This window comes from Streptomyces sp. HSG2 (assembly GCF_016598575.1).
Classification (GTDB): domain Bacteria; phylum Actinomycetota; class Actinomycetes; order Streptomycetales; family Streptomycetaceae; genus Streptomyces.
The window spans coordinates 3922511-4150294 of record NZ_CP066801.1; the positions used below are offsets into that span (position 1 = coordinate 3922511).

General features: G+C 71.8%; 207 protein-coding genes, 2 pseudogenes and 2 riboswitches (2 of these 211 only partly in view). Of the genes and pseudogenes, 126 read left to right on the forward strand and 83 right to left on the reverse strand.

Features of this window, described 5'->3' with window-relative positions:
- From JEK78_RS16905 to JEK78_RS16975, 15 genes and pseudogenes are all read left to right on the forward strand, one after another.
- Positions 1 to 246 carry the final stretch of a condensation domain-containing protein gene (locus JEK78_RS16905; RefSeq protein ID WP_242483112.1) on the forward strand. 1002 nt of this gene lie to the left of the window's left edge, so the window shows 246 of its 1248 coding nt (coding positions 1003-1248); its start codon lies off the left edge, out of view; it ends in the stop codon at positions 244 to 246.
- Positions 239 to 1099 (forward strand): inositol monophosphatase family protein, encoded by an 861-nt coding sequence (locus JEK78_RS16910; RefSeq protein WP_242483113.1) that lies wholly within the window; start codon positions 239 to 241, stop codon positions 1097 to 1099. The genes JEK78_RS16905 and JEK78_RS16910 overlap by 8 nt, the downstream gene beginning before the upstream one ends.
- Entirely contained in the window at positions 1074 to 2000 is a 927-nt protein-coding gene (locus JEK78_RS16915) for a phosphotransferase (protein ID WP_200260290.1), read from the forward strand. The genes JEK78_RS16910 and JEK78_RS16915 overlap by 26 nt, the downstream gene beginning before the upstream one ends.
- A 140-nt stretch (positions 2001 to 2140) precedes the next feature.
- Entirely contained in the window at positions 2141 to 3298 is a 1158-nt protein-coding gene (locus JEK78_RS16920; protein WP_200260293.1) for a 2-deoxy-scyllo-inosose synthase, read from the forward strand.
- 107 nt (positions 3299 to 3405) lie between these two features.
- Complete coding sequence (locus JEK78_RS16925; RefSeq protein ID WP_200260296.1) at positions 3406 to 4599, forward strand: DegT/DnrJ/EryC1/StrS family aminotransferase; 1194 nt, start codon at positions 3406 to 3408, stop codon at positions 4597 to 4599.
- Positions 4600 to 4619: 20 nt separating this feature from the next.
- Positions 4620 to 5447, forward strand: coding sequence for an SDR family NAD(P)-dependent oxidoreductase (locus JEK78_RS16930; RefSeq protein WP_200260299.1), 828 nt, complete (start codon positions 4620 to 4622; stop codon positions 5445 to 5447).
- 62 nt (positions 5448 to 5509) lie between these two features.
- Complete coding sequence (locus JEK78_RS16935; RefSeq protein ID WP_200260302.1) at positions 5510 to 10657, forward strand: non-ribosomal peptide synthetase; 5148 nt, start codon at positions 5510 to 5512, stop codon at positions 10655 to 10657.
- Entirely contained in the window at positions 10654 to 13002 is a 2349-nt protein-coding gene (locus JEK78_RS16940) for a beta-ketoacyl synthase N-terminal-like domain-containing protein (protein ID WP_200260305.1), read from the forward strand. The genes JEK78_RS16935 and JEK78_RS16940 overlap by 4 nt, the downstream gene beginning before the upstream one ends.
- Positions 12999 to 14162, forward strand: a complete 1164-nt coding sequence (locus tag JEK78_RS16945) for a phosphotransferase (RefSeq protein ID WP_200260308.1) — start codon at positions 12999 to 13001, stop codon at positions 14160 to 14162. Before JEK78_RS16940 ends, JEK78_RS16945 begins: the two co-directional genes overlap by 4 nt.
- Positions 14163 to 14175: 13 nt before the next feature.
- Entirely contained in the window at positions 14176 to 14949 is a 774-nt protein-coding gene (locus JEK78_RS16950; protein ID WP_200260311.1) for a TIM barrel protein, read from the forward strand.
- 17 nt (positions 14950 to 14966) lie between these two features.
- Positions 14967 to 16514 carry an FAD-dependent monooxygenase gene (locus JEK78_RS16955; RefSeq protein ID WP_200260314.1) on the forward strand — a complete coding sequence of 516 codons (1548 nt, stop codon included), beginning with the start codon at positions 14967 to 14969 and terminating at the stop codon, positions 16512 to 16514.
- Complete coding sequence (gene gntA, locus JEK78_RS16960) at positions 16499 to 17197, forward strand: guanitoxin biosynthesis heme-dependent pre-guanitoxin N-hydroxylase GntA (protein ID WP_200260317.1); 699 nt, start codon at positions 16499 to 16501, stop codon at positions 17195 to 17197. Before JEK78_RS16955 ends, gntA begins: the two co-directional genes overlap by 16 nt.
- Positions 17178 to 18140: a GNAT family N-acetyltransferase gene (locus tag JEK78_RS16965; RefSeq protein ID WP_200260320.1), complete on the forward strand. Its 963-nt coding sequence runs from the start codon at positions 17178 to 17180 to the stop codon at positions 18138 to 18140. Before gntA ends, JEK78_RS16965 begins: the two co-directional genes overlap by 20 nt.
- A 114-nt stretch (positions 18141 to 18254) precedes the next feature.
- Entirely contained in the window at positions 18255 to 18578 is a 324-nt protein-coding gene (locus tag JEK78_RS16970; RefSeq protein ID WP_200260324.1) for a hypothetical protein, read from the forward strand.
- Between the two features lie 315 nt (positions 18579 to 18893).
- Positions 18894 to 19160 (forward strand): annotated as a pseudogene (locus JEK78_RS16975) (transposase); the annotation flags it as partial.
- A gap of 342 nt (positions 19161 to 19502) precedes the next feature.
- Here the strand turns inward: JEK78_RS16975 and JEK78_RS16980 are convergent.
- The gene (locus JEK78_RS16980) at positions 19503 to 20756 is read right to left on the reverse strand and encodes an IS4 family transposase (protein WP_200260327.1); all 1254 of its coding nucleotides are present in this window, start codon (positions 20754 to 20756) and stop codon (positions 19503 to 19505) included.
- Between the two features lie 83 nt (positions 20757 to 20839).
- Between JEK78_RS16980 and JEK78_RS16985 the strand changes: the two genes are divergently transcribed.
- From JEK78_RS16985 to JEK78_RS17000, 4 genes are all read left to right on the forward strand, one after another.
- Positions 20840 to 21286: an IS3 family transposase gene (locus JEK78_RS16985; protein ID WP_200260330.1), complete on the forward strand. Its 447-nt coding sequence runs from the start codon at positions 20840 to 20842 to the stop codon at positions 21284 to 21286.
- A 59-nt stretch (positions 21287 to 21345) separates the two neighbouring features.
- The gene (locus JEK78_RS16990; protein WP_200258339.1) at positions 21346 to 22599 is read left to right on the forward strand and encodes an IS4 family transposase; all 1254 of its coding nucleotides are present in this window, start codon (positions 21346 to 21348) and stop codon (positions 22597 to 22599) included.
- Positions 22600 to 22812: 213 nt separating this feature from the next.
- Positions 22813 to 23259, forward strand: a complete 447-nt coding sequence (locus JEK78_RS16995) for an integrase core domain-containing protein (RefSeq protein ID WP_200260333.1) — start codon at positions 22813 to 22815, stop codon at positions 23257 to 23259.
- Positions 23165 to 23749, forward strand: a complete 585-nt coding sequence (locus tag JEK78_RS17000) for a type ISP restriction/modification enzyme (protein WP_200260336.1) — start codon at positions 23165 to 23167, stop codon at positions 23747 to 23749. Before JEK78_RS16995 ends, JEK78_RS17000 begins: the two co-directional genes overlap by 95 nt.
- Positions 23750 to 23907: 158 nt before the next feature.
- Here the strand turns inward: JEK78_RS17000 and JEK78_RS17005 are convergent, their stop codons facing one another.
- Positions 23908 to 24579, reverse strand: a complete 672-nt coding sequence (locus tag JEK78_RS17005; RefSeq protein WP_200260339.1) for a Type 1 glutamine amidotransferase-like domain-containing protein — start codon at positions 24577 to 24579, stop codon at positions 23908 to 23910.
- Positions 24580 to 24974: 395 nt separating this feature from the next.
- Here JEK78_RS17005 and JEK78_RS17010 point away from each other — a divergent pair, with 395 nt between their 5' ends.
- The gene (locus tag JEK78_RS17010; protein WP_200264119.1) at positions 24975 to 26717 is read left to right on the forward strand and encodes an IS1182 family transposase; all 1743 of its coding nucleotides are present in this window, start codon (positions 24975 to 24977) and stop codon (positions 26715 to 26717) included.
- An 88-nt stretch (positions 26718 to 26805) separates the two neighbouring features.
- Complete coding sequence (locus tag JEK78_RS17015; protein ID WP_242483114.1) at positions 26806 to 27876, forward strand: XRE family transcriptional regulator; 1071 nt, start codon at positions 26806 to 26808, stop codon at positions 27874 to 27876.
- A gap of 172 nt (positions 27877 to 28048) precedes the next feature.
- Here the strand turns inward: JEK78_RS17015 and JEK78_RS17020 are convergent, their stop codons facing one another.
- Both JEK78_RS17020 and JEK78_RS17025 read right to left on the reverse strand, forming a co-directional pair.
- Positions 28049 to 28471: a hypothetical protein gene (locus JEK78_RS17020; protein ID WP_200259772.1), complete on the reverse strand. Its 423-nt coding sequence runs from the start codon at positions 28469 to 28471 to the stop codon at positions 28049 to 28051.
- A pseudogene (locus tag JEK78_RS17025) lies at positions 28468 to 29297 on the reverse strand (IS5 family transposase). Before JEK78_RS17025 ends, JEK78_RS17020 begins: the two are co-directional and overlap by 4 nt.
- Before the next feature lie 169 nt (positions 29298 to 29466).
- Here JEK78_RS17025 and JEK78_RS17030 point away from each other — a divergent pair.
- The 5 genes from JEK78_RS17030 to JEK78_RS17050 all read left to right on the forward strand — a co-directional run bounded on the left by JEK78_RS17030 (position 29467) and on the right by JEK78_RS17050 (position 33392).
- The gene (locus JEK78_RS17030) at positions 29467 to 29847 is read left to right on the forward strand and encodes a hypothetical protein (protein ID WP_242483115.1); all 381 of its coding nucleotides are present in this window, start codon (positions 29467 to 29469) and stop codon (positions 29845 to 29847) included.
- A 171-nt stretch (positions 29848 to 30018) separates the two neighbouring features.
- Positions 30019 to 30375, forward strand: coding sequence for a hypothetical protein (locus JEK78_RS17035; protein WP_200260345.1), 357 nt, complete (start codon positions 30019 to 30021; stop codon positions 30373 to 30375).
- A gap of 5 nt (positions 30376 to 30380) precedes the next feature.
- Complete coding sequence (locus tag JEK78_RS17040; protein WP_200260348.1) at positions 30381 to 31682, forward strand: radical SAM protein; 1302 nt, start codon at positions 30381 to 30383, stop codon at positions 31680 to 31682.
- A complete protein-coding gene (locus JEK78_RS17045; protein ID WP_200260351.1) occupies positions 31679 to 32584 on the forward strand; it encodes a radical SAM protein in 906 nt (301 codons plus the stop codon). Before JEK78_RS17040 ends, JEK78_RS17045 begins: the two co-directional genes overlap by 4 nt.
- Before the next feature lie 37 nt (positions 32585 to 32621).
- The gene (locus JEK78_RS17050; RefSeq protein ID WP_242483116.1) at positions 32622 to 33392 is read left to right on the forward strand and encodes a cupin-like domain-containing protein; all 771 of its coding nucleotides are present in this window, start codon (positions 32622 to 32624) and stop codon (positions 33390 to 33392) included.
- 59 nt (positions 33393 to 33451) lie between these two features.
- Here the strand turns inward: JEK78_RS17050 and aspS are convergent, their stop codons facing one another.
- The 4 genes from aspS to JEK78_RS17070 all read right to left on the reverse strand — a co-directional run bounded on the left by aspS (position 33452) and on the right by JEK78_RS17070 (position 36997).
- On the reverse strand, positions 33452 to 34762 hold the full coding sequence (gene aspS / locus JEK78_RS17055; RefSeq protein WP_200260357.1) for an aspartate--tRNA(Asn) ligase: 1311 nt from the start codon (positions 34760 to 34762) through the stop codon (positions 33452 to 33454).
- A 332-nt stretch (positions 34763 to 35094) separates the two neighbouring features.
- Entirely contained in the window at positions 35095 to 35493 is a 399-nt protein-coding gene (locus JEK78_RS17060) for a hypothetical protein (RefSeq protein WP_200260360.1), read from the reverse strand.
- On the reverse strand, positions 35490 to 35837 hold the full coding sequence (locus tag JEK78_RS17065) for a hypothetical protein (RefSeq protein WP_173262621.1): 348 nt from the start codon (positions 35835 to 35837) through the stop codon (positions 35490 to 35492). Before JEK78_RS17065 ends, JEK78_RS17060 begins: the two co-directional genes overlap by 4 nt.
- Complete coding sequence (locus JEK78_RS17070; RefSeq protein ID WP_200260363.1) at positions 35834 to 36997, reverse strand: hypothetical protein; 1164 nt, start codon at positions 36995 to 36997, stop codon at positions 35834 to 35836. Before JEK78_RS17070 ends, JEK78_RS17065 begins: the two co-directional genes overlap by 4 nt.
- A 102-nt stretch (positions 36998 to 37099) precedes the next feature.
- Here JEK78_RS17070 and JEK78_RS17075 point away from each other — a divergent pair, with 102 nt between their 5' ends.
- A complete protein-coding gene (locus tag JEK78_RS17075) occupies positions 37100 to 37414 on the forward strand; it encodes a hypothetical protein (protein WP_242483117.1) in 315 nt (104 codons plus the stop codon).
- A gap of 145 nt (positions 37415 to 37559) precedes the next feature.
- Here JEK78_RS17075 and JEK78_RS17080 read toward each other — a convergent pair whose 3' ends face one another.
- From JEK78_RS17080 to JEK78_RS17105, 6 genes are all read right to left on the reverse strand, one after another.
- Positions 37560 to 39608, reverse strand: coding sequence for an AAA family ATPase (locus JEK78_RS17080; protein ID WP_242483422.1), 2049 nt, complete (start codon positions 39606 to 39608; stop codon positions 37560 to 37562).
- 621 nt (positions 39609 to 40229) lie between these two features.
- A complete protein-coding gene (locus tag JEK78_RS17085) occupies positions 40230 to 40652 on the reverse strand; it encodes a hypothetical protein (RefSeq protein WP_200259772.1) in 423 nt (140 codons plus the stop codon).
- Positions 40649 to 41479 (reverse strand): IS5 family transposase, encoded by an 831-nt coding sequence (locus JEK78_RS17090; protein ID WP_200259770.1) that lies wholly within the window; start codon positions 41477 to 41479, stop codon positions 40649 to 40651. The genes JEK78_RS17085 and JEK78_RS17090 overlap by 4 nt, the downstream gene beginning before the upstream one ends.
- A gap of 101 nt (positions 41480 to 41580) precedes the next feature.
- Complete coding sequence (locus JEK78_RS17095) at positions 41581 to 42504, reverse strand: hypothetical protein (protein ID WP_200260369.1); 924 nt, start codon at positions 42502 to 42504, stop codon at positions 41581 to 41583.
- A gap of 243 nt (positions 42505 to 42747) precedes the next feature.
- Positions 42748 to 43110, reverse strand: a complete 363-nt coding sequence (locus JEK78_RS17100; protein ID WP_200260372.1) for a hypothetical protein — start codon at positions 43108 to 43110, stop codon at positions 42748 to 42750.
- On the reverse strand, positions 43097 to 44878 hold the full coding sequence (locus JEK78_RS17105; protein ID WP_242483118.1) for a hypothetical protein: 1782 nt from the start codon (positions 44876 to 44878) through the stop codon (positions 43097 to 43099). The genes JEK78_RS17100 and JEK78_RS17105 overlap by 14 nt, the downstream gene beginning before the upstream one ends.
- Positions 44879 to 45345: 467 nt before the next feature.
- On the opposite strand from JEK78_RS17105, the gene JEK78_RS17110 reads away from it, so the two are divergent.
- Positions 45346 to 45558 (forward strand): hypothetical protein, encoded by a 213-nt coding sequence (locus JEK78_RS17110; protein WP_200260375.1) that lies wholly within the window; start codon positions 45346 to 45348, stop codon positions 45556 to 45558.
- On the forward strand, positions 45555 to 45758 hold the full coding sequence (locus JEK78_RS17115) for a DUF397 domain-containing protein (protein WP_200260378.1): 204 nt from the start codon (positions 45555 to 45557) through the stop codon (positions 45756 to 45758). The genes JEK78_RS17110 and JEK78_RS17115 overlap by 4 nt, the downstream gene beginning before the upstream one ends.
- Before the next feature lie 69 nt (positions 45759 to 45827).
- Here JEK78_RS17115 and JEK78_RS23480 read toward each other — a convergent pair whose 3' ends face one another.
- The 3 genes from JEK78_RS23480 to JEK78_RS23695 all read right to left on the reverse strand — a co-directional run bounded on the left by JEK78_RS23480 (position 45828) and on the right by JEK78_RS23695 (position 49615).
- Entirely contained in the window at positions 45828 to 46262 is a 435-nt protein-coding gene (locus JEK78_RS23480) for a hypothetical protein (RefSeq protein ID WP_242483119.1), read from the reverse strand.
- A 13-nt stretch (positions 46263 to 46275) separates the two neighbouring features.
- Positions 46276 to 47976, reverse strand: a complete 1701-nt coding sequence (gene ctaD, locus JEK78_RS17125) for a cytochrome c oxidase subunit I (RefSeq protein WP_242483120.1) — start codon at positions 47974 to 47976, stop codon at positions 46276 to 46278.
- Positions 47977 to 48352: 376 nt separating this feature from the next.
- Positions 48353 to 49615 (reverse strand): globin domain-containing protein, encoded by a 1263-nt coding sequence (locus JEK78_RS23695; RefSeq protein ID WP_200260381.1) that lies wholly within the window; start codon positions 49613 to 49615, stop codon positions 48353 to 48355.
- A 438-nt stretch (positions 49616 to 50053) separates the two neighbouring features.
- Here JEK78_RS23695 and JEK78_RS17135 point away from each other — a divergent pair, with 438 nt between their 5' ends.
- From JEK78_RS17135 to JEK78_RS17195, 13 genes are all read left to right on the forward strand, one after another.
- Positions 50054 to 50260, forward strand: a complete 207-nt coding sequence (locus JEK78_RS17135; protein WP_200260384.1) for a hypothetical protein — start codon at positions 50054 to 50056, stop codon at positions 50258 to 50260.
- Between the two features lie 370 nt (positions 50261 to 50630).
- The gene (locus tag JEK78_RS17140; RefSeq protein ID WP_200260387.1) at positions 50631 to 50813 is read left to right on the forward strand and encodes a hypothetical protein; all 183 of its coding nucleotides are present in this window, start codon (positions 50631 to 50633) and stop codon (positions 50811 to 50813) included.
- A gap of 93 nt (positions 50814 to 50906) precedes the next feature.
- On the forward strand, positions 50907 to 51098 hold the full coding sequence (locus tag JEK78_RS17145; protein WP_200260390.1) for a hypothetical protein: 192 nt from the start codon (positions 50907 to 50909) through the stop codon (positions 51096 to 51098).
- 147 nt (positions 51099 to 51245) lie between these two features.
- Entirely contained in the window at positions 51246 to 51416 is a 171-nt protein-coding gene (locus tag JEK78_RS17150; protein ID WP_200260393.1) for a hypothetical protein, read from the forward strand.
- 611 nt (positions 51417 to 52027) lie between these two features.
- A complete protein-coding gene (locus JEK78_RS17155) occupies positions 52028 to 52207 on the forward strand; it encodes a hypothetical protein (RefSeq protein WP_200260395.1) in 180 nt (59 codons plus the stop codon).
- Positions 52208 to 52346: 139 nt separating this feature from the next.
- A complete protein-coding gene (locus tag JEK78_RS17160) occupies positions 52347 to 52529 on the forward strand; it encodes a hypothetical protein (RefSeq protein WP_200260398.1) in 183 nt (60 codons plus the stop codon).
- Positions 52530 to 52731: 202 nt separating this feature from the next.
- Positions 52732 to 52899, forward strand: coding sequence for a hypothetical protein (locus JEK78_RS17165; RefSeq protein WP_200260401.1), 168 nt, complete (start codon positions 52732 to 52734; stop codon positions 52897 to 52899).
- Positions 52900 to 53173: 274 nt separating this feature from the next.
- Entirely contained in the window at positions 53174 to 53887 is a 714-nt protein-coding gene (locus JEK78_RS17170) for a TetR-like C-terminal domain-containing protein (protein ID WP_242483121.1), read from the forward strand.
- A gap of 483 nt (positions 53888 to 54370) precedes the next feature.
- Entirely contained in the window at positions 54371 to 55702 is a 1332-nt protein-coding gene (locus tag JEK78_RS17175; RefSeq protein ID WP_200260407.1) for a multidrug effflux MFS transporter, read from the forward strand.
- A gap of 221 nt (positions 55703 to 55923) precedes the next feature.
- A complete protein-coding gene (locus JEK78_RS17180) occupies positions 55924 to 56076 on the forward strand; it encodes a hypothetical protein (RefSeq protein WP_200260410.1) in 153 nt (50 codons plus the stop codon).
- A 219-nt stretch (positions 56077 to 56295) separates the two neighbouring features.
- Positions 56296 to 56448 (forward strand): hypothetical protein, encoded by a 153-nt coding sequence (locus JEK78_RS17185; protein WP_200260414.1) that lies wholly within the window; start codon positions 56296 to 56298, stop codon positions 56446 to 56448.
- Between the two features lie 103 nt (positions 56449 to 56551).
- Entirely contained in the window at positions 56552 to 57547 is a 996-nt protein-coding gene (locus JEK78_RS17190; RefSeq protein WP_200260418.1) for a small ribosomal subunit Rsm22 family protein, read from the forward strand.
- A 109-nt stretch (positions 57548 to 57656) separates the two neighbouring features.
- Positions 57657 to 58406, forward strand: coding sequence for a bifunctional DNA primase/polymerase (locus JEK78_RS17195; protein WP_200260421.1), 750 nt, complete (start codon positions 57657 to 57659; stop codon positions 58404 to 58406).
- Positions 58407 to 58431: 25 nt separating this feature from the next.
- Here JEK78_RS17195 and JEK78_RS17200 read toward each other — a convergent pair whose 3' ends face one another.
- Positions 58432 to 59433 (reverse strand): hypothetical protein, encoded by a 1002-nt coding sequence (locus JEK78_RS17200; protein ID WP_200260424.1) that lies wholly within the window; start codon positions 59431 to 59433, stop codon positions 58432 to 58434.
- A gap of 126 nt (positions 59434 to 59559) precedes the next feature.
- On the opposite strand from JEK78_RS17200, the gene JEK78_RS17205 reads away from it, so the two are divergent.
- Complete coding sequence (locus JEK78_RS17205; protein ID WP_242483122.1) at positions 59560 to 60372, forward strand: PhzF family phenazine biosynthesis protein; 813 nt, start codon at positions 59560 to 59562, stop codon at positions 60370 to 60372.
- Here JEK78_RS17205 and map read toward each other — a convergent pair.
- A complete protein-coding gene (gene map / locus JEK78_RS17210) occupies positions 60359 to 61216 on the reverse strand; it encodes a type I methionyl aminopeptidase (RefSeq protein WP_200260427.1) in 858 nt (285 codons plus the stop codon). The two genes, JEK78_RS17205 and map, sit on opposite strands and share 14 nt — an antisense overlap.
- Before the next feature lie 59 nt (positions 61217 to 61275).
- Between map and JEK78_RS17215 the strand changes: the two genes are divergently transcribed.
- The 3 genes from JEK78_RS17215 to JEK78_RS17225 all read left to right on the forward strand — a co-directional run bounded on the left by JEK78_RS17215 (position 61276) and on the right by JEK78_RS17225 (position 62551).
- A complete protein-coding gene (locus JEK78_RS17215) occupies positions 61276 to 61509 on the forward strand; it encodes a hypothetical protein (RefSeq protein ID WP_200260430.1) in 234 nt (77 codons plus the stop codon).
- Between the two features lie 69 nt (positions 61510 to 61578).
- Positions 61579 to 62295, forward strand: coding sequence for an NADPH-dependent F420 reductase (gene npdG / locus JEK78_RS17220; protein WP_200260433.1), 717 nt, complete (start codon positions 61579 to 61581; stop codon positions 62293 to 62295).
- A gap of 61 nt (positions 62296 to 62356) precedes the next feature.
- Positions 62357 to 62551: a hypothetical protein gene (locus tag JEK78_RS17225; RefSeq protein WP_200260436.1), complete on the forward strand. Its 195-nt coding sequence runs from the start codon at positions 62357 to 62359 to the stop codon at positions 62549 to 62551.
- Positions 62552 to 62623: 72 nt separating this feature from the next.
- On the opposite strand, the gene JEK78_RS17230 is transcribed toward JEK78_RS17225, so the two are convergent.
- Entirely contained in the window at positions 62624 to 63421 is a 798-nt protein-coding gene (locus tag JEK78_RS17230; RefSeq protein ID WP_200260438.1) for a site-2 protease family protein, read from the reverse strand.
- A 225-nt stretch (positions 63422 to 63646) separates the two neighbouring features.
- Here JEK78_RS17230 and JEK78_RS17235 point away from each other — a divergent pair, with 225 nt between their 5' ends.
- Positions 63647 to 66967, forward strand: coding sequence for a BTAD domain-containing putative transcriptional regulator (locus JEK78_RS17235; protein ID WP_200260441.1), 3321 nt, complete (start codon positions 63647 to 63649; stop codon positions 66965 to 66967).
- A gap of 114 nt (positions 66968 to 67081) precedes the next feature.
- Here the strand turns inward: JEK78_RS17235 and JEK78_RS17240 are convergent, their stop codons facing one another.
- From JEK78_RS17240 to JEK78_RS17250, 3 genes are all read right to left on the reverse strand, one after another.
- Positions 67082 to 67900: an ABC transporter permease gene (locus JEK78_RS17240; RefSeq protein ID WP_242483123.1), complete on the reverse strand. Its 819-nt coding sequence runs from the start codon at positions 67898 to 67900 to the stop codon at positions 67082 to 67084.
- A 207-nt stretch (positions 67901 to 68107) separates the two neighbouring features.
- Positions 68108 to 69130: an ATP-binding cassette domain-containing protein gene (locus JEK78_RS17245; RefSeq protein WP_200264221.1), complete on the reverse strand. Its 1023-nt coding sequence runs from the start codon at positions 69128 to 69130 to the stop codon at positions 68108 to 68110.
- A 108-nt stretch (positions 69131 to 69238) separates the two neighbouring features.
- The gene (locus JEK78_RS17250) at positions 69239 to 70144 is read right to left on the reverse strand and encodes a LysR family transcriptional regulator (RefSeq protein WP_200260447.1); all 906 of its coding nucleotides are present in this window, start codon (positions 70142 to 70144) and stop codon (positions 69239 to 69241) included.
- A 246-nt stretch (positions 70145 to 70390) separates the two neighbouring features.
- On the opposite strand from JEK78_RS17250, the gene JEK78_RS17255 reads away from it, so the two are divergent.
- Both JEK78_RS17255 and JEK78_RS17260 read left to right on the forward strand, forming a co-directional pair.
- Positions 70391 to 71143, forward strand: a complete 753-nt coding sequence (locus tag JEK78_RS17255; protein ID WP_200260450.1) for a sulfite exporter TauE/SafE family protein — start codon at positions 70391 to 70393, stop codon at positions 71141 to 71143.
- A 50-nt stretch (positions 71144 to 71193) separates the two neighbouring features.
- The gene (locus JEK78_RS17260; RefSeq protein WP_200260453.1) at positions 71194 to 71763 is read left to right on the forward strand and encodes a DUF6817 domain-containing protein; all 570 of its coding nucleotides are present in this window, start codon (positions 71194 to 71196) and stop codon (positions 71761 to 71763) included.
- Positions 71764 to 71873: 110 nt separating this feature from the next.
- Here JEK78_RS17260 and panB read toward each other — a convergent pair whose 3' ends face one another.
- Positions 71874 to 72761 (reverse strand): 3-methyl-2-oxobutanoate hydroxymethyltransferase, encoded by an 888-nt coding sequence (gene panB, locus JEK78_RS17265; RefSeq protein WP_200260455.1) that lies wholly within the window; start codon positions 72759 to 72761, stop codon positions 71874 to 71876.
- Positions 72762 to 73086: 325 nt separating this feature from the next.
- On the opposite strand from panB, the gene JEK78_RS17270 reads away from it, so the two are divergent.
- Entirely contained in the window at positions 73087 to 74136 is a 1050-nt protein-coding gene (locus tag JEK78_RS17270) for an endonuclease/exonuclease/phosphatase family protein (RefSeq protein ID WP_200260458.1), read from the forward strand.
- A gap of 79 nt (positions 74137 to 74215) precedes the next feature.
- Here JEK78_RS17270 and JEK78_RS17275 read toward each other — a convergent pair whose 3' ends face one another.
- A complete protein-coding gene (locus JEK78_RS17275; RefSeq protein ID WP_200260462.1) occupies positions 74216 to 75577 on the reverse strand; it encodes a glutamine synthetase family protein in 1362 nt (453 codons plus the stop codon).
- A gap of 296 nt (positions 75578 to 75873) precedes the next feature.
- Between JEK78_RS17275 and JEK78_RS17280 the strand changes: the two genes are divergently transcribed.
- The 4 genes from JEK78_RS17280 (at position 75874) to JEK78_RS17295 (ending at position 81798) form a co-directional block, all read left to right on the forward strand.
- A complete protein-coding gene (locus JEK78_RS17280; protein ID WP_200260465.1) occupies positions 75874 to 77631 on the forward strand; it encodes an NAD+ synthase in 1758 nt (585 codons plus the stop codon).
- 509 nt (positions 77632 to 78140) lie between these two features.
- On the forward strand, positions 78141 to 78317 hold the full coding sequence (locus JEK78_RS17285) for a hypothetical protein (RefSeq protein WP_200260468.1): 177 nt from the start codon (positions 78141 to 78143) through the stop codon (positions 78315 to 78317).
- A gap of 71 nt (positions 78318 to 78388) precedes the next feature.
- Positions 78389 to 78580, forward strand: a complete 192-nt coding sequence (locus tag JEK78_RS17290; protein ID WP_200260471.1) for a hypothetical protein — start codon at positions 78389 to 78391, stop codon at positions 78578 to 78580.
- A 221-nt stretch (positions 78581 to 78801) separates the two neighbouring features.
- Entirely contained in the window at positions 78802 to 81798 is a 2997-nt protein-coding gene (locus JEK78_RS17295) for a bifunctional [glutamine synthetase] adenylyltransferase/[glutamine synthetase]-adenylyl-L-tyrosine phosphorylase (RefSeq protein ID WP_200260474.1), read from the forward strand.
- On the opposite strand, the gene JEK78_RS17300 is transcribed toward JEK78_RS17295, so the two are convergent.
- The gene (locus JEK78_RS17300) at positions 81786 to 82733 is read right to left on the reverse strand and encodes a phosphatase PAP2 family protein (RefSeq protein ID WP_200260477.1); all 948 of its coding nucleotides are present in this window, start codon (positions 82731 to 82733) and stop codon (positions 81786 to 81788) included. The two genes, JEK78_RS17295 and JEK78_RS17300, sit on opposite strands and share 13 nt — an antisense overlap.
- Positions 82734 to 83008: 275 nt before the next feature.
- On the opposite strand from JEK78_RS17300, the gene JEK78_RS17305 reads away from it, so the two are divergent.
- The gene (locus JEK78_RS17305) at positions 83009 to 84736 is read left to right on the forward strand and encodes an alpha-amylase family glycosyl hydrolase (RefSeq protein ID WP_200260480.1); all 1728 of its coding nucleotides are present in this window, start codon (positions 83009 to 83011) and stop codon (positions 84734 to 84736) included.
- Between the two features lie 92 nt (positions 84737 to 84828).
- Here JEK78_RS17305 and JEK78_RS17310 read toward each other — a convergent pair whose 3' ends face one another.
- The 4 genes from JEK78_RS17310 to JEK78_RS17325 all read right to left on the reverse strand — a co-directional run bounded on the left by JEK78_RS17310 (position 84829) and on the right by JEK78_RS17325 (position 89884).
- Positions 84829 to 86343 carry a DEAD/DEAH box helicase gene (locus JEK78_RS17310; RefSeq protein WP_200260483.1) on the reverse strand — a complete coding sequence of 505 codons (1515 nt, stop codon included), beginning with the start codon at positions 86341 to 86343 and terminating at the stop codon, positions 84829 to 84831.
- Between the two features lie 86 nt (positions 86344 to 86429).
- On the reverse strand, positions 86430 to 86633 hold the full coding sequence (locus JEK78_RS17315; protein ID WP_200260486.1) for a cold-shock protein: 204 nt from the start codon (positions 86631 to 86633) through the stop codon (positions 86430 to 86432).
- A 202-nt stretch (positions 86634 to 86835) separates the two neighbouring features.
- Positions 86836 to 87540, reverse strand: a complete 705-nt coding sequence (locus tag JEK78_RS17320) for a TetR/AcrR family transcriptional regulator (protein WP_200260489.1) — start codon at positions 87538 to 87540, stop codon at positions 86836 to 86838.
- A 430-nt stretch (positions 87541 to 87970) separates the two neighbouring features.
- On the reverse strand, positions 87971 to 89884 hold the full coding sequence (locus tag JEK78_RS17325; RefSeq protein WP_200260491.1) for a hypothetical protein: 1914 nt from the start codon (positions 89882 to 89884) through the stop codon (positions 87971 to 87973).
- A gap of 181 nt (positions 89885 to 90065) precedes the next feature.
- On the opposite strand from JEK78_RS17325, the gene JEK78_RS17330 reads away from it, so the two are divergent.
- Complete coding sequence (locus tag JEK78_RS17330) at positions 90066 to 90464, forward strand: hypothetical protein (protein WP_200260494.1); 399 nt, start codon at positions 90066 to 90068, stop codon at positions 90462 to 90464.
- Between the two features lie 106 nt (positions 90465 to 90570).
- Here the strand turns inward: JEK78_RS17330 and JEK78_RS17335 are convergent, their stop codons facing one another.
- Positions 90571 to 92145, reverse strand: a complete 1575-nt coding sequence (locus JEK78_RS17335) for a DUF1996 domain-containing protein (RefSeq protein WP_200260497.1) — start codon at positions 92143 to 92145, stop codon at positions 90571 to 90573.
- 309 nt (positions 92146 to 92454) lie between these two features.
- Between JEK78_RS17335 and JEK78_RS17340 the strand changes: the two genes are divergently transcribed.
- Positions 92455 to 92772, forward strand: a complete 318-nt coding sequence (locus tag JEK78_RS17340; protein WP_200264222.1) for a hypothetical protein — start codon at positions 92455 to 92457, stop codon at positions 92770 to 92772.
- A 34-nt stretch (positions 92773 to 92806) separates the two neighbouring features.
- Here the strand turns inward: JEK78_RS17340 and JEK78_RS17345 are convergent, their stop codons facing one another.
- From JEK78_RS17345 to glnA, 4 genes are all read right to left on the reverse strand, one after another.
- Entirely contained in the window at positions 92807 to 93391 is a 585-nt protein-coding gene (locus tag JEK78_RS17345; protein ID WP_200260500.1) for a hypothetical protein, read from the reverse strand.
- A gap of 268 nt (positions 93392 to 93659) precedes the next feature.
- Positions 93660 to 94577: a zinc metalloprotease HtpX gene (gene htpX / locus JEK78_RS17350; protein ID WP_200260503.1), complete on the reverse strand. Its 918-nt coding sequence runs from the start codon at positions 94575 to 94577 to the stop codon at positions 93660 to 93662.
- A gap of 151 nt (positions 94578 to 94728) precedes the next feature.
- The gene (locus tag JEK78_RS17355) at positions 94729 to 95040 is read right to left on the reverse strand and encodes a hypothetical protein (RefSeq protein WP_200260506.1); all 312 of its coding nucleotides are present in this window, start codon (positions 95038 to 95040) and stop codon (positions 94729 to 94731) included.
- Between the two features lie 220 nt (positions 95041 to 95260).
- Complete coding sequence (gene glnA, locus JEK78_RS17360; protein WP_200260510.1) at positions 95261 to 96670, reverse strand: type I glutamate--ammonia ligase; 1410 nt, start codon at positions 96668 to 96670, stop codon at positions 95261 to 95263.
- A 288-nt stretch (positions 96671 to 96958) separates the two neighbouring features.
- Between glnA and JEK78_RS17365 the strand changes: the two genes are divergently transcribed.
- Positions 96959 to 97426 (forward strand): RDD family protein, encoded by a 468-nt coding sequence (locus JEK78_RS17365; protein ID WP_200260513.1) that lies wholly within the window; start codon positions 96959 to 96961, stop codon positions 97424 to 97426.
- Positions 97427 to 97627: 201 nt separating this feature from the next.
- On the opposite strand, the gene JEK78_RS17370 is transcribed toward JEK78_RS17365, so the two are convergent.
- From JEK78_RS17370 to lipB, 4 genes are all read right to left on the reverse strand, one after another.
- Entirely contained in the window at positions 97628 to 98329 is a 702-nt protein-coding gene (locus tag JEK78_RS17370) for a DUF4191 domain-containing protein (RefSeq protein ID WP_200260517.1), read from the reverse strand.
- Positions 98330 to 98377: 48 nt separating this feature from the next.
- Entirely contained in the window at positions 98378 to 98587 is a 210-nt protein-coding gene (locus tag JEK78_RS17375; RefSeq protein ID WP_200260520.1) for a hypothetical protein, read from the reverse strand.
- 229 nt (positions 98588 to 98816) lie between these two features.
- Complete coding sequence (lipA, locus tag JEK78_RS17380) at positions 98817 to 99782, reverse strand: lipoyl synthase (RefSeq protein WP_200260523.1); 966 nt, start codon at positions 99780 to 99782, stop codon at positions 98817 to 98819.
- 146 nt (positions 99783 to 99928) lie between these two features.
- A complete protein-coding gene (gene lipB / locus JEK78_RS17385) occupies positions 99929 to 100732 on the reverse strand; it encodes a lipoyl(octanoyl) transferase LipB (RefSeq protein ID WP_200260526.1) in 804 nt (267 codons plus the stop codon).
- A 252-nt stretch (positions 100733 to 100984) separates the two neighbouring features.
- Between lipB and JEK78_RS17390 the strand changes: the two genes are divergently transcribed.
- From JEK78_RS17390 to JEK78_RS17405, 4 genes are all read left to right on the forward strand, one after another.
- Positions 100985 to 102454, forward strand: coding sequence for a regulator (locus JEK78_RS17390; RefSeq protein ID WP_200260528.1), 1470 nt, complete (start codon positions 100985 to 100987; stop codon positions 102452 to 102454).
- Between the two features lie 580 nt (positions 102455 to 103034).
- Complete coding sequence (locus JEK78_RS17395) at positions 103035 to 103793, forward strand: ATP-binding cassette domain-containing protein (RefSeq protein WP_200260531.1); 759 nt, start codon at positions 103035 to 103037, stop codon at positions 103791 to 103793.
- Entirely contained in the window at positions 103790 to 104191 is a 402-nt protein-coding gene (locus JEK78_RS17400; RefSeq protein ID WP_200260534.1) for a hypothetical protein, read from the forward strand. Before JEK78_RS17395 ends, JEK78_RS17400 begins: the two co-directional genes overlap by 4 nt.
- Entirely contained in the window at positions 104188 to 104808 is a 621-nt protein-coding gene (locus JEK78_RS17405) for a hypothetical protein (protein ID WP_242483124.1), read from the forward strand. Before JEK78_RS17400 ends, JEK78_RS17405 begins: the two co-directional genes overlap by 4 nt.
- Positions 104809 to 104878: 70 nt before the next feature.
- On the opposite strand, the gene JEK78_RS17410 is transcribed toward JEK78_RS17405, so the two are convergent.
- The 3 genes from JEK78_RS17410 to JEK78_RS17420 all read right to left on the reverse strand — a co-directional run bounded on the left by JEK78_RS17410 (position 104879) and on the right by JEK78_RS17420 (position 108866).
- Positions 104879 to 106453, reverse strand: coding sequence for an NAD(P)/FAD-dependent oxidoreductase (locus JEK78_RS17410; protein ID WP_200260540.1), 1575 nt, complete (start codon positions 106451 to 106453; stop codon positions 104879 to 104881).
- 179 nt (positions 106454 to 106632) lie between these two features.
- Positions 106633 to 107538 (reverse strand): TIGR01777 family oxidoreductase, encoded by a 906-nt coding sequence (locus JEK78_RS17415; RefSeq protein ID WP_200260543.1) that lies wholly within the window; start codon positions 107536 to 107538, stop codon positions 106633 to 106635.
- Between the two features lie 143 nt (positions 107539 to 107681).
- The gene (locus JEK78_RS17420) at positions 107682 to 108866 is read right to left on the reverse strand and encodes a MarP family serine protease (protein ID WP_200260546.1); all 1185 of its coding nucleotides are present in this window, start codon (positions 108864 to 108866) and stop codon (positions 107682 to 107684) included.
- A 422-nt stretch (positions 108867 to 109288) separates the two neighbouring features.
- On the opposite strand from JEK78_RS17420, the gene JEK78_RS17425 reads away from it, so the two are divergent.
- Complete coding sequence (locus tag JEK78_RS17425; protein WP_242483423.1) at positions 109289 to 110155, forward strand: peptidoglycan recognition protein; 867 nt, start codon at positions 109289 to 109291, stop codon at positions 110153 to 110155.
- On the opposite strand, the gene JEK78_RS17430 is transcribed toward JEK78_RS17425, so the two are convergent.
- The 3 genes from JEK78_RS17430 to JEK78_RS17440 form a co-directional block, all read right to left on the reverse strand.
- Positions 110076 to 110459: a hypothetical protein gene (locus JEK78_RS17430; protein WP_200260551.1), complete on the reverse strand. Its 384-nt coding sequence runs from the start codon at positions 110457 to 110459 to the stop codon at positions 110076 to 110078. The two genes, JEK78_RS17425 and JEK78_RS17430, sit on opposite strands and share 80 nt — an antisense overlap.
- A 409-nt stretch (positions 110460 to 110868) precedes the next feature.
- Entirely contained in the window at positions 110869 to 111387 is a 519-nt protein-coding gene (locus JEK78_RS17435; RefSeq protein WP_200264223.1) for a DUF4240 domain-containing protein, read from the reverse strand.
- Positions 111387 to 112598: a WYL domain-containing protein gene (locus tag JEK78_RS17440; RefSeq protein WP_200260554.1), complete on the reverse strand. Its 1212-nt coding sequence runs from the start codon at positions 112596 to 112598 to the stop codon at positions 111387 to 111389. The genes JEK78_RS17435 and JEK78_RS17440 overlap by 1 nt, the downstream gene beginning before the upstream one ends.
- A gap of 100 nt (positions 112599 to 112698) precedes the next feature.
- Between JEK78_RS17440 and JEK78_RS17445 the strand changes: the two genes are divergently transcribed.
- Both JEK78_RS17445 and JEK78_RS17450 read left to right on the forward strand, forming a co-directional pair.
- On the forward strand, positions 112699 to 114264 hold the full coding sequence (locus tag JEK78_RS17445; RefSeq protein WP_200260557.1) for a sodium-dependent transporter: 1566 nt from the start codon (positions 112699 to 112701) through the stop codon (positions 114262 to 114264).
- Positions 114264 to 114413 carry a methionine/alanine import family NSS transporter small subunit gene (locus JEK78_RS17450; protein ID WP_200260560.1) on the forward strand — a complete coding sequence of 50 codons (150 nt, stop codon included), beginning with the start codon at positions 114264 to 114266 and terminating at the stop codon, positions 114411 to 114413. Before JEK78_RS17445 ends, JEK78_RS17450 begins: the two co-directional genes overlap by 1 nt.
- Positions 114414 to 114513: 100 nt before the next feature.
- Here the strand turns inward: JEK78_RS17450 and aceE are convergent, their stop codons facing one another.
- From aceE to JEK78_RS17480, 6 genes are all read right to left on the reverse strand, one after another.
- A complete protein-coding gene (aceE, locus tag JEK78_RS17455) occupies positions 114514 to 117216 on the reverse strand; it encodes a pyruvate dehydrogenase (acetyl-transferring), homodimeric type (RefSeq protein ID WP_200260564.1) in 2703 nt (900 codons plus the stop codon).
- Between the two features lie 356 nt (positions 117217 to 117572).
- Entirely contained in the window at positions 117573 to 118196 is a 624-nt protein-coding gene (locus tag JEK78_RS17460) for a GntR family transcriptional regulator (protein ID WP_200260567.1), read from the reverse strand.
- A gap of 220 nt (positions 118197 to 118416) precedes the next feature.
- Positions 118417 to 120222 carry a 2-oxoglutarate dehydrogenase, E2 component, dihydrolipoamide succinyltransferase gene (sucB, locus tag JEK78_RS17465; RefSeq protein ID WP_200260570.1) on the reverse strand — a complete coding sequence of 602 codons (1806 nt, stop codon included), beginning with the start codon at positions 120220 to 120222 and terminating at the stop codon, positions 118417 to 118419.
- Between the two features lie 62 nt (positions 120223 to 120284).
- Entirely contained in the window at positions 120285 to 121673 is a 1389-nt protein-coding gene (gene lpdA, locus JEK78_RS17470; protein ID WP_200260573.1) for a dihydrolipoyl dehydrogenase, read from the reverse strand.
- A gap of 290 nt (positions 121674 to 121963) precedes the next feature.
- Positions 121964 to 123508, reverse strand: a complete 1545-nt coding sequence (locus tag JEK78_RS17475) for a leucyl aminopeptidase (RefSeq protein ID WP_200260576.1) — start codon at positions 123506 to 123508, stop codon at positions 121964 to 121966.
- A gap of 329 nt (positions 123509 to 123837) precedes the next feature.
- Entirely contained in the window at positions 123838 to 124623 is a 786-nt protein-coding gene (locus JEK78_RS17480; protein ID WP_200260579.1) for an adenosylcobinamide-GDP ribazoletransferase, read from the reverse strand.
- Between the two features lie 548 nt (positions 124624 to 125171).
- Between JEK78_RS17480 and JEK78_RS17485 the strand changes: the two genes are divergently transcribed.
- The gene (locus JEK78_RS17485; protein WP_200260582.1) at positions 125172 to 125936 is read left to right on the forward strand and encodes a hypothetical protein; all 765 of its coding nucleotides are present in this window, start codon (positions 125172 to 125174) and stop codon (positions 125934 to 125936) included.
- A 9-nt stretch (positions 125937 to 125945) separates the two neighbouring features.
- Here JEK78_RS17485 and cobT read toward each other — a convergent pair whose 3' ends face one another.
- Complete coding sequence (gene cobT, locus JEK78_RS17490; RefSeq protein WP_200260585.1) at positions 125946 to 127055, reverse strand: nicotinate-nucleotide--dimethylbenzimidazole phosphoribosyltransferase; 1110 nt, start codon at positions 127053 to 127055, stop codon at positions 125946 to 125948.
- 213 nt (positions 127056 to 127268) lie between these two features.
- Here cobT and JEK78_RS17495 point away from each other — a divergent pair, with 213 nt between their 5' ends.
- Positions 127269 to 128006: a methyltransferase domain-containing protein gene (locus tag JEK78_RS17495; protein ID WP_242483125.1), complete on the forward strand. Its 738-nt coding sequence runs from the start codon at positions 127269 to 127271 to the stop codon at positions 128004 to 128006.
- Between the two features lie 67 nt (positions 128007 to 128073).
- On the opposite strand, the gene JEK78_RS17500 is transcribed toward JEK78_RS17495, so the two are convergent.
- Complete coding sequence (locus tag JEK78_RS17500; protein ID WP_200260591.1) at positions 128074 to 129273, reverse strand: bifunctional adenosylcobinamide kinase/adenosylcobinamide-phosphate guanylyltransferase; 1200 nt, start codon at positions 129271 to 129273, stop codon at positions 128074 to 128076.
- Positions 129274 to 129489: 216 nt separating this feature from the next.
- On the opposite strand from JEK78_RS17500, the gene JEK78_RS17505 reads away from it, so the two are divergent.
- The gene (locus JEK78_RS17505) at positions 129490 to 129717 is read left to right on the forward strand and encodes a hypothetical protein (protein ID WP_200260594.1); all 228 of its coding nucleotides are present in this window, start codon (positions 129490 to 129492) and stop codon (positions 129715 to 129717) included.
- A gap of 132 nt (positions 129718 to 129849) precedes the next feature.
- Here the strand turns inward: JEK78_RS17505 and JEK78_RS17510 are convergent, their stop codons facing one another.
- The 3 genes from JEK78_RS17510 to JEK78_RS17520 form a co-directional block, all read right to left on the reverse strand.
- On the reverse strand, positions 129850 to 130935 hold the full coding sequence (locus JEK78_RS17510) for a trypsin-like peptidase domain-containing protein (protein WP_200260597.1): 1086 nt from the start codon (positions 130933 to 130935) through the stop codon (positions 129850 to 129852).
- 72 nt (positions 130936 to 131007) lie between these two features.
- On the reverse strand, positions 131008 to 131778 hold the full coding sequence (locus JEK78_RS17515) for a class I SAM-dependent methyltransferase (protein ID WP_347341189.1): 771 nt from the start codon (positions 131776 to 131778) through the stop codon (positions 131008 to 131010).
- A gap of 53 nt (positions 131779 to 131831) precedes the next feature.
- Entirely contained in the window at positions 131832 to 132515 is a 684-nt protein-coding gene (locus tag JEK78_RS17520; RefSeq protein WP_200264225.1) for a DUF3043 domain-containing protein, read from the reverse strand.
- A gap of 205 nt (positions 132516 to 132720) precedes the next feature.
- Between JEK78_RS17520 and JEK78_RS17525 the strand changes: the two genes are divergently transcribed.
- From JEK78_RS17525 to JEK78_RS17535, 3 genes are all read left to right on the forward strand, one after another.
- Entirely contained in the window at positions 132721 to 133512 is a 792-nt protein-coding gene (locus JEK78_RS17525) for a PspA/IM30 family protein (protein ID WP_200264226.1), read from the forward strand.
- Positions 133513 to 133558: 46 nt separating this feature from the next.
- Complete coding sequence (locus JEK78_RS17530; protein ID WP_200260600.1) at positions 133559 to 133840, forward strand: hypothetical protein; 282 nt, start codon at positions 133559 to 133561, stop codon at positions 133838 to 133840.
- A gap of 127 nt (positions 133841 to 133967) precedes the next feature.
- Positions 133968 to 135224 (forward strand): histidine kinase, encoded by a 1257-nt coding sequence (locus tag JEK78_RS17535; RefSeq protein WP_200260602.1) that lies wholly within the window; start codon positions 133968 to 133970, stop codon positions 135222 to 135224.
- Positions 135225 to 135467: 243 nt separating this feature from the next.
- Here the strand turns inward: JEK78_RS17535 and JEK78_RS17540 are convergent, their stop codons facing one another.
- Positions 135468 to 136655, reverse strand: a complete 1188-nt coding sequence (locus tag JEK78_RS17540) for a helix-turn-helix transcriptional regulator (RefSeq protein ID WP_200260605.1) — start codon at positions 136653 to 136655, stop codon at positions 135468 to 135470.
- A 602-nt stretch (positions 136656 to 137257) separates the two neighbouring features.
- On the opposite strand from JEK78_RS17540, the gene JEK78_RS17545 reads away from it, so the two are divergent.
- The 5 genes from JEK78_RS17545 (at position 137258) to JEK78_RS17565 (ending at position 142189) form a co-directional block, all read left to right on the forward strand.
- A complete protein-coding gene (locus tag JEK78_RS17545; RefSeq protein ID WP_200260608.1) occupies positions 137258 to 137497 on the forward strand; it encodes a hypothetical protein in 240 nt (79 codons plus the stop codon).
- Positions 137494 to 137682 (forward strand): hypothetical protein, encoded by a 189-nt coding sequence (locus JEK78_RS17550; protein WP_200260611.1) that lies wholly within the window; start codon positions 137494 to 137496, stop codon positions 137680 to 137682. Before JEK78_RS17545 ends, JEK78_RS17550 begins: the two co-directional genes overlap by 4 nt.
- A gap of 103 nt (positions 137683 to 137785) precedes the next feature.
- Complete coding sequence (locus JEK78_RS17555; RefSeq protein WP_242483126.1) at positions 137786 to 137977, forward strand: DUF397 domain-containing protein; 192 nt, start codon at positions 137786 to 137788, stop codon at positions 137975 to 137977.
- A gap of 225 nt (positions 137978 to 138202) precedes the next feature.
- Positions 138203 to 138916 carry a response regulator transcription factor gene (locus tag JEK78_RS17560; protein WP_200260614.1) on the forward strand — a complete coding sequence of 238 codons (714 nt, stop codon included), beginning with the start codon at positions 138203 to 138205 and terminating at the stop codon, positions 138914 to 138916.
- Between the two features lie 153 nt (positions 138917 to 139069).
- Complete coding sequence (locus tag JEK78_RS17565; RefSeq protein WP_200260617.1) at positions 139070 to 142189, forward strand: efflux RND transporter permease subunit; 3120 nt, start codon at positions 139070 to 139072, stop codon at positions 142187 to 142189.
- A gap of 82 nt (positions 142190 to 142271) precedes the next feature.
- Here JEK78_RS17565 and nadA read toward each other — a convergent pair whose 3' ends face one another.
- A complete protein-coding gene (gene nadA / locus JEK78_RS17570) occupies positions 142272 to 143465 on the reverse strand; it encodes a quinolinate synthase NadA (RefSeq protein WP_200260620.1) in 1194 nt (397 codons plus the stop codon).
- A 329-nt stretch (positions 143466 to 143794) separates the two neighbouring features.
- Between nadA and JEK78_RS17575 the strand changes: the two genes are divergently transcribed.
- Complete coding sequence (locus JEK78_RS17575; protein ID WP_200260623.1) at positions 143795 to 144151, forward strand: iron-sulfur cluster assembly accessory protein; 357 nt, start codon at positions 143795 to 143797, stop codon at positions 144149 to 144151.
- 39 nt (positions 144152 to 144190) lie between these two features.
- Here the strand turns inward: JEK78_RS17575 and JEK78_RS17580 are convergent, their stop codons facing one another.
- Positions 144191 to 146230, reverse strand: a complete 2040-nt coding sequence (locus tag JEK78_RS17580) for a hypothetical protein (RefSeq protein WP_242483127.1) — start codon at positions 146228 to 146230, stop codon at positions 144191 to 144193.
- Between the two features lie 362 nt (positions 146231 to 146592).
- On the opposite strand from JEK78_RS17580, the gene JEK78_RS17585 reads away from it, so the two are divergent.
- On the forward strand, positions 146593 to 147567 hold the full coding sequence (locus JEK78_RS17585) for a carbohydrate kinase family protein (protein ID WP_200260626.1): 975 nt from the start codon (positions 146593 to 146595) through the stop codon (positions 147565 to 147567).
- Between the two features lie 48 nt (positions 147568 to 147615).
- Here the strand turns inward: JEK78_RS17585 and JEK78_RS17590 are convergent, their stop codons facing one another.
- Entirely contained in the window at positions 147616 to 148995 is a 1380-nt protein-coding gene (locus tag JEK78_RS17590) for a cysteine desulfurase/sulfurtransferase TusA family protein (protein ID WP_200260629.1), read from the reverse strand.
- Positions 148996 to 149349: 354 nt separating this feature from the next.
- Between JEK78_RS17590 and coxB the strand changes: the two genes are divergently transcribed.
- The 4 genes from coxB (at position 149350) to JEK78_RS17610 (ending at position 153894) form a co-directional block, all read left to right on the forward strand.
- On the forward strand, positions 149350 to 150312 hold the full coding sequence (coxB, locus tag JEK78_RS17595; protein WP_200260631.1) for a cytochrome c oxidase subunit II: 963 nt from the start codon (positions 149350 to 149352) through the stop codon (positions 150310 to 150312).
- On the forward strand, positions 150309 to 152042 hold the full coding sequence (gene ctaD / locus JEK78_RS17600; RefSeq protein WP_200260634.1) for a cytochrome c oxidase subunit I: 1734 nt from the start codon (positions 150309 to 150311) through the stop codon (positions 152040 to 152042). The genes coxB and ctaD (JEK78_RS17600) overlap by 4 nt, the downstream gene beginning before the upstream one ends.
- Positions 152039 to 152437, forward strand: coding sequence for a cytochrome c oxidase subunit 4 (locus tag JEK78_RS17605; protein ID WP_200260637.1), 399 nt, complete (start codon positions 152039 to 152041; stop codon positions 152435 to 152437). The genes ctaD (JEK78_RS17600) and JEK78_RS17605 overlap by 4 nt, the downstream gene beginning before the upstream one ends.
- Before the next feature lie 185 nt (positions 152438 to 152622).
- A complete protein-coding gene (locus JEK78_RS17610; RefSeq protein ID WP_200260641.1) occupies positions 152623 to 153894 on the forward strand; it encodes an Ig-like domain-containing protein in 1272 nt (423 codons plus the stop codon).
- A gap of 86 nt (positions 153895 to 153980) precedes the next feature.
- Here JEK78_RS17610 and JEK78_RS17615 read toward each other — a convergent pair whose 3' ends face one another.
- A complete protein-coding gene (locus tag JEK78_RS17615) occupies positions 153981 to 154382 on the reverse strand; it encodes a hypothetical protein (RefSeq protein WP_200260643.1) in 402 nt (133 codons plus the stop codon).
- A gap of 144 nt (positions 154383 to 154526) precedes the next feature.
- Here JEK78_RS17615 and JEK78_RS17620 point away from each other — a divergent pair, with 144 nt between their 5' ends.
- From JEK78_RS17620 to JEK78_RS17645, 6 genes are all read left to right on the forward strand, one after another.
- Positions 154527 to 155147: a heme-copper oxidase subunit III gene (locus JEK78_RS17620; protein WP_200260644.1), complete on the forward strand. Its 621-nt coding sequence runs from the start codon at positions 154527 to 154529 to the stop codon at positions 155145 to 155147.
- Positions 155148 to 155212: 65 nt separating this feature from the next.
- Complete coding sequence (locus tag JEK78_RS17625) at positions 155213 to 156022, forward strand: c-type cytochrome (protein ID WP_200260646.1); 810 nt, start codon at positions 155213 to 155215, stop codon at positions 156020 to 156022.
- Positions 156019 to 157089 carry a Rieske 2Fe-2S domain-containing protein gene (locus JEK78_RS17630; RefSeq protein ID WP_200260648.1) on the forward strand — a complete coding sequence of 357 codons (1071 nt, stop codon included), beginning with the start codon at positions 156019 to 156021 and terminating at the stop codon, positions 157087 to 157089. Before JEK78_RS17625 ends, JEK78_RS17630 begins: the two co-directional genes overlap by 4 nt.
- Entirely contained in the window at positions 157086 to 158747 is a 1662-nt protein-coding gene (locus tag JEK78_RS17635) for a cytochrome bc complex cytochrome b subunit (RefSeq protein ID WP_200260650.1), read from the forward strand. Before JEK78_RS17630 ends, JEK78_RS17635 begins: the two co-directional genes overlap by 4 nt.
- Positions 158748 to 158905: 158 nt before the next feature.
- Complete coding sequence (gene trpD, locus JEK78_RS17640) at positions 158906 to 159970, forward strand: anthranilate phosphoribosyltransferase (protein ID WP_200260652.1); 1065 nt, start codon at positions 158906 to 158908, stop codon at positions 159968 to 159970.
- Between the two features lie 101 nt (positions 159971 to 160071).
- Positions 160072 to 160188: riboswitch (SAM riboswitch) on the forward strand.
- 305 nt (positions 160189 to 160493) lie between these two features.
- Entirely contained in the window at positions 160494 to 161933 is a 1440-nt protein-coding gene (locus tag JEK78_RS17645) for an aminotransferase class V-fold PLP-dependent enzyme (RefSeq protein WP_200260654.1), read from the forward strand.
- A 93-nt stretch (positions 161934 to 162026) separates the two neighbouring features.
- Here JEK78_RS17645 and JEK78_RS17650 read toward each other — a convergent pair whose 3' ends face one another.
- Complete coding sequence (locus JEK78_RS17650; protein WP_200260657.1) at positions 162027 to 162308, reverse strand: Lrp/AsnC ligand binding domain-containing protein; 282 nt, start codon at positions 162306 to 162308, stop codon at positions 162027 to 162029.
- Positions 162309 to 162344: 36 nt separating this feature from the next.
- Positions 162345 to 163205, reverse strand: coding sequence for a rhomboid family intramembrane serine protease (locus JEK78_RS17655; protein ID WP_200260660.1), 861 nt, complete (start codon positions 163203 to 163205; stop codon positions 162345 to 162347).
- A 153-nt stretch (positions 163206 to 163358) separates the two neighbouring features.
- Between JEK78_RS17655 and JEK78_RS17660 the strand changes: the two genes are divergently transcribed.
- The 5 genes from JEK78_RS17660 (at position 163359) to JEK78_RS17680 (ending at position 168893) form a co-directional block, all read left to right on the forward strand.
- Positions 163359 to 163598, forward strand: a complete 240-nt coding sequence (locus tag JEK78_RS17660) for a hypothetical protein (RefSeq protein ID WP_200260663.1) — start codon at positions 163359 to 163361, stop codon at positions 163596 to 163598.
- A 75-nt stretch (positions 163599 to 163673) separates the two neighbouring features.
- Positions 163674 to 165017 carry an NYN domain-containing protein gene (locus JEK78_RS17665; protein WP_200260666.1) on the forward strand — a complete coding sequence of 448 codons (1344 nt, stop codon included), beginning with the start codon at positions 163674 to 163676 and terminating at the stop codon, positions 165015 to 165017.
- 231 nt (positions 165018 to 165248) lie between these two features.
- The gene (locus tag JEK78_RS17670) at positions 165249 to 166358 is read left to right on the forward strand and encodes an NlpC/P60 family protein (RefSeq protein WP_200260669.1); all 1110 of its coding nucleotides are present in this window, start codon (positions 165249 to 165251) and stop codon (positions 166356 to 166358) included.
- A 252-nt stretch (positions 166359 to 166610) separates the two neighbouring features.
- The gene (locus JEK78_RS17675) at positions 166611 to 167618 is read left to right on the forward strand and encodes a C40 family peptidase (RefSeq protein WP_200260672.1); all 1008 of its coding nucleotides are present in this window, start codon (positions 166611 to 166613) and stop codon (positions 167616 to 167618) included.
- 69 nt (positions 167619 to 167687) lie between these two features.
- Positions 167688 to 168893 carry a hypothetical protein gene (locus JEK78_RS17680; RefSeq protein ID WP_200260675.1) on the forward strand — a complete coding sequence of 402 codons (1206 nt, stop codon included), beginning with the start codon at positions 167688 to 167690 and terminating at the stop codon, positions 168891 to 168893.
- A 43-nt stretch (positions 168894 to 168936) separates the two neighbouring features.
- Here JEK78_RS17680 and JEK78_RS17685 read toward each other — a convergent pair whose 3' ends face one another.
- Positions 168937 to 170175 (reverse strand): glycosyltransferase 87 family protein, encoded by a 1239-nt coding sequence (locus JEK78_RS17685; protein WP_242483128.1) that lies wholly within the window; start codon positions 170173 to 170175, stop codon positions 168937 to 168939.
- A gap of 117 nt (positions 170176 to 170292) precedes the next feature.
- Here JEK78_RS17685 and JEK78_RS17690 point away from each other — a divergent pair, with 117 nt between their 5' ends.
- A complete protein-coding gene (locus JEK78_RS17690; protein ID WP_200260682.1) occupies positions 170293 to 171435 on the forward strand; it encodes a glycosyltransferase family 4 protein in 1143 nt (380 codons plus the stop codon).
- 88 nt (positions 171436 to 171523) lie between these two features.
- Here the strand turns inward: JEK78_RS17690 and JEK78_RS17695 are convergent, their stop codons facing one another.
- Positions 171524 to 173320, reverse strand: a complete 1797-nt coding sequence (locus JEK78_RS17695; RefSeq protein ID WP_200260686.1) for an AMP-dependent synthetase/ligase — start codon at positions 173318 to 173320, stop codon at positions 171524 to 171526.
- 283 nt (positions 173321 to 173603) lie between these two features.
- On the opposite strand from JEK78_RS17695, the gene JEK78_RS17700 reads away from it, so the two are divergent.
- The 7 genes from JEK78_RS17700 (at position 173604) to JEK78_RS17730 (ending at position 179572) form a co-directional block, all read left to right on the forward strand.
- Positions 173604 to 174401, forward strand: coding sequence for a metallophosphoesterase (locus JEK78_RS17700; protein WP_200264228.1), 798 nt, complete (start codon positions 173604 to 173606; stop codon positions 174399 to 174401).
- A 129-nt stretch (positions 174402 to 174530) separates the two neighbouring features.
- Positions 174531 to 174974 carry an SRPBCC family protein gene (locus JEK78_RS17705; protein WP_200260689.1) on the forward strand — a complete coding sequence of 148 codons (444 nt, stop codon included), beginning with the start codon at positions 174531 to 174533 and terminating at the stop codon, positions 174972 to 174974.
- A 140-nt stretch (positions 174975 to 175114) separates the two neighbouring features.
- The gene (locus JEK78_RS17710; RefSeq protein ID WP_200260691.1) at positions 175115 to 176332 is read left to right on the forward strand and encodes an ArsA family ATPase; all 1218 of its coding nucleotides are present in this window, start codon (positions 175115 to 175117) and stop codon (positions 176330 to 176332) included.
- A gap of 34 nt (positions 176333 to 176366) precedes the next feature.
- Complete coding sequence (locus tag JEK78_RS17715) at positions 176367 to 176927, forward strand: DUF5304 domain-containing protein (RefSeq protein ID WP_200260694.1); 561 nt, start codon at positions 176367 to 176369, stop codon at positions 176925 to 176927.
- Positions 176928 to 177187: 260 nt separating this feature from the next.
- Positions 177188 to 178144, forward strand: coding sequence for an ROK family glucokinase (locus JEK78_RS17720; RefSeq protein WP_200260697.1), 957 nt, complete (start codon positions 177188 to 177190; stop codon positions 178142 to 178144).
- A 343-nt stretch (positions 178145 to 178487) separates the two neighbouring features.
- A complete protein-coding gene (locus JEK78_RS17725; RefSeq protein WP_200260700.1) occupies positions 178488 to 178673 on the forward strand; it encodes a hypothetical protein in 186 nt (61 codons plus the stop codon).
- A gap of 152 nt (positions 178674 to 178825) precedes the next feature.
- Positions 178826 to 179572 carry an endonuclease/exonuclease/phosphatase family protein gene (locus JEK78_RS17730; RefSeq protein ID WP_200260703.1) on the forward strand — a complete coding sequence of 249 codons (747 nt, stop codon included), beginning with the start codon at positions 178826 to 178828 and terminating at the stop codon, positions 179570 to 179572.
- On the opposite strand, the gene JEK78_RS17735 is transcribed toward JEK78_RS17730, so the two are convergent.
- A complete protein-coding gene (locus JEK78_RS17735) occupies positions 179569 to 180030 on the reverse strand; it encodes a MarR family transcriptional regulator (RefSeq protein WP_200260706.1) in 462 nt (153 codons plus the stop codon). The genes JEK78_RS17730 and JEK78_RS17735 overlap by 4 nt on opposite strands.
- 83 nt (positions 180031 to 180113) lie before the next feature.
- On the opposite strand from JEK78_RS17735, the gene JEK78_RS17740 reads away from it, so the two are divergent.
- Positions 180114 to 180962, forward strand: coding sequence for an SDR family oxidoreductase (locus JEK78_RS17740; RefSeq protein WP_200260709.1), 849 nt, complete (start codon positions 180114 to 180116; stop codon positions 180960 to 180962).
- Between the two features lie 140 nt (positions 180963 to 181102).
- Here the strand turns inward: JEK78_RS17740 and JEK78_RS17745 are convergent, their stop codons facing one another.
- Positions 181103 to 181813, reverse strand: coding sequence for a hypothetical protein (locus tag JEK78_RS17745; RefSeq protein WP_200260712.1), 711 nt, complete (start codon positions 181811 to 181813; stop codon positions 181103 to 181105).
- Entirely contained in the window at positions 181806 to 182603 is a 798-nt protein-coding gene (locus JEK78_RS17750) for an alpha/beta fold hydrolase (RefSeq protein ID WP_200260715.1), read from the reverse strand. The genes JEK78_RS17745 and JEK78_RS17750 overlap by 8 nt, the downstream gene beginning before the upstream one ends.
- A gap of 153 nt (positions 182604 to 182756) precedes the next feature.
- Between JEK78_RS17750 and JEK78_RS17755 the strand changes: the two genes are divergently transcribed.
- The 5 genes from JEK78_RS17755 (at position 182757) to JEK78_RS17775 (ending at position 187343) form a co-directional block, all read left to right on the forward strand.
- A complete protein-coding gene (locus tag JEK78_RS17755) occupies positions 182757 to 183503 on the forward strand; it encodes a lysophospholipid acyltransferase family protein (protein ID WP_200264229.1) in 747 nt (248 codons plus the stop codon).
- A 77-nt stretch (positions 183504 to 183580) separates the two neighbouring features.
- Positions 183581 to 184801: a DUF5931 domain-containing protein gene (locus JEK78_RS17760; RefSeq protein ID WP_200260718.1), complete on the forward strand. Its 1221-nt coding sequence runs from the start codon at positions 183581 to 183583 to the stop codon at positions 184799 to 184801.
- On the forward strand, positions 184794 to 185474 hold the full coding sequence (locus JEK78_RS17765) for a response regulator transcription factor (RefSeq protein WP_200260720.1): 681 nt from the start codon (positions 184794 to 184796) through the stop codon (positions 185472 to 185474). Before JEK78_RS17760 ends, JEK78_RS17765 begins: the two co-directional genes overlap by 8 nt.
- 117 nt (positions 185475 to 185591) lie before the next feature.
- A complete protein-coding gene (locus JEK78_RS17770; RefSeq protein ID WP_200260722.1) occupies positions 185592 to 186944 on the forward strand; it encodes a 3-deoxy-7-phosphoheptulonate synthase class II in 1353 nt (450 codons plus the stop codon).
- 174 nt (positions 186945 to 187118) lie between these two features.
- Positions 187119 to 187343 (forward strand): (2Fe-2S)-binding protein, encoded by a 225-nt coding sequence (locus tag JEK78_RS17775; RefSeq protein ID WP_200260725.1) that lies wholly within the window; start codon positions 187119 to 187121, stop codon positions 187341 to 187343.
- 33 nt (positions 187344 to 187376) lie between these two features.
- Here the strand turns inward: JEK78_RS17775 and bfr are convergent, their stop codons facing one another.
- Positions 187377 to 187856 (reverse strand): bacterioferritin, encoded by a 480-nt coding sequence (gene bfr / locus JEK78_RS17780; protein ID WP_200260728.1) that lies wholly within the window; start codon positions 187854 to 187856, stop codon positions 187377 to 187379.
- A gap of 180 nt (positions 187857 to 188036) precedes the next feature.
- On the opposite strand from bfr, the gene JEK78_RS17785 reads away from it, so the two are divergent.
- Positions 188037 to 188684 carry a sulfite oxidase-like oxidoreductase gene (locus JEK78_RS17785; RefSeq protein WP_200260731.1) on the forward strand — a complete coding sequence of 216 codons (648 nt, stop codon included), beginning with the start codon at positions 188037 to 188039 and terminating at the stop codon, positions 188682 to 188684.
- Between the two features lie 28 nt (positions 188685 to 188712).
- Here JEK78_RS17785 and JEK78_RS17790 read toward each other — a convergent pair whose 3' ends face one another.
- The 5 genes from JEK78_RS17790 to thiO all read right to left on the reverse strand — a co-directional run bounded on the left by JEK78_RS17790 (position 188713) and on the right by thiO (position 193986).
- Positions 188713 to 189591, reverse strand: coding sequence for a deoxyribonuclease IV (locus tag JEK78_RS17790; protein ID WP_200260734.1), 879 nt, complete (start codon positions 189589 to 189591; stop codon positions 188713 to 188715).
- A gap of 73 nt (positions 189592 to 189664) precedes the next feature.
- Entirely contained in the window at positions 189665 to 191617 is a 1953-nt protein-coding gene (gene pknB, locus JEK78_RS17795; RefSeq protein WP_200260737.1) for a Stk1 family PASTA domain-containing Ser/Thr kinase, read from the reverse strand.
- A gap of 126 nt (positions 191618 to 191743) precedes the next feature.
- Positions 191744 to 192538 (reverse strand): thiazole synthase, encoded by a 795-nt coding sequence (locus JEK78_RS17800; protein ID WP_200260739.1) that lies wholly within the window; start codon positions 192536 to 192538, stop codon positions 191744 to 191746.
- Positions 192539 to 192541: 3 nt separating this feature from the next.
- Positions 192542 to 192769 (reverse strand): sulfur carrier protein ThiS, encoded by a 228-nt coding sequence (thiS, locus tag JEK78_RS17805; protein WP_200260746.1) that lies wholly within the window; start codon positions 192767 to 192769, stop codon positions 192542 to 192544.
- Positions 192766 to 193986 carry a glycine oxidase ThiO gene (thiO, locus tag JEK78_RS17810; protein WP_200260749.1) on the reverse strand — a complete coding sequence of 407 codons (1221 nt, stop codon included), beginning with the start codon at positions 193984 to 193986 and terminating at the stop codon, positions 192766 to 192768. The genes thiS and thiO overlap by 4 nt, the downstream gene beginning before the upstream one ends.
- A riboswitch (TPP riboswitch) is annotated at positions 193984 to 194095 on the reverse strand. (Overlaps the previous gene by 3 nt.)
- Before the next feature lie 263 nt (positions 194096 to 194358).
- Here thiO and JEK78_RS17815 point away from each other — a divergent pair.
- From JEK78_RS17815 to JEK78_RS17835, 5 genes are all read left to right on the forward strand, one after another.
- Positions 194359 to 195531, forward strand: a complete 1173-nt coding sequence (locus tag JEK78_RS17815; RefSeq protein WP_242483424.1) for an FAD-dependent oxidoreductase — start codon at positions 194359 to 194361, stop codon at positions 195529 to 195531.
- A gap of 171 nt (positions 195532 to 195702) precedes the next feature.
- Positions 195703 to 196068, forward strand: coding sequence for an Rv2175c family DNA-binding protein (locus JEK78_RS17820; protein ID WP_200260752.1), 366 nt, complete (start codon positions 195703 to 195705; stop codon positions 196066 to 196068).
- A gap of 127 nt (positions 196069 to 196195) precedes the next feature.
- Entirely contained in the window at positions 196196 to 196861 is a 666-nt protein-coding gene (gene thiE, locus JEK78_RS17825) for a thiamine phosphate synthase (protein WP_200260755.1), read from the forward strand.
- Positions 196862 to 197087: 226 nt separating this feature from the next.
- Positions 197088 to 198011, forward strand: coding sequence for a methylenetetrahydrofolate reductase [NAD(P)H] (metF, locus tag JEK78_RS17830; protein ID WP_200260758.1), 924 nt, complete (start codon positions 197088 to 197090; stop codon positions 198009 to 198011).
- Positions 198012 to 198046: 35 nt separating this feature from the next.
- Positions 198047 to 199222, forward strand: a complete 1176-nt coding sequence (locus tag JEK78_RS17835; protein ID WP_347341190.1) for a hypothetical protein — start codon at positions 198047 to 198049, stop codon at positions 199220 to 199222.
- A 28-nt stretch (positions 199223 to 199250) separates the two neighbouring features.
- Here the strand turns inward: JEK78_RS17835 and JEK78_RS17840 are convergent, their stop codons facing one another.
- The 5 genes from JEK78_RS17840 to JEK78_RS17860 all read right to left on the reverse strand — a co-directional run bounded on the left by JEK78_RS17840 (position 199251) and on the right by JEK78_RS17860 (position 205729).
- On the reverse strand, positions 199251 to 200756 hold the full coding sequence (locus tag JEK78_RS17840) for an NAD(P)/FAD-dependent oxidoreductase (RefSeq protein ID WP_200260761.1): 1506 nt from the start codon (positions 200754 to 200756) through the stop codon (positions 199251 to 199253).
- 796 nt (positions 200757 to 201552) lie between these two features.
- Positions 201553 to 202071, reverse strand: a complete 519-nt coding sequence (locus JEK78_RS17845; protein ID WP_200260764.1) for a pyridoxamine 5'-phosphate oxidase family protein — start codon at positions 202069 to 202071, stop codon at positions 201553 to 201555.
- Positions 202072 to 202172: 101 nt separating this feature from the next.
- Positions 202173 to 202835, reverse strand: a complete 663-nt coding sequence (locus JEK78_RS17850) for a TetR/AcrR family transcriptional regulator (protein ID WP_200260767.1) — start codon at positions 202833 to 202835, stop codon at positions 202173 to 202175.
- A 52-nt stretch (positions 202836 to 202887) separates the two neighbouring features.
- A complete protein-coding gene (locus JEK78_RS17855; RefSeq protein ID WP_200260770.1) occupies positions 202888 to 204972 on the reverse strand; it encodes a YhgE/Pip domain-containing protein in 2085 nt (694 codons plus the stop codon).
- A complete protein-coding gene (locus tag JEK78_RS17860) occupies positions 204944 to 205729 on the reverse strand; it encodes an ATP-binding cassette domain-containing protein (RefSeq protein WP_200260774.1) in 786 nt (261 codons plus the stop codon). The genes JEK78_RS17855 and JEK78_RS17860 overlap by 29 nt, the downstream gene beginning before the upstream one ends.
- 312 nt (positions 205730 to 206041) lie before the next feature.
- Between JEK78_RS17860 and JEK78_RS17865 the strand changes: the two genes are divergently transcribed.
- The 4 genes from JEK78_RS17865 (at position 206042) to JEK78_RS17880 (ending at position 209996) form a co-directional block, all read left to right on the forward strand.
- Positions 206042 to 206707 carry a helix-turn-helix domain-containing protein gene (locus JEK78_RS17865; protein ID WP_242483129.1) on the forward strand — a complete coding sequence of 222 codons (666 nt, stop codon included), beginning with the start codon at positions 206042 to 206044 and terminating at the stop codon, positions 206705 to 206707.
- Positions 206704 to 208041, forward strand: a complete 1338-nt coding sequence (locus tag JEK78_RS17870; protein ID WP_200260777.1) for an MFS transporter — start codon at positions 206704 to 206706, stop codon at positions 208039 to 208041. The genes JEK78_RS17865 and JEK78_RS17870 overlap by 4 nt, the downstream gene beginning before the upstream one ends.
- Positions 208042 to 208495: 454 nt before the next feature.
- Positions 208496 to 209308: a methyltransferase gene (locus JEK78_RS17875; protein WP_200260779.1), complete on the forward strand. Its 813-nt coding sequence runs from the start codon at positions 208496 to 208498 to the stop codon at positions 209306 to 209308.
- A gap of 280 nt (positions 209309 to 209588) precedes the next feature.
- Complete coding sequence (locus JEK78_RS17880; protein WP_200260781.1) at positions 209589 to 209996, forward strand: DUF3040 domain-containing protein; 408 nt, start codon at positions 209589 to 209591, stop codon at positions 209994 to 209996.
- 281 nt (positions 209997 to 210277) lie between these two features.
- Here JEK78_RS17880 and JEK78_RS17885 read toward each other — a convergent pair whose 3' ends face one another.
- The 4 genes from JEK78_RS17885 to JEK78_RS17900 all read right to left on the reverse strand — a co-directional run bounded on the left by JEK78_RS17885 (position 210278) and on the right by JEK78_RS17900 (position 215909).
- A complete protein-coding gene (locus tag JEK78_RS17885; RefSeq protein ID WP_200260784.1) occupies positions 210278 to 212662 on the reverse strand; it encodes a DUF3488 and transglutaminase-like domain-containing protein in 2385 nt (794 codons plus the stop codon).
- The gene (locus tag JEK78_RS17890; protein ID WP_200264233.1) at positions 212659 to 214029 is read right to left on the reverse strand and encodes a DUF58 domain-containing protein; all 1371 of its coding nucleotides are present in this window, start codon (positions 214027 to 214029) and stop codon (positions 212659 to 212661) included. The genes JEK78_RS17885 and JEK78_RS17890 overlap by 4 nt, the downstream gene beginning before the upstream one ends.
- The gene (locus JEK78_RS17895; RefSeq protein ID WP_242483425.1) at positions 214026 to 215057 is read right to left on the reverse strand and encodes a MoxR family ATPase; all 1032 of its coding nucleotides are present in this window, start codon (positions 215055 to 215057) and stop codon (positions 214026 to 214028) included. The genes JEK78_RS17890 and JEK78_RS17895 overlap by 4 nt, the downstream gene beginning before the upstream one ends.
- 303 nt (positions 215058 to 215360) lie before the next feature.
- Positions 215361 to 215909 (reverse strand): carbonic anhydrase, encoded by a 549-nt coding sequence (locus JEK78_RS17900; protein WP_200260790.1) that lies wholly within the window; start codon positions 215907 to 215909, stop codon positions 215361 to 215363.
- 441 nt (positions 215910 to 216350) lie between these two features.
- Here JEK78_RS17900 and rsmH point away from each other — a divergent pair, with 441 nt between their 5' ends.
- From rsmH to murG, 9 genes are all read left to right on the forward strand, one after another.
- Positions 216351 to 217307 (forward strand): 16S rRNA (cytosine(1402)-N(4))-methyltransferase RsmH, encoded by a 957-nt coding sequence (gene rsmH, locus JEK78_RS17905; RefSeq protein WP_200260793.1) that lies wholly within the window; start codon positions 216351 to 216353, stop codon positions 217305 to 217307.
- 69 nt (positions 217308 to 217376) lie between these two features.
- Positions 217377 to 217964, forward strand: a complete 588-nt coding sequence (locus tag JEK78_RS17910) for a septum formation initiator family protein (protein WP_200260796.1) — start codon at positions 217377 to 217379, stop codon at positions 217962 to 217964.
- A gap of 146 nt (positions 217965 to 218110) precedes the next feature.
- Positions 218111 to 219931 carry a penicillin-binding protein 2 gene (locus tag JEK78_RS17915; RefSeq protein ID WP_277953045.1) on the forward strand — a complete coding sequence of 607 codons (1821 nt, stop codon included), beginning with the start codon at positions 218111 to 218113 and terminating at the stop codon, positions 219929 to 219931.
- 138 nt (positions 219932 to 220069) lie between these two features.
- Positions 220070 to 221635 (forward strand): UDP-N-acetylmuramoyl-L-alanyl-D-glutamate--2,6-diaminopimelate ligase, encoded by a 1566-nt coding sequence (locus JEK78_RS17920; protein WP_242483426.1) that lies wholly within the window; start codon positions 220070 to 220072, stop codon positions 221633 to 221635.
- Between the two features lie 28 nt (positions 221636 to 221663).
- Positions 221664 to 223079: a UDP-N-acetylmuramoyl-tripeptide--D-alanyl-D-alanine ligase gene (murF, locus tag JEK78_RS17925; RefSeq protein ID WP_200260801.1), complete on the forward strand. Its 1416-nt coding sequence runs from the start codon at positions 221664 to 221666 to the stop codon at positions 223077 to 223079.
- Complete coding sequence (mraY, locus tag JEK78_RS17930; RefSeq protein WP_200264235.1) at positions 223079 to 224170, forward strand: phospho-N-acetylmuramoyl-pentapeptide-transferase; 1092 nt, start codon at positions 223079 to 223081, stop codon at positions 224168 to 224170. Before murF ends, mraY begins: the two co-directional genes overlap by 1 nt.
- Positions 224152 to 225570, forward strand: coding sequence for a UDP-N-acetylmuramoyl-L-alanine--D-glutamate ligase (gene murD, locus JEK78_RS17935; protein ID WP_200260804.1), 1419 nt, complete (start codon positions 224152 to 224154; stop codon positions 225568 to 225570). The genes mraY and murD overlap by 19 nt, the downstream gene beginning before the upstream one ends.
- Before the next feature lie 66 nt (positions 225571 to 225636).
- Positions 225637 to 226998, forward strand: coding sequence for a putative lipid II flippase FtsW (gene ftsW, locus JEK78_RS17940; protein WP_200260806.1), 1362 nt, complete (start codon positions 225637 to 225639; stop codon positions 226996 to 226998).
- 6 nt (positions 226999 to 227004) lie between these two features.
- Positions 227005 to 227784: the 5' portion of an undecaprenyldiphospho-muramoylpentapeptide beta-N-acetylglucosaminyltransferase gene (gene murG / locus JEK78_RS17945; RefSeq protein ID WP_200260809.1), read on the forward strand. The gene runs 306 nt beyond the window's last position; only the first 780 of its 1086 coding nucleotides appear in the window; it begins with the start codon at positions 227005 to 227007; its stop codon lies off the right edge, out of view.

The window sequence follows — 227784 nt, forward strand, 5'->3', positions numbered from 1 at the left end:
GGCGACGAGTACGAGATGCCGCACCTGGGCCACGCGGTGGTGACGGCCCTCGACACACCTACCCCCTCACACGACAGGAGACCAGTGAAACTCCGCTGGCACATCACTGGAGACGGTCTACGGGGGTCGGTCACATACCGTCCCGCAAAGGTCTCCGAGAGGGCCGTCTCGGACCTGACTTCGGCGCTCACCTCCGTCATCCGTGAGCTGCGCACCGAGGCCGCAGAGGAGGACGTACGTGGCTGAGGTCATGGCGGAGCTGAGCGACCTGGAGCTCGCCCACCATATGGCGGACGTCGCCACTCGCATCTCCCTGCGCCACTTCAACCGCAGCGAGATACCGACCGCGGACAAGGACGACGGCAGCCCCGTCAGCGTCGCGGACCTGGAGGTGGACCGCGCTCTCGTGCACATCCTGCGTCGAGCTCGGCCCGCGGACGGGATTCTGACGGAGGAGAGCGGCGCATGCGCGTCGGGTCGACGGCGCTGGATCCTGGACCCGATCGACGGCACGGCTCCCTTCCTGGCTGGAGAGGACGGATGGGGTACACATATCGCCCTCGAAGCCGACGGATGCCTCCAGCTGGCGGTCCTGACCAGACCCGTTGACGGACGGCGTTGGTGGGCCGTGCGCGGCGGGGGCGCCTATGCCAGCACCGACGCGGACCCGATGTCCACCACACGACGACTGGCTGTTACCGCCGTTGTGGATCTCGCCAGCTCCCGGATAGGCGGCTTCGTTTCTCCGGCGGAGTCGGAGGCGGCAGCTGCGGTCGCCCGCCAGGCGCACTGGGTGGTCGAAGAATCCTCACCCGTGGTTGCGTTGCTCGAGGGGCGTCTCGACGCCGTACTCGACGAGGGAGGCAATGCATGGGACATGGCTCCCGGCGCCCTGCTGGTGGCTGAGGCAGGTGGCCTCTTCACCGACCCTTCGGGCGGTACCCGGCTCGACATGCACTGGGGTCTCTACGGAGGCAGAGCAATCCACGCGGCACTCAGCACTGTGCTGGCCCGCCATCTGCCGGTGAAGGAATCCGCGCGCCCGCTCAGCGGGGCCGACGAGGAAAGCGAGGGTGATCACAGTGCTGCTGCCACCTGAGAGCGTCGATCTCGACGAACTGCGAAAGACTATCGAGTCGCAGTACGAAGTGACGGAGGGTCCGCTCGAGTTCGTGCCGCTCGGCGAGGACAGCTGGGCTTTCCGTATGGGCGGTCTTTGGGTCAGCCTCCGCCGGGACCTGCGAGGGCATGTGCCTGAGGCCTACCGTGTGGCCATGCTGCTCAGGGAGTCGGGACTGCACTACGTCCTGGCTCCGATCGCCGGCGTCGACGGGCGGATCGTCCGCTCGATCAGCGGATATCCGGTCGTCACCTTTCCCCTGATCGATGCCGAGCAGGTCGGTCGATACCGGCCGACGACGGATGAGGTCGAGCAGATCACCTCCATGATCGCGGCAGTGCACTCGGCACGCGTGCCCCATAACCTGCCGGTCGAGGACTACACTCTCTCCTTCGACGCCGACCTCGACGCGGCGATCAATTTCGCCGACGGGTCCGAGCCCGAGGCCGGCGGCTACACGGCGCGCCTCTTCCGACTGCTGCGGGCGCACCGAGCGGACATAGTCGGTCTTCGGTCCGAGGCGCAGCGACTCGGACGGTACTGCGCTACGTCCGGCGACGCCACAGGCATTACGCATGGTGAACCGAGTGCCGCCAATGTTCTCCGCACCAGGAATGGGTTCCTGCTCGCTGATTGGGGTGGCGCGATGGTCGGTCCGCCCGAGCGTGACTGGTTCCACGTCGGCAGAACCCTGGGAATTGACACGACCTCTCGCTGCCGGCCAAAGTTTCTTCGCTTCTACGAAGTCCGCTGGATTCTCAGTGAGATAGCTGAATACTCCTCCAGGTTCATGCATCAATGTGCTGGAGACCTGGAAGACGAGGCAATGTGGGAACGGCTCCGCAGATACCTGCCGAGTGAAATGATCCCGGCTGTGTGACCTCTGTGCCAGGCCCCCATCCGAGGCGGTGAAATCCGCCGGGGTGGGGGTCTCTTTGCGTATGCGGAAGCTCGAATCAAGTGTTCATTCAGGGCTTGTTGGCATGTCGATGCCGGGTAGCATCCCAGATTATGGCTGACATGAACTGGAACACGCACACCATCGCACTTGGAGGCACTCGGTACCCGTATTTCTATGGGCACGAATGCATGGGTCGCATTATCGATTCGATTGCCGGATATGATGCAGACAGATTCATCGTCGTCACGGACGACAACGTGCTCGCATTGCACGGCGAATCATTGTTGCCGAGGCTCGGCGAGCATGCGCCGGTCCAGGTGCTCAGCCTGCCCGCCGGCGATGGGATGAAAGCGCTGCCGAACCTCGCGGCACATCTCGAACAGGCCATTGCGTCCGGAGCGACCCGGCGATCCGTGGTGATTGCCTTCGGCGGCGGGGTGCCGGGCAATCTCGCGGGGGTGGTCGCCGCGCTGCTGTTCCGCGGGGTGCGCCTGGTGCACATCCCGACCACGACCGTGGCGGCGATGGACTCGGTGATTTCGCTCAAGCAGGCCATCAACAGCGGGTCCGGGAAGAACCACATAGGCACGTATCACACGCCCGAGGCGGTGTACCTGGACGTGGCGCTCCTGCGGACGCTCGAGGGCAAGCAACTGCGCTCCGGGCTCTGCGAGGCGACGAAGAACTGTCTGGCCATTCGACCGCAGAGCATCTCCGACTTGCGGCGCGTCCTGGCGGACGGTGACCTCGCGTCACCCTCAACCCTGCTCTGGCTGCTGGAGGAGAGCCTCGAGGCGAAGATCTCCGTAACCGAGCGGGATCGCTACGAGCAGAAGGCCGGGCTGATCCTGGAATACGGCCACACCGTTGGACACGCCGTCGAGATTTGTGATCAGCGGCTTCGTGGCGCCGAAGGCATCTCGCACGGGGAAGCCGTGATGTTCGGGATGCTCGCCGCCGCAAGGATCTCCGCGGCGGTCGGCGGCCTCACCCAGGACGACGTGAGCATGCACGACGAGCTGGCCTACGCGCTCGGCGCGCCCGTCACCGTCCCGGACGGCCTGTCCATTGCCGATGTCGTGAACGCCGTCCGGTTGGACAACAAGCGGGGATACCTGCCTGTTTCGGCTGGGGAGGCGGCGATGGTCGTACTGGACGAGCTGGGCAAGCCGATGGGCTCGCGTGATCTGCCGCTGGTTCCGGTGCCTATGGACCTGGTCGAGGAGACGGTTGCCGGGCTGCGTGTTGACCGGCACGGCCTTTCCCTTCAGCACTGAAACGGTGAGGTGACGTGGTGAGCGAACTGGCCCTCGACGGTGGCCGTCCGGTGTGGACAGAAGGGTGGCCCCGGTGGCCGCAGCTCGGACCCGACACGCTCCGAAGCGTGTCCGAGACGCTGGAGAGCGAGAGATGGGCCGTCAGCGGACCGTGGTCGGGAAGCCGGCCAATCGAGCGGGAGCTTGCGGAGAGGTTCGCCTCGTTCGTCGGAGCCGAGTGGTGTGTTCCCGTCGATCACGGCTCGAGCGCTCTGGTCGCCGGGCTGCACGCGCTGGGTGTTGGCCCGGGTGACGAGGTCATCGTCCCTGGACTCACCTGGGTGGCGAGCGCGTCGGTGGTCGCCCGGGCCGGCGCGGTGCCCGTACTCGTGGACATAGACCCGAACACTCTGTGCATTGAACCCCAGGCTGTCGAGGCCGCGATCACTCCGGCCACGGTCGCCATCACCGCGGTCCACCTGTACTCCGCCATGGCGAACATGGATGCCCTGCGAGTCATTGCCGACAGGCACGGGCTGGCACTCGTCGAGGACGCGGCGCAAGCATACGGAGCCAGTTGGCGGGGTGCCGGCGCAGGGAGTCTGGGTGACTTCGGCGCCTTCAGCGCACAGCAGGGCAAGACGCTGACGTCTGGAGAGGGTGGCTTGCTCGTCACGTCCGATGACGGCCTGCGTGCCAAGGCCGAGATGCTCCGTGGCGACGGCCGCCGCTATGCGACGGGCCCGCAGGTACGGGGCCGGTCGGACCTCGAGGAGCGGTCGGTGGTGCAGGGGTGGAACATGCATCTGACCGAAATTCAGGCTGGCCTGTTGCTGGACGGACTGGAACGGCTCCCGCTGCAGAATCGGCAACGTGCCCTGTTCGCAGAGCAGTTGGACAAGGATCTCGTCGCGGAGGGGGACCTCGAGTCGATCGTCCCGTACGGGGCAAACGACCAGCGCGCGTACTACCACTATGCGATCCGCCTACGGGAGGGCGCGTTCGCGGGACTCGGCGCCACGGCCGTGTGCGAGGCGCTGAGTGCGGAACTCGGATATTGGGTCCACCCGCCGTACCGGCCGCTGGACGGCCATCCCTTGTACGACCCTCGACGATTCCCTGGTGCCGGGGACGGGCCACTGGCCGAACGGCTCAACCCGAGCGCCTACCACCTGCCGGCTGCGCATCGGGAAGCCGCACGGACGGTTCTCTTCCACCACCCGATGCTCCTCGGCGGGGACGCGCACCGCGAGGCGATTGTGGAGGCGTTCGCGAAGGTGCGCCGACTCGCTGGGCAGCTTCGCGCAGCGAAGACCAAGTGATGACAGAAGAGGTAAGTGCTATGGCGAAGATTGTCCTTACCGGCGCAAGCTCAGGCATCGGGGCGGCAGCCGCTGTGGAGCTCACGAAGCGTGGGCAGCAGGTGGTCGCGGTAGGCCGCTCCCCTGAGAAACTGGCGAATGTGCACCGGCAGATGGTGCTTGTGGCGCCCAGCGGTCTGGACGTACCGGAGCCGATCGCTGCCGACCTGACCGTCATGGCCGATGTGCGGCACTTGGCCGCGGTACTGTTGGAGCGCTGCCCGCGCATCGACGTGCTGGTCAACAACGCCGCCGCACAGCCCAGCAGGCGTGTCCTCACCGCGGATGGCTACGAGTTGGGGCTTGCTGTGAACCACCTGGCCCCCTACCTGATGACCCGACTCCTGGTGGACCGCCTTCGGGACTCTGCCGGACGGGTGGTCACCACCTCCTCCTCCACGCATGTCAAGGGCAGCTTCGACTTCGGTGATCTCCAAATGGAGCGCGGCTGGCGCAGCCAGCTCTCCTACGGCCGCTCCAAGCTGGCGAACATTCTCTTCACCAGTGAGCTTCATAGGCGGACGCAACTGCCCGCGTCCTCGTTCCACCCCGGAGCCATCTCCACCGACCTGAACCGGAACTCTCCGTTCGTCCGGTTGGTCAAGCCTTTCGAGAGGTTTGTTTTGGCGCCTCCGGAGAAGGGCGCGGAGACGCTGGTCTGGCTGGCGACCGACGCCGAAGGTGCTGCCCCGCGCGGTCTGTATTACGCGGATCGCGGCCCGGTGGATCCTTCGCCGCTCGCCCGCGACGGCGAGCTGGCCGCCCAGCTCTGGAAGGTGAGCGCGGACCTCGTGGGCCTGGAGCCGTAGGACTCCCAGCATCTGCCGATTCCGGAATTTTCTAGATCAATTGCTTGGATATGGGGGAGGCAATGGGCGGTAATATTTCCGCCGGTCTTTCGGGAGCGGACAGAGAAGTCCCGAGCCTTACGCTGCCGGAGCTGATTCAGGAACAAGTTGGCAGGACACCGAACCGGACGGCGGTCGAAGGCCTTGGCCGCAGGATGTCGTACGCGGAACTGAACGCCGCGGCTGATCGGCTCGCCACGGTCCTTGTCCGGCACGGGGCTGGTCCCGAGCGTTTCGTTGCCGTCGTCCTGCCACGCTCTCCGGAGCTTGTCGTGGCGCTGTACGCCGTCCTCAAGAGCGGCGCCGCTTACATCCCCGTGGATCCCGAGTACCCGCCGGAGCGCATCCAGTACATGCTGGACGACTCGGCGCCGGTGTGCGTCATCACCACCGAGGCGCTGGCGTCGCTGGTGCCCGCGTCCGCTCAGCTGCTCCTGCTCGATTCCGACGCGACCAGTGGGGAATCCGGCCGATTCCCGGAGGCCGAAGCCTGGCCGGTCGGCGGAAGGGAGCCCCTGATGCCCAGCCACCCCGCCTACGTCATCTACACATCGGGCTCGACCGGCCGCCCGAAGGGTGTCGTCGTCGAGCACAGCTCTGTCGTCGATTACGTGAGATGGGCAGCCGCCTCCTATCCGGGTGTGGAAGGGGAAACGGTACTCCATTCGCCCGTTTCGTTCGATCTGACGATCACCGCACTCTTCACGCCCATGACCGTGGGCGGCACCGTCAAGGTTGCCACGCTCGACGAGCTGGCCGGCCGAGGCGAGTCAGCCGACGGCTACTGCGACTTCCTCAAGGTGACCCCCAGCCACCTTGCCTTGCTCGACGCGCTCCCCAAAATGGTGCGAGCGGGGGGCAGCCTGGTGATTGGCGGTGAGCAGCTCACCGCGGACCAACTGGACACATGGCGGCGTGAGAACCCCTCGGTGCACGTGTTCAATGAATACGGTCCCACCGAAGCGACCGTGGGGTGCGCGCTTTTCCGCCTGTCACCCGATGCCGAGGTACCTCCCGGACCCATTCCGATCGGACGCCCGGCCTGGAACACCGCGCTGTACATTCTGGACAGTCGGTTTGAGCCGGTGCCCGCAGGCGAGGAGGGTGAACTCTACATAGCGGGAGCCGGCCTGGCGCGCGGGTACCTGGGCAGACCTGAGCTCACCGCGGAGCGATTCGTGGCACATCCCTTCGGACCGCCGGGAAGCCGTATGTATCGCACCGGCGACCTCGTGCGGCTCCGTGGCGACGGCGAGTTGGAATTCATCGGGAGATTTGACGACCAGACAAAAGTCAATGGATTCCGCATCGAGACAGCAGAGGTGGAAAGCGCGCTGTGCGCCCTGCCTTGGGTCGCTCGCGCCGCGGTCGTCGCGAGAAAGAATCACCTCGGGGACGGATACCTCGCCGCCTTCGTCGTCCCCACGAAGAGTCCGGAGCACAACCCGCCTGACCCCGCAGACATTAAGAGCAGCCTGGCCACACGCCTTCCGCAGTACATGGTTCCCGCGCGGATCGAGACGGTGGACTCCTTCCCCCTCACACCGAATGGAAAGCTGGACCGTGCCGCGTTGCTCGCCCAGTCGGTCGGCGAGCATGTGACCACATCGGTGTCGGACGACGATCCGTTGGGCTCGGCCTGGGCCGAGATCCTTGGCGGCCTCCCTCCGGACGAGGACATGGGCTTTCTCGAAGCGGGTGGTCAAAGCCTGACTGCGGCCCGTCTGATCGCTGTCATCGAGCGGCGTTGGGGTATCCGGCTGCGCCTTGCGACGTTCCTTCGTGAGGACACGTCCCTCGCCACGCTACGTACGTTGGTGCGGACGGACTGCGTTGAGGCACAGCCCCCGGCGGGTCCTGGCATCCACCACCAGCCAGCCCTCTCCGCGCAGCAGCGACGCCTGTGGATTCATCAACAGGTCTTCCCGGACTCGCCTGCGTACAACGTCGTAGGACTGCTGGAGACCGACGGGCCCCTGGACGCCGCCGCCCTGCAGAGGGCGTGGGCATGGCTAGTGGCGCGACACGAGGTGCTTCGGACCACCGTCAACGTCGACGCCGCTGGCGTTGCTGTGTCCCGTGTCCATGAGATGTCCGCACTGCCCCCGGCGGCCACCCGCCTCATCCTCGCCTCACATGCGGGGAGCGACTGGAGGAAGGCCGTACAAACCTTCGCCTCGGACTCCGCCTGGCAGGTCTTCCGCGCTCAGGAATTGCCCCGGGCACTACTCGGCCTGTTGCTGGACACCAGCGGTTCCGGCCGCAGTGCCGTTCTGCTCTCGGCTGACCACATGGCGTCCGACCAGCAGTCCTTGGATCTGCTCTTCGCCGGACTCGCCGCCCGTTACCGCGCCGAGTGCGATGGCGTGAACACCGAAGAGGAGAAGCTGCCTGAGCCGCCGCAGTACAGCGCGGTGATGGCCGCCCAGTCTCCGCAGCCGCTCCAGCGCGCTCGGGAGCTGACGTACTGGCGGGAAACACTCAAAGACGCCGCCCCGGAGCTGAACCTCTCCTTCCAGCATTCCCGTCCTGCTGTGCCCACGTTCCGGGGCGCCTCCGTCGAGCAGGAGCTCGGCGCCAACGTGAGCGCTCTGCTCCAGCAGAAGGCCGCGGAATGGCGGGTCACGCCGGCCGTGGTGTTCCTGACCTGCTATGCGAGAGTCCTCGCCGACTGGGCCGGTGTGGAGGACGTCACGATCGGCGTGCCCGTCTCCGGGAGGGAGTCGGAGGAGGAGCACCACACCGTGGGCTTCTTCATGCGCACTCTTCCTGTGCGCCTGGGCATTCCGGGTGGTGCCGTGGCGAAGGACCTGCTGGATCCGGTGGCGGATGCACTCCTGTCAGCCATCGAACACGGGTCCCTGCCCTTCGACGAACTCGTCGAGGAGCTGGATCTGCCCCGTGATGCCTCACGCAACCCCCTTTTCCAGGTCTGGTTCAACGATCTTACGCAAGCTGCTCCGCCCACCACGTTCGGAGCGCACTCGGCTACGGCGATCGAGCCCCCGACACCCTGGTCGCTCTTCGACGCCGGACTGTACGTCCATCGTGCGGCCAATGGCGGTTACAAGCTGCAACTCGTCCATGCGCTGGACCTCTGGCCGACGAGCGCCGCACAGGAGTTCTTGAAGCAGTGCGCCGGGGAACTCGCTCAACTCGTCGGATCCCCGGCACGACAGACCGTCGTCGAACCGGTCGCTGACGACCCACCGACCGTCGAGCACGGCGCTGTACGCACCTGCACGGACCTGGTGGCGGACGTACTCGATCACGGGCGCCGCCGACCGGAACTCGTCGCTATCCGTACCGCCGACAGATCGATCTCCTACGCCGAGCTGGCCGGCCGTATCAAGCGCGTCGCCGGACTGATCACATCGGCGACCCGTGACACCACCCCGGACCGCCCGGTCGCCGTGCACGCCACTCGGCACCCCGACCTGGCCACCGTCATTCTCGCCTCCTGGTTCGCTGGCCGTCCAGTGCTCCTGCTGGACCCGTCCTATCCGGACCAGTGGACTGACGACGCATCGTCCTCGGCCGGCGCCGTGCTGCACATATGTCTCGACGCGACGGACGTTGTCTCCAGCCGCCAGACCCCCGTACTCGCTATCAGCTCCGACATGCCAGCGGCTCCGGAAATGGATACCGACGAGATGGCGGCGATGCCTGTGGGGACAGTGGGCCATCTCCTGATGACGTCTGGGACCACGGGTACACCGGACGTCGTAGCACTCCCATCCGAGGCACTGCCCGAGGCACTCGGCTGGTACGCGGATCACCTGGACCTCGGCCCCAATGATGTCTTCTGCCTGACCGCGCCTCCCGCGCACGACCCAGTTTTCCGCGATCTGCTACTGCCCCTCATCCTGGGCGCTGCCGTCCACGTTCCGCGGGATGCTGAGCTTCACCCAACCAACCTGCCCGAGCTCTTCGCGCAGACGGGTACGACGGTCTGGCACACCACCGCGACCCGTGCGCGGCTCGTCACAGGAGCGACCTCCGGCCGAGCAGACCTGGGCCGAATGCGGCGCATCGTCTTCCACGGCGAGCCGCTGCGCGAGGCCGATGCCGAGGCGGCCGCACGCCTCTGCCACCGAGCGGAGATCTACAACCTGTACGGTGCCACGGAAACACCGCAGGCCAGCGCCTTGGGCCGGTGGGCCGGAACGCGTCCGACGGGACCCTCCGCCCCATCGGACACCGTTGCTGTGGCCGACATCGTGCCACATCGCTCCCTGTCGATCCGCACCGCGCGCGGAGAGGCCGGCGTCGGCGTCCCGGGCGAACTCGTGGTGCGCGGCCGAGGATTGGCGCTCGAGTACCGGGGCAGCTCTCGACGCAGACCACCACAGGCCGCGCCCGGCACGGCGCTGGACAGGATCTACCCGACCGGCGACCTCGCCTACAGGACTCCCGACGAAGGGATAGTGCTCCTCGGCCGCATCGATCGACAGGTCGGCGTGCACGGTCACCGGGTCGAGCTGCCAGGAATCGAGCGGGTGCTCGCGGCGCAGCCGGGAGTGACGGACTGCCTCGTCACCGTCGACCCGGAGGCGGCCGACAGAATTCTGGCCTGGTATGTATCCACCAGGAACTACACGGAGGAGGGCCTCCGACAGGCACTCCGGGCACGTTTGCCGCAGTGGGCGATTCCCGCACTATTCACTCCAGTGGACCAACTGCCGGTAACAGCCAATGGAAAGGCGGACGTCCGCGCGCTCATGCGATTGCGGACCGCGCTCCCCACACCTCCACCCATCGAACACGAGACCGTCGCTGAGCTGGCCTCACTGATAGCCCTGCGCGCCGGCGAACTGGCCCAGGAGCGCTCCGGGCGCAGCACGAAGGCGCACGCGGACAGCTCGTTCTTCGAACTGGGACTCAACTCACTGGACCTTGTGCAGCTGCACCAGCGACTTGCGTCGGACGGCGTTGACTTCGCGATCGCCGACATCTTCCGCTTTCCCACTGCGCGCATGCTCGCCGACCACATCTCGGGCCGGGGGCGCTCGAAGGAACTGCAGCCGAGGACACAGGACGCCACACGGAAGAGCGATCTCGCCGCCCGGCGCAATGCTCGCGCCCGACTGCCCGTGCGCCAGTCCCCGCCAGCCGGAGCGCGACCGACATCAGCGAAACACATTAGCCAAGTAAGGAACCGTAAGGAATGAGTGACCCAATCGCGGTCATCGGCATGGCGGCGCGCCTACCCGACGCTGCGAACCTCAATGAGTTCTGGTCGAACCTTGTCGCCGGGCGCAACTCCATCCACCGCCTTTCCGAGGAACAACTGCTCACGGCGGGCGCGACCCGAGAAGATATCCAAAAGGCCGGCTATGTGCGGGCACGGCCTCTTCTGGACGACGTCTGGGGTATTGACCGCCGGTACTTCGGTATGTCGGAGAGAGAGTGCGTGGTACGCAACCCCCAGCACCGGCTCCTGCTCGAGCTCTGCTCCAGCGCCCTGCAGAACGCGGGATACGTGCCGGGATACGGCGGGGTGATCGGCCTGTACGCGGGCTGCGCAAGTGACCGCTACGCGGAGGATCACCTGAGGGCCGACCCAGAACTGTTCTCGCTCGTGGGAGAGACCGGAATATCCCTCGCCAACAATCCCGACTACCTGACTTCCTTCGTCTCGTACCGACTCGGGCTGACCGGTCCCAGCATCCCCGTTCGCACGGCGTGCTCCTCCTCCCTGGTGGCCGTACACATGGCTGGCCAGGCGCTGCGAGCAGGCGAATGCGACATCGCGCTGGCGGGCGGTGTGGAGATTGAGATGCCTTACGGCCTGGGATATCGTCACATACGCGGTGGAGTGGAATCCCCCGATGGGGTCTGCAGGCCTCTTGACGCCGGTGCCGGCGGCACCGTCTTCGGCAGTGGCGGCGGCGTGGTCGTCCTGAAACGCCTCGACGAAGCGTTGTCGGACGAGGACACGGTCTGGGGCCTCATCCGGGGGTCCGCAGTGAACAACGACGGATCGGAACGGGCGACATTCACCTCTCCGAGTGTGGAGGGGCAGCGACGGGTCATCGCCGAGGCCCTTGCCGTTGCGGGAGTCGACCCGGTCGACCTGTCGTACGTGGAGCTCCACGGAACAGCAACGCAGGTGGGTGACCCTGTCGAGGTCCAGGGACTGAACGATGCCCTCTGCGCGGTCGCCGACGGCGAACTGCCGACTGAAAGCTGCGTCATCGGCTCGGTAAAGTCCAACATCGGGCACCTCGGCCCCGCGGCTGGCGTAGCCGGCCTGATCAAGACGGTGTTGGCCATGACTCACGAGCTGATTCCGCCGACCGCCAACTTTCGCAGCCCAAACCCGTTGCTGGAGCTGGAGAAGACACCGTTTCGAGTGGCCGACCGATTGCTGACGTGGCCCCGCACCGATGCGGACCCACGCTTGGCGGGCGTCAGTTCCTTCGGCTTTGGGGGAACGAACGCACACGTCGTCCTGGAAGAGGGACCGCTGTCTCGTACACCTCGCAGCAACAGGCCCGGCGCTCAGGTGACCGGAGAGAGCGCCGAACCGGAGCTCCTGGTGTGGTCGGGATATGATGATCGTGATGAGGCTGGCATCCGGCAGCGCCTCGCGGCGGTGCTGGACGGACCGACACATCGTCTTGCCGATATCGCCTTCACCATGCAAGTGGGCCGGGATCCGCTTCCTGTACGTGCGGCACTTCGCTGCCGGAACTCGAAGCACGCGGCGAGTACACTCGCGGACCCCGCTGCCGACCTGACGGCACGCAGCGACGGCACGATACGCCCAGTCGTCTTCGTCTTTCCCGATGCCACCAAGGCGGAGGATGGCGTCACCGAATGGTCCCGTCACATCGCTGACCGCCACAACGGCTTTGCGGCGTACATGGGGCAGTGCATCGACCTTTTCAGCAAGGAACTCGACCTCGATCTGGCCGAGGCCTGGCGCCGGGAACCCGCCCCGAGCCGTAGGCTCGTCAAGCAGCTGGCGGCGCTGCAGTTCTCCGCCGAGTACGCGCTGGGGCAGATGTTCACGGACCTGGGCGTACAGCCCGCCGCGACCATGGGCCATGGTGCCGGAACTTTGGTCGCGGCAACGGTATTCGGGGCGCTAAGCCTCCAGGACGCGGTGCGTATGCGATGCGGCGATATGGGCTTGGGGGCGGACAGCACGGTACGGCCCGCAGCGGAAGCGGTGCCACCGCTGCACGGGATCGACACCGCAAGCAGCGAACCCCTGCTCTGGCTGACCTGCGGATCGACCACAGGGGCAGAGACGCCGTGGCGGGACTTCGGGATCGACGGCACGGATCAGCAAGCAGCGGGCGTTCTGCACCACACGGACGGGTCCGAAGCCTGGGATGGGGTGCTCGACGCGCTCGCACGTGTGTGGGTGAACGGAACGGACGTGGCCTGGGAGGCTCTGCTCCGGCCCAGTGACGTGGGGCGCGTACCACTGCCGCACTACCCGTATGAGCGCCGTGAGTACGTGGCCCCACGACGGGCCGCAAACCCCTGCGGGAATCCGTCATGAGCGCGCCGGCCCGAATGGAGCTGCGGGTCTGCGCTGCAGATCACGAGCGTCGGCAGTGGAGTACGGGTGACCTCCCACGGGTCCGGGTCGACGGCGGAACACAGGCCGCACCTTGGCAAATCGTCGAAGCCGTTCGTGAACAACTCGGCATAGACGTGGCGTTGCTGCGCGTCGCCGGGAGCGACACGGTCGAGGTCGAACTCTTGGAACCCGGGCCAGACAAGTCTGACACCCCCCACGCGTTCACCCCTCATGCCCCCTCGTGGCAACGCCCGGGCTGGTACGCGCGCGCGATGACGTTGGTCGACTGGCAGCTCGGCAGCCTGGGGTTCAACCGAAGCGGCCGACCCATGCAGATGCGGCACTGGGATGTCTCGGCCGTGCTGCGCATCGCCACGGACGCGTATCCCGTGTGGTTCAAGGCGGTACCAGCGGTCTTCGCGCACGAAGGTGCAGTCATGCACTGGGTAAGTCAGGTGGCCCCGCAGCACGTGCCCTCGGTACTGGCTTTCGGGGAAGCATGGCTTCTTACGAAGGAGATGCCTGCGGAGCAGCCGGAGCCGGCCGAGCCTGTGCTCCAGGCCATGGCGCGGATTCAGATGGCCTCGATCGGCCGTACCGATGAACTGCTAGCGCTCGGTTGTCCATACCGCGGACTCGGCACCGTCCCGGATGCCATCGCAGAGCTGTCCACACGCACCGACCTGCTCTCCATGGCGGAAATTCTCAGTCTTTCGTCTCGGCACTCGGATCTGAAAGCGGTGGTCGATTCGGTGGCCGACCTGGGGGTCCCCGACACGCTCGTGCACGGCGACATCCAGTCGGAGAACGCCCGCTGGACGGGAGAGACCTGGCTGATCATCGACTGGACAGACGCGTGCGTGGCACATCCCTTCGTTGAGCTGTCCCGCCCTTTGATGGATGCGAACGCCCGGGCACGTGTCCTCGCAAAGGAATGCTTCGCCGGCGCCTGGTCAGATGTCCTTTCTGAACCGGCCATCAAGGGCGCCCTGAGAGCTGCCCCGGTGATCGGTGCGGCACACCAGCTCGAGACATATCGGCTGATGGTCGACTCGATCGGAGCGCATCCGGAGCTAGTACGGCTGCTCCACCTATGGGTGTCACGCCTAGTCGACGCTCTCAAGTCTGTATACCTGTGATGGGGCTTTAACCATGACATTTGCACAGAGTTTTGCCTGGTGGTCTTTTGCGGAGGCTCCCCAGCAGGTCCCAGACCTGCTGGCACGTGCAGCCCAGGTAGGCATGAAGGGTGTGGACTTCCTACCGCGGGACCTCTGGCCGCAGGCGCGCGATCTGGGGCTGGAACTGGTTGTCATCGACGGGCATGAATCCATCGAAACGGGTTTCAACGATCCTGCCCAGCACGCCAGCCTCAGCGACCAAGTGCGCCGCTCTATCGAGCTGGCCCATGTGGAAGGGGTGCACCATCTCTCTGTCATGTCGGGCGACGTGGTCGCTCTGGATGACGAGCAGGCCGTCGCTGTATGTGCCGAGGCGCTCGCCCCGCTGGCCGAGGAAGCGGAGCAAGCCGGTGTCGGATTGCTCCTCGAGCCCTTGAACACCAAGGTCGATCACCCGAAGCACCAATGCAATTCCACGAACTGGGCCGCAGCCGTCGTCGACCGAGTGGGAACGGGGAGCCTCAAAATTCTATACGACGTCTATCATATGCAGCTCATGGAAGGCGACCTGCTGCGCACCATCGATGCCAACTTCGATCGCATCGGCCATTTCCACACGGCTGGTGTGCCGGGGCGTCAGGAACTCGACTGCCATCAGGAAGTCAACTGGAATGCGATTTCCGAGGCTTTGCGAGCGCGCGGTTATAAGGGATTCGTCGGACATGAGTTCATTCCCCGCGAGGATCCTGTGCACGCGCTCCGGCAGGCTTTCGAAATATTTCACGTCCAACCGGCATCCGAATGACTGTGAGGAGGATCAGCATGCCCGTCGATGAGAACCTGCCGTCCCATTGCCAGACCCTGATCGTGGGGGGAGGGCTCGCCGGGCTCGAGCTGGCGAAGGAACTGTCCCGGCAGGGTGTGAGGGACACTCTGGTGCTGGAGGCCGGACCGGTCGGTGACCCGAGGCACGTGAACTACCTCAACCCGCCAGAGGAGGCGCTGCGGATGTGGCTCGACTCCGCGGCCGATCCATACTTCCGTCAGCCGTGGAGTTCCGCGACTCCACCGCACTACCGGGGTACCTCCGGGGTGCGCCGACGACTCGGCGGACGCTCCCTCTATTGGTACGGCGTGATGCTTCCTTTGGAGGACTGGGCGCTGGCCGAGCCTTGGTGGCCCGCCCAGATCATTTCCGACCTCCGCGATTCCTGGCAGGGAGGGCCGGGACTGTACCAGCGCATCGGCACCTTGCTGAGTGAGTGGCAGCAGACGACCGGCGCACAGCCGGTTAACGGGACCGCGGAGGCTGTGGCCGAGGGAATCAGGACCGGTGAGACACGATGGCTGGCCACGCCTCTCGCCAGGATCACGGATGCCGGTGACCTGGAGGCCGAGCGGTGGCGTGCCTACACGCCGGTCGAACACTGGTGGGACGCGGATTCTGGTGCTCGTCGTGTCCCTCTGCCAGGCGTGCGCCTCTGCACCGACGTAGAGGTGACCAACGTGGTGGTGCGTGACGGCCTGGCACGTGGCGTCGTCGCACGGGTCGGCGAGTCGGGGGAGGAGGTGGAAATCGCTTCCGACCGCGTCGTGTTGTGCGCCGGGACCCTGGAGACAAGCCGGCTGGCGATCCAGGCGCTGTACCGTGCGACCGAGCCGGGTTCTGCCCGCTTGACGGGGCTGGCCGACCATATCGTGCAGGGGGTCTCCCTTCGGCTCGAAGGGGATTCCGCTCAGCGTGTACTCAAAGAAGTCCCGCCCGGATCATACTTTTCGCCCGGCGTTGCGGAAGCCAGATCTAATATGTTTCTGGACGTGCATCGTCTGGCTCACGATGCGGCGGTGTTGGAGATACGGGCGATGGGTGAACAGATGCCCAGTCCTGACAGCTACGTCGAATGCATACCTGCGGGAGCATTCCCGTGGGAGATGTCGGTTTACTCTGTGCCGTCGGCTGTCGACCGGGACCTCATCAACGCTCAGCAGCACCTCCTGAGCGCCGTCTATGAGGAGCTTTGTGAGCTGAGCGGTACAGCGCCAGTCGAGCTTCTTTTCAGTAGCTACGATGAACCGGAGTGCAATAATTCCGTAGTCCTTCCGGAATTTGTGCGATCTCTTGTTCCTGGTCGACCGGTCACATGGGCGAACTCCCTGGGAACCGAAGATCATGAAGGTGGTACGCTGCCTCTTGGCCGGCTTCTGGGCGAGGACCAGCAGTTTCGGGGGATCCGAGGTCTCTTTGCCGCTGGGCCAGTCGTGTTTCCCCGATTGGGCGCGGCCAACCCCTCGCTCACCACCCTCGCCCTCGTACACCGTCTTGCTGTGACACTGGCGCTGCCGAAGGAACGGGGGTGCGCGGAGTGGTAGTGGTTGATCGGAGTGCAGTGCACCAGGAATTCCGCGCCATGATGCTGAGCGGCACGTTTCCCTGCCTCGGCGGCGCATCGGCTATCAGGCGTGGCCAGTATCGCTTTGGGTGGTATCCACGGCTGGGGTCGGCTGAGGCGGTGTCGAGCTGCGCCGAGGATCTAACACGGTTCGTGGTCGATTTTCCCGAGTCGGCCCATCCAGTGGCTGTGCACGTTGCTGTGTTCGACGGTCCAGGTGGGCTCGGTGAAGAGGAATTCGAACTGCTTCTCTGGCGCCAGTTGGCATGTATGCGGCTGGCTGACGAGGCGGGCGGATGTGCCGGTGGTCCGGCGAGTGCAGAATTGAGTGACGAACTGGCGGACCCCGGATTCTTCTTCGGGCACCGGAACTTCTTTGTGGTAGGTATGCACTCCGGGTCATCTCGCAAGGCGCGCACCTTCCCCTGGCCGGCATTGATCTTCAATTCTCTCTCACACATGGGGCCGTTGCAGCAAGTGGGCAGCTATGTCTCGATGCAGGAGAAGATCCGGTTGCGGGACCGTCGCCTGCAGGGCTCAATCAATCCTTCGCTGTCCAGCCCTCGCGTCGCCCAGTTCTCCGGACGAGCGGTCACTTCGGACTGGAAGTGTCCCGTGGATCTGACGGAAGAGAGGCCAGGTCATGACCACGAGCGCCGGTGACCGGTCGGGTATCAAGATCGTGCAGGTGAGTGTCGGTGAAGCCCTGGAGCGCGACTGGAGTGATCCGTCACTGGACATCGACATCGTCAAGGTGCGGCTCACCACACTCGAGCACCAGCGGGAGCTCGAGGCTGCGGGTTTCCTCGTCAAGCCGACCTGGGTGAACTGGATCGCCCCGCTCCTGGATTCGGAGTCGGACTTTTTGGAGCGACTTCACTTCAAGGAGAGGCAAAGCATCCGTCAGGCTAGGTGTGGTGCGGAGGCGAAGGGAATCAAATGGGTCACCCTCCCAGAAGTCACCAGCAGTGATCTTGAGGCATTTCTGGAGCTCTACGACCGGCAGGTGGCGCGCATGGTGCGGGGAGTTAACTACGCGCGCCGTCAGCAGCGCCAGATGCTGCGCAATCTCGACTCTCTCCTCGCGGTCTACGCCTACGCCGACGACGGTCTCGTAGGCGGATGCCTGGGCTGGTTGCGCCCCGATCAGTCGATGGTGCAGCTCAGGTTCTCCGCTTTCGAGGATTCCGCTCGTCAGGGAATGCTGTCCCGTGTGGTCTACATGGCCGTGCTGGACGCGGCGAGGAGCCGGGGCTTCACCTGGGGATCTCTGGGGAATGACCCATCCTTGTTCGGACACACGGCACAACCCGGTCTGTTTCGGTTCAAGGCCCGTCTCGGATTCACGCCGATTCCCACGCAGGCCATCCCGCCGCAGGTCACCGGGGACGAAGCCGAGCTGGTCGTGCGTATGAGCACGCTGGCCGATCCCTCCATCTCGCTGGCCTACGACGGTGACAAGCCGGCCGCCGGCAGCGACGGGCTCCCTAAGGCCATACCTCTTCGTGCTGTGCAGTACTCCAGCAGTGAAGAGTCGCCGCAGAGCTCTTGGCTCTCGAGTTGTCCCATCTCTGTGGAGTGCCGGCGGATTGCCGCTTCCAGCTGATCCCTCCCGGTCTCGCCGCGGCCCCGTTGTGGTTGCGTACGCCCATGGTCTGCGCGGCAAGGACGACTTGCACGAGGGAGCCGAGGCAGTACGGCTTTGCGGTGGATCCCGCGGATGCTTCGGGCTCGTCTGTCGGTGAAGCCGCTTCGGGAGATCGACGTGCCGGTGTCGGCTGACCCGGGAAGGGTACGGGTGCGGGCAGAGGGCGGGCGGCTGCTGGTCGCCTGGGTCGAGGGAGGCATGTATCCGCGGTGGTCGCACGCGGTGGACGTGGCGACCGGCGGAGTCACCTCGTACAAGGAACCCGACCGGCTGCTGCCCCAATGCGAGCGGGACGTTGCCTGCTCCGACAGTCGCGTCATGGCGGCCAGTGCCGACGGGCCGATCGTGGCCATGGGCGGGGGGAGGCTTCGGCACGCCCGGCGGCTGGTTCAGTGATGACGTCCGACCCGACGGCGTGGACGCGAGGACGGGCCTCCTTGGTACCTGGAGCGGCGACGTGTACGGCGTAGGGGACGGCCGATTTTCGTCCGGTGGGAGGGGGGCGGAAAGTACGGGGCGGGCGTCGGTCCGGTCTGGTCGGTGCATGATCTAGGTACGGGCAGGATCCAGGCCCGGGCGGAGTGCGGATACGACGGGGCGAGGCAGTTCGATGTGGCCCGTGACTATCCAGTGGTCACCTGAGCTGCACTGGTTCTCGTGGAGTCCTTGAAGCTTGGGTTACGCTTCCAGGCGTAAGGAGAACCACGAGCAATGCCAGCACCCCGTAAATATCCTGATGAGCTGCGTGAGCGCGCGGTGCGCGAGGTCCGCTCGAGCGGACGTCCCATCGCGCACGTCGCCCGCGACCTTGGCATCCACAAGGAGGCCCTGCGCGGCTGGGTCCGCCAGGCCGAGGCGGACGCCGGTGAACGCGACGACCGGCTGACGACTGCCGAGCGCGAGGAGTTGAAGGAACTCCGAAAGGAGAATGCCGAGTTGAGGCGGGCCAACGAAATCCTGAAGGCCGCCTCGGTGTTTTTTGCCCAGGAGATCGACCGTCCCCGGACGAGGCCGAGCAGGTGATCGACCACCTGCGCGACAAGGGCCTCGGGGTCGATCCCGTCTGCCGGGTGCTGGACCCAATGCCACGTAGCGTAAGTTGATCAAGCTGTCCGGGTGGTCTGCTCTGGCAGGTTGACCAGGCGTACGGTGGGTGGCCCAGCGTGGCGGACACCGCGGTCGTCGGGTCGTTTTGCCGCGAATCGGCTGCGTCGTACGCGTTTGACCTTGCGGAGGTAACTGCGGTGGCGGCGCCGGGGGTTGAGGTGGCGTTTGCGGGTGATCTCCCGCTGGATCTCGGTGACGGCGGCAGCCAGGTCCTCAGGGGGAAACGGCCGCCGGATCGGCGATCCGGCGGCGCACGATCCGCAGCGTGCGGGTGGGGCTGAGCCGGTCGGGGTCGAGCCCGGCCTCCGAGGCCGCCCGGCACATCAGAGCGGCGAGGGTGTACTGCGTCAGCAGCAGCCCGAACACCTCCTGTTCGACCAGCTCGGGGCTCTTGGAGCGCAGCATCCGGCCGACCGGGTCGAGCAGCTCCTTCAAGATCTTGTTGACGGTCTCGTGCTCCCACCGCTCGGCATAGGTGTGTGCCAGCAGAGGTGCGGGATGGGCGGCGGGGTCGGTGAGCGTGGTGAGCAGGCAGAACAGCTCGCGGTCGGTCGTGTCCCCGCGGTCTTCGACCTCGTACTCCACCACCCGTACCAGCCGGGCCCGTTCGGGGTCGGGTTCTGCTCCGGCGCGGGCGGCCTGGAGCAGGCGCGCGCGGGCGGCGGTCGTGACCGACGGCGCGTAGATGAGCGCCAGGTAGGAGCCGTCGCCCAGGTCCTTCACCCTGGGCAGTTCCGGGCCGGCTCCGACCCGCCACAGCAGCTCGGCCCCGGTCTGCGCGGCCCGGCACCACAGATCGAAGCCGAAGAGCCCGGCGTCCGCGGTGGCCAGCATGCCCTCCTCGAGGTAGTCGAGCAGACCGGCGAGCAGGGTGCGCTCGCCGCTGCCCTTGCCGTGGCACGGGGCGATCTCGGCGGCCAGCGGAGCGCGGGGTCCGTCCTCGATCAGAGTGAGCAGACGCAGCTGGGGGAAAGCGGAGCGCTCGCCGGCCGATCCGGGGTAACCGTAGGCGCCCGCGTTGGAGGGGGTGTCGGGCATGTCGAGGGTGGTGCCGTCGAAGGAGACCAGCCGCAGGCTGCCCAGATGGGCGCCGACGGTCAGCAGATCGGCGACCGGCACCGCGGTGCGGCGGAAGACCTCGCGCATCACCTGCGGGCCCAGCCGCTTGCGGGCCTGGGTAATCGCGCTGGCAGTGGGCACGGGATCGCCGCTGCGGCAGGCACCCAGGCGGGCCAGTGGCTCGATCATGCGGGCGGCGACCTCCTCGTAGTCCTCGCCGCGGAACAGCGCCAAGCCCATGACCAGGTAGACCACCACATGCGGGGGCAGCTTGCCGTCGGAGCGGCGAGCCTGCCTGCCGTACTCGGCCACCACCTCGTCGATCACATCACGCGAGACATCGGCGGCCAGGACCCCCACGGAGACCAGATCCTGCAACTTCCGTTCCCGCAACGCGTCCTGATCCATGCCCGGCACGGTAGCCAACCCGACGGGCGGGGTGACGCGAACCCACCCCAACAACAAGATCAACTTACGCTACGTGGCATTGGGTGCTGGACCTGTCACCGTCGACGTACTTCGCGCGCAAGACGCGGCCGAAGTCGGCTCGCCGGCTCCGCGATGAGGAGCTGATTCCGCTAATCACAGGCGTTTGGGAGGACTCCGGCCACACCTACGGCGCCCGCCGCATCACCCGCGCGCTGGTCCGCGCCGGCCACCGCGTCGCCCGCTGCACGGTCGAGCGGCTGATGGGCGAGCTCGGTATCGAGGGCGTCATCCGCGGACAGCGCCGCCGCACCACGGTCCCCGAACCGGCCGCGCCGCGCCCGCCGGACCTGGTCAACCGCCGCTTCACCGCCGAGCGGCCCAACCAGCTCTGGCTGGCAGATCTCACCTACATCCGCACATGGTCGGGGTGGGTCTACGTGGCGTTCGTCCTGGACGCGTACTCACGCCGGATCGTGGGCTGGCAGGCAATGCCACGTAGCGTAAGTTGATCTTGTTGTTGGGGTGGGTTCGCGTCACCCCGCCCGTCGGGTTGGCTACCGTGCCGGGCATGGATCAGGACGCGTTGCGGGAACGGAAGTTGCAGGATCTGGTCTCCGTGGGGGTCCTGGCCGCCGATGTCTCGCGTGATGTGATCGACGAGGTGGTGGCCGAGTACGGCAGGCAGGCTCGCCGCTCCGACGGCAAGCTGCCCCCGCATGTGGTGGTCTACCTGCTCATGGGCTTGGCGCTGTTCCGCGGCGAGGACTACGAGGAGGTCGCCGCCCGCATGATCGAGCCACTGGCCCGCCTGGGTGCCTGCCGCAGCGGCGATCCCGTGCCCACTGCCAGCGCGATTACCCAGGCCCGCAAGCGGCTGGGCCCGCAGGTGATGCGCGAGGTCTTCCGCCGCACCGCGGTGCCGGTCGCCGATCTGCTGACCGTCGGCGCCCATCTGGGCAGCCTGCGGCTGGTCTCCTTCGACGGCACCACCCTCGACATGCCCGACACCCCCTCCAACGCGGGCGCCTACGGTTACCCCGGATCGGCCGGCGAGCGCTCCGCTTTCCCCCAGCTGCGTCTGCTCACTCTGATCGAGGACGGACCCCGCGCTCCGCTGGCCGCCGAGATCGCCCCGTGCCACGGCAAGGGCAGCGGCGAGCGCACCCTGCTCGCCGGTCTGCTCGACTACCTCGAGGAGGGCATGCTGGCCACCGCGGACGCCGGGCTCTTCGGCTTCGATCTGTGGTGCCGGGCCGCGCAGACCGGGGCCGAGCTGCTGTGGCGGGTCGGAGCCGGCCCGGAACTGCCCAGGGTGAAGGACCTGGGCGACGGCTCCTACCTGGCGCTCATCTACGCGCCGTCGGTCACAACCGCCGCCCGCGCGCGCCTGCTCCAGGCCGCCCGCGCCGGAGCAGAACCCGACCCCGAACGGGCCCGGCTGGTACGGGTGGTGGAGTACGAGGTCGAAGACCGCGGGGACACGACCGACCGCGAGCTGTTCTGCCTGCTCACCACGCTCACCGACCCCGCCGCCCATCCCGCACCTCTGCTGGCACACACCTATGCCGAGCGGTGGGAGCACGAGACCGCCAACAAGATCTTGAAGGAGCTGCTCGACCCGGTCGGCCGGATGCTGCGCTCCAAGAGCCCCGAGCTGGTCGAACAGGAGGTGTTCGGGCTGCTGCTGACGCAGTACACCCTCGCCGCTCTGATGTGCCGGGCGGCCTCGGAGGCCGGGCTCGACCCCGACCGGCTCAGCCCCACCCGCACGCTGCGGATCGTGCGCCGCCGGATCGCCGATCCGGCGGCCGTTTCCCCCTGAGGACCTGGCTGCCGCCGTCACCGAGATCCAGCGGGAGATCACCCGCAAACGCCACCTCAACCCCCGGCGCCGCCACCGCAGTTACCCCCGCAAGGTCAAACGCGTACGACGCAGCCGATTCGCGGCAAAACGACCCGACGACCGCGGTGTCCGCCACGCTGGGCCACCCACCGTACGCCTGGTCAACCTGCCAGAGCAGACCACCCGGACAGCTTGATCAACTTACGCTACGTGGCATTGGGCTGGCAGGCCGCCACGCACATGCGCACGGACCTGCCACTGGACGCGCTGGAGATGGCGCTGTGGAGGCAGAAGATCAAGAAGGACGCCGAGCTCATCCACCACAGCGACAGAGGGTCGCAATACGTGTCCATTCGCTATACGGAACGTCTCACGGAGGTCGGGGCTTCCGCGTCGGTGGGGTCCGTCGCGGACAGCTATGACAACGCGATGGCCGAAGCCCTGAACGGCACGTTCAAGGCCGAACTGATCGAGCATCAGGGGCCATGGCGGGACTTCGACCAGGTCGAGCGGGCCGTCTTCCAGTGGGTCGCGTGGTACAACAGTGAACGCCTCCACTCCGCCCTCGACTACGTACCGCCCGACGAGTACGAACAGGCGCACTGGGCGCAACTGCACGAAGTCCCGCAGACCGCTTGATCACACGATCGCGGACTCTACGAAACTCGGGGCAGCTCACTTCCGCGGCTTCGCCGATGCCGGCCGAAAGCTTGCCGACATCCACCTCAACTACGAGTCCGCAGAGCCATACGCCGGGATCGTGGAGACGCCTGCCAGCCCCGGGGAGACGCCCCCGTCCGAGCTGTACCGCGTGTCAACCGGCAAGATGAGGTTCCCCTCACGTAACGGCGAGAGGGATAAGACGACGATCATTTACAACAACCGCGTTACGCTCTCCAACATCCCTGAAGAGGCGTACCGCTACCAGCTCGGTTCTCGTTCCGCCATCGAGTGGATCATCGATCGCTACTACGTCAAGACCGACAAGCCGAGCGGCATCGTCAACGACCCCAATGACTGGTCCGACGATCCGCGATACATCATCGACCTCCTCAAGAGGATTGTGACCGTCAGCCTGGAGACGATGAAGATCGTGGACGGACTTCCGCTGCTGGACATTCTGGAGTAGCTGCTCTGGCGCCGTGGTAGCGGGACAGCTCTACGAGGCTGTGCCGCTACCACGGCGCATCGACTGACAGCAAACATTGCACACCGCACGGTTCGTGCCATCGAATCCTGATTACTCCGTATAGATCGAGGCACTACCTGCGTATCGGGGCAAGATCGTCACACGGTGTCAGACGGGAAGCCCAACACCCGGCCGCCCGAGGTGAACTGCAAGCACGCCTGCTCGCCCAGTGCTCGGGGTTCCCCGTTCGCGTCCAGCCGGATTCCGCTGTTCTCTGGGAGTGCCCAGAGAGCGGGCGCCCGCAGTTCGGCAGCGAGGCGAAGCGCACCGGCACGGGCTGCGGCTGTGTCCTGGGAATGGGCCAGGATGCTGGCGCCGCCGAGCAGGTTCAGACCCTCGTTGCTGCGTGCCGAATGCTCCTCGGGCGGCGCGGTCAGGATCGTGGCGCCACATACGATCGCGCCCGCGCTGCCGCCGCACAAGAGGCCGCCCCGCGACACGTGCCGAGCGATCAGGTCATCCAGGCCGGTGGCGAGCAGCGTGTCCAGGAGGCGGCCCGTGTCTCCGCCACCGATGTAGATTGCGCCGAACTCCTTTCCCTCGGCGGCGGCTCGTGAGGGATTTTCCGGCATGATGATCTCGGCGAATGCCTCGCCGTACGCCGCTTCGAACCATGCTGCGCAGCCCGGCCAGCGCTGCGGCACCATCGCGTACGGGAGATACAAAACCCGGCTCACACCCGCCGCGTGGGCGGCAGTGACGAAGGCTCGATCGATTGCCTGGTGGCCGTCGCCGCCGCCGTCAATGAAGATGCGCGGAGTGCTGATCATGTCGTGAGCCTCTCACTGTGGCAGCCTGCGGCCAACAGGTTTCGGGCAGCGGGCAGGAGGGGCGAAGCCACGCGAGGAAGCCGGGCCTGACGCAGGGACCGTTAACTCTTGGCGACAGACCTTCTGAATTCGGGCTCGCGGTCCGTACTCTGGCCAAAATGCTCCGATCAGCGAGGAGATCGACGTGGGTGAGAGCTTGATGCTGGGGGACCGGCTCCGGGTGGCACGTAAGACGCGGGGGCTGTCCGCCGCGCAGCTTGCCCAGCGGGTCGCGGTCTCGCCCAGCCGACTCTGTTGCGCATTTTGCTGCGGGGTGCTCGTCGGGTCGGGGATGATCGTTCCGTTGGGTCCTGCCGGGTTGTTGCGGGGCCCGGGGAGGACGGTGCTCGGTGTCGATGCGGCCGCAGGGGTTACCAGAGGTTCCGGAGTTGACGGCGGCGGTGGCCGCGGTGGTGTTCCCGGACGGCTCGCTGGCGATGCGGGTTCGGGAGGAGTTGGCGGGGGTGTTCGCGGACGAGCCGTTCGCGGAGGCGTTCGGTGCGCGCGGGCCGGCGGGATTGTCGCCGGGGATGCTGGCGCTGGTCACGGTGTTGCAGTTCGCGGAGAACCTGACCGACCGGCAGGCCGCGGAGGCGGTGCGTGAGCGCCTGTCGTGGAAGTACGCGCTGGGACTGGAGTTGACCGACACCGGTTTCGACTTCACGGTGCTGGCGAGGTTCCGGGCTCGGCTGGTCGAGCACGGCATGGAGCGCTTGGTCTTCGACCGGCTGCTGGAGCACTGCCGCGGCAAGGGCCTGGTCGGCGCGGGCGGGAAACAGCGCACGGACTCCACGCACGTGATCAGTGCGGTGCGGGACCTGAACCGTCTGGAGCTGGCCGGGGAGAGCGTGCGCGCGGTGCTGGAGGCGCTGGCCGGTGCGGCGCCGTCCTGGCTGGCGGGCCGGTTCGGGGCTGAGCGGGTCGCCGAGTGGGAGCTGCGGTATGCGGCCCGCGTGGATTCCTGGCGGCTGCCGTCGTCGAAGACCAGGCGGGACCGGCTCGCCGAGGTCTACGGGCAGGACGCGCTCGTGCTGCTGCGCGCCGTGCGCGAGCCGGATGCCCCCGCTTGGCTGCGCGAAGTGGAGCCGGTGGAGTTGCTGCGGCGGATCTTCGTGCAGACCTACCACGTCACCTGCAACGCCCGGGGACGGGAGGTGGTCAGGAAGCGGGAGGCCGACAGTGACGGCGTCCCGCCCGGACAACTGCGGCTCGCCTCGCCCTACGACGCGGATGCCCGCTGGTCGGCGAAGGGAGACGAGCTGTTCTGGTGCGGCTACAAGGTCCACCTCACCGAGACCTGCGACAACGACAACGGCACTGACGGTGCGGGCGGCACTGACGGCACCGCTCCCGCCGCGGCCGGCGCCCCGCACCTGATCACGGACGTGGCCACCACCGCCTCGACCGCGCCGGACGTGACTGCCACCGCCGCCATCCAGCACCGCCTGGCCGAACGCCAGGTCAAGCCGGGCGAGCACTACCTCGACTCCGGCTACCCCTCCGCCGACCTCGTCACCGACGCGGCCCGCGACGGCATCACCATGATCACCCCGCTCCTCGGCGACCACTCCCGCCAGGCACGGGAGGCCGAGGGCTTCGACAAGGCCGCGTTCCGGATCGACTGGAACACCCGCCAGGTGACCTGCCCCGAGGGCAGCACCAGCACCGGCTGGTATCCCGTGCAACAGCACGGCCGCGACGCCATCGTGATCGCCTTCGCCGGCGGTGACTGCCGCCCCTGCCCCTCCCGCGAGCGGTGCACCGCTGCCGTCCGCGGCAATCGCATGCTCACCCTGCGGCCCCGCGAGGTCCACGAGCACGTCACCGCCGCCCGCGCCGAGCAGAAGAGCGACACCTGGCAGGCCAAGTACGCCCTGCGTGCAGGTGTCGAGGGCACCATCAACCAGGCCCTCGACGTCACCGGGATGCGCCGGGCCCGCTACCGCGGCCTGCCCAAGGTCACCCTCCAACACGCCTTCTCCGCCACCGCGATCAACATCATCCGGCTCGACGCCCACTGGGCCAGCCGCCAGCCCCACCGCACCAGACGATCCTGGACAAGCCGCCTGTCCCGCCTCGTCTACCAACTCGCCGCGTAGCACCAGCCAAAATGCGCAACAGAGTCCCAGCCTGATACAAAAGCTGGAGTCTGGCGCGCGCAAGGCGACGCCGAGCCTGATCTTGGCGTTGGCGCGGGCGCTGCACTTCGGCCCTGAGGTGCTGACCGGGCAGCCGTACTACGGAGACCCGGAGGCCGAGGGCGGGGTGCACTCCGTCATCCCGGAGCTGCGGCGCATCCTGCTGTGCTTCGACACCCCCGACGAGTTGGAGACGCGTCCACGCGCTCTGCCGGTCCTGGCTTCAGAGGTGGACCAGATCGCGGCTCTGCGGCGTGACGCCCGGTACGTGCCGATGGGATCGTTGCTGCCTCCGGTGATCACCGAGCTGACGCACGTGGCGCTCGGTGCGCGCAACGACGAACAGCAGAAGGCGTTCTGGCACCTGGCCCGCGCCTACCGCGCGGTGAACAGCCTGGCCCACAAGATGGGGCACCACGACCTCGGCAACACGGCTTTGGAGCGGGTTCGGTGGGCGGCCGACCGCAGCGGTGACCCTCTCATGCAAGTCACGGCCGGCTACCTGGTCGCGGGGTCGATGCTGCGGCAGGGCGCGACGGAGTCGGCGCGTCGCAAGCTCAAGGGGCTGCGCGAAGAGTTGGAGCGCTTCCAGCCAGAACGTTCGTACACCGACGACGCCTTGGCGGTCGATGGCGCGCTGGTGCTGAAGCTCGCCGTGGTGGAGTCGCGGGACAACAACCCTTATGTAGCTGAGGAGTTCCTCCAGGAGGCCGAGCAGGTCGCGCGCATGGCGGGCAACCGTGACAGCCTCGCCTACGAGATGAGCTTCGGGCCGACGAACACCAAGATTCACTCGGTGCACACGCTGATCGACACCGGTGATAGCGAGCAGGCCCTGGCCCGGCTCGCCCAATGGGGCCAGAGCGGAGCAGAGTGGGCGCCGCCAGCCACCACAGTGGGTGAGCGATCCAGCCACCACCACATCGATGTAGCCTCCGCACGCCTGGCGGAAGGCGACCGCGGCGGCGCGTTCGCCGATCTGAAGCGAGCACGGAAGATCGCACCGAACCACACCCGATTCCACCCATCCGTACGCGAAACGCTCGGCGCGCTGCTGCGCATGGACGCTCATCCGTCCGCCGAGCTGTCGGCGTTCGGCGCCTGGGCTGGCGTCGCTTAGCGCAACGGGCAAGTCTCTGCAGGGAGTTGACTTGAATTGGGTGCGGACAGTTTGTGCGCGCGCACCCGCTTCCAGCGTGGAATGGTCCTCTCAGAGTGCGGAACGTGAGCTCTTGTCCGTTTCGTGATTGAGGGTTGGGGAAGGACCGCTGGTCGTGGGTTCGGGGTGGCCTTCAGGTCTCGGGGCGGGTGAACAAGCCGGGTTCAGGTTCGACGAGGATGCCGCGGCTGACCAGGCGTTTCAGTTTGGAGCGGATGCCTTCGGTGTTCTTCGGGAGGGTCGGCAGGTCGAGGGCCTGGCAGAGGTCGCGGGCGCGCATCGGTCGGCCCTCGTCGGCCAGGGCGGTGAGGATCTGCTGGTAGGCGGGGTGGTCCGGGATGTCGGGGCGGTCCGGCTCAGTGGCGGGTGTGGGCAGTGGGAGAGCGAGGAGGGTCTTGCGGGTGATGCGCAGGTTCTCGCTCTCCGCGTCGATCTCGCCGAGCCGCACTCTGAGCTCCTCGATGCGGTCCCGGAACTGCCCGGCCTGGTCGGCTAGTTCACGCTCGCGGGTTTCGATGTGTTCCAGGATGGCTTTGACCTGTGGGTTCTCGCTCACGTGGTCCTCCAGGAAGCGAGGGTGGCTCCGGTGAGTCGGCGGCTCATCACGGAGGTCATCGCCCAGAAGACGCGGGATCGGGAGGAGGCGGGCCGGTGTTCGTAGTCGCGTACGAGACGGCGGTAGAACATCAGGATCCCGTTCGTCTGCTCCACGATCCACCGCTTGGCCTGCACGACGAAGCCCTTGCCGGCCGGGTTGCGCTCGACGATCTCGACGTCGATGCCCACGTTCTTGCCGTGATCGACGACCTTCTTCTTGAAGCCCTGGTCGACCAGGGCTTTGGCCACGGTGTCGCACTGCCCGGCGACACCGTCCAGCAGGGCGATGCCGGCGGTGTTCTCGTGCGCGGAGGCGGGCAGGACGACGCAGTCCACGACCAGGCCCAGTACGTCCACGGCCAGGCATCTCTTCCTCCCGGCACCCTTTTCGCGGCGTCCTTGCCGGTCGTCGTGGCCGGGACGCCGACTGCGGCGTGGATGCTCTGCGTGTCCAGGATCACCAGGCTCGGGTCGGCTAATCGTTTCCGCTTCTCTCGCAGATGCCAGCGCAGCAGGTCGTGAATGTCCTGGTCGGTGCCCTCGTCGCGCCAGAGGTAGAAGTAGTACTTCACCGCTCCGGGCGGGGGCATGTCGTGGGGCAGGAACTCCCACTGACACCCCGTGCGATTCTGGTAGAGGATGGCGTTCACGATCTCCCGCATCGCGTACTTCCCCTGATGCCCGCTGACCGACGGATGCCGGGCCTTCCACGCCGTGATCACGGGTTCGACGAGCTCCCACTGCTCATCGGTGAGATCACTCGGGTACGGCTTGCGCATGCTCATGCCACAACCCAAGCGAACCCCGAACGCCTGACCGGCAACGATGCCCCAACGTCACACCATCGAGCGATGACAAGACCGACAGAACGCCACATACCGCACTCTCACATCCAGTTGTGAGGGGGCCTTTCCTATGCAGGACGCGATACCGACCACTCGACTGCCGAGGTGGATGCCCATCGGCAACGAGCCGGAGTTGTGTCCCGCCGGTACGTGGTGGGACGCCATCCGCGCGCCTGAGCACGTGGGCCGCAGGGCTGTAGAACTCATCGAGGAGCAGGGGCTGCCCGTGGGGTCCGCCATCCTCGACGAGGGCGGCCGTGAACCACGTATGTACTTCTTGACGCCGGTCGGCACTGCGGCGCGGTGGGGGGAACCGGGCACCGTCGCGCTGGGACTGTCCTGCCACGTCCTGGTCCCGCCAGCCAAACACACATCCGGGCCCGGACTGTACTGGCACCGCCTCCCCACGAGCCCTCGCGCCCTGGCCGCACCTGACTTGCTTCACCGTGTCCTGATCAAGGCGCGCAGGGAGCGCGAAGGCACCCTCTAGGACTCGCTCCGCGGCCCAGGCTCATCGGCTCTGAAAGTTGTACCGCCGTGCTCCGTCGCCGCGGAGCGGTTAGACGCCGCCTCACCCGACTCCCCGTGGGGCGGTCCCCGCCGGTCCCCGGCGGAGGCAAGTGGTCGCTACAGCACATCCGACACACAGAGAGGATCAGCCATGCCTCAAGCCAGGCGAGAGAAGAAGGATCACCTCATCTACGCGGACGTCGTGGACTCCAAGTCCAAGGCGGGCGTGTGGATGGGGGAGCGTGCCTCCTTCCAGGAGAAGCAGGGCCGCATTATGGAGGCCCTCAAGGAGCGGACCGACTGGGTCGAGCTGAAGGACGCGGTCATGGTCATCGGCACCGACCCGGCCGGCATCACGGTCATCGTGCCGAACCCGACGCTGCCCGGCGTGATCGTCCTCGCTGACGGTGGCTCCCCGGCCACCTCTGCGAAGCTCCAGGCCGCCGCCGAGGAGCAGGTCCGCGAGGTCATGGGCGAACTCGGGATCGCCGAGGAAACGGCGGCCTAAGCACCATGGCCGTCCCCCGGATGCTGTGGGGGAAGTACTTCCAGTACGAGCGGGACGGGGAAGCGGTTCTCCTCGACCCGGTCACGCTGGACAGTGTGTTCATCGACTCCGGCGAGGTCCACGACCTCGCCGGGGTCCCCCCGACCGCGACCCATGAAGCCCTCGCAGGGCTCGGCTTCACCCCGGACGGCCCCGTGGCCGACCGGCGCGAAGCACTCCATGACCGTCTTCGACTCCTCGGCCTCGACGCCACTCCCGGCCGTGTCAGCGGCCTCCGCGTAGTCCTCACCGACCGCTGCAACATGGCCTGCACCTACTGCTTCGTCGATACGAACACCGGCAAGCCGGACATGACGAAGGAAGAGCTCTCGGAGGGGCTGGAGTTCCTGTTCGAGCAGAACGCCGGGCAGGAAGAGGTGTCCATCCAATGGTTCGGCGGCGAGCCGACCATCCGCTTCGACCTCATGCGCTACGGCGACCAACTCGCCGACACCCTCGCCGACCGCTACGACGTGGCGCGGGTGCGGCGTACGGTCGTCACCAACGGCGCCCGTCTGACCGACGAGGCCCTCGACCACTTCGTCGCCTACGAGTACGGGGTCGGCATCTCCATCGACGGCCCCCCGGGCGTCAACTCCGCGAACAGGCTGCTGCTCGGCGGGCAGCCCGCGGACGACCGGATTCGCCGCAACGTCGCGCGGTTCGTCGAGGCTGAAGGGCTGCACGTGGGCTGTAACCTCACCCCGACATCCGCCAACATCGGGCGCCTCGCAGAAACCGTCCGGTGGATCATCGATGACCTTGGGCTGAAGTTCATCTACGTCAACACGCCCATCCCGACCGGGGGCCGGTGGCGGGTCAAGGGCGCGGACCTGGCCCGGGAACTATACGAGGCCCGGCTGGCCGCCCTGGGACGGGGCGGGATGCTGTTCTCGGTCCTCGACCGGGCCTTCCAGGCCCTCGACACGCGGCGGCCGATGCTGTTCGACCACATGCAGGGCGACCGCAGCCTGAACGCCGCCCTGCTGCGTGGCAACCGGGTAAGCCTGTGCGACATCAACTTCACCGAGCCGTCGTTCCTGCACACCCTCGACGAGCTGCGGGCCGATTCCGGCCTCCTGGCCGGCGTGGCGAAGAACGTCGCACCGATCCCCGAGTGCGGGAACTGCCCGGCGCTGGCCATATGCGGTGGGCCGTCCCGCAACGAACAGGCCCTCATCGGCGGTGGCACCCCGGACCCTGAGATGTGCGCCTTCTACAGGAGCACCGTGGACATCGCGGTGTGGGACAACACGGGGGTGCAATGAGCACCCCAGTCCGCACGGCCCTGGTGTCCACCGCCGGACACTGCAAGGTGGCCTGTGGGTTCTGCTTCCGGGCCGACCGTGCGCATGGCTTCCTCGACACCGCCACCTACACCCGCACCCTGTCCCGGCTGAAGGAGACGGGTGTGGAGGGGGTGTGCCTGACCGGAGGGGAGCCGACTCACCATCCCGAACTCAGGCAACTCGTCCGGCTCGCTCTACAGTTCGGCATGGCGGTATCGATGGTGACCTCGGCTCGCACCGTAGCCGAGGTGACCGCCCTCTCCCGGGTGGCGCACCTGCTGACCAACGTCACCGTCTCCGCCGACTCACAGGGCGCGATGCTGATGGGGCGCACCACACGGACAGCGGCCTCGGCGATCGAAACACTGCGCGTGATCAGCACCGACACGAAGATCCTGCACGTCACCTGCTGGGGCCTGAAAGACGGTGAGTGCAGGGAGATGGCCGACCTCGTGGCCGAGGCAGAGGTGGAGGTCCAGTTCAGCCCCGTCGTCCTCGACGAGCGCAGTCTGCGCCGAGACGGCAAATCGGTGCAGGACTATCTGGTGCAGCAGCGTCTCGACGCTGACGTGCTGGGCCGCTACTTCGAACTGTCCGACCGGTACCGGGCCTACTTGGGCGAGCTGCGGGATCTGCAACTGCCGACGACCGGGGGTGAGCGGTGGTCGTGCCGCTCGGCGACCGCTTACGTGTCCGCTGACGGTCACATACGGCGGTGTCCGTACGGGCGGGCTTCGGTCAGCGTCCACGCGCCCCGGGCCGCGATCAGACGGTTCCTGATCGAACCGGCGCAGGACCGCGTGACCCCGGACTGCGCTGCCATCTGCCGTTCCTCCGCCGCGTCCGACGACGCGAGTGCCTCATGCACCGCGCTGGCGTGAGGACGGCCCGACGTACACGACTCCTATGGACCGCGCTATGACGATCACGACACCCGACGACTTCACCCACCGATGGCGACAGCCTCCGAACTTCCCGATAGAGGTCGCCTTCGACTACCTGTTCCTGCCGACCGTTGACATTCTGGACCACGTCCGCAAGGACGAGGAGGTCCGGTTCACCATCCTCGGAGACGACGACTGGCAGGTGCGTATGGACCGCACCGCCGCCTTCCGCACCGCGCCGATCGAGGAGATCGTCACCTGGCCGTTTCGGCTGGTGCACTTCAACCTCAGCCGCTTCTACGACGACGTCCTGGACAGTTTCCAGGACGAGGTCATGGTCCCCTGGCGCACCCACCTGTCCGCTCGCGGCTTCACCTGGCAGCGCTTGGCGCCGATCCTGTTCCTGTCCACCGAGGGCGCGTCCTCGACGTATCACAACGACAACTCACACGGCCTGGTCTGGCAGGTCCATGGCACCAAGACGTTCCACAGCTACCTCGACCCCGACAAGCATCTGTCGGCAGACGCGGCGGTCATCGGCGAGACCACCGGGGAGGAGCCGCCCGAGCACGACGCGGCCGAGCGCCAGTCAGTGGCCATGCACCCCGGCGACCAGCTGTGGAGCCATGCCCTGACGCCACACTGGGTCACCACCGAGTCAGCGCTCGCCATGAGCGTCACCCTCTCCCACGGCGGTCTCTGTCACCAGGGCCGCTACTCCGAGCGGGAGCTGGCGCTGCGGGCCTACTGGGACAAGAACCCCGCAGAGGCATGGACGCATGACCTCCGCAACGTCCGCTACTGAGACCGCGCCCCACGACACGAGGCACCTGGCCCGTGTCGTGGGGCGCAGCCAGCGAGAGGCTACGGCGTGAGCCGGTTCGGGCCGCGGAAGAGGAAGCTGGCCTCGCGGATCGACTCCAGGCCGAGCAACACCATCAGTACTCGTCCGAGACCCATGCCCAGACCGCCGTGCGGCGGGCACCCGTACCGGAACGCGTTCAGGTAGTCCTGCATCGGCTCAGGGCTCATGCCCTTCTCGGCAGCCTGCTTCAGCAGCACGTCATACCGGTGCTCGCGCTGCGCGCCGGTGGTGACCTCCAGCCCCTTCCAGAGGAGGTCGAAGCTCAGGGTCACACTCGGGTTGTCGGCCGGCCGCATGTGATAAAAGGGCCGGATGCTCACGGGGTAGTGCGTGATGAACACGAACTCGTGACCAGTGGCCTGCTGGATGTGAGCACTGATGCTCCGCTCGCCCTCCGGGTCCAGGTCTTCCTTGATCCCTTCCGGGTCCCAACCGCCCTTGCGTAGGATCTCCTGCGCCTCGGCCATGGTGATACGGGGGAAGGGCGTCGTGGGAACGGTGATCTCCACACCGAACTGCTCTCGAATGGCCTCGCCGTGGGCATCGGCGACCTTGGCGATCGCGTGGGCGAGCATCCGCTCCTCGAAGGCCATGACGTCCTCGACGTCGTCGATCCAGGCCAGCTCGACGTCGACACCGGTGAACTCGGTGGCGTGCCGGGAGGTGAACGAGGGCTCGGCGCGGAAGACCGGGCCGATCTCGAAGACCTTGTCGATCCCACCCGAGATGGCCATCTGCTTGTAGAACTGCGGCGACTGCGCCAGGTAGGCACTGCGGCCGAAATAGCCGAGCTCGAAGACTTCGGCGCCGGACTCGGAGGCGGTGCCCATGAGCTTGGGGGTGTGCATCTCCGTGGCACCCTGCGCGTAGGCGTACTCACGCATTCCCTGCTCCAGGGTGGTCTGCACAGCGAACATCATCTGGGCGGCTGGCCGCTTGCGCACATCGAGGAAGCGCCAGTCGAGGCGCTGCTCCAGCCCTGTCTGCTCGTCGATCGGCAGCGGGGTCTCGGCCCGGTTCAAGACCTCGATCGACTCCGGGACCATTTCCAGGCCGCCGAGTTTCACCTGGGCAGCGTCCACGATCCGGCCGGTGATCTTGACGGCGGACTCAGGAGTGAGGGCTTCGAGCTGGGCCTCCAGCGGCCCGTCGTCACGCTTGTGGGTCACCTGTACCAGGCCGGTGCTGTCCCGCACGATGACGAACTGCATCTTGCGCTGTAGGCGGAGGGTGTTTACCCATCCGCGGACGGTAACGGTACGGCCGACGTGTTCTCGCAGGTCGGAGACGTGTACGCGGCTTTGGATCATTGCGGTCCTCCGAAGGACGTCGTCATGATCCCTTGGGAGTGCGGGCGAGAAGGGCAACTCGCGGTGCCACCGCACTTTCGCCGCCACAGAGTGGCAGCCTCGTTCGGGCCCGGTGACGGGGGCCGGCCGGCGGGGCATTGGGCCAACAGGCGGGGGCCGTTCCTCCCCGCGCTCGGGAGGGTCTTCACCAGGGGGCGCGAGACCGCCTTCCCAGCTACCGGCGGCTCTCTCGGCTCGCGTGATCCCTGGCTACTTGTCTCCGTCAACGCGTTGACCGGAAGGATACGGTTACCCCGAGTGCGTACGCAATCAAGGAAGAGTCAGCGAGTGTCTCAATCCATATGACCCGGCGGGGAGGGCACCCTGTCCTCGTAGCCGTCGATGTATTCGTCGCCGTTCAGGTGCGCCGCGATCTTCCCGATACCCCGCTCGCACCGGTACCGCGTCGCCCTGCCCGTCACTCCTTGCAACGCGCCCGCCTCGTCGTCTGGCAGGTCCGCGCCGTAGCGGAGGACAAGGGCCTGGCGTTCGGCGGGGGTGAGCGGGGCGGTCGCCCAGCCTCGCCGGATGTCGGCGAGGTGGGCGAACAGAATGCCCGCGGCCTTCGGGTCGACGGTGCCCTTCGGCATGTCGGCGTCGGGCGCTGTCGGGTTGCGGATGCCGTACGCCGCTTCCTGGTCCCACACCGCCGGGAGGAGGTGCTCGACGAGTCGCCGGTCGTAGGCCGTCACAGGCCACTCCTCTCCGCCTTGTGCCGGGCGGCCTCGTAGGAGACGTGTGCGGTGCGGTGCTTCGCCTCCGTCAGCCAGCGGTCCCGTAGGCGCTGGGACAGCCAGCGGTGCAGAAGGCCGGCTCCCGCGTCGGCGAGGATCTGCCGTACGTAGGCAGCCCGCTCGGCCACGGTGATCACGGCCTCCTGGTAGGCGTCCTCGTATTCCAGCGTCAGCCCGTAGTCTCGGGCGAAGGCGCGGGCGACTGCCTGTACGACGCTCTCGACCTGCGGTTCGGCGAGAACGGACCAGTCGGCCGCCGCGACGGCTTCGGACGCGTCGAAGTCGGCGAGACGCAGACTCATCGGACCACCTCCTTCACCGGCACTTCGCCGTTCTTCGTCACGGCGACCACCAGGCCCGGCGCCCCGGTCGTGCCCTTCGCGTGCTGCCACCACGTCGATTCGCTCTCCATGGCCGGGGGCTGGATGAACGTGCGCGGGCCGTCCGTGTCCACGAACTCGTGGTGCAGATGACCGGCGAGCAGTACATCGGCCTGGTGCAGTGCGCTCGCCTTGTTGAACGCCTGGCCCTTCCACCACTCGAAGTGCTTGCCCGGCCGCCACTGGTGCCCGTGCCCGTGCGCGTGCGCCACCACGGTCCCCGAGCAGTCCACGACGACGGTCAGCTCGTCGGTGTTCGGGACGAAGCACTCGACGTGCTCGAACAACTCAGGGTTGAGCTCCAGTGCGTCGCGTACGGAGATCAGGGCCTCCGTGTCGTGGGAGTCGTCGTATCGGGTCACGCCCTTGCCAGTGATCCGTACGGCCTCGCCGTGGTTGCCCGGCACGGCGGCGATCGTCAGCCGTCGCGCGAGCGGAGCGAAGGTCAGAGCGCCGTGCAGCATCACGCGACGGGTCAGCCGGATCTGCTCGGTGAGCGTCAGCGACGTACGCCAGACGTTCGAGCCGCCCTGCGACTGGAAGCCCTCTACGTGATCGCCGAGCCAGGCCAGGTGAACGTGCCCGATGGGGAAGCGCTCGCGGTAGACCTCCAGTAGGTCAGCAGCCTTGTTGAGGCATTCGATCGTGCGTCGCAGCGTGCCGGCCGGGCCGTCGCCGTCGAGCTTCCCGAACTGCATGTCGCCCAGGGCGATGACGTACGTGTGATCGCCCTGGGGAAGACCGGCAGCGGGCCAGCGCGGCTCGTACGCCTCGACGGCCGCCAGGAGCTCGCCGAGGTCGGGGCGGTCCGGCTCGGTGGTGACCATGGCGCGGGTGAAGGTGAAGCGGGTGGAGACACCGAGCTCGCCGTTCGGCATCGTCCACTCGGAGCTGCGGAAGCCCTTGACCTCCCAGTTGCCCGGGTCGAGGCCGTGGGCGCGTAGGACGGTGGCCGCAGTGCCTTTCGGGTCCATCTCGGCGGGGCCGCGCACGGTGACCTCGGCGGCGTCGCCGGTCACCTCGATCTGCCGGGTGAAGTCCTTGTCGGGGTCGGTCTGACGGGCCGGTATGGACGGGCCCACGGGCTTGGAGAGGAAGGGAGTCGCTCAAGCGCTGTCGCTCGCTTCCTGGCGCAGCCGGCGCCGGTACGTACGGATGGTGGAGGCCGACACGCGGTGTCCGAAGTGGCCGAGAATCCAGACGAGGTCTTCGGCCGCTGTGTCCTGGAGGAGGTGCCGCTCGAACGCCTCGCGCTCGCGGTCGTCGAGCGCCTCCCAGATCGCGAGGGAGTCGAGTACCAGAAGCTCGCGGTTGTCGGCGCGAGCGACGGCATCCTCCCGCGTACCGCTGTCGTCGAGAAGTACAAGACGACCGACTCCAAGCGGTACGAACGCGAACTCAAGAAGAGCCGCAACCAGCTGTTCGTCGCCACTACCCGAGCCCGCGACGCGCTGCGCATCTCCTGGCACGGCAAACCCAGCCCGTTCCTACCTGTGTAGGCGCGGCGCTACTACGCCACGGTCGAGCCGGCCCCTATGGTCCTGCCCACCGGATCCGTCGCCCGCCCGAGCCCCGGAGGCGCATGGCGCACTCCCACTGTGCGGACCGATGGGACGGGCGCGCGGTGCTGTCGGTCCGGTGGTGTCAGGCGGACCGGACGACGATGGAACAGAGGCGCTTGGTGGCTCGGGTCAGGGCCACGTAGAGGTCTCGTTCCCCGCCGGGGCGCGCCGCCGTGATGCCCTCGGGGTCCACGACGACGACCCCGTCGAATTCGAGCCCGCGGGCCTCCGTGGTGGGCACGACGCGGGCATGCCGAGCCACGCCCCGCCGGACCAGCTCGCCGACCCGGGAATCCGTGCAGACCACCCCCAGCAGTTCCCCCGGGTGGGCCGTGCTCTGGGCGACGAGTTCCCGCAGGACGGCGGTGGCGACGCCGTCCGGAGGCGCGGTCACCGTTCGGGGGCTCTCGCCCCTGCGCGGCGATCGGGTGGGCCTCTGCTCCGGGTCGATCCGCGCGAGCAGGCCCCGGACACCGTCCAGGACCTCCTGGGTGGTGCGGTAACTGACGGTCAGCTCGTGTAGTGCGAAACCGGTTCCGACGTGGGGAGTCAGCGCCCCCTTCCAGTCGTGTTCCGTCGCGGACGGGCCCGCCTGGGCGAAGTCTCCCACCACTGTCATGCCCTTCGCCGGGCAGCGACGCACGATCATGCGCCACTGCATGGCGGTGAGTTCCTGGGCCTCGTCGACGACGACATGCCCGTACGTCCGTCGAGGGGGGCCTTCGACCAGGTGCGCCGCCTCGTCCAACAAGGGCGCGTCGGCATCGGTCCAGGGGGCCTCCGGAGCGCGCAGCAGAAGGGAGCGCTCCCGCTCGTTCAGGTGGGGGAGACGCTCGGCGAGGGTGCCGGAGTCCGTGAGCAGGGCCGTCACCAGGTCAGTCGAGGTCAGCCGGGGCCACAGTTCCTCGACGGCTCGGTCGACGCCGGGGTCTTCGAGGAGATCGGCACGGATGGCGTCCACGTCCACTTCATGGGCAGGCCCCTGGGCGGGCGCACCCTCGACACGGTGCTGGGCGACTTGGGTGAACTGGTCGAGGTCCATTCCCGTCATTCGCTCCACGTCGGCCTCGATCTGTTCCAGTGTGTCTTCCAAGTCCTCTCGTACGGCGTCGGTGACGGCGTCGACGAGAAGTTCCTTGAACACCTCCCGGGCGGGGTTGTGTCCCGCCACGGCCGCCAGCGCGGCGTCACGGGCCGCGGCGACTTCCTCGTGGGGCAGGTGGACCGGCTCGCGCCCCACCCTCACGACGAAGTCGCCGGTGCGGGCCTGGCGATCTCGCAGCAGGGCGGCCAATGCCTCGGCCAGGTCGAGGCCTCCCTTGACGCGTGCCGCGTCGAACGGGTCCCCGCCGGCCGTGGGTACCCCGGCCAGCTCCCCGCAGGTGGCGAGGTCGACATCGTTCTCCCCGAGGGAGGGGAGGACCTGCGAGATGTAGTCGAGGAAGCGGGCGTTCGGGCCTACCACCAGGAGTCCCTCCGCGGCGACGCCCGGAAACGCGTACAGGACGTAGGCGGCCCGGTGCAGGGCGACCACCGTCTTGCCCGTGCCCGGCCCGCCCTGGACGACGGTCACTCCGCGATGGGGGGACCGGACGATCTCGTCCTGCTGGGTCTGCAACGTCGCCACCGCACTGTGCATTTTGCCCGTCCGTCGTGCCGACAGGGCCTCGACCAGGGGTCCGTCCCCCACGACGTCCTCGTCGGTCGGGGCGGACCCGTCCAGCAGTTCGTCGCTGACCGAGACGACCGCCCGTTCCCGGAGGCGCAGGTGGCGACGCCTGCGCAGCTCCATGGGGTGGACCGGGGTCGCCTCGTAGAAGGGGCGCGACGCGGGGGCACGCCAGTCGACGAGCAACGGTACGTCGTCCTTGTCCCGTTGCAGGCCGATCCGCCCGATGCGCAGGGTCAGGCCGTCGGTCCGGTCGATCCGTCCGAAGATCAGGCCCTGTTCCGCCCCCTCCAGTCGGCCGATCTCCTTGGTGAGCCGCTCGGCGGCGTTCTCTCGCTCGTGGGTCTCGCCGGGGCTTTCCGCCCGGGCCTTCAGCAAGCTCGCCCGGTCCGTGCGCGCCTGGGACAACCGCGTGGTGAGCAACTCGTACACGTCGGACACGTGCCGCTGCTCCGACGCCATCGCCCGCTCCGCGCGATCATCGTCCGTGTTCGGCAAAGACATGCCCTTCCTTCGGTGGTGGGCGTGGGGTGTCCGGCGGCGCGGCGGAAAAACGTCTCCTCGCGGCTCTCGGCGCGGGGACGGATGGAGCGCCGCCGAGCACGCTCGACCGGGTTCGGTGCGAGCGGCGCGTTATTGTCATCCCGGGCCGTGATTGTGTCAAGAGGCCGACCGCGTATCCAAGTTGATGATCATGCGGTGTGGCGACCCTCGGGGCGAGGCGGGATTCGTCGTGCCGCTGTCGACCACGTCCGGCGCCCGGCGGCCTCGGTCCGCGTCGACGGGCTCGCGGCGGCGCCTTCAGGTCGTCACCTCGCCAGGTGTCCGGTTCACCTGCCTTCGAAGTCTCGTCCGGACCGCGTTGTCCGACGCCCTCCTGGCGACCCTTGGGCGTTCGGCACTCCTTGTGTGGACGTGTCATCAGCGCGGAAGGTCGGCACACTTGGCGGGCGGCATCGCCGGGCCGTCTCCGATGCCACCCCGACACCGGCGTCGCGTACTCAGAGTGCGGAACGTGAGCTCTTGTCCGTTTCGTGATTGAGGGTTGGGGAAGGACCGCTGGTCGTGGGTTCGGGGTGGCCTTCAGGTCTCGGGGCGGGTGAACAAGCCGGGTTCAGGTTCGACGAGGATGCCGCGGCTGACCAGGCGTTTCAGTTTGGAGCGGATGCCTTCGGTGTTCTTCGGGAGGGTCGGCAGGTCGAGGGCCTGGCAGAGGTCGCGGGCGCGCATCGGTCGGCCCTCGTCGGCCAGGGCGGTGAGGATCTGCTGGTAGGCGGGGTGGTCCGGGATGTCGGGGCGGTCCGGCTCAGTGGCGGGTGTGGGCAGTGGGAGAGCGAGGAGGGTCTTGCGGGTGATGCGCAGGTTCTCGCTCTCCGCGTCGATCTCGCCGAGCCGCACTCTGAGCTCCTCGATGCGGTCCCGGAACTGCCCGGCCTGGTCGGCTAGTTCACGCTCGCGGGTTTCGATGTGTTCCAGGATGGCTTTGACCTGTGGGTTCTCGCTCACGTGGTCCTCCAGGAAGCGAGGGTGGCTCCGGTGAGTCGGCGGCTCATCACGGAGGTCATCGCCCAGAAGACGCGGGATCGGGAGGAGGCGGGCCGGTGTTCGTAGTCGCGTACGAGACGGCGGTAGAACATCAGGATCCCGTTCGTCTGCTCCACGATCCACCGCTTGGCCTGCACGACGAAGCCCTTGCCGGCCGGGTTGCGCTCGACGATCTCGACGTCGATGCCCACGTTCTTGCCGTGATCGACGACCTTCTTCTTGAAGCCCTGGTCGACCAGGGCTTTGGCCACGGTGTCGCACTGCCCGGCGACACCGTCCAGCAGGGCGATGCCGGCGGTGTTCTCGTGCGCGGAGGCGGGCAGGACGACGCAGTCCACGACCAGGCCCAGTACGTCCACGGCCAGGCATCTCTTCCTCCCCGGCACCCTTTTCGCGGCGTCCTTGCCGGTCGTCGTGGCCGGGACGCCGACTGCGGCGTGGATGCTCTGCGTGTCCAGGATCACCAGGCTCGGGTCGGCTAATCGTTTCCGCTTCTCTCGCAGATGCCAGCGCAGCAGGTCGTGAATGTCCTGGTCGGTGCCCTCGTCGCGCCAGAGGTAGAAGTAGTACTTCACCGCTCCGGGCGGGGGCATGTCGTGGGGCAGGAACTCCCACTGACACCCCGTGCGATTCTGGTAGAGGATGGCGTTCACGATCTCCCGCATCGCGTACTTCCCCTGATGCCCGCTGACCGACGGATGCCGGGCCTTCCACGCCGTGATCACGGGTTCGACGAGCTCCCACTGCTCATCGGTGAGATCACTCGGGTACGGCTTGCGCATGCTCATGCCACAACCCAAGCGAACCCCGAACGCCTGACCGGCAACGATGCCCCAACGTCACACCATCGAGCGATGACAAGACCGACAGAACGCCACATACCGCACTCTCAGAACCGCGGGGCGGTGATCGAGCAGGTGTGGTCGGGTGGGCAGAACCACGCGCGGGCGATGTCCAGCCGTTTCCGGGTCCCTTGGTCCCCCTCGCTCTCCGGTCCGTAGGAGACGATCGCGTAGACCTCTCCGTCCTCTGCCGTGAAACGCTGGTCGAGGACACGCAGTCCGTTCAGGAGGCCCCCCTCCCGCGAAGCGGAGTCGGTTCGGTAGTCCAGTCGCAGGTCGTCGGCCCCGGATTCGCCCGCGAACACCGCACCGCCGATCTGTTCGAAGCCCGCCGGTTGCGTATCCTCGTCGGACAACAGCAGGTCGAAGGAGTCCTTCGGGGTGGGCTCCGCGACCGTGAAGATCTGGAGTCGACGTTCGCCCCCGGTCTCTTCGTAGGTGACCAAGGGAATACCGAACTGCGACTCCTCGGCGCTGCGGGACCAGTCCCGAGGAACGGCGATGCGGAAGCCGGCCTCGTCCACCACCTCCCGATAGTCGTAGGGGAGGGTCGGGACCGGGGTCTCCGTGGGCTGGGCCGAGGGTGTGCCGACCGGAGCACCGGGTTGGCGTGTGGTGCCACCCGGTGTCGGCTGGGACGGGTCGGCCGACGGCTCCTCGCCGCCGTACGGGATCGGAGGGCGCGCGCTCTCCTCCTCGGAGCCGAGAAGACTGGTCACCACCAGCCCCAGAACCACGCCACCCACCACGAGGCCGGCCACCGGAACCCACGGCCTCCGCCCTCGCGGGCTCTCGCCTGACAAGGAGCCGCGAAGGGTCCGGAGCAGGGCGCTCCCCCCTTGCCTCGCCTTGCCGAGGCGGTCCCCGAGGTGGCTGGGGGAGGACTCTTCGGCCGTCTCGGCGGGGTGTGTCCTGGGACGGGACTCCCAGCGCTGGGAGTCCGCGTTCCACCGCGTGCGGTTCGCGCTCACCCGGGGCCCTCCCCGTGGACAGGAGACGCCTGAGAGACGCTGCCGACTCCCCGTCGGACCGCCCGTCTCCGGACCGTGCCCGTGCTCGCCCGGTGTCGGGACGGGGTGTCGTCCCGCCCCGGCGTGGCACACTCGGAGGCCGGCGGGACGTCGAGGTTCGACCCCGTCACCAGAGGAGAGTCCCGGTTCCCGCGGTGCTGTGGCCGCGATGAGCACACGTCGGTCGATCGCATCTTCGCCCCCTCACCCTCCGATGACGGCCGTCAGCGCACTGGACAGGGCCCCTGCCGACGTGAACAGCTCCACCAGCCTCTGTGATCCGGTGAGCGACTGCCGCAGTGTCCTGAGACGGGACGGGTCCACGTGTCCGGTGCGGGTGAGTTCCCTCTCCGTCTCGGACAACTCCGCCTCCAACGCCTGATGGCCATCGCCGCTCAGGCGTGCCAGGTCGGCGCGCAGGGCCCGCACGGACGAGAGCAGCTCCGCCATCAGTGGGTCGGGTGCGGCCTGCGGGGCCTGGTGGCTCTCGGCGTGAGCGCCTTGGCCGACGGCCACCGCGCTCTGTGTGACATTGCCGATCGACACGGGACGCTCAGGTGTGGTCATGGGTGTCTGTCCCCTTCTGCTGTCGGTCACCACCGCCGATGGTCGACGCCGAGGCGCCGCCCCCGACGGCGACGGAACTGCCGCCGTCCACATTGCCGATGTGCACGGCTCCCTGGCTGATGTTCACGATCTTCTGGACGAACTCGCCCGTCTGGTAGCCGGCATCGGAGAGGGCGAGCCGAACGCCGTTGGCGATACGATCCTGAACGCCCTTGAGGTACCGGGAGGAGTCCATGTCCTGGAACAGGGACAAGGTGTCCGCGCCGGCGAGCTCACGAACGGAGACGGCGGGCCCCTCGGCCAGCGCCACCTCGTAGCCGCCGGTCCACTTCCGCCAGATGTCGAGGAACGCACGCCACAGTACGGCGACCGAGTCGAAGGGCGAGCAGGGGACTCGACCCAGTGCCCACGCCGCCCTGCCCACCCTGCCGTTGTTGCGGAAGCGATGGGCCAGACGGTCCGCCTCCCTGAAGTCCGCCCGCACCGGCGCCAGTACGTGGGGGGCGATCTCCAGCATGAGCATGCGCCCCTGGGTGTGGATACGGACGAACACGGTGACGACCAGCTCCTCCTCCCATCCACCCACGCGGACGCGCAGGAAGTGGCGCCGCCTCTCGGCGCCCTCCTCGACGGCCTGGGCCCTGTGCTCCTCGAAGTCCTCGGGCCCGTAGGGCGCGTCCCGACGGTCTTCGAGACCCTCGGCCGGCAGGAAGACGCACTCGTCGATCTCCAGGGTGCGCAGGCGGTCTCGCACCGGATGGCTCGCCGCCTCGGCAGGCAGACGCAGCGCCTCCAGCATCGGCCTGACCCTCTCCAGAACCGCGCGATTGCTGATCGGTTGTCGCGGCTTGGAGGGATCGGGGCGCAACTCGACGGCCAACACCCAGGTGTCGAGTGCCCGACCGGCCCCACAGAACGGGTTCGACTCGTTGTACATGATGAGCGGGGAGTGCTGTTCGGCGCGGATGAGCGTCCGGCGCTCTCCGGCCTTCTTCCCGCCGGACAGCTCGGCGGGATCCGTCTGAAGCTGGGCGAAGTGGTCGGGCGACAACTCGGCGGCCATGACTCGGGCGAACTGGCTTCGCTGCCACGCCAGGAGCGCCGCGACGCCGGCGAAGAGCGCGAGCAGCACCCAGCTCTGCAGCTCGCCGACGAGCGCCAGGTCGGAGAGCAAGTCCGGATCGAGCGCGGGGGAGTCGGACTCGACACGGAAACCGGTGGAGGGGGAGGGCGACGCCGGAGCGGAGGAAGAGTCCGACTCCGGACGCAGGACGCCGGTGACGCCGAGGGCGATGCCCACCATCGTGAGGCCGAGCAACAGGCGCCCGGACCAGCGCAGCACCGCGGAAACGGCGCCCCTCCAGCCCGCGGGGTCCCGGGCGGAGCCGCGAACGAGCTTCGCGAGCCAGAGGGGGAAGCCGGCGAAGAGAAGCACCGTCGTCCCGGGAGAGGCGAACAGGGAAGCGAGGAACCAGAGCCCCAGGATCCGCCTCGACCAGGATGTCTCCGCCCGTCGCGCCCTCAGCGCGTGGGCGTGTACGCGCGCGGCGTCGATACCGAGGGAAGGGGCGACCACCCGCTGCGCGTTGAGGTCCAGCTCGTCCAGGACGCGGTCGCGGAAGGAGGTGTCGAGGTAGTTCCCCGCGCACAGGAAGCGTGTCGCCTCGCTCGCGGACGGTGGGGTCCGGGGCGCGGGGTCGGCGGAGGGCGCTCCCTTGTGTCCGCCTGGGGGGACCGACGCTTGTTGTGGCAGGTGATCAGTGCGCAAACCATCCCCTGAAGGTGTGACATTTCACCCATTGGGCGGGTCCGAGTAGATGCACAGCGTAGAGGGGGAGCGTGCTCGACGATAGGGGTCGGGTTCATCCAGAACGGAAGAGATCGTCTTTGGATCGAAAATTCACACTATGGACAACCTCTGATCGTACCGGCCTACTTGGCGCCTCCCGCGTCTCGCCCGCACCCCCTGTACGCGGTCCGCGGTTCCTGCGGGAGCGCGGTGCGGCGCGGGTTGCGAGGGTGGTGCCGTTCCGGTTCCGGACGCGACCCTCGCCGGAGTTCGCGGGTCGAGCGATCGTGGGTGTCGCGTGGCTCGGAGGCGGCCCGCCCGACAGATCCGGGTTGTGCGCGGACGTGGGGGCTTGTACGGGCGTGGCGCGTGACCGGGTCCCGGGGCGTCGCGTCGCCCCGGAGTCGGTGTGTGGCGCCGCGGGAGGAGCCGCGGGATGGACGACGATGTTCAGCGACGAGGACGAGACGGGGGCGGGCGTTCTGGCCCAGTTGGGCGGCCAGTTGACGTTGTCTCGGAATCGGCCGGGCCGGGATCGGGGCGGCCGGGATCGGGCGGGGTTCGGTTCGCCGGCCGGGTACTCGGCCTCCACGATCGCGCAGGCGCACCCCCCGACGGAATCGCAGGCGTTGATCGGCACGTTGTCGGGAGAGGTATGAGCGGGTACAGGCATGGGGCGGAGGCCACTGGGCCGGCCTGGTTGACGGACACGGACAGCGCCGGCGACGGCGGCCAGTGCGTGGAGGCGGCGGCCGGGAGGGGCGCCGCGCACGTCCGGGACTCGAAGGACACGGAACGTCCCGCGCTGACCGTGGACTCGGCGGCCTGGGCCTCGTTCGTGCGCTTCGCGGTGGACTGACGGGGGCGGCTCGCTCCGGTGACGGGTGCTCGACGCGGGCCGCCGGTGGAGAGCGGCCCGCGTCGCCCCTCAGCGGGCCAGCGCCGAGGTGGTCAACAGGGCGGTGCAGGCCGTGGCGGCGATGAGTCCCGTGGCGGTCCACCGGGCCAACGCCCCGGCGCCCCGCGCGGGGGCGGGGCGCCGGGCCGGTGTGCCGAGGAGCGCCGCCCAGTAGTGCGCCTCCTCCCTCGCCGCCCGGCGGCGGAGGAACGCCGCCCGCAGCAGCAGGCCGGCACAGGCGAGACCGGAGAGGGCGGGGACCGCCACGAGGGCCGGCCCGACCGCCCCGGCGAGGAGGAGTACGGCGAGGGCCGGGGCCGTGCCCCAGCCGGTCAGGCAGGCCAGGGCCGCCACGCGGCGGGCCGGTGGCCGGTCGGCGCCCGCTCGGACGTCGGCGAGAGCGGGCACGTACCAGACGCAGCCCGAGGCGAACAGCACCGCCAGGGTGAGGACGATCGGGAACACGGCGTCGCTCCTCTCAGTGGCCGGCGGTCTGCTGAGCCCGCTCCAGCGCGGTGATCTCGGGGTGGTGCAGGTCGAACGCCGGGGCCTCGGAGCGGATCCTCGGCAGCCGTTCGAAGTTGTGCCGAGGCGGCGGGCAGGAGGTCGCCCACTCCAGCGAGCGGCCGTAGCCCCACGGATCGTCGGTGTCGACCGGCTTGCCGTACCGGGCCGTCTTCCAGACGTTGTAGAAGAACGGCAGGAAGGACAGGCCCAGGAGGAACGACCCGATGGAGGACAGGGTGTTCAGCGCGGTGAAGCCGTCCGCGGCGAGGTAGTCCGCGTACCGACGGGGCATGCCTTCCACGCCGAGCCAGTGCTGGACCAGGAAGGTCATGTGGAAGCCGATGGTCAGCGTCCAGAAGGTGATCTTGCCGAGTCGCTCGTCGAGGAGCTTGCCGGTGAACTTCGGCCACCAGAAGTGGAAGCCGGCGAACATCGCGTACACCACCGTCCCGAAGAGCGTGTAGTGGAAGTGGGCCACGACGAAGTACGAGTCGGAGGTGTGGAAGTCCAGGGGCGGGGAGGCCAGGATCACGCCGGTCAGGCCGCCGAAGAGGAAGGTGACGAGGAAGCCGGTCGCCCACAGCATCGGCGTCTCGAAGGACAGTGAGCCCTTCCACATGGTGCCGATCCAGTTGAAGAACTTCACGCCCGTCGGCACCGCGATGAGGAAGGTCATGAACGAGAAGAAGGGGAGCAACACCCCGCCCGTGACGTACATGTGGTGCGCCCAGACGGTCACCGAGAGGCCGGCGATGGCGATGGTCGCCCCGATCAGCCCCATGTAGCCGAACATCGGCTTCCGGGAGAAGACCGGGATGACCTCGGAGACTATCCCGAAGAAGGGCAACGCCAGGACGTACACCTCGGGATGCCCGAAGAACCAGAACAGGTGCTGCCAGAGCAGTGCGCCGCCGTTGGCCGCGTCGAAGACGTGCGAGCCGAACCTGCGGTCCATCTCCAGGGCGAAGAGCGCCGCCGCCAGCACCGGGAACACCATCAGGATCAGCACACCGGTGAGCAGCACGTTCCAGGTGAAGATCGGCATCCGGAACATCGTCATGCCGGGCGCGCGCATGCAGATGATCGTGGTGATGAAGTTGACCGCGCCGAGGATCGAACCGAAGCCGGACAGTGCGACACCCATGATCCACAGGTCCGCGCCGAGACCCGGGGAGTGCACCTCGTCCGACAACGGCACGTACAGGAACCAGCCGAAGGAGGCCGCGCCACCCGGGGTCAGGAACCCGCCGGCCGCGATCAGCGAGCCGAACAGGAAGAGCCAGAAGGCCAGCATGTTCAGGCGAGGGAACGCCACGTCGGGGGTGCCGATCTGGAGCGGCATGATCCAGTTGGCGAAGCCGGTGAAGAGCGGCATCGCGAACAGCAGCAGCATGATCGAGCCGTGCATGGTGAACGCCTGGTTGAACTGTTCGTTCGAGACGATCTGCGTTCCCGGCCGGGCCAGTTCCGCCCGCATCACCAAGGCGAGCACGCCCCCGATCGCGAAGAAGACCAGCGACGCCACGAGGTACATCGTGCCGATCTTCTTGTGGTCGGTCGTGGTCAGCCACTCCACCCAGTTCGGTCGCCCGCGATACGCGCCGGTCGTCGCCGGTGCTCGTGTTCCGGTGGCGACCCCATGTCGGGTGCCTGTCTCTTCTGCCGTGCCCACCGGACGGAAACCTCCAGAGATCGATTGCTGCCGCCACATGATCAGCGGCGGGGGGAGGGGGTCGAACAGGGTCCAACGGCCCCGCCGGACGGGACCCGCGACCCCCGAACACCGGGACGACCAGCCACGACGTCGGGCACACGGGGACGGACACGTGGACACGGGCCGTGCGCGTGAGCGGTGGACTTCGGGTCGAGATGCCGTCGCGGCGGTGTGAGCCTCGGGGTGGTGTGGCAGGGGACCGGTCGCCGTGCCGGCGACCGCGCGTGCCGAGACCCGCGTCACGCCCGGGCTCGCCCCGCCGTGAGGGGCCGACGGGCGGCCGTGCCGGGCCCGCGCCGCCCGGAGCCTCCCGGGTCCGGCACCTCCGGGTGGGTCAGGTCCGGGACGGGGAAGGGGGATCGCGCCGCACGAGGTGAGCGGGGAGCCCCCCTTCGACCAGGGCGCGGACCGCGGAGTCGACCATGGGAGGAGGGCCGCAGACGAACGCCGTCCGCTCCATCGGGCCGGCGATCGGGGGCGCGGTGCCCGGCGGAGTCAAGGAGACCCGCAGCCACGGACACCGCGCCTCCAACCACTCCAGCCCCTGCGGGTCGTACAGGTCCGCGCGGGACCGTACGTCGGCCAGGACCAGGTGCGCGCCCCGGCCCCGGGGGCGTCGATCCGCCAGATCCCGCAACAGCGCCTTGGCGGTGGCCCAGCCGGTGCCCGACGCCACGATCAGCACGTCCCGGGCCGTCAGGTCGGCGTCGTCCAGCGTCATCGCGCCACGTGCCGGACCCAGCCGGAGCGTGTCCCCCACACCGGTACGCGCCGCCAGCGCCTCGCTGACCCCACCGGGGCCGGTCACCCGCACGTGGAACTCCAGTTCGCCGTCGGGGCGGGGGGCGCCCGCGACGACGTACGGCCGCCACGCCTGGGGCAGCAGTGGCGACTGCAGGCTGGCGTACTGACCCGCCCGGTAGGTGTACGGTTCCCCCGGGCGGACCCGCAGGACGCCTACGGCGGCCCCGTTGCCTGCGCGCGTGATCCGATGGTCGATCACTTCCGCGTTCCAGTAGGCGGGTTCGCCCGTCGCCGCCTCGGCGCCGCTCACCATCGCGGCCACGCAGCAGCGGAGCATCCGCAACCAGGCGTCCTCCAACTCGCGCGTCCACGCGGCTTCCGCACTGCGGCGCAACCCCTCCGCGAGGGCCTCCTCGAACACCGCCAGGTGCGCCGGGCGGATGCCCAGCCGTCGGTGCTCTCGACCGAGTGCCGCACCGTGCTCGGCTATCAGTTCCGGACGGTGCAGGTTCTCGACGAGGTGGCAAAACGCCTTTTCCAGATGGGCCCGTTGGAAGAGCATGGAGTCGGGGAACAGCGCCCGCAGATAGGGGTGGCGCTCGAACATCGCGTCGTAGAGATGGGCGATGAGTCGGTCCAGGGGGAGGACCAGAGGGAGGTCTCGTGTGATGACCCGCTGGTCGTGGACGCTGTCGTGCCGGCCGTCCCGGTAGGGGTCGACCATCTCCGCCCCCGCGCTTCGCGGCCCGGGCCGACCACCCGGCGTCCTGGAGGAGGACGTGGACAGGAGACTCTGGCGAAGTCGCATGGCCTCCTGACGAGCGAGCAGGGTGTGGTAATCGGAGGCGCTCATGCCCGTCGCCTCCTGCCGGTGGTGGCGGCGCGGAGCGATCCCGGGCGCGCCGGAACCGGTGTGGGGGAGTGGTCCCCGAGGGGCGCCGAGGTGGGGGGCGCGGTCAGCGGGGCGTGGGGGGAGACGGTGAGGTGCACGAGGGCCTTCCTGTCCCGGGAGAGGGCTTGACGGCCCGAAGTGTCGCACCCGACCCACGTGCCCCAAAGGCCCCGGTCGACAGGGCCGTTCGGCCCTCCGGACGCGCGCGGAGCGCATGGTGTCGCGGTGCGACGGGGGGATGTGGGACGTGCCCGGCCCGGCGTCCCCGGTGCGCCGGTTCCTCCGACTGGGGGGCGCGGCGTGGTCTGCGGCGGCAGCCTGCCGGTGGATCCCGCCGGGTGCCGGTGACGGGACGCTGGTATCGGACAGGTACAGCCGACAGAAGGTGGGAGAGCCGTCATGGAGGACTTTGGTCTTGAGGACCGCGTCGACGTCCTGGACGAACTGGACGAGCTCGACGACTCGGGCGCCCTGGACGAAGAGGAGTCGGGGCACTTCCGCGCGAGCAACGGGCCGGTCTCCTCCGTTGCCGGTCTCGCGGTCGGGGTCGGGATCCTTGTCGCGGTGACCGCGGGCGCCCACGTCGGCGCCCAGGCGGTGGGGTGACCGGTAGGTATCCCGGGCCGCGGCGGATCACGTCCGCCGCGGTCTTCCGGCGGCCGGTGTGGATTCTCCGTCTCGACTGGGCACGGGTGGCAATGGTTCCTCGGTGTCGTTCGGATGCGCGCGGGTGTGGTGGGGAGCGGTTGCCGCTCCTGTGCCCGGGCGCGCCGGCGATTCTCTCCCTTGACCTCGGCTTGGTCCGGCGTCGGCGTGCCGTGCTTCTCGTCGTACCGCTGGTGGGTCCCCCGTTGGGGGGACATGAGCACGGTCGGTCCGAGGGGCGTCCGGGGGAGGCCGCGGGAGCTGCGGTCGCGGGACTCTGGAGGAACTCGGCCGATGAGCGGCGACGAGTGAGTGGACGAGAGGGAGCGCCATGAACGAGATGGACCTGAGGAGTGACACCCGCCTTTCGGCAGAGCTGCGTGAGGACGATCGCGGCTCCTCGGTGGCGGTGACCGGGCCGATCTCCGCCACTCCCGGCTTCGCGGCCGGAGTCGGCATATTCGCCGCGGTCACTCTCGCCGCGGCCGGCGTGGCGGTGCACGTGGCGGGCTGACCCGGTTCGCCGGGAACGCGCCCCGCGCGTGCGGTCCGAGAGCGTGGGCGTGGACCCCGCCACGCCGACTGAGATCGTGAGACGGAGGAAGAGATGAACAGTACGCGCCATGGGTTTCCCGGTGGTGTCCGCTCCGAGCTGTGTGAGGACGACCCGGGGACGCGCCGATTGCGACCTCCCCCTGTGGCACTGCTCCACGTGACCGCCGTCGTGGGTGGCGTCGGCCTCGCGACCGTGGCGGCGGCGGGCGCGATCGCCGTGCACGCCGTTGCCAACGGGGCCTGACCAGACCGTCGAGGGTCGGGTCCCCCAACCGGAGGGTGTGGCTGCCTGCGCGGCGGCGTCCGTCCGGTGGACGGACTCGGCGAGGGGCTCGGCGGACGCTGGGAAGCGTAGGTCGACCGGATCACGAGAGAAGTGAGAGTGAAGATCATGGACAGGATCGTTCTGAAGGTTTCCGACGACGCTCGCTCCGAGCTGCGTGAGGACGACCGCGGCACGCGTCGCGACGGCCCCAAGCTCGTCGCCTCGTGCCCGAGTGTCGCGCTGGGGATCGGCGTCGTGGTCACGGCAGCCGTCGTCGTGGAAGCCTTCGTGGGCTGAGTCGGGGGAGACCGGCGGAGGCGGCCGACGCGCCAAGACCTCTGTCCCGTGGTGGATCTGGGCGAAAGCGGGGTGCGTGGGCCGTTCGCTGACTTCGGGTCGCCGGGCGATCGTGGTGGCGTGCCCGGCATGGGCGATCGATCGGCGGGGGCGGGGGCGTCGTCGTGAGTTGGGGTCTGGAAGAAGCCCGAGGGGGGAACTGGGTATTGCTGGTCCGGGTGGGCCGGCCACGGACGACGCCCGTGACCGCCGAGAGGGTCGGTGCGTGAACGCGGCGTGGATCGGCGTGCGGGCGGTGGCCGTCGGCTACCGGCTGGTTCCCCCGTCCGGAGGATCGCGTGTGGGCACGTCGGCGCGAGCGCCACCGGGCGGGCGGGGACGCCGCCTCGAACCCCTGGGCGCGGATCGATGGCCGATCCGGCTCCCCGAGCCACGCGAGGGACCGACGGTCTCGCCGTGCGGGCGGCGATCGGGGTGCGGCGGGTCCTCCGATCAGGGGAGGCGATGCCATCCACGCAAGGCGTCCCTCCGGTGGATCGCTCCGGTGAGGGACTCGGCAGAGGCTTGGAGCAGTACGTGATGAGTCCGCGAGAGAGATGAGTGTGAGGGCCATGGACAAGATCGGCCTCAAGAGTGTCGACGGCACCCGTGTCGAACTGCGTGAAGACGACCGCGGCATACGCGGCACCGGTTCGAAGCCCGTCACCGCCACCCCCGCGGGTCTGGCGGTGGGTGTGTGTGTCCTGGTCACGGTGGGGGCTCTCGTGGCCACCGTCGCCGTCAACGGCTGAAGCCGTGCCGGTTCGTGGCGACCGCCCGCGGCTGGGCCGCCGGGCGGTCGTCGGCCGCGGGGGCGCATGGCGTGCGGTGTCGCCGACGCGTGGGCGACATCCGTCGTCCGCCTCAACGGAGAAGCAGGGAGAATGAGTCGTGGACGAGATCGACGTGAAGGTCGAGGACGGTGTCCGAGCCGAACTGCGTGAGGACGATCCCGGCACGGTCGGCGGGGATTCCGGGCCGGTCACCGCGACGTGGGGGACGGCGTTCGCCGCCCTCGGCATCGGTGCCGTGGTCGCCGGGGGAGCCTTCGCGGTGATGGAGGCGATGGGCTGACGGCCCACCCACCGCCGCCCGTCCTGGGTGTCCGAGGGCGCCGGGTGAGCCTACCGGGGGTGGATGGGGATGTCCCCCATGAGGAGGGGGCGACGACGTCCTCTCGCGTCGTCCGGTCGGTGGACGGCCCCCGTGCACGCTTCGGCGGAGTCTGGGGCGACACGGGTGACGACGAGACCACGAGAGAGACGAGAGGGCAGCCATGCCGGAGCACGTTCTCAGGAATTCCGACACTCTGGACAGCGAGTTGGACGAGGAGGCCCGAGGCATGTTCCGTGCCACCGCGCATCCCGTCCTCACCGGCACCTCGGCGGCCGTGGTGACGGTCATCGCGATCAGCGTCGTCGTCGCGGGCGCCGTCGCCGGCTGAGGCGTTCGGCGGTCGGCGTCGCGCACGGGCGCTCCCCACCGCGGAGCGCGACCAGGCTGTACGGTGCGCGCCACGTCCGGGAGCCGATGAGGACTGCGTCGCCGTGGATCGTGACGGGAGTCCCTCCGGTGGAGTCCGGCCGTCCCCCGTTCGCTCGGTGGAGCGGGCGGAAGTCGTCGACCTCATGACGCGATGGGCCGGACGGCGCCCGGACGTCGTGGGTCTGCTGCCGGCGGGTTCCTGTGCGCGCGGTACGGTGCGGGCGGACTCCGACATGGGCGTGGTCCTGCTCACGCGGGACCCCCGACGCTGCCGAGCGCCGGTACACGGGGCCGTCGGGCCCGGGGGTGGAGGTGGGGGTCGCTTCGCCGGCCTGGGCGTGGACGGACCCCGTCGATCGCGGCACGCGAGAGGTCGTGACCGACGGTGTCCGGGTGCCTCACGACCCGGCGGGCATCCTCGCCGCTCTCCTGGAATCCCGCTGAAGCGGGACACGGCCAGGGCCGTCACCCGGGAGCCACGCGGCTCAACCCCTCCCACGCGCGATAGAGATCCCCGGGGTCGCGGTGCGCCGCCAGGACGTGGTCGTACGAGCGGCTGCCGACCACCAGAAACCGCGCTTCCGGACGCCGGCGACATCGAGGTCGACCTGGAGAGCGTCCTGCGCGCCACGGTCGAGGAGTTCGGCGATCCGGCCTTCGACCGGCTTCTCAGAGGGGCCAGTGTCGAAGTCGCGCCCAGTGACGCCGGGTTGGCGGCCGAGTATCGGGAGAGGCTGTCCCGCCCCATGGAGGAGGTGAAGAAGGAGCGGTTGCGCGGCGCGCGGGCGGAGGGTCGGTTGCTCCCCGACGCCGATCTCGACCTGATCCTCGACATGCTCTACGCCCCGATCTTCCGGCGGTGGCTGCACCGCAGCGGCCCGTTGGACGCCGCTTTCGCCGACTCCCTGGTCGACGCCACGCTCCGGGCCTTCGGCCCCCCGCCGTGAGCCGGGCTCTCCCCGGCCGCCACGAGCCCCCTCCTCGCCGCACCCGGACGGGACCTCCCCCGCCCCTTCCGGGTGCGCCTCCGACCCACCCTCCCCGGGTCCCTCGCGGTGTCGCGCGGGACCGAGGAAGGGTGAGGTTCGGCGGAGGTGACGGGCGAAGAACCGCAGGGAACTGTCCAGTTCGTGCGCCGGCACGTCAGCGTGGGCGCCCGCGTTGGCGTGCGGCGTCTTCTCGGCCGAGCACGCGAACGAGGTCGCGAGGGGTGTGCCGAGGCGCCAGGGAACGGTGGTGACAAGGGGGCGAGCCCCCGGGGTCGAGCGATCGCGAAGGGCCCGGGTGTCCCTCCCCGCGCGACCGAGCGCCGCCGGGGGCTCGCCGGTTGGATTCGGGGCGAGGGGGGAACCGCCCCTCGGGGAGGGCCGGGCAGGGGTCCGTGCCGACGGGCTGAGAGCATGGGCCGGTTCGTCTGAGAGGGAGGGCCCATGCCCGAACGCGGGGCGTCCGCGTCGCACACACCGCCGGAGGCCGGAGCCGACCGGGAACCGGCAGCCGACCGAGCCCGCCCGGAGCGCCGTACCTCCGTGCTGGTCACCCTGATCCTGGGCGGGCTCACCGCCACCCCGCCGCTGGCCATGGACCTGTACCTGCCGGCCCTCCCCGAGGTCGCGCGGTCCCTGTCGACGCCTGCCGCGGGTGTCCAGTCGACGCTCACCGCCTGCCTGGCGGGTCTGGCCCTCGGTCAACTCGTCGCGGGGCCACTGAGCGACCGTTGGGGCCGCCGCCGTCCCCTGCTGAGCGGTCTCGCGCTCTACGTCGTCGCCTCCGTCCTGTGCGCGTTCGCCCCGACAGCCGCCGCCCTCGTGGCCTTCCGGTTCGCCCAGGGCATGGCGGGCGCGGCCGGTATCGTGATAGCCCGCGCGGTCGTACGCGACCTGTACGACGGCGTGGACATGGCCCGCTTCTTCTCCACCCTGATGCTCATCTCGGGCGCCGCGCCGATCGTGGCGCCCCTGGCCGGCGCGCAGATCCTCCGCCTGACGGACTGGCGAGGCGTCTTCGTCGTCCTGGCGGCGGTCGGGCTGCTGCTCGGTGTGGTGGTCTGGGCGAGGCTGCCGGAGACCCTTCCCGTCGTGGCCCGGCACGGCGGCGGCGTGGGCCGAACGTGGCGCGCGATGGGAACCCTGCTCGCCGACCGCCCCTTCACCGGATACGTCCTCGCCGGAGGGTTCGCCTTCGCCGCCCTCTTCGCGTACATCGCGGGGTCGCCGTTCCTCTTCCAGCGGACACACGGGGCCTCCCCGCAGACCTTCGGACTGCTCTTCGGCCTGAACGCCGTCGGCCTCGTCCTCGCCGGCCAACTCAACGGCAGGATCCTGGTCGGCCGGGTGCGGCTGGAGCGGGTCCTGTGCCTGGGGCTGGTGATCGTCGTAGCCGCCGCCGCGGCCCTGCTGCTGATGGCCCTGGGCGTCTTCGGCGACGTGGGGCTGTGGCCGGTGGCCACCGCGCTGTTCGTGGTGATGTCCGCCATGGGGATCACCCTCCCCAACGCCTCGGCGCTGGCGTTGTCGCGGGTGGAACACTCGGCCGGCTCCGCCTCCGCGCTTCTGGGTTCCTCCTCTTTCCTCATCGGAGCGGCGGCGTCCCCTCTGGTCGGCCTCGCCGGGGAGGACACCGCGTTGCCGATGGCGGTCGTCCAGATGGTGGCCGCCCTGGTGGCGCTGGCCTGTGTCGTGTTCCTGTGCCGCCCCGGGCCCGTCGCGGCGGGACCGGGCACCCGGCCGGACGAGGCCGGGCCCGCCGAGGCGCGGGCCTGAGCGGACGCCCCGGGGCCAGGATCGGCGCGTTCCGAGGGCGACGGCCCGGAGTGCGGCGGCCGTCCGGGCCTCGGGGTGGGCCGGGCGGCGGAAGGTCCCCCCGGCGGGGGAGGGGACCCTCCGTCGTCCGGCCCGCGAAGTCGGGCGGAACGGGGGATAGGCGGTGATTCGTCCCGTTCGTAGACTGAAGAGCATCACAGCCGATCCGAGACGAGGACGACATGGCTCACGTGTGCCTTCCCGAAGAGCCCCTGCGCGAGGACGCCCCCGGGGCGGAGACCCGCATCCCGGCGGTGGTGCTCGCGGTGCCGTCCAGCATGTCGGCCGCCTTCGTCGTGGCGGTGATGGGCTTCGCCGTCGTCACGGCTTCCTAGCGCCCGTCCGGCCTGGTCGCGCGGCGGCGGCACGGCTTCCCCCGTGGCCGCGGACCCCCGCCCGTCCGGGCCTCGGGGTGGGCTGGGCGGCGGAACGTCCCCCCGGCGGGGGAGGGGACCCTCCGTCCGGCCCGCGAAGTCGGGCGAAACGGAGGATACGCGGCGATTCGCCCGTTCCTGGAGTCGAAAGCGTCCCAGCCGACCTGTCGAGAGGACGACATGGCCTACGTACGCCTTCCCGAAGAGCCCCTGCGCGAGGACGACCCCGGCGCCGAGATCCGTATCCCGGCGGTGGTGCTGGCGGTACCGGCCAGCGCGACGATGGCCTTCGTCGTGGTGGTGCTGGGCTTCGCCCGTGCCACTGCGGCCTAGCGCCCGTCCGGGCTGGTCGCGCGGCGGCGCGCCTTCTCCGGTGGCCCCGGACCCCCGCCCGAGGCGGCCCGTTCCGGCCTCGGGGCGCCGATAGAATCACCGGGTGAACGCCCCCGCCGCCCCCGCCGACTCCCTGCGGGCCGCCTTGGCCCGGTCGCTCGACGGTCTTCCGCCGCGGCGGACCGCGCGCGCCGTGGAGCGTCTCGTCTCCCACTACCGGGGCGCGACCCCCACCGACGCCCCGATCCTGCGTGACACCGCCGACGTCGCCGCCTACGCCGCCTACCGGATGCCCGCGACCTTCGAGGCGGTGCGGGCGGCCCTCCGGGCCCTCGACCGCGCCGCGCCGGACCGGACGCCGGGCAGCCACGTCGACGTGGGCGGCGGCACCGGGGCGGCCGTCTGGGCGGCGCACGCCGTCTGGGGAGGCGGCCGACCGGTGACGGTGTTCGACTGGTCCGCGCCGGCCCTCGCGCTCGGTCGTGAGATCGCCGCCGCCGAACCCGCCCTCCGGGATGTGGCCTGGAGTCGGGCCCGGATCGGGCCCGACCTCGTGTTGCCCGACACCGACCTCGTCACCGTCTCCTACGTCCTCAACGAGCTGACGCCCGACGACCGGACCGCCCTCGTCGACGCGACCGCGCGGGCGGCGCGGGCGGTCGTGATCGTGGAGGCCGGCACGCCCGCCGGGTATGCCCGGACGATCGAGGCCCGAGAGCGGCTGATCGGCGCCGGCTTCCACATCGCCGCGCCCTGCCCGCACAGCGCCGCCTGCCCGATCGCGCCCGGCGTCGACTGGTGTCACTTCTCGGTCCGGGTCGGCCGCTCCTCGCTGCACCGACAGGTCAAGGGCGGGTCGCTGGCCTGGGAGGACGAGAAGTTCAGCTATGTCGCCGCGGTGCGCCCGCCCGCGGCGGCGCCGCCCGCCGAGCAGGGCCCGGCGCGCGTGGTCCGGCGCCCCAGGATCCTGAAGGGGCGGGTCCTCCTCGATCTGTGCGGCCCCGAGGGCGAGCTGCGAGGGGTCACGGTGACCAGGCGGCAGGGCGAGCCGTACCGGGCGGCGAGGGACGTGCACTGGGGCGACACCTGGCCGCCGTGATCGTCCGGTTCGCGCCGGACTTGCGGAATACGCCCCTCCGCCATGCGTTGCTCCGTTCGGTGGGACGATGAGGCATGCTGGAGCGCACGACGGCGAGGCGAGGCGGTAGATGAGCACGGAGTTCGGCGGCCCGGGTGGCCGGCAGGGCAGGCTCTCCCGATGGCTGCGCGGCCGTCGACCCCGACACGCGGCCGAGGACGACGGCCGCGAGGCGCTGCTGCTCGCCGCGGCCGGGGCGGGACTCCCCCTCGTACCCGCCGCGCATCCGGCGGGTTACCTGTGCTCCTGCGATCGTGTGGGATGCCCCACACCCGCCCGACACCCGATCTCGTTCGCCTGGCAGACCCAGTCGACCACCGACCGGGGGCAGATCGAGCGATGGTCCCGGCACCAGCCCCAGGCCAACTTCGTCACCGCCACGGGCATGACGCACGACGTCCTCGACGTGCCCCTCGCGGCGGGCCGCGCGGCACTGCGGCGGCTGCGCGAGTCCGGTGTCGAGGTCGGACCGGTCGCCGAGAGCGACGACGGCCGCGCCCTGTTCTTCACCCTCACCCGGGGCACCCCCGAGGACGAGGACGAATGGTGGCCCTGCGAGCTGGACTGCCGGCCCGAGACCATGGACGAACACCCCGGCCTTCGCTGGCACTGCCGCGGGTCCTACGTCCTCGTGCCTCCCGCCCGGATGCCGGGCGGGAGGCACGTGCGTTGGGTACGCGGCCCGGAGCACCCACTGCCGGACCCGCTGACGCTGCTGGAGGCGCTGACCGACGCCTGCGTCCGGCACGCCCGCGCGGAGGCCGAGGCTCTGGGCGGCGGGGGAGTCGATCCCGCCGGGGCGGCCCGGACGCGGCACTGACGACCGGCACCGCCCCGCGGCCGGGTCACTCGCCCCGCGCGGACGTCAGCCCCTGCACCCGCCCGAGGACCCTCACCTCTTCCCCGGCGGCCCCCGCCGGAGGGATCAAGGCCACCGCGTTCGAGACGAACTCCATGGTCAGCGCCCCCTCGATCGTGCCCTCCGTCAGGGCCAGTACGTCCTGGTTGGGCGTGGGGACGGTGGCGCCCCGCGCGGCGGTCTGCTTCTCGTAGTGTCGGGTGGCGAAGAACACCAGCGCGCCGCCGCCCTTGGTGCGCACCGCCAAGGGGACGTAGTCGCCGCCGTCCAGCGGCTCGTCGATGTACTGCCGGGCCAGACCCGGCCGGCTCTCCCGCTTCTCTCGCAGCTCCCGCCAGGCGCTGGTGTGCGGGCCGTCCGCGAAACCCGCCCCGCCCTCCTGGAGATAGCCTGTGTAGGCCTCGCTCAACTCCCCCGGCGATATGGTCGGTTCGGAGGATTCGGCGGGCACGGCCTCCGCCCATCCGTCCTCGTCCGTCGGGACCTCGGGCAGCGAGTCGGGTTCGACCAGCGCCAGGTAGGCGGCCTCCCAGGCTTCGTCGATCCCGTCCCGGGTGAACACCAGCAGCCAGCGGGCGTCCCCGCCCTTGTCGCCGAGCGCGTCGGCGACGAACCAGCGCGGCCAACCGGCCTTCTTGGGGATCGTGTACCGCACGTCCGTCAGTTCCAGCGGGGTGTGCCTCGGGTTGCCGTCGGGGTGTCGGGCGGCACCGGCCCTCAGCCGCGCCGAGTCGATGTCGGCGAGGGCGCCGGTGGTGACCGGGGCGTCCAGGGAGGGATCGTAGGCCCGGTCCGCCTCGTTGTAGGCCGTGGTGAACCGCTCCAGGGCGGCCGTGGCCTCGGCGCGCGTCGCCGCGGGCAGGACCGCGCGTTCTCCGTGCACCACCACGCATCCGCTCGTCGGCACCGCCAGGACGGCCGCCGCCGTCGACAGTGCCAGGGCCCGGGCCGACCCGCGTCGACGGCGGACGTCGCGATCCCCGCTCATGGCTTGCCCCCTTCCCCGATGTGGCACCCTACCCGGCGACCACGACGAACTCGGGCCCGGTCCGGGGGCGGAGCCGGGGGAGGCCTCCCCGCCCCGTCGTTCCTCCGCCTTTGCTTCAATGCCGGAATGGCCGTATCCGCACCCGCACACGACGTCGTCCGGGTCTTCTTCGCCGGCACCGGCGAGCAAGGCCACCGGCTCGCCATCGTCCGAGACGGTGCCGCGCTCCCCCAACCCGGCGCCCGTCGGCGGCTCGCCGCCGAACTCGGTTATGGGCAGATCGTGTTCGTCGACGACCCGGAGCGCGGGGTGATCGACGTGCACACCCCGGCGGGCCGTCCGGGCTTCGCCGGACAGGCGTACGTCGGCACGGCCTGGCTGCTTGACGTACCCGAACTCGTCACCCCCGCCGGGGTGATGGGCGCGCGGCAGGACGGCGAGTTCAGCTGGGTCGAGGCGCGGGCGGAGTGGGCCCCCGCCCACTCGCTGAGCGCCTGCGCGAGCGTCGAGGAGGTCGACGCGACCGCCGCACGGGCGATCGACGCCGAGACCCTCGCCGGAGCGCCCGACGGTGGTGTCGCCCCACGCGGCTCCGCCTGGGCATGGGAGGACATGGCCGCCGGCCGTGTCCGGGCGCGCGTCTTCCCCGGGGAGGCGGCGCCCCGCGACGCGGGGCGGCCGGGGCCGATCGACGGTCCCGAGGCCAGCGTCGCCGCCCTGTTGCTCACCAGTCGGCTCGACCGGGCCCTCAACGTCGTCCAGAGCGCCGGCTCCCAGATCCTCACCGCGCCGCAGCCCGACGGCTGGGTGGAGATCGGCGGGCGAGTCCGTCTGGAGAACAACCCGCCGGTCCGCGACCTCGGGGGCCGGGCGTGGCCACACTCCTCGGGCGGCTTCCGCCTCCCGGGGTCCACGCCCACCGGGATCAGGGAAGAGTGAGGATCTCCGCGCCGGTGTCGGTCACCACCAGGGTGTGCTCGAACTGCGCGGTGCGCTTCCGGTCCTTCGTCACCACGGTCCAACCGTCATCCCACGTGTCGTACTCGTGGGTGCCGAGCGTCAACATCGGCTCGATGGTGAACGTCATGCCCGGCTCGATCAGGGTGGTCGCGTGGGGGCTGTCGTAGTGCGGGACGATCAGCCCCGAGTGGAAGGCGCTGTTGATCCCGTGACCCGTGAAGTCCCGCACCACACCGTAGGAGAAGCGCTTGGCGTACGACTCGATGACGCGACCGATCACGTTGATCCGGCGTCCCGGTCGCACCGCCTTGACGGCACGGGCGAGGGACTCCCGGGTCCGCTCCACCAGGAGCCGGCTCTCCTCGTCCACCTCGCCCACCAGGTACGTGGCGTTGTTGTCGCCGTGCACGCCGCCGATGTAGGCGGTCACGTCGAGGTTGACGATGTCGCCGTCGCGGAGGACCGTCGAGTCGGGGATGCCGTGGCAGATCACCTCGTTCACCGACGCGCAGAGCGACTTGGGAAAGCCCCGGTAGCCGAGTGTGGAGGGGTATGCCCCGTGGTCGCACATGTAGGTGTGGGCGACCCGGTCCAGTTCGTCCGTGGTCACTCCCGGCGCGATCAGCTTGGCCGCCTCGGCCATCGCCCGCGCCGCGATCCGACCGGCCACCCGCATCGCCTCGATCGTCTCGGGGGTCTGCACCTCCGGACCTGTGTAGGGCGTCGGCGCGGACTTGCCGACGTACTCGGGCCGGCGGATGTTTCCGGGCACGGGACGGGTGGGAGACAGCTCCCCTGGGACGAGCAGCGACTGGCCAGACATGCCAGCGAGTCTAACCAGCGGGTGCGGGGCACTCTGTCCTCTGGCGAAAGGAGCCGGTCATGGGGCTGTTCAAGAAGAAGCGCGCGGTGGGCAAGCCGGGCGAGTGGTACTACTGCCTGGAGCACGGCAAGGTCGAGGAGGGGCCGGAGTGCCCGGCCAAGGACCGTCTCGGCCCCTACCAGTCGTCCGTCGAGGCCGAGCACGCGATGGAGAAGGCCCGAGAGCGCAACGTCCGCTGGGAGAACGACCCTCGGTGGCACGACGTCCCCACCGAGCCGCCCGAGGGTCCCTGAGCCCGGCCGGGGCGCGGGCCGAGCCCACCTGCCGGGCGGGGTGTCGGTCCGCGCACGTAGAGTCGGCGCATGACCTCTAGCGAGAGCGCCGCACAGGACGCGCAGAAGGCCCCCGCCAAGGACCCATGGGACCTGCCCGACGTCTCCGGGTTGGTCGTCGGCGTGCTCGGCGGGACGGGGCCGCAGGGCCGGGGCCTGGCCTATCGGTTCGCCAAGGCCGGCCAGAGGGTGATCGTGGGCTCGCGGTCCGCGGAGCGGGCGCGAGCCGCCGCCGAGGAATTGGGCCACGGGGTGGAGGGCGCCGACAACGCCGACACCGCCCGCCGTGCCGACGTGGTGATCGTCGCGGTCCCCTGGGACGGGCACCGGGAGACCTTGGATTCGCTGCGCGCGGAACTGGCCGGGAAGATCGTCGTCGACTGCGTGAACCCGTTGGGCTTCGACAAGCGGGGCGCGTACGCCCTCCGTCCGGAGGAGGGCAGCGCGGCGGAGCAGGCCGCGGCCCTGCTGCCCGACAGCAGGGTCACCGCCGCCTTCCACCACCTCTCGGCGGTCCTGCTGGCGGACCCCGGGATCGAGGAGATCGACACCGACGTCCTGGTGCTCGGCGAGGCGCGGGCGGACGTCGAGACCGTGCAGGCGCTCGCCGGTCGTATCCCCGGGATGCGCGGGGTCTTCGCCGGGCGGCTGCGCGGCGCCCACCAGGTGGAGGCCCTGGTGGCCAACCTGATCGCGACGAACCGCAGGTACAAGGCGCACGCCGGGCTGCGGGTGACGGACGTCTGAGCCCATGGGGGACACTGGGGGCAGCAGGAGTGCCCGCAATGTCCCCCGAGGAGCCATCCCCATGCCCCGCCTCGCCGTCTTCTCCCTCGCCGTGTGCGCCCTCGCCGTCGTCGCGGCCGTCGTCTCCTTCGTCCAGGGCAGTGTCCCGATGGGCGTCGTGTGGGTGTTGCTGGCCGGTGTGTCGTCCAACATGGGCTGGTACTACCTCAAGCGCTCCCGGAACGCCGGCCGGACCCCGGCGGGCACGACGAACTGAGCGGTCTCCCGCCTTCGAGCCCACCGCCGGGGGAGCCTTCGCCGGCGGCGGGCCCCGGAGCCAGCGGAACGCTCAGGGGGACACCGTGCACAAGGCCCCGGACTCCCAGAACCGGTACAACACGAGGCCGCAGGAGGCGTCCGCCCCGCCGACCCCGAGCCCCCGCAGCACGGCGTCGACCACGCCGAAGAACACGCCGTTGACCTCCGGCACCCACAGCAGGCCGATCACGAGCAGCAGACCGAACGGCGCGAACGGCTCCACCCGCCGCCGGACTCGGTGCGGCAACCAGGGCTCGACCACGCCGTAGCCGTCCAGCCCCGGGACCGGCAGGAAGTTCAGGATCGCGGCGGTCACCTGGAGCAGAGCGAGGAAGGCGAGGGCGAGCCGGAAGGACGGCGGCAGCCCGGCCGAGGCCCCCAGCCAGAAGGGCGCCGCGCACGCCAGGGCGAACAGGACGTTCGTCGCGGGACCGGCGGCCGACACCATGCTGTGACGCGCACGGCTTCGGACGCGCCCCCGGTCGACGACGACGGCGCCCCCCGGCAACCCGATCCCACCCATGATCACGAAGAGCACCGGCAGCGCGACGCTCAGCAGCGGATGGGCGTACCGCGCCGGGTCGAGGGTGAGATAACCCCTGGCCGCGACCGACTCGTCCCCGCCCCGCAACGCGGTCCGGGCGTGCGCGTACTCGTGCAGACACAGCGAGACCACCCACGCCGCCGTGACGAACAGGAACACGGCGACCCCCGGCCGCCCGGCGAACCCCGTCCAGGCCGCCCACCCGGCCATCGACATGACGGCGACGATCGCGACGAAGACCGGACTGACCCGCCGGTCACCGGGGCGGACGGTGGTGGTGGTCATCGAGGCCGGCTCCTGTGCTCGGGCGCGACGGCGACCGCTCGCCGCGTCCCCCGACGGTACCCAAGCCGCGAACGGCGACGAGGCACCGGGACGGGCGGACCCCTCTCCCCGCCCCATCTCCCCCCCCACGAGCGACCTCCCCGCACAGGGAACGCGCCCGCCCGCTCGGCGCTCCGCCCGAAAAACCCAGGCGCGCCGGCCGCCCACCGTCGGGACAATGACCGGATGCGCTACCGCGTTCTCGGCACCACCCAGGCACTCCACCCCGACGGCACCGTCCTGTCGGTCGGCGGCGCGCGGTTGCGCGCCCTGCTCACCGTCCTCGCGCTGGACGCCTCCCGTCCGGTTCCGGTCGGGACGCTGGTGCGGGAGGTGTGGGGAGCAGAGCCGCCGGCCGACGCTCCGGCGGCGCTCCAGGCACTGGTGGGGAGGCTGCGCCGGTTGCTCGGCGCCGACGCGGTCGTCTCCGTCGTCGGCGGCTACCGGCTGGCCGTGCCGCCCGACGACATCGACGTGCACCGCTTCCACCGACTCGCCGACGAGGGTTGCCGGGAACTGGCCCGAGGTGATCCGCGGACGGCCCTTCGCCTGTTGGAGGAGGCGCTGGCCCTCTGGCGGGATCCGGCGCTCGCCGATCTCCCCGACCGGGGTGCCGAGTCGGCGCGGTTGGAGACGCGTCGTCGGGAGGCGCGGCGGGCCCTGCTGGCAGCCGCCCTCGACCTGGGCCACACCGCCCGAGCCCTGCCCGAGTTGGACGCGCTGTGCGCGGAGCATCCGTTGGACGAGAGCCTGCAGGCGTTGCGGTTGCGCGCGTTGCGCGACACCGGGCGCCCCGCCGAGGCGTTGGCCGCCTACGAGGAGGTGCGCCGGGATCTCGCCGAACGACTCGGCTCCGACCCCGGCCCGGAACTCCGTGCCCTGTACTCGGCGCTGCTCGACCCCGACCCCGGCCCGGGTGCCGACCCCGGGTCTCCGGGCCCGCGGGAGCGGCCCCCGGACTCGCGGTCACGGCCGTGGCCTGCCGGGCCCCAGGGCAACCTCCGGGCTCGCCTGAACTCCTTCGTCGGCCGGGACGCCGATCTCCACACCCTCCGTCGCGACCTGGCTTCCGGGCGCATGGTCACCCTGCTCGGGCCCGGTGGCTCGGGCAAGACGCGGTTGGCCCAGGAGGTCGCCGAGATCGCCGGGGAGCCCGCTCGGGACGGGGTGTGGCTCGCGGAGCTGGCGCCGGTCGACGATCCGGAGTCCGTGCCCGAGGCCGTCCTGACGGCCCTCGGCGGCCGTGAGACCGTCCTGTACGGCGCCGGTGCCGAGGAGATGCGGGCCGCCGCCGACCGTCCGGAGACCGCCGTCGACCGGCTCGTCGAACACTGCGGGAGACGCCGCATGCTGATCGTGTTGGACAACTGCGAGCACGTGGTGGGCGCGGCGGCCGACCTCGCCGAGGAGGTGCTCTCCCGTTGCCCGCGGCTGACCGTCCTGGCAACCAGCCGGGAACCGCTCGGCGTGGTGGGGGAGGTGGTCCGGCCCGTGGAGCCGCTGCCCGAACCGGCCGCGTTGCGACTGCTGGCCGACCGCGGCGGAGCGGCCCGCCCCGGGTTCCGTGTCGAGGACGACCTCCGGTCCTGCGCGGAGATCTGCCGGCGTCTGGACGGACTGCCGCTCGCCATCGAACTGGCCGCGGCCCGGTTGCGGATGCTCACCCCCCGCCAGATCGCCGACCGGCTCGACGATCGCTTCCCGCTGCTCGCCTCCGGCAACCGCACCGTCCTGCCCCGCCAACAGACGCTCAGAGCCGTGGTCGACTGGTCCTGGGAACTGCTGGCCGCCGCCGAACGACGGGTGCTCGCCGCCCTCTCCGTCTTCTCCGGCGGATGCGACCTGGAGGCGGCGGAGGCCGTCTGCGGGCCGGACGCCCTGGAGGTGGTCGGCTCGCTGGTCGACAAGTCCCTGGTGGTGGCGGCCCCGTCGAGCGACGGAAAGATGCGCTACCGACTGCTGGAGACGGTCGCGGAATACGCGGGCGAGCGGCTCGCCGAGTCCGGGCGCCGGGCCGCCGCGCGCCGCGCGCACCTCGTCCACTACCGCGAACTGGCGCGCACCACGGACCCGCTGCTGCGGGGTCCCGAGCAACTCCTTGCCGTCGGCCGGCTGGAGCGCGAGTACGAGAACCTCCGCGGGGCACTGCGTCACGCCGTCGCCGAGCGCGACGAACAGGAGGCGCTGTCGCTGGCCCTGTCGCTGTCCTGGTACTGGCAGATGCGGGACCTGAGGGCGGAGGCGCGCGGGTGGTGCGCGGCGGTCATGGCGCTCGGCCCGGACCCGTTCGGCGGGCCCGCTCGGCGCGCGACGCCGGTGTGGGAGGCGTGCACGGCCTCGCCTCCCCCGATGACCGGAGAGGTCCTGATCGAGGCCCGGCGTGGGGTGCATCTGACGCACTTGTCCTGCCTGGACACCGAATTCGACCTGTGGCATCGACCCGAGGCGCGGGACAAGCTCTCGGCGATCGCCGCCACGTACGAGCCGGGGATGCCGCAGACCTGCCGGCACCCGGGACGGCTCTGGTTCTTCGCGTTGCTGCTCGGCGGCGACCTGGACCGGCTTCGCGCCGTCCTCGACGCCTCGGTGCGCACCGCCCGGCACGCCCCGGGTTTCCGCTGGGAGTTGGCGGGCGGTCTCCAGATGCGCGCCAACGTCCTCGTCCAACGAGCGGAGTGGCTGGAGGCGGCTGTCCGCGACGCGGACGAGTCCCTGGAGTTGTATCGGAGACTGGGCGACGCCTGGGGGACCGCCGAGGCGCTCGCCGCCCGCGGCGAGGTGCACGAGCGCCGGGGCCGACACCTGCTCGCCGCCGCCGACTACGGTGCCGCCGCCGTGTACGCCGAACGGCTGGGGGCCCACGCCCAGGAGGCCGTGCTCGGGGCCCGTCTGGGCAGCGCGCTGGTGGATTCGGGGGACGAGACGCAGGCGGAGCGAGGGGAGTCGATCCTGCGGGACGTCATCGAGCGGACGGCCGGGACGGCGCACAACACGGCTCTGCCCGCGGCGCGGCTCTTCCTCGCGGGCAGGCTGGCCTTCACCGGCAGGACCACCGAGGCCCGGGAGCATCTGGCCCTGCTCCGCAAGGAGTTCTCCATCACGCACTTCGCCGTGTTCGACGCGTTCATCCTGGCCTCGGAGGCCCTGGTCGACACGGTGGAAGAGCGCTACGAGGAGGCGCTGGTGAGGATCGCCCGCGCGCTGGAGCGGACCCGGGACCCGATGGCGGGTGTCCTGGCCTCGCAGGTGCGCTCGGCCTACCTGTCCATCGCCGCTCTCGCCCTGGTGGGGGTGGACGGGGGAAGCCGGGCCCGGGACGGGGCCCGGTGCCTCGGGGCCGCGGCGGAACTCGTGTCCGGCGCGAGCTGCGTCACGGCGATGGAGCGCGGGTGTCGCGACCGGGCCGAAAGGCGGGCCCGCGAGGTCCTGGGCGCTCGGGCCTACGAGGCCGCACGAGCCGAGGGCGCCGGCCTCGGCCCCGAGGAAGCCGCCGCCCTGATCGGCTGAGGAGGTCCGGGGCACCGCGACGGCGGCGCACTTGTCGCGGTGCCCCGGACCTTCGGGCGGTCGACGCCGCCGGGGTGGGACGGTCCTGCGGGCCGTCCACGGCCGGGAGGACCGTCAGTCCTTGGTGCGGAAGGCCCGGATGGCGATCGGCGCCATGACCGCCGTCAGCAGTGCCGACCAGCCGAGGACCATCCACAGGTCCTGGGCTACCGGTCCGCCGGTGGTCAGCCCGCGGGCGGCGTCGGCGAGGTTCGAGAGAGGGTTGTACCGGGTGAAGGTCTCCAGCCAGCCCGGCATGGATTCGGTCGGCGCGAAGATCGAAGACCCGAACTGCAGCGGCATCAGCACCAGGAAGCCCATGGCCTGGACCGATTGGGCGTCCTTCATCACCACGCCGAGGGTGAGGAAGACCCACATCAGGGACGAGCCGAAGACGGCGGACAGTGCCACCGAGGCCAGCAGCCCCGGCCAGTTGGCGACGTCGAAGCCCACCAGGAGGCCGACGACCAACAGGACGGCCGTGGCGAACAGCATCCGCAGCAGCTCGACGCCGATCTTGGCGAACAGTACGGAACCGCGTCCGATCGGCAGCGACTTGAAGCGGTCCATGACCCCGGCGTTGAAGTCCTGGTTGAAGCCGGTCCCGACGCCCTGGGCCATCGTCAGCCCCATCATCGCCATCATGCCAGGCATGACGTACTGGACGTACTCGTCCTGGCCACCGCCGAGCGCCTGCCCGATGGAGCCGCCGAAGACGTACACGAAGAGCAGGGTGAAGACGATCGGGAACAGCACGGCGTCGAACATCGACTGGGGGTCCTGCTTGATCCACAGCAGGTTGCGGCGGGCGAGGGCCCCCGTGTGCCGCAGATGGGCTCGGAGGGGGATGCGGGCGTCGGCGGTGGACGGCGGCGCGAGGGCGGTGGAACTCACCGGGTCTCCTTCATGGGCGCCCCGGGCTTCGGGTCGGGGCGGAGCGAGGCTCCCGCGGAGCGGGGCGGGCATGGGTGTGTCGCCTCCGGGGCGACGCGGCTTCCGCGACCACCGGCCGGGGAGGTTGCTTCCGGCCGGACGGCGTGCGGCGGGTGGTGAGTCCGTCGGACGACCGACGGACTCACCGCGCTTGGGCGGGGGGCGGCCTTACACGGCGACCTCCTGGCGTACGACCGCGTCGGCCGCCTCCTCCCGGCCGGCGCGGTGGCCGGTGAGGGAGAGGAAGACCTCGTCTAGGCTCGGCAGTTCGGTGGTGATCGAGGCGACGGTCACGCCGGAGTCCCCGACCGCGGCCACCACGGCCGTCAATTGCTCGTCGCCGAGGATCGGTACGAGGACGGAATCGCGCTCCGCGTCCACCGCGCAACGGGCGATCCCGGTGATGCCCAGCGTGTCGAGCCGGTCGGCCAGCGGACGGACCCGCTCCGGCTCCACCGGTCGGATGCGCAGGGTACGGCCGCCCACTCGGGCCTTGAGGTCCTCGATGCCGCCTCCGGCGACGACCTTGCCGCGGTCGACGACGGTGAGTTCCGAGGCGAGCTGCTCGGCCTCCTCCATGTACTGCGTGGTGAGCAGGACCGTGACGCCGTCCCCGACCATGCGCTGGACCTCCTCCCACACCTCGTTGCGGGTGCGCGGGTCCAGGCCCGTGGTGGGCTCGTCCAGGAACAGGACCTCGGGGTGGCCGACCAGCGACGCGGCCAGGTCCAACCGACGCCGCATCCCGCCGGAGTAGGTGCCGGCCGGGCGCGTCGCGGCCTCCGTGAGGGAGAAGCGCTCCAGCAGCTCGTCGGCGCGTGCTCGGGCGGCCTTGCGGGACAGGTCGAGCAGGCGCCCGATGATGTAGAGGTTCTCGCGGCCGGCGAGCTTCTCGTCGACCGAGGCGTACTGCCCGGTCAGTCCGATAGCCCGGCGCAGTGCCCGTGGTTGGCGGCGCACGTCGCGGCCGGCGACGGTGGCCTCGCCTCCGTCCGGGGCGAGCAGGGTGGCCAGGATGCGGACGAGAGTGGTCTTGCCCGCGCCGTTCGGTCCGAGCACGCCCATCACGGTGCCCTCGCGCACGTCCAGATCGACACCGTCCAGGGCCCTGGTCTCGCCGTAGTGCTTGACCAGCCCCCGCACGGTGATCGCGGCCTCCGCCGGCCCTCCGTGGTTGTCGATTCGCGTCATGTCGGGCAGCATGCCCCATGCCACCGACAATCCTCCGACAGTCGTCCGACAAGAGCCCTTGACCTGCGGCGAGTTCCGGAACCGGAGGTCTGTGGTCCGCCCCGGCGGCTAGGGCCTCCGGAAGGTCTCGGCGCAGCTGTCCTCGACCGTGTCGGCGAAGGCCCGGGCCGCCGAGGAGAGGGCGGCCCGGTCGCGCACGGCCCAGCCGGCCCGCAGCGGGGGGATCTCGGGCAGCGGGATCAGCCGCAGCCCCGGGCGGCCCGGTCCGTGCCAGCCCGGCAGGTCGGGGACGACGGCGTGGCCGAGACCGAGTTCGGCCAACAGGATCGCGGTGTCCCAGTCGGCGACCCGGGTGTCGGAGGCGGCCGGTTCGACGCCGGACGCCGCGAACCACGCCTCCAGGTGCGAGCGGGAGGCGGTGTCCTCGGGGAGTCCGATCAGGCGGGTCCTCGCGAGGTCCGCGACGTCGATCCGCGACCGCGCCGCCCACGGGTCGTCGGCGGCGACCGCGAGGACCCAGGGCAGCGCGACAACCGGTCGTTGCTCGATGCCGCGCACCCGCTCGCCCGACGTGATCCAGGCGATGTCGACCTCGGCGGCCAGCAGGGCGTCGAAGCAGTCTCGGCTGGAGTGCGCGGTGCGGAACTCCAGGCTCACCCCAGGGTGTCGCCGGCGGTAGGCGACGACGGCCTCGGACATGAAGTGTCGGACGGTCGTCGCGCCGGTGGCGACGAGGACCGACCCCCCCTCGCCCCGTGCCATGTCCCGGAGGCGTCGCAACGCCTGGTCGATGTCGCGGAGGCCGCCCGCCGTCGCACGATGGAGCACTCGCCCGGCCGGGGTGGGCACCACGCCGCGTGGCCTGCGCTCCAGAAGCGGGACGCCGCACTCGCGCTCCAGCCGCCTGACGTGCTGGCTCACGGCGGACTGTGTACGCGACAGGTCGCGGGCGACGGCGCTGATGCTGCCGGCACGGCAGACGGCGACGAAGACGCGGAGATCGTCGAGGGTCATGCGGAGTGAAGCTACAGCTTGGGGGACAATGAGAAAACCCTAGGATTGACTGGGTTCTTCGCTCAGGCGACGATCTTCACGGCCCGGGCGGCGATCCGGGCGTGCCCGGCGCCGCTGGACGCCGCCGAGCCCGCGCGGGTGCCGACCCTCGGTCTTCCCCGCCCCCAGACTTCTCCCGACCCCGACGACACACCCGCGCCTCCCGACTCCCCCGCAGGCGCGCGTCACGCCCGGAAGGCGGACTCCGTGCAGACAATCGAGACAGTGGCCATCGCGGCCGCGGCCGTGGCCGCGGGCGGCGTCAACGCGGTGGTCGGGTCGGGCACACTGATCACCTTTCCCACCCTGCTCGCCTTCGGCTATCCGCCCGTCCTGGCCAACGTGTCCAACACCATCGGGCTCGTCCCCGGCTCGCTCGGTGCCGCCTATGGCTACCGAGGGGAACTGCGCGGGCAGCGGGGCCGCCTGATCCGGCTCGGCCTCGCGGCTCTGTGCGGCGGTCTTGTGGGGGCGCTCCTGCTGTTGGCGCTCCCGGCGGACGTCTTCCGCGCCGCCGTGCCCGTCCTCATCCTGCTCGCCTGTGTCCTGGTGCTCCTGCAACCGAGGGTCGGCCGGTGGTTCCGGCGCCGGGGGGAGCGGCGCGACGTGTCCGGATCGGCGCCGCTGTGGGCCGGTGTGTTCGGAACGGGCGTCTACGGCGGCTACTTCGGCGCCGCGCAGGGCGTCCTGTTGATCGCCCTCCTCGGCACCTTCCTCCGCGACGACCTCCAGCGCCTGAACGCCCTCAAGAACGTGCTCGCCGCCATCGTCAACGGCGTCGCCGCCGTCGTCTTCGTGGCGGTCGCGGAGGTCGACTGGGCGGTCGCGGGCGTCATCGCCCTCGGGGCCACCGTCGGAGGGATCCTCGGCGCGCGCCTGGGGCGTCGCCTCCCGCCCGCCGTCCTGCGCGGCCTGGTCGTCGTGGTCGGTGTGATCGCCGCCGCGGCCGTGGCCCTCTGAACTCCCGAGACCCGTCCCCTCCGAGCGCCCCGGACCGAGAGGAAACGACCATGCCCCGACCCGACCGTCCCACCGTCGTAACCGCCCGCGCCGACGCGGCGCGGGAACTTCTCCGCGAGCTGGGGGCGGAGACCCTGCCCCACCCCGGCGGCACCCTCCTGTCCCACCTGGACCGTGTCCACCGGCGCCTCGCCTCCTGGGACGCGCGCCCGGACCTGCGACTGGCGGGGCTGTGCCACGCCGTCTACGGAACCGACGGCTTCGCCGTCCCACTGTTGCCGCTCGCTGAGCGTGCGCGGCTGCGGGCCGCCGTCGGGCCCGAGGCTGAGTCCCTGGTGCGTCTCTACGCCCGGTGCGACCGACGGGTCGCCTACGCCGCGCTGACCGACGCGAGCGCGTCCTTCCGTGACCGGTTCACCGGGCGGACCTTCACGCTCGCACGCGGCCCACGGGAGGACTTCGCCGAGCTCACCGCGGCCAACGAACTCGATGTGGCCGGCGTCGACGAGGGCTTTCGGCGTCGGTGGGGAGGAGAGCTGCTGGAGCTGTTCACCCGGCTCCGCCCGCTGCTCACCCCGGCGGCCTGGCGGGACTGCGAGTTCGTCCTGGCGGCGCCGTAGCCGCCGCCCGTCCGAGCGGGGCCGAGGGGGCGGCCTCGCGCGATGTCCGACGCGGAGCGGGGCCCCGCCGAGGGGGACGGCCGGCGGGGCCCCGGTGGTACCGCGATGGCTCAGTGGACGGAGTGTTCCTCCTGAGGGAACGTTCCGCCGACGACGTCCTCGGCGAACGCCCGGGCCGCGCCGCCGATGACCTGCCGCAGGTCGGCGTACTGCTTGACGAACTTGGGCATCCGACCGCCCGTCAGGCCCAGCATGTCGGTCCAGACCAGCACCTGGGCGTCGGTCTCGGCGCCGGCCCCGATGCCGACGGTCGGGATCTGGAGGGCCCGGGTCACCTCCGCCGCCAACTCCGCCGGAACCAGCTCCAGGACGACCGCGAAGGCGCCGGCGTCCTGCACCGCCTTGGCGTCCCGAAGGAGTTGCTGAGCGGCCTCCTCGCCCCGGCCCTGGACGCGGTAGCCCATCGTGTGCACGGACTGGGGGGTGAGCCCGATGTGCGCCATCACCGGGATGCCGGCCTCGACCAGCAGCTCGATCTGCCGGTGCGAGCGCTCGCCCCCCTCCAGCTTCACCGCGCCCACGCCGGCCTCCTTGACCAGTCGGGTGGCCGAGCGCAGAGCCTGCGTCGGACCCTCCTGGTAGGACCCGAACGGCAGGTCGCCGACGACGAGGGCCCGGCTGGTCCCCCTTACCACCGCGGCCGAGAGCATGCTCATCTGGTCCAGGGTGACCGGCACCGTGGTGTCGTACCCCAGATGGCAGTTGCCGGCGGAGTCGCCGACCAGGAGGACCGGGATGCCCGCCTCGTCGAACACCGAAGCGGTCATCGCGTCGTACGCGGTAAGCATGGGCCACTTCTCGCCGCGCTCCTTGGCCGCGACGATGTCGCGGACCGTGAGGCGGCGGCTGCCCTTGCCCCCGTAGAGCGTCTTCGTCCCCTCGGCGGGTCGGCCCGGCCGGGGAGGGCTCGGGTCGTGGGCAGCGGAAAGCTGCGTCATGGCAACGGCTCCTTCACGTCATCTCGAGGCACCCTGTCGGCGTCCCCGGACTCCGCTCCATAGTGGCACCTCGTGCCATGCACGGCCAGAGGGTGCGGGGTGCCGGGGGAGGCCCTTCGGGGGCGGGCCTCCGTCGGGGGTGCTCGGGGGCTCGCGGTCCCCTCGGGCGCCGCTCCTCCCCTCGCACGCGGAACTCCGGACCGTGCCGCGTTCGTCTCAAGCCCGTAGGGCCGTCGCGGGACGGCGGGAACGGAACCGAACATCCCCTAGGGTTCTTCCCGGGCGCGGGGGCGAAGGTGTGCACGGCGGGTAGTGAGGCGACGGTATGGCGCAGCAGGCATACGTGAGGGACACGGACGACGAGGGCTCGCGGCCCGTGCACCGCGGCGACCGCCTCCGACGCCTGCTCGCCCGGTACGCCGCCGGCTGGCGTGAGCGGCGGACGTGGCGCCGGGGCCTGATCACCGCCGCCCTGGCCCTGGCGTCCGCGGCGGTGATGGCGGGTCACGCGTTCATCCCGAACACCGTCGGGAACCTGGGCAGCCTCGTCGAGACGTTCCTGCCGTGGCTCGGGCTGTCCGTCCCGCTGCTGCTGATCGTCGCGCTGGCGCGCAGGTCCGCCTCGGCTCTGATCGCCGTCATGGTGCCCTCGGTGGTCTGGCTGAGCATGTTCGGCGGTCTGCTCAGCGACAAGACCGGCTCGGGCGGCGACCTCACGGTGGTCACGCACAACGTCAACGCGGACAACCTCGACCCCGGCGGCACCGCCCGCGCGGTGGCCGCTGCCGGCGCGGACGTACTGGCCCTGGAGGAGCTGAAGGAATCGGCGGTGCCGACCTACGAGGAGGCGCTGGCCTCCGGATACCCGTACCACGAGGTGGTCGGCACGGTGGGACTGTGGAGCAAGTACCCGCTGAGCGACGCGCGGTCGGTCGACATCGAGTTGGGGTGGGAGCGCGCGATGCGGGCCACCGTCGACGCTCCCGCCGGACGGGTGGCCGTCTACGTGGCCCACCTTCCGTCGGTTCGCGTGAGGTTGGAGGCGGGGTTCACCGCCGGACAGCGGGACGAGAGCGCCGACGCACTGGGGGCGGCCATCACCGGCGAGCGGCTGGACCGGGTGGTACTGCTCGGTGATCTGAACGGGACCATGAACGACCGCTCCTTGCAGGCCGTGACCTCGCAGATGCGCTCCACGCAGGGGGCGGCCGGCGACGGCTTCGGGTTCAGTTGGCCCGCGAGCTTCCCCATGGCGCGAATCGACCAGATCATGGTCAAGGGCGTGGAGCCCGTAGCCAGCTGGACGCTCCCCGCGACGGGAAGCGACCACCTGCCGGTGGCGGCACGGGTCAGCTTCGACGACGCGGCCTCCTGAGTCGACGCCGCCGGCCCGGTGGGCGCGGGCCGGACGGGTGGGCGGCCCCCCGCCCACCCTCACACGAACGGCGCCGCCCTCAGAGCACCGGCAGGTTCTTGCGCAGCTCGAACGCCGTGACCTCCGACCGGTACTCCTCCCACTCCTGCTTCTTGTTCCGCAGAAAGAAATCGAACACGTGCTCCCCGAGCGTCTCGGCGACGAGGTCGCTGCGGTGCATCAGGGTGAGTGCCTCGCCGAGGTTCTGCGGCAGCGGCTCGATGCCCAGCGCCCGACGCTCGGCGTCGGAGAGCGCCCAGACGTCGTCCTCCGCCCCGGGGGGCAGCTCGTACCCCTCCTCGACGCCCTTCAGCCCCGCGGCCAGCAGGAGCGCGTAGGAGAGGTAGGGGTTGGCGCCCGAGTCCAGGGAGCGGACCTCGATCCTGGCCGAGCCCGTCTTGCCCGGCTTGTACATGGGCACACGGACCAGTGCCGAACGGTTGTTGTGACCCCAGCAGATGTAGGACGGTGCCTCGCCACCCGCCCCGGCTGGGCGCTCGGAGCCGCCCCAGATGCGCTTGTAGGAATTCACCCACTGGTTGGTGACGGCGGAGACCTCGGCGGCGTGCCTGAGCAGGCCGGCGATGAAGGACCGCCCCACCTTGGACAGCTGGTACTCCGCCCCGGACTCGTAGAAGGCGTTGCGGTCGCCCTCGAAGAGCGACAGGTGGGTGTGCATGCCGCTGCCCGGGTGCTCGGAGAACGGCTTGGGCATGAACGTGGCGTGGACACCCTGCTCCAGCGCGACCTGCTTCATGACCAGCCGAAAGGTCATGATGTTGTCGGCCGTGGAGAGAGCGTCCGCGTAGCGCAGGTCGATCTCCTGCTGACCTGGGGCGCCCTCGTGGTGGGAGAATTCCACCGAGATGCCCATCGACTCCAGCATGGTGATCGCCTGCCGGCGGAAGTCCATGCCGATGTTCTGCGGGGTGTGGTCGAAGTAGCCGGAGTTGTCGGCCGGGGTGGGGACCGAGCCGTCGGTGGGCTTGTTCTTCAGCAGGAAGAACTCGATCTCCGGGTGGGTGTAGAAGGTGAAGCCCAGGTCGGAGGTGCGGTTCAGGGCACGCTTGAGGACGTAGCGGGGGTCCGCGAAGGAGGGCGAGCCGTCCGGCATCAGGATGTCGCAGAACATCCGGGCCGTGCCCGGTGCCTCGGCGCGCCACGGGAGGATCTGGAACGTGGAGGGGTCGGGTTTGGCGATCATGTCGGACTCGTGGACCCGGACGAACCCCTCGATCGCGGAACCGTCGAAGCCGATGCCCTCGTCGAACGCCTGCTCCAGCTCGGCCGGGGCCACGGCCACGGACTTGAGGAAGCCCAGCACGTCCGTGAACCACAGGCGCACGAAGCGGATGTCGCGTTCCTCCAAGGTCCGGAGTACGAACTCTTGCTGCTTGTCCATCTTCCGATTCCCCATCCTTGCCGGTCAGGCCGCCCATCTCCGGTGCCGCGGGAGGCGGTCGGGCACCCGAGCATCCCACCACAGTCGCGTTTCGCGCGCGTTGCCGACCGCGATCCGGGCAGGTCCGGACGGGCCCGGCCGCCCGGACGGGCCGGCCCGAGGGCCCGTGTGTCGACCGTCCACGCCTCTTCGCAGCGTAGGGGTCGGATGTTCGATCGGGCCATTCGTACGGTGCCGACCGCCGGGGCGGGGCCGCCCCGCCCCTATCGCGTCGGACTGACGATTACACTGGGCTCGTGCCTCGACTACGACTCGCCCTGAACCAGATCGACACCCGCGTCGGCGACCTACCCGGAAACGCCGAGACGATTCTGCGCCGGACCCGGGAGTGCGCGGGGCGGGGCGCGCACCTGGTGGCGTTCCCCGAGATGGCGCTGACCGGGTACCCGGTCGAGGACCTCGCGCTCCGGTCGTCCTTCGTGACCGCCTCCCGCGAGGCGCTGCGCGCCCTGGCGGCGCGCCTCGCGCGGGAGGGGCTCGGCGAGGTGCCGGTGGTCCTGGGCTATCTGGACCGCGCGGACACCGCGCGCCCCAGGTACGGTCAGCCGGCCGGCGCCCCGCAGAACGCGGCGGCGGTGTTGCACGGCGGCGAGGTGGTGATGACCTTCGCCAAACACCACCTGCCGAACTACGGCGTCTTCGACGAGTTCCGGTACTTCGTACCGGGGGACACCCTGCCCGTGGTCCGCGTGCGCGGCGTCGACGTGGCCCTGGCGATCTGCGAGGACCTGTGGCAGGACGGCGGTCGGGTGCCGGCCGCGCGGGCCGCCGGCGCGGGGCTGCTGCTCTCCGTCAACGCCTCCCCCTACGAGCGGGACAAGGACGACACCCGACTGGAGTTGGTCCGCAAGCGCGCGCAGGAGGCCGGCTGCACGACCGCCTACCTGGCGATGATCGGGGGCCAGGACGAGCTGGTGTTCGACGGTGACTCGATCGTGGTGGACGCGACAGGGGACGTCCTCGCGCGGGCGTCGCAGTTCGCCGAGGAGTGCCTGGTGCTGGACCTGGAGCTCCCCGAGGCCCTGCCCGAGGCCCCCACCGGGGTCGTCGAGGACGGCCTCCGCGTCGAACGAGCGGTGCTCTCCTCGCGCCCGGCCGCCCCCGCCGAGGAGGGGTGGCTCGCGGGGGGCGAGGCGGATCGACTCGACGACGACGCCGAGGTCTACGCGGCGCTGGTGGTCGGCCTGCGGGCGTACGTCGAGAAGAACGGATTCCGGTCGGTGCTCGTCGGCCTCTCCGGCGGTATCGATTCCGCCCTGGTCGCGGCACTGGCGTGCGACGCGCTGGGGGCGGAGAACGTCCACGGCGTGTCGATGCCGTCGAAGTACTCGTCGGACCACTCCAGGGCCGACGCCGCCGAGCTGGCACGGCGCACCGGGCTGCGGTTCCGGACGGTGTCGATCGAGCCGATGTTCGACAGCTACATGGAGGCGCTCGCCCTGACCGGGCTGGCGGAGGAGAACCTCCAGTCCCGGCTGCGGGGGACGACCCTGATGGCCGTCTCCAACCAGGAGGGCCACATCGTGCTGGCCCCGGGCAACAAGTCGGAGCTGGCCGTCGGCTACTCGACGCTGTACGGCGACTCCGTCGGCGCCTTCGGCCCGATCAAGGACGTGTACAAGACGTCGGTGTTCCGGTTGGCCCGATGGCGCAACCGGGTCGCCGGGGAACGGGGGGAGACCCCGCCGATCCCCGAGAACTCGATCGAGAAGCCGCCCAGCGCTGAGCTGCGCCCCGGCCAGGTGGACACCGATTCGCTGCCCGACTACCCGGTGCTCGACGCGATCCTCGACCTCTACGTCGACCGGGACCTCGGGGCCGACGAGATCGTCGCCGCCGGATACGACCGTGACCTGGTCACCCGGACGCTGCGCATGGTCGACACGGCCGAGTACAAGCGCCGCCAGTACCCCCCGGGCACGAAGATCTCGGCGAAGGGGTTCGGCAAGGACCGCCGACTCCCGATCACCAACGCCTGGCGGGAGACCGGCTGAGCGCGAGCGGAGAGGCGGGCCGCGCGAGCGGCGTGGGCGGGCCCGCCTGACCCGCCGGGCCCGCCCCCTCGCCTCGCCGACGCGGCAGGGATCGGGCCGCCGACGGCCGGTGCGGGCACCGAGCGCGTCGGGTCTGTTCGTGTCGACGCCTTTCCGGTCCCCGACGGCGACCACCGACCCCGCCGGGCGCGGATCGACGCGAGGGGGGCCGGAAGGTCGGCGTCGCGAGCCGTCGCGTCGGCCCCGTCGCCACTGGCCCCCGGGCGCGACGGGTGTCGCCCTCCTCCTGGTTCGCGATGTCGTCGTGGGCCCCTCCGCCCCGTGTCCGCCGCACCCGCTTCCCGCCCCCGGTGGTCTCGCCCGCAGCCTGTCGGCCAGGGGGGTGAGGCCGCCTTCCCCTCAGGGGGCCACGCGGCGTCCGCCTCTCGGACGCTCACTCGGGGGATCGGTACCCGCCCGATGAGTGTCTAGCCTCGAAGTCACCGGCGACAACACGAGCGGAGGCGACAGTGGACGTCACCAAAATCGATCTGAGCAATCCCAGGTTCGACGCACTGAACGAGAACGACAAGGGCGAGATCTGGCCGACTCGACGCGTCATCACGGCCACTCCCGGGTACGCTTTCGGGTTTATCGCGGTCACGTGGGCAAGCGCCATCACGTACACCATCACCTGCAACGGATGACCGTGCGGAAACGCGATCGCACCTGTCGGTAAGGGAAATTGGACGGCGTGAGAACGGAGATGGGAACGGAAATGGACAGGATCGAAGAGAAGGTCACGGACCTCACCGAATACCTCGGCGATTTGCGTGAAGAATGCGAGGGGCGGGCGGTCCACGAACCCTTTGTCGCCCTCTTGGGTGTGACGGTCACCGGAGGGATCGCAGCCGTGATGCTGACCGGCGCTTTCTGGGGTGTGGCGGTGGTGGGCAAGAACGCCGGCTGACCGGAGACCGTCGCGGCGCGCGTGTGAAGGACCCGGGTGAATTCACCCCGGGTCCTTCGGTCATGACCCCCTCCTCCGGAGTCGCCGACACGGGTCGGTCCCGGTCGGACGAGTAAGGCGGTCTACGGCGCGTGTCGCGCCGGTCCCCGGCCCGAACGAGCGACCCGCGCGGTACGGACTACGCTCTGGCGCGACGACCTCGATCCGACGGGAGGGCCGGGATGACGGCGCCGGGACGTGGCGGCAGTACGTTCGCGCGACTGCTGCGGCACGGTTTCACCGATCCCGCCGCGGCCGAGCGGTTGCTCGACGGCCCGGAGCCGGCACCGGTCCGCGCCGACCCGGTGCTGCTGGAGGCCCTGGGCCGCACCGCCGACCCGGACCTGGCCCTGGCCTCGCTGGCGCGGCTGCTGGAGGCCCAGACCGCCCCCGCCGACCGCCGGGAACTGCTCGACACCCTGACGACGGCCAAGCCGCTGCGGGACCGACTCCTCGGGGTGCTCGGCTCCTCCGCCGCCCTCGGCGAGCACCTCACCCGCCACGCCGGCGACTGGCGGATCCTCGCCACGTACGAGGCGCGGGACCTGCACCGGGGGGTGCCGGAGTACGAGCGGGAGCTGGGAGAGGCCGGCGACGCGGTCGGCCTCCGTGTGGCCTATCGGCGCTGTCTGCTCTCCGTCGCCGCCCGCGACGTGTGCGGCACCATCGACGTCGTCGAGACCGCCGCGGAACTGGCGCACCTGGCCACGGCCACCCTGCGGGCCGCGCTGCGCCTGGCCGAGGCGGACGCGCCGGAGGACGCCGAGCGCTGCCGGCTCGCGGTGATCGCGATGGGCAAGTGCGGCGGTCGAGAACTGAACTACGTGTCGGACGTGGACGTCGTCTTCGTCGGCGAGGCCGCCGACGGCGTGGACGAGGCCGCCGCCCTGCCCGCCGCCACCCGGCTGGCCTCGCGGCTGATGCGGATCTGCTCGGAGACCACCGTCGAGGGCTCCATCTGGCCGGTCGACGCCAACCTCCGCCCGGAGGGCCGGAACGGCCCGCTGGTCCGAACGCTCAGCAGCCACCTCGCCTACTACCAACGCTGGGCCAAGACCTGGGAGTTCCAGGCGCTGCTCAAGGCCCGGCCGGTCGCCGGCGACGCGGAGCTCGGCGCCGCCTACGTCGCCGCCCTGCGCCCCCTGGTGTGGCAGGCCGCCGAGCGGGACAACTTCGTCTCCGACGTGCAGAGCATGCGCCGCCGTGTCGTGCGGAACATCCCCGCCGCGGAGGTGGAACGGCAGCTGAAGCTGGGCCCCGGGGGCCTGCGCGACGTCGAGTTCGCCGTGCAACTCCTGCAACTCGTCCACGGTCGGGAGGACGCCTCCCTGCGCAGCGGGACCACCTTGACCGCGTTGACCGCCCTCGCCGCCGGCGGCTACGTGGGGCGGGCGGACGCGGCGCGACTGGGTGAGGCGTACCGCTTCCTGCGCGCCATGGAGCACCGCATCCAGCTGTACCGACTCCGTCGCACCCACCTCGTCCCCGAGGAGGAGTCCGACCTGCGTCGGTTGGGCCGGTCGCTGGGGATGCGCACCGACCCGGTGCCCACGCTGTTGCGGGAGTGGCGGCGACACGCCACGGCGGTCCGCCGCCTCCACGAGAAGCTCTTCTACCGGCCGTTGCTGGACGCGGTCGCCCAACTCGCCCCGGGGGAGACTCGGCTGTCGCCCACCGCGGCCAGGGAGCGGCTGGTCGCCCTCGGTTACGAGGACCCGGCCGCGGCGCTGCGTCACCTGGAGGCCCTGGCCTCGGGCGTGAGTCGGAAGGCGGCGATCCAGCGGACCCTGCTTCCGGTGCTGCTGGGCTGGTTCGCCGACTCCGCGGACCCGGACGCCGGACTGCTCAACTTCCGCAACGTCTCCGACGCCCTCGGCAGGACACCGTGGTATCTGCGGTTGCTGCGCGACGAGGGCGCCGCGGCCGAGAACCTGGCCCGGGTGCTGTCCGCCGGCCGGCTCGCTCCCGACCTTCTGATGCGCGCCCCGGAGGCGGTGGCGTTGCTCGGCGACCGGGACGGGGCCGGCCTGGCCCCGCGTGGGCGGAACCAACTGGAACAGGAGGTCCTCGCCGCGGTACGGCGTGCCGACGGGGCGACGCGCGCGGTCACCGCCGCGCGGGGGGTGCGGCGGCGCGAGCTGTTCCGGACGGCGGCGGCCGACGTCGTCGGCTCCCACGGCACCGACTCCCGACCCGCCGAGGCCGACGAGGGGGCGTTGGTCGACCGGGTCGGCGGCGCCATCTCCGACCTGACGGCGGCGACGCTCGCGGGAACGCTGCGCGCCGTGGTGCGGGACGGCTGGGGCGAGGAACTCCCCACCCGGTTCGCCATCATCGGCATGGGGCGATTCGGCGGCCATGAGATGGGCTACGGATCCGACGCCGACGTGCTCTTCGTCCACGAGCCCCGGGACGGCGTGGACGAGCGCGAGGCCGCGGAGGCGGCCAACCGCGTCGTGGCCGAGACGCGCCGGCTCCTCGCCTCGCCGAGCGCCGATCCGCCGCTGCCCATCGACGCCGACCTGCGGCCCGAGGGGCGCTCAGGCCCGCTGGTGCGCACCCTGAAGTCGTACGAGGCGTACTACCGGCGTTGGTCGCTGACCTGGGAATCGCAGGCGCTGCTGCGCGCCGAGCCGGTGGCGGGCGACGAGGACCTGGGGCGCCGATTCGTCGAACTGGTGGATCCGCTGCGCTACCCGGTCGGCGGGCTGCCCGACGACGCGGTACGGGAGATCCGGCGGCTGAAGGCCCGCATGGAGACCGAGCGGCTGCCCCGCGGCGCCGACCCCAAGCTGCACGCCAAACTGGGCCCGGGCGGGCTGTCCGACGTCGAGTGGACGGTGCAGTCGCTGCAACTGCGGCACGGCCACGAGCTGCCCTCCCTGCGCACGACTCGCACCAGGCGGGCGCTCCACGCGGCGCGCGACGCGGGCCTGCTGGACGCGGAGCGCGCCGCCGTCCTGGACGAGGCGTGGGTGCTCGCCACTCGTGTACGCAACGCCGTGATGCTGGTGCGCGGCCGGGCCGGCGACACCTTCCCCTCGGAGCGCCGGGAGCTGGCCGCGGTGGCCCGCTACCTGGGCTACGGACCCGGCCACGCCGGCGACATGCTGGACGACTACCGGCGCACCGCCCGCCGCTCGCGCGCGGTGGTGGAGGAGCTGTTCTACGGGGCCTGAGACGTCGACGACTCCCGCCGGCCGACCTCGGCACCCCCACCGGGCGGCGCCGGGCCCCCTCCCCGCCACCGGCCCGGTCGTGGACCGCGCGGTGGCGCGAGCCGGGTCGTGAGGCGAGGTCGGGGCCCGTACCACAGTCGGGCCACCCCGTACCCGAACCCCAGGCACACCATGCCTCCCACCGCGTCCAGCCAGAAGTGGTTGGCGGTGGCGACGATCACGACCAGGGTGAGCGCCGGGTAGAGCAGACCCAGCACGCGTACCCAGGGGACGCGGGCGAGCGCGAAGAGGGTCAGGCCGCACCACAGCGACCAGCCGATGTGCATCGACGGCATCGCCGCGTACTGGTTCGACATGTTCTTGAGGTCGCCGGATGCCATGGAGCCCCAGGTCTGGTGCGTCATGACGGTGTCGACGAAGAGATCGCCCTTCATCAGCCGCGGCGGCGCCAGCGGATACAGGTAGTAGCCGGCCAGGGCCACGCCCGTGGTCGCGAACAACGCCGTGCGGATCGGCGCGTAGCGGAGGGGATGCCGACGGTACAGCCAGACCAGCACGGCCAGGGTGATCACGAAGTGCAGGGTGGCGTAGTAGTAGTTCATGCCGACGATGAGCCAGGTCACGGAGTTCACCGCGTGGTTGATCGACTCTTCGACGGCGATGCCGAGTCGCCCTTCGGCCTCCCAGAGCCACTCGGCGTTCCGCAGGGCCTGGTCCCGTTGCTCCGGGACCGCGTTGCGCACCAGTGAGTACGTCCAGTAGCTCACCGCGACCAGCAGGATCTCGAACCACAGGCGCGGCGCGCGAGGATGTCGCGACCGGCGCCCCGGGGCATGTCCGTCCGGGTTCGCGGAGGGGGTGGGAACCTCGTCCGCGACGGAGGAGGAAAGTGCCGCTTGGCGGCCTTTCGTCGTGGTCACGGTCGTTTCGCCCATGGGCACAGAGTTTGCCAGAGATGACGGTTCCCACCGATCATCCCTCCGCCCGCCCCGGTACGCACGTTCTGGAACGGTTTCGCACGTGAGGTCGCCCGCCGGAGCGCGGGACCGATGCCCCCGCGCGCGCCGGGCGTCTCCCGGGCAACCGGCAGGGGTGGCGACCCACGATCGGGGGACCCGGGTCGGACTGGGGTGCGGAACGGCCCTCGCCCGATCCATCATCCGAGGGAGGCCGGAACACCCCCACGACGCCGTCAGCGAGCAAGGACGACATGAGCCCTCGACACCCCGCGGTCCCCGAGACGACCCGCCCGCCCACCGGCGCGAGGCGCCGCGACTGGTGGCGCGACGCGGTGATCTACCAGATCTACCCCCGCAGTTTCGCCGACTCCGACGGCGACGGCGTGGGTGACCTGCGGGGCGCCCGAGGCCGGCTGACGCACCTGAGGGACCTCGGCGTGGACGCCGTGTGGCTCAGCCCGTTCTACGCCTCCCCCCAGGCGGACGCCGGGTACGACGTCGCCGACTACCGTGCGGTGGACCCGGTGTTCGGCACCCTGCGGGACGCCGAGGACCTGATCGGCGAGGCCCACCGGCTCGGCCTGCGCGTCATCGTCGACCTCGTCCCCAACCACTCGTCGGACCGGCATCCCTGGTTCCGGCGTGCCCTCGCCGAGGGCCCCGGCTCGCCGTCGCGTGCGCGCTACCACTTCCGGCCGGGCAAGGGGGCCGGTGGTGAACGGCCTCCCAACGACTGGAAGTCGGTCTTCGGGGGTCCCGCCTGGACACGGGTCACCGAGCCCGACGGCACCCCGGGGGAGTGGTATCTCCACCTCTTCGCCCCCGAGCAGCCGGACTTCGACTGGAGCCACCCGGCCGTCGCCGACGAGTTCCGCTCCGTGCTCCGATTCTGGCTCGATCTGGGTGTCGACGGGTTCCGCGTGGACGTCGCGCACGGCCTGGTCAAGGCCGAGGGCCTGCCCGACCTGGGATCCCGGGAGCGGCTGCGCCTGCTGGAGACGGACGCCGTGCCCTACTTCGACCAAGAGGGCGTCCACGAGATCTACCGGTCCTGGCGGCGCGTCGGCGACGAGTACACCGACGCGCCGGGAGGCGAGTGCCGTGCGGAGGAGGGGCGGGGGCCGGGCGGGCGCGTCTTCGTCGCCGAGGCGTGGACCCCCACCGTCGAGGGCACCGCCCGCTATGTCCGCCCCGACGAGTTGCACCAGGCGTTCAACTTCGAGTATCTGACCACCCACTGGGACGCCCGCGCGCTGCGCGACGTCGTCGACCGCACGCTGGCCGCGATGCGGGCCGTCAAGGCGCCGGCCACCTGGGTGCTCTCGAACCACGACGTCACGCGTCACGCCACTCGTTTCGGCAACCCGCCCGGCCTCGGCACCCAGCTCCGTTCGGCGGGCGACCGCGTGACGGGCCTGCGTCGCGCCCGGGCCGCCACCCTGCTGATGCTGGCGCTGCCCGGCTCGGCCTACCTCTACCAGGGGGAGGAACTCGGCCTGCCCGACGTCGTCGACCTCCCCGACGAGGCGCGGCAGGACCCCGCCTTCTTCCGAGGCGCCGGCCAGGACGGCTTCCGCGACGGCTGCCGGGTGCCGATCCCCTGGACCCGCTCGGGGCCGTCCTGCGGCTTCGGCTCGGGAGGTGCCTGGCTCCCCCAGCCCGAGAACTGGGGCGAGCTGAGTGTCGAGGCCCAGACGGGCGTGCCGGGCTCCACACTGGAACTCTATCGCGCGGCCTTGGCGGCCCGTCGCGACCAGCCGGACCTGGGAGGGGGCGACGCGGTCGAGTGGCTGCGCGCCCCCGAGGGCGTCCTCGCGTTCCGGCGGGGTGAGTTCGTGTGCGTCGCCAACACCACCGCCGAGTCGGTCGTGTTGCCGGCACACGGTCGGATCCTCGTGGCCAGCGGCGAGGTCACCGAGACCGACGGGGAGGCCAAGGTCCCGGGGGACACCACGGTCTGGTGGACCACCTCCGCCTGAGGCACGGCAGGGCGACGCCCGCCCACCGGTCTCCCTACGGGACCGGTGGGCGGAAGGACGCCGAGTACCGAGTTCGGTGGACCGGCCGGCGGTCAGCGCGTGGTGTCGCCTCGCCGCCCCCGCCGCCGGGCGGGTCGGGGCCCGCCGGAGCCGCTGGTCGTGCCGCCCTTCGCGGGCCCGGCCTCGGAGCGGGGACCGGAGCCACGCGACCCGGACCGACCACCACTCCCGCGCCGACGCCCGGAACGCCCACCGCCCTCCGCGCCCGGCTTCCGCCCGGATCGCGGTGGCGCCTGTGCCGGCCGGGCGGGCGCCTCGATGGTCACCGCGACCCCGGAGGGCTCGCGCGCCCCGGTGATCTCGGCCAGCTCCGCGTCCCCGGAGCCGACCCTGGTCGTGCGCGGGCGGATTCCGGCGTGTGTCATGAGCCGGGAGACGTCCCGCTTCTCGGTCGGCAGGACCAGCGTCACCACACTGCCGGAGCCGCCGGCGCGAGCCGTCCGCCCGCCTCGGTGCAGGTAGTCCTTGTGGTCGGCGGGAGGATCGACGTTGACGACCAGGTCCAGGTCGTCGACGTGGATGCCCCGGGCCGCCACGTTCGTCGCCACCAACGCGGTGACCTGTCCGTTCTTGAACTGCTCCAAGGTGCGGTTGCGCTGCGGCTGCGAGCGACCTCCGTGCAGGGCCGCGGCTCGCACCCCCACCGACAGGAGCCGCTTGGCCAGCCGGTCGGCGGACCGCTTGGTGTCCAGGAACAGGATGACCCGACCGTCCCGGGCCGCGATCCGCGTGGTCACGGCCTTCTTGTCGGTCTCGTCCTGGACGTGGAACACGTGGTGCTCCATGGTGGCGACCGCTCCGGCGGACGGGTCGACCGAGTGCACCACGGGGTCGGTGAGGAACCGCTGCACCAACCGGTCGATGTTGTGGTCCAGGGTGGCCGAGAAGAGCATGCGCTGGCCGTCCGGCCGCACGCGCTCGATGACCCGGGTGATCTGCGGCAGGAAACCCATGTCCGTCATCTGGTCGGCCTCGTCCAGCACGGTGATCCTGACGTCGTCGAGCAGGCAGTCCCCGCGCTCCACGAGATCGTTGAGCCTGCCGGGGCTCGCCACGACCACCTCGGCGCCACGCCGCAGCGCGTTGGCCTGTCGAGTCAGCGACAGACCGCCCACCACGGTCGTCAGCCGGAGACCCACCGCGTCCGCGTAGGGGGTCAGCGCGTCCGTCACCTGCTGGGCGAGCTCCCGGGTGGGCACCAGGACGAGGGCGAGTGGTGCCTTGGAACGAGCGCGCAGCCCGGCCGTCCGCGCCAGCAAGGCCAGTCCGAACGCCAGGGTCTTGCCGGAGCCGGTGCGGCCCCGACCCAGGAGGTCCCGTCCCGTGAGCGAGTTGGGCAGGGTGGCGGCCTGGATCGGGAACGGGGCCGTCACACCCTGGGCGGTGAGCGTCCGCAGCAGCGCGTCGGGCATGTCGAGAGCGGCGAAATCCTCGACGGCGGGCAGAGCCGGCGTCGTGCTCTGCGGCAGCCGGAACTCCTTCGGGGACGACGTGGTCGGTCGCGGTGACGAGGCGCGCCGGTTCGGCCGCTGGGGCCTACGGGCCATGGGCTTGTCTGCCTTCCTGGAAACAGCACAAACCGGGGCCGCACCACGACGGTGCGGGCCCCGGTGAGCGGGTACGCGTCCGGCGATCAGGCGGGGACGATGTTCTCCGCCTGCAGGCCCTTCTGGCCCTGCGTGACGTCGAAGGAGACGCGCTGACCCTCCAGGAGCTCACGGAACCCCTGGGTCGCGATGTTCGAGTAGTGGGCGAAGACGTCCGGGCCGCCGCCGTCCTGCTCGATGAAGCCGAAACCCTTTTCGGCGTTGAACCACTTCACGGTTCCCTGTGCCATGACATTCTCCTTCTGTAGGCAGAGGCCCCATCCGGAGAAGCCGGAAAACAACTAATGCGCCCGAGGAGAAGCATTTCCGTCAGGCGCACATAGGTTCATGGGTACCACAACTGCAACTCCTGAAGAGTATCACAGACCTGCCCACGGCGACCCGGCCCGGGGGTGGCGCCGGCGCCACCGGACCCCGGCCGACGGGACCGCGTCACCGGCCCCGGTCCGTGCCGTCCACCGCCCACCGGCCCACCAGGCCGGCGAGGGGGCCGCCGCGGGGCCGGTCCCCGAGGGAGCGGCGAAGCAGGTCGTCCGTCTCCGTGTCGTGCTCGGCGCTGACGGCGATCAGGGCGACGAGCCCGTGCACCAGTTGGGTCTCCACCTCCGCCCGGGGGCCGTGCCGGCCGTCCGACCAGATCAGCGCCGTCGACTCGGTCAGCGAGATCCAGGACCGGACCGCCAACTCCAGCCGTGCCGGCGGGTCCGCGACCCCCAGGCGCGCCAGAACACCCTCGTAGACGGCCCGACGCAGGGCGTCCACCACCGTGCCGCCCTCGCCCGGCCGCGCCCCGGCGTCGTCGGACCGAAGGAAGGCGGCGTATCCCGCGCCGTGTTCCTCGACGAAGTCGAAGAAGCAGCCCGTCACGTCCAGCAGGCCTTCGGCCGGCGCGTCCCCCGGCGTCCGGGAGAGACGGGCGGTCGACTCCTCCACCGCCCGCCACAGCGCCGCCTCGCGCAGGTCGGACTTGGCGGGGAAGTAGTGGTAGACCAGCGGCCGCGACACGCCGGCGGCTCGTGCGATCTCGTCGACCGACACCTCTTCGGGCGAACGACGGCGGAACAGTTCGAGGGCGACGCCGACCAACTGGCTTCGGCGTTCCTCGACTCCCATCCTGCGGCGTACCGGAGTGGTCATACGACCACCCTACCGACTGTTTCCAGCCGTTCAATGGCCGGAACTCTCCGATGTGGAGAGCGTGGCGGGCCGCGACGAGCGACTGCCGTCGCCCACGCCGGAACGGGGACGCCGGCCAGGCCTGCCCGAGCACGACGCGGCCCGCACGGCGGGCGACCGCCCGCACGGCCTCGCCGCGGGCCTCGCCACCGAGCGGGAGACCGCACGGGGTCTGGATGGTGGGCGTGAAGGGCCGCTGTTCGGCGATCGGTCGAATCCATCCCGTCATCGACGTGGTCGGGATGAACGCACCGGACACCAGCGGCAGGAGCGTCGGTGGCTTCTCGGCGGAGGGCGGGAGCGGGTCGAGCGCCGGGGGCCGGCGTCCGCCCCGGGGCGGCGCGGCCCGGTCGTACGCGACGAGGGCGAGGCGGCGTGAGGTGAGGGCCGATCAGCCGCCGTCGCCGCCCAGCGGGGTGATCTTCCGCCCGTCCCGTGAGGTGCCCGACAACCGCACCCGCGCGACGTCGTCGGCCGGCGCGGTCAGGACGTGCCCGTCCGCGGACGCCTCGACCCCGCCGGTGGCCCGCAGCGACGTGGTGTCCGGGTCGCCCGCGGCGAGGAGGTACCGCTCGCCCCCCGGCGCCGTCCAGAGCACCCCGGCGAGCACCCCGGGGTCGCGGGCTCCGCACGCCGGAACGCCCTCGGCCGCGGCCACCACGGCTCCGGACGGACGGTCCGGCGAGTGGAACTGGACCAGCGTCCGCGCGGCCTCCCCTCGCCACGTGGTCGCCCGGGTGCACACCCACGCGCCGGTGCCGCTCTCCTCGGGCAGTGGCTGCTCGGCGAAGGCCCAGGCGTTCACCGACCGCACCCCCAGCCCGCGGGCCGAACCCAGCGAACACGCGAAGGGGGCCCAGGCTCGCCGGGCCGTCGCCCCCACCACCTCGCCGGCCGTGCCGGGCGGTCCCGCCGTCAGGTGCGCGGGCACCACTTCGCCCAGGTCGCTCATCAACCGTCGGTCCTCGCCGTCGGTCAGCTCCAGGACGCGCCAGGACGCGCACGCCCCCTCCGTCGGCGTCGCCCCGGCCGCCGGGGAGGTCACCCCGTCGGTCAGGGAGAGTTCCCGTGCCTCGTCGCCCGGTCGTGCCAGGTCCACCTCGGCCGCCCCCGTCACCCACGGAGCGGTCAGATAGCGCGTGTTCCCGTCCGTGCGACCCAGGACCACGGCGGCGGCCGAGGCGCGGTCCGCGGCGTCGGTGCGCGCCAGGTCCAGTGCGGCGCCCCCCTCCCCTTCCGCGGGCTCGGCGTACCGGACCAGGCGCAGACCGTCGTGGAGGATCACCACGCGCGCGGCGTCCAGGGTGCCCGCGTACAGCAGCCGCGGCGGTCCGGCCGGCCCCCCGGTGGGCGTGCCCGGTGTCGCCGAGACGCGCACCGTCCGGCCCGGCCTGGCCCACACGGCGAGCGCGCGGCGCAACAGCCCCTCGTCGTCCACCAGGTCGCCCCGGGCGGGCCAGACGGCGAAGTCCGTCCGGTCGGCGGTGCGCCAGGCGGTGGGTCGGGCCCTGGTCAGCAGTGACGGGTCGAGGGCCTCCTCGGCGGCGGGGTTGCGGGCGTAGGGCGGCGCCGCGGCCCCCTCCGGACCCCAGTCGGTCGAGGGCCCGCCCACCAGGGCCGCGCACGCGACCAGCGCGCCGACGGCGGCCAAGGTCGCCTGTCCGTGCCGCCGGCGACGGGACAGCGGCGTCGGCCGGGCCCGCAGCGTGCACGCGTCGAACCCCGGTGAGGAGAGGAGAGGTTCCCGCCCGGCCAGGGCGTCCGCCTCGCGGGACGCCGCGGCGGTGTCGGCGACCCCGCTCGCGCGCAACGCCTCGCGCACCTCTCTGCCGGAGAGCCCCTCCAGGCCGCGCAGCGCGAAGGCCGCACGCCCCGCCGGGGACAGCGCGGACAAGTCCTTCTCCAAGGCGTCCTCGTGGGGGCCGAGGGCGCGAGGACCTAGCAGAAGTCCCCGGACCTGGGGGAGGAGTGGCGGCAGCCGGGAGAGCCGGGGCAGGCCGCGAGGGAGCGGTCGGGGATCGGCGCGGAGCGCGGCCCGCACGACCCTGGCCCGCAGCAGCGCGTACGCGGGGTCCCCGGGTCGGGTGGGCGCGGCCGGAGGACGTGTGGGGCGTCGGGGAAGGGACCCCTGCGTCAGGGCGTGCGCGGCGACCGCCCGGCGGCGCCCCATCGCGGGAGGCAGCACCAGGTACGCCAGCCGGACGAGCCGGGGGTAGTGCTCGACGAGGGCGGCCTCGGCCCGCTCGACGGCAATGGCCGGGGCGGCCCGCCGTTTGTGACGCGAACCGGCTTCCTGTGATTGCACGGTCGGGAAAACGAGCGACCCCGGTGATGGTCACCGGCGCTGCCGGTGACGCCCGTCGGGTGGGACGCGCGCGTGGCTGTGCCGGGGCGGTTGAGCGCCGAGCGCGCCCGGGCCGTATGGGGGTACGCCCGGGTTCGTGTCGAGGCCGGGCGAGCACACCGCCCGAGGACCGGAGGAAGACATGAGGCCGACCCGACCGACGCCGATGGTGGTGGCCGTTGTGGCCGCCCTGGCGCTGACCGGCTGTGGGGCCGGGACGGAGGAGGCGGACGCGGTGCCCGAGACCGCCACGGGCAACCTGGAGCAGTTGGCCGCGGAGGTGAGATGCAACCCCAACATGCAGACGGACGCCGACGAGATCCGTCAGGCCATCTGCGAGAAGGGGGAGGAGAAGTACGTCCTCGCCACCTTCGCGACCGACAGGGGCCAGCGTGAGTGGATCAACACGGCCAAGGACTACGGGGGGTACTACCTCGTGGGCCGCAAGTGGGTCGCCGTCGGACACGAGGACACGTTGTCGGAGCTGCGGGGCAGCCTGGGAGGCACGGTGGAGGTCGGCCTCAACCACGCCGAACACTGAAGTCGGCGGCGCTTGGCGTCACCCGGGCGGCGAAGAAGCCCGAAAGACGCGGGAGTCGGCGGTGGAGACCACCGCCGACTCCTCCCCCCTGGCCCGGTTCACCGGGTCACTGGCAGTCCCTCCCGCTGTTGACGCACTCGACCACCCGGTCCATCAGGTCCTCGTCCATGACGTTGATGAAGTCGTTGTGATCGGTGATCGGCTTGTGCAACTGCTCCGGGAAACCGTCCACGGCGAAGGGGCTGCGGACCTGACCGTCCTCGACGACCGGGGCGGGAACGTCGTAGACCAGCCGGATCTGCAACTGCGGGATGGCCTGGAACCCGTTGGCGCAGCTTCCGTCAGCCTGCACGAAGTCCACGTGGTCGCGGTGGTTGGCGCTGTCGATGTTCTGACCGTCCCAGCAGCTCTGGAAGTTCGCGGTGCGCACCAGCTTGCTGCCCTCGGGACAGATCGGGTAGAGGTCCGTCAGCTGTCGGTCCTCGAAGCCGGTGCAGCTGAGCGAGGCGTTGGCGTTGGCGTCGCCGTTGGTGAAGGCCTTGGCGTCGCCGGTGATCACCCGCAGGAACTTCGGCATCGCGACGACGTCGCCCGCCTTGTTGCCGACGAAACGGATCTCGGCCTCGTCGGCCTTCAGGATCCGACCCACGTTGCCTTCCGCGCCGCCGCCGAGGTCGTCGGCGTCGAACTCGTCGGTGCCGTCCTGGAGACGCAGCACCGGCCAGTAGTAGGTGGACTTGTCGGCGGTGTTGCGGCAGGTGGTGTCCGCGGCCTCCAGGTCCTCGTCGCTGGCGAAGGCGGTGTTGCCCTGGTTGCCCACGTAGTCGTGGGTGTGGTGGGCGCCGTTGTCGACGCCGGGCGCCACGACCAGGTTGTCGCTGTTGAACAGGTCGTTCTCGTTGACGCCGCAGAAGGTGGTGAAACTGCCCTGGCTTCCGGTGTCCCCGTCCGCCTTGAGACCGTTGCCGTTGGCCGGCGGCACGTTGGGCTCGACGGTGGTGATGTCCACGAAGTCCGCTGCGAACGGGCCGGCGGCGCCGTTGCCGTTGTCGTCGATGTCCCCGACGTCGCCCGGGTCCGCGCCGTCGCCCTGGTCCTGCCCGTCCCCTTGGTCCTGCGCGTCGCCCTGGTCCTGTCCGTCGCCGCGGTCGCGGTCGCCCCGGCCCCCCCTGTCGTCGCCTCGGCCGCGGCCTCTGGTGAGCTGGACCTCGTCGGCGGGCAGCCCCTCGCAGCCGGCCAGCTCGTCCATGCTCTCGTCGGCGTCGCCTCCGGCGCTGTCGATCCTCTGCTGGATTCGGTCGATGACCGCCTTCCGCCGGTCCTTGAGCGGCTTGAGGATGCTGTTCTGGACGTACTGGCCGTCCTGCTCCTGGGCCTTCCGGGTGGAGGCGAGGCGCTTGTACGCGGTGGTGATCTGCTCGTCCAGGGTGGCCAGCTCGCGGTCGACCTCACCGCGCGCCCGCTCGGGCACACCGGAGATCTGCTGCCCCACGTCGGGGCAGTCGAGGGTGGCGACCTGGGCCGCGACGGTCTTGATCTGGTCCTGGTCGGACTTCTTCTCGTGCGCCGAGGCGTAGAAGTTGGCCCAGACCAACCCGCCCCCGCCGACGGCGAGGGCCGCGGACGCGGCGATGGCCTTCGTGGCCAGCGGCGTACGGCGCTTTCTTGTGTTGCGTCCCATGGAACTCCTCTGCTTCCTTGCGGGGGCATCGAGGCGCCCGTCAGGAGTGAAGCGGCCCCCTCAGATACGCGGGCCGCCCCGGAGGCGTTCAACCGTCCCGGGAGCGAACGAGGATCCCGTGGGAAATTCCCGCCCCGACTACGCCGCGAACACACGGAGTTGTCGCCGACTCGCGGGCCCTCGCCCGGCGGGGTCCCCGTCGGGCGAGGGCGACGGCTCCGTGTCGGTGCCTCTTCCTAGAATGGAAGACATGTTCGAAGGTGGCGCCCCGGGCGGGCGCCACCCGAACCGCGACAGGAGAGGATGCCCGTGCCCGCTGCCGCCGTCGAGCCCGAGCCCCAGCCGTCCCCCGCCCCCGAATCGCGCCCCGGTGCGCCGGTCCACCCGCCCAGCGCACCGGTCCGCAAGAGGCCATTGCCGCCGGGTCGCCCCCGCGCCTGGTACATCGCGCACAACCGACGACTCAAGGCCATGCGCCTCGCCATCGCCCTCCTCGACTCCGGTGTCCACCGACCGATCCAGGCTTCCGACGACACGATCCGCGGCGCGGCGCGGACGATCGGCCTCCACCGGCCGTCGGACACCACGTGCCGCATGGTCCGCGTGTTGATGCGGTTCTCGCGCTGACCGACACTCCGACCCACGTTCGGGGCGCGCCGGCTCAAAGGCCCGGCGCGCCCCACACCGGAAACCAGCGCGCGAGGTCGCCCTCGATCGACAGGTCGTCGGAGAGGGCGGCCCGCACCCGCAACTCCAGGGGGTTGTCGCGCCGCTGTCCGCCGCCCGAGAGCGGGGCGAAGGGGTAGAAGGTGCCCCGCTTGTAGAGGTAGACCAGCGCGATCCGCCGTCCGTCCTCGTGGTGAAAGCCGACCAGGGAGCACAGGAGCTGGGGGCCGAAGCCGTTCGCCTCCAGGGTGCTGTTCACCGCGTGCAGGTCGTTGACCAGGGCGGGCATGGCGTCGGGGGAGCGCTGGGACTCCAGCCACGAATAGCCGTAGTCGTCGCGGCTCAGCTCGACGGGGAGCCCGCCGCGCTCGGCGTCCGCGCCGAGCAGCTCCATGACCTCCCGGTGGGTCTGCTCGAAGGCGGCACCCTCGACCGTCGCGAAGCAGACCGCCCCCCGACCGGTGGGGGTGAACCCGGTCGCCGCCTGGAGGCTGAGGGCCGCCGACGGCACGGCGAAGAGTCGGTCGAGGTCGGGGGCGACCGGCCGGGTGCGGCCCAGCAGGATGTCGAGCAGTCTCATCGGCACTCCTTCGTGCGTGTCCGGCCCGCGGGCCGGGTGTGCGGGCGAGGCCCCCGCGCGGGTCGGGGGCCGGTCCGGTGGGGCGTCGCCGGCGCGGCGTGGCGGGCGGCGAGGACGGGGCGCCGACCGGGGGGGCTGAGTGGGCGAAGTCGGTGGTCCACCCCAGGGGGAATCGAGGGTTCGAAGAGCGTCGCCCGCGCCGCGGACGGTCGTCTCGTGCTCGGCCCCGTGGGCGTCCGCGGACACCCACGGGGCCGGGCGGCACCTCTCAGGCGCCCTCGGGTGCCGCCGCTTCGCCCAGTTCCGTCGAGATCCTGCCCAGCTGCTCCAGCCGGTCCTCCAGGCTCGGGTGAGTGGAGAACAGCCGCGCCAGTCCGGGCCGGGCGCCGAGCGCCGGGGTGAAGTAGAAGGCGTTGAAGGCCTGGGCCGTCCGCAGGTCCTTGCTCGGGATCCGGGCGATGTCGCCGGTGACCTTGGTCAGCGCCGAGGCCAGCGCCGACGGCCGGCCGGTCAGGAGCGCCGCCGCGCGGTCCGCTGCCAGCTCCCGGTATCGGGAGAGGGCTCTGATCAGCAGGAAGCTCAGTGCGTAGACGGCGGCGGAGACGCCCATCACGGCGGCGAAGACGACGACGGTGTTCTGGTCGCGGCGCCCGCCGCCGAACAACTGGGAGTAGAACGCGAAGCGGACGATCAGGCCGGCTATGACCCCGAGGAAGGAGGCCACGGTGATCACGGCGACGTCCCGGTGCGCCACGTGCGACATCTCGTGCGCGAGCACGCCCTCCAACTCGGCGGGATCCAGTCGTCTCAGCAGCCCGCTGGTCACGCACACCACGGCGTGGTCGGCGTTCCGCCCGGTGGCGAAGGCATTGGGCATGTCCATGTCGGAGACGGCCACCGTGGGCTTGGGCATGTCGGCCATGGCGCTCAGCCGGTCGACCAGCGCGTGCAACTCCGGATACTGCTCTCGCTCCACGACCCTGCCCCGCATCGCGTACAGGGCGATCCGGTCGGAGAACCAGAACTGGGCCCACAGCGCCACACCGGCGATCACGACGACCAGCACCCAGGACCGCAGGAGGGCGATCAGCAGCGCGATGAACGCCACGTACAACAGGCCGAGCAGGAACAGCGTGAGCCCCATCCGCATGGTGAGCCCTCGATCGCTCCGGAAGCGGCTACGCATGTCTATCACCCCGCACTGGCATCGGCCTTCGCTTCCCTCCAGTGTGCACCAGTCCGGACGAACCGCCCCGAGTCGCCCCCAGAGGGGCCGGTCTCGGGGCTGCCACCAGCCGTCGGGGGCGCCGGGCGGGATCTCCCGGAACGGATGGGGGCTAGCCGAGATAGCCCAGGACCAGGATGACCGCCACGAGGGAGGCGAAGACCAAGGTCACGGAGAGCCACGGCGAGCGCCGTCCGCCGGAGAGCCGGAAGCGGAAGCGCCGCCGAAGACGCGGGCGCGGACCCGGTCCCGACCGGGCGCGCCGCGACCGGCCGTCCGGTTCGGGGCGGAAGGGGACGGGGCCCGGGGGGTCGTCCTTCCAGCGGGCGGCGAGCATCCGGGCACGCGCCGACGGCTCCTTGTAGGGAGCGCCCTCGGCCCACCTCAGGTCGAACTCCCGCTCGTCGTCTTCCGGCTCGGGCATCTCTCGCCTCCTCCCCCCTCCTCGCGCCGCTCACGGGGGATCCCACCCGCCAGTCGAACGCGTGTGCATCCCAGCATGCCAGAGGCGCGGAGGCCGGGGAATCGCCGCTATCCGGTGGAACGCCCGAGCCCCCCTCCCCGGTTCCGGGGAGGGGGGCTCGGGCGGCCGACGGCGCACCCGCGGCCCGGTCAGCGGAGAGCTGCTCAGGGCCGGGGTCATATCACACGTCGAAGTACAGCTCGAACTCGTGCGGGTGAGGACGGAGCTGGAGCGGGGCGATCTCGTTGCTCCGCTTGAGGTCGATCCACGTCTCGATGAGGTCGGACGTGAAGACGTCGCCCTGGAGGAGGAACTCGTGGTCCGCCTCCAGGCGGTCCAGGACGGCGCCGAGGGAGGTCGGGACCTGGGCCACGTTGGCGTGCTCCTCGGGTGCCAGCTCGTACAGGTCCTTGTCGATCGGCTCGGCCGGCTCGATCTTGTTCTTGATCCCGTCCAGGCCGGCCAGCAGCAGGGCGGAGAAGGCGAGGTAGGGGTTGCCGGAGGAGTCGGGAGCCCGGAACTCGACCCGCTTGGCCTTCGGGTTCGAGCCGGTGATCGGGATGCGCATCGCGGCGGAGCGGTTGCGCTGCGAGTACACCAGGTTGATCGGGGCCTCGAAGCCCGGCACCAGGCGGTGGTAGGAGTTCACCGTCGGGTTGGTGAAGGCCAGCAGGGACGGGGCGTGCTTGAGAACGCCGCCGATGTAGTAGCGGGCGGTGTCCGACAGCCCGGCGTAGCCCTGCTCGTCGTAGAAGAGCGGCTCGCCACCGCTCCACAGCGACTGGTGCACGTGCATGCCGGAGCCGTTGTCCCCGAAGATCGGCTTGGGCATGAAGGTGGCCGTCTTGCCGTTGCGCCAGGCCACGTTCTTGACGATGTACTTGAACAACTGGAGGTCGTCGGCGGCGGCGAGCAGCGTGTTGAACTTGTAGTTGATCTCGGCCTGGCCTGCCGTGCCCACCTCGTGGTGCTGCCGCTCCAGCTTCAGGCCGGAGCGCTCCAGCTCCAGGGAGATCTCGGCGCGCAGGTCGGCGAAGTGGTCGACCGGCGGGACCGGGAAGTAGCCGCCCTTGTAGCGGACCTTGTACCCGCGGTTGCCCTCCAGGGCGCCGGTGTTCCAGGCCCCCGCCTCGGAGTCGATGTGGTAGAAGGACTCGTTCGCGCTGGTGGCGAAGCGTACGCTGTCGAAGACGTAGAACTCCGCCTCCGGCCCGAAGTACGCCGTGTCCGCGATGCCGGTGGAGGCGAGGTAGGCCTCCGCCTTCTTGGCCACGTTCCGCGGGTCGCGCGAGTACTGCTCGCCCGTGATCGGGTCGTGGATGAAGAAGTTGACGTTCAGCGTCTTGTCCCGACGGAACGGGTCGACCCGCGCGGTCGACAGGTCCGCCCGCAGTGCCATGTCGGACTCGTGGATCGCCTGGAAACCGCGGATGGACGAACCGTCGAAGGCCAGCTCCTCGGCGGGGTCGAACGCCTCGGCGGGCACCGTGAAGTGCTGCATCACACCCGGCAGGTCGCAGAATCGTACGTCGACGAACTTGACGTCCTCGTCCGCGATGAACTTCTTGGCCTCGTCGGCGTTCTGGAACATCCAGCTCCTCCTACTCCCGACCGTCCCGCCGGGGTGGTAGATCGTTCGTGCGGCCCAGGGCTGGTGGCACGCTCTGGCCTCGACCCTAGGGACGGGGGATTTCTCCGGCGTGACCCGTTTGTTTCGCAGGCGTTAACCGGAACCCGCCTCCAGAGTAGTGCGGTGACCGGCGATGTTCCCCTCGCGGTGAACCGACCGGGCCGACGCCCGGCGGGTCGTCGCCGTCCCGCCGGGCCCCGCGCCACCCCGGCGTCCGGGGGCGTCCCGAGGCCGCAGTACCGTGTACGGGTGGACAAGAGGCAGGCGATCGGATCGTGGCTCTCCGGGCCCCGGGCGGCCATCGAGGGCGCCGGGGCCGATCTCGGCTACCGCGGCGAGGGAATCGGACTCCCCGAGGACGGATCGGGCTCCATCGCCCGCCCCGGCAGGCGGCTGGCGGCCCTGGCGGTCGACTGGGGCATGTGCCTGCTGATCGCATACGGTCTGCTGACGGACGGCTACGGTCAGGCCACCTCGAACTGGGCGCTGCTGATCTTCCTGGTGCTGAACGTGCTGACCCTGGGCACCGTCGGCTTCACCCCGGGCAAGCGCCTTTTGGGGCTGCGCGTCGTCGAGCTGGGAACCGGCCGGATCAACCCCCTGCGCGCTCTGCTCCGCTCCGTGCTGCTCTGCCTTGCGGTGCCCGCGCTGATCTGGGACCGCGACGGCCGAGGCCTGCACGACCGGCTGGCCGGCACCGTACAGGTCCGCCTCTAGCGTCGGCCCTCGGAGGGCTCGGCTCGTCCGGGCGCCCGGACGACGCCGCCCGCGCCCGCGGTCCCGGTGCCCAGGTCGCGCCGGTACCCCCACGCGTCCGCGGCGGGGAGTCGCGGTCCTCCGTCCCGGCACCCCGCCCCCCGCCCGCGCCGGGACCGCCCGGGCGGGGGGCCTGGCGACGGCGCGCCGCCGCTCCCGGGGTCAGCCCCGCGGCATCCGGGGAGTGCGACCGCCCACACCGCGCGGCATGGGCCCCTTGGGCAGCGGCATGTTGCTCATCAGATCGCCCAGCGCGCGGAGCCGGTCGTTGGTCACGGTCACCTGCGGGCCGCTCAGGACGCGGGGGAGCTTCAGCATCCGGGTCCGCAGCCGCTTCAGCTCGACCTGCCCCTCGCCGGTGCCCACCACCAGGTCGTGGACCGGCACGTCGGCGACGACACGGTTCATCTTGCGCTTCTCGGCCGCGAGCAGCGGCTTGACCCGGTTCGGGTTGCCCTCCGCGATCAGTACGATGCCGGCCTTGCCGACCGCTCGGTGGACCACGTCCTGGTTGCGGTTCATGGCCACGGCCGGGGTCGTCGTCCAGCCCCGACCGATGTTCTCCAGCACGGCCGCGGCCGCGCCGGGCTGACCTTCCATCTGACCGAAGGCCGCCCGCTCCGCGCGGCGTCCGAAGACGATCGCCGTCGCGAGGAAGGCCAGCAGCAGGCCCAGGACGCCCAGATAGATCGGATGCCCGATCAGGAAGCCGATCGCGAGGAAGACACCGAAGGTGACGATGCCGACAGCCGCGAGCACGAGACCGATCCGCTTGTCGGCCCTTCGGGTCATCTTGTAGGTCAGAGCGATCTGCTTGAGTCGCCCGGGGTTCGCGGCCTCCGCCGCGTTGTCCTTCCTCGCCATGCCTCGAAGTCTACGTGGCCGGGCCGGCCACGACGACGCCGGTGGGCCTCAGCGCGGAGTCGAGACGGCCTGCCGGAGCACGCTCTCCGCCTCCACTCGGTCCTTGGCGCGCCTGCGGTCCTCCAGCACGGAGGTCCACGCGTTGCGTCGGGCGGTGCGCTGGCCGCCGCCGAGCAGCAGTGCCTCGACGGCCCGCAGGGCGTGCGAGAAGGAGGGAATCGCGGTGGCACGGATGGGCGGCGGAGCCTGCGTGGGCATGTGGAGTCCCCTCGATGCGGCACTCGGGCGGGAGTACGGGCGTGATTCCAGGGTCACTGAGTGGTGTTACCAGGGCGTGACCGAGCGGTCAAACACCAGTGAAGCGACCGCGCCGGCCGGCGTCGCGCCGGGCCGGCCCGATCGGCCCCCGGACCGCGCGGGACGCTCCGCACCACGCGACCCGCTCACCACCCGGCGGAAGCCTTCGTGCGGGAACGCGCACGGCCGGTCAGACCGCCTGCCCGGCGACGTAGGCGCCCCGCTTCTCCACGGCCATCCGGTACAGCCGTCCCGCGCGGTAGGAGGAACGCACCAGCGGTCCCGACATCACCCCGGAGAAGCCGATCTCCTCGGCCTCCTCCTTCAGTTCCACGAACTCCTGCGGCTTGACCCAGCGCTCGACGGGGTGGTGGCGCACGCTCGGCCGCAGGTACTGGGTGATGGTGATCAGCTCGCAGCCGGCGTCGTGCAGCCGGCGCAGCGCCTCGCCGACCTCCTCGCGGGTCTCGCCCATGCCGAGGATCAGGTTGGACTTGGTGACCAGACCGAAGTCCCGCGCCTCGGTGATCACCTTGAGGGAACGCTCGTAGCGGAAGCCCGGGCGGATCCGCTTGAAGATCCGCGGAACCGTCTCCACGTTGTGCGCGAAGACCTCCGGGCGGGAGCCGAAGACCTCCGCGAGCTGCTCGGGGACGGCGTTGAAGTCCGGCGCGAGCAACTCGACCTTGGTGCGTCCGTCCTCGCGGTCGGCGGTCTGGGCGTGGATCTGCCGCACCGTCTCCGCGTACAGCCACGCGCCGCCGTCGGGGAGGTCGTCCCGGGCGACGCCGGTGATGGTGGCGTAGTTGAGGTCCATGGTGACCACGGACTCCCCGACCCGGCGCGGCTCGTCGCGGTCCAGCGCCTCCGGCCTGCCGGTGTCGATCTGGCAGAAGTCGCAGCGCCGGGTGCACTGGTCCCCGCCGATGAGGAAGGTCGCCTCGCGGTCCTCCCAGCACTCGTAGATGTTGGGGCAGCCGGCTTCCTGGCACACCGTGTGCAGGCCCTCGCTCTTGACGAGGTTCTGCATCTTGGTGTATTCGGGACCCATCTTCGCCCGTGTCTTGATCCACTCGGGCTTGCGCTCGATCGGGGTCTGGCTGTTGCGGACCTCCAGGCGCAGCATCTTGCGTCCGTCGGGTGCGACTGCGGACACGTCGGCTCCCTAGCGTTGATTCTTCGGCGTTCCCCAGGGTACGCCCGTGGATATGTCGCCCGACGAGGGCGGCTGCCTTGCATGGTCGCGGTGGTCTTCACGGGCCGCCGGAGAGGGCCCGGCGGCCTCGGGCCGGCGAACCGGCGTCACGCCGCGTGGCTCTCCCCGGTCGTCCTGGGGGTCGGCTCGGCTGCGGCCAGCACGTCCCCGAGGTGGCGTTCGACCACCGGCAGGACCTCGGCGACGGTGATGTCGCGGCCCAGCTCCGCCGCCAGCGAGGCGACTCCGGCGTCCCGGATGCCGCAGGGGATGATCCGGTCGAACCACCGGTTGTCGGGGTTCACGTTGAGGGCGAAGCCGTGCATGGTCACGCCCTTGGCGACGCGGACGCCGATCGCGGCGATCTTGCGATCCTCCCTGCGTCGTCCGGCGTTGGACGGGGCGTACTCGGGTCCGCTGAGGCGGGGGTCGAAGTCCTCGTCGTCCCGTGCCGCCGGGGCCAGGCGCAGGTCGAGCCCGGCGTGCGCGGCGGGCTCCGGCAGCGATTCTCCCAGCACCCACACGCCGCTGCGGCCCTCGACCCGGGTGGTCTCCAGGCCGAACTCCGCGCAGGTGCGGATCAGGGCCTCCTCCAGTCGACGCACGTGGGCGACGACGTCCACGGGGCGGGGCAGCTTCTGGATGGGGTAGCCGACCAGCTGCCCGGGGCCGTGCCAGGTGATCTTGCCACCCCGGTCCACGTCCACCACCGGCGTGCCGTCCAGCGGTCGCTCGGCGTCCGCCGTGCGGCGCCCGGCGGTGTAGACCGGGGGGTGCTCCACCAGCAGCACGGTGTCGGGGATCTCGTCGGCGAAGCGGGCCGCGTGCACGCGACGCTGCTCGTCCCACGCCCGCCGGTACTCGACGGCGTCGGCGCCGAACCCCATGCGGACGAACGCCAGCTCACTCACGACAGCGGCCTCCTCGGAAGTCCTCGGGCACACGCCGTGCCCCCGCCACTGTAATCCGGCCGGCTCCATGCCGGTCCGGACGCCGTCGTCAGCCGGAACGAGCAATTCTCACACGATCGGATGAATACATCCGGGCGTGTGCGAACCGCTGCTCACTCTCCGCTACATTCACGCCGTCCACCAGGTCGAAAGGGCTGCTCACGGGCAGTCCGCTTCCCTCGAACGCCGGAAGGCAGGAGACCGCACCGCACCATGACGGAACGACCCGCGCAGCGCACGCCCAACCGCCAGCTCGCCGCGCTCATCGCAGAAGCGGGGTTCTCCAACGCAGGTCTCGCCCGTCGCGTCGACCAGCTCGGCCTGGAACACGGCCTGGACCTCAGATACGACAAGACCTCCGTGACCCGGTGGCTGCGCGGCCAGCAACCCCGGGGCACCACGCCCGCGCTGATCGCCGAGGTCTTCACCCGACGCCTGGGTCGCCGCCTGACGGCCCAGGACCTCGGCCTCGACGCCTGCGCCCCCGTCTACGCGGGCCTGGAGTTCGCGGCCGGTCCGGAGGAGGCCGTCGACATCGTGGGCGGGCTCTGGCGCAAGGACTGCGGGACCAACAGCGAGCTGCGCAAGATCGCTTTCACCCCGGCGGGCCTCGTCGTGCCCAGCCGGGACTGGCTGATCGGCCGTTCCGACGACCGGGTGGCCCGGGTCGAGGTCCCGGTGCGCATCCCCGCCCAGGGGCGTCCGGCGGCGCCCCGCGCGACGGCACCGCCCGACCCGGCGGCCCGGCGTCGCCCCTCGGCCGACCGGGCGCCCGGCCAGCGGGTCACCTCCGGTGACCTGTCCGCGCTGCGGTCGATCGGCGAACTGTTCCGGACCCTCGACGACCGCTACGGCGGCGGCCACGCCCGCCAGGCCCTGGTCCGCTATCTCGAACACGAACTGGAACCCATGCTCCGGGGCACGTACGGCGAGCAGACCGGCCGCCGCCTCTTCGGGGCCGCCGCCGACCTCACCCGCCTCGCGGGCTGGACGTCGTACGACATCGGCGCGCACGGACTGGCGCAGCGCTACTTCGTGCAGGCTCTCCGCCTGGCGCAGGCGGCCGGGGACCGGGCGTACGGCGCCTTCGTCCTGGTCACCATGAGCCGCCAGGCCGTCTACCTCGGCCACGGTCGCGAGGCGGTGCAACTGGCGCGCGTCGCCCAGCAGGGCGCCGCCACCTCCGTCCCGCCGGTGGTACAGGCGCTGCTGCACACCGCCGAGGCCCGAGGGCAGGCCATCCTCGGGGAGGTGCGGTCCTGCACCGCCGCCCAGGTCCGCGCCGAACGCGCCATGGAGGCGGTCCGCCCCGGCGACGAGGTGCCGTTCTGGGCCCGGTGCTTCGACGAGGCGCAGCTCGCCGACGAGTTCGGGCACTGCCACCGGGACCTGCAGCAGCACCGCTCCGCGGCGCAACACGCCGAGCGGTCGCTCCAGTTGCGCAACCCCGGGTTCGCCCGCAGCAGACTGTTCTGCCAGGTCGTCCTGGCCACCGCCCGCCTGGGCCTGGGCGAGTTGGAACAGGCCTGCCGACTGGCGGCCGAGGCCGCCGGTCAGGCGCGGGAGATGCGCTCGGTCCGGGCGGTGGAGTACGTCCGGGACTTCGAACGACGTCTGGAGCCCTACCGCGACGCTCCTCCGGTGCGGGGCTACCGGGACCGGGTGGCCGCGTTCGGTCAGTGACGGCCGGGGCGGTGGGCCCTCCCACTCCTTTCTCGTGTCCGGGAACGCGAGGGAGACCGCGCGACGCCCTGCGCGTTGCCGGGGTCTCCCCGGCGGCAGGTCCCCGGCCCGGCGACGCCCGTCCGACTCCCGGGCGGCGATCCCGAACAGGACCGTCATCGCGCCCCGATGCCGGGCCCGTGTGACCTTCACCCCGCGCGACAAGATCTCGGCCAACCTTGATCGCCAGGGGTGTGAAAGGCCCGCGACGGCCACTAGGTTGGGACCGGTCGACCCGACGTCGACACACGACAGGAGGCGCGCCGCGGGTGGGTGCGAGGGCCGGCGTCCGGCGCCCTGACCGCGTTCGGGACGCTCGCACCGATGACCGGCCCTCGGGTGGGGTGGACCGGCCTCGGCGACACCGGTAGGCGGCGCGGAGCGCGCGCCGGGTGGCCCGGAACGGCGAAACGTCGCGGGTCGACTTCCCCGACCCCGCGCGGCGTCGGGTGGGTCGTCGTGGAGTTCGCCGGGGGCTCGATCGTGACAGGGGTCGGCCGGGGCGCGGCATCACCGTGCCCGGCCTTGCCGAGGGACACACATGCCATTGCTCGAAGTGACCGATCTGCACCTGGGATACCGACGCAGGAAGGTCGTCCAGGGACTCGGTCTGCGTCTGGAGGCCGGGGCGTTCGGGTTGCTCGGGCCGAACGGGGCCGGCAAGAGCACGTTGCTCCGCGCGCTCGCCACGGTGAGTCGGCCCGCGGCGGGTGAGATCCGCGTCCTGGGCGAGGAGATCACCTCCGCGAGGAAACTTCGCGCGGCCCGGAGGCGGATCGGCTATCTGCCGCAGAGTTTCGCGTACCCGCCGGAGTTCACCGTCGTCGACTTCGTCCGGCACTGCGCATGGTTGCGCGAGGTCCCCCGGGGGCGGATCGAGGAGGCGGCCGACGAGGCCATCGCGCGGGCCGACCTGGTCGATCGGCGCCGGACCACGCTGCGGAACCTGTCCGGCGGCATGCTCCGCCGGGCGGGCATCGCCCAGGCGATCGTGGACCGACCGGCATTGGTGATCCTCGACGAGCCGACGACGGGCCTCGACCCGCACCAGCGGGTGCGGTTCCGCGCATTGATCCGCGAGCTGGCCGAAGAGAGTTGTGTCCTCCTCAGCACCCACCTGGTGGAGGATGTCGCGCACACCTGCTCCCGGCTCGGTGTCCTGCGGGACGGTGGTTTGCGGTTCACCGGGCCGCCGGAGGAACTCGAAGCCCTCGCAGAGCCGGACGCACCCGGCGACACGCCCCTGGAGCGGGGCTACGCCACCGCGCTCGGCGGCTCGCACGGGGGAGCGCGGCGATGACCGGTTGGTGGATCGAGCTGCGGCGCACCCCCGCTCGGTGGGTGGCGCCGCCGCTGCTCGCCGTGGGCCTGGCGATGGTCTTCCTCGTCGACGGCGACTGGCGCGGCTCCTGGCCCGAGACCTCCGCCGCCGCGACGCGGGCGACCCATGGTGGTCGAGACGACCGCGAGCCACTGGCTGTGGTGCGACAGCGAGCCGGAGGCCTCGACACTGGAACGGCTCAGGGCCGGCGGGGCCCTGGAGGCGTGGCTGGACGCGCGTGCCGGACGGTCTCTTCGTACGGCGCCTTCGGGGACACCTCCGGGCGCGACGAGGCGCGTGCGGTACTGCGGTTGCCCGAGGAGGAGCAGCGGGAGGGGGCCCGTGAATGGGTCCGGGGCGTGGGAGCACCGTGTTGAGTCGCGAGGGGTTCTCCCCCCTGTCGAGCCACCTGCGGGCGCACCGCTCGCCGAGGGCACTGGCCTGGATGGTGGTCTGCGCGCTCGCTCTCGTGATCTGGGGTGGCGAGTCGGTGCTCTTCCCCAACATAAGCGGGGAGGACCCGGTGCGGGCCTCCGGTGCGGCGTTCGTGCCCCTCCTGCTCGGGATCGGGGTCCTGATCTCCGCGGGCGACTCCATGGCCGACTTCTCCCGTGGCGCCGCGCTGCCCCGGCGTCACGTCCTCCCGCTGCACCTGGCGGGCGCGTTCCTGGTGGCCTTGCTGGTAACCTGCGCGGCACTGGTGGGCTCCGGCGCCTTCGACGCCCTGCCTCCGGCGGTGCGAAACCTCCTGGGCTTCACCGGGTTGGCCGCCGTGTCGGCCGCGTCGCTCGGCACCAGGTCGGCGTGGGTGCTTCCGCTCGCCCAGACCGTGCCGGCCTTCCTCCTGGGTTCCCCGGGGCCGGACGGTACGGCCGCGCGTTGGTGGGAGTGGCCGCGTGCCGCCGCGGACAGCGGTGCCTCCTGGGCCTTGGCGGTCGCGCTCGCGCTGGTCGGTGCGGTGCTGGTCATCGTGGGCAAGCCGCGCGCTCTCTAGAACCAGCGCGAACCGCCACGTTCCCTCCCGGTCTTTTGGGCGCGCGTCTCCTCGTGGGACGCGTCCGCCACTAGGCGGCCCGTTCCCGCGCGCGGGGGGAGGCCGTCGTGTGCATGGGACGGCCGGTCCCGAGGTCGGCCAGGATCGCGGCGGCGGCCCGGTGCCCGGACCGCAGGGCGCCCTGGACGGTGCTGGTGTCGCGGTGGTCCCCGCACACGTAGAGGCCGGTCAGCAGGCGCACGGGGCGACGCAGGTCGTGCGGGGCCCGCATCTGCGGGACGGCCTCGGGGTCGTGGTGGACGGCCAGCGTCTCCCAGCGGGTCGTCGAGACGCGGTAGAGGCGGGAGAGGTGGGCGCGCACGGCGGCCTCGACGTCCGGTGGAGGAGTGCCGAGGACGGTGGAGGACACGAGCGTGCGCCCGGCGGGCGCACGGGTGGGGTCGACGTCGCTGACGACGGCGGTGTGGGCCACGGGGCCGCCCCGGTCGGCGTCCAGGAGCAGGGACGGGCCGGTGCCGGGGGGTTCGTCGGCGGTGTGGTGGACCACCGTCACGGGGTGGAAGCCGGGCATCCGCAGGCCGGGCAGCAGTTCCCCGGCGGCGCGCGCATCGGTGGCCACCAGGACCGCGCGGCAGCCGATCACCCCGTGCTCGGCGGTGGTCACCGCGTTGGTGGCGACCGAGGTGACCCGGACGCCGGTGCGGACCGTGCCGGGCGGGAGGGAGTCGGCCAGCAGGCGCGGCACGGCATCCGCGCCTCCCTCGGGCAGGCACAGCCGCCCGTTGGCGTAGGCGTGCAGGGCGAGGTCGGCGCAGCGGCTGGAGGTGACCAGCTCGGGGTCGCAGAGCAGGGCTGCGAGCAGGGGGCGCAGGAACGCCTCGACCGTGCGGGAGGGGAGTCCCCGGTCCGCCAGGGCCCGCGCGGTCGGCAGTTCCGGGCGGGCCAGTAGTCGTTCGACCGGTATCGCGGCCAGCCGTGCCAGGGCGGCTCCGAGACGGGCCTGGTCGACGGCGCCGGCGAGTGTCGTCCCGGCACGGCCGCGGGTCGGGGCGGCGCCGGGTCGGGGAGCGTCGGCGGACGGCTCCGGCCGCTTCCCCTGTCCGGGGCCGAAGCGGCCGGAGACCGATGCGAGCCGGGCCGGAACCACCCCCCGCCGGCCCGCGATCGGGCCGCGCCGACCTCGGGCGCCGAGACGGTCCGCCCTCGCGGCCGGGACCGCGGCCGAACCGGCCGGCGACTCGGGTCCCAGGCGTGGCGGGGGGACGGCCCGGGGCGGTTGGGCCAGGGCCCGGACCGCGTGGAACGCTCCTCGTGCGCTCCGTGCGCCCCTCGTACCCCCGGGCGTCCCGGCGTGGTGGTGGCGGCCGTCGCTGTGGAACAGCACACCGGGGGCGAAGGGCCGCAGGACGAGGCCGGCAGGTCCCGCGCCGTCCGTCACCCCCGAGGTGGAGGTGGCCAGCAACCGCCCGATCCGGTCGAGGCGGAACCCGTCGATCCGCTCGGTGGCCATCCTGCCTCCGACGGCGTCGGTGGCCTCCAGGACGACGGTCGCCACTCCTGCGCTGGTCAGTCGATGCGCCGCGGCCAGTCCGGCGATGCCGGCTCCGATGACGACGACGTCCGCCTGGTACGCGGGCTCAAGCACGTGCCCCTCCTCGAGGTTGCGCAGCCGTTGGAGGTATGCCCCCGACAGCCCTTCGGGATACCCGAGTTCGAGACGAGGTTAGGTCGCGCGGGGACGCCGGTCGGACGCGCGGGACCGGGGCACGGAGGCACGACCGTCGCACGGCCGCCGACACCGGTGGCCGTGCGACGGTCGGTGGGTCAGCCCTCCCGCAACGCCGCCAGGATGGCCTCCTCGATGCCGGGGTAGGAGAAGTGGAAGCCCGCTTCCAGGAGTCGGGTCGGAAGCACCCGGACGCTTCCGACGACCTCCCGGGACACCTCGCCCAGCAAGGCCCGCAGCACCGGCGCGGGCACGGCGAGGACGGTGGGCTTGCCCATCACCCGGCCCACGGCCGCCGTGATCTCACGGTTGGTCAGGGGCTCGGGCGCGGTGATGTTGAAGGGTCCTGAGAGATCGTCGTGGTCCAGCAGGTGTCTCAGGGCCGCCACCTCGTCGTGCAGCGAGACGAACGACCAGTATTGACGTCCGCTGCCGAGCCGCCCGCCGAGACCGGACCGGAAGATCGGGAACAGCCGTCCCCAGGCGCCGCCCGCCTTGGAGACCACCAGGCCGGTCCGGGCGTACGCCGTCCGGATCCCGGCCTCCGCGGCCGGAGCCGCGGCGGCCTCCCAGTCCACGCACAGCGAGGCCAGGAAGCCTTCACCCGCCGGCGCGCCCTCGTCGACGGCCAGGTCGCCGGTGTCGCCGTAGTAGCCGATGGCGCTGCCGTTCAGGAAGACCCTCGGACGAGGTTCCAGGGTCGCCGCCGCCCGGGCGAGCGCGTCGGTGCCGCGCACCCGGCTGTCCCGGAGCACGGCCTTGCGCTCCCGTGTCCAGGGCCGGTCGGCGATGCCGGCGCCCGCGAGGTTCACCACCGCCTCGCACCCGGCGAGCGCGTCGGTGTCCACCTCGCCCCGCTCGGGGTCCCATCGGACCTCGTCGGGGGACTCGGGCGGGCGCCGCACCAGCCGCGCCACCTCGTGCCCGTCGTCGGCGAGGGAGCGGACGAGAGCGCTGCCGATCAGGCCGGACGCGCCGGCCACCGCGATGCGGGAAGCTGCCATGGAGCCATCCTGCCCGGAAGGTCCCCTCGAACTCCCGGCGGCGGCGACCATCCGGGGGAGTGGCGTCCCGCCGTGCCTCCGGTGCCCCGCCTCGGACCCGCTTCATCCGCGCCGACATGCCCCGCCTCGCGCGGCGCGCGGGGTCAGGAACCGACGGGGTCGCCCGTGTCCACCGCCGCTGTCGCCGTGGCGCCCTGCCGTGCCTGGGGCGCGACCTCCGCCGCCGTGAGCACGTACCCGGTGCCGGCGTCGGAGGTGGAGCGCGCGAACACGACTCCGTAGACCCGCCCGTCGGTGGTCAGCAGCGGCCCGCCGGAATTGCCGGGACGGACCGTGGACCGGACGGCGTAGATCTCCCGGGTCACCGTCGCGTCGTGGTAGATGTTCTGGCCGGTGGCGCGGACCCGGTCGGCGACCGTGGCCGCCCGCAGGTCCAGCGAGCCGTCCTCCGGGTATCCGGCGACGACGGCCGGGTCGCCGCGCTCGGCGTCGTCGTCGAAGCTCAGCGTGGGGGCGTCCAGTTCGGGCACGTAGAGCACGGCGACGTCCGTGGCGGGGTCGAAGAGCACGACCCGGGCGTCGTAGGCGGGTCCGACGCCGCCCACCCTGACCGTGGGCTCGTCGATGCCCGCCACCACGTGGGCGTTGGTCATCACGCGTCGGTCCGCGTACACGAAACCACTGCCCTCGCGGCCCTGCCGGCCCGCGACGCCCTCCACCTTCACGGTGCTGAGCCGGGCGGCCTCGGCCGCGGCCGGGGTCACGCTGTCGCCGGACGGCTCGGCGACCCGGGCGGTGGACTCGTTCTCGAACGGGTTGAAGACCTGGGGGAACCCCGCCTGGGTCAGCGCCGAGGTGGCCCTGGAGAACCACACCGGGGTGGTGTCCGGCATCGCCTGGTTCACCGCGCCCAGCAACCGGGAGTCCCGGATGGCCGAGTTGAGCAGCGGTGAGGAGGAGGCCGCGAGGACGCTGGCGGCCACCCAGGCCACGATCAGGACGGCGGCGGTGTTGGCCGCCGCCCCGCCGATTCCGTCGGCCACCCGGAGCGGGCCGGCGCCCAGCTCCCGGCGCAGGCGCAACGCCAGGCGTCCGGCGAGCTCGTGGCCGGTCGCCGCGGGGACGAGGACCGTCAGCACCGCGGTGAGCGTCGCCGTGGTGGTTCCCGGCGTGACGAGGTCCATGAACCACGGCAGCAGCAGCACGCCCACGACCGCGCCGCCCACGAAGCCCGCCAGCGACACACACCCGGCCACCAGCCCGCGCGCGTACCCGGACGCCGCGTAGGCCACGATCACCAGCAACAGCAGGATGTCGAGCAGGTCCACACGCGCCGCCTTCCTCTCCGATGCCCACGGTCCCCTCGGACCCCTGAATACGCACGGGGCGCGCCCGCTGATCAGACGCCGGCGTACGCATGGCGTGAGGACCGGTACCGGGGAGAACGCGGGGGGGCCGGACGTTGGTTCCACCGGGTGGCGCAGCGCACATCGCGGACGGGGCGCGGGCGTCGGACAGTGGTGGCATGCGTGGTGGGCGAGGAACGCGCGCCGTGCGAGCCCCCCGCCTCCCGCGGTGGCGGACCCGCGCGCGATCCCCGGTGCTCCGGCGGCCATCGGGTCTCCGGTTCCCCGGGGTGTTCCGGCGTCCGTCGGCGGGTGTGCTCCGGGGCCGCCTCCGGCTCCGGCCGTCGTGGGGCGGGAAGGCACGCGCAGGGCGACGGACGGGGCCCGTCCGCGCCCTTGGTTGGCTGCCGGGGCTGGTCGCGATCCTCGCGCTGGGGCTCTGCGCGACCGGCGTGGAGCGGGTCGCCACCGGGCAGGCGCGGGCCTCCGGGCATCCCCGCGCGTCGCACACCGCTCCCCGACCGCCGATCGTGTCCCGGTCGGACTGGCTGGGCGGCGCGGCGCGCGAGCAGCCGCCGCCGCGCTACGACGACGAGGTCGTCGCCGTCTTCGTCCACCACACCGACACCCCGAACGACTACGACTGCGCGGACGCGCCCGCCATCATCCGGGGGCTCTACACCGGGCAGACCGGGGCACGCGACTGGGACGACATCGGCTACCACTTCGTCGTCGACCGCTGCGGCACCGTCTACGAGGGGCGCGCCGGCGGCGTCGACCGTCCCGTCACCGGAGCGCACACCCAGGGCTTCAACCACCGCACCACCGGGGTGGCGGCCCTGGGTACCTTCACGGAGGGGGTCGAGGTACCCGATGAGGTGACGGACGCCATCGCGGCGGTCGTCGCCTGGAAACTCGGCCGGTCCGGCACGGACCCTCGTTCGAGGGTCCGGCTGGTGTCCAGCAACGACCTGAGCAGGTACGACGCCGGCACGGTCGTGTCGCTGCCGGCGGTCGTCGGGCACCGGGCCGGTTTCCGGACCACCTGTCCCGGTGCCGCGCTCGACGCCGCGCTGCCGCGGATCAGGGAGCGGGCCGCCGCTTTGCAGGACCGGGGCCGGGGACCGGCGCCCGCGCGGGCGTGGCCCGCCGCGAGCGTCGGAGGGCTCGCGGCGGGCCACGGTCGGGTGGTCAGACCTGCCGCAGGTAGTACAGGGTGCGGAAGCCGCTGCTGGAGCAGCGCAGGGTCTGCTGTGTGTTGGTGTAGGTGAAGCCCGAGGGCACGGTGCAGGCCCACAGCCCGGTCCTGGGCTCCTCCACGTAGTACATGGTGCGGAAGCCGCTGCTGGAGCAGCTGAGCGTCTGCTGCGTGTTGGTGTAGGTGTAGCCGCTCGGCACCGTGCAGGACCAGAATCCGGCGGCCGACGCGTCCTCGGTGGACACCGCCGCCACGCGGTCCGGCACCGCCGGGTCGGGCGCGGGGGCGGCGTTCGCCGCGGGGGCGAGGGCCCCGGTCAGCACGGCGGCTGCCGTGCCCGCGCCGAGGAGCAGAGAGCGGATTGCCTTGCGTGACATGTCGTGAGCACCTCTGTTCGCACATGGGACGTCGAAGGGCCGACGAGCCGCCGGGGCGCGGGTTCTCGCCCGGCTCGACCCGAGATGTTTGTCATGCCTACAACAGTGGCGGGCTCGGCACAAAGCTCCCGTGCGAAAGCCGGCCACGGGTGGGGCCGCCGAACGGCCCGCCATTGCCGGCGTCTCGTCCCCGGTGAGGCGGGTCGTCTCGCCTCCCGCCACGCGGCGACGGATCGCGGCGGTCGGCCGCCGAGGCGATGTGCGTTCCCGGCGAGCGGGCGGGCCCGTCAGCCTCCGCACCGGCGGGTGGGCCCGTCGGACGGTCCCCGCCGGCGGTGGAGTGCGGCCGCCGGCGATCTCCGCGCCGGTCCCGAGCCGACGTGACGCGAAAGCGAGGTCGGCGCCCCCGTCAACCGCCGAACCGCTCCCACAGTCGGGGAAGCCGCGCCGCCAACGCTCCCGGGTCGTCCAGGTCGATCGGTGCGCCGAGGGGACCCGCCGGCGCCGGGGCGATCCCCAGGTCGGCGGCGACGACCCCGGTGAGCTGCTCGTAGGCCTCGTCGGCCGCGTATCCCAGGTCCTCGCCGTCGCCGTCCAGTTCGTCGTCGAAGTCGTCGAGGAGGTCGCCCAGCGAGTCGGGCTCGTGCACCGCCCCCTCGTACACCCGCCTGCCCTGGCCGATCAGCCAGCATCGGAAGGAGTCGAAGGCGTCGTCCTCGGAGGCTCCCAGCAGGACGCGCGCGGCGGCCCACAGGTCCCAGGTCCGGGCCCGGTTGTAGCGGGCCTCGAAGTGACGGGCGAAATCCAGGACCAGGTCCGGGTCCAGCCTCAGCAGCCTGTCAACGAGCAGGTCGGCCTGTTCCTCGGGGTCGCCGTCGGCGGCCTCGCGAGTGGCGTCCACCAGCTCCCAGAACTCCGTCTCGTCCATCACGGGTCCAGCATCGGGCCTGGAAGGTGGCCCCGCACGTGGAATTCGCCGGGCTCGTCCGGCGCCGCCCTTCCGAACCGGCCGAGCCGCGCGGGACCCTCGGCACCGGGGTGCCGGGGCGCCGAATCCACCCGGTGGCGGTAGAGGTCGGCCGACCGGAGCGCGTCCTCGGCGAACCGGGCGCGCAGGGTCGACGGCGCCAGCACCTCCACCTCGGGCCCCAGGCCGGTCAACTGGTCGTGGGCGACCTCCTCCGATTCCACCGGCACCGTCACGACCACTCGGCCCGACGCGTCCGGGGCGCTGGCCTCCGACAGCGCCGCCTCGGCGGCGAGCGGCCCCACCGCGCGCCACAGTCTCCGGGCGCCTTCCGGCGACAGCCTCACCCGCGCCTCCGCGCGCAGCAGCGACCGGGCGAACTCCTCGGCCCGCTCCGCCCAGAAGTCCGGCAGGTCGAAGTCCTCCCGCCGGTCGAACCGCTCCGCGCGGGGCACGACCGACACGAACCGCTCGACCCGGTAGACCCGGAACTCCGGGGCGTCGGGCGCGCGTCGCCCGCCGGCACGCGCCCCGTGCGCGCGCGCCGCTCCGGGCCCGCGTCCCGCCTCCGGGGGCCCGTCCCTCGACACCACCGGTCCGGCGTCCGATGACACCCGCGCGCACAGATACCAGACCCCCGCCTTCAGCACCAGCCCGTACGGCTCCAGTTCCCGTTCGACCTCGCGCTCTCCGCTCGGGTAGCGGACGCCGACCCGTCGGTCGTGCCGGACCGCCTCCGCCACGGTCGACAGCAGTGGCGGCGTGTCGGGCGTCCGGAACCAGCCGGGCGCGTCCAGGTGAAAGCGCTGCGCGGCGGCGCCTGCGGCGTCGGCGAGGGAGGGCGGAAGGGCGGCGGACACCTTCAGACACGCCGACGAGGCCGCGTCCCGCCACCCCATCTCCCGCAGAGCCCGCGGCACTCCGGAGAGGAAGAGGGCCTCCGCCTCCTCGCGGTCCAGCCCCGTCAGTCGGGTTCGGTAGCCGCCGACCAGGCGGTAGCCGCCGCTCCTGCCGCGGTCGGCGTACACCGGAATCCCCGCCTCGGACAGCGCCAGCGCGTCCCGATTCACCGTGCGCTCGGACACTTCCAGCTCCCGCGCCAGGTCGGCGGCGGTCATCGAGGCCCGTGACTGGAGAAGCAGGACCATCCGGATCAGTCGCGCGGCACGCATGGCACCACCCTCTCACCTGCCTGGCGTACGACCGATGGGGCGGCGCCGACACCCCTGCTAGCGTCGCCTCGACCGGCCGTCCCCGGAAGAGGACACACACATGGCGAACCAGCCCCGCGAGCAGTGGGCGACACGGACAGGGTTCCTGCTGGCGGCGATCGGTTCCGCCATCGGCCTCGGCAACATCTGGCGGTTTCCCGCCGTCGCCTACGACAACGGCGGCGGCGCCTTCCTCTTCCCCTACCTCGTCGCCCTGCTCACGGCCGGCATCCCGCTGTTGATCATGGAGTACGCGATCGGCCGACGTCAGCGCTGCTCGCCCCCGGAGGCGTTCCGCCGCCTGGCCCGGCCCGCCGAGGCGATCGGCTGGTGGCAGGTGGCCATCTCCTTCGTCATCGCCACCTACTACGCGGTGATCATCGCCTGGTCCATCCGCTACGTCGGCTTCTCGGTCGACCAGTCCTGGGGCGACGACCCCGAGGGGTTCCTGTTCGGCACCTTCCTGGAGGCGTCCGAGACGCCCGGGTTCGTCTCCGGCTACGTCACCGGCGTCCTCTGGCCGCTCATCGCCGTCTGGGTGGTGGTGCTCGGCATCCTGCTCCTCGGGGTCCGCCGGGGGATCGAGAAGGCCAACCGGCTCTTCATCCCCCTGCTGGTGGTCTTCTTCGTCGTCCTGGTGATCCGCGCGCTGACCCTGGACGGAGCAGCCGAGGGCCTGGAGGCGTTCTTCGAACCCGACTGGTCCCAACTCGGGGACGGCGGTGTCTGGGTCGCGGCCTACGGACAGATCTTCTTCTCGCTGTCGATCGGCTTCGGCATCATGGTCACCTACGCCTCCTATCTGCGCCGTCGCGCCGACCTGACGGGCTCCGCGCTGGTCGCCGGCTTCTCCAACAGCTCGTTCGAGGTCCTCGCCGGCCTCGGCGTCTTCGCGGCCCTGGGCTTCATGGCCCGGAGCGCCGGCGTCCCGGTGGACGAGGTGGCGAGTGCCGGGCTCGGCCTCGCCTTCGTCGTCTTCCCGGCGATCATCTCCGAGATGTGGCTGGGCGGCGCGTTCGGTGTGGTCTTCTTCCTGTCCCTGGTGATCGCCGGACTCTCGTCGCTGATCTCGATCGTGCAGGTGGTCGTGTCCGCCGTGGAGGACCGCACCGGCCTGCGCCGTGTGCCCGCCGTCCTCGGGGTCGGCGGCGCCATCGCGGTGGTCTCCGTCCTGCTCTTCCCCACGAACGAGGGCATCTACCTCCTCGACGTGGCCGACCACTTCATCAACCAGTACGGCATCGCGCTGGCCGCGCTCGTCTCGGTGGTCGCCGTGGCCTGGTTCATGCGCAAGCTGCCCGAACTGCAACGCGACGCCGACGCCACCTCCGCGGTCTCACTCGGCCACTGGTGGCGGATCTGCCTCGGCGTGATCACCCCGGTGACCCTCGGCTGGATGATGGTCGACAGCCTCCGCACCGAGTTCGACCACAACTACGAGGGCTACTCCACCGGCTTCCTGCTCGCCGCGGGCTGGAGCGTGGCGATCGGCGCGCTGGTGGTCGGCGTCCTGCTCACCCTCCTGCCCCGGCATCCGTCCACACCGGGCGGACCCGCGCCGGGCGCGCCACCTTCCCCCAAGGGCGCGCCCCGCCCGGGCGACGCGGGCCATGGAGAGGAGAGCTGATGTCCGCCGCCGCCGTTATCATGATGATCGTCGCGATCCTCATCGTCTGGGGTGGACTGGCCCTCGCCATCGTCCGACTCCGCCGTTACCCCGACCCTGGACCCGGCCCGGAGGACGAGGAGCCGGGCCCGCCGCCCCCGCCGGAGTAGACGGCCGGCACCCTGCCGACGCGGCCGGCCCGGAAGCCCCGGTACGAGGGCCTCCGGCGGGCACGCCGAGGGGCCTCGGCCTCCGGGGCGACGCCTCACCCTAGAGCCCGTACCGCTCGCGCGCCTCCGTCACCGTCGTCGCCTTGACCTCGCCGCGCCGGGCGAGTTGGGCCAGCGCGGCGACGACGACCGACTCGGCGTCGACGCCGAAGTGGCGCCTGGCGCCCCGCCGGGTGTCGGAGAGGCCGAAGCCGTCCGCCCCCAGCGACATCCAGTCCTGCTCCACCCACTGCGCGATCTGGTCCGGCACCTGGCGCATGTAGTCGGAGACCGCGAGCACCGGTCCCTCGACCCCCCGCAGCGCCCGCCGCACGTACGGCACCCGGTCCTCGCCCCGCAGCAGGGCCGCGTCCGCCTCCATGGCGTCCCGGCGCAACTCGGTGAAGGAGGTCGCGGACCACACGTCGGCCGCCACGCCCCATTCCTCGGCCAGCAGGCTCTGGGCGCGCGACACCCAGTGGACCGCCGTGCCGGCGCCGACGAGCTGCACGCGCGGGGCGTCGGCGGGCGGGGTCAGCCCGGCGGACTCCGCCGTGGCGAAGCGGTAGAGGCCCTTGACGATGCCCTCGTCGACGTCCGCTCCGGAGGGCTTGGCCGGCTGGGGCAACGGCTCGTTGTAGACGGTGAGGTAGTAGAAGACGTCCTGGTCCTCGCCGGGCCTCGGCTCGCCGAACATCCGGCGCAGCCCCTCGCGGACGATCACGGCGACCTCGTAGGCGAACGCCGGGTCGTAGCTCAGCGCCGCCGGGTTGGTGGCGGCGATCACCGGGCTGTGTCCGTCGGCGTGTTGCAGGCCCTCTCCGGTCAGGGTGGTGCGTCCGGCGGTGGCTCCGACGAGGAAGCCGCGACCGAGCTGGTCGCCGAGCTGCCACATCTGGTCGGCCGTCCGCTGCCAGCCGAACATCGAGTAGAAGATGTAGAAGGGGATCATCGTCTCGCCGTGCGTCGCGTAGGACGTGGCGGCGGCGATGAAGTCCGCCATCGAACCGGCCTCGGTGATCCCCTCGTTGAGGATCTGGCCGTCGGCGGCCTCCTTGTAGTACATCAGCTGGTCGCGGTCGACCGGCTCGTAGGTCTGACCCTTGGGGGAGTAGATCCCCAGGGAGGGGAAGAGCGACTCCATGCCGAAGGTCCGGGCCTCGTCGGGGACGATCGGGACCCAGCGCCCGCCCGTCTCCCGGTCCCGTACCAGGTCCTTGACCAAGCGCACGAAGGCCATCGTGGTCGCCACGTTCTGGGAGCCGGAGCCGCGATCGAACGCCGTGAAGGCCTTCTCCGCCGGGGACGGCAGCGGCGCGACGGGGTGGACCCGCCGAGCCGGGGCGGGACCGCCCAGCGCGGCGCGTCGCTCCCGCAGGTAGCGGACCTCGGGGGAGTCGGCACCGGGGTGGCCGTAGGGCGCCTGGCCGTCGACGAAGTCGGCGTCGCGGATCGGCAGGTCGAGCAGGTCGCGCATGACCTTGAACTCGTCGGCCGTCAGCTTCTTCATCTGGTGGTTGGCGTTCTTCGAGGCGAATCCCTGCCCCAGGGTGTGGCCCTTGACGGTCTGGGCCAGGATCACCGTCGGCGCGCCCCGGTGCGCCAGCGCGGCCCGGTAGGCGGCGTACACCTTGCGGACCTCGTGGCCGCCCCGTGAGGTGTGGAAGCACTCCAGGATCTTGTCGTCGCTCAGCAACCCGGCCATCTCGACGAGGGCCGGGTCGGCGCCGAAGAAGTCCCGGCGGATGTAGGCGGCGTCGCGCGTCTGGTACGTCTGGATCTGGGCGTCCGGCACCCGGCGCAGGCGGCGGACGAGGGCGCCCGTGGTGTCGAGCCGGAACAGCTCGTCCCAGGCGGTTCCCCAGAGCGTCTTGACGACGTTCCAACCCGCCCCGCGGAACTGGGCCTCCAGCTCTTGGACGATCTTGAAGTTGGCGCGCACTGGTCCGTCGAGGCGCTGCAGGTTGCAGTTGACCACGAAGGTGAGGTTGTCCAGTTCCTCGCGTGCCGCGAGGGCGAGGGCCGCTGTGGACTCGGGCTCGTCCATCTCGCCGTCGCCCAGGAAGGCCCACACACGGGAGCCGGAGGTGTCCTTGATGCCCCGGTGGGCGAGGTAACGGTTGAAGCGTGCCTGGTAGATCGCGGAGAGCGGCCCCAGACCCATCGACACGGTCGGGAACTCCCAGAGCCAGGGCAGGCGCCGAGGGTGAGGGTAGGACGGCAGCCCTCGGCCGCCGGACTCGCGACGGAAGTTGTCGAGGTGGCCCTCGTCCAGCCGCCCGTCGAGGAACGCGCGGGCGTAGACGCCGGGGGAGGCGTGGCCCTGGATGAAGAGCTGGTCGCCCGAGCCGTCGCCCTCCTTGCCGCGGAAGAAGTGGTTGAACCCGGTCTCGTACAGCCAGGCGGCGGAGGCGAAGGTGGCGATGTGGCCGCCGACGCCGTGGGCGGCGGCCCGCGACACCATGGCCGCGGCGTTCCAGCGGTTCCAGGCGGTGATCCGCCGCTCCATCTCCTCGTCGCCGTCGAGCGGTGGCTCGGCGGCGGTGGGGATGGTGTTGACGTAGTCCGTCTCCAGAAGCTTCGGCAGGCCCACGCCCGCGCCCTCGGCGTGCTCCAGCGTGCGGCGCATGAGGAAGGCGGCCCGCTCGGGGCCGCCCGCCCGGGCGACGGCGTCGAGGGAAGCCCGCCACTCGGCGGTCTCCTCCGGGTCCCTGTCCGGGATCTGGTCGAGCGCGCTCGGCTGGATGGCGTGGGGGTCGGTCATGGCGCCGCCTTCCTGGGGCGAAGGGGGGTTCCCTCGTGGTCGAGATCTCGGGATGCCCTCGGTCTTTGGCAGGACAGGGCGAGGGCCTCCGGTCGAAGCCCGTCGGTGACTGTAACCCCTTGATCGATGATCGATCAAAGGAAACCAGGGTGAAATCTCCGTCTCGGCGAAAGTGGGCACTCGGTGCCCCTTCAGCGGCACGCGGTGACCGAACCTGGGTGGTGTTTCCGCTGGTGGCAGAGGGGGTGTCGGGCCCCGGAGCGTCGCCGGGGGAGTCGCGTCCCCTACGGCGGTGCTCCGCGGGTGCCGCCCGCTCGGGGACATGGGGGAGGGGTGGTGCGGCCCGGTGCCCGGGATCAGGGGCGTGGGGCGCACCCCAGGACGTGGGCCTTCACCAACTCGGCGATCCTGGGGTCCCGTCGTGCGAAGGCGGCCGTGAGTTCCTCGTGTTCCTCGGCGTAGGACTGTTGCACGGTTCCCAACCAGCGGATCGACAGCGCGGTGAACACCTCGATCCCCAGCCCCTCCCAGGTGTGCAGCAGGACGGAGTTGCCGGCCGCCCGGACGAGTTCCCGGTGGAAGGCCACCGTGTGTCGGACCTGGGCCGTCCCGTCGGCGGCCCGATCCGCCTCGTACAGGGCCGCCACGTGTGGTTCCAGGGCCGAACGGTCGTCGGCCAGGCTGTCGGCCGCCAACTCCGCGGCGATGGCCTCCAGTCCGGCCCGGACCGGGTAGCTCTCCTCCAAGTCCGCCGCGGTCAGGTTCCGTACCCGGACGCCCTTGTTCGGCACGGACTCGATCAGCCGGAGCGACTCCAGCTCGCGCAGCGCCTCGCGGACCGGGGTCTGACTGACCTCCAGTTCCGTGGCGATCCGCCTCTCCACGATCCGCTCGCCCGGCTGCCAGCGTCCGCTGATGATCCCCTCCAGGATGTGCTCGCGGATCTGCTCGCGCAGCGAGTGGACGACGGGCGCGGTCATGACGGGCTCCTTCGCGGGGGGCCGCGGGAGGCCCCTGGGGCGTTGACCTCTAGACAATACGGCGCACCGACGTCGGGCCGAGGGCGCATCAGGTGCCATCGCGCAGGTGAGACAAGGCTTACACGGCCGAGTACCCGTCATCGTCCGGCGCGTGCCTCCCCACGGACGGCGGCGCCCCCGCACGGAGAGTCCGTGCGGGGGCGCCGAGGGCCGGTGCGGGTCAGAGACCCAGTTCGACCTCGAACTCGCCGGCTTCCAGGATCGCCTTGACGGCGGTCAGGTAGCGGGCCGCGTCGGCGCCGTCCACCAGGCGGTGGTCGTAGGACAGCGTCAGGTACGTCATGTCGCGCACGCCGATGACCGGTCCTTCTTCCGTCTCGACGACGGACGGCCGCTTGACGGTCGCGCCGATGCCGAGGATGGCGACCTGGCCCGGCGGCACGATGATCGTGTCGAAGAGCGCGCCCCGCGACCCGGTGTTGCTGATCGTGAACGTCGCGCCGGACAGCTCGTCCGGGGTGATCCTGTTCGCCCGGACCTTGCCCGCGAGGTCGGCCGTCGCCTTGGCGATGCCCGCCAGGTTCAGGTCGCCGGCGTTCTTGATGACCGGGGTCATCAGGCCCTTCTCGGAGTCCACCGCGATACCGATGTTCTCGGTGTCGAAGTAGGTGATGGTGCCCTCGGCCTCGTTGATCCTGGCGTTCACGGCCGGGTAGGCCTTCAGCGCCTGGGCCGCGGCCTTCACGAAGAACGGCATCGGGGAGAGCTTGACGCCCTCTCGGGAGGCGAAGGAGTCCTTCGCCCGACCGCGCAGTCGCATCAGGCGGGTGACGTCGACCTCGACGACCGACGACAGCTGGGCCTGCTCGCGCAGCGCCTTGACCATGTTGTCGCCGATGACCTTGCGGATCCGGGTCATCTTCACGGTCTGCCCACGCAGCGGCGAGACCTCCAGGGACGGGGTCCGCCCGGCCGACGCGGTGGCCGGGCGCGCGGGCGCGGCCGGCGCCTCGGAGGCCGCGGGGGCCGAGGCGGCCCGCGCGGCGTCGGCCGCCGCGAGGACGTCCTGCTTGCGGATCCGGCCACCGACCCCGCTGCCCTTGACCGACCCGAGGTCGACGCCGTTCTCCGAGGCCAGCTTGCGCACCAGCGGGGTGACGTAGGCGCCCTCGTCGGTCGCCTTGGCGGCGGCCGGAGCGGCCGGAGTGGCCGGAGTGGCCGGAGTGGCCGGAGCGGTGGGTCGGGGGGCGGGCGTGGCCGGCTGGGGCGTGGGCGCGGCGGGCGGCTCGGGCGCGGAGCGAGGCGGCTCCGGTGCGGCGGGGGCCTGGGTGGTCGGGGCCTGCGGCTCCGGGCGCGCGGGCTCCGCCGGTGCGGGCTGCTCCGCGGGGGCGGGCGTGGGCGCGGCCGGTGCGGTGCCCGTCGCTCCGATGACGGCGAGCTTGGCGCCGACCTCGGCGGTCTCGTCCTCGCCGACCACGATCCGCACCAGCGTGCCGGAGACGGGGGCCGGGATCTCGGTGTCGACCTTGTCGGTGGACACCTCCAGCAGCGGCTCGTCGGCCTCGACGCTGTCGCCGACGGACTTCAGCCAGCGCGTCACGGTGCCCTCGGTGACGGACTCGCCGAGCGCGGGCAGGACCACGTCCGTGCCCGACTCGTCGCCCGTCTCGGCGGGGGCCTGCGCGGCGGGGGGCGCGGCCGGCGCCTCGGCGGCGGGGGCGGGAGCGGACTCCTCCGCCGCCGGGGCGGGAGCGCTCTCGGCCGCCGGGGCCTCGGCGGGGGCGCCGGAGCCGTCGTCGATCAGCGCCAGCTCGGCGCCGACCTCGACGGTCTCGTCCTCGGCGACCTTGATGGAGGAGAGCGTGCCGGAGACGGGGGCCGGGATCTCGGTGTCGACCTTGTCGGTGGACACCTCCAGCAGCGGCTCGTCGGCCTCGACGCGCTCGCCTTCGGCCTTCAGCCAGCGGGTGACAGTGCCCTCGGTGACGCTCTCGCCGAGCGCCGGCAGGGTTACGGAAACCGCCATGGTTTCGGTTGCTCCTTACGAATTGCGGAAGTCTGGGTCGTCACGCCCGGTGGACGACGGCGTCAGTCGTGGGCGTGCAGCGGCTTGCCGGCGAGGGCCAGGTGAGCCTCGCCGAGCGCCTCGTTCTGCGTCGGGTGGGCGTGCACGAGCTGGGCGACCTCGGCCGGCAGCGCCTCCCAGTTGTAGATCAGCTGCGCCTCGCCCACCTGCTCGCCCATCCGGTCACCGACCATGTGGACGCCGACCACGGCACCGTCCTTGACCTGCACGAGCTTGATCTCGCCCGCGGTCTTGAGGATCTTGCTCTTGCCGTTGCCGGCGAGGTTGTACTTCAGGGTGACGACCTTGTCCGCGCCGTAGACCTCCTTGGCCTTGGCCTCGGTGATGCCGACGGAGGCCACCTCCGGGTGGCAGTACGTGACCCGCGGCACGCCGTCGTAGTCGACCGGGACCGGCCTCAGACCGGCCAGTCGCTCCGCCACCAGGATGCCCTCGGCGAAGCCCACGTGCGCGAGCTGGAGCGTGGGCACCAGATCGCCGACGGCGGACACGGTGGGGAGGTTGGTGCGCATGTACTCGTCCACGAGGACGTGGCCGCGGTCCATGGCGATGCCGGCCTCCTCGTAGCCCAGGCCCCGCGAGACCGGGCCGCGCCCGACGGCGACCAGGAGGACCTCGGCCTCGAACACCTTGCCGTCGGCGAGGGTGACCCTCACACCGTCCCGCGTGTACTCCGCCTTCTCGAAGAAGGTGCCCAGGTTGAACTTGATGCCGCGCTTGCGGAACGCGCGCTCCAAGAGCTTCGAGCTGTTCTCGTCCTCGACGGGGACGAGGTGCTTCATGCCCTCGACGATCGTGACGTCCGAGCCGAACGACTTCCAGGCCGAGGCGAACTCGACGCCGATCACGCCCCCGCCCAGGACGATCGCGGACTTCGGCACCCGGTCCAGGACCAGGGCGTGGTCCGAGGAGATGATCCGGTCGCCGTCGATCTCCAGGCCGGGCAGCGACTTCGGAACGGATCCGGTCGCCAGGAGAACGTGACGTCCCTCGATGCGGCGACCGTCCACCTCGACCGAGGTCGGGGAGGACAACCGGCCCTCTCCCTCGACGTAGGTCACCTTGCGGGAGGCGATCAGCCCCTGGAGGCCCTTGTACAGGCCGGAGACCACGTCGTCCTTGTAGGAGTGGACGGCGGCCACGTCGATGCCCTCGAAGGTGGCCCGCACGCCGAACTGCTCGCTCTCGCGGGCCTGGTCGGCGACCTCGCCCGCGTGCAGCAGGGCCTTGGTGGGGATGCATCCCCGGTGCAGGCAGGTGCCGCCGACCTTGTCCTTCTCGATCAGGGCGACGTCCAGGCCCAGCTGGGCCCCGCGGAGCGCCGCGGCGTATCCGCCGCTTCCACCGCCGAGGATCACTAGGTCGAAAACGGTGCTGGCGTCGTTCGCCACGTCACGTCCTCCATGCATGTGCGCCGTGCGCCGGTCTTCGACGACCGGCAGGCGGCTGGTGTCCGGCCGCTCGTTCTTCGGCCCTCGGGTGGGGCCCTGTCCTGCCGGGCTCCATCTTCGCACCTGTCGCACCCGTCCGAGACGCCGGGCCGATGTGTGAGACGTCGCACGCCACCGGCACGCGCGACCGGCCGAGCGCCCCGCCCGGCCCGCGCGTGAACCGACCGGGGCGCGTGGGCCGGGAAGGGGGCGTGGGTCGCCGTCCCCCTCGTCCCCTTCCCGGAGCCGGCTCAGACCAGCTCGCCCCGGGCCGCCAGCTCGGCCACGCGCACCAGCGTGCGCACGGCCGTCCCGGTGCCCCCCTTCGGGGTGTGGCCGAAGGGTCCGCCCTCGTTGAAGGCGGGACCGGCGATGTCCAGGTGGGCCCAGGTGATGCCCTCGCCGACGAACTCGCGGAGGAAGAGTCCGGCGACCAGGCCGCCGCCCATCCGCTCGCCCATGTTGGCCAGGTCCGCCGTCGGCGAGTCCATGCCCTTGCGCAGGTGCTCCGGCAGCGGCATCGGCCACGCGGGCTCGCCGACCTCCTCGGCGGCCTCGACGACCGCCGAGCGGAACTCGTCGTCGTTGCCCATCACACCGAAGGTCCGGTTGCCCAGCGCCAGCACCATGGCCCCGGTCAGCGTCGCCACGTCCAGGACGGCGTCCGGCTCCTCCTGGGAGGCCGCCCACAGCGCGTCGGCCAGCACCAGCCGCCCCTCGGCGTCGGTGTTGAGCACCTCGACGGTCTTGCCGCTGTACATCCGCAGCACGTCACCGGGCCGGGTGGCCGAGCCGGACGGCATGTTCTCGGCCAGCGCCAGCCAGGCGGTCACCTTGACGCGCAGGCCCAGGCGCGCCGCGGCGATCACCGCGGCGAACACGGCGGCGGCACCGCTCATGTCGCACTTCATGGTCTCGTTGTGGCCCGCGGGCTTCAGCGAGATGCCGCCGGAGTCGTAGGTGATGCCCTTGCCGACGAAGGCCAGGTGCTTCTTCGCCTTGGGCGGGTCGTACGTCAGCTTGACCAGACGCGGCGGTGACGCCGAGCCCGCGCCGACACCGAGGATGCCGCCGTAGCCGCCCTTGGCCAGTGCCTTCTCGTCGAGGATCTGCACCTTGACGCCGTGCTCCTTGCCGGCGGCCTGGGCCACGGCGGCGAAGGCCTCGGGGTCGAGCTCGTTCGGCGGCGTGTTGACCAGGTCGCGGGCGCGGTTCAGCTCCTCGCCGACGGCGGTGGCACGGGCGACGGCCGCCTTGTGCGCCTTGTCCCGCTTGCCCCCGAGCAGGGCGGCCTCGCCCAGCGGGGACTGGTCGGTCCCGCCGCGGGCGTTCCGGTCCGCCGGAGTCTGCCGCTTGTAGGCGTCGAAGGAGTAGGCGCCCAGGAGCACGCCCTCGCCCACCGCGCCGGCGGCCGAGGCGTCGGCGAGCGGCAGGGCGAAGCCGGCCTTCCCGGTCCCTGCCAGCGACCGGGCGGCGACGCCGGCGGCCCGACGGAGCGCGTCGGCGTCGTAGTCGGTGCCCCGCTCGGGTTCCGCGCCCAGGCCCACCGCCATCACCACGGGCGCCTTGATGCCCGCGGGGGAGGGCAGCTTCGTCACCTCGCCCTCGCCGCCGGAGGCCCCGAGGGTCTGGAGGACAGAGGCCAACCCGCCGTCGAAGGCCGCGTCCACGGCCTCGGCGCCGGGGGCGACGACCAACGCGCCGTCCCCGGGCGAGGAGCCCTTGGCGACGCCGATCACCAGGGCATCGGCCCGGAGGGCGGACGCCGTTGCGGCGGAGAGAGTGAGAGCAGTCACGGTGGTGAATTCTCGCTTCCGTTGAGTCTGAGGTGGCCGAGTGAGGGTGGGTCGGCCGGGCCCGGGGACCGACCCTAGATCCTGCCGTGGACGACAGGACCCGCGCCTCCCGTTATCCCGGTCCCGACCCGGCGGGCGGAACCGGGCACGAGCCTACGCTCGCCCCCTCCCACCTCCGCCATGAGCCCGTTCGGTCGTCGGTCGCCTTCGGGCCACCCGCCTGTCGGCCACCGATGGCGGATTCCCGGCGCGACCCGGGAGCACGTACCCCTTCTCCCGTCTCCCGCTCCGGGGCGCCCCGAAGCGTCCGCCGGCCCGTACCGCGACCCTTATCCCAGAGCGAGGACGACCAGGACGGCGGTGGCCGAGGTCTCCGCCACGCCCCCGAACACGTCCCCGGTCACGCCGCCCAGGCGGCGCAGACAGCGCCGCAGCAGCGACTCGGCACAGCCCAGCGCCACGACCACGGCCAACGCCGCGTGGACCGGCGACACCGGCGACGGCACCGCCCCCGCCACGACCGCCGCGGTCGCGACCACGGCGGCGGTCACGGCCGCCACACCGAGGGTCGGGACCACCCCAGCCACCGCCGCACCCAGCCCCTCGGGGCGGGCCGCGGGCACCCCGGACCGCGCGGCCAGCGTCAGCGCGAGGCGAGCGGCGGCGGCCGATACGACGACGGCGAACGTGCCCAGCGCCCAGGACTCCTCGAAAGCCCGGGCCAAAGCGGCGACCTGGGCCACCAGTACCAGCACCAGGGTGACCACACCGAACGGACCGATGTCCGACTTCTTCATGATCCGCAGGGCGTCCTCGGCGGGCGCGCCGCTTCCCAACCCGTCCGCCGTGTCCGCCAACCCGTCCAGATGCAGCCCCCGGGTCGACAGCGCGGCCACCGCGACCGAGGCCACGGCGGCCAGCGGCGCGCCGGCGCCGAGGAACAGCGCCAGGAGCCCCGTGCCGGCCGCCGCCACGCCGACCGCCAACCCGACCACGGGGGCCCACAGCATCCCCGCGCGGGCGGCGGCCCGGTCCCAGCGGGTCACCGTCACCGGGAACACGGTCAGCGTGCCGAAGGCGAAACGGAGGCCGTCCGCGACGGAGGTCCTGGGCATCGGCGCAGACTACCGGCCGGCCCGCCGGGGTCCGGAGGCGGTCCCGGCCGGGGACGTCGAGTCCCGTGCGGGCGGACGGACCGTCCTCGACCGACCGAGCCGGCGACGTGCCGGCGACGTGCCGGCGACGTGCCGGAGGCGTGCCGGTGGCGAGGAGAGCGGCGGCGGTCGTCACCGAGAGCCACCTGGCGGTCGCCGATCCGGCCTTCGACCGCGCCGCCGAAAGGTGATCTTCCGACCACGCCGCACCCGGCCCGCCGCGCGTTCTCGCGGCAGGTCCAAAAAAGTGCGGTACGTTCCGCTTCCGACCCGCACCGCCGGCCCTCCCGGCGAGTCGATCGATACGTCGCACGGCCTCCTCGTCGGCCGAGGTGAGGAAGGGACGCCGCGGCCCGAATCCGCTCGGCGGACAACCTCGCCGGCGGAGTGGTGCGAAGGGCCGGCCCACGTCCCGTGCGGCGCGTTCGCCCTCCGCGCGAACCGCCCGTACGGAATGGAAAGGGGGATGGGGAACCGGGCCCTCACGGGAGCCGCGCCCCCGAACTCCGATGGGAGACTGGTGGTATCGGAACATCGTGGAGCCCGGAAAGCTCCCGCTGCTCCTCGCCTTGGCCGCCTTCGTCCTCACCTTCCTCGTCACCCGCCTGATCACTCGTCTCATCCGGGCGGGCCGGGGCCCGTTCGGCAATGTCCGTGCCGGCGGACTGCACATCCACCACGTGGTGCCCGGGGTCGTCCTCACCGTGCTCGGAGGCTTCGGCGCCTTCGCGGCGGCGGGCCACGACGCCGGCACCGCGGTCGGCGCCACGGTCTTCGGGATCGGTACCGGCCTGGTCCTCGACGAGTTCGCGCTGATCCTGCACCTGGACGACGTGTACTGGACGGAGGCGGGCCGGCGCAGCGTGGAGGCCGTGGTTCTCACCGCCTCCCTGGGCGGGTTGATCCTGGTCGGCTTCTCCCCGCTCGGCGTCGACAACCTCTCCCCGGACGAGGCACAGGACCGCCTCACCGTCGTCCGCACGGCCGCCGCGAGCTTCTTCTGCGCCCTCGTCTCCCTGGTCAAGGGGAAGACCCGACTGGCGATCTTCGGGGTGATCGTCCCTGTCGTCGCCCTGGTCGGGGCGGTTCGACTGGCCCGCCCCGACTCGCCCTGGGCACGGCGCTTCTACCGCCGGCGTCCGCGAGCCCGGGCCCGGGCCACGCTGCGCGCCTACCGCCACGACCGGCGATGGGCCGGGCCGAGTCGCGTACTCCAGGACTGGATCGGTGGGCGCCCCGACCCCCTGCCGACCCGCGCGGCGGAGCGCCGCTGAGGCGACGCCTCAGCTCCCGGACTCCTCCGGCGCTCCCGAGGCGCGGTCCGAGGCCCCGCCCTCGGGGGTCCGCTCGCGGCGCTCCGGGACCTCCGCCGCCAAGGCCGCGGCGGCCTGGATCAGCGGAAGCGCCAGCAGGCCTCCGGTGCCCTCGCCCACGGTGACTCCGTGGGTCAGCAGCGGGCGCATGGCCAGCCGGTCGAGCGCCTTGGCCTGTCCGGGCTCGCCGCTCTCGTGGGCGGCCGTCCACCAGTCGGGAGCCCGGAAGGCGACGCGCTGGGCCACGAGCGCGCACGCCGCGGACACCACGCCGTCGAGGAGGACCGGCGTGCGCCGCACCGCGGCCTGCAACAGGAACCCGGTCATTGCCGTCAGATCGGCCCCGCCGACGGTGGCCAGCAGCCGCGCCTGGTCCCCGAGCGCCGGTCGGGCCCGGCGCAGCGCGTCCCGGACGGCCGCGCACTTGCGCATCCACGCCAGGTCGTCGATGGCCAGGCCGCCGCGCCCGGTCACGACGGAGGCGTCCGTGCCGCACAGCGCGGCGATCAGTGCCCCGGCGGCCGTGGTGCCGCCCACACTGACATCGCCCAGGACGACCAGGTCGGTGCCGGAGTCGGCCTCCTCGTCGGCGAGCGCCACACCGGCCCGGAAGGCGGCCTCCGCCTCCTGCGCCGTCAACGCGTCCTCCCGGTCGATCCGGCCGGAGCCGCGTCGCACGCGATGGCGCACCACCTCGGCGGGCAGCGTCCCCGGGTCGCAGTCCAGCGCCATGTCCACCACCCGCACCGGGACCCCGAACCGACGCGCCAGCACCGAGACCGGACGCCCGCCCTCCAGGACCTCACGGACCAGCTCCGCCGCGCTTCCCGCGGGGCGCGCCGACACTCCCAGTTCGGCGACCCCGTGGTCGCCCGCGAAGAGCACCACGCGGGGTCGCTCGATCGGTCGCGCCGGCACAGCGTGCTGAGCGGCGGCCAGCCACTCGCCCCACTCGTCCAGTCGGCCCAGCGAGCCGGGCGGAACGACCCGCCGCTCCCGGTGCGCTTCCAGGGCGGCGCGGACACCGCTGTCGGGGCGCTCGATCAGGTCGGTGAAGTGGTCGAGATTCAGCGAGCTCATTCGCCGAACAGTACCGGCCTCCCCCGGGCGCCCCGGAGCCCCGTGGCAGACCCCGGGGAGGCACCGCCGTCGCCCCCGAGAGGGAGAATGCCCGATCCGCCGTTTCGTACCGTTGTGCACTGGAATGCATGGTGTGTGGTCGGGGCGCCCGGGGCGCCGAGCCTCGCGCCGCTCGCCCGTCCGCGCCTCGCCCTCGTACCGCCGGGAGCCCGTGTGGTCCTGCCGCCGTCGCCGTCGCCGGTCGCCTCGTCCGTGCCGCTCCGCCAGGACTGCCCGTGGTGCGGCTCGCGTCGACTCCGCGTCGGCCGACGGCGCCGCGGGCCCGGCGTCCGCGACGGGGCGGGACGGCGCGCCCCGTCGCGATGCCGGGACTGCGGTCACGGATTCGACGATCCGCCGAGCGCGCCGGGCGGCGGGCCCCCCGCGGGCAGCCTGGCCCGCGCGACGGACCACGCCCGGCACCTGCTGGCCGCCCGCGCCGTACTGCGCCACCAACCGGAGCCGGAGAGCTGGCTGGACGTCGGCACGGGCGAGGCCCACTTCCCCGCGGTCGCCCGCCGTCTCTTCCCCTACACCTCCTTCGACGGCCTGGACCCCACCACGCGCGTACTGCGAGCGCGCGCCGCCGAACGCGTCGAGGAAGGACACGTCGGCACACCCGCCGACCCGCACATCGTCGCCCTCCTCGCGGCCCGGTACGACGTGGTGAGTCTCGTCCGTCAGCTACCCGCCGCCCCGGATCCGCGCGCCGCGCTGAGCGCCGCGCTCCGTCTGCTCCGCCCCGGCGGGCACTTGCTCGTCGACGTCACCGACCGCTTCGCCCTCCTCCCTCGCGGGGGGACCCGGTTCTCCGCATGCCTCCGCCGGGAGTTGCGGGCGTCGGGCTGTGCCGTCCTCACCCCCACCGGTTCGCCGCGGGTGGTCGCCAGGCGCGGGAGGCACACACCCTGACGCGCCGTGGGTCGGGCGCCCGGAGCCCGGTCGCCTCGCGACCCGCCCCGGCCGACTCCGGGCGCGCTCAGCCCCGCAGGACCAGCGTCTGACCCGCCACCACCAGCAACACCTGCTCGCACTCGGCGGCCAACGCCGCGTTCAACCGGCCCGACTCGTCCCGGTACCGCCGGCCCGACGGGGTGGCCGGGACGACCCCCGAACCCACCTCGTTCGAGACGGCGACCACCGTCCGCCGCGCGGCGCGCACGGCGGCGGTCAGTTCGCTCACCCGCTCGCGCAGTGCCCGCTCGCCGCCCCGCGCCCACACGTCCTCGTCCCACGCCCCGACGGTGTCCATGGCGTCCGTCAGCCACAACGACAGACAGTCCACCAGCAGCGGCGGTCCGGCCTCCCCGAGCAGCGGCACCAGGTCGCAGGTCTCGACCGTCCGCCAGGACCCCGGTCGCCGCTCCCGATGCGCCCGGACCCGCTCCCCCCACTCGGCGTCCCCGGGACGCGAACCGCCCGTCGCCACGTACAGGACACCGGGGAAGGCCGACAGCCGACGCTCCGCCTCCACGGACTTCCCGGACCGCGCCCCGCCCAGGACCAGGGTCCGCCGAGGCAGGTCCGGGACGTCCTCGTACGCGCCCACCGACAGCGTCGTACCGTCGGGCACCGCCCGTGCCCCCGCCGCGGCCAGCCGTCGGCGTGCCTCGGGTCCCGGCGGCACCTCGTGGCCCAGATGGACCGCGACGACGTCGGTGGTCGGCCCGACGGCGCCCGTCGCCCGCAGGCCGGCCAGCGCGTCGGGGCGTCCGACCACGTCGAGGAGAACCATGTCGTAGCGTTCGGCGAGCCCCTCGGACCCGGCGGGGGACCCCCCTGGCGGCAGGTACAACATCCGGTGCCCGTCGGGCCCGGTCACGGCGTAGCCCGTGCCCGGCGCGTCCAGTGGGACGGCCCGCACTCGATGGCCGGTCAACAGCGCCAACTCCCGGCCGTCCGGGACCCGCCCGGGCTGTGGAAGCCCGGGCGGCACCTCCACGGCGGGCCCGTCGTGCGGATGCGAGAGCAACACCTGGACGACGCCGCCCAGCGATACCCCCGCCCGCGCCGCGGCGAGCGCCGCGCCGGGGGTGAGGTCGAGCAACAACCCGCCGTCCACCACGAGCGCCGTCGCGGCGCGGGCGTCCTCGCCCAGCGCGGCGGCGCAGGCCGCGCAGGGACAGTCGGGGCGGGGGAGTCCCGCGGGGGCACCGGTACCGAGCAGAGTCACGTCCACACCCCGATCCTCCCCGGTCGCCCCGCCGCCCGCGCGCCCGCACCGCGACACGGCCCCCGCGCTCGACGCCCTCGGCGGGAGCGCCCTCGTCCGACGGCCGGCACGGGGCGCCGCGCCCGGGCGGCACGGCGGCGGCGCCGACCGCATAGGCTGCCGGCGGAACGGAGCGACACCCGGCGCTCCGCCGTGACACTGTTGAACCCCTGGGAGGCGCACATGACGGCATGGACGTGGCGGTTCGAGACAGCCGAGGGGGCGCGGGTCCGCCCGGCGGTGGAACCGGAGGAGTTCACCACGCAGGGCGACGCCGAGTCGTGGATCGGGGAGTACTGGAAGGCCCTCCGCGACGGCGGCGCCGACCGGGTCCGGCTGTTCGAGGGCACCGAGGAGGTCTACGGGCCCATGAGCCTGCACGCGGACGAGGGTCGGGATCAGGACGGCTAGTCCCTCCGTCGCCGACCGGCGGCGGTCGCTCGACACGCGCCCGTGCCGAGCGGACGGGCCGCGACGGGTGGGGCCGGAGTCACCGACCCGCCCTGTTCGAGGCCGTCGCCACCCCTCGCGACGGCCGCCGGGTCAGCTCTCGCCCATGGTGACCTCCGCGGTCCGCTCGTCGCCGTCGCGGGTGTACGAGACGGTCTCCCGGTCGCCGGGGCGGAGCCCCGCCAGCGCCGCCGACAGCGAGGCGACGGTGGTGACGTCGGTGTCCCCCAGCCCGGTGATCACGTCCCCCGTCTCGATGCCCGCCTGGTCGGCGGCGCCGCCCCGCTCCACCTCCACCACGGCCACGCCCGCCGCCCGGTAGTCGGCGTTGACGACCGTACGGCCGACGATGCCGAGCGCGGCGCGGCCCGAGTCGGTCACCCGCCCGTCCTCGACGATCTGGTCGGCGATGGTGCGCACGGTCGCCGCCGGAATGGCGAAGCCGATCCCCGGCGCTTGGCCGTTGCCGACGCCGGGGTCGGCCGCCGCCAGCGTCGGGATGCCGATCACCCGCGCGTCCAGGTCGACCAGCGCGCCGCCGCTGTTCCCGGGGTTGATAGCGGCGGAGGTCTGGATCATGTTGGCGATGGTGGCGCCGCCGCCCGAGCCGTCGCCGGCCTCGGTCACGGTCCTGCCGGTCGCCGAGACGATGCCCTGGGTCACGCTGGACTCCAGCCCGAGCGGCGAGCCCATCGCGAGCACGATCTGGCCCACCTCCACCTCGGAGGAGTCCCCGAATCGGGCCGCCCGCAGCCCGTCGGGCACCGTCTCCAGGGCGATCACCGCCAAGTCCTGTTGCGGGTAGGAGGACACGAGCGTCGCCGTCAACGTGTCCTCGCTGTTCGCGGTGGTCACCCGGAAGGACTTCGCGTCCCCCACGACATGGGCGTTGGTGACGACATGGCCCCGGTCGTCGTAGACGATGCCGGACCCCAGAGCGTCGCCCGCCTGGATCTGCACGACCGAGGGCAGCACCTCGTCGATCACCCGCTGGTAGACCTCCTGGAGGTCTCCGGCCTGCCTGGGCAGGACCGCCCGCGCGGTGGTGCCGTCCCGCCGGGGTGCCCGCTCGGGCCGCGCCGAGTCCGCCGCCGAACAACCCGCCAGGAGCAGCAGCGAGGAGAGCAGGACGGCCGCGGAACGGACGGGGCGCGCCGGGTGGCGGGGCGAGGCGTTCATGCCCGCAGTCTCGCCGCCGCGGGCCGGTGCGGCGCCCGGTGGGCGCCCGAACGGGCCCGGCGCTCCCGGAGGTCAGCCGCGCAGCCCGCACAGGTGCAGCAGGGCCGCCACGCCGCGATAGGGATCCGTTCGACCCGCGCGTTCCTCCACGGCCAACAGAGTGGCCGGGTCCGGTGCCCGCGGGAGGCCGGTGAGGGAGGAGTCGGTGAAGACGCCCACCCCGTACCAGCGACGCAGCGGGGCGCCGAGACCGGCCAGCGTGGCGGTCAACGCCGCCCTCCGGTCCGCCCACACCTCCGGCTCCCGGCGGGCCGCCTCGCCCGACCGGGTCGGGGGGAGCCGGGGCCGGGGCACGCGCGGGGCGCGGTCCAGCGCCGCGAGGGCGCCGGCCCAGTCGCCGCGCAGCCCGGGGCGCATCGCCGGCGCGTCGCCGTTGCGGACCAGCAGCGACAGCAGCCCCCCGGGGGCGAGCATCCGCGCCAGCCCGGCGAGCAGGGGGTCCGGCTCGTCGGTTCGCATGAGTGCCTCGTGGCACACCACGACGTCGAAGCCGCCGGGCAGGAAGTGCACGCCGGTATCCCGGCCGTCCCCCTCCAGGAAGCGCAGCCGTTCCCTGACCGCCCTGGGCTGTGCGGCCCAGACCGCGCGTGCCGCGACGACCAGTTCCGGGTCGTCCTCCAACGCCGTCACCCGATGGCCGGCCTCCGCCAACCGCAGGGCCCGCGCGCCGGGGCCCGCGCCGACGTCGAGCACCCGCAACCGGCGCCCCGCCGAGAACACCTCCGCCAGTTGCTCGTCGAGCTGACGCGCCGCCACCTCCCCGTGCGCGAACGCCGCCGACACGCCGACATCGATCGGCCCCGTCGGTCCGGCGTCCCGGGGCGACGGGGTCGTGGTCAGGGCCGCGCCCCGCGCTCGACCTGGGGCTTGGGCAGCCGCAGTCGGCGCATCTGGAGCGAGCGGAGCAGGGCGTACATCACCGCGCCCCGCCTGTTCTCGTCCGGGAACCGCTCACCGAGCGCCTTGCGCAGGCGGACGCCGGTGACGACGGCCTCCAACACGATCAGGACGATCACGAACAGCCACAGCAGCAGCGCGACGTTCTGCAAGGACGCCACCCGGACCATGCTCAGGACCAGGATGACGACGGCCATCGGGAGGAAGTACTCCGCGACGTTGAACCGCGAATCGACGAAGTCGCGGGCGAAGCGGCGTACCGGCCCCTTGTCCCGGGCGGGCAGGTAGCGCTCGTCGCCGCCGGCCAGCGCCCGGCGCTGCCGCTCCATCGCGGCACGGCGCTCCTCGCGGGCCCGCTTGGAGGCCTCCTTGCGGGTCCTGGGGGTATTGGCGACGCTGCGGCGCTGAGTGCGGGCCTCGCTGCGTTTCGGCGTGGGGCGACCCTTGGGGGCCTGAGGGTCACGGGGCTGATGGGAGTCGGTCGACGTCGCCTGGGCGGCGGCGGGAGCCTTCTCTTCCTTGGCGCGGCTACGGAACACGAAACCCAAGAGTACGGGGTCGGGGGGCGTATTCCACCGCTCCCCGGGGAACGATCCGGCAACGCCGGTCGTCGGGGAAGGCAGGAGCGGCCATCGCCCGCCGGGGTCGCGAAATCCTCCCTGCGCCGGATGCTCGGATCGGGGCACTCGTCCTTGGGTAGGAGCACATCGGCGGCCGGACAGTGCGGTAATGGACGTAGGGCCCGTACTGTGGGTTCTGTCGCAGTCGCTGGAGCTGAAGTCGGTCAGAAGGGGGCGCGCGAAGCCCATGAGCGGTGTCATGAAGCGTATGGGGATGCTCTTCCGCGCGAAGGCGAACAAGGCCCTGGACCGGGCCGAGGACCCGCGCGAGACCCTCGATTACTCGTATCAGAAACAGCTGGAGCTGCTGCAGAAGGTACGCCGGGGCGTGGCCGACGTGGCCACCAGCCGCAAGCGTCTGGAGCTTCAGCTCAACCAGCTGCAGGGCCAGTCGGGCAAGCTGGAGGACCAGGGCCGCAAGGCGCTCGCGCTGGGCCGCGAGGACCTGGCCAGGGAGGCTCTCTCCCGGCGCGCCGCCCTCCAGCAGCAGGTGACCGATCTGGAGACGCAGCACGCCACGCTGCAGGGCGAGGAGGAGAAACTCACCCTCGCGGCGCAACGCCTTCAGGCCAAGGTCGACGCCTTCCGTACCAGGAAGGAGACGATCAAGGCCACCTACACGGCGGCGCAGGCCCAGACCCGGATCGGCGAGGCGTTCACCGGCATCTCCGAGGAGATGGGCGACGTGGGCCTGGCCGTGCAGCGGGCCGAGGACAAGACCGCCCAGCTCCAGGCCCGCTCCGGCGCGATCGACGAGCTGCTCGCCTCCGGCGCCCTGGACGACCCCTCCGGCACCCACAAGGACGACCTGCAGGTCGAGCTGGACCGCCTCTCCGGTGGTACGGATGTGGAGCTGGAGTTGCAGCGGATGAAGGCCGAGCTGGCCGGCGGATCGAGCGGTGGGCAGCAGGCCATCGAGGGCGGCGACGGGTCAGAGCAGCCCCAGGCCGGGCCCCGGCAGGAGCCGCGGGACGAGACACCCCGCTTCGACAAGCAGTAGCGGGCCGGGTGGCGGCCCGCGCAGCAGCCCACGCCAAGGAGGCGACATGATCGTGCGGATCATGGGGGAGGGGCAGTTGAGGTTGTCCGACAGCCACCTCGTCGAGCTGAACAAGCTCGACGAGGAGCTCCAGGCCGAGATGGAGCACGGGGACGGGCCGGGGTTCCGGAACACCCTGCGACAGCTGCTGGACGAGGTGCGCCGATTGGGCGAACCGGTTCCCGACGATTCCCTGGAGCCGTCCGACCTGATCCTCCCCGCACCGGGGGCCACTCTGGGAGACGTCCGGCAGCTGCTCAGCGACGACGGCCTCATCCCCGGCACCTGAACGGCCGAGTCCGGATCCGCTCGTCCGCCGAGCGTCGGGCCCGTGCCGCCCCGGAGCGACCCCGCCGCGGGCCCTCGTCCGCCGAGAGGGTCCCCGGGACTCGCCTCGACGACTACCGTGAACCCTCGTGACCCTCCTGGAGCGCGCCCGGTGGCGGCCGGCCGGCCATCCCCTCGCCTTGGACGCGACCCTCGCCGCGGCCGTCCTGACCTGCATGGTCGTCGCCTCGTTCGTCGACCCGCACGGCCCCGACGGAGTCGCCTGGGGCGCGCGCGCCCCCGAACCGGCGAGTCTGCTGCTGATGACGCTGGGGGCGGCGGCCCTCGTCCCACGACGCCGGGCCCCCCGCACCGTCCTCGTCCTGACCGGCGCGCTGGCCCTGGTGGAGAGCGTGACCGGCGACCCGCGCGCCCCCGTGGTGATGGCGGCGGTCGTCGCCCTGTACACCGTGGCCGCGCACACCGATCGGCCCACCACCTGGCGGGCGGGACTGCTGACTTCGACGGTCCTCACCTGCGCCGCCATGGCCGCCGGCCCGCTCCCCTGGTACGCGCAGGAGAACCTCGCCGTCCTGGCCTGGACCGGCATCGGCGCCACCGCCGGCGACGCGGTGCGCAGTCGCCGCGCCTTCGTGCGTGCCATCCGGGAGCGCGCGGAGAGGGCCGAGCGCTCCCGCGAGGAGGAGGCCCGACGGAGGGTCGCCGAGGAGCGGCTGCGCATCGCCCGCGACCTGCACGACGCGGTCGCCCACCACATCGCCCTGGTCAGCGTGCAGGCCGGGGTCGCCGCGCACGTGCTGGAACGCCGCCCCGACCAGGCCAAGGAGGCCCTCGGACAAGTGCGCGTCGCCGCCCGATCCGCCCTGGACGAGCTTCGGGCCACGGTCGGTCTGCTGCGCTACTCCGAGGACGGCGCGCCGACGGAACCCGCCCCGGGACTGGACCGACTCGACGAGCTGGCCGGCACCTTCCGCGGCGCCGGGCTGCCGGTCGAGGTGGCCCGAGCGGACCAGGGAACCACGCTCACCGGAGCGGTCGATCTGGCGGGCTACCGCATCGTCCAGGAAGCGCTCACCAATGTGCGCAAGCACGCCGGTCCGCGGGCCAAGGCGGAAGTCAGCGTCGTCCGGGTGGGGCCCTGGATCGAGATCACCGTGCTCGACGACGGCGCCGGACCCGGCGCCGGCGCGGCGTCGGGCGGGGGGCACGGCCTGATCGGCATGCGGGAGAGGGCGGTCGCGGTGCGTGGCTCCCTCACCGCGGGCCCTCGGTTCGGGGGCGGCTTTCGCGTCCATGCCATCCTCCCGGTCGACCACGGGTCGGCGGCGGCCGGCCCTCCGCCGCCGGCCGATCGGCGCGCCGACGACCGGGAGCGCACCCGATGACCATCCGTGTCCTGCTCGCCGAGGAGGAGTGAATCCTTGCACTTGTGGCTCTGAGCTGCGGTCTTGGCTGGTCTGGCCGGTCCGGTAGGCAGTCGTCCCGCTCCGCTCTCGTGCGTAGGGGCTCGTCCTACGACCGGGATTCCGCGCCGAGACCGGAACCGACCCGAAGCCGGACGGACTCTCTGTGATCTGCGACTGCTACGCATGGCGGACACAGGGGCCTTTCTCATTTCTGGCGGTGTGTCAAATATCGTAAGGATCGTCACTTATCTCGGCTTCGATATGGTGAAGCGCGTCCTTTAGGTTCCTCGGTGCGGCAGGCGTACCCTTGCCCTTGTTGGCCACTTTGGCCAACAGGTTGAGGCTGATCACAGAAGACATCTCACTTACGGCGGGGCTGAGTTTCCCTGCCTCTTCTTCTGCCTCTTGCCATGCTCCTACTTCGAGTAGGCAGGCCAGCAAGCGAACGGCTGCAATATTCCGATATCCAACCTGCGTGCCTGCTTCCGGCTCCATGGCACGCTGAAGTATCGGGATTGCTGCGCGCCATTGGCCGCTTTCCTGTAGTGCTCGACCGTGTTGCCTGTCGATTTCTCGTTCAGTCACCCACCATGCCCAGGAAGGTTCGTTGTCGGGCACGCTGTCTTGCAGTAGCGAGCGAGCACGGTCGAAGATTCGTACAGCGTCAGAGCTATTGACACCACCTGCCAGTGCCAGCCCTTGCGCTTCCCTCCCCCTGAACATGGCTTCCACGCGCGGAGTTACGTCAACTGAGTCGATGACTGATCGCGCGATAGCCAATTCTTCACGTGGCCTACCGTTCCACCCGGCGAGAAGTCCGATGTTCTGAAGGGTGATCAGTTCCGTTGACCTGTCGCCAGACAACTTCGCCAGACATAGCGCCTCTTGGCTAAATCTCCGGGACGCGCTGAACTTGCCTTCGTTACACAGTGCCCATCCAGCGATTTCAGCCAACTCGGCTGCCGCCGACTGAATGTCGCGCTCATACTTGGGGTCATAGTCCCCATCCCCAAGGCGACGGTGAACGGTCTTGAAAGAACGAGCGGCTAAATCCGCAATGGGAAGCCCGTGCATCTCGTTGTCAAGGGCTACCAGTCTCTGCGACATCTGCCGAATGGTAAGCGCGTAATCATCTTTCCGCTGGCCGTTCAGAGTGGGCAGCGACAAGGTCGAACCAGCGAGACTCCGAGGCGTCTTGAGTTCATCCACGGTTACGCCCAACGCCTCAGCAATGAGCGGAAGCCACTCGCGGGGCGTGCGTTTCCCCGTCTCGTAGCGGCTGATCTCCTGGCGCCCGATCGGGTCCCCGCTGAGGCTCGCCAACCGGCACACCTCGCGCGCTAGCCGTGCTTGACTCCACCCCCGCGCTTCGCGAAGGCGCTTGATGTTGGCCCCGACGACGCTGGTCATACCTCCATTGTGGCCTACATGGGGCCGACAGTAGGCCGACAGTTGGCCGCTGTGCCGTTGCTCTCCAGGTCGGAAGGGTTGGGAGAGCAGCAAATACCCCCGCGACGGGCGAACGTCCGGGGGCGTGGCCACCAACCGCGTGGAGATTGATGACATGCCAAGAGCTACAGCGCGGCTGTTCCTGCCGCTGCTACGGCTCCTACTTCCCTCTGTAGGGCGCCATCGGGCATCCGAACCGTCCCCGAGCGTCCTGCCTCAGCACACACCCGACCGGCCCACGCTCGTTCTGTGGGGTGAGGACATCGGACTTGTCCGCCCATACGTGATCGCTCACGAGCGGCGCGAGGAAGCGCGTCGGCAGCGCGCCCGCCGCCGTTCCCTGTGGCCGACGGTCCATGGCGTGGACATCGGCCCCCGGCTCATCCACGGAGGGGAGGTGAGAGCGTGACCGCCGAAGTCTCCGAGTACCCCCGCCCGGCGGACGTCGAGCAACTCCAGTCGGCATACGTCCTGCACAGGCAGGAATGCCGGACGTGCGCCCCTGACCGGTCGTGTGACATAGCGCGTCGGCTGGAAGAGGCACGGCGGAAGGCGGGTGCGTCATGACGCGCGCCGTCTACCGGTTCCGTGAGTACACGATCGGCCCTGATCTCCGGCCGGAAGCCGAACCGACCACATCAGCGATGCGGTGCATGACGTGCGGAGAGACCAGCGGCCGTGCCGAGGAGTCCGACGACGGCACGGCGTGGGCGGTCAAGCATCTCAAGGCCAACCCTGACCACTTGGAGTACCGGGAGCACATCACGCGCCCGTACCGATTCGAGCCGGGAGCGTGGCAGTGAAGGACCGGAAGACCCTTGAGCGGGAGATTCTGAACCCGCCTGCCCACCGGATCGGGGGCACGGTCGGAGACGACGTGATGACCGTGCACAAGGTCCGCGACGGCAAGCCCGTATGCGGCGCTGTCGGCACCGTGGACGAGTGGCACCGCCGCGTGACGTGCTCCGCCTGCCTGGCCGGCGAGTAGCCCCCTGATTCCCGCCCTGGCGGATGACCGCTACGGCCTGCCGGGACGGGTGCGCGACGGCGCTGGGACCGTTTCCCCGTACTGCGACGAAGGGTTCAACGTCATGTCCGCAGTGCCCGAGTTCGAGTTCCGTACGTCCAGTGTGTGCAAGTACGACAACAGCGACCCCCACTGTGTGGAGGTGGCGACGAACGTCCCCGGCGGGGTGGCGGACCTCGACTTCGAGACCGGCGGCACGGTCGAGTTCACGGCGGTTGAACGGACCGACTTTCCTGGCCGGTGCCAAGCCGGGTGAGTTCGACCTGTCGGCGTAGGGAGTTCCCATGGCGCGGTGCCCGCAGTGCGGAAGCGGCGCGGAACCCGACCCGGAGCACTCCGGTGTGGTGTGGTGCCTGTCGTGCCGGCATGCGTGGACACCGCCGCGTGAGCGGAGCTGCCCCGGCTACCGGCCCCCGCTGTGCGCTTCCCCCGTGGCGCAAGGCGGGGGCTCTGCCATGCCTGCCGGACATACGCTTTCCCCATGACTTCGCCGCACGTCGGGGACCCCAGCGCAAGATGTGTAAGAGTCCTCCTCGCCGACGACCAGGCGCTGCTGCGCAGCGCCTTCCGGGTACTGGTCGACTCGGAACCCGACATGGAAGTGGTGGGCGAGGCGGCGGACGGGGCCGAGGCGGTCCGTCTCGCGCGGGAGCGGCGCGCGGACGTCGTCCTCATGGACATCCGCATGCCCGGCACGGACGGATTCGCGGCCACCAGGGCGATAGCCGCCGATCCGGCGCTCACGGGTGTCCGGGTGGTCATCCTGACCACGTTCGAGGTCGACGACTACGTGGTCCGCGCGCTGCGGGCCGGCGCCTCCGGCTTCCTGGGCAAGGGGTCCGAGCCGGAGGAACTGCTCAACGCCATCCGGGTCGCCGCCGGCGGCGACGCCCTGTTGTCCCCCGCGGCGACCAAGGGGCTGATCGCCCGGTTCCTCGCCCAGGGGACCTTCGACGACGGCGAGGGCCCGCCGGGGGCCGAGCGTCTCGGCTCCCTCACCGTCCGGGAGCGCGAGGTCCTGGTGCAGGTCGCGGGCGGGCACTCCAACGAGGGGATCGCGGAGAGGCTGCGGGTCAGCCCCCTCACCGTGAAGACCCATGTCAACCGGGCCATGGCCAAGCTCGGTGCCCGCGATCGGGCTCAGCTCGTGGTGATCGCCTACGAGTCCGGGCTGGTCCGTCCGAGGATGGAGTGAGCCGGTCGGGCGCGTACTGCGCACGGAGTACGCGGGCCCCGGGGAAGGGCACCTGCGGCCTAGGAAAGCGCGGTCCCGGATGGCCCAGGGTGTGGGTACGGGTGCCACCCGACGTACCTGCCTCGCCCCGGCCACGGAAGAGAGACCGGATCCATGTCCTGGCTGTCCAGATTCAGCCTCGCGCAACGGGCCCTCATCGGGCTGATGTCGATCATCGCACTGGTCTTCGGCGCCATCGCGATACCCCAGCTCAAACAGCAGTTGCTGCCGACCCTCGAACTGCCCATGGTGTCGGTGATCGCGCCCTACCAGGGCGCCTCGCCCGAGGTGGTGGAGAAGCAGGTCGTCGAACCGCTGGAGAACAACCTGGAGGCCGTCGACGCCGTCACCGGCGTCACCTCCACGGCGAGCGAGGGCAACGCGGTGATCGTCGCGTCCTTCGACTACGGCGATGACAGCGGGCAGATCGTCGCCGACGTCCAGCGGGCCGTCAACCGTGCCCGGGCCGTCCTGCCCGACTCCGTCGACCCCCAGGTCGTGGCGGGCTCAACCGACGACATCCCGACCGTGGTGTTGTCCGCCGCCGCCTCCGACACCGATTCGCGGACGTTGGCCGACCGGCTCGACGCCACGGTCGTCCCGGCCCTGGAGGAGATCGACGGGGTCGCCCGGGTCACGGTGGACGGTGTCCGGGACCTGCAGGTCACCGTCACGCCCGACGAGGCGGCCCTCGCCAAGGCGGGCCTGACGGTCCAGAGCCTTCTCCAGGCCCTGCGCGAGGGCGGTGCCACGGTCCCGGCCGGCTCCTTCGACGAGGACGGCGCCAACCGCACCGTCCAGGTGGGCGGCGGCTTCACCGACCTGGACGGGATCCGGGATCTGACGATCGGGCGCGGCGACAAGAAGCCGGTCCGGCTGTCCGACGTGGCGAGCGTCGAGTCGGAGGAGGTCCGCGCCGACTCCCTCACGCGGACCAACGGCAGCCCGAGCCTCGCCGTCTCCGTCGCCATGGAGCGCGACGGCAGCGCGGTCGCGATCTCCGAGGCGGTGCGGGAACGGCTTCCCGAGATGCGCCGTGACCTCGGCTCCGGGGCGGAGCTCACCGTCGTGAGCGACCAGGGGCCGGCGGTGTCGAAGGCCATCGAGGGGTTGACCACCGAAGGCGGGCTCGGTCTGCTCTTCGCCGTCGTGGTCATCCTGGTCTTCCTGGCCTCCGTCCGCTCGACCCTGGTGACCGCGGTCTCCATCCCGCTGTCGATCGTGCTGGCCCTGATCGTCCTGTGGACCCGTGACCTTTCGTTGAACATGCTCACGCTGGGCGCGCTGACCATCGCCGTCGGCCGGGTCGTGGACGACTCCATCGTCGTGCTGGAGAACGTCAAACGGCACCTGGGCTATGGCGAGGAGCGGCGCGAGGCCATCCTCGGGGCCGTCCGCGAGGTGGCCGGCGCGGTCACCTCCTCCACGCTCACCACCGTCGCCGTGTTCCTCCCGATCGGTCTGGTCGGAGGCATGGTGGGCGAGTTGTTCGGCTCGTTCAGCCTCACCGTCAGCGCCGCGCTGTTGGCATCGCTGCTGGTCTCGCTGACGGTGGTGCCGGTTCTGTCGTACTGGTTCCTGCGGGCGCCCAAGGGCACCCCCGAGGACGCCGACGAGGCGCGCCGGGTGGCGGAGGCGAAGGAGGCCCGCAGCCGCCTGCAGCGGGTCTATGTGCCGGTGCTGCGCTTCGCCACCCGGCGTCGGCTGGTCAGTGTGGCCGTCGCCATCGTCGTCCTCGTCGGCACCTTCGGCATGATGCCGCTGCTGAAGACCAACTTCTTCGACCCGGGCGACCAACGCGTCCTGACCATCAGGCAGGAGCTGGCCCCCGGAACCAGCCTGGCGGCCACCGACGCGCAGGCGCGGCGGGTGGAGGAACTGCTCGCCGACACCGAGGGCGTCGAGGACCACCAGGTCACCATCGGCTCGTCCGGCTGGCGCGCGGCCTTCGGCGGCGCCACCGACAGCAACCAGGCGTCCTACCAGGTCATGGTCGAGGAATCGGCGTCCTACGAGGACGTACGGGACCGCGTCGAGGCGGGGCTCGCCGACCTCGAAGGCGTGGGCACCACCACCATCACGGCGGGCGACGGATTCGCCGCGCAGGATCTCGGCGTCGTCGTCACCGCAGGTGACCCCGAGGTGCTGCGGGAGGCCTCCGAGCGGGTCCGGGAGGCCGTCGCCGGGCTCGACGACGTCACCGACGTGACCAGCGACCTGGCCCAGAGCGTGCCGCGGGTCTCGGTGCGCGCCGACGCCGGTGCCGCCGCGGCCGGGTTCACCCAGGAGAGCCTCGGTGCCGCCGTGGCGCTCGCGGTGCGCGGTGCCCCGGCCGCCACGGCGGTCCTGGACGGCGTCGAACGCGCGGTGGTGGTCCGCTCCGAACGGTCCGCGACGACCGTGGCGGAGCTGGAGGCCCTGCCGCTCGGTCCGGTGAAGCTCGGGGACGTCGCCACGGTGGAGCTGGTGGACGGCCCGGTGTCGGCCACCCGGATCGACGGTCGTCGCGCGGCCACCGTCACGGCACGACCGACGGCGGACAACACCGGCGCGGTCAGCGCCGCCCTCCAGGCCCGGCTGGCCGAGCTGGAGCTTCCGGAGGGGGCCACCGCCACCGTGGCCGGCGTGAGCGAGGACCAGGACGAGGCCTTCGCCAGCCTGGGCCTGGCGATGCTGGCCGCCATCGCGATCGTGTTCCTGCTGCTGGTCGGCACCTTCCGGTCGCTCGCCCAGCCGCTGATCCTGCTGGTGTCCGTGCCGTTCGCGGCGACCGGCGCGATCGGTCTGCTCGTGGCGACGGGCACGCCGATGGGCGTGCCGGCGATGATCGGCATGCTCATGCTGATCGGCATCGTCGTCACCAACGCGATCGTGCTGATCGACCTGATCAACCAGTACCGGGCCCGGGGCCTCGGTGTGGTGGAGGCGGTCGTCGAGGGAGGCCGGCACCGGCTGCGGCCCATCCTGATGACCGCCCTGGCGACGATCTTCGCGCTGACGCCGATGGCCCTGGGCGTCACCGGCGAGGGTGGCTTCATCGCCCAGCCGCTGGCCGTAGTGGTGATCGGCGGTCTGATCACCTCGACGCTGCTGACGCTGCTCCTGGTGCCCACGCTCTACGCGATGCTGGAGCTGCGAAAGGAGCGCCGCCGGGACAAGCGCGAGGCCAAGCGGAAGGGCGGGGTTCCGCCGCAGGCGGCGCCCGAACCCGAGCCGGAGCCGGCACAGGCCTGACGACGGCGACGGGCGTCCGCGACGACCGAACGCGCAGGGCCCGCCCGGGAGACCGGGCGGGCCCTCGTGCGTCGGGCGGGCCCTAGGGGAGCGCCAGCATGCGCTCCAGGGCCAGTTTGGCGAAGGACTCCGTCTCCGGGTCCACCTCGATGCGGTTGACCAGGGCTCCCTCGGCCAGCGACTCCAGCGCCCAGACCAGGTGGGGCAGGTCGATCCGGTTCATGGTCGAGCAGAAGCACACCGTCCTGTCGAGGAAGACGATCTCCTTGTCCTCGGCCGCGAAACGATTCGCCAGCCGCCGGACCAGGTTCAACTCGGTGCCGATGGCCCACTTGGAGCCGGCCGGGGCCGCCTCCAGGGTCCTGATGATGTACTCGGTCGAGCCGACGTGGTCAGCGGCGGCCACGACTTCGTGTCGGCACTCGGGGTGCACCAGGACCTGGACGCCCGGTATCCGTCGGCGCACCTCCTCGACCGAGTCCAGGCCGAAGCGCCCGTGCACCGAGCAGTGGCCCCGCCAGAGGATCATCTTCGCCTCGCGCAACCGCTCGACGCTGAGCCCGCCGCCGGGTCGGTGCGGGTTGTAGACGACGCAGTCGTCCAGCGACATGCCCATGTCGCGGACGGCGGTGTTCCGCCCCAGGTGCTGGTCGGGAAGGAAGAGGACCTTCGACCCCTGCTCGAAGGCCCAGTCCAAGGCGCGGCGCGCGTTGGAGGAGGTGCAGATCGTGCCGCCGTGCTTGCCGGTGAAGGCCTTGATGTCGGCGGAGGAGTTCATGTAGGAGACCGGCACGACCTGCTCGGCCACACCGGCGTCGGTCAGCACGTCCCAGCACTCGGCGACCTGTTCCGCCGTCGCCATGTCGGCCATCGAGCAGCCCGCCGCGAGGTCGGGCAGGACCACCTTCTGGTCGTCGGACGTCAGGATGTCGGCGGACTCGGCCATGAAGTGCACGCCGCAGAAGACGATGTACTCGGCCTCGGGTCGTGCCGCCGCCTCCCGGGCCAGCTTGAAGGAGTCACCCGTGACGTCGGCGAACTGGATGACCTCGTCCCGCTGGTAGTGGTGACCGAGGACGAAGACGCGGTCGCCGAGCTTCTCCTTGGCGACGCGGGCGCGCTCCACCAGGTCCGGGTCGGACGGTGAGGGCAGGTCGCCGGGGCATTCGACGCCGCGCTCGCTTCTCGGGTCGGCCTCGCGGCCGAGCAGCAGCAGGGCGAGGGGCGTCGGCTGTACGTCGAGCTCCCGGGTCTGGGCGGTGGTCACGGCACGCACCCTTTCTACTTTTCGTCTAACTGACAATATCTATGATAGCTGGTTCGTGTCAGTTTGACGACGTCCATAGTGTCGATGTGACGTGAATCCCGACCGGCGGGCTCCGCACGTCGTGCCCCCGCCCGTGCGCCGTGTCCGCGCCCGGCGCGTCCCCGGTCGGCCCACGCTCTCCCCCGGGGCGACCCCGGGTCCCTGCCCGGCGGGCGTCCCGTGTGCGAGCATGAGGAGGGAAGCCGAGGAACGGGCCGGGCCCCGCCCGGAATGAATCGCGGCCCCCGTCGGTTGCAACCGTCGGCAAGCAGTCTCCGTACAACCCGGGAGAGATGTAGATGTCCGTATCGGACGAGACCACCACCGTCACCGACGGCATCATCCTGACCGACGCCGCGGCGGCCAAGGTCAAGGCGCTGCTCGACCAGGAAGGCCGGGACGATCTGGCGCTCCGCGTCGCCGTCCAGCCCGGTGGCTGCTCGGGCCTGCGCTACCAGCTCTTCTTCGACGAGCGTTCCCTCGACGGGGACGTGGAGAAGGACTTCGACGGAGTCAAGGTCGTCACCGACCGGATGAGCGCACCGTACCTGGGCGGGGCCACGATCGACTTCGTCGACACCATCGAGAAGCAGGGCTTCACGATCGACAACCCGAACGCCAGCGGGTCCTGCGCCTGCGGCGACTCCTTCAACTGAGGCGGACGAGGCGGGGCCCCGGGGCCCCGCCTCGCCGCGTCAACCCGCCGCCGAGAGTTCGGGCAGCCGGGCCGCGCTCTCGGCGCGTGCGATCCGCTCCCCGTCGGAGCCCACCACGATCCGGTCGCCCAGAGGCTCCTCCAGGGCGACGGTCAGTTCCTGCTCCGTGGCGATCAGGATGCACACCTGCCCGGCCTTGCGGGTCTCGGTCACCGAGACGACCACCTCGTCCGGCCCCTCCACCGCCGCCGCGGCGTACCGCGCGCACACGCCCCCGGTGAACCGCACCGTCAGCTCGGATCCGGTCGCGGAGTACCCGTGGACCTCCACGTTCCGGGGTGCGGAGGCCGACGCCGGTTCCTCCGTCGGCTCGTCGGCGGGGAGGGGAGCCGCCAGGTGGGCCGGGTCCACCGCCGGATACGTCACGGTCAGGCTGTCCGCCGAGCCCTCCGGCCGGACCTCGAAGAGCCAGGACGGCACCAGGGCCGACCGGCCCTCCACCGAGTGCTCGGCGAGGCCGAAGACCGCCTCGTCGACGGTGATCGTCGTCCGGTCCGGAACCCCCGCGCCGGGATCGCAGGCGGCCGACGTCCGGGGCTCTCGCGGGCCCTCCGTCAGCGGCACCGGAGTGGCGCAGTCCACGACGAACGTCGCCCCCGCCACCCCCGGAGCCGCGTTCATCAGGGCGAGGGTCTCCTCCGCGCCCAGTACCGGGTAGGTGTCCCCAGGGGCAGGTGCCTTGAGTCGGCCGGCGCCCCCGACCGGCTCGCCCGAGGCGTCGACTGACACCCCGGTGGTCCAGCCGTAGGTGGGCAGACCGTCGACCACCGGATCGGCGTTGACCGTGCGTACGGCCCCCGAGACCTGGCCGGCGTCCAGCTCGGCGTCCCGCTGGCCGACCGCGTCCAGCACCGGCGTGGCCGCGCGCATCGCCACGCCCTCGTCGACCGGCTCCACGGCCCCGGGCACCGACTCGGACGGCGGGACCGCACAGGAGGCTCCCTTGGGACAGTCGTCCGTGCCGGGCACCGACTGGTGGAACGTCCAGGCGCCCGGGGCCTCCACGTCGACCCGCAGCACCGGCCCCGCGCCGTCCTTGACCACGCCCGCCGTCCAGGAGTCGCCGCGGCGCACCGGCGTGGAGTCGATGCCGAGCGCATCGGCCAGCCGGGCCACCTCCTCGGCGGTGGTCTCGCCCTCCGCCCGGTACACGGCCGCCGAGCCCGGCCCCTCGGGCAGGGGCCCGTCCGCCCGATAGACCACGCCGTTCGGGTCGGGTTCGCCGGGGGCCACGCCGTTCGGGTCGGTCTCGACCTGAGCCGCTCGGCCCGGGACCGTGTGGCCGTCCAGGGTCAGAGGCGGCGGGTCCCCGGCTCCGCGGGCCGCGGCGTCCGCGTCGCCACCCGCCGGGGCGGACCCGGCCGAGGCGGACCCGGCCAGGTAGGCGCCCCCGCCGCCGATCAGCAGCACTGCCGTGGCGACGGACGCGGCCACCACCGACGGCCGTCGTCGGCGCCGGGGGCCCGCCCCGGCCGATCGCCGTTCGTCCTCCGGGGCGGCGCCGGGTTCCTCCGCCGGGTCGGGCCTTCCCGTCCGGCCCTTCGGCGGGTCCGCCGACCCGGGGCCGGTCGGCGTCTCCGTCGTCGAGGTGTCGGCGGTCCGCCTCCCCGCGCGGGGCGTGGGCGGGGGAACGGGCCCGGCGGCCGGCGCGGCCCCGGCGGTCGCCAAGTCCGCCTCGACCGCCGTCGGGTGCCCCTCGGCCGCTGTGTCGCGCTCGACCGCGGGGGCGGACGGCGCCGGGTTCGCCCGATCCGCCTCGGGCGCCTCCCCCGCGACGTCGTCCCCCGCGCGCCCCTCCTCCCGGTGCGCCGCGTGGGGGACTTCGGCCCTCCCCCCGTCGGTCCCGGTCGGTCGCACGCTCCGAGGCGGGCCCCCGCCCTCCTCCCGGGCGGGGTCGACGGCGTCGGGGTCCCCCGACGCCGCCCGGGGCCGGGATGGGGCCGTCCGCTCCGGCGCGGGGCCGGACGGATCGTCGGGACGGGCCTCGGCGTCGTCGTGGTCGGGTCGCTCGTGCTTCACCGCATCGCTCCTCGGTCCGTCGGCGGGGACGACGGTGGGACGCGGTCGGCGGACCATCGGTTCCCCACGCCGCCGAAGACGACCCGGACGGCCGCTCGCCGGCGCGCGAACGGTAGCCCGAGCGAGGGGACCGCCCACACCGCGAAGTGGTGCTCTTCCTCGCCCCGTCGGCGAGCCCCGCCCCCTTCCCCCGGGGCGGGGGCCGGGGAGGGAAGGAGAGGGCTCGCCGGGCACGTGCCGCGGACTCCGGCCGGTTCGTGATGGTACATCCCGCTTTCTCGTGGTTCGGTTCCCTTCAACCTCACCCCGGCCAACGGGTAGCGTGAACCGTCAACCCGCCTCCCCCCTGGAGAGTCCACGCCGTGCGCATCGCAGTCACCGGCTCCATCGCGACCGACCACCTCATGACCTTCCCCGGCCGTTTCGCCGACCAGCTGGTCGCGGACCAGCTGCACGCGGTCTCACTCTCCTTCCTGGTGGACGGGCTCGACGTCCGCCGTGGCGGTGTCGCGGCCAACATCGCCTTCGGCATGGGCCAGCTCGGCACCCGCCCGGTGCTGGTCGGGGCCGCCGGATCGGACTTCGACGAGTACCGGGCCTGGTTGGAGCGGCACGGGGTGGACACGGACTCCGTCCGGATCTCCGAGACGCTGCACACCGCCCGTTTCGTCTGCACCACGGACGCCGACCACAACCAGATCGGCTCCTTCTACACCGGAGCCATGAGCGAAGCCCGCCTCATCGAGCTCAAGACGGTCGCCGATCGGGTCGGCGGCGTCGACCTCGTCCTCATCGGGGCCGACGACCCGGAGGCCATGCTGAGGCACACCGAGGAGTGCCGCTCCCGATCCATCCCCTTCGCCGCCGACTTCTCGCAGCAGATCGCCCGGATGGACGGGGAGGAGATCCGCATCCTCCTGGACGGCGCCCGGTACCTCTTCTCCAACGAGTACGAGAAGGGCCTGATCGAGTCCAAGACGGGTTGGAGCGACGGAGAGATCCTCGAACGGGTCGGCCACCGCGTCACCACGCTCGGTTCCCGAGGGGTGCGTGTCGAGCGGGCGGGCGAGGCCTCGATCGAGGTCGGGTGCGCGGAGGAGGAGCGCAGGGCCGATCCCACGGGTGTCGGCGACGCCTTCCGCGCCGGCTTCCTCTCCGGTCTCGCCTGGGGCGTCTCGCTGCGGCGGGCCGCCGAGGTGGGATGCATGCTGGCCACGCTCGTCATCGAGACCGTGGGCACCCAGGAGTACCAGCTCCGCCGCGCGCACTTCATGGACCGCTTCGTCAAGGCGTACGGCCACGACGCCGCCGCCGAGGTCCGCGCCCACCTCGCGTAGTCCCGGCGTGGTCCGGTCCGCGCGAGACCGGCGCGCCCGGACCACGCCCTACCGCACCCGACGGACCAGATAGGCCGTCCCCGACGTCGCCGGCTCCTCACCCAGGTACTCCTGGCCACGCATCTCGCACCACGCGGGAATGTCCAACCGGGCCGCCTCGTCGTCGGCCAGAACCCGCACCGTGCCTCCCACCGCCACCCCGTCGACGGCCTTGGCCAGCGCGATGACCGGCAGGGGGCACAGCGTGCCGAGGGCGTCCACGACGACCGTGTCCCGCCCGGAGGCGGCCTCGGCGACGCCGCTCGCCCCGAGCTTGTCGCGCACCTCCGCCACCACCCCGGGCAACACCCGCAGGAACCGCTCCACGTCCGCGCCGGACGTCCCCGGCGGCAGCGACACGCGGACGTTCCCCTCGCTGAGCACCCCCATCGCGCGCAGGACGTGGCTGGGCGTCAGGGTGTCGCTCGTGCAGGACGACCCGGAGGAGACCGAGAAGCCCCTCGCGTCCAGTTCCCGGAGCAACGACTCGCCGTCCACGTAGAGACAGGAGAACGTGACGACTCCGGGCAGGCGCCGCTCCGGGTCCCCGACCACCTCCACGTCCGGCACCGTCTCGGGCACCCGCGCGCGGATCAGGGCGGTCAACTCGCGCAACCGCGCCGCCTCGGCTTCGGCCTCGGCGCGCGTCGCCCGCAGCGCCGCCACCGCCGCGACGACGGCCGGGACGTTCTCGAAGCCGGGGGATCGTCCCCGCTCGCGGGGGTCCGCGGGTTCCCGGGAGGCGAACCGTGTCCCCTTGCGGACCACGAGCAGCCCGACCCCGGGCGGTCCACCCCACTTGTGGGCGGAGGCCGTCAGCAGCGACCAGCGCCCGGGCACCCGACCCCAGCCCAGTGACTGGGCCGCGTCCACCAGCAGCGGCACTCCCACCGCTCCGCACGCCTCGGCGACCTCGGCCACCGGCTGCTCGGTGCCGACTTCGTGGTTGGCCGACTGCAGGCAGGCCAGTGCGGTGTCCGGGCGGCAGGCCTCCGCGTAGGAGTCGGGGGCGACCCGTCCCGTCCGGTCGACCGCCACCCGGGTGGCGGTGCCCCCGTCGGCCTCGTGGAACTCCGCCGCGTGAAGAACCGAGGAGTGTTCGACAGCTGACACGATCAGGTGACGTCCCGTTCGTCGGCGCCCCGCCAGGGCGCCCGCCACACCGGTGTGCACCGCGCGCGTGCCGGACGAGGTGAACGCCAACTCGTCGGCCCGGCATCCCACCGCCTCCGCCGCCGCCTCCCGCGCGGCGTCCAAGAGCATGCGGGCGCGTCGTCCCTCGCGGTAGAGGCGGGCCGGGTCCGCCCATCCCTCGTCCAACGCGGCCTCCAGCGCCTGCCGGGCGACGGGGTGCAGGGGTGCGGCCGAAGCGGCGTCGAGATAGACCATGGGCCCACGCTAGCGTCGCGTCGCCCCACCTCCCCGAGTCGGCCCGGCGGGCGGGGCCCGTCGTCCGCGGCGTCCCGCATGACCTCGGCCGGGCGGCACCGGGCCCCGCCCGGGACCCCGTTCGGCCCACCCCCGCCCGGTGAGGCCGGGGTCCCGCGGACCCGTCGTGGCGCCCGGCCGCCAAACCGGGGAACCACCCGAGTCGGTAGGACCCCCTCCCCGCGAACCCCCGAAGGGCGTCGGCTAGGGTTTGGTCCGCATAAACATCCAAACCCCTGCCCGACGCAGGGCGGCGACCGACCAGCGAGAAGGCCGCAGCCGACCGCGCGGGCGAGACTCTCGGGAAGGCGCTACGTGAGTCCCAACGGCTCCGACCGCTCGCCGCGGCGCCCGATGCGGCGGAAGCTGCTGCAGGCACTGACCGCGGGCCTGGTCCTGGCGACCGCCACCGGTTGCACATACGAGGACTTCCCCCGCCTCGGCATGCCCACCCCGACCACGGAAGAGGCTCCGCTGATCCTCTCCCTGTGGCAGGGCTCCTGGGCCGCCGCGCTCGCCGTCGGCGTGCTGGTGTGGGGCCTGATCCTGTGGAGCGTCCTCCTCCACCGGCGCAGCCGCACCAAGGTGGAGGTTCCTCCGCAGACCCGGTACAACATGCCCATCGAGGCCCTGTACACGGTCGTTCCGCTCGTCATCGTCTCGGTGCTGTTCTACTTCACCGCCCGCGATGAGTCCGAGCTCCTGACGCTGGAAGACAAGCCCGACGTCACCGTCAACGTGGTCGGCTTCCAGTGGAGCTGGTGCTTCAACTACATCGAGAACGTCGAAGGATCGACGGGCGACGACGCCCGGGTCGCCGAGGAACTCGACGCGATCCCGGACCGCTTCAAGGCCGACTTCCCGGCCGACGCCGGCGGCGTCTACGACTGCGGCATCCCCGGCACCCGCAACCCGCAGACCGGCAACCCCGGCCCCACCCTGTGGCTCCCCGAGGGCAAGCGCGTCCGCTTCGTGCTCACTTCGCGGGACGTCATCCACTCCTTCTGGGTGGTGCCGTTCCTGATGAAGCAGGACGTCATCCCGGGCCACACCAACGCCTTCGAGGTGACCCCGAACAAGCAGGGCACCTTCCTCGGCAAGTGCGCCGAGCTGTGCGGCGTCGACCACGCTCGGATGCTGTTCAACGTGAAGGTCGTCTCTCCTGAACGCTATGAGCAGCACCTCCGGGACCTCGCTCAGGCAGACCAGGATGGTTACGTCCCCGCCGGCATCGAGCAGTCGAGCCACGAGAAGAACCGGGAGACGAACCAACTGTGAGCATCTCCAACGAACCCCAGCGCGCGGCGGTCGAGGACTCCTACGAGAACGAACTGCCGGTGCGGCCCAAGCGGCCCGGCAACGTCGTGGTCAAGTGGCTCACCACCACCGACCACAAGACCATCGGCACGTTGTACCTGGTCACGTCGTTCGCGTTCTTCTGCCTCGGCGGCGTGATGGCGCTGGTCATGCGCGCCGAGCTGGCCCGGCCCGGCATGCAGATCGTCTCGAACGAGCAGTTCAACCAGGCGTTCACGATGCACGGCACGATCATGCTGCTGATGTTCGCGACGCCGCTGTTCGCCGGTTTCGCGAACTGGATCATGCCGCTCCAGATCGGCGCGCCGGACGTGGCCTTCCCCCGGCTGAACATGTTCGCCTACTGGCTCTACCTGTTCGGCTCGCTGATCGTGGTGGCCGGCTTCCTCACTCCGCAGGGGGCCGCCGACTTCGGGTGGTTCGCCTACTCGCCGCTCTCGGACGCGGTGCACTCGCCGGGTCTCGGCGGTGACCTGTGGATCATGGGCCTGGCCTTCTCCGGCTTCGGTACGATCCTCGGCTCCGTCAACTTCATCACCACGATCATCTGCATGCGCGCGCCCGGCATGACGATGTTCCGGATGCCGATCTTCGTCTGGAACGTGCTGCTCACCGGTGTGCTGGTCCTGCTGGCCTTCCCGGTGCTGGCGGCGGCGCTCTTCGCCCTGGAGGCGGACCGCAAGTTCGGCGCACACATCTTCGACCCGGCCAACGGCGGGGCACTGCTGTGGCAGCACCTGTTCTGGTTCTTCGGCCACCCCGAGGTGTACATCATCGCCCTGCCGTTCTTCGGCATCGTGAGCGAGATCTTCCCGGTCTTCTCCCGGAAGCCGATGTTCGGCTACATGGGGCTGATCGGGGCGACCATCGCCATCGCCGGTCTCTCGGTGACCGTCTGGGCGCACCACATGTACGTCACGGGCGGGGTGTTGCTCCCCTTCTTCTCGTTCATGACCTTCCTCATCGCGGTGCCGACGGGCGTGAAGTTCTTCAACTGGATCGGCACCATGTGGAAGGGCTCACTGTCCTTCGAGACGCCGATGCTGTGGTCGGTGGGCTTCCTGGTCACCTTCCTCTTCGGTGGCCTGACCGGCGTGATCCTGGCATCGCCCCCGATGGACTTCCACGTCTCGGACTCGTACTTCGTGGTGGCCCACTTCCACTACGTGGTCTTCGGCACGGTCGTCTTCGCGATGTTCGCCGGGTTCCACTTCTGGTGGCCGAAGTTCACCGGCAAGCTCCTCGACGAGAGGCTGGGCAAGGTCACCTTCTGGACCCTGTTCGTCGGCTTCCACGGCACGTTCCTGGTCCAGCACTGGCTCGGCGCCGAGGGCATGCCGCGGCGGTACGCGGACTACCTCGCGGCTGACGGCTTCACCGCGCTGAACACCATCTCGACGATCAGTTCCTTCCTGCTCGGTCTGTCGATACTGCCGTTCTTCTACAACATCTGGAAGACGGCCAAGTACGGCAAGCCCGTCGGCGTCGACGACCCGTGGGGCTACGGCCGTTCCCTGGAGTGGGCGACCTCGTGCCCGCCGCCGCGGCACAACTTCCTCACGCTGCCTCGGATCCGCAGCGAATCCCCGGCGTTCGACCTGCACCATCCCGAGATCGCCGCCCTTGACCAGCTGGAGAACGCCGGCCACGGCGAGAAGGCCCTCACCGGCGACAAGGAGGCCGGGAAGTGAAGATCCAGGGCAAGATGTTCATGTGGCTGAGCGCCTTCCTGCTCGTCATGGCCGTGGTCTACGGCGTGTGGTCGAAGGAACCGGTCGGCACCACGGCGCTCTTCCTGTCCTTCGGGCTCGCGATCATGATCGGCTTCTACCTCGGCTTCACGGCCAAGCGAGTCGACGTGGGCGCGCAGGACAACCGTGACGCGGACGTCGCGGACGACTCCGGCGAGGTCGGGTTCTTCAGCCCGCACAGCTGGCAGCCGCTGGCCCTGGCCATCGGCGGCGCGTTCGCCTTCCTGGGTGTGGCCGTCGGCTGGTGGCTGATGTACTTCTCGGCCCCCCTGCTCCTCATCGGGCTCTGGGGCTGGGTCTTCGAGTACTACCGCGGAGAGAATCGCACCCAGTAGCACACTTCGCCGCGCGAACGAGGCCAGGACACTCCGGACGGGGTGTCCTGGCCTCGTTTTTCCCTCTCTCGCCTCCCCGTCCGGCGGTCACCCGTCCCCGTTTCGGCCCAACCACGCGGTCTCCACCGTCACCCGTTCGGACGGCTCAGGGCGCTCTCCGGAAGGGGCGTTCCTAGCGTGAGGGCATGAGCCACCACCTTCGGCACCAGACGCGAGGACGCACCGTCGTCGGCTGCGCGCTGCTGGCCGTCGCCCTCGGCGCGGGCGCCACCGCCTGCGGTTCGGACGACCCGTCGAGCGCGGCCCCGTACGACGCGTCCGACCACATCTCCTTCAACGGACCCGTCGAGGCGGGGCAGAAGGCCGATCCCGACGAGCCACTGGAGATCCTGTCGGAGGACGCCGACGGGCGGATCACCGACGTGACCGCTGTGGACGCGGCCGGTCGCAGGGTGGCCGGTGAACTCTCGGCGGACGGCCTGCGCTGGCACAGCACGGCCCCGCTGGCCGCCGGTGCCCGGTACACGATCCGGGTGAGCACCGAGAACGGCGACGGTGAACGTGGGCGCAAGGTCCTGGCCTTCGAGACCGGCGAGCCCGACGAGCAGAAGCGCCTGAAGGTGACGTTCGGACCGGGGGCGGGGACCTACGGTGTGGGTCAGCCGCTGACCGCCGAGTTGAGCCGTCCCATCGAGGACCCGGCGCAGCGCCGCGTGGTGGAGAGGTCCCTCAAGGTGGAATCCACGCCCGCCGTGGAGGGCGCCTGGTACTGGGTGGACGACGAGAAGCTCCACTACCGACCGAAGGAGTACTGGCCCGCCCAGGCCACGATACGGGCCACCAGCGCCCTGCACGGTATCAAGATCGGTGACCGGCTCTGGGGCGCTCGGGTGAAGCCACTGGAAATCCGTACAGGCGAGCGAGTGATAGCGGTCACCGACGCGGCGTCACACACGATGACGGTGTACCGGAACGACGAGGCCGTGCGGGAGATACCGGTCACGGCGGGCAAGCCCGGATTCGAGACGCGCAACGGCGTCAAGGTCGTGCTCGGCAAGGAGTCCTTCGTCCGGATGCGCAGCAGCACGGTGGGCATAGCCGAGGGCTCCTCCGAGTCCTACGACCTGCCCGTTCACTTCGCGACCCGGGTCACCTGGAGCGGCGAGTACGTGCACGCCGCCCCCTGGTCGGCCGGGTCCCACGGATACGCCAATGTCAGCCACGGCTGCGTCGGCATGAGCACCGCCAACGCCAAGTGGTTCTTCGACACGGTGCGCGAGGGTGACCTGGTGGAGGTCGTCAACTCCGACGGCGACTCGATGGAGCCCTTCGGCAACGGCTTCGGAGACTGGAACGTGGACTGGGGAGAGTGGCGCTCGGGGAGCGCGCTGACCGGCAACCTGCCGAACCTCGTCGCCTCCGGAGAGTCGGCCCGGCTCCGGCCCGGCTCCGCGTGACACCGGGTCGGGCGGCCCGTGTCGCGGCATGCGGCGGCGGGCTCCGGCGCGACGTACGCCGCCGACGGGGGCCCTCCCCGACCGTCTCAGGCGTTCTGCGGCTTCCTGTCCCGGAGCAACGAGGCCAGCGCGCCGGCCGTCTCCACCGGGTCCACCGGTAGCGTGACGGCCGCCTCGGCCCGGCTCCAGGTGGCCAACCAGGCGTCCTGGGGACGACCCATGAGCAGCAGTACCGGAGGACAGCGGAAGACCTCGTCCTTGATCTGACGGCACAGGCCCATTCCGCCCATGGGCGCGGCCTCGCCGTCCAGGACGCAGACGTCCACCCCGCCCCGGTCCAGCTCCGCCACCACGGCCGCGGGGGTCGCGCACTCCAGGAACTCCACCGGTGGGGTGTCCGGCGCCGGCCGCCGTCCCACCGCGAGCCGGACCTGTTCGCGGGTGTGGGAGTCGTCGCTGTAGACCAGGACCGTGGCGGTCGGCTGCATGCTTCCTCCGGGGCGTCTGCGTCGTGGGGACGGGCCGCTGGGCCGGATACTACTCCCTCGGACACCACGTCAGCACCGGTGTCGACCGGCGAGACACTCCGAACGGCACCCCCCGGGGTGAGGGCGGGATAAGCGACCGACATAATGTCGGTCGTGGCGACAGCAACGACAGTAGATACCGGGCACGCGCACCCGTCGGTCAACCGGCCGAACCTCACCAGCGTCGGAACCATCATCTGGCTGAGTTCCGAGCTGATGTTCTTCGCGGCCCTCTTCGCGATGTACTTCACCCTGCGATCGGTGACCGGCCCGGACTTCTGGTCCGAGCAGGCCGAGGCGTTGAACCTCCCGTTCGCCGCGACGAACACCACCATCCTGGTGCTCTCCTCGCTCACCTGTCAGCTCGGCGTGTTCGCCGCCGAGCGCGGTGACGTGAAGAAGCTCCGGATGTGGTTCGTCGTCACCTTCATCATGGGTGCGATCTTCATCGGCGGTCAGGTGTTCGAGTACACCGAGCTGGTCAAGCACGAGGGCCTCTCGCTCTCGTCCGACCCGTACGGCTCGGTCTTCTATCTGACCACCGGCTTCCACGGCCTGCACGTGACGGGCGGTCTGATCGCCTTCCTGCTGGTCCTCGGGCGCACCTACGCGGCGCGGAGGTTCACCCACGAGCAGGCCACCGCGGCCATCGTCGTGTCCTATTACTGGCACTTCGTCGATGTCGTCTGGATCGGCCTGTTCGCCACGATCTACCTGATCAAGTAGTCGCGGCCCGCTCCCGCACACATCCAGAAGCACCGACGCAGAAGATCCTGACACCGGGGTAATCCGTGAAAAAGCTCTCCGCACGACGACGCCACCCGCTGGCGGCCATCGTCGTCCTACTCCTCGCGCTGGCATGCACCGGGGGGCTCTACGCCGTGTTCGCGCCCGCGGACAAGGCGCGGGCCGACGAGACGCCTCAGTCCCTCACCATCGATGAGGGCAAGAAGCTCTACGCCGTCGGCTGCGCCAGTTGTCACGGCACCGACGGTCAGGGCACGATCGGCAACCCCAGCCTCGTGGGCGTGGGCGCCGCGGCCGTCGACTTCCAGGTCGGCACCGGTCGGATGCCCGCCCAGCAGCCGGGGCCCCAGCTGCCCGCCAAGCCGGTCATCTACTCCCAGGCGGAGATCGACCAGCTCGCCGCGTACATCGCCTCGCTGGGCGCCGGTCCCGCCATCCCGACCGAGGAGCAGTACGGTCCCGAGGGCGCGGACATCGCCGAGGGTGGCAACCTCTTCCGCACCAACTGCGCGCAGTGCCACAACTTCACGGGCAAGGGCGGCGCCCTGACGCACGGGAAGTACGCTCCGGCGCTGGACGGGGTGGACCCGAAGCACATCTACGAGGCCATGCAGACCGGCCCTCAGCAGATGCCGTCCTTCCCCGACACCACGCTGACCGAGCAGAACAAGAAGGACGTCATCGCGTACCTCGACGCGGTCAACAGCAGTGAGACGGTCTCCCCGGGCGGCATGTCCCTGGGCGGCCTCGGGCCGGTCGCGGAGGGCCTCTTCGGCTGGATCTTCGTCCTCGGTTCCTGCGTCGCCGTCGCCGTGTGGGTCGCCGCCCGGACCGCAAAGGCCAAGAAGTCATGAGTAGCCAAGACATTCCCGAAGAGAACCTGCCCGCCGGGCGGTCCGCAGGAGACGACGAGGCCCACTCCGGCCTCGGCGTCGCGGACGACAAGCACCCGTTCGCCGACCCGGGGCTGCCGCCCCACGAGCACCGCGTCCAGGACATCGACGAGCGGGCCGCCAAGCGCTCCGAGCGCACCGTGGCACTCCTGTTCACGATCTCGATGCTGGCCACCGTCGGCTTCATCGCCTCCTTCGTGGCGATCCCGCACGACAAGCCGATCTACGTCTGGCCGCTCGGCCACATCAACGCGCTGAACTTCGCCTTGGGGCTGACCCTGGGCGCGGCCCTGTTCTGCATCGGCGCCGGCGCCGTGCACTGGGGACGCACGTTGATGTCGGACGAGGAGATCGCCGACGAGCGCCACCCGATCGCCGCGTCGCCCGAGGTCCGTGAGAAGGTCTTCGCCGACTTCGCCCAGGGCGCCAAGGAGTCCGGACTCGGTCGGCGCAAGTTGATCCGCAACACCATGTTCGGTGCCCTCACGCTGGTGCCGCTCTCCGGTGTCGTCCTGCTGCGCGACCTCGGTCCGCTGCCCGAGGACAAGCTGCGCCACACGCTCTGGTCCCGGGGCAAGCTGCTCATCAACCAGAACACCCACGAGCCGCTGCGGCCCTCCGACATCGCCGTCGGCTCCCTGACCTTCGCCCAGCCCGAGGGGTTGGACGAGCACGACCACGGCTTCCTCAACGAGATCGCGAAGGCCGCGCTGATGATCGTCCGGCTCCAGCCGGAGGACATCAAGGACCAGCGCGAGCTGGAGTGGTCCCACGAGGGCATCGTGGCCTACTCGAAGATCTGCACCCACGTCGGTTGCCCGGTCTCGCTGTACGAGCAGCAGACGCACCACGTGCTCTGCCCCTGCCACCAGTCCACCTTCGACCTCGCCGACGGTGCCCGCGTGATCTTCGGTCCCGCCGGCCACGCCCTGCCGCAGCTGCGCATCGGCGTGAACGACGAGGGCTACCTCGAGGCGCTCGGCGACTTCGAAGAGCCCGTCGGTCCTTCCTTCTGGGAGCGCGGATGAGCACTACACCGAACGCACCGAGCACCCCGGCGGGGGACGCTGCGAGCCGCCCCCGCGGGAAGGCGCCGGCCGGCGAGCGCGTCGCCGACTGGGCGGACGGCCGACTGGGGATCTTCACCCTGGCCAAGGCCAACATGCGCAAGATCTTCCCGGACCACTGGTCCTTCATGTTGGGCGAGATCTGCCTCTACAGCTTCCTCATCATCATCCTCACGGGTGTGTACCTGACCCTGTTCTTCCACCCCTCGATGAACGAGGTGGAGTACCACGGCAGCTACATCCCCATGCAGGGCCAGCTGATGAGCGAGGCCTACAAGTCGACGCTGGACATCAGCTTCGACATCCGCGGTGGCCTGCTCATCCGGCAGATCCACCACTGGGCGGCGATCGTCTTCATCGCCGGCATGTTCGTGCACATGATGCGCGTCTTCTTCACCGGCGCCTTCCGCAAGCCGCGCGAGATCAACTGGCTGTTCGGCTTCCTGCTGTTCGTGCTGGGCATGTTCACCGGGTTCACCGGCTACTCGCTCCCCGACGACCTGCTCTCCGGCACGGGTGTCCGCTTCACCCAGGGCGCGATCCTGTCGGTGCCGATCGTCGGCACGTACATCTCGATGTTCCTCTTCGGCGGCGAATTCCCCGGAGACGACTTCATCGCGCGGTTCTACTCGATCCACATCCTGCTCCTGCCGGGCATCATGCTGGGCCTCGTGGTGGCCCACCTGATCCTCGTCGTCTACCACAAGCACACGCAGTACGCGGGCCCCGGCAAGAACAACAAGAACGTCGTCGGCATGCCCCTGCTGCCGGTGTACATGGCGAAGGCCGGAGGCTTCTTCTTCCTGGTCTTCGGACTGATCGCGGCCTTCTCGGCGATCGCCACGGTCAACCCCATCTGGAACCTCGGCCCCTACCGGCCGGACCTGGTCTCCACCGGCGCGCAGCCCGACTGGTACATGGGCTTCGCCGAGGGTCTGGTGCGCGCCATGCCCGGCTGGGAGATCAACTTCTGGGGCCACACGTTGGCACTCGGCGTGTTCATCCCGCTGGTGATCTTCGGTCTGTTCCTCGGCGTCATCGCGCTCTACCCGTTCATCGAGTCCTGGGTGACCGGCGACAAGCGCGAGCACCACATCCTGGACCGCCCGCGCAACGCCCCGACCCGGACCGGCTTCGGCGTCGCCTGGGTCACCGCCTACATGATCATGCTGATCGGCGGCGGCAACGACCTGGTGGCCACCCACTTCGATCTGTCGATCAACGCGGTCACCTGGTTCGTCCGGATCGGGTTCTTCGCCGGGCCGGTCATCGCCTTCGTGGTCACCAAGCGGATCTGCCTCGGCCTCCAGCGCCGGGACCGGGACAAGGTGCTGCACGGTCGCGAGACGGGCATCATCAAGCGTCTGCCGCACGGCGAGTTCATCGAGGTCCACGAACCGCTCAGCCAGGAGGCCCTGCACAACCTCACGGCCCACGAGCAGTACCCGCCCGCGCGGATCGAGCCCGAGGTCGACGAGAACGGCGTCCGCCGCAAGGTCAAGAGCTCCGAGAAGCTCCGGGCCAAGCTCAGCAACGCCTATTACGGCAAGGGCAACCAGATCCCCAAGCCCACCGTCGAGGAGTACGAGGAGATCACCAGCGGTCACGGCCACCACTGATTCCCCGCGTCGCCACAGAAGCCGAGGGCCCCGTCCGGTCACAGGACGGGGCCCTCGGCCCTTCGCGGAGTGGATAGGGTGGACCCCGTACGGCGGAACCGGTCACCCCGGCGCCCCCGGCCCCGTCCCACCCCCCGAACCCATCCAGGAGCGGCCCGATGAGCGCTGTGACCCCCGCCGGAGGCGACACCGCGGCGGGCCGTTCCTGGCCCGTCCTGCTCGACGGCCTGCTCGCCGGCAGGGACCTCACGGCGGAGGACACCGCTTGGGCGATGGATCTGATCATGCGCGGTGAGGCCACCGACGCGCAGATCGCCGGGTTCGCCGTGGCGCTGCGGGCCAAGGGCGAGACCGTCGGGGAGATCACCGGACTGGTCCGGGCCATGTACCGGCACGCCCATGTGATCGAGGTCCCGGGGGAGACGGTCGACATCGTCGGCACGGGAGGCGACGGCGCGCGCACCGTCAACATCTCCACCATGGCGGCGATCGTCGTCGCCGGCACCGGGGCGCGGGTCGTCAAGCACGGCAACCGCGCCGCGTCGTCGGCGTCGGGCGCCTCCGACGTCCTGGAGAAGCTCGGTGTCGATCTGGACCTGACGCCGGCCCGCGTCGCGGAGGTCGCCCGGGAGATCGGGATCACCTTCTGTTTCGCGGTGAGGTTCCATCCCGCGCTGCGGCACGTGGCGGCGGCACGGAGCCAGCTCGGCGTCCGCACCGTGTTCAACTTCCTCGGCCCGCTGACCAATCCGGCCCGGGTGCGGGCGCAGGCCGTCGGCGTCGCCGACCCGCGGATGGCCCCGATCATCGCGGGGGTCCTCGCCGAACGCGGCAGCTCCGCCTTGGTCTTCCGGGGCGACGACGGCCTCGACGAGCTGACCACCACGGCCACCTCCCGGATCTGGGAGGTCCGCGACGGCCGGGTGGTCGAGCGGGCCTTCGATCCGCGGTCGGTCGGGCTCGACCTGGTGCCGGTCGACGCCCTGCGCGGCGCCGACGCCTCCTACAACGCGGACGTGGCCCGCCGACTGCTGAACGGCGAACGGGGTCCGGTACGCGACGCGGTCCTGCTGAACTCGGCCGCGGCGCTGGTGGCGTTGGAGAGGGCCGAGGGACCTCTGACAGATCGGCTGCGGGCCGGGATGGCCCGGGCGGCCGAGGCGGTCGACTCGGGGGCGGCCCGACGCGTCCTGGAGCGCTGGGTGGCGTCCGGCGGCGCCTGACCGACCCGCCGCGGGCCGAGCCGCCCTCCCGGTGACCGGATCCGTTCCGCCATCCGGACCCGGGTTGCGACACATCGCCCGTTCGCGTAATTTCCCCTCCAGGTCAAGAGCGACAGTCGAAAGGCCCCGGCCGGCTGTCCGGCAACCCTCCGTCCGTGGCGGGGTGCCCCGGGTGAAGACCGGGTCGCGGGCAGCGAGGTCCGCGACAAGCGCGGACCCCTCGCACGCCGGTGACGGCGTGGGGCCAGGGGTCCTGGTCGTTCGAGGGAGTTCTCATGAGCCGGCGAATGCGCTAGGGCGTGCCGCGGACGTGGCGTCCGCACCGCCCGCGTGGGTCGTGGTGTCCGCCCGCCCGCCCGTGCCGTCCCGTCGCCACGTCACCCCACCGCCGGGCGACGCCCGACGGGCGGGACGCCCGCACCACGCCCGGGGCCGTGACGCTCCGCCATCAGTCTCCCCTCCCGCCACCGTGCTCGACCAGACGTCGTTCGCGCGGGGGCTCGTGCCGCACAGGAGTACCCCCATGCCCGCCACCGCCACTGCCACCGCCGTCGCCCCCGTCTCGACCACCGCCGACCGAGAGCTGTCCTCCCCCCTGCCCGTTCTCGGTCTCGACGTGAGCGTGCCGCTCGTCACCGGCGGGGAAGTCGCCTACGCCGCACTCGACTACGCCGCGAGCGCCCCCGTGCTGCGACGGGTGTGGGACGACGTCGCCGCCTACGCCCCCTACTACGGCAGTGTGCACCGAGGTGCCGGGTACCTGTCCCGGCTGTCCACCGACCTCTTCGAGGAGTCCCGCCGGACCGTCGGGGCCTTCCTCGACTGTCGCGACGACGACCAGGTGGTCTTCACCCGATCCACCACCGACAGCCTCAACCTGCTCGCCGCCGCGCTCCCGGCGGGGTGCCGAGTCTACGTCTTCGAGACCGAGCACCACGCCTCCCTCTTGGCGTGGCGGGGCGCCGACGTCACCTACCTCGACGCCCCCCGCGGCCCTCGGGAGGCCGTCGAGACCCTGAGCGAGGCGCTCGCCCACCGGAACCGCGACCGTCCGGCGCTGGTCTGCGTCACCGGGGCCTCGAACGTGACGGGAGAGTTGTGGCCGGTACGCGAACTCGCCGCCGCGGCACGGGAGCACGGCGCCCGCACCGTGCTCGACGCGGCGCAGCTCGCCCCGCACCACCCGGTCTCACTGCGGGAACTCGACGTGGACTGGGTGGCCCTGTCGGGCCACAAGCTCCACGCTCCGTTCGGGTCCGGTGTCCTGGCGGGCCGAGCCGACTGGCTGCGCGCGGCCGAACCCCACCTCGCCGGCGGCGGCGCCAGCCGGAGCGTCGTGCGGCGACCCGACGGCGCGGTGGACGTCACCTGGCACGACGACGCCGCCCGGCACGAGGCCGGCTCGCCCAACGTCATCGGGGCCTACGCCCTCGCCTCGGCCTGCCGCGCGCTCGGGGAGGCCGGGCTCGAGACGCTGGCCGCTCGCGAGCGAGGCCTGATCGACATCGTGCGGGAGGGCCTGGCCGACGTCCCCGAGGTGCGGTTCCTGTCGCTCTTCGGGGACGACGCTCCGCGCGTCGGGGTGCTGTCCTTCGTCGTCGACGGCTGGGACGGCTCCCACTTCGCAGCCGCCCTCTCCGCCGAGCACGGGATCGGGGTACGGGACGGTCTCTTCTGCGCACACCCGCTGGTGCGGGTCCTGCTCGGCGGTGGCTCCGGCACGCCCGGGGGCTGCGGGAGCGAGGTCGCGCCGGGCGAGGAGCGCCTCGGGGCCGTCCGCGTCAGCTTCGGCGCGGGCACGCCCGTGGAGCACGTGGAACGGTTCGTGACCGCCACGCGCGAATTGGTGCGGAACGGCGCGCGGTGGACCTACCGGAACGAGGGGGGACGCCCCGTGCCGGGACCCGCCGCGCGCCGAGCGGCCCCGGCCGGGGCCCGGGCGCCGCGACAGCCGATCTCGTGACCCAGATCTCCGGCTCAAGCCCCGCCGACGACCCCGGTCCGCCCGGTGCGCGGACTCCGCCCGCGCGCCCGCGGGTGCCGGGACCCGGCGAGGTCAGCCGTCCAGACCGATCGAGAACGCCGCCTCCAGATCGTGCTGGGAGTACGTCCGGAACGCCACGTGGGTGTCCGTGCCCAGGACACCGGGGATCTTGCTGATCCGCCCGGGGATGACGTCGGCCAACTCCTCGTGTTCCCCGACCCGGACCATGGCGATCAGGTCGTGGCCGCCTGTCACGGAGAAGACCTCGCTGACGCTCTCCAGCGAGGCGATCTCCTCCGCGATCTCGGGGATCCGGTCCACGGTTGTCTTGATGAGGACGATCGCGGTGATCACGGTGGGTGCTCCTCGGGTTCGGCGCTCGGGTGCTGTTCACTCTAGACCCGGGTCGGTCCTCTGCTCGCCCCTCGGGGTGCCGGGCCGGGCCTCCGGCGCCTCTCCCGGTCCCGGGTGGGTTCCGGTGCGTCGGCCCCGACCGCCCGCCGCACCCCCGCTCGCCCCCGCGTCGACCGTCGGCGCGGGGGTCGATCGTCCGAAGCGGGCCCAGGCGTAGAGGAATCCCAGGGTGAAGCCCACCACGTGGGCGAGGTAGGCCACTCCCGGCCCCTCGCCCGTGCGTCCGAGCGCCAGCCACTGCAGCGCCGCCCAGAAGGGCAGGACCACCCACGCGGGGAAGCGCAGGGGCAGGAAGAACAGGAACGGCAGGAGACTGGTCACCCGGGCTCTCGGGAAGAGGTACAGGAAGGCGCCGAGGACGGCGGAGATCGCCCCGGACGCCCCGACCAGAGCCTGTCGTGAGTCGTGGTGGGCCACCGCGTAGCCGACCAGCGCGAGGTAGCCGCAGCCGGCGGCGAAGAGCAGGAACTGCCCGCGACCCATCCGCTCCTCGGTCATCGTCCCGAAGACGCGCAGGAACAGCATGTTTCCGAGCAGGTGAACCCAGCTCGCGTGCGCGAAGAGCGCGGTGACCGGCGTGAGCAGCGCACGCGGCGCGTGCGAGAAGAGATCGGCGGGGACCACGCCCCACCGGCGGAACCAGGCGTTCCGGGCGGCCTCCAGTTCGTCCCCCGTCCCCCACAGAGGGTTGAGTCCGGCCGCCGGGCCGACCAGGAAGACCAGGCAGCACGCGGCGATCAGTCCGTACGTCACCACGGCCGCGGCCGGTTCGTCGGAAGGGCGCGGCGAGGCCGCCCCGGCCCGTCGGACCCGGGACGAGCGCCATTCACGGATCATGGGTACAGATCATGACCGACCCCCGTGCCCGGGATCGGGTGCCTCGCCGCCGGACCGGAGGGCGTCGACCGTCCGACAGGGCCTAGGGTGGCGAGCCACGCGCGCCGGGACGTCCGGGGCGTCGCCGACCCGGGAAGAAGGCGGAAAGCCACGATGACAGTTCCCCTGCCGACCGCCACGACGCGCTGGCGCTGCACGTTGTGCGGCAACCTCACGCGGTTCGACGTCACCCGGTCCTCACGGGTCGTGGAGTACGTCCATCTGGACCTCGCCGGCGAGCCGAAGGTCGAGGAGCGCCGGGTGGTGAGTGAGACCATCGAGTCCGTGCGGTGCCGTTGGTGCGACGCCGCGGACCGGGTGGAACTGGTGGACAGGCCGGGTCCCGCGTCCTGAGGGCGCGGAACCCGGAGGTCGACCGGCGTACCGTACCGGGACGGCCGGTGGACGTGACGTGGGTTGGGGTGACGGATGGTGGAGACAGAGGGCGGGGGGCCGGAGGGCGGCGCCGCCGAGGTGCTCGACCGTCCCTTGCCCGACGGCGTGCGGCGTCGCGTCGTCGGGATCGTCGCCGACGGCTTCGGTGGACTGAGCCCTGCCGAACTGCCCACGCAGCTACGCCAGTACGCTCGTTTCACGCCGAATCGTCGGGTCAAGTTCGCGGGCAACGCCATGGCCGCCGCCGTGGAGACCGACCCCGCCTTCCGGCAGCGCATCGCCGACCGGCTCCGGCAGACCCAGGCGGAGCTGTCCGGCGCGCTCGACTCGGGCACCCCTCTCCCGGCGGCCGACCCCCTGGACGTGGCCGCGGCGGCCTACGTGTTGCGGCCTCCCGGCTGGGTGAAGCTGGTGGCCGCGGCCGGCGAGGAGGTACTCCGGGCGGATGCCGAACGGGTCGAGGAGGAGGGTCGGGCCGAGCTGGAGCGGCTCCGCGAGGAACTGACGCGTGCGCGGGAACAGGCCAGGGGCGAGGCGGAGCGGCTGCGTGGGGAGCTGGAGGCGGCGCGGAGGGAGACCGACTCCCTGCACCGCCGCTTGCGCTCCGCGCTCAGCGACGTCAAGCGCGGTGAGGCGGCCTTGCGCAAGGCACGGGCAGAGGCGCAGGCCGTGCGGGACGAGGGGCAGGTACGGGCGTCGGCCGCCGAGAGCGAGGCCCGTCGTCTGAAGACGAGACTCGGTGAGGCGGAGGCCGCGTTGGAGGCCGCGCGCCGGGCCTCCCGCGAGGGACGGAGCGTGGAGGACATGCGGGTCCGGCTGCTGCTCGACACCTTGATGGACGCCAGTCAGGGCCTTCGCCGGGAGTTGGCACTCCCGCCGGTCTCGATGAGACCCGCGGAGACCGTGGACGCGGTCGAGCCGGGCCGGATGACCCCGAAGGACATCGCGGCGCGCGCCCTGTCCGAGGGGGATCCGGCGGTTCTCGACCAACTCCTCGCGCTGCCGCAGGCCCACTTGGTGGTGGACGGCTACAACGTGACCAAGACCGGGTATCCGCAGATGCCGCTCGACAAGCAGCGACTTCGGCTGCTCGGTCAGCTCTCCCAGCTCGCGGCGCAGACCGGGGCCGAGATCACCTGCGTCTTCGACGGGGCCGAACTCCTCGCCCCCGTCCTGCTGGCACCGCCGCGCGGGGTGAGGGTGCTCTTCTCCAAACCCGGCGTCACCGCGGACGAGTTGATCCGCCGGCTGGTCCGGGCCGAGCCGCCGGGACGCCCTGTGGTGGTCGCTTCCACGGATCGGGAGGTGGCCGACGGGGTGGCCCGCGCCGGAGCCAGACCGGTGGCCTCGGCGGTGCTTCTGAGGCGTCTTTCCTGACTGTCGGCGGAGCTGCCGGGCGAGGACGCGGCGTACGCCATCTGTCCCCGATGACGGATCGGCGCGACGACCTTCGGTCAGGGTCCGGACACGGCAGGTGAGTTCAAGGTAAAGAATGGCGTGGGCGGCCGGGTTTTCCGGCGGAAGATTTGAACTCACCGCGAGTGGGTCATTAGGGTCGTTGCTCGAACCCGCGAACGGGTGATCACTCACACGAAGGAGTTCGCCTCCGTGGCGTCCCACCGTCGACCCAAGCAGCCCAGCCGCACACGCGTCACCGTGCTCACCACCGCTGCCGCCGCCGCGGTCGCCCTCGGTTCGGGGTCCGCCAACGCCGCGCCCGCCGAGAAGCCGAACAAGGACGAGGTCAAGGCAGAGGTCGACAAGCTGTACCAGGAGGCCGAGCAGGCCACCGAGAAGTACAACGGCGCCAAGGAGAGGCAGGAGAGGCTCCAGGAGGAGATCTCCACCATCCAGGACAATGTCGCTCGCGGCCAGGAAGAGCTCAACGAACTCCGCGACGGGCTCGGGTCGATGGCCAGCGCGCAGTACCGGTCGGGCGGAATCGACCCGTCGGTCCAGCTCTTCCTCTCCGCGGACCCGGACGAGTACCTCGACCGGGCCTCCGCGCTGGACCAGTTGAGCAGTCGACAGGTCGATGCGCTGAAGCGGATCCAGGAAAAGCAGCGGGACCTCGCCCAGCAGCGCTCGGAGGCCGCGGAGAAGCTGGAGGACCTCTCGGCCACCCGCACCGAGCTGGGCGACAAGAAGCAGGAGGTCCAGGGCAAGCTGTCCGCGGCCCAGGAACTGCTCAACACCCTGACCGCCGAGGAGCAGGCGGCGCTCGCCGCCGAGGAGGCACGGGCCTCCCGCACCAGCGAGCGCGAGGCACTGTCCGCCGCCTCCGAGTCCTCCTCCTCCGCCTCCGGCGGAGCCTCGGCCTCCGCTCCCGCGTCCTCCTCGGCCTCCCCCTCGGCGTCCGGCTCGGGACGGGCCGGCGCGGCCTTCGCCGCCGCCCAGGGCAAGGTCGGCACCCCGTACGTCTACGGCGCCACCGGCCCTTCCTCCTTCGACTGCTCCGGCCTGACGTCCTGGGCCTACGGACAGGCGGGGGTGGGCATACCCCGCACCTCCGAGTCCCAGTCCTCCTACGGGACGCGTGTCTCCTCCGTCGGCGACCTCCAGATCGGCGACCTGGTCTTCTTCTTCAACGACCTGCACCACGTCGGGCTCTACGCCGGGAACGGGCAGGTGCTCCACGCTCCCCGGCCCGGCACATCCGTGCGCTACGAGTCGATGGACACCATCGGCGGCCCCTTCATGTGGGGCGTCCGGGTCTGACCGACCCCGGCCGCACCGACCGGGGCGCGTGAGAGTGGTACGCGCCCCGTCCGCCGACCGCCACGATCAACTCCGCGCGCCGCCCGAACGGGCGAATCACGGGGCGGTGTGTCGACCCGTCGCCCGCCGCTGACCTGCGTCGGCGCCGCGAGGCCGGTACGCGGGGCGATCCGAGGTCGTTGGAGGGCATGCCGCCCCGGGCTACTCTCTGCCGCGTTTCCCCGTCCGTCAGCGGAAGGAGCACGGCCACCCGTGGGGTCACATCGTCGACAAGCAGCGTCCTGGTCCGGCCGGCGTGCCCGGGTGGCAGTCGGGTGCCTCTCCGCGGTCGCGGCGCTCGGCACACTCCCGCCCGCCCTGGCCTCGCCCCGGGACGACGCCCGAGCCGAGGTGGACCGACTCCACGCCGAGGCCGAACGGGCCACCGAGGCCCACAACGCGGCCCAGGAGCGCGCCGACGCGGCGCGCGCGCGGGTCGACACGGCGCAGGACACCATCGCCCGGCAGCAGTCACGCGTCAACGCGATGCGTGACACCCTCGGCGCCCTGGCCGGTGCCGAGTACCGCGCCGGAGGCGTCGATCCCGCCCTGGCGCTGCTGTTCGCCTCCGACCCCGACGACTACCTGGCCAAGGCGACCGTCCTCGACCGGGTCGGCAGGCATCAGGCCGGCGAACTGGGACGACTCCACCGGGCGCTGCGGGGACTGACGCAGACGCGCGCCGAGGCACGGGCGACGCTGGCCGAGTTGGAACGGGCCCGCGAAGAGGTCGCCGGACACCGGAAGCGGGTGGAGCGGAAGCTCGCCGAGGCCCGCCGGCTGGTGCGGACGCTGTCCGCGGAGGAACGCGCCGAACACGACCGGGCCTCCCGCTCGGGCCGGATTCCCGGCGCGGCCGACGCGGTTCCCGTCTCGGGCAGGGCCGGCGCGGCGGTCGCCGCGGCCCGCTCCGCCCTCGGAAGGCCGTACGTGTGGGGTGCGACCGGCCCCTCCTCCTTCGACTGCTCGGGTCTGACGCAGTGGTCCTACGCACAGGCGGGGGTGGCCCTGCCGCGCACCTCACAGGCGCAGGCCGGGGCCGGGCGGCGCGTGTCGCTCGCCGAGGCACGTCCCGGGGACCTGGTCACCTATCGGGGCGACGCCAGCCACGTCGCCATGTACGTCGGCGGCGGACAGGTCGTCCACGCGCCCTATCCGGGGGCCCCGGTCCGCTACGACCCGGTGGGGATGATGCCCATCCACGCCGTGACCCGGGTCTGACGTCGGACGTCCCTCCCGCGCGGAGCGGGCGGCGTCGGCCCCCCCGCCCCGGTCGGTAGGCTGCGCGAAATGCGCGGTCCACGAATCCGGCGGGGGCTCTCCGCGGTTCTTCTCTGTCCGCTCCTGGCCCTCTCTGTCGTCTCCCGAGGGGGTGGTGGGACCGCCGCACCCGACGCCGATGCCGAGGCCGCGGTGGGCGCTCTGCTCGACCGCAGGGCGGCGGCCCTCCTCCGAGGGGACGGCGACGCCTACGCCGCGACGGGCGTCGGGGCGGGCCTCGCGGAGCCGCGTTCGGTGCCGCTGACCGCGTGGTCCTACCGGGTGCGCGCCGTCCGTCTGCGAGGCGGCACCGGTACCGCCGACGTGGATCTGCGTTACCGGCTCGACGGCCACGACGAGGGCCCCGTCACCGTGCCGCGCACGGTGGGGTTGGTCCGCGGCGCCGACGGGGCCTGGCGCGTCGCCTTCGAGCGCCCGGCCCCGGGCGGTCCCGAGCGACTGTGGGACCAGGGCCCGGTCGTCGCCGTCCGGGGTGCCCGCAGTCTGGTCCTCGGCGTGGACCGGCCGACCGCCGAGCTGCGCCTCGTCGCGGCCCTCGCCGACCGGGCGGTCTCGCGGGTGCCGGACGTCTGGGCCGACGACTGGGCGCGGCGGGTCGTGGTGCTCGTTCCCTCCTCGTCGGCCGACATGGCCGCCCTGCTGGGGGCGCCCGCCTCGGCCTACCGGGGTGTGGCGGCGGTCACCACCGGCCGGAGCGGAGTCGGCGAGGCCGCCCCGGCCGATCGGATCATCGTCAACCCGGAGTCCTACGGGTTGCTGACCCCGGAGGGGCGGCAAGTGGTCATGACCCACGAGGCGACCCATGTCGCCACCCGCGCGCACACCACGCCCGCCACGCCGCTGTGGCTCTCGGAGGGCTACGCGGACTGGGTCGGCTTCCGCGACACGGACCGCGCGCCCCGCGAGGTCGCGCCCGAAGTGGCACAGGAGGTGGCCGGGGGCCGTATCCCCGAGACCCTGCCGTCCGACGCCGACTTCGCTCTCGCCCCGCCTGTCGACGCTGCCACGTGGACAGGCGCCTACGAGGAGAGCTGGACCGCCTGCGACCTGATCGCCTCGCGTTGGGGCGAGGAGCGCCTGGCCGCCTTCTACCGGGGCGTCGGCGCCGAGGACGACGAGGGGGCCGTCGCCGAGGCCATGGTCGCGGTGCTGGGAAGAACCCCGGAGCGCTTCGTCCAGGAGTGGCGGGCCGCGCTGCGGGAGGAGTTCGGCTGAGCGGCGCGCCGATCGTCGGCCCGTCCCGACCGGGTGGGAGGGGTCAGCGAGAGGCGGCCGGGGTCTCCGGCGCGGCCCGCGTGTCGGTCGAGGGTGGGCCGTCGGTCGCGCGGCCGGGGACGGTGTCGCGCCAGAGGATCACCGCGGCGGTGAGGGTCGCCGCCACGAGCAGGCCGTTGCGGACGAACAACACGGCGACGCCCAGAGCGTCCCCCGCCACCACTCGACCGAACCAGATCGGGAACTCCAGCACCGTCGCCAGGCTCGCCGCGAGCACCAGGACGGCGGGGGCGCGCATCCGGTCCGCTCGGTGGCACAGGCAGACCGCCGCCAGGCCGACCAGCCACACCAGATACTGGGGGCTGATCACCCGGCTGGTGGTGACGAACAGCAGCACGCCGACGAAGGCGGCGTCCGCGACGGTGTGCGCCCGGAACCGGACGGCCCAGAGCCGCCAGAGCAGCAACCAGCCGAACGCCAGGCCGGTCAAGGCCAGGGCCGCCTTGCTCACCGTCTCCACGCCGGGGCCGAGGAACTCGACCGAGCCGTAGTTCAACGACACCTGGCCCCGCCAGCCGAACGGCCGGGCGACGTGGAAGACCAGCGCCCCCAGTGACTCGACCTCGGTGCCGCGCTCGCGTTGGAAGGTGAGGAAGGCCAGGGAACCCGGCGCGGCCAGCGCGAAGACCGCCGTCGCGCCCAGACCGGTGATCGCGGCGGCGATCCAGGCGATACGGGAGCGGACCCCCAGGAGCACCAGCGCGGGCCATACCTTGAGCAGCGCACCGAACGCGGCCAGGGCTCCCGCGAGTCGGGGGCGGCGCGCGGCGGCCAGCAGCGCGGCCACGGCCACCGCGGTGACCATCACGTCGTAGCGCGCGTAGACCGTCGGGCCGAGCAGCGGGACGCCGACCACCCACACCCAGAGGCCGGCGGTGCCGCGCTCGGGCCCACGGGCGGCCCGCGCGAGCAGGGCGAACACGGACAGATCGGCGAGACAGGCCAGGGCGAAGAACGCGGTCGGGTAGTCCAGGAACGGCAGGATCCCGGGGGCCAGGATCGCCAGCGCGGCGGCCGGAGGGTACTGCCAGGTGACGTCGTCCGACGGGAACGCGCCGGTACGGAGCACCTCGTACCAGCCCTGGTAGATCACGGAGACGTCGCTGGTGACGTCCGGGCCGGGGAAGACGAACACCTTCAGCGCGAACAGGAGGAGCACCGACCGGCCGACGGCCCAGACCGCCGCGGGCCACAGCGTCGGCCGTGTCGAGCCCGTCTTCACCCGGTGACCCCTGTCCGCTCTCTCCTGTTCGGGCACCATGATGTCCGAACAGCTGTCTGTCCGCCACATCGCTCGGCGCCGGTCGTGTCGCGACGCTCTTGTAGGGTCGGCGGCGAGATGCGCAAGACCCTGATCGTGACCAACGACTTCCCGCCGCGCCCCGGTGGCATCCAGGCGTTCCTCCACAGCATGGCGCTGCGGCTGGACCCGGACCGACTGGTCGTCTACGCCTCGACCTGGAAGCGCGGCCGGGAGGGCGTCGAGGCGACCGCGGCCTTCGACGCCCGACAGCCTTTCCCCGTGGTCCGCGACCCCGCGACGATGCTGCTGCCGACGCCGGTCGTGACCCGAAGGGCCGTCGGGCTGCTCCGCGAGCACGGCTGCTCCTCCGTGTGGTTCGGGGCCGCCGCTCCCCTCGGACTCATGGCGCCGGCCCTGCGCCGCGCGGGCGCCGAGAGGCTGGTGGCCACCACCCACGGGCACGAGGCCGGGTGGGCCGCGCTCCCCGCCGCGCGCGGACTGCTGCGGCGTATCGGGTCGTCCACGGACACGCTGACATACCTGGGCGAGTACACCCGGACGCGGATCGCGGCGGCGCTGACCCCGGAGGCGGCGGCGCGGATGGTCCGGCTACCGCCCGGTGTCGACGAGCGGACCTTCCACCCCGGCAGTGGCGGCGACCGGGTCCGGGCCCGGCTCGGCCTGAGCGAACGGCCGGTGGTGGTGTGCGTGTCGCGGTTGGTGCCCCGCAAGGGGCAGGACACGCTGATTCGGGCGATGCCGCGAATCCTGTCGGCGGAGCCGGAGGCCGTCCTCCTCGTCGTCGGCGGTGGCCCCTACGAGGCGGACCTGCGGCGGCTCGCGCGCGAGACGGGCGTGGCGGGCTCGGTCCGTTTCACCGGCGCCGTCCCCTGGTCCGAACTGCCCGCGCACTACGGCGCGGGCGACGTGTTCGCCATGCCCTGCCGGACCCGCCGTCGCGGGTTGGACGTCGAGGGGCTCGGCATCGTCTACCTGGAGGCGTCGGCGACGGGACTGCCCGTGGTGGCCGGCGACTCCGGCGGCGCGCCGGACGCTGTGCTGCACGGCGAGACCGGTTGGGTGGTGCGGGGAGGCTCCGTGGATGAGACCGCCGACCGGCTGGTGACGCTCCTCGGGGACGAGGGCCTCCGCCGCCGGATGGGTCGGCGGGGCCGCGCCTGGGTCGAGGAGACGTGGCGGCGGGACCTGCTGGCCGACCGGCTGCGCGCGCTCCTGTGACGCCGATCGGTCCCCCGCGCAGGTCGTGGACGGTGGCGGGCGGCGCCCGCGACGCGATCCGCGCGCCGAGAGCGGGGCCCCTTCGGGGCTACGACGAGTAGAGCGCTTCGATCTCCCCCGCGTAGTCCCGCGCGACCACGTTGCGCTTCAGCTTGAGCGACGGCGTCAAATGGCCCGACTCCTCGGTGAACTGGGATTCCAGGACGCGGAACTTGCGAACCGATTCGGCCTTCGACACGGCCGAGTTGCCGTCGTCGATCGCCGCCTGCACGTCGGCCAGGAGATCCGGGTCCTCCCGCAGCGACGCCGCCGTCGCGTCCGCGGGCTTGCCGTGATCGGCACACCATCGGCCGAGGAACTCCTCGTCGAGGGTGACCAGGGCTCCCACGAACGGCCGTCCGTCGCCCACCACCATGCACTCGGCGACCAGCGCGTGCGCCCGGATCCGGTCCTCGATCACCGCGGGGGCGACGTTCTTGCCGCCGGCCGTGACCAGGATCTCCTTCTTTCGTCCGGTGATGCTCAGGTAGCCGTCCTCGTCGAGGGTTCCGAGGTCCCCGGTGTGGAACCAGCCCTCGTTCAGCGCCTCGGCGGTCGCGTCGGGGTTGTTCCAGTATTCCGGGAAGAGGTGCTCGCCGTGCAGGAGTACCTCGCCGTCGTCGGCGATGCGCACCACCGACCCCGGCAGCGGCTGCCCGACGGTCCCGATCTTCTGCCGGTCCCAAGGGTTGAAGGCGGTCGCCGCGCACGACTCCGTCAGGCCGTAGCCCTCCAGCACCGTGAAGCCGATGCCGCGGAAGAAGTGGCCGAGCCGCTCGCCCAGCGGGGCTCCGCCGGAGATGGCGTACTCGCCGCGGCCTCCCAACACCGCGCGCAGCTTGCCGTAGACGAGCTTGTCGAAGATCCGGTGCGTGACGCGCAGCCGGAGGGAGGGGCCGGCCGGGGTGTCCATGGCCTTGCTGTAGGCGATCGCCGTGTCGGTCGCCTTGTCGAAGATGCCGCCCTTTCCGTCGGCCCGCGCCTTGGCCCGCGCCGAGTTGTAGACCTTCTCGAAGACGCGCGGGACGCCGAGGATCAGGGTCGGGCGGAAGGACGCCAACTCGTCGGTGAGGTTCTTGATGTCCGGGACCAGTCCCAGTTTGATCGGTGCCACCATCGGCGCGATCTGCACCATCCGCCCGAAGACGTGCGCGAGTGGCAGGAACAGGAGCACGCTGCACTCGCCGGTGCGAAAGAGCGGGCGGAGCCGCTCGACGATGTTCCCGCACTCGGCGAGGAAATTCCGGTGGGTGAGCACGCAACCCTTGGGGCGACCGGTGGTGCCGGAGGTGTAGACGATGGTCGCAGGATCGTCGGCGCGGGCGATAGAGCCGCGTTCCTCCACCGCCGCGTCCGTGACGTCGCCACCCAGTCGCTCCAGCTCCGCCACGGCGCCGTCGTCGATCTGCCACACGTGCTTCAGCGCCGGCAGCTCCGCGCGGACCGACTCGACCGTGGATTCGTGGCCGGCCGATTCCACGATCAGCGCCGTGGCACCGGAGTCGCCGAGGATCCACCGCACCTGCTCGGGGGAGCTGGTCTCGTAGATCGGCACGGTGACGGCGCCGGCGCTCCAGATCGCGAAGTCGAGCAACGTCCACTCGTACCGCGTCCGCGACATCAGCCCGACCCGGTCGCCCGGCCCCACACCGGAGGCCATCAGTCCCTTGGCGGCGGTCCGTACCTCGGCGAGGAACTCCCGGGCGGTCACGTCCTGCCACGAACCCCCGGACTTGCGCGCGACGACGGCGACGTCGGGGTGCCGCGCGGCGTTTCGGCGGACGATATCGGTCAGGTTGCCGTCCGCGGGGACCTCGTACAGGGCCGGAAGGCTGAACTCGCGCAAGACTGCTGCTCCTCATAGGGCGCCGGCGCCACGACGGTGTGCTGCGACGGTGCGGTTCGAGACTCGGGCGACGTGCTCGGGACCTCGTCTGTTGAAAACCTGAGCACCGGACTGGCCGGACGTTACCCGCCGGTATCGGCTTTCCGACAGGGGGCTGTGTCCAGATGTTCGCCGTGTCACACACGGGGAGTCCCCCTCGCGCACAGTAGTCGACGCCGCAGGGAATCGGCCATCGACATGCTCCCGGGGTCCCGCGTCCGAAAGGATGTCAAGCTTGACGGTCATGACACCCGTACCGGCCGGACATTCCCCCACCCGCGTCCACGTGGTCAGCGACGTGCACGGCAACGCACGCGACCTGGCCCGCGCGGGTGAGGGCGCCGACGCCCTGGTCTGCCTCGGCGACCTCGTCCTCTTCCTCGACTACGCCGACAACGCGCGGGGCATCTTCCCGGACCTGTTCGGCGCCGACAACGCCCGGCGACTCGTCGAACTGCGCACCGCGCGGCGCTTCGCCGAGGCCAGGGACTTCGGCGCCCGGCTCTGGGCGGGGCTGGGGGAGGACCGGGCAGCGGTGATCGAGTCCGCGGTGCGCGGACAGTACGCGCGACTGTTCGCCGCCTTCCCCACTCCCACCTACGCCACCTACGGCAATGTCGATCTCCCTTCGCTCTGGCCGGAGTACGCCGGGCCGGGGGTCACCGTCCTCGACGGCGAGAGGGTGGAGATCGGCGGTCGGGTCTTCGGGTTCGTCGGCGGGGGACTGCGCACCCCGATGCGCACCCCCTACGAGATCGGCGACGAGGAGTACGCCGCGAAGGTCGAGGCGCTGGGCGAGGTGGACGTGTTGTGCAGCCACATTCCCCCGGAGGTGCCCGACCTGGTCTACGACACCGTGGCCCGGCGGTTCGAGCGGGGCAGTCGGGCGCTCCTCGACGCCATCCGGCGCACCAGGCCGCGCTACGCGCTCTTCGGACACGTGCACCAGCCACTGGTCCGCCGGATGCGGATCGGGGCCACCGAGTGCGTGAACGTGGGGCATTTCGCGGCGACCGGGCGCCCCTGGGTGCTGCGGTGGTGAGAGGGGCGGACACCCCGGCGCGCGCGTGGGCGGGTGGGTGCCCGCCGACCGGCGCGCGGTAGCCTTCACGCTGCGCCCAGGCGCGTACGCAGTCCCCTCTACCGGCCCGCATCTGGAGGAGCCAAGGCGATGGCGGAACACACCAGCTCGAGCATCACGATCGAGGCGGCACCCGCCGACGTCATGGCGGTGATCGCCGACTTCGGGCGCTACCCGGAGTGGACGGGCGAGGTCAAGCAGGCCGAGGTCCTGGGGGCCGACGCCCAGGGGCGAGCCGAGCGCGTGCGCCTGGTGATGGACGCCGGTGCGATCAAGGACGACCAGACCCTGGCCTACACCTGGACCGGCGACCGGGAGGTCTCCTGGACGCTGGTCAAGTCCCAGATGCTGCGGTCCCTCGACGGCGCCTATCTGCTCCGGTCGGCGGGGGGCGGGACCGAGGTGACCTACCGACTCACCGTCGACGTCAAGATCCCGATGCTGGGGATGATCAAGCGGAAGGCCGAGAAGGTCATCATCGACCGGGCGCTCGCCGGGCTGAAGCAGCGGGTGGAGGCCACCGCCGCCGCCTGACGCGCGCGCCTCGCCCCGTGCGAGGGCGCGCGGGCGGCGCGGGGCGGCCCGCGCCGTCGAGTCCGGGCAGGAGCGGGCAGGAGCGGACGGAAGCGGTGGGCGCGTCGGCCGCGCCCGGTGCGCGAGTACCGTTCAGCCCCATGCGCACCATCCTGATCACGGGTCCCGGCGGTGGGGGCCGAACGACGCTCGCCGCCGCCACCGCGCTGTCCGCCGCCCGAGCGGGCAGTCGCGTCCTGCTGCTGGGGGTGGACCGGGACGACGCGCTCGGCGCCGCCCTCGGTGCCTCCACCGGCCCTCGCCCCGTCGCCGTCGCGGACCGCCTCACGGTCCTGCGCCCCGACCCGGCACGCGGGTTCCGCGCCGATCTGACCGCGCTCCAGGACCGGGCGAGCGCCGCCCTCGATCTCCTCGGGGCCCGCAGACTCGACCCCGAGGAGTTCGCCCCGCCGCCGGGAGCGGAGGAGCTGGCCCTGCTGCGCGCGGTGCGCGACGCCGTGCACGAATCCCGCCACGACGTCCTCGTCGTGGACCTGCCGCCCGCGCCCCGCGCGCTCGCCCTGTTGGGCCTGCCCGAGGAGTTGCGCCGTTGCCTGGGGCGCCTGGCCCCGCCCGAACGGCAGGCGGCCCGTGCGCTGCGACCCGTCCTTGGGCGATTGGCCGGGGTGCCGCTGCCCGCCGAGGGGCTGTACGAGACCCTCGCGCGGTGGCGGGCGGAGTCGGACGCCGCCGAAGCCGTCCTGGCCGCCCCGGACACCACCGTCCGGTTGGTCGCCGAGCCGGGGCCGGCCGGAGCCGAGGCGGTGCGCACCGCCGCCCTGGGTCTGTCGCTGCGGGGCCTTCGGCTGGAACTGGTCCTGGCCAACCGGGTCCTTCCCGAGGTGGCCGGCTCCGGCGAAGGGCCCTGGGCCGGTCTGGTCGCCCAGCAGCGTCGGACCGAGGAGGACTGGCGGCGGGCGTTCCCGGTGCGTCGGGTACCGCACCTGGGTCGGGACCCGCGTGGCACCGACGACCTCGCGGCGCTCGGGGCGCCGGGCGTGGGGCCGGCCGGCGACCCGATCCGGTGGCCGGTGTCCGATCTTCTCGCCGAGGCGGGCGTGCTCGTGTGGCACCTGCCGTTGCCGGGGGCCGTGCGCGAGGAGGTCGAGCTGGTCCGGAACGGGGACGAACTCGTGGTCACCGCCGGACCCTTCCGTCGGGTCGTGCCGCTCCCCTCGGCGCTGCGCCGCTGCGCGGTCGAGGGTGCCGCCCTGCGCGAGGGTGAACTGAGAGTCCGCTTCGTCCCCGATCCGGGGCAGTGGCCGAGGGTCCGCGCCGGCGAGGCCGACGGCGCCGCCGGACGGGGTCCGTTCGGGTAACGTCGAAGGAACGAACCGTGGTCAGGAGCCCGTCATGAGCGAAGAGCACCCCCCGCCCGGCGCCGTGCCCGACGACGCCCCCGAACCGTCGGAAGCGGGGGGCACGGCACGGGGTGCCCGCGACGCCGACGCCTGGGCGACGGCGTGCGAGGAGGACCTGCGCCAGGAGCGGGCGCGCCACCGCGAGCGTCACGGCCCGCCGCCCGGCTCGGCCGCCGAGGAACTGCGTCGGCTGGTGGACACCGTGGCCGACCGACTCTCCGCCTTCCAGCCCCCGCTGCTCGGGCAGGTCGGGGGCCCGGCCGCCCAGCACCTGGTCCGCCAGGCGGTCCGGCAGGCGAAGGCCGCCGTCGACCCCGTCATCGAACGCAACCCCGACGTCTTCGACCACCTCGCCGCCGCCGGCGGGGAACTGCTGGCCGCCTACCGCTCCGCCGTGCAGGGTCAGGAGAAGCGCTGGACCACGGGCGCGGGGGATCCCGACCAGCCCGAGGACGGCGGCGAGGGGAAGGCGCGGGACACGGACGATCCGGGTGGCCGGGGCGGCGAGGGCGACACCGGCGCCGGTGGCCCCCGGCGGATCGACCTGGACTGACGGACCCCGCGCCGGCCTCCGGTACGGTGGGGCCCTGGGGCGGGTCGGGCAAGTCCCCTTGTTTCCGGCGGGGCGTCGCGCCGCGTGCGGCGGCGTCCTCCCGGTGGATCGAAGGGGCCCGCCTCGGACGATGTGAGGCGGTGTTCCGTCGTTGGCGACCGTGTCCGCCGGACGGTGCGTCGCCGGCGCGTGCGGGACCCCGCGGAACAGCGGGACTCCGACACACGCCCCGGCGGGGCTCGACCGGAACTGAGGGACTCATGGGACTGACCATCGGCGTCGACATCGGCGGCACGAAGATCGCGGCCGGGGTGGTCGACGAGGGCGGCGCCATCCTCTCCACGTGCAAGGTGCCGACGCCCGGTACCCCCGAGGGCATCGTGGACGCCATCGCCGCCGCGGTGGAGGGGGCCCGCTCGGGCCACGCGATCGTCGGTGTCGGCATCGGCGCCGCCGGGTACGTCGACCGTCGGCGGTCCATGGTCTACTTCGCCCCGAACATCGACTGGCACGGCGAGCCGCTCAAGGAGAAGGTCGAGGCCCGGGTCGGCCTCCCCGTCGTCGTGGAGAACGACGCGAACGCCGCCGCGTGGGGCGAGTACCGGTTCGGCGCGGGCAGGGGGCACCACGACGTCATCTGCGTCACCCTCGGCACCGGACTGGGCGGCGGCATCGTCATCGGCGACAGGCTCCGGCGCGGGCACTTCGGAGTGGCGGCCGAGTTCGGCCATGTGCGGATGGTCCCGGACGGGCTGCTGTGCGGCTGCGGTTCCCAGGGATGCTGGGAGCAGTACGCGTCCGGCCGTGCCCTCGCCCGGTACGCCAAGCAGCGGGCCAAGGCCACCCCGGACCGGGCGGAGATCCTGCTCGGCCTGGGCGACGGCACACCCGCCGGCATCGAGGGCAAGCACATCTCCATGGCGGCCCGGCAGGGCTGTCCGGTCGCCGTCGACTCCTACCGGGAGCTGGCGCGCTGGGTGGGCGCGGGCCTCGCCGACCTGGCCTCCCTCTTCGACCCGTCCGCCTTCGTGGTGGGCGGCGGTCTGTCCGACGAGGGAGAGCTCCTGCTGGGCCCGATCCGTAAGTCGTACAAGCGGTGGCTGGTCGGGGGCGGTTGGCGCCCGGTGGCCGATGTCCTGGCCGCACGTCTGGGCAACGACGCCGGCCTCGTCGGCGCCGCCGACCTGGCCAGGGAACCGGACCCGGCGGCCGGCTAGCCGCTTGGGCCCGCCGTCGCGCGTCCCGGGGGGCCCGTTCCCGGCGTCGGGATGTCCGGGCCGGCCCGACCGCGAGGGCGTACCCCCCCGCGCCGTTCCGCGCGAGCCTTCGGCCCGGCGGAGCGAGGCGAACTCGGCCTCGGCCCGACGCGGCGACAACTTCGGTGCCCGGTAGGGAGATTTCGCGAGGGCGACCGATCGAGGCCCGACGCCGAGTGACCGGCGAATCCTCCGATCGGGCCATCGGACTCCACCCGAGCCTTGGAACACAAGGAGGAGAGGATTGTCGGCCACGGCTTCATAGGCTCAAGGCAAACCTTTGGACGAAGGGAAGTGACCGACCATGAACTCCGTGACAGTCGACCACGTTGCCGAGATCATCGGCGATCTCAAGGAAACCGAGGCTCTCCGCGACTTGGAGGAAGCCGAGACCGGGGCAGTGCTGATGCCCGCCAAGTCCCCGCTCACCTGTCTCCCCGGCATCAACCACGGAGTCGCCGCCGCGGCGCGGCTCGCGTTCAGCGGCTGAAGGGCGCCAGGTGGTGGAGCGAGTCCCTGTTCGATGAACAGGGACTCGCTCGTGTGGGAGGTCGGATCGGGGCGGGAAGGCGCCTCGTCCGTTCGGATCCGTCGGGTGGCGGCGCGGGGCGCCCGCACCCGGTGCCGACGTATCGTGGCGCGATGAAGTCGCCGCCGAACGCCGCCGCCGGAACGGACTGTCGGGTGGCGTTGCGGGTGCTGAGCTACAACGTGCGCTCGATGCGCGACGACACCGCCGCGCTGGCCCGGGTGATCGGGGCCTGCGCCCCGGACGTCGTCCTGGTGCAGGAGGCCCCGCGCTTCCTCCGCCGGCGCGCCAAACTCGTCGGGTTGGCCGCCGCGAGCGGACTGGAGGTCCTCTCCGGCGGCGTCATGGGGGTCGCTCTGCTCCGCTCGCCGCGCGTCGAGGTGGAGCGTGTCGAGGACGTGCGACTGCCGCGTACTCCCGGGCTGCACGGACGCGGCTTCTCGACGGCGGTGGTGCGCCTCGGGGCGGCCCGGCTCGGAGTCCTCTCCTGTCACCTGTCGCTCCAACGGGAGGAACGGTACGCCCAGGGCGGTATGTTGCTGGAGCGGTTGGCGGACTCGGGGGCGGAGCACCTCGTCGCGGGCGGTGACCTGAACGAGCCGCCCGACGGGCGGACCTTCCGTCGTCTGGCGGCGGAGCTGCGGGACTGCCGGGTCGTCGCGCCGCGCGGTGGCGAGCACACCTTTCCCGCCCGGGACCCGCGCCGGCGGATCGACGCCGTCCTCGTCTCGGCGGGCGTCACGGTGGACGGGTGCGGGGTGCCGTCGGGGCTCCCGGGCGTGGGCGGCGGCGACCTCGCGGCGGCCACGGACCACCTGCCCGTGCTGGCGGACCTTCGCGTCCCGGCCGGTGGTGCCTAGTGGTCCCCCGCCGGCTTGAGTTTCCGCCAGACCCGACTCAGGGCCTCCAGGTCCTCCTCGTTCAGGAGATCGGTGAAGACCGGCGCCAGACACTCGCGACGGGTGGCGTCGGCCTCCTCGAAGAACCGGCGTCCCTCCGCCGTCAACGAGACCTCCACGGACCGCGCGTCGCGGGGCGACGGGGTGCGCCGCACGAGGCCGCGCCCGTGCAGGGCGTCCACGACCCGTGAGACCTGGCTGCGGCTGAGCATGGTGCTGTTGCCCAGGACCGAGGCGGGGACGGGGTCGGGGCTGGAGGCCAGCCAGAGGAGTACCTCGAACCACGAGACGGGCAGGTCGTGCCGTTTGCTCAGGGCGCGGTCCACTCGGCCGGTCAGGACCACGCCCGCCCAGACCAGCCCGTAGAAGGCGTGGTCGGCCACCGGCATCTCCGCCGGGGTGAGCTTCTTCTTGGCCATGCCGCCAGTCTAGCTCGTTGTGTGTACGTGCACTCATAATATAGTGTGTGCACACACACCTTATGATCTCGGAACGGAGCCACATGTCCACGCAGTCTCCCAAGGTCGTCCTGATCACCGGCACCTCCTCCGGTATCGGCCTGGCCGCCGCCGTGGCCGCCGCGCGGGCCGGTTGGCGGGTCGTCGCGACCATGCGCGACACCGGCCGCTCCGACGCCCTGCGCCGGGCAGCCGGCGAAGCGGGCGTCGAGGTCGACGTCCGCCGCCTCGACGTGACCGACGAGGCGTCGGTCTCCACCGCCGTCGACGGCGTCCTCGCCGAATACGGACGGCTCGACGCGGTCGTCAACAACGCGGGGGCCGGGCACCTCGGCACGCTGGAGGCGGAGAGCGTCGCCGAGGTCCGCACGGTGATGGAGGTGAACTTCTTCGGCGTGCTCCACGTGTCCAAGGCGGCGTTGCCCGCCCTGCGGGCCTCCGGTGGGCGGCTGATCACCGTCACCAGCGTCGGCGGCGCCGTCGGGCAGCCGTTCAACGAGGCCTACTGCGCCGCCAAGTTCGCCGTCGAGGGCTACATGGAGAGTCTGGCGCCCGTGGCGGCGGCACACGGGGTCACCGTGACGCTGGTCGAGCCGGGGGCCGTGGCATCCGAATTCGTCGCCAACGTGGGTATCGACCCGGAGCGGGCGATCGAGGCGGCCGGCGTCTACGGCCCACAGCTCCGCTCCTACGTGGAGCGGACGCTGGGGCAGTTCTTCGAAGGGGCCCAGACTCCCGAGGGCGCGGCGGAATCCGTGATCGATGCCCTGACCGCCGAGGACCCCGCTTTCCGGGTCCAGACGACGGAGTGGGCGAGGGACTTCGTCGGCATGAAGATCGCGGACCTCGACGGTTCCCGGGTGGTCGGCGCGACCAAGGGCTGGGTCGCCTGACGCCGCCCGACGCGGTGGGGACGGCACGCCCCGACCGGGTTCACGTCCGGCGGGCCGCTTGAGCGGGCGGCCCCGGAGCCGCCCGTGCGGTCGGACCCCCGGCCCGGGGCGGGCCTCGGCGATCAGGCCCGGCGCCGGGGTCAGACGACGGCGCCCCGGCCCGGGTCCTCGTCGTCCTCGTCGTCCGTGCGCAGCCGCGTCACCAGGGTGGCGAAGCCCCCGAGGAAGCCGCCGACGCTCAGCGTCGTCAGCCACCAGGTCATGTGCCAGTCGAGCACCACGGCCAGCAAGAGCAGTACGGGACCGCCGATGACGCCCAGCCAGGCGAACTTGGCGGTCACGTCCGCCTCGGGCAGAGGCGGTGGTTCCGGAGGGACGAAGTGGCCCTCGTCGCCCTCGCCGAAGTCGTCGTCGGAGGGCTCGGGCAGAGAGTGGTCCCGAGGGCCGGTGCCGACACCGGGGGCGAAGGCCACGGAGCCGCCGAGTGGTCGGGCCGAGGCGGGCCGTTCCTGCTCGGGTCCCGGACGCTCCTCACCCGGAGCGGCCTCCAGCAGCGCCAGATCCTCCACGGACTTGAACGGCTTCGCGCCCGGGGGGTCCGGCGGCTCCGACCCGAATCCCGCGACGATGGCGGCCCAGGCCGCGTCCTCGTCGAGCGGCGTCCGCTCCCGCGCCCCTTCGCCGGACGGCTCCCCGCCCGGCTCGTCCCCCGTGTCCGGCGGGGCACCCTCCGACGGGCCGCCGGGCGCACCCGAGCCCGCGGACCGCGTCTCGTCCGCGTGGTCCGGCCGCCCCTCGACCGGCCTCCGCCGCTGCTCGTCGCCCTCGCGCTCGGCCTCGTGCTCAGCCACCTGCGGTCGCTCCTTCCCTGCCGGACTCCGGCCCCCGCCGGACGGCGGGCGCGAGCCGGGCGAAGAACTCCGCGCTCTCCTCGAAGATCCGGTCCGCGTCGTGGTCCAACGTCGCCACGTGGTAGCTCTGTTCCAGCAGGATCTCGGTGACGTCGGTCGAGGACACCCGCCCGAGCACCCGGGCGGAGTCGGCCGGCGGGACCACGTGGTCGCGCGGACTGCGCAGCAACAGCAGAGGCTGGGTCACCTGCGGCAGCTCGCCGTCGACCAGACGCAGGAAGGAACCCAGGCTGTGCGCCGCACGCAGCGGCACCCTGTCGTAGCCCAGCTCCGTCGCGGTCGGCTTGGCGATGTCGCTGGCGATGCCCCGGGTCGAGCGGAGGAGGTGGCGCGCCACCGGGAGGACGTGCCGCGCCGCGCCGTGCATCCGGTTGGCCGGATTCACCACCACCACGCCCCGCACCGCGTCTGCGTGGCGGGCGGCCAGCCGGAGAGCGAGGGCACCGCCCATGGACAGCCCGGCGACGAACACCTGGGAGCAGCGCTCCCGCAGGAGACGCAGCTCCCGGTCCACCTCCGCGTACCAGTCCTGCCAGCCGGTGAGCTGCATGTCCTGCCAACGGGTGCCGTGGCCGGGCAACAGGGGAAGGGACACCGTCATCCCGCGATCGGCGAGATACCGGGCCCAGGGACGCAACGACTGGGGCGAACCGGTGAAGCCGTGGCAGAGGAGGACGCCGGCCTCCCCGCCCTCGTGGCGGAAGGGCTCGGCTCCGGGGAGGACCGGCACGGTCGGCTCCTGTTCGTGAGGGAACGTGGCACACGGACATCTCACCGTACGCGACCCCACCGACACCGACCAGGGCCGCGGGCGAGCCGTCGGCGAGCCGGGATAGGGTCGACCGCACAGAGACATGGAGGCAATCGGTTGTTGTACGGCGCGATGAAGGTCACCGTCGGGGGCTCGCTGAAGCTCGCGTTCCGCCCCTGGGTGGAGGGGCTGGAGAACATCCCCGCCGAGGGCCCGGCGATCCTGGCCAGCAACCACCTGTCGTTCTCCGACTCCTTCTTCCTGCCCGCCGTGCTCGACCGCAAGGTGACCTTCATCGCCAAGGCCGAATACTTCAACACCCCCGGGGTGAAGGGTCGCATGACGGCGGCGTTCTTCAAGGGGGTCGGCCAGCTCCCGGTGGACCGGTCCGGCGTGCGCGGTGCCGGCGAGGCGGCCATCAAGAGCGGCATCGGGGTGCTGGAGCGGGGCGAGCTGTTCGGGATCTACCCCGAGGGCACGCGATCCCCGGACGGACGCCTCTACCGGGGCAAGCCGGCCGGGCTGGCGCGGGTGGCGCTCGCCACCGGCGCGCCCGTCATCCCGGTCGCCATGATCGACACGGAGAAGATCCAGCCTCCCGGCAAGATCGTTCCGAAGTTGATGAGGCCGGGCATTCGCATCGGAAAGCCCCTCGACTTCGGTCGCTACCAGGGCATGGAACACGACCGCTTCGTGCTGCGCGCCGTCACCGACGAGGTCATGTACGAGATCATGAAGCTCTCCGGCCAGGAGTACGTCGACATGTACGCCACGGCCATGAAGCGGCAGCTCGCCGAGGCGGCCAAGGCCGAGAAGGAGGCCGGCAAGGCGGCGAAGGCCGCCGAGGCCGGGACGGAGAAGAGGCCTGCCGGGAAGTAGTGCCCCGGTAACGGGGGAGGCGGTCCGAAGCCGGCGAGCGACGGGCCGAGACGACGACGTCGGCCGGGTGGGGTGAGATGGCCGAGCGCGAACGGTCCGCGAGGATGTCCGTCGAGCAGCCTCTCTGGCGCGCCCTGGCGGGCTATCGCGTGCTCACCCTGGTCTACGCCATCGGCCTGTTCGCCGCCGCCCACACCGACTTCGCCCGCCCCGGCCTCGCGGCCGGCTACTTCCTCCTCCTGGCCGTCTGGACCCTGGCGACCCTGCCGCGGGTCGCGCACGCCGCCGCCTGCACCCGACCGTTCCTCGCCTGCGACCTCTCCGCGGCCGTGGGCGGCATCCTCCTCACCCCGATCGCGGACGCGCCCTGGCGGGTGGCCCAGGGCGCCCCGACCCTGCCGTCCGTCTGGACCGCTGGACCGGTGCTCGCCTTCGCGCTCAAGGGTGGCCGGCGGTGGGCAGCCGTCGCCTCCACCGTCGTGGCCGTCGCCAACCTCGTCGAGCGCGGGACCCCCGCTCGCGGCACCGTCCACAACGTGCTCCTGGTCTGGGTGGCCGCGATGGCCATCGGATACGTCGTCGAGGTGGCCCGAGCCTCCGAGCGCACTCTCGCCCGCGCCCTGGAGATCGAGGCGGCGACCCGGGAAAGGGAGCGGCTCGCCCGGGACATCCACGACGGCGTGCTCCAGGTACTGGCCCTGGTGCAGCGCCGTGGGAGCGTGCTGGGCGGGGAGGCGGCGGAGCTGGGCCGCCTCGCGGGGGATCAGGAGGCGGCCCTGCGCGGCCTGGTCTCCTCCGGCGAGCCCACGTCCGCCTCGGGCGCGACCCGGCCGCGGGGCGGAGGCGGGCCGGCCGACGACGACCCGGTCGACCTGCGGACCCTCCTCGCTCCTCGCGCGGGCTCCCGCGTGAGCGTGGCGGAGCCCGGCGCCCCCGTCAGGCTGCCCGCCCCGGTCGCGCGGGAGCTGGCCGCCGCCGTCGGCGCCGCCTTGGACAACGTCCGGCGCCACGCCGGTGCCGACGCCCGGGCGTGGATCCTCGTGGAGGACGAGCCCGACGAGGTCGTGGTGACCATCCGTGACGACGGGCCGGGGATCCCCCCGGGTCGGCTCGACGAGGCCGCCGCGGAGGGGCGGCTCGGGGTGGCCCTCTCCATCCGCGGGCGATTGAGCGAGCTGGGTGGCTCGGCCGTCCTGACCTCGATCCCGGGTCAGGGAACCGAGGTCGAACTCAGGACGCCCAGGGCGCCCGGCACACCCGAGACGAACCCTTGGCGGAGGGGGACGGAAGATGAGTGAGCGCCGCGAAGCGATCAGGGTCATGGTGGTCGACGACCACCCCATGTGGCGTGACGCGGTCGTCCGCGATCTGGCCGCCGCCGGCCACGAGGTGGTGGCCACCGCGGGAGACGGCGATCAGGCGGTACGCCGAGCCCGGGCCACCGCCCCCGAGGTGCTGGTGCTCGACCTGAACCTGCCGGGCAAGGGCGGTGTCGAGGTCTGTCGCGAGGTCGTCCGGGCGGGGACGGGGGCGCGCATCCTGGTCCTGTCCGCCAGCGGAGAGCACGCCGACGTCCTGGAGGCCGTGAAGGCGGGCGCCACGGGATACCTGACCAAGTCGGCATCTCCCGAGGAACTGCGCGAGGGGGTCCGTCGCGTCGCGGCGGGCGACCCTGTCTTCACTCCGGGGTTGGCCGGTCTCGTGCTCGGCGAGTACCGGCGCCTGGCCGGCACCGCCCCCGCCCCGCGTCGGCGACGTGCCGAGGCCGGGGCGCCCCGCCTGACCAAGCGGGAGACGGAGGTGCTGCGACTGGTCGCCAAGGGCCTCGGGTACCGACAGATCGCCGATCGGCTCGTCATCTCTCACCGGACGGTGCAGAACCACGTCCAGAACACCTTGCGCAAGTTGCACCTGCACAATCGGGTGGAGCTGGCCCGTTACGCGATCCGGCGCGGGCTGGACGAGGAGTAGTCGCGACGGGCGGGCCGCGGCGCCCTCCGGCGACCGGTGCACGGTTCTCGCGGGGCGTTCGTCTCATTTGACGGCCGGGGCGCGGGACGCCCCGGCCGACACCGTAACCTGGGGGGCGTGACCGTGAACGCTAAGACCAGCCCGAGTGCCGGCAACACCTGGCGAGACCTGCCCGCGGCGCAGCAGCCCGACTACCCCGACCCCGAGGCTCTGCGCGCAGTGATCGCGGACCTCGAGTCGTATCCGCCGCTCGTCTTCGCGGGCGAGTGCGACCAGCTGCGCGCCCGGATGGCCGCCGTCGCCAAGGGCGAGGCGTTCCTGCTCCAGGGTGGGGACTGCGCGGAGGCCTTCGACGCCGTGTCCGCCGACCAGATCCGCAACAAGCTCAAGACGCTCCTCCAGATGGGAGCCGTGCTCACCTACGCCGCGTCGGTGCCGGTGGTGAAGGTCGGCAGGATCGCGGGGCAGTACTCCAAGCCGCGCTCCAAGCCGACGGAGACCCGCGACGGCGTCACTCTGCCGACCTACCGAGGGGACTCGGTCAACGGCTTCGAGTTCACCGAGTCGGCCAGGGTGCCCGACCCGGAGCGGCTCAAGCGGATGTACCACGCCTCCTCGGCGACGCTGAACCTGGTGCGCGCCTTCACCACCGGCGGCTACGCCGACCTGCGCCAGGTGCACGCCTGGAACCAGGACTTCGTGCGGTCGTCGCCGTCCGGGCAGCGGTACGAGCAGCTCGCCCGGGAGATCGACAACGCGCTGCACTTCATGCACGCCTGCGGGGCCGACCCCGAGGAGTTCCGGACGGTCGAGTTCTACTCCTCCCACGAGGCGCTCCTGTTGGACTACGAGTCGGCGCTGACCCGGGTCGACTCCCGCACCGGGCTGCTCTACGACGTCTCCGGCCACATGGTGTGGATCGGCGAGCGCACCCGGCAGCTGGACCACGCGCACATCGAGTTCGCCTCGAAGATCCGCAATCCGATCGGGATCAAGCTGGGCCCCTCGACCACGGCCGAGGAGGCGCTTCAGTACATCGACCGGCTCGACCCGGAGCGCGAGCCGGGACGGCTCACCTTCGTCGTCCGGATGGGCGCCGACAAGATCCGTGACAAGCTCCCCGAGCTGGTCGAGAAGGTGACCGCCTCGGGCGCGGCCGTGGCCTGGGTCACGGACCCGATGCACGGCAACACCTTCGAGGCCGCGTCCGGACACAAGACCCGCCGCTTCGACGACGTTCTCGACGAGGTCAAGGGCTTCTTCGAGGTCCACAAGGCGCTCGGCACCCATCCGGGTGGCATCCACGTGGAGCTGACCGGGGACGACGTGACCGAGTGCGTCGGCGGCGGCGACGAGATCTTCGTCGACGATCTGCACCAGCGCTACGAGACGGCCTGCGATCCGCGGCTCAACCGAAGCCAGTCGCTCGACCTCGCCTTCCTGGTGGCCGAGATGTACCGGGACCAGTGAGGGGAGGTCCCGTCGGGCGTCGATCGCCGGCGGGACCTCGACGAGGTGGGGCGCGGGTCACAGCGGATCCGCGCCCCACCTCTTTTGCGCCCGAGACCCTATGGGTAAGGTTAGGTTAGCCTCACCGAACGGTCGGGGTGGCGTGACCCTGGACCCCGACGGGAGGCGAGCCGCGTGTACGTCTGCAGTTGCTTCGGTGTCACCGAGCAGCAGGTGAAACGGCACGTGGAGGATGGGGCCCGCACCCCTCGCCAGATCGCCTCGGCCTGCAAGGCGGGCACGGACTGCGGGTCGTGCGTCCGTCGCATCCAGGCCATCCTGGGGCGGGGCGCCTGCCCCTGCCCGGAATCGGTGGAGCGGGAACGACCGATCCTTTCCGGGCTCGACGCCGCCGCCTGACGCGGGGCGGGTCGTTGTCCGCCCGCTCGCGGGTCAGCTGTCCGGCTGCTCGATCAGCTGCGCGATGTAGAGGGCCTCGCCGAGCTTCTCCAGCAGCTCCAGCTGGGTGTCCAGGTAGTCGATGTGGTGCTCCTCGTCCTCCAGGATCGACTCGAAGATGTTGGCGGACGTGATGTCGCCCTTCTCGCGCATCACCCGGATGCCGCGCTTGAGGCGGTCGATCGCCTCGACCTCGATCTGCCGGTCCGCCTCGAACATCTCCCTGACCGTCTGGCCGACCCGGACGTGGAAGAGCCGCTGGTAGTTCGGCAGCCCCTCGAGGAAGAGAATCCTGTCCGTGAGCACCTCGGCGTGCTTCATCTCGTCGAACGACTCGTGCCGGGTGTACTTCGCGAGCTTCGTCCAACCGAAGTTCTCCTGCATCTTGGCGTGCAGGAAGTACTGGTTGATCGCCGTCAGCTCGGCGGTGAGTTGCTCGTTGAGGAACTCGATGACCTCGGGGTCGCCCTGCATCGCGGGGCTCCTTCCACGTGGGGAAACAGGCGGCTCGGCGGCATGATTACATTGCCGACGAAGATCGTCCAGTAAGTCTGGGCTTAGTAAGTAAGGGCATCCTTGGTGGCAGTTGTCGCGGATGGGTGCCTCGATCGGCCCGGTGCCGGGGTACCGCCTCCGGTCTGCGAGGATGGTGACATGGGTCAGCCGGCGGGACGCGGAGCGGGAGAGGGCGGCACCGGGAAGGCGCCCTCGCCCGCGTTGCCCCCCGGGCAGCGGCCGCAACGCGGCTGGCCCGTGACGCACTACGGACCGGTGCCCAAGTTCCGGCCGGAGCGCTGGGAGTTCCGGGTCTTCGGGGCCACCGCCGACGGCGACGACCGGGGCTGGACCCACGACGAGTTCACCGCGCTGCCCCGCGCCACGGTCGTGGCCGACCTGCACTGCGTGACGAAGTTCAGCATGATCGGATCCGAGTGGGGCGGTGTCCTGGCGACCACCGTCCTCGCCGCGGTCCCGCCCGCCCCCGCCGTCACCCACGTCATGGTGTGGGCGGAGTACGGCTACAGCGCGAACCTCCGGCTGTCCGACTTCGCCGCCGAGCGCACCCTCTTCGCCGGCCACAAGGACGGCGAGTCGCTGACCGCCGAGCACGGCTTCCCCCTACGACTGGTGGTGCCGCACCTGTACGCCTGGAAGGGGCCCAAGTGGGTGCGGGGCGTCGAGTACATGACCGCCGACCGCAGGGGCTTCTGGGAGGAACGCGGGTACCACAACGTCGGCGACCCCTGGCGGGAGCAGCGGTACTCCTACCAGGAGGAGCCCGGGGAGGGCCCCGAACTCTGACCGCCGAGGGCCGCGCCCTCGGGGGCACTCACCCGTCGCGCAGCCGCTTCAGCAGGGCCACGTCCGTCGTCTGGCCCTCGGTTCCCCCCGGCGTCTCCACCACGAGCGGTACTCCCTCGGTCGCCGGGTGCGCGAGCAGGGCGCGGAAGGCCGGTGCCCCGATGTGGCCGGAGCCGATGTTGGCGTGCCGGTCCTTTCGGGCCCCGACGACGTCCGCCGAGTCGTTGGCGTGGATCAGCCCGAGCCTGCCCGGGCCGATGGTCTCCTCCATCTCCTCCAGCAGTCGGTGCGCGCCGCCCGGGGCCGACAGGTCGTGGCCGGCCGCGAAGACGTGGCAGGTGTCCAGACAGACGCCGAGACGGGGATGGAAGTCCAGGGCGTCGAAGTAGGGTCCCAGGTCGCCGGCGCGGGAGCAGAGCGAGGCGCCCTGCCCCGCCGTGGGTTCCAGCAGCAGGAGGGGGCCGTCGGCGCCGGTCGCCTCGTCGAGGAGCGGGAGGAGGTGGCGTCGGACCTGGCCCAGCGCCACCTCCCGGTCCCTGCCGCCGGTCGCGCTGCCGGTGTGCACCACCACTCCGCGCGCGCCGATCCGCGCGCCGCGCAGCAGGGAGTGACGCAGCGACTCCACGGACCGGGCGACGGTCGCCTCGGTGTGCGATCCGAGGTTGATCAGGTAGGGCGCGTGGACGTAGACCGGGAGCGACGCGGCCGAGCACGCCTCGCGGAACGCCTCGTCCTGCCGGGGATCCCCGGCAGGGGTGGCCCAGCCTCGGGGGTTGGCGACGAACACCTGGAGGGCCTCGGCCTCGATCTCGCGGGCGTGGCGCAGCCCCACGGAGTGCAGGCCGCCGGAGACGGGAACGTGGGCGCCGATCGGGTTCCGGTCGGGGCCGGGCTGGGGACGACTCACCCGAGCAGGGTGTCACGCGGGCGGGCGGCGGTCGGCGCCGCCCCCGGCCGGCGCCGACGCGACCCGGGCGGACTCAGCGGATCGTCAGGGTGATCGTGGAGCCCTCCGGGGCGCGGTCCCCGCCCCGGACGGACTGCCCCCTGACCGTGTCGCCGAAGAGACCGAACAGTCCGCGGTCCTCCTCCACCCGGAAGCCGACCGCCTCCAACCGTCGCGTGGCCTCGTCCACGTCGTCCCCGACCACGTCCGGCACCGTGATCATCCGGGGCCCTTCGGACAGCGTCAGCGTCACGGTGTCGCCCTCGCCGGCCCGGTTGCCGGCCGCCGGCGACTGTCGCGCGACCCGGCCGGCGGCGTGCTCCGACTCGACCCGGTCGGGCGCGGTCTCCACCACCAGTCCGGCCTCCTCCAGCGCGGCACGGGCCTTCGCCGGATCCTCGCCGGTGACGTCGGGTACCTCGATCGCCCGCCCCTTGCTGACCGTCAACGCCACCGTCGTGCCCGTCCGCACCTCCGTCCCCGCCGCCGGGTCGGTCGAGATCACGAACCCCTGGGGGACGTCCTCGCTGAACTCCCGATCGACCTCGCCGGGCTCCAGCCCCTCCTGGCGCAAAAGCGCGCGTGCCCGGTCCGCCTCGGTCCCCGCGAGCGCGGGCAGCGGGACCGTCGGGGGTCCTTCGGAGACGACCAGGGACACCGGCCGGTCGCCGCGGATCATGTCGCCCACCGCGGGGTTCGTGCCCATGACGGCCCCGCGGGGCACGGTGTCGCTCGGCGCGTAGGCGACCTCCCCGACCTCCAGGCCCTCCCGCGCCAGTCGCTCGCGAGCCTCGGCCTCGGTCTTGGCCAGCACGGGTGGGACCTGGGTGAACTGGGCGGAGACGACGTACCAGAGGCCTGTTCCGGTCACGAGGAGCACCAGGGCGGCGACCAGGACCGCCACCTGCCCGCGCCGCGTGCCCGGCGGGCCCCACCGCCCGCGGCCCCGCCGAGTCGGTGGGCTCGGCGGCGTCTCGATCCGGCGGGTGTGCTGGACGTCTCCGCCCGGTTGGCCGGGTCCGACGCCGGCCACCGGATGGTCGCTCGGACGGACCGGGACGCGGGGCAGGACCGTGGTGCGCGCCTCGGCGCCGGCACTCCCCTCGCCCGACCTCGGCGGTGGGGCGGCGTCCAGATCCCCGTCGCCGAGCCGCGCCCGCGTCTCACGCGCGAGGGCGAGCAGGGCCACCGCGTCGCGGGGGCGGTCGACCGGCGTGCGGGCGGTGGCGGCGGCCACCAGCTCGTCCAGCGCGGGCGCCGTGTCCGGCGCGACAGCGGACGGCGACGGCATCTCTTCGTGCAGGTGGCGGTAGAGGACCTGGGCGGGGGAGTCGCCCGGGTGCGGCCTGGCCCCGGTGAGCATCTCGTAGAGGAGGACACCGCAGGCGTAGACGTCCACGCGCGGGTCCACGGAGCCGTTCTCGATCTGCTCGGGCGCGAGGTAGGAGACGGTACCGAGGACGGAGCCGGTGGTGTGCGTGACGGTGTCGACGGCCCGGACCAGTCCGAAGTCGGCGACCTTGACCCGGCCGTCGTCCCCGATCAGGACGTTCTCCGGCTTCATGTCCCGGTGCACGAACCCCGCCAGGTGCGCGGCCCCCAGGGCCGCCAGCACCGACTCCAGGACGTCCAGGGCCGCCCGAGGGCGCAGGGCCCCGCGCTCGCGCAGGACGTCGCGCAGGGTGCACCCGGAGACGTACTCCATGGCCAGGTAGACGTACCCCCCGGCGGTGCCCTGGTCGAAGACCTGCACGACGTTGGGGTGGTCGAGACGGGCGACGGACTTCGCCTCGCGGATGAACCGCTCCACGAACGCCGCGTCGGACGCCAGCGCGGGGTGCATCACCTTCAGCGCGAGCAGACGGTCCAGGCGGGTGTCCACGGCCCGGTAGACCGTGGCCATCCCGCCGACCGCGATCCGCGCGTCGACGCGGTACCTGCCGTCGAGCACCTGCCCGACCAGGGGGTCCCCAAGGGTCGTGTCCACGCGGGTGAGTGTACGAGCCCGCGACCGTGCCGCGCGGCCGTGCCGACGAACGGTGCCGGTACCGCCGCCGACTCGTGACCCTTGTCGGAGCCGGCAGCCGGTGCCGGGGTGGGGCCGCGTGGGACGTCAGAAGGCGGGCCGCTCCGGATCGAGAGCGGCCCGGCCCGCCGACGGGGACGACGCCTCCGCGAAGTGCCGGCGCGGAATCCGCCCCGCGCGCCGGGCCAGGCGGCCGGCCTCCACCGCGTGCCGCATCGCCTCCGCCATCACGACCGGCTCCTGGGCCCGGGTCACCGCAGAGGCCAGCATCACCCCCGCGCAGCCCAGTTCCATGGCCGAGGCCGCGTCGGACGCGGTGCCCGCGCCCGCGTCCAGGATCACCGGCACGCCGGCCCGTTCCACGATCAACTCGAAGTTGTGCGGATTGCGGATGCCCAGGCCGGAGCCGATCGGGGAGCCCAACGGCATGATCGCCGCGCACCCCACGTCCTCCAGCTTCCGCGCCACCACCGGATCGTCGCCGGTGTACGGGAGCACCGTGAACCCCTCGTCCACGAGCGTCTCCGCCGCGTCCAGCAACTCGACCGGGTCCGGGAGCAGCGTCCGCTCGTCGGCGATCACCTCCAGCTTCACCAGGTCGGTCCCGAGGGCCTCACGGGCCAGGCGCGCGGTGAGCACCGCCTCGCCCGCGGTGTAGCAACCGGCCGTGTTCGGCAGCACCCGGATGCCGAGCCGGCGCAGGACCGACAACACCGAGCCGCGCACGGACGGGTCCACGCGCCGCATGGCCACCGTGGTCAGTTCCGTCCCCGAGGCGATCAGGGAACGCTCCAGCACGTCCAGGCTGGGCGCCCCGCCGGTGCCCATGATCAGTCGGGAGGTGTAGGAGACACCGCCCAGGACGAAGGGGTCCTCGGCCATCGGTCAGCCTCCCTGCACGGCGGTCACGACTTCGACGCGGTCGCCGTCGGCCAGTGGCGTGGACGCCCATCGGCCACGCGGGACGACGGTCTCGTTGAGGGCGGCGGCGACACCCGTCGGCGCCTTGGTGAGGGTGGCGACCAGTTCGTCCAGGGCGGTGCCGGGCGGTACCCGGAGCGCCGCCCCGTTGACGGACAGGGTGAGCGGGCGGGTGGCCTTCGAGGTCGTCAACGCGATGTCTCCGGGGTGGCGGTGTCGAAACGTCTCGGGGTGAAGGGGAGGGCCTCCTGCGGCAGCAGGCCCGTCGTCAGGACGTGGGCCATGACGTCCCCGGTGACCGGGGTGAGGAGAACCCCGTTGCGGTGGTGGCCGGTGGCCGCCAGCAGTCCCTCCACCGCGGTCGGGCCGAGCAGCGGGGCGTTGTCCGGGGAGGCGGGGCGCAGGCCGGCCAGGGTCTCCGTCAGTGGAAGCTCCGTGACGCCCGGGACCAGTTCGTGCGCGTCGCGCAGCAGCTCGTACACGCCGCCGGCGGTCACCGTGGTGTCCCAGCCCATCTCCTCGCTGGTGGCGCCCACCACCAGCTCGCCGTTCTCGCGTGGCACCAGGTACACCGGGTTCCCGCGCACCACGGCTCGGACGGTCCGACTCAACAGGGGCGGCGCGTCGGCCGGCATCGCCAGCCGCAGCACCTGCCCCTTGACGGGGCGCACCGGCGGCAGGGCGTGCCGAGGCACGCCGGCCAGCCGGGCGCTCGCGCTCCCTCCGGCGAGCACGGTCCGCCCCGCCCGCAGTGTCGCCCCGTCGTCCGTCACCACACCGGTGGCACGATCCGCGTCCATGGTCAGCCGAAGGGCCCGTGCCCGGTGGAGCGTCACGCCCGCGTGTTCGCAGGCGGTCACGAGCGCCCGTCCCAGGCGCCTCGGGTCGATCTGGTGGTCGCCGTCGACCCGGAGCCCGCCGCGGACCCCGGGAGCCAGCATCGGCTCCAGGCGGCGGCAGTCCCGGCCGGAGAGCCACTCGGCCGACAGGCCGCAGCGCAGTTGCAGGGCGTGCAGGTCCCGCAACAGGGCGCGGTCGTCGGCGTCGCGAGCCACGGCGAGCGTGCCGCACCGGCGATAGCCGGGGTCCTGCCCGGTCGCGTCGAGGAGTTCGGCGGCGAAGGCGGCGTAGCGGCCGGCCGAGGCGAGGTTCAGTGACAGCAAGGTCTCCTCGCCGTAGTGGAGTTCGGTGACGGCGGCCAGCATTCCGGCCGCGACCCGGGCGGCGCCGCCCCCGGGTTCGGGGTCCACCACGGTGGTGAGGAGTCCGCGCTGTGCCGCCCGCCAAGCGGTGACCAGGCCGATGACTCCTCCCCCCACGACGACCACGTCCGGAATCCGTCCGGGGGTCGCCGTCGCGCGCGGGGACGCTTCCGACCTCGCGCGCGAGGACGACGATGAAGACGACATGGGTGTCCAGCCCCTCCCTTCGCCGGCATGACCCGGATCAGGTGCGTACGGTCGGAGGCCGCCAGCCTCCCTCTCAGCCCGGTGCGTCCGGGCTCCCGCGAGTGCTCTACCGTGGCCACCCTAGCCGTTGGCCCCGCTCGTCGGTAAGGGAGTGCCCCTCATGGCCCGTTCGTCGCACGGACTCCTCCCCGCGGCCGATCGGCCGCACGGGAGCCCGGGACCCCGCACTCCCCTCGCCGGCCGCGCGTCGGCGGGGGCCTCGGGCATCCCGGGCCGTCACTCGGCGGGGTGTTGCCGTCCGGCGCCGGGTCTCCTCTCCGGAGCGATCCGTTGAGCGGGCGTCCGGAGCGGGTGGTCGTGGTCGGAGCGGGCATGGCCGGGGTGCGGACGGCGGTGGCCCTCCGTGAGGGGGGCTTTCGCGGGGACGTCACGCTGATCGGCGCCGAGCCGCATCGACCCTACGATCGTCCGCCGCTGTCCAAGGCCGTCCTGTCGGGCGGTGCGGAGGGGGCGGCCTTCGACGTCGACTTCGAGGCCCTGGCGATCGACCTGCGACTGGGCCGCGAGGCGCTCGGCGTCCGGGTCGACGACCACGTGCTGGAAACCGACGGGGGCCCCGTTCCCTACGACGTCCTCGTGTTGGCGACCGGGGCGAGGGCCGCCCGCCTGCCCGGCACCGACGGCGTCCCGGACGTACACCTGCTGCGGACCCTCGACGACGCCGAGCGCCTTCGGCCGGTCCTCGCCGCCCGCCACGACGTCGTCGTGGTCGGCGCCGGCTGGATCGGCGCCGAGTTCGCCACCGCCGCGCGCGAGGCGGGATGCGAGGTGACCGTCCTGGAGGCGGCGGACCACCCGCTGGCCGAGGTGCTCCCCGCCGAGGTGGCCGCGCCGATGGCCGACTGGTACGCGCGTGCCGGGGCGGTGTTGCGGACCGGGGCCCGGGTCGCCCGCGTCGAGCCCGGGACGGTGGTCCTCGGGGACGGCACCCGGGTGGCCGCCCGGGCGGTGGTGGTCGGGATCGGAGCACGTCCGGCCACCGATTGGCTGACCGGATCCGGGATCGCGTTGGGCGGGCGGGGCGAGGTGACGGCGGACGATCGGCTGCGCGCGAGCGCGCCGGACGTGTACGCGGTCGGCGACTGCGTCTCCTTTCCCTCCGCCCGCTTCGGCGAGCGGTTGTCCGTGCACCACTGGGACAACGCGCTCCAAGGGCCGACGACCGTCGCCGCGGGCATCCTCGCCGACACGCGGGACGCGGCCCCCGCCTACGACCCCGTCCCGTACTTCTGGTCGGAGCAGTTCGGCCGGTACGTCCAGTACGCCGGCCACCACACGCCGGACGACACCCCGCTGTGGCGGGGCGATCCGTCCGACGACGCGTGGACGGTCTGCTGGACGCGCGGGGAGCGTCTGGTCGCGGTCCTCGCCGTGGGGCGCCCCCGGGATCTGGCCCAGGGGCGGCGCCTCATCGCCTCCTCCTCACGCGTGGTCCCGGGTGTCCTCGCCGATCCGGCCACGCAGCTGAAGGCCGCGGCCCGCTGAAGGCCGCTGCCGGGGCCGACTCGGGCGAGCCGCGACACGGGGCCCGGGCGGCGCTCGGGCCGTCGGGCGGTCGCGAGCCGGCTGCCCGTCGGGGCCACCGATGGCGTGACGTCCCGCCGCCTCGGCAGGGTCCGGTTTCCGACTGTCGGCGCCGGATGGCAGTCTGGGGGCGTGACCGAGATTGACACGAAGATCGACGCTCTCGTCCCCGCCTGGCTCACCCTGCCCGACATCGCCGAGATGCTGGGCGTCGAGGTGACCCGCGTCCGGCAGCTGGTCAAGGAGGGCCAGCTCATCGCCGTCCGCCGAGGCGAGAACCGCGCGCTGCACGTACCGGCCGCCTTCATCGACGGCGACCGGGTGGTGAAGGGCCTGTCCGGCACGCTCACACTGCTGCGGGATGACGGCTTCACGGTCGAGGAGATGCTGGAGTGGCTCTTCACTCCCGACCCGACCCTGCCCGGTACCCCCGCCGAGGCGCTGAGCGAGAATCGCGGCACGGAGGTGAAGCGCCGCGCACAGGCGCTGGCCGTCTGATCCGACCGCCGCCGCGGGCCGGGCACCGCCGTCGTGGGGGTGCCCGGCCCGAGAAGCGCGATCGCCGGACGGCGGCGCGAGGCCGGTGTGCCACCTCCGCCCGACACCGACACAGGGGGGACCCCGCATGTCCGACACCTCGGCCACCGTCCATGACCGCCTCGCCGACGCCCGGCTCTACTTGTGCACGGACGCACGCGAGCGCCAGGGGGACCTTCCCCAGTTCCTGGACGCGGTTCTCGCGGCCGGAGTCGACATCGTCCAGCTCCGGGACAAGGGCATGGAGGCGGCCCGGGAGCTGGACCGTCTGCGGGTGTTCGCCGAGGCCTGCTCCCGGCACGGGAAACTGCTCGCGGTCAACGACCGGGCGGACGTCGCCCACGCCGCGGGCGCCGATGTCCTCCATCTGGGCCAAGGCGACCTGCCCGTCCCCGCGGCGCGCGACGTGCTCGGGGCCGACGTCCTGATCGGCCGGTCCACCCACACCGAGTCCGAGGCCGCCGCCGCGGCCGTCCAGGCCGGTGTGGACTATTTCTGCGTGGGGCCCTGCTGGCCGACGCCCACCAAGCCGGGTCGGCACGCCCCCGGCCTCGACCTCGTGCGGTTCGCCGCCGGGTCGGGCACGCTCCGGCCGTGGTTCGCCATCGGGGGCGTGGATTCGGGCACGATCGACGAGGTGATGGCCGCGGGCGCCCGGCGAGTGGTGGTGGTGCGCGCCATCACCGAGGCCGACGACCCCGGCGCGGCGGCCCGGACGCTGGCAGCGCGGCTGCGGGAGGTACCGCTCCGGTGACCGCCCCCCCGGATTCCGGCGGGGCGAGCCGGTCCCCGTCGGCCGCCGCTCGGGTGGGGGGCGCCGCGCGTCCGCGTGGTCGGTCCTCGGGCATGGGACTGTTCTCCGCCTCGGGAAAGGGCGGTTCTCCGCCCTTCTCGTCCACTCCGTGGACAAGAGTCCGACAATACGGACAAAGTGGCTTCTTAGGGTTGGGGTCCCGGCATCCCCTGGCTAATCTGCCCGTATGGCCCTCGGAACCGCATCGACCAGGACCGACCGCGCGCGCGTCGTCGGCGACATGCTCGCTTCCGGCCGGACCACGTACTCCTTCGAGTTCTGGGCGCCCAAGACCGAGAAGGGCGAGCGGAACCTGTGGAACGCCCTGCGCAGGGTCGAGGCGGTGGCGCCCAGCTTCGTCTCGGTGACCTACGGGGCGGGCGGCTCGACCCGATCCGGCACCGTCCGCGCCACCGAGCTGATCGCGTCCGACACCACGCTCACGCCGGTCGCCCATCTCACCGCCGTCGGCCACTCCGTCGCCGAGCTGCGCAACATCATCGGCCAGTACGCCGACGCGGGCATCCGCAACATGCTGGCGGTGCGCGGCGATCCGCCGGGCGACCCCATGGGGGAGTGGGTCCCGCACCCCGAGGGCCTCACCTACGCGGCGGAACTGGTCCGTCTCATCAAGGAGTCGGGCGACTTCTGCGTGGGCGTGGCGGCCTTCCCCGAGATGCACCCGCGTTCACGCGACTGGGAGACCGACGTCGGTCACTTCGTGGACAAGTGTCGGGCCGGCGCCGACTACGCCATCACCCAGATGTTCTTCCAGCCCGAGGCGTACCTGCGGCTGCGTGACAGGGTCGTCGCCGCCGGCTGCGAGACACCGGTCATCCCCGAGGTCATGCCCGTCACGAGTGTGCGGATGCTGGAACGGTTGCCACGGCTCAGCAACGCCTGGTTCCCCGCCGAGCTGCGGGATCGCATCCTGGCGGTGCGGGACGATCCGGCGGCGGTACGCTCCCTGGGAATCGAGTTCGCGACCCGGTTCTGCGCGCGCCTGTTGGACGAGGGCGTTCCGGGGCTGCATTTCATCACGCTGAACAACTCCACGGCGACGCTGGAGATCTACGAGAACCTCGGCCTGCATCACCCCCCGCAGGCCTAGACCGGCCGCGCGCGGTTGCGCCACACTGCGTAGCGGTGACATGGAGAGGGGCGTACATGGGCTGGACGGTCCTCTACATCGCGTTCGGTGTCGTCGCGTTGTGGTTGCTGGGCGAGGTGTTGCTGCAGTACAAAGCGCGGCTGCGGTGGCGGCTCCTCGCCTTCGGCGGGTTCGTCGGCGTCGTGCTCGGCGTGCTGATGCCGTCCGTCGTCGTGATCGGCCTCGGGGCGGCCGCGTTCGCCGTGGGCCAGACCTACGTGACGCTCTCGTTCCGGCAGGGCTTCGTGGCCGGTTGGTCGGTCTCGACGCCGGGCAAGGGTCGTGGTCGCGCCGAGCGGGGCCGTCGGGAGCCGACCCTGGAGGTCTCGGGGATCGAGGTCGCGGGCGAGGCCGCCGGTACCTCCTCCGAGGACGACGACCACATCCACCGGGAAGACCCGCGGGCCGCCCCCGAGGCGCACCGTGTCCACCCCGACCACTCCTCCGCGTACGGCTCGACCGACGAGGACGCCTCGTACGAGCGACACCCCGACCACGACGACACCCCCTACGCCCTTCACGCGGGCCAAGGCGAGCCGGCCTACGCCTACCCCGACCACGACGCCGGGTACGGTCGGACCGACCACGACGCCGAGTATGGCCGGACCGACCACGACGCCGAGTACGGCCGGACCGACCACGGCGGTGCGTCGTACCAGGCCCCGATCGACCACGACGCGCCGTACGGCCTTCCCGGGGCGGGCGAGACGCCCTACGCGTACGTCGACCACGACCCCGACGACGTCTTCACCCCGTCGCGTCCTCCCCTGCCCTCGGGCGAGACCACCAGCATCGGGCCGTGGTACGGAGACATCGACGCGGCCACCGGCGGCGAGGACGGCTACTCCCTCGCCGGCCCCCGCGAGGCGTCCTACGAGCCGCCGTACCACGCCTACGCCCCCCAGGGCCATCACGGCGAACCCGACCACCCCTCCTACCCCCCGTACGCCGACCCCTACGCCGGCTCACCGTCGTCCGACGACGCCTACGCCGCGTACGGCCCCGACGGTCAGGACCACGGCTACCAGGTCGAGACCCCGCCCGGCGGCGTCTGGATGCCTCAGCAGCGCGGCGCCGCCGACCCCTACGGAGGCGAGTCGCAGGACGAGCAGCCCTACCCCTTCCAGAGCGATGGACAGACGCCGTGGGTCGACGAGCGACACAGGTTCTGACACCGGGACGGACGGGGCCCCGCCGTGCTCAACGGGACCCTCGGAAGTCCGGACCCTCCACGATCAGTCCGGCGACCAGGGCGCCGGACATCCCGGCGTGCGGAAGCCCCCCGCCCGGGTGCGACCAGCCGCCCACGGTGAGGAGCCCGGGGACGCGGGTGGTGTTCGCGGGCCGGAGCAGCCGCCCTCCGGCCGCCGCCAACGCGGGCTCCGGAACCGCGCCGCCCGGCGCCCCGGTCGCCTCGGCCACCGATTCCGCGTGTCGTACCTCGTGCCACAGCACGCGCTCGCGCAGGCCCGGTACCCCGCGCGCGGCGGCGTCCAGCAACGCCTCGACCCGGGGGCCCGTGGCGTAGGCCGCGTCGCCGCCACCGGAGGGCACCACGCCCGTGACCGTGACCACCTCGTGTTTGGTGTCCGGGACGAGGGCCGGATCGTCCGGGCGGTACAGCGTCACGGTCGGTCGCGACGCCGGGGCCGGCGCGCTCCCGAACAGCTCCGCCAACTCCGCCTCCCGGTCCACCGCGTGCACCACCGTGCGGTGGGCGGCGTCCGAGGGCCGGGCGCCCCGCAGGGCCAGCAACACCGTCGTCCGGCTCGCCGAGCGATGCCCGGGCGACACGTCCTCGGGGCCGCGGGGCGCCCGGTCGCCGACGATCCGCTCCAGGATGTGCGGGGCCACACCGGCGACCACGAACGCGGCCTCCGTGACACCGCCGTCGGTCAGCTCCACCCCGGCCGCCCGGCCGTCCGCCAGGACGACGCCCGCCACCTCGGCCCCGAACCGGAACTCCACCCCCCGTGCCCGGCATCGTTCGTACACCGCCCGCGCCAACTCACGCAGGCCTCCGCGCACGTACCAGGTGCCGAAGGCGTGCTCCAGATACGGCAGTACGGCGGCGCTCGCGGGGGTTGTCCGCGGGTCGAGTCCCCAACCCAGCGCGTGGCTCTCCAGGAGGGCGACCAGCCGCGGGTCGCGCAGCTCCCAGGTGCCCACCTCGGCGAGCGTCGCGGCGCGTCGGGTGCGCAGCAGCCGCCTACGAGGGACGGCCGGGTAGGGCTCGCGTTCGCCGAGGACCCGCCACCCCGGCCACAACGGCTCCTCCAACAGCGGCCGGCGTGTGCGGTCCCATGCCTCACGGGCCCGGACCAGGAACTCCCCCCACATTCGACCCGCCGGGGCGCCGAGCGCCGAGTCCAGGGCGGCCACCACGCCCGCGCGGGAGGCGTTCGGCAGATCCGCCTCGGTGCCGTCGGCGAAGACGTGACGCGCGGACGGGTCGACCTGAACGAGGTCGACGCAGTCCTCCAAGGGCTCCCGACCGGTCTTGACGAAGAGATCGCGCCACACCGCCGGCAGCGTCAGCAGACCCGGCCCTGTGTCGAAGCGGAAGCCGTCCCGCTCCACCGCGCGCACCGCGCCGCCGTAGGTCTCCGTCCGCTCGTACACCGTCACCCGGTGGCCCGCCGCGGCCAGCCGGGCCGCCGCCGCCATCGCGCCCATCCCGGCGCCGATCACCGCAATCCTTGCCATGGCGGGGACTCTATCCACCGCCCCACCTCCTCTCGCGCCCAGCCGCGGCCCCCGCGTGAGCGAGCGACGGCCCGGCCGCGGAGACGGGCCCCGTGCGGGCTCCGGACCACCGGCACGTGGCGGTCCTCGCCCGAGTCCCGCCACCGGGGCCCGCGCCCCCACTCGGGCGCGCGGATGAGTACGCGTACGGATGGGCGCCGCCCTGCCGGTGTAGGAGGGTGAGGGGGCGGAGCGGGGCACGGGCCGGTGCCGGCGGCACGGGGCGCCGGACGGTCCGGTCACGATCCGCGTTCTCCGTCGATCGCGGTCGGCGGAGCGGGTCAGCGAGTTCCGGCAGGTCCGGGCACGCGACCCGGGGCGTACTGGGGAGTACGAGGGAGCGCCGGTCCGGCGCGGGCTCGCGGGCGACGCGGCCGAGCGGGCCGGGGCTCCCGGCCGCGGTTCGCATCGGCCTGGAGGTCTCCGAGGGCCGGATATGCCGGGACCACGGACCGAGCAGCCCCGCACGCTCGGTACCCGCGCCCGCGACGTTGGCCGTCGGCCGCCTCGGATGTGTGGTGGCCGTCTCCACGACGCCCCAGTCCGCACCGGGCACGACGTCGGTGCCGGGGGCGGCCACACCCCGGTCGCGACGACGAGCGACGCGTACCGGTGCCCCACGCTGCCCCGGCGGCGTTCCGTCCGCGCATGCCGGTGACGATCTCCTCGGCCGAGGAGATCCGCCGCGTCACCGGCCCCGCACCCACGTGTGCGCGGGTGCGGTCCCTCCTCGACGGGCCCGGCGCCACGCCCGGCGTCACGTTTCGGTGAGCTTGTCGAGGTCGGGAGCGTAGACGGTCATCCAGTGCGGGCGCAGCCGGTAGTAGACGACCTCGCGGTCCCAGTCGAAGGCGTCGTCGCCGTAGAAGTCCTGTAAGTAGGCCCGGAGTTCCTCCCAGTCGGCCGTGGTCTCCGCGTCCTCGGGGTTCAGCTCCTCCACCATGCCGTGGGTGAACACCCCGAGGTTCTCGCCGCGCATGTGCGCGACGCTGGCGGCCGGACGGGCCGCGAGGTGACGCGCCTTGGCGGAGTCGCGCGCCGTGCCGAAGTGCCACCGGCCGTGCAGGAAGTGCCCGTCGGCGCCGCTGATACGCGGTTCGCCCTTCGCGGTCACCGTGGAGAGGGCGAGTGTGCACATGCCGGTGAGGACCCCGGTGAGCTGCGCCGCCGTGATGGTGCGGCCCTCCACGATCGAGCGGAGGTGTGCGGTCGAGCCGGAGAGGGAGGTGCCGAGGAGGGACTGGAGCTTGTCAAGTTCTTCTGGGGTTTCGCGCATAGGCCCACCGTAGGCCGCAAACCCGACGTCCTCTGTCGTCATGGCAGCGGCCAGGTCGCTCGACGCGGGCGCGCTCGGCACCTGCTGTCGGCCGTGACGCGTCACGGCCGGTGACCGGAGACCCTGCCCTGCAGGAGTCGGGACAGGGCCGCGTGCACCTCGTCGATCGAGCGGCCCGGCTGGAAGGACTTCCAGTCCAACGCCGCCACCAGCACCATGCCGACGAGGGCGGCGGCGGTCAACGGGATGTCGATCTCCTCGCTCAGCTCGCCGGCGGCCACGCCGTCGCGCAGCACGCCCTCCACGACCGCCACGGGTTCCTCACGGACCACTGTCAGCGTGGACTGCCACGCCCGGTTGGTCCGCCACAGCTCGGCGACGTACAGCTGGGTGAAGGCCGGGTAGCGGTCGATGAAGAGGAGTCCCGCGCGGATCATCGCGTCCAGTGCGTCGACCCGTCCGCCACCTGTCCGCGCCGTGTTCTCCGCCGCTTCCCGGAGCGAGGCGGTCAGCAGCCCCACCCCGTGGCGCAACAGCTCCTCGAAGAGCACCGACTTGCTGGCGAAGTTGTAGTAGACGGTGCCCTTGGCGACACCGGCCCGCTCGGCGATCTCGTCGACCGTGGTGGCGGAGAAGCCCTGTTCGGCGATGAGGGTCACGGCCGCCTCGTAGAGCTTCTGCCGGGTGACCGCCCGCCGCCCTCGTCCCGGGGCCGGCGTCGGGGTGTCGGCGCCGCTCGCGGCGGAGGCGCTGCTGCTGTTCATCGGTCGATTGTCCCGGACCGCCGCCGCGACGTCCCGCCCGGACCGGGCCGGGTCAAAGCGTCAGTTCCGGGTGCAGGCGCTCCAGGGTCCAGACTTGGCCGCGTCGGGCCGCCGACGTCGTGAGGGCCAGGGCGCCGAGGGTGAACAGCGCCAGCACGCCGCACGCCGCCCACACGGGCTCCAGCCCTCCTCCCGTGATCAGCCGACGCAGGGCGTCCACGACGTGGGTCATCGGCAGGAAGGGATGGAGGGCGTTGAAGAAGTCGGGGCTGGTCTGCACCGGGTAGGTGCCCCCGGCCGACGTGAGCTGGAGCATCAGCAGCGCCAGGACCAGGATGCGGCCCGCGGCTCCGAAGCGCGCGTTCAGCCATTGCACCAACGCTGTGAAACAGGCCGTGACCAGGAACAGGAACCCGACCGTGCCCGCCGTCCTGGCCATCTCCAGACCCACCAACCAGTGCAACACCGCCAGCAGCGCCAGCGTCTGCGCCACCCCGATCGCCACCACGGGCAGCCAGCCGGCCAGCGCGATCCGCCAGGGCGAGGCACCCGCCGCGAGGGCGCGCCGGTTCATGGGCGTGACGAGCATGTACGCGACCATGGCGCCCACCCAGAGCGACAGCGGGATGAAGTACGGGGCGAAGCCCGTACCGTAGTTCGGCGCCGCGTGAAGGTTGTCGGTGACCAGCCGGATCGGGTCGGACATCGCGTCGGTGCGCCGGTCGCGTTCGGGCGCGTCGTAGTCGGGGATGCGACCGGCGCCCTCGCGCAGCCCCCCGGCCAACTCGGTAGAGCCGTCCACCAGCCGGTAGATTCCCCCCGTCAGGTCGTCGGCACCGGACTTCAGCCTTGCCACGCCCTCGTCGAGGTCGGCGGCGCCCGTCGAGGCCGTGGCCAACCCGGCGCGCAGTTCGCCGACCCCGGCGGCCACCCGCTCCGCGCCGCTGTTCAGGGAGTCGATCCGGGCGACGGCGTCGTCCAGGTTCTCGGACAGGCGCGGCGCGAGGAGCGCGAGTTCCTCGGCCTCGGCCCGCAGCGCGGCGAGGCGCTCGTCGAGCTCCGCCAGGGTCCGGTCGTGTCCGGCGGCCAGCGCCTCCAGGTCCGCGGCGGCCCCCGCGACGTTCCCGGAGGCGTCCACGGCCCTCGTCAGCTCCTCGCAGGCGTCGCCGACCTCCTCGGCGGTATCGCAGCGACTCCGCCGAACCTCTTCCAGGGCTTCGCGGGCTGCGCGGGCCTCCTCCGCGGCCCGCGGCACGCCTTCCGCGACGTCCTGAAGGTTCGCGCGGACGGAAGCGGCTGCCTCGGCGACGACTCGCGCCCTCTCGGCGACGGCCCGCTCGTTCTCGGCGAGGAAGGGCGAGGCCCCGGAGATTTCCGCGACCCGCTCGGCGAGTTCCCCGGTTCCTCCGGCGACCTGCCGAGCCCCTTCCTCCAGATCGAGTGCACCGGCGTGCAGTCGTCGCACGCCGTCGGACAGGTCGCCGCTGCCGTCGTGGGCGTCCTCCAGCCCGTCGGCCAGGTCCGCCGCCCCCTTCTCCGCCTTCCCGATGCCGCTGCTCAGGTCGTCCGCTCCCGAGGCGGCCTCCTCGGTGCCGTCGTGGATGTCGGAGAAGGACACGAAGATCCGGTCCAGGAATCCCCGTGACGCCTCGGTGGAGGCCGCGCGGCGCACCTCTCCGAAGACGGTCCGGGAGATCTGCCCGACGACGTAGTTGTTGGCGTCGTTGGTGCGCACCCGCAGCGCCCCCGTCTCCGGGGCGGAGCCTTCGCCGCCGGAGGCGATCCGCTCGCTGAAGTCCGCCGGCAGCGTCAGGGACAGGTAGTACGTTCCTTCCTCGACACCGCGTCGTGCCTCGTCCGCGTCCACCTCGTGCCAGTCGAAGGTGTCGCCGCCGAGGAGCCGCTCGGCGATGTCGTCGCCCGCGGCGACTTCCCTCCCGTCGGCGACCGTGCCCCGGTCCTCGTTGACCAGTGCCGCCGGGATCCGGTCGAGGCGGCCGTAGGGGTCCCAGAAGGACCACAGGTACAGGGCCCCGTAGAGCAGGGGAAGCACCAGCAGGGCGACCAGCGCGGCCCGCGGGAGGCGTCCTCGCCCGAAGCGCCTCAGCTCAAGCGCGGCCAGCCTCGGCGAGCCCATCGCCGGCCTCCTTCCGCCCGGCACCGTGTCGCGCGGCGAGTGCCGTGGGTTCCCCGAACTCCGGCCGGGTGGGTACGGTCACCGCGCGGCCGGGGGCGTGGCCGCACACCACCACGACCGTGGTGCCGGAGTCGGCGATCGCGGTCAACAGGGACCACACCTCGCCCCGCTCGGTCGGGGAGAGCTTGAGATCGGCGTCGTCCACGCCGAGCAGGCGGGGCCTTCCCAGCAGGGCCAGGGCGACGGAGAGGCGCAGCGCCTCCGCGCGCTCCAGGTCGCGGACGGTCGTGCGGGGTCCCTTGGGGAGCCGGTCGAGGTCGAGCCGGGCGGCGGAGAGGGCGTCGTCGACGATACGCGACGATCTCTCCCGCCGCGCCGCGCGGGGTCGCGGCAGGCCGCGGAGCGGGTCGCCGAAACGCCGCTGCGAGAGCGCCCGCTCACGCAGGTGCTCCCCGACGGTGAGAGCCGGGTCGAGGTCGGTCACGCCCGGCACGTGGGCCAGGGCGGCGACCCGACGCACGGCGCCCATGTGTCGGGGGAGCGCCATCCCGCCCACGGAGGCCGTCCCCTCGCCGGCGCGCATCCGTCCCGTGAGGGTGAGCAGGAGGCAGGTCCGGCCGGACCCGGAGGGCCCTTCCAGGGCTATCAGCGATCCCGGTTCGGCGTCCAGGGAGACGCCGTGGAACACCGGTCCGCGCGGTCCGCGCAGCCCCAGTTCCCGGGCCCTGACCTCCAGACCGCGTGGCGGACCGTCCACGATTCCCCACCCCCGGGCGACGTTTCTGTACTGACTGGTCAGTGCAGAAACTAGCCCGATCGCTCAGCCTGGGCAAACGCGCAGGTTGTCCGGTCTCTGTTGACGTGGCGAATGTCGGCCGTAGTCGGCGAGCTGTGCGCCGGTTGTCTCGGTGAGGTTGGCGAAGTTGGCGCACGCCATGCGTAACGGCTGCCTGCCGCCCTTTCCGATCTTGCTCATCAGTCGGTCGATCGATGAGTACAGGGTGGCCTGCACAGGCTAAACCGCAAAGAGTTCTTCGCGAAGAACTCTTTGCGGTTTAGCCTGTGTGGTGTGACCGACGCGATGAAGAGGCCAGAGGGCCCGAACCATGAAGAGGACTCCGTTGTCCTGGATGCCAAGGGGCTGCGTGCCATGGCGCACCCAGTGCGTGTGCGGCTGGTGGGGCTGCTGCGGAAGTACGGCGCATCGACAGCCACCCGTCTCGCGGAGCGGCTGGGCGTCAATTCCGGGACAGTCAGCTATCACCTGCGCCAGCTCGGCGCGGCTGGTTTCGTTGAGGAGGACGCTGAGCGCGGCAACGCGCGAGAGCGCTGGTGGCGCTCGGTACATCAGGTGACGGAGTTCAACGAGCGGGAGCTGGCCGATCGAGAGCCCGAGGCCATCCTGGCCTTCCTGCAATCCGTCGCCACCACCTACACCTTGCGCACTCAGCAGACGCTGAACGAGTTGCAGACGATGCCCAGGGCGTGGCGGAACTCCTTCGACATGAGCGACTGGGCCTTGCGGCTCACGCCCGAAGAGGCTGTCGCCCTGCGGCAGGAGTTGAGGGCCGTCATCTCCCGGTACCGCAGAGACACGCCCGAGGCGGCGGCAAGTGCCCCGGAGGGTGCCGGACGGGTCGGCGTTATCACGCAGATGCTGCCCGAACTGGATGCGCCTGCCGCGTCGTCGCTCCCTTCCAGCCCTCAGGACGAGGAAGGAAGCCCGACGTCATGACCCACGACGCTTCGGAGGCTGGCGGCATACCCGGCAAGAGGTCCTTACGGCCGCTGGGCGGGGTGCTGGCGGCCATGGTTGTGTCGCTGACCGGTACGCGGATCTCCGTTGTGGCACTGCCCTGGTTCGTCCTCGTCACAACCGGCAGTGCCACCCAGACTGGGCTGGTCGCCTTCTGTGAGATGGCGCCCTACGTGGTGGTCAAGGCGTTCACCGGGCCGTTGGTGGACCGGATCGGCCCGCGGGCCGTTTCCTGGACCACCGATCTGGCCAGCGCCACCGCCGCCGCCGCGGTCCCCCTGCTCCACGCCCTGGACCTGCTGTCCTTTCCGCTTCTGCTGGTTCTCGTCGCGCTGATCGGCGCGGCCCGGGGACCCGGAGACCTGGCCAAGGAGGTGATGGTCCCGGAGGCGGCCGAGCGGGGCCGGGTACCGCTGGAGCGGGCCACCGGTCTGGCCGGTGTGATCGAGCGACTCGCCTCCACCGTCGGCCTGGCGCTCGGCGGATCCCTGGTCGCGCTGCTCGGTCCGCTGACCGGACTCGCGGTCAACGCCGGCTGCTTCGTTCTTGGATCAGTGATCATCAAACTCGCGCTGCCTCGCGGCATGGGGCACGCGGTCGAGGCAGCCCCCTCACCGGCCGGGGAAACGGAACCGGGCTACTGGCGACGGTTCGGCGAAGGCTTCACCTTCCTGCGCGGCGAGCCGCTGCTGCTCACCGTCATCGTCATGTGCGGCATCACCAACCTGCTGGACGCGGCGATCACCTCGGTGCTCGTACCCGTCTGGGCCAGGGAGTCCGGCAACGGGCCGACCGCGATCGGCCTGATGGGCAGCGTGATGGGGGCCGCGGCGGTCGGCGGGAGCCTGATCGCCGCGGTGGTCGCGCACCGGCTGCGGCGGCGAGTGGTGGTTCTCGCCGGGTTCCTGCTGGTCGGGGCGCCGAGGTTCCTGATCCTCGCCTTCGATGCCCCGTTGGGGGTGGTACTGGCCGTCTTCGCGGTCAGTGGGTTCGGTGGTGGCTTCGTCAACCCAGTGCTAGGGGCCGTCCTCGTCGAGCGGGTGCCGCGCCGGATGTTGGGCCGGGTCAACGCCCTTGGTGACTCGCTGGCCTGGGGCGGTATCCCCCTCGGTGGGCTGCTCGCCGGGGCGGCGGTGACCGCTGTCGGACTCGTGCCCGTACTGCTCGCTTGCGGCGCCGCGTACTTCCTCACCACGAATCTGGCCGGACTTCGGCCGGAATGGCGCGAGATGGACCGCACACGTGGGCGGGGCGTCGTGAAGCCGCATTCCAAGGAAGGCGCCTCACAAAGCAGTGTGAATGCCGCGACATGACCTTTACGGCAGGGAGGGGGATCATCCGGCCTTCTTCTCCCTCACACAGCTCCTTCTGACCTCGCCCACGCTTCACAAACACCGGCGTGCCGGGCACCACTCGTCTCGGTGACCTTGGCGGAATTGGCGAACTGGGGGGCGGTTCAGACGGACCGAGCCCGCTGGCGGAACCCCGGAAGCGCCATGATCACTGAGACGGCGACACCGCGAACCTCCCAGTGATCATGGCGAACCGCAGCTCAGAAGATGCCTCTCTCGCCACCCTCGCTGAGAAGGAACAGCGCAGGTCGAAAGCCTCGTGTCGGGTGCCCGCACGTGGTCGGCGAAGCGTCCGACGCGCCGAAGGCAATAGGGTGGGGGCGCCTGTGACCCCCCTCGCCGTGCACCGGTCGGGGTGGGCAGACCGATCGCTCCGCCCCGTCAGAGGCGGTGCCGCGCCGAGGAGTCAACCGCCGTGCCGGACCCCATGCGCCCGCCAGCCGACCACCACCACCCCGCTCCGCCGGTCGCCGACCCCTCCCGCCCTCGGGCGGCGGTCCGCACCGCCGTGGTCTGGGAGGTCCTCCAGGAGGCGTTGGACGCGCGGGTCGCAGCCGCCGGACGCCCGGTGCTCGACGTACTGGACGCGGGCGGCGGCAGCGGCAACTTCGCGGTGCCCCTGGCCCGCCTCGGTCACCGCGTCACGGTCGTCGACCCCAGCCCCGACGCCCTGTTCGCGCTGGAGCGTCGCGCCGCGGAGGCGGAGGTCGCCGAGTCGGTCCGGGGGGTGCAGGGCGACGCCCACGGTCTCTTCGAGGTGGTCGACAGGGGAGGCTACGACGCGGTGCTGTGCCACGGCGTGCTGGAGTACGTCGACGACCCCGCCGAGGGCGTGCGCAACGTCGTCGCCGCGCTTCGTGACGAGGGTGTGCTCAGTCTCCTCGGCTCCGGCCTCGGCGGTGCCGTGCTCGCCCGCGCCCTCGCCGGACACTTCACCGAGGCCCGCCACGCCCTCGACGACCCCCATGGACGCTGGGGCGCGGGCGACCCCATGCCGCGCCGTTTCACCGTCGAGCACCTCACCGGCCTGGTGGAGAGCGCCGGTCTGCGGGTCGACGCGGTCCACGGCGTCCGGGTCTTCGCCGACCTCGTGCCGGGAGCCCTGGTCGACACCGAGCCCGGCGCGATGGAAGCCCTGCTGCGGCTGGAAGAGGCGGCGGCCGAACTGCCCGCGTTCCATTCCGTGGCCACCCAACTGCATGTCCTCGCGCGGCGGCCGGGCCCCTGACCCGGCTCGTGGGGAGCCGCTCCGGGGGCGCTCGGGACGAGGCCGGCGACGGAGTCCGCCGCGAACCCGCGCGCGGTCGCCCGGCGCCGTATGATCGAGGAAGACCGCCCGGCATGACGGGCCGGCCGCCGGGGAATGGGAACTACGGCGAGTCGGGATGTCCACGGCGGAGACCGGTTGGCCGATTGGCGCAGAGGGGCGGGTTTCACGGGGGCGATTCCCTGCCTATCCTGAAGGGACCCCCGGGTCGCCCCGGCGACTGCACGATGAGGAGGACGCCGTGCCGCTCTCGGAGCACGAGCAGCGCATGCTCGAGCAGATGGAGCGAGCGCTGTACGCCGAAGATCCCAAGTTCGCGACGGCGCTCGAGGGAAGCGGGCTGCGTACGTACACCCGGCGACGGGTCTACCAGGCGGTCGCGGGCTTCCTCGTGGGTATTGCGCTTCTCATGGCGGGCATGGTCGCCCAGCAGGTGTGGCTCAGTGTCATGGGATTCCTCGTCATGCTGGGCTGCGCCGTCCTCGCGGTGACGGGGTGGCGCAAGGCCCCGAAGCCGGGCGAGCGGGAGGCCGCCGGGGCAGTGCCCCAGTCGGCCGCGGGCCGCCCGGGCAGGGCGAAGCGCTCCGTGATGGATCGCATCGAGGAGCGCTGGCAGCGCCGTCGGGACGAGCAGCAGGGCGGCCACTGACCGCCGCCCGCCGGCGGTCGGCGCTGGTTCGGTGAGGTGTCGCCTCGGAGGGGCCGCCGCAGGGCGACCCCTGCTACGCATGCCTCCACCGTGACCCTGGTGTCCCCGCCCTCGGCGGTGACAAGATCTCGAACACTCGTCCGGACGCCTCGACCGGTGCCGACACCGACGCGCGCCGCGCCCCTCGAAACGAGTGGCCCGCGGGAGGCGCCGGGGCGGCGGACGGCACCGAGGGCCGGTTGCTTCCCGAGGCCCCGCCCCCCGACGCGTGGTGACCGGTCTCAGTCGCGCCGCCCCGGCGCCCGCGGCCGGCGCACCCGCGCGACGGCACGACGCGGCGATCCCCTCAGGCGCTCGCCGACGGCCCACACCGCCCGCACGCTCGACCTTGGAGCCAGGACGGCCCGCCACCGAGCGGCTCGACCCGCCGCGGCCCGGAAACCGGCGATCACCCGACGCGCGTCGGCCGCCGGATCGGCGACCTGGCCCGGCACCGGGGCGTAGAGCGTCCGCTCCACGTCCCGCGCGATCCGGTCGAGCGAGGCCTCGGCGGCCGGGCCAAGAACCCCCAGCCGGGTCATCCGGGCCGCCGCCGCACGCGGTGTCTCTGACTCGCGCGGCGCGATGCCGAGGTCCCAGGCCGTGTCCGTCAGCTCCCGCCAGGCCGCCAAGGCGCCCGATCCGTCGGCCGCCGCGCCCCCTCCGCCCACTTGGAGCCTCACGGCTCGGGTCCGCATCCGCCACAGCATCGGAACCAGCGGGACCGCCAGGATCAGAAGGGCTCCCAGCCCCCGCGTCGCCAGGGTGCCCCAGGGGGGGCCGCCGGCAGCGGAGGGGGGCGCGGCCTCGGGGGAGGAGCTCGCGCAGGAACCGGGCGAGTCCGCAGCGGGCGCACAGCTCTCGTCGTCGGAGAGGTCCTCCGGGGGGGAGATGGAGGACCCTCGGGAAGGAAGCGGCGCGTCCGGCGTGGTGGCACCCGGCGCGTTCGCCACCGTGTAGGGAGGGGCGGAGCCCCGGGTCGGCGTGGGCTCGAAACGGGTCCAGCCGACCCCCTCGAAGTAGAGCTCGGGCCAGGCGTGGGCGTCCCTGAGCCCCACCGAGATCGTGCCGTCGGGTCGCGGGGTGCCCGGGGCGAAGCCCACCGCCACCCTGGCCGGGATCTCCAGGGAGCGCGCCATCGCTGCCATGGTGAAGGAGTAGTGGACGCAGAATCCCCGCTTGTCCCGCAGGAACCGACTGATCGCCTCGGGCCCGTCGCCGAGCGCCACCTCGGTGTCGTAGGCGAAGCGGCCGTCGGCGGCGAAGTACTCCTGGAGCATGACCGCCCGCGCGTACGCCGTGGACGCGCCCGAGGTCACCGCCCGCGCCGTGCGTTCCACCACCGCCGGGACGGAATCCGGCAGGCTCGTGTACTCCCGGGCCACCGCCTCGGGCGGCGGCGGCGCCGCGGCGAGCCGCTCCGCCGTGGGCAGCACTTCCAGGGCGTCGACCTCGTACGTGAGGCCCCGGGTGTTCTGGCCGTGGTCCCCGATCAGCGTCATGCCGGTCGGTTCGTACCGCCAGTCCCCCTCCACGCGTACCCCGATGGGCGGGTAGGGCATCGGCAGCCAGTCCTGCGCGTACCAGTCCGCCGCCGAGACCGTCGCCGAGACCTCCTCGCGAGGGACGTCCGGACCGAGGCCGGCCGGCGCGGGGAACGCTCCTGCCGGCACATCGATGATCCGGCGTTCGGCGGGCGTCCAGGTGGCGCCGTCGAAGACATCCAGGGAGACGATGCGCAGGTAGAGGCCGCTCGGGACCGCCGCGTCGGTCGTCACCGACAGCACCTCGCGGTCCTCGTCGGCGTTCAGACTGTCGCGGAGCGAGACCAGCGGGTTCACGGCGGCGATGGTGCCTCCCCCGCCGTCGGAGGAGGCACGCGCCCCGGCGGGGTCCAGCAGGCCGCCGTCCATCGCGGGCAGGGTGAGCGGTACCAGCAGCGCGGCGCCCAGCACCGCGGCTCCGATCCGCCGCCCGGCGCGCGCCGGTGCTCCGGCCGACCTGCCCGGTGCGGGCGGGGAGCCCCGCGCGGCGCCGAAGAACCGCCCCCACCGCGCCAGCCGGTCCCGCCCGTCGGCCAGGAGCAGCGACAGGTAGCCGGCGGCCGCGATCAGGAACCAGAACCAGCCCCCGGAGCCGTCGGAGAGCCCGGCCGCCACCGAGTACACCGCCAGCAGCGGCAGCCCCGCCGAGGCGGCGGCGCGGAACGTCACCGCGAGGGCGTCCACGCACACCCCGATCAGCAGGACGCCGCCCACCAGCATCAACCGTATGCCGTCGGACTCCAGGGGGGCGGGAACGGCGTACCGGACCATGTCGTCGCCGCCTTGGCGCAGCAGTTCCGCGAAGCGGACGAGGACCGCCGGGCCCGGAAGCACGCCGGCGACGGCCTGCCCCCGCGCGAAGGCGAGAGTGAGCAGCACCAGTCCGACCGCGGCCTGCGCCGCCGGCACAAGGGCGCGGGGCACCGACGCCCGACGCGCCCCCATCCCCACCGCGGCCGTGACCGCCAGGAAGAAGGCGGCCTGCAGTATCCAGACGAACGGATCGACCAGCGGCAACAGCGCGCAGGACGCGGCGAGCGTCGCCGCCCACGCGCGCACGGCGAGCCGTGCCTGTCCGCTCACCACGCTCCGGCCCCGCCACCCGCCGTGACACCGCCGCGGCGCTCCCGGTCCGCCTGCCGCCACGCGGCTTCCAGGGAGGAGCCCCGCGCGACCCTCACCACGGTCCACCCCGCCTCCCGCAGTGTCCGCTCGCGCGCGTCGCGTTCCGCTTCCGGTCGAGTGGGCCCCTCCGTCCCCGCCGTCGCCCACTCCTCGCGTTCGAGGAGGAGGCAGAGCGCCTCGCCCCCGTGCCGTCGCATGGCGGCGACCACCAACGTCTGTTCCTCGTCGAGATCGCCGAGAAACGCCACCAGCAACCCCGCGGATCCGTCCCTGAGCACGTCGTACGCGGGAGAAAGGTCCCTCTCGCGGGACCGTTCCACGACGGCCAGGGCGTCCATGAGAGCCCCGGCGCTCTCCGCCGACTCCTGCCCGATACCGCCGAAGCCCTCGCCGCCCTCCGCTCCGGGCGTCGTCCGGCCGGTGTCCGTGACCAGGCGGACCGAGAAACCCCGCTCCAGCATGTGCGCCACCACCGATGCCGCCCCCGAGACCGCCCATTCGAAGGCGGAGGACGGGCCCGACCCGGAGTGGGCCGCGGCGCGGGTGTCGAGCAGCACGGTGCAGCGGGCGCGCCGGGGCTGCTCCTCGCGGCGGACCATCAACTCGCCGTGACGGGCGGTGGAGCGCCAGTGCACCCTGCGCAGATCGTCTCCGTGGCGGTAGCCGCGTGGGATGACGTCGTCCTCCCCGGTGAGCGCCGGCGCGCCCCGCCGTCCGTCTCCGTACCCCCGTGCCTCCCCGCCGAAGCGGACCGGGGGCAAGGGTTCGACGCGCGGGACCACCAGCAGCTCGTCGGGTGGGGAGAAGGCACGGGTCAGCTCGCACATCCCGAAGGGGTCGGTCAGACGGAGACGGAGGGGCCCGAGCGGGTACCTGCCCCGCAGGTCGGATCGGACCCGGTAGGACACCTCGCGCCGGCCGCCCGCCTCCACCCGGTCGAGGACGAAGCGAGGTCGGGGCCCGAGGACGTACGGCACGCGGTCCTCCAGCATCAGCAGGCCGGTGGGAAGCCGGGAGACGTTCTCGACGTCGAGATGGACGCGGGCCTCGCCGCCGACCGGGACGCGGCGCGGGGTCAGCCGTCGGCCGCTCGCGACGCGGTGGCGGGTGCGGTGGAGGACGGCGGCGCACACCGGCGGGAGCAGGGCCAGCAACAGCCCCACCCGCAACAGGGCGTTCTGTCCCAGGAGGTAGGAGCAGGCGCCGGCGGCCACACCGGCCGCCAGGAAGGAGCGCCCACGGGTGGTCAGACCGGCGAGGACCGACCGGATGCCGTCCAGGCTCGGGCGAGGGGGCCGGGAGCGAGGCGGCCCGACGCCGTTCAGCGGGGCCTCCGGGGTCGGGATTCGGGGCCGTCCTCGCGCGCACGGCGGCCGGTCGTGTGCTCCGCGGTCGCGGGGATCGGAGTGCGCAGGACGATCTCCCGGACGACCTCCTCCGAGGTACGGCGTTCGAGCAGGGCCTGGGCCGTGGGCAGCAGACGATGGGCCAGGACGGCCACCGCGAGGGTCTGGACGTCGTCCGGGGTGACGTACTCCCGGCCGTCCAGGAAGGCCGTGGCCTTCGCCGCGCGCAGCAGGTGCAGCGTGGCGCGCGGCGAGGCGCCGAGTCCGAGGTCGGGGTGCGCGCGGGTGGCGGAGACCAGTTCGACCGTGTAGCGCCGGAGGGACTCGGCCACGTGCACCCCGCGCACGGTGTCGATCAGCTTGACGATGTCCTCCGCGTGGGCGACCGGCCGCAGGTCGTCCAGGGGGCTCGCGCCACCGTGCGTGTCGAGCATGCGCAACTCGGCTTCCGGGGAGGGGTATCCCATCGAGACGCGCGCCATGAAGCGGTCCCGCTGCGCCTCCGGGAGCGGGTAGGTGCCCTCCATCTCGACGGGGTTCTGGGTCGCGACGACGAGGAAGGGGCTGGGCAGTCGGTGGGTCCGCCCGTCGATCGTGACCTGGCGTTCCTCCATCGACTCCAGCAGTGCGGACTGGGTCTTGGGGGAGGCTCGGTTGATCTCGTCGCCGATCACCACCTGGGCGAAGATCGCGCCGGGTTTGAACTCGAACTCCTGGCGACGCCGATCCCAGATGGAGACCCCGGTGATGTCGGAGGGCAACAGGTCGGGTGTGAACTGCACCCGACGCACGGAGCAGTCGACCGACCGGGCCAGGGCCTTGGCCAGCATCGTCTTGCCCACGCCGGGGACGTCCTCGATCAGGAGGTGTCCCTCGGCGAGCAGGACGGTCAGGGCGAGTCGCACGACCTCGGGTTTGCCCTCGATCACCCCCTCCACGGAGCGGCGCACCCGCTCGATCACCGGGGCCGGGTCGGCTCCCGTGCCCGCGTGGTCCCGCGTGGGCACGTCCTCACGGCTCGCCCGATCGTCATAGGTCGTCACCCGGCCCTCCTCGGCCCGTCCCTCGCGCCCCTCCGGGCCGCGAGGGGTCACCCCCGGATCTGCGGACCGCGCCGAACGGCGGGCGGCCCTCCCCGGAACACGTCCCCGGAACACGGACGTCCGCGTCGCCAACGGTCCGCGCGGCGTCCACGGGCATTCTTGCCGCCGTTATCGATTCGTGTCACTCGACTGTGGACAACCGCGCGGGTTCCGTCTGGCTTGCGTCGTATGTCGCCTCTCGGGGGTCGAGCCCACGCGCGTCGCGGTTCAGACGGTCTCCACCTCGCGCAACAGACCCGTCTTCACGTCGAAGACGAAGCCGCGCACGTCGTCGGTGTGGAGAAGGAAGGGCGAGGTGCGCACGCGCCGCACGGACTGTCGGACGTCCTGGTCCACGTCCCGGAAGGACTCCACGGCCCAGGCGGGACGCTGGCCGACCTCCATCTCCAGGTCGTGGCGGAACTCCTCGGTGAGGGACTCCAGGCCGCAGCCGGTGTGGTGGATCAGGACCACCGCCCGGGTCCCCAGGGCTCGCTGGCTGATGGTCAGGGAGCGGATGACGTCGTCGGTGACGACGCCGCCCGCGTTGCGGATCGTGTGACAGTCTCCGAGGTTCAGGCCGAGCGCGGCGTGCAGGTCGAGGCGCGCGTCCATGCACGCGACCACGGCGACCCGGCGCACGGGGCGCGCGTCCATCCCCGGGTCGGTGAACTCCGCGGAGTAGCGCTCGTTGGCCGCGACGAGGCGATCGGTGACGGAACCGTCGTCGGTCGGGGTGGCGTCCCGGTCGGCGGGGGCCGATGCAGAAGTCGTCATGCGGACGACGTTACTGTCCGGCGGCGACCGAACCGGGTGACGGAACGTGAGAAGTACGGACGAAAAGACCTCGGCCTCGGGTGTCCCGGGGTGGTGTGAGGTAGTCCACAAGGGTGGTGGTCGGGTGACCGTTCGGGTGACCTTCGCCGCTCGGTGCGTCGATCCCGCCGGGGCGCGACGCGCAGGCCGGTTGATTGACCGCGGCACGGGGTGGACTAGAGTGACGCGAGGCGGGAGGCACGGGTCTGCCCGCCGGACTGAACGACATCCGGAGGCCGGGGTCCGCGCCCGGGCCTCCCCACGTGCGCGGCGCGCACGTACGGCTCGGCCTCCTCCCGCTCCCGGTCGGCTGACGCTTCGGGCGCCGGCGGACCTCCCCTTCACGAGCGGGCGGGGACCCGGCGGTGCGTCACTCCGCGTCACTCCTGAGAGGCCGTCCCGTTGATCCAGAGTCGACACGTTCCGGTGATGCTCCAGCGGTGCCTTGACTTGTTGGCGCCCGCGCTCACCCGACCCGGAGCCGTGGTCGTCGACTGCACCCTGGGCTTGGGCGGTCACGGCGAAGCCCTGCTCGCCCGCTTCCCCGAGGCCCGACTCGTCGCGCTCGACCGGGACCGGGAGGCCCTGCGTCTCTCTGCGGAGCGGCTCGCCCCGTACGGAGGCCGGGCGACCCTCGTGCACGCCGTGTACGACGAACTGCCCGAGGTTCTCGACCGGCTCGGCGTCCCCCGGGTCCAAGGCGTCCTCTTCGACCTCGGGGTCTCCTCGATGCAGCTCGACGAGGCGGGACGCGGCTTCGCCTACTCCCAGGACGCGCCGCTCGACATGCGCATGGACCAGACCACCGGCATCAGCGCGGCGGAGGTCCTCAACACCTATCCGCCGGGGGACCTGGTCCGCCTCCTGAGGGTGTACGGCGAGGAGAAGCAGGCCAAGCGGATCGTCGCCGCCGTCGTCCGGGAGCGCGAGCGGGAGCCGTTCACCACCAGCGCTCGACTCGTGCAACTGATCCGCGACGCGCTGCCGCAGGCCGCCAAGCGCACCGGCGGCAACCCGGCCAAGCGCACCTTCCAGGCTCTCCGTATCGAGGTCAACGGGGAGCTGGCGGTGTTGGAGCGGGCCGTCCCCGCCGCCGTGAAGAGGCTGGCCGTCGGCGGACGCATCGCCGTGCTGTCGTACCACTCGCTGGAGGACCGCCTGGTGAAGCAGGTGTTCGCCGCGGGCTCCGCCGACACCGCGCCCCCCGGTATCCCGGTGGTGCCCGAGAGGTACGCCCCCCGACTCAAGCTCCTCACCCGCGGTGCCGAACTTCCCACCGAGGAGGAGATCGTCGAGAATCGGCGGGCGGCGCCGGCGCGGCTGCGTGGCGCGGAGCGTGTCAGGGAGGACGTCGAGTGAGCCGGCCCAGGCGGAGGCGCGATCCCGCGGAAGGCCCGGGAGCCCCGGCTCCGCTGCGGGGGAGCGCGGGTGGCTAGGAACACCGGGGGCGGCGGGGCCGCGAGGCTCCGGCCGCCGGGCGGCGCGCGCGCCGCCCGGACACCGTTCATACTGCTCGTCGTCGTGCTGCTCGGCGGCGGTCTGATCGGCCTGCTCCTGCTGAACTCCGCGCTCAGCGCCGGTTCGTTCCGACTGGACGAACTGAAGCGGGAGACCCGGAGTCTCAGCGACGAGGAACAGGCCCTCCAGCGGGACGTGGACGCCCACTCCGCCCCCGAGGCCCTGGAGCGTCGCGCGCGTGAACTGGGCATGGTGCCCGGCACCGACCCGGCCTTCCTGGAACCCGACGGCACCGTGCGGGGGGTGCCTGTCCCCGCTCCGGACGTCGCCCCCCCGCTGGTCTTCGCCCCTGAGGCCCTGACCGGACCGTCGGGGGTCGATCCGGAGGGTGTCGGGCTTCCCGAGGCCCTCGTGGTGGCCCCCGCGTCGGGCACGGGAAGCGGGGAAGAGGACACCGAGAGTCCGAAGCCGCGCGGATCCCCCGGTGCCCGGTCCCCGGACGCCACCGCGTCGCCACCGACCGACGCACCCGCGTCCCCGCCGACCCAGGGAAGGTGACGGAAGTGGTCGACCCCCGTGACGGGAGGCGGCCGGGACGCCGCGTCCCCGCCCCCGCCCGCGCCGGCTCCCGCGGGTCGACGGGCGCCGCCGCCCGGCCGTCGCCCCGGCGCGGAGGCAAGGCACCCGCGGGCAGGACCCGAGCGTTGCGGTTGGGCAGCCCTCGACCGAGGCTGCGCCTGATCGGCATCGCCCTGGCCCTCGTGTTGATCGCGTTCGTGGTCCGCCTCTTCCAGGTCCAGGCGGTCCAGGCGGGCACCTACGCGGCCAGGGCCGAGCAGAACCGGTACGTGGTGCACACCCTCCCCGCCGAACGCGGCGGCATCACCGACCGCAACGGGGTCGCGCTGGCCACCACCGTGGACGCCTACGACATCACGGCCGACCCCACCATGTTCACCGAGGAGCGGGTCGGCGTCGACGACGGACCCGAGCGGGCCGCCGAACTCCTCGCGCCCGTCCTGGACGAGGACCGTGAGGAACTGGCCGCTCTGCTCCGCCCCGAGAACGAGGAACTGCGCTACGTGCGGCTCGCCCGGGGGCGCACCCCGCAGGTGTGGAACCGGGTCAAGGAGCTGAAGGCCTCGCTCGCGGCCGACGTCCGAGCCGGCCGGGCCGAGGCCGACGTGCTGGCCGGGGTCTTCGCGGACCCCGCCAGCAAGCGGGTGTACCCGGGCGGCACCCTCGCCGCCGGTGTCCTCGGATGGGTGAACGCGGAAGGCGTGGGCGGAGGCGGCCTGGAACGCACCCTGGAGGAGACACTCGCAGGCGAGGACGGCAGAATCCGCTACGCCCAGTCCGGTGGCCTGCGGGTCCCCACCGCCGATTCCACCGAGACCCCGGCCGTGCCCGGCCGGGAGGTCGAGCTGACCCTGGACCGCGACATCCAGTGGGCGGCCCAGCACGCGATCGCCGAGCAGGTGGAGAAGTCGAAGGCCGACGGCGGGTACGTCATCGTCCAGGACACCCGCACCGGCGAGATCCTCGCCATGGCCAACTCCCCCGGCTTCGACCCCGGCGACCTCGCGCACGCGGATCCGGACGCGTTGGGCAATCCCGCCCTGCAGGACGCCTTCGAACCCGGCTCCACCGCCAAGGTGCTGTCGATGGCGGCCGTGCTGGAGGAGGAGGCGGCCACGCCGATGACCCACGTGACCGTCCCCAACCGGCTGCACCGGGGCGACCGACTCTTCCAGGACGACGTCGACCACCCCACGTGGTACCTGACGCTCAACGGCGTACTCGCGAAGTCCAGCAACATCGGGACGATCCTGGCCACCGGCGAACTCGGCGAGACGCAACGGGAGGCCAACCGGGTCCTCTACTCCTACCTCCGCGAGTTCGGGCTCGGGAGCCCCACGGGGCTCGACTTCCCGGGCGAGACACAGGGAATCCTCGCGCCGCCCGACGAGTGGTCCACCTCGCAGCAGTACACGATCCCCTTCGGGCAGGGCGTCTCCATCAACGCCATGCAGGCGGCCTCCGTCTACTCCACCATCGCCAACGGGGGCGTCAGGATCGAACCGACGCTGGTGCGCGGCACCAAGGGCCCGGACGGGCGGTTCGAGCCCGCGCCCGAACCGAAGAAGACCCGTGTGATCAGCGAGAAGACGGCGGGGGTGCTCGCCAGGATGCTGGAGTCCGTCGTCGACGACGAGGAGGGTACCGGCACCACGGCCCGCATCCCCGGCTACCGGGTCGCCGGCAAGACCGGCACCGCCAACCGCGTCGATCCCGAGACCGGGACGTACAACGGCTACACCTCCTCCTTCGCGGGGTTCGCTCCCGCGGACAAGCCTCGCGTCACGGTCTACTGCGCCATCCAGAACGCCACACGGGGCAGCTACTTCGGAGGCAAGATCTGCGGGCCCATCCACCAACAGGTCATGGCCTTCGCCCTCAAGACCCTCAAGGTCCCGCCCACCGGGGCGGACCCCGCCGACATCCCCGTGACCTTCACGCCATGAACAGCACCGATCCGCACCGAGCCCCAGGAACCACCCGTGACCACGATCACCCCCGATCCCGGGAACCAGAACGCCCCCCAGGCACCCCCGGACCCCTCGCCTCGCCCGGAGGCGGCCCGGCCCGGTACGCTCACCGCCGTGTCACAGCCTGATCAGCCCACCACCGACCAGCCGGGTCCCGCCGCGACGTACCCGGGCCCCCCGCGACCGGTGCGGGTCCCCGCCACCCCCCTCGCGGTCCTCGCCGAACAGCTGGGCGCGGCCACGCCGGCGGATCCGGCGGAGGTCACCGGCATCACCCACGACTCGCGGGCGGTCCGACCCGGCGACCTCTACGCGGCGCTCCCCGGCGCCCGCGCCCACGGCGCCGACTTCGTGGACCAGGCCGCCGGACTGGGCGCCACCGCCGTCCTGACCGACGAGGCGGGCCGGGCACGGGCCGCCGCCACCGGGCTGCCCGTCCTGACGGTCGACGACCCGCGACGGCACATGGGCGAGCTGGCGGCCACCATCTACGGCCACCCCGGACGCGATCTCCTGCAGATCGGCATCACCGGCACGTCCGGCAAGACCACCACCGCCTACCTCGTCGAGGGCGGACTGCGCACCGCGAGACGCACCGGCCTCATCGGCACTGTGGAGATGCGCATCGGGGACGAGCGGATCAAGTCCGAACGCACGACCCCCGAGGCCACCGACCTCCAGGCCTTCTTCGCCGTGGCCCGCGAGCGAGGCGCCGAGGCGGTCGCCATGGAGGTCTCCAGCCACGCCCTGGTGCTCGGTCGGGTCGACGGTTGCGTGTTCGACGTCGCCGTCTTCACCAACCTCAGCCCGGAGCACATGGAGTTCCACTCCGACATGGAGGACTACTTCGAGGCCAAGGCGCGGCTGTTCACCCCCGAGCGCAGCAGGCTGGGTGTCGTCAACATCGACGACGAATACGGCAGACGCCTGGTCAAGGAGGCCGCCGTACCGGTGGTCACCTACTCGGCCGAGGGACACCCGGACGCCGACTGGCGCGCCGAGGACGTCGAGGTCGGGCCCCTGCACTCGACGTTCACCGCCGTCGGCCCCCGAGGCGAGCGGGTGGCCGCCACCTCCCCGCTGGCCGGACCGTTCAACGTGGCCAACACCCTGGCGGCGATCGTCGCCCTGGCCGCCGCGGGCCTGGAGGCTCAACCGGCCGCCGACGGGGTCGCGGCGGTCCCCGGAGTCCCGGGCCGCCTGGAGCGGGTGGACGCCGGTCAGGGGTATCTCGCCCTGGTCGACTACGCGCACAAGACCGACGCCGTCGAGTCCGTGCTCAAGGCCCTCCGCAAGGTCACCGACGGTCGGCTGCACGTGGTCCTCGGCTGCGGAGGCGACCGTGACGCCTCCAAGCGCGAACCCATGGGTGCCGCCGCCGCCCGGCACGCCGACACCGCCGTACTGACCTCCGACAACCCGCGCTCCGAGGACCCGCTGGCGATCCTCGCCACCATGCTGCGAGGGGCCGCCTCGGTGCCCGCCCACGAACGCGCCGAAGTCCAGGTCTTCGAGGACCGCGCCGCGGCCGTCGCCGCGGCGGTCGCCCGGGCCGAGCCCGGGGACACGGTGCTGGTCGCCGGCAAGGGGCACGAGCAGGGGCAGGACATCGCCGGCGTGATCCGTCCCTTCGACGACCGCCGGGTGCTGCGCGAGGCGATCCGGAGAACACAGACATGACACCTCCCAAGACCCAGGGGACGAAACGGTGATCGCCCTCTCCCTGGCCGAGGTCGCGGACGTCGTCGGCGGGCGGTTGTGCGACATACCGGACCCCTCCGTACGCGTCACCGGACCGGTCGTTCGCGACTCCCGCGAAGCCGTCCCGGGCAGCCTGTTCGTGGCCTTCGTCGGCGAACGCGTCGACGGCCACGACTTCGCCGCGGAGGTCGTCGGTTCCGGAGCGGTGGCCGTCCTCGGCTCCCGCCCCGTCGGCGCGCCCGCGATCGTGGTGGACGACGTCCAGGCCGCTCTGGGGGCGCTGGCCCGGCACGTCGTGCGCAGACTGGGGGCCGAGGTGGTCGCCTTGACCGGCTCCGCGGGCAAGACCAGCACCAAGGACCTCATCGCGCAGGTGCTCCGGCGCGCCGGTCCTACGGTGTTCACCCCCGGGTCTCTCAACAACGAGATCGGTCTGCCGCTCACCGCCCTGACCGCGACGGCCGAGACGCGCTTCCTGGTGTTGGAGATGGGCGCGCGCGGTATCGGGCACATCGCGTACCTGACGCGCCTGACCCCGCCCCGGATCGGGCTGGTCCTCAACGTCGGTTCCGCGCACCTGGGGGAGTTCGGCGGCCGGGAGCAGATCGCCCGGGCCAAGGGGGAGATCGTCGAGTCCCTGCCGGCGGCGGCCGACGGTGGCGTGGCGATCCTGAACGCCGACGACGCTCTGGTGCGGGCCATGGCCTCCCGGACGGCGGCGCGGGTGGTCCTCTTCGGGGAGTCCGACGAAGCGGACGTTCGCGCCGAGAACGTGCGCCTCACCGACGGCGGACGGCCCGCGTTCAGGCTCCACACACCCTCCGGTGCGAGTGATGTGACGATGCGCCTGTACGGTGAGCATCACGTGTCGAACGCGCTCGCCGCCGCCGCCGTCGCCCACGAGTTGGGCATGTCCGCAGACGAGATCGCCGTCGCGCTCTCCGAGGCGGGCTCCCTCTCCCGCTGGCGGATGGAGGTCACCGAGCGCTCCGACGGTGTGACGATCGTCAACGACGCCTACAACGCGAACCCCGAGTCCATGCGAGCCGCCCTCCGCGCGCTCGCGGCCATGGGCGGGGAGCGTCGCACGTGGGCGGTGCTCGGAGCGATGGCCGAGCTGGGTGACGAGGCGCTCGCCGAGCACGACGCGGTCGGACGGCTCGCCGTCCGACTCAACGTCAGCAAGCTCGTCGCGGTGGGGGGCAGGGAAGCCGCCTGGCTGCGACTGGGCGCATATAACGAGGGTTCGTGGGGTGAGGAGTCGGTGCACGTGTCCGACGCACAGGCGGCTGTCGACCTGTTGCGCAGCGAGCTGCGCCCGGGGGACGTGGTACTCGTGAAGGCATCCCGGTCCGTGGGGCTGGAGAGGGTCGCCGCGGCGCTGTTGGAGACCGGCGCCGAGGGTGAGGTCGCCGCCCGATGATGAAGCAGATCCTGTTCGCGGGGGTCATCGGCCTGTTCCTGACGTTGGTCGGCACCCCGTTGCTGATCAAGCTGCTGGCCCGCAAGGGCTACGGTCAGTACATCCGCGACGACGGCCCCCGTGAGCACGCCAGCAAGCGCGGTACGCCGACGATGGGCGGAATCGCCTTCATCCTCGCCACCGTCGCCGCGTACTTCCTGGCCAAGGTGATCACCAGCTCTTTGGACGGCGAGGCGGACGCGACCCCGACCTTCTCGGGGTTGTTGGTCCTCGGCCTGATGGTCGGGATGGGCCTGGTCGGCTTTCTCGACGACTACATCAAGATCGTCAAACGCCGTTCGCTGGGTCTGCGCGCCAAGGCGAAGATGGCGGGACAGTTGATCGTCGGCATCGCCTTCGCGGTGCTCTCGTTGCAGTTCGCCGACAACCGAGGCAACACGCCGGCCTCCACCAAGCTGTCGTTCATCACTGACTTCGGCTGGTCGATCGGGCCGGTGTTGTTCGTGGTCTGGGCGCTGTTCATGATCCTGGCCATGTCCAACGGAGTGAATCTCACCGACGGGCTTGACGGATTGGCCACCGGCGCGTCGGTGCTCGTCTTCGGCGCCTACACCTTCATCGGCGTCTGGCAGTTCCAGGAGTCCTGTGCCAACGCGAGCACCCTGACCAATCCCAACGCCTGCTTCGAGGTACGCGACCCGCTCGACCTGGCGGTGGTCGCCTCGGCGTTGATGGGGTCCTGTCTGGGCTTCCTGTGGTGGAACACCTCGCCTGCCAAGATCTTCATGGGTGACACCGGTTCGTTGGCCCTGGGGGGCGTGCTCGCCGGTCTGGCGATCTGCTCCCGCACCGAGTTGCTGATCGCGATCCTCGGCGGTCTGTTCGTCCTCATCACCATGTCCGTGGTCATCCAGGTCGGTTCCTTCCGGCTCACGGGGAAGCGGGTGTTCCGGATGGCGCCCCTCCAACACCACTTCGAACTCAAGGGGTGGTCCGAGGTACTGGTGGTGGTCCGGTTCTGGATCATCCAGGGCATCTGTGTGATCGTCGGACTGGGACTCTTCTACGCGGGATGGGCAGCGGACAAGTGACCGACTGGCAGGGTTCGCACGTCACCGTCGCCGGACTGGGCGTCTCGGGCGTCCCGGCGGCGAGGATCCTGCGTCGCCTCGGCGCGCGCGTCACCGTCGTCGACGACGGCGACGACGACCGCGCGCGCGCGCGGGCCGACGAACTCCGGGCGCTCGGCGTCACGGTGAGGTTGGGGGACGGGGACACCCTGCCGGAGGGAAGCGACCTGGTCGTCACCGCGCCCGGGTGGAGACCCGACAAGCCGCTCTTCGCGGGGGCGCGCGCGGCCGGCGTCCCGGTCTGGGGGGACGTCGAGCTGGCCTGGCGGTTGCGCGGCCCCGACGCGGCGCCCTGGCTCGCGGTCACCGGGACCAACGGCAAGACGACGACGGTGCGGATGCTCGCCGCCATCCTGGAGGCGGCGGGCCTGCGCACCGCCGCCGTCGGCAACATCGGGACGTCCGTGCTGGAGGCGGTGACCGAGGAGAAGCCGTACGACGTTCTCGCTGTGGAGCTGTCCAGCTACCAACTCCACTGGGCCCCGTCGGTCCGCGCCCACTCGGCGGCCGTCCTCAACCTCGCCCCCGACCACCTCGACTGGCACGGCTCGATGGACGCCTACGCCCGCGACAAGGGCCGGGTCTACGAGGGCAACCGTGTGGCCTGCGTCTACAACGCGGGGGACCCGGCCACCGAGGAACTGGTGCGCGCCGCCGATGTGGAGGAGGGCTGCCGAGCCGTCGGTTTCACCCTGGGAACGCCCGCCCCCTCGCAACTCGGGGTGGTGGAGGGCATCCTCGTCGACCGGGCCTTCGTCGCGGACCCGAGGAGCGCGCGGGAACTCGCCGAGGTGTCCGATGTCGACCCGCCGGCTCCGCACAACATCGCCAACGCCCTCGCGGCGGCGGCGCTGGCCCGGGCCCACGGGGTGCCCGCTTCGGCCGTGCGCGACGGACTGCGCGCCTTCACCCCCGAGGCGCACCGCATCGCGCGCGTCGCCGAGGTGGACGGGGTGGTCTACGTCGACGACTCCAAGGCCACCAACACGCATGCCGCCGAGGCGTCCCTGCGGTCCTACGATTCCGTCGTCTGGATCGCCGGAGGGCTGGCCAAGGGGGCGGTCTTCGGCGACCTCGTCGCCGCCGCCGCGCCCCGACTGCGGGGCGTGGTGCTCATCGGCGCGGACCGCGCGTTGATCGGCGAGGCCCTGGCGCGACACGCGCCCGAGGTACCCGTCGTCGACCTCGACCGGACCGACACTGGGGCGATGCGCCAGGCCGTCGAGGAGGCGAGCCGACTCGCCCGCCCCGGTGACACGGTGCTGCTCGCCCCGGCCTGTGCGTCGATGGACATGTTCACCAACTACAGCCGGCGTGGCGAGGCCTTCGCCGGGGCCGTTCGCGAACTCGGCGCGCGGTAGCCGGCCTCGGGCACCCGGCGACCTCGGGAGAAGACGTGGGACGCGCGAGTGACAGCGGAGGCGCCGATGCCCGCTAGCCGCACAGGCCGGCCGCCCGTGCGACGGACGACCGGACCACCCCCCGCGACACGACGGCCGGGTGGGAACCCGGCGGCGCGGCTGGTGGCTCGGGCCCGCGCGACCTGGGACAGGCCCCTCACCGCGTACTATCTGATCGTCGGCGGCAGTGCCCTGATCACCGTGCTCGGCCTGGTGATGGTCTACTCCGCCTCCCAGATCACCGCGCTCGACCTGTCGCTGCCGGGGTCGTACTTCTTCCGCAAGCAGGCTCTGGCCGCGCTGATCGGGGCGGTGCTCCTGCTGGTCGCGACACGCGTGCCGGTGCGGTTGCACCGGGCGCTGGCCTATCCGATCCTGGCCGGCACCGTGTTCCTGATGGCGCTGGTCCCGGTCCCGGGGATCGGGGTGGCCGTCAACGGCAACCAGAACTGGCTGTCGGTGGGCGGTTCGTTCCAGCTCCAGCCGAGCGAGTTCGGCAAGCTGGCCCTCGTGCTCTGGGCCGCGGATCTGCTGGCCCGCAAGCACGAGAGGAGGTTGCTCGCCCAGTGGAAGCACATGCTCGTGCCCTTGGTGCCGGTCGCCTTCCTGCTGCTCGGCCTCATCATGCTCGGCGGCGACATGGGGACCGCCGTCATCGTCACGGCGATCCTCTTCGGCATGCTCTGGCTGGCCGGGGCGCCGACGCGACTCTTCGTCGGGATCCTGGCGGTCGTCGGACTGCTGGGCTCCCTCCTCATCGCCACCAGCGACAACCGGATGGCCAGGCTCGCCTGCGTGGGGGCCACCGAGCCGGGCCCCGACGACGTCTGCTGGCAGGCGGTGCACGGGATCTACGCCCTCGCCTCCGGCGGGCTGTTCGGGTCCGGACTGGGTGCGGGAGTGGAGAAATGGGGACAACTCCCGGAAGCCCACACGGACTTCATCTTCGCCGTGACCGGTGAGGAACTCGGCCTGGCCGGGACTCTGTCGGTCCTCGCGCTGTTCGCGGCTCTAGGCTATGCGGGTATCCGCGTGGCCGGACGCACGGAGGACCCCTTCGTGAGGTACGCCGCGGGAGGTGTCACCATCTGGATCACGGCCCAGGCCGTGATCAACATCGGTGCCGTCCTCGGGCTCCTGCCGATCGCCGGGATCCCGCTCCCGCTGTTCTCCTACGGAGGGTCGGCCCTGCTGACGACGATGTTCGCCATCGGGCTGCTCGTCGCGTTCGCGCGGGACGAGCCCGCCGCGAGGGCGGCGCTCGCGATGCGGCAACCTCGCTTTGGTAGAAAGCGGGGGGCCCGGGTCACCCGGTCCGACCGGGGACCCCGGAGTTGGAAGACGATGAGACGGCGCGCCTCGGTGGCGCGTTCGTCCGGAGAGCGGTGAATTTCGGTGCATGTCGTACTCGCCGGCGGAGGAACCGCGGGCCACATCGAGCCCGCGCTCGCCCTCGCGGACGCCCTGCGCAGGCAGGACCCGACCGTGGGCATCACGGCTCTGGGCACGGAACGGGGCCTGGAGACACGCCTGGTGCCCGAGCGCGGGTACGAGCTGGCGCTGATCCCGGCCGTTCCGCTGCCCCGCAAGCCGACGCCTGAGCTGATCACGGTTCCGGGGCGGTTGCGAGGCACGATCAAGGCGACGGAGCAGATCCTGGAGCGCACCCGGGCCGACGTCGTGGTCGGTTTCGGCGGCTACGTGGCGCTGCCCGGCTACCTCGCCGCGAAGCGTCTGGGGGTGCCCATCGTCGTCCACGAGGCCAACGCCCGTCCCGGGTTGGCCAACAAGATCGGCTCCCGATACGCCAGCCAGGTGGCCGTCTCCACGCCCGACAGCAAGCTGCGCAACTCCCGTTACATCGGCATCCCGTTGCGCCGGTCGGTCGCCACCCTCGACCGTGCCGCCGCCCGCCAGGAGGGCCGCGCCTCCTTCGGGCTGGACCCCAACCTCCCGACCCTGCTGGTCTCGGGAGGTTCGCAGGGTGCCCGACGCCTCAACGAGGTGGTCCAGCGGGCGGCCCCCCGGCTGCAGCAGGCCGGGGTCCAGATCCTGCACGCGGTGGGGCCGAAGAACGAGCTGCCGCGGCTCCCGCAGATGCCCGGCATGCCTCCCTACGTGCCGGTCGCCTACCTGGACCGGATGGACCTCGCCTACGCCGCGGCGGACATGATG

What these genes read in the sequence shown, in the direction of transcription:
- thiO (WP_200260749.1), bottom strand. Translation starts at nt 193,986, where the DNA reads ATGTCGTCTTCATCGTCGTCCTCGCGCGCGAGGTCGGAAGCGTCCCCG.
- JEK78_RS17330 (WP_200260494.1), top strand. Translation starts at nt 90,066, where the DNA reads ATGAGGCCGACCCGACCGACGCCGATGGTGGTGGCCGTTGTGGCCGCC.
- JEK78_RS16980 (WP_200260327.1), bottom strand. Translation starts at nt 20,756, where the DNA reads ATGGATCAGGACGCGTTGCGGGAACGGAAGTTGCAGGATCTGGTCTCC.
- JEK78_RS17450 (WP_200260560.1), top strand. Translation starts at nt 114,264, where the DNA reads ATGTCCGCCGCCGCCGTTATCATGATGATCGTCGCGATCCTCATCGTC.
- JEK78_RS17755 (WP_200264229.1), top strand. Translation starts at nt 182,757, where the DNA reads ATGAAGGTCACCGTCGGGGGCTCGCTGAAGCTCGCGTTCCGCCCCTGG.
- JEK78_RS17110 (WP_200260375.1), top strand. Translation starts at nt 45,346, where the DNA reads ATGTTCAGCGACGAGGACGAGACGGGGGCGGGCGTTCTGGCCCAGTTG.
- aceE (WP_200260564.1), bottom strand. Translation starts at nt 117,216, where the DNA reads ATGACCGACCCCCACGCCATCCAGCCGAGCGCGCTCGACCAGATCCCG.
- JEK78_RS17680 (WP_200260675.1), top strand. Translation starts at nt 167,688, where the DNA reads ATGCGCGGTCCACGAATCCGGCGGGGGCTCTCCGCGGTTCTTCTCTGT.
- JEK78_RS17320 (WP_200260489.1), bottom strand. Translation starts at nt 87,540, where the DNA reads ATGACCACTCCGGTACGCCGCAGGATGGGAGTCGAGGAACGCCGAAGC.
- JEK78_RS17870 (WP_200260777.1), top strand. Translation starts at nt 206,704, where the DNA reads ATGACCCACGACGCTTCGGAGGCTGGCGGCATACCCGGCAAGAGGTCC.
- JEK78_RS17315 (WP_200260486.1), bottom strand. Translation starts at nt 86,633, where the DNA reads ATGGCACAGGGAACCGTGAAGTGGTTCAACGCCGAAAAGGGTTTCGGC.
- JEK78_RS17715 (WP_200260694.1), top strand. Translation starts at nt 176,367, where the DNA reads ATGAGCGAAGAGCACCCCCCGCCCGGCGCCGTGCCCGACGACGCCCCC.
- JEK78_RS17415 (WP_200260543.1), bottom strand. Translation starts at nt 107,538, where the DNA reads ATGGCAGCTTCCCGCATCGCGGTGGCCGGCGCGTCCGGCCTGATCGGC.
- JEK78_RS17245 (WP_200264221.1), bottom strand. Translation starts at nt 69,130, where the DNA reads ATGACGCGAATCGACAACCACGGAGGGCCGGCGGAGGCCGCGATCACC.
- map (WP_200260427.1), bottom strand. Translation starts at nt 61,216, where the DNA reads ATGTCTGGCCAGTCGCTGCTCGTCCCAGGGGAGCTGTCTCCCACCCGT.
- JEK78_RS17400 (WP_200260534.1), top strand. Translation starts at nt 103,790, where the DNA reads ATGACCGGTTGGTGGATCGAGCTGCGGCGCACCCCCGCTCGGTGGGTG.
- JEK78_RS17195 (WP_200260421.1), top strand. Translation starts at nt 57,657, where the DNA reads ATGAGCACGGAGTTCGGCGGCCCGGGTGGCCGGCAGGGCAGGCTCTCC.
- panB (WP_200260455.1), bottom strand. Translation starts at nt 72,761, where the DNA reads ATGACGCAGCTTTCCGCTGCCCACGACCCGAGCCCTCCCCGGCCGGGC.
- glnA (WP_200260510.1), bottom strand. Translation starts at nt 96,670, where the DNA reads ATGTTCCAGAACGCCGACGAGGCCAAGAAGTTCATCGCGGACGAGGAC.
- JEK78_RS17150 (WP_200260393.1), top strand. Translation starts at nt 51,246, where the DNA reads ATGGACAGGATCGTTCTGAAGGTTTCCGACGACGCTCGCTCCGAGCTG.
- JEK78_RS16945 (WP_200260308.1), top strand. Translation starts at nt 12,999, where the DNA reads ATGAGCGCGCCGGCCCGAATGGAGCTGCGGGTCTGCGCTGCAGATCAC.
- JEK78_RS17235 (WP_200260441.1), top strand. Translation starts at nt 63,647, where the DNA reads ATGCGCTACCGCGTTCTCGGCACCACCCAGGCACTCCACCCCGACGGC.
- JEK78_RS17145 (WP_200260390.1), top strand. Translation starts at nt 50,907, where the DNA reads ATGAACAGTACGCGCCATGGGTTTCCCGGTGGTGTCCGCTCCGAGCTG.
- JEK78_RS17395 (WP_200260531.1), top strand. Translation starts at nt 103,035, where the DNA reads ATGCCATTGCTCGAAGTGACCGATCTGCACCTGGGATACCGACGCAGG.
- JEK78_RS17100 (WP_200260372.1), bottom strand. Translation starts at nt 43,110, where the DNA reads ATGACCACACCTGAGCGTCCCGTGTCGATCGGCAATGTCACACAGAGC.
- JEK78_RS17260 (WP_200260453.1), top strand. Translation starts at nt 71,194, where the DNA reads ATGCCCCGACCCGACCGTCCCACCGTCGTAACCGCCCGCGCCGACGCG.
- JEK78_RS17690 (WP_200260682.1), top strand. Translation starts at nt 170,293, where the DNA reads ATGCGCAAGACCCTGATCGTGACCAACGACTTCCCGCCGCGCCCCGGT.
- JEK78_RS17045 (WP_200260351.1), top strand. Translation starts at nt 31,679, where the DNA reads ATGAGCACCCCAGTCCGCACGGCCCTGGTGTCCACCGCCGGACACTGC.
- JEK78_RS17050 (WP_242483116.1), top strand. Translation starts at nt 32,622, where the DNA reads ATGACGATCACGACACCCGACGACTTCACCCACCGATGGCGACAGCCT.
- JEK78_RS16970 (WP_200260324.1), top strand. Translation starts at nt 18,255, where the DNA reads ATGCTTCGGGCTCGTCTGTCGGTGAAGCCGCTTCGGGAGATCGACGTG.
- JEK78_RS17655 (WP_200260660.1), bottom strand. Translation starts at nt 163,205, where the DNA reads ATGATCCGTGAATGGCGCTCGTCCCGGGTCCGACGGGCCGGGGCGGCC.
- JEK78_RS17850 (WP_200260767.1), bottom strand. Translation starts at nt 202,835, where the DNA reads ATGAACAGCAGCAGCGCCTCCGCCGCGAGCGGCGCCGACACCCCGACG.
- JEK78_RS17090 (WP_200259770.1), bottom strand. Translation starts at nt 41,479, where the DNA reads ATGAGCATGCGCAAGCCGTACCCGAGTGATCTCACCGATGAGCAGTGG.
- JEK78_RS17290 (WP_200260471.1), top strand. Translation starts at nt 78,389, where the DNA reads ATGGACAGGATCGAAGAGAAGGTCACGGACCTCACCGAATACCTCGGC.
- trpD (WP_200260652.1), top strand. Translation starts at nt 158,906, where the DNA reads ATGAGCGCTGTGACCCCCGCCGGAGGCGACACCGCGGCGGGCCGTTCC.
- JEK78_RS17840 (WP_200260761.1), bottom strand. Translation starts at nt 200,756, where the DNA reads ATGGCAAGGATTGCGGTGATCGGCGCCGGGATGGGCGCGATGGCGGCG.
- JEK78_RS17765 (WP_200260720.1), top strand. Translation starts at nt 184,794, where the DNA reads ATGAGTGAGCGCCGCGAAGCGATCAGGGTCATGGTGGTCGACGACCAC.
- JEK78_RS17530 (WP_200260600.1), top strand. Translation starts at nt 133,559, where the DNA reads ATGATCGTGCGGATCATGGGGGAGGGGCAGTTGAGGTTGTCCGACAGC.
- JEK78_RS16990 (WP_200258339.1), top strand. Translation starts at nt 21,346, where the DNA reads ATGGATCAGGACGCGTTGCGGGAACGGAAGTTGCAGGATCTGGTCTCC.
- JEK78_RS17565 (WP_200260617.1), top strand. Translation starts at nt 139,070, where the DNA reads ATGTCCTGGCTGTCCAGATTCAGCCTCGCGCAACGGGCCCTCATCGGG.
- JEK78_RS17300 (WP_200260477.1), bottom strand. Translation starts at nt 82,733, where the DNA reads ATGGGCGAAACGACCGTGACCACGACGAAAGGCCGCCAAGCGGCACTT.
- JEK78_RS17720 (WP_200260697.1), top strand. Translation starts at nt 177,188, where the DNA reads ATGGGACTGACCATCGGCGTCGACATCGGCGGCACGAAGATCGCGGCC.
- JEK78_RS17310 (WP_200260483.1), bottom strand. Translation starts at nt 86,343, where the DNA reads ATGGCCCGTAGGCCCCAGCGGCCGAACCGGCGCGCCTCGTCACCGCGA.
- JEK78_RS17225 (WP_200260436.1), top strand. Translation starts at nt 62,357, where the DNA reads ATGCCCCGCCTCGCCGTCTTCTCCCTCGCCGTGTGCGCCCTCGCCGTC.
- JEK78_RS17250 (WP_200260447.1), bottom strand. Translation starts at nt 70,144, where the DNA reads ATGACCCTCGACGATCTCCGCGTCTTCGTCGCCGTCTGCCGTGCCGGC.
- JEK78_RS17370 (WP_200260517.1), bottom strand. Translation starts at nt 98,329, where the DNA reads ATGGCGAGGAAGGACAACGCGGCGGAGGCCGCGAACCCCGGGCGACTC.
- JEK78_RS17560 (WP_200260614.1), top strand. Translation starts at nt 138,203, where the DNA reads ATGACTTCGCCGCACGTCGGGGACCCCAGCGCAAGATGTGTAAGAGTC.
- JEK78_RS17345 (WP_200260500.1), bottom strand. Translation starts at nt 93,391, where the DNA reads ATGAGACTGCTCGACATCCTGCTGGGCCGCACCCGGCCGGTCGCCCCC.
- ftsW (WP_200260806.1), top strand. Translation starts at nt 225,637, where the DNA reads ATGCCCGCTAGCCGCACAGGCCGGCCGCCCGTGCGACGGACGACCGGA.
- JEK78_RS16955 (WP_200260314.1), top strand. Translation starts at nt 14,967, where the DNA reads ATGCCCGTCGATGAGAACCTGCCGTCCCATTGCCAGACCCTGATCGTG.
- JEK78_RS17545 (WP_200260608.1), top strand. Translation starts at nt 137,258, where the DNA reads ATGACGCGCGCCGTCTACCGGTTCCGTGAGTACACGATCGGCCCTGAT.
- JEK78_RS17620 (WP_200260644.1), top strand. Translation starts at nt 154,527, where the DNA reads ATGTCGGTCGTGGCGACAGCAACGACAGTAGATACCGGGCACGCGCAC.
- JEK78_RS17185 (WP_200260414.1), top strand. Translation starts at nt 56,296, where the DNA reads ATGGCCTACGTACGCCTTCCCGAAGAGCCCCTGCGCGAGGACGACCCC.
- JEK78_RS17135 (WP_200260384.1), top strand. Translation starts at nt 50,054, where the DNA reads ATGGAGGACTTTGGTCTTGAGGACCGCGTCGACGTCCTGGACGAACTG.
- JEK78_RS17080 (WP_242483422.1), bottom strand. Translation starts at nt 39,608, where the DNA reads ATGGCGTCGGAGCAGCGGCACGTGTCCGACGTGTACGAGTTGCTCACC.
- aspS (WP_200260357.1), bottom strand. Translation starts at nt 34,762, where the DNA reads ATGATCCAAAGCCGCGTACACGTCTCCGACCTGCGAGAACACGTCGGC.
- JEK78_RS17010 (WP_200264119.1), top strand. Translation starts at nt 24,975, where the DNA reads ATGCGGCCGCAGGGGTTACCAGAGGTTCCGGAGTTGACGGCGGCGGTG.
- JEK78_RS17575 (WP_200260623.1), top strand. Translation starts at nt 143,795, where the DNA reads ATGTCCGTATCGGACGAGACCACCACCGTCACCGACGGCATCATCCTG.
- JEK78_RS17005 (WP_200260339.1), bottom strand. Translation starts at nt 24,579, where the DNA reads ATGATCAGCACTCCGCGCATCTTCATTGACGGCGGCGGCGACGGCCAC.
- JEK78_RS17170 (WP_242483121.1), top strand. Translation starts at nt 53,174, where the DNA reads ATGGGCGTGGTCCTGCTCACGCGGGACCCCCGACGCTGCCGAGCGCCG.
- JEK78_RS17510 (WP_200260597.1), bottom strand. Translation starts at nt 130,935, where the DNA reads ATGAACGCCTCGCCCCGCCACCCGGCGCGCCCCGTCCGTTCCGCGGCC.
- metF (WP_200260758.1), top strand. Translation starts at nt 197,088, where the DNA reads ATGGCCCTCGGAACCGCATCGACCAGGACCGACCGCGCGCGCGTCGTC.
- JEK78_RS17645 (WP_200260654.1), top strand. Translation starts at nt 160,494, where the DNA reads ATGCCCGCCACCGCCACTGCCACCGCCGTCGCCCCCGTCTCGACCACC.
- JEK78_RS17430 (WP_200260551.1), bottom strand. Translation starts at nt 110,459, where the DNA reads ATGTCACGCAAGGCAATCCGCTCTCTGCTCCTCGGCGCGGGCACGGCA.
- JEK78_RS17460 (WP_200260567.1), bottom strand. Translation starts at nt 118,196, where the DNA reads ATGACCGCGCCCGTCGTCCACTCGCTGCGCGAGCAGATCCGCGAGCAC.
- JEK78_RS17730 (WP_200260703.1), top strand. Translation starts at nt 178,826, where the DNA reads ATGAAGTCGCCGCCGAACGCCGCCGCCGGAACGGACTGTCGGGTGGCG.
- JEK78_RS17630 (WP_200260648.1), top strand. Translation starts at nt 156,019, where the DNA reads ATGAGTAGCCAAGACATTCCCGAAGAGAACCTGCCCGCCGGGCGGTCC.
- JEK78_RS17845 (WP_200260764.1), bottom strand. Translation starts at nt 202,071, where the DNA reads ATGCGCGAAACCCCAGAAGAACTTGACAAGCTCCAGTCCCTCCTCGGC.
- JEK78_RS23695 (WP_200260381.1), bottom strand. Translation starts at nt 49,615, where the DNA reads ATGAGCGCCTCCGATTACCACACCCTGCTCGCTCGTCAGGAGGCCATG.
- JEK78_RS17485 (WP_200260582.1), top strand. Translation starts at nt 125,172, where the DNA reads ATGGGAGACTGGTGGTATCGGAACATCGTGGAGCCCGGAAAGCTCCCG.
- JEK78_RS16935 (WP_200260302.1), top strand. Translation starts at nt 5,510, where the DNA reads ATGGGCGGTAATATTTCCGCCGGTCTTTCGGGAGCGGACAGAGAAGTC.
- JEK78_RS17205 (WP_242483122.1), top strand. Translation starts at nt 59,560, where the DNA reads ATGGCCGTATCCGCACCCGCACACGACGTCGTCCGGGTCTTCTTCGCC.
- JEK78_RS17275 (WP_200260462.1), bottom strand. Translation starts at nt 75,577, where the DNA reads ATGGACAAGCAGCAAGAGTTCGTACTCCGGACCTTGGAGGAACGCGAC.
- JEK78_RS17665 (WP_200260666.1), top strand. Translation starts at nt 163,674, where the DNA reads ATGGTGGAGACAGAGGGCGGGGGGCCGGAGGGCGGCGCCGCCGAGGTG.
- JEK78_RS16940 (WP_200260305.1), top strand. Translation starts at nt 10,654, where the DNA reads ATGAGTGACCCAATCGCGGTCATCGGCATGGCGGCGCGCCTACCCGAC.
- JEK78_RS17305 (WP_200260480.1), top strand. Translation starts at nt 83,009, where the DNA reads ATGAGCCCTCGACACCCCGCGGTCCCCGAGACGACCCGCCCGCCCACC.
- JEK78_RS17065 (WP_173262621.1), bottom strand. Translation starts at nt 35,837, where the DNA reads ATGAGTCTGCGTCTCGCCGACTTCGACGCGTCCGAAGCCGTCGCGGCG.
- JEK78_RS16950 (WP_200260311.1), top strand. Translation starts at nt 14,176, where the DNA reads ATGACATTTGCACAGAGTTTTGCCTGGTGGTCTTTTGCGGAGGCTCCC.
- JEK78_RS17335 (WP_200260497.1), bottom strand. Translation starts at nt 92,145, where the DNA reads ATGGGACGCAACACAAGAAAGCGCCGTACGCCGCTGGCCACGAAGGCC.
- JEK78_RS17140 (WP_200260387.1), top strand. Translation starts at nt 50,631, where the DNA reads ATGAACGAGATGGACCTGAGGAGTGACACCCGCCTTTCGGCAGAGCTG.
- JEK78_RS17375 (WP_200260520.1), bottom strand. Translation starts at nt 98,587, where the DNA reads ATGCCCACGCAGGCTCCGCCGCCCATCCGTGCCACCGCGATTCCCTCC.
- cobT (WP_200260585.1), bottom strand. Translation starts at nt 127,055, where the DNA reads ATGAGCTCGCTGAATCTCGACCACTTCACCGACCTGATCGAGCGCCCC.
- JEK78_RS17035 (WP_200260345.1), top strand. Translation starts at nt 30,019, where the DNA reads ATGCCTCAAGCCAGGCGAGAGAAGAAGGATCACCTCATCTACGCGGAC.
- JEK78_RS17610 (WP_200260641.1), top strand. Translation starts at nt 152,623, where the DNA reads ATGAGCCACCACCTTCGGCACCAGACGCGAGGACGCACCGTCGTCGGC.
- JEK78_RS17635 (WP_200260650.1), top strand. Translation starts at nt 157,086, where the DNA reads ATGAGCACTACACCGAACGCACCGAGCACCCCGGCGGGGGACGCTGCG.
- JEK78_RS17480 (WP_200260579.1), bottom strand. Translation starts at nt 124,623, where the DNA reads ATGCCCAGGACCTCCGTCGCGGACGGCCTCCGTTTCGCCTTCGGCACG.
- JEK78_RS17165 (WP_200260401.1), top strand. Translation starts at nt 52,732, where the DNA reads ATGCCGGAGCACGTTCTCAGGAATTCCGACACTCTGGACAGCGAGTTG.
- JEK78_RS17390 (WP_200260528.1), top strand. Translation starts at nt 100,985, where the DNA reads ATGACGGAACGACCCGCGCAGCGCACGCCCAACCGCCAGCTCGCCGCG.
- JEK78_RS17040 (WP_200260348.1), top strand. Translation starts at nt 30,381, where the DNA reads ATGGCCGTCCCCCGGATGCTGTGGGGGAAGTACTTCCAGTACGAGCGG.
- JEK78_RS17900 (WP_200260790.1), bottom strand. Translation starts at nt 215,909, where the DNA reads ATGACGACTTCTGCATCGGCCCCCGCCGACCGGGACGCCACCCCGACC.
- murD (WP_200260804.1), top strand. Translation starts at nt 224,152, where the DNA reads ATGGGCAGCGGACAAGTGACCGACTGGCAGGGTTCGCACGTCACCGTC.
- JEK78_RS17435 (WP_200264223.1), bottom strand. Translation starts at nt 111,387, where the DNA reads ATGGACGAGACGGAGTTCTGGGAGCTGGTGGACGCCACTCGCGAGGCC.
- bfr (WP_200260728.1), bottom strand. Translation starts at nt 187,856, where the DNA reads ATGCAGGGCGACCCCGAGGTCATCGAGTTCCTCAACGAGCAACTCACC.
- JEK78_RS17230 (WP_200260438.1), bottom strand. Translation starts at nt 63,421, where the DNA reads ATGACCACCACCACCGTCCGCCCCGGTGACCGGCGGGTCAGTCCGGTC.
- JEK78_RS17590 (WP_200260629.1), bottom strand. Translation starts at nt 148,995, where the DNA reads ATGGTCTATCTCGACGCCGCTTCGGCCGCACCCCTGCACCCCGTCGCC.
- htpX (WP_200260503.1), bottom strand. Translation starts at nt 94,577, where the DNA reads ATGCGTAGCCGCTTCCGGAGCGATCGAGGGCTCACCATGCGGATGGGG.
- JEK78_RS17785 (WP_200260731.1), top strand. Translation starts at nt 188,037, where the DNA reads ATGGGTCAGCCGGCGGGACGCGGAGCGGGAGAGGGCGGCACCGGGAAG.
- JEK78_RS16965 (WP_200260320.1), top strand. Translation starts at nt 17,178, where the DNA reads ATGACCACGAGCGCCGGTGACCGGTCGGGTATCAAGATCGTGCAGGTG.
- JEK78_RS17800 (WP_200260739.1), bottom strand. Translation starts at nt 192,538, where the DNA reads ATGGCCGAGGACCCCTTCGTCCTGGGCGGTGTCTCCTACACCTCCCGA.
- JEK78_RS17155 (WP_200260395.1), top strand. Translation starts at nt 52,028, where the DNA reads ATGGACAAGATCGGCCTCAAGAGTGTCGACGGCACCCGTGTCGAACTG.
- JEK78_RS16920 (WP_200260293.1), top strand. Translation starts at nt 2,141, where the DNA reads ATGAACTGGAACACGCACACCATCGCACTTGGAGGCACTCGGTACCCG.
- JEK78_RS17815 (WP_242483424.1), top strand. Translation starts at nt 194,359, where the DNA reads ATGGCCGGGGTGCGGACGGCGGTGGCCCTCCGTGAGGGGGGCTTTCGC.
- JEK78_RS17270 (WP_200260458.1), top strand. Translation starts at nt 73,087, where the DNA reads ATGGCGCAGCAGGCATACGTGAGGGACACGGACGACGAGGGCTCGCGG.
- JEK78_RS17760 (WP_200260718.1), top strand. Translation starts at nt 183,581, where the DNA reads ATGGCCGAGCGCGAACGGTCCGCGAGGATGTCCGTCGAGCAGCCTCTC.
- JEK78_RS17180 (WP_200260410.1), top strand. Translation starts at nt 55,924, where the DNA reads ATGGCTCACGTGTGCCTTCCCGAAGAGCCCCTGCGCGAGGACGCCCCC.
- JEK78_RS17555 (WP_242483126.1), top strand. Translation starts at nt 137,786, where the DNA reads ATGTCCGCAGTGCCCGAGTTCGAGTTCCGTACGTCCAGTGTGTGCAAG.
- JEK78_RS17705 (WP_200260689.1), top strand. Translation starts at nt 174,531, where the DNA reads ATGGCGGAACACACCAGCTCGAGCATCACGATCGAGGCGGCACCCGCC.
- JEK78_RS17725 (WP_200260700.1), top strand. Translation starts at nt 178,488, where the DNA reads ATGAACTCCGTGACAGTCGACCACGTTGCCGAGATCATCGGCGATCTC.
- JEK78_RS17505 (WP_200260594.1), top strand. Translation starts at nt 129,490, where the DNA reads ATGACGGCATGGACGTGGCGGTTCGAGACAGCCGAGGGGGCGCGGGTC.
- JEK78_RS17855 (WP_200260770.1), bottom strand. Translation starts at nt 204,972, where the DNA reads ATGGGCTCGCCGAGGCTGGCCGCGCTTGAGCTGAGGCGCTTCGGGCGA.
- JEK78_RS17440 (WP_200260554.1), bottom strand. Translation starts at nt 112,598, where the DNA reads ATGCGTGCCGCGCGACTGATCCGGATGGTCCTGCTTCTCCAGTCACGG.
- JEK78_RS16930 (WP_200260299.1), top strand. Translation starts at nt 4,620, where the DNA reads ATGGCGAAGATTGTCCTTACCGGCGCAAGCTCAGGCATCGGGGCGGCA.
- JEK78_RS17525 (WP_200264226.1), top strand. Translation starts at nt 132,721, where the DNA reads ATGGGGATGCTCTTCCGCGCGAAGGCGAACAAGGCCCTGGACCGGGCC.
- thiE (WP_200260755.1), top strand. Translation starts at nt 196,196, where the DNA reads ATGTCCGACACCTCGGCCACCGTCCATGACCGCCTCGCCGACGCCCGG.
- JEK78_RS17445 (WP_200260557.1), top strand. Translation starts at nt 112,699, where the DNA reads ATGGCGAACCAGCCCCGCGAGCAGTGGGCGACACGGACAGGGTTCCTG.
- JEK78_RS17615 (WP_200260643.1), bottom strand. Translation starts at nt 154,382, where the DNA reads ATGCAGCCGACCGCCACGGTCCTGGTCTACAGCGACGACTCCCACACC.
- JEK78_RS17710 (WP_200260691.1), top strand. Translation starts at nt 175,115, where the DNA reads ATGCGCACCATCCTGATCACGGGTCCCGGCGGTGGGGGCCGAACGACG.
- mraY (WP_200264235.1), top strand. Translation starts at nt 223,079, where the DNA reads ATGAAGCAGATCCTGTTCGCGGGGGTCATCGGCCTGTTCCTGACGTTG.
- JEK78_RS17355 (WP_200260506.1), bottom strand. Translation starts at nt 95,040, where the DNA reads ATGCCCGAGCCGGAAGACGACGAGCGGGAGTTCGACCTGAGGTGGGCC.
- JEK78_RS17660 (WP_200260663.1), top strand. Translation starts at nt 163,359, where the DNA reads ATGACAGTTCCCCTGCCGACCGCCACGACGCGCTGGCGCTGCACGTTG.
- JEK78_RS17700 (WP_200264228.1), top strand. Translation starts at nt 173,604, where the DNA reads ATGACACCCGTACCGGCCGGACATTCCCCCACCCGCGTCCACGTGGTC.
- JEK78_RS17115 (WP_200260378.1), top strand. Translation starts at nt 45,555, where the DNA reads ATGAGCGGGTACAGGCATGGGGCGGAGGCCACTGGGCCGGCCTGGTTG.
- JEK78_RS17740 (WP_200260709.1), top strand. Translation starts at nt 180,114, where the DNA reads ATGTCCACGCAGTCTCCCAAGGTCGTCCTGATCACCGGCACCTCCTCC.
- JEK78_RS17295 (WP_200260474.1), top strand. Translation starts at nt 78,802, where the DNA reads ATGACGGCGCCGGGACGTGGCGGCAGTACGTTCGCGCGACTGCTGCGG.
- JEK78_RS17175 (WP_200260407.1), top strand. Translation starts at nt 54,371, where the DNA reads ATGCCCGAACGCGGGGCGTCCGCGTCGCACACACCGCCGGAGGCCGGA.
- JEK78_RS17200 (WP_200260424.1), bottom strand. Translation starts at nt 59,433, where the DNA reads ATGAGCGGGGATCGCGACGTCCGCCGTCGACGCGGGTCGGCCCGGGCC.
- JEK78_RS17735 (WP_200260706.1), bottom strand. Translation starts at nt 180,030, where the DNA reads ATGGCCAAGAAGAAGCTCACCCCGGCGGAGATGCCGGTGGCCGACCAC.
- JEK78_RS17030 (WP_242483115.1), top strand. Translation starts at nt 29,467, where the DNA reads ATGCCCATCGGCAACGAGCCGGAGTTGTGTCCCGCCGGTACGTGGTGG.
- npdG (WP_200260433.1), top strand. Translation starts at nt 61,579, where the DNA reads ATGACCTCTAGCGAGAGCGCCGCACAGGACGCGCAGAAGGCCCCCGCC.
- JEK78_RS17540 (WP_200260605.1), bottom strand. Translation starts at nt 136,655, where the DNA reads ATGACCAGCGTCGTCGGGGCCAACATCAAGCGCCTTCGCGAAGCGCGG.
- sucB (WP_200260570.1), bottom strand. Translation starts at nt 120,222, where the DNA reads ATGGCGGTTTCCGTAACCCTGCCGGCGCTCGGCGAGAGCGTCACCGAG.
- JEK78_RS17215 (WP_200260430.1), top strand. Translation starts at nt 61,276, where the DNA reads ATGGGGCTGTTCAAGAAGAAGCGCGCGGTGGGCAAGCCGGGCGAGTGG.